This is a genomic window from Nocardioides sp. GCM10023255 (assembly GCF_042653125.1).
In the GTDB taxonomy this organism is placed as follows: Bacteria; Actinomycetota; Actinomycetes; order Propionibacteriales; family Nocardioidaceae; genus Nocardioides.
The window spans coordinates 167,216-392,616 of sequence record NZ_JBHSHU010000010.1 but is presented as its reverse complement, the minus strand read 5'-3'; the positions used below and the strand labels follow the sequence as shown (position 1 = coordinate 392,616).

214 protein-coding genes, 4 pseudogenes and 1 riboswitch (2 of these 219 running past the window's edge) are annotated in these 225,401 nt (G+C 71.7%); of the genes and pseudogenes, 147 read left to right on the top strand and 71 right to left on the bottom strand.

Annotated features, from left to right (window positions below; all coding sequences use genetic code 11):
- From ACFO9I_RS18500 to ACFO9I_RS18490, 3 genes are all read right to left on the bottom strand, one after another.
- Positions 1–574: the start of a PQQ-dependent sugar dehydrogenase gene (locus ACFO9I_RS18500; RefSeq protein WP_379183521.1), read on the bottom strand. 587 nt of this gene lie to the left of the window's left edge; the window shows 574 of its 1,161 coding nt (coding positions 1–574); the start codon lies at positions 572–574; its stop codon lies off the left edge, out of view.
- Positions 575–631: 57 nt separating this feature from the next.
- Positions 632–898, bottom strand: a complete 267-nt coding sequence (locus ACFO9I_RS18495; RefSeq protein WP_379183519.1) for a GlsB/YeaQ/YmgE family stress response membrane protein — start codon at positions 896–898, stop codon at positions 632–634.
- 100 nt (positions 899–998) lie between these two features.
- The gene (locus tag ACFO9I_RS18490; RefSeq protein WP_379183517.1) at positions 999–2,015 is read right to left on the bottom strand and encodes an NAD(P)H-binding protein; all 1,017 of its coding nucleotides are present in this window, start codon (positions 2,013–2,015) and stop codon (positions 999–1,001) included.
- Between the two features lie 250 nt (positions 2,016–2,265).
- Here ACFO9I_RS18490 and ACFO9I_RS18485 point away from each other — a divergent pair, with 250 nt between their 5' ends.
- Positions 2,266–2,673 carry a hypothetical protein gene (locus ACFO9I_RS18485; RefSeq protein ID WP_379183515.1) on the top strand — a complete coding sequence of 136 codons (408 nt, stop codon included), beginning with the start codon at positions 2,266–2,268 and terminating at the stop codon, positions 2,671–2,673.
- A gap of 29 nt (positions 2,674–2,702) precedes the next feature.
- Here ACFO9I_RS18485 and ACFO9I_RS18480 read toward each other — a convergent pair whose 3' ends face one another.
- The 6 genes from ACFO9I_RS18480 to ACFO9I_RS18455 form a co-directional block, all read right to left on the bottom strand.
- The gene (locus tag ACFO9I_RS18480; RefSeq protein WP_379183513.1) at positions 2,703–3,311 is read right to left on the bottom strand and encodes a response regulator transcription factor; all 609 of its coding nucleotides are present in this window, start codon (positions 3,309–3,311) and stop codon (positions 2,703–2,705) included.
- Entirely contained in the window at positions 3,308–4,411 is a 1,104-nt protein-coding gene (locus ACFO9I_RS18475) for a sensor histidine kinase (RefSeq protein ID WP_379183511.1), read from the bottom strand. The genes ACFO9I_RS18480 and ACFO9I_RS18475 overlap by 4 nt, the downstream gene beginning before the upstream one ends.
- 14 nt (positions 4,412–4,425) lie before the next feature.
- Entirely contained in the window at positions 4,426–5,208 is a 783-nt protein-coding gene (locus ACFO9I_RS18470; RefSeq protein WP_379183509.1) for an ABC transporter permease, read from the bottom strand.
- Complete coding sequence (locus ACFO9I_RS18465) at positions 5,205–6,140, bottom strand: ABC transporter ATP-binding protein (RefSeq protein WP_379183507.1); 936 nt, start codon at positions 6,138–6,140, stop codon at positions 5,205–5,207. Before ACFO9I_RS18465 ends, ACFO9I_RS18470 begins: the two co-directional genes overlap by 4 nt.
- A gap of 75 nt (positions 6,141–6,215) precedes the next feature.
- Complete coding sequence (panB, locus tag ACFO9I_RS18460; protein ID WP_379183505.1) at positions 6,216–7,079, bottom strand: 3-methyl-2-oxobutanoate hydroxymethyltransferase; 864 nt, start codon at positions 7,077–7,079, stop codon at positions 6,216–6,218.
- A gap of 1,368 nt (positions 7,080–8,447) precedes the next feature.
- Positions 8,448–8,924, bottom strand: coding sequence for a VOC family protein (locus ACFO9I_RS18455; RefSeq protein WP_379183503.1), 477 nt, complete (start codon positions 8,922–8,924; stop codon positions 8,448–8,450).
- A gap of 116 nt (positions 8,925–9,040) precedes the next feature.
- Here ACFO9I_RS18455 and ACFO9I_RS18450 point away from each other — a divergent pair, with 116 nt between their 5' ends.
- From ACFO9I_RS18450 to ACFO9I_RS18415, 8 genes are all read left to right on the top strand, one after another.
- Entirely contained in the window at positions 9,041–9,799 is a 759-nt protein-coding gene (locus ACFO9I_RS18450; protein WP_379183501.1) for a class I SAM-dependent methyltransferase, read from the top strand.
- Between the two features lie 27 nt (positions 9,800–9,826).
- Positions 9,827–11,881, top strand: a complete 2,055-nt coding sequence (locus ACFO9I_RS18445; protein ID WP_379183499.1) for an NAD(+) synthase — start codon at positions 9,827–9,829, stop codon at positions 11,879–11,881.
- A gap of 97 nt (positions 11,882–11,978) precedes the next feature.
- Complete coding sequence (locus ACFO9I_RS18440) at positions 11,979–12,635, top strand: hypothetical protein (RefSeq protein ID WP_379183497.1); 657 nt, start codon at positions 11,979–11,981, stop codon at positions 12,633–12,635.
- Between the two features lie 91 nt (positions 12,636–12,726).
- Positions 12,727–14,064 carry a glutamine synthetase family protein gene (locus tag ACFO9I_RS18435; protein ID WP_379183495.1) on the top strand — a complete coding sequence of 446 codons (1,338 nt, stop codon included), beginning with the start codon at positions 12,727–12,729 and terminating at the stop codon, positions 14,062–14,064.
- Positions 14,061–14,441, top strand: a complete 381-nt coding sequence (locus ACFO9I_RS18430) for a hypothetical protein (protein WP_379183493.1) — start codon at positions 14,061–14,063, stop codon at positions 14,439–14,441. Before ACFO9I_RS18435 ends, ACFO9I_RS18430 begins: the two co-directional genes overlap by 4 nt.
- Positions 14,442–14,450: 9 nt before the next feature.
- Positions 14,451–15,182, top strand: coding sequence for a type 1 glutamine amidotransferase (locus ACFO9I_RS18425; protein WP_379183491.1), 732 nt, complete (start codon positions 14,451–14,453; stop codon positions 15,180–15,182).
- A gap of 13 nt (positions 15,183–15,195) precedes the next feature.
- Positions 15,196–18,171, top strand: a complete 2,976-nt coding sequence (locus ACFO9I_RS18420; RefSeq protein WP_379183489.1) for a bifunctional [glutamine synthetase] adenylyltransferase/[glutamine synthetase]-adenylyl-L-tyrosine phosphorylase — start codon at positions 15,196–15,198, stop codon at positions 18,169–18,171.
- Between the two features lie 37 nt (positions 18,172–18,208).
- Positions 18,209–19,618, top strand: coding sequence for an amidase (locus ACFO9I_RS18415; protein ID WP_379183488.1), 1,410 nt, complete (start codon positions 18,209–18,211; stop codon positions 19,616–19,618).
- A 76-nt stretch (positions 19,619–19,694) separates the two neighbouring features.
- On the opposite strand, the gene ACFO9I_RS18410 is transcribed toward ACFO9I_RS18415, so the two are convergent.
- Positions 19,695–19,874: a hypothetical protein gene (locus ACFO9I_RS18410; RefSeq protein ID WP_379183486.1), complete on the bottom strand. Its 180-nt coding sequence runs from the start codon at positions 19,872–19,874 to the stop codon at positions 19,695–19,697.
- Between the two features lie 120 nt (positions 19,875–19,994).
- Here ACFO9I_RS18410 and ACFO9I_RS18405 point away from each other — a divergent pair, with 120 nt between their 5' ends.
- The 3 genes from ACFO9I_RS18405 (at position 19,995) to ACFO9I_RS18395 (ending at position 23,039) form a co-directional block, all read left to right on the top strand.
- Complete coding sequence (locus ACFO9I_RS18405; protein WP_379183484.1) at positions 19,995–20,777, top strand: isocitrate lyase/PEP mutase family protein; 783 nt, start codon at positions 19,995–19,997, stop codon at positions 20,775–20,777.
- Positions 20,778–20,818: 41 nt separating this feature from the next.
- Complete coding sequence (locus ACFO9I_RS18400) at positions 20,819–21,514, top strand: hypothetical protein (protein WP_379183482.1); 696 nt, start codon at positions 20,819–20,821, stop codon at positions 21,512–21,514.
- 112 nt (positions 21,515–21,626) lie between these two features.
- Positions 21,627–23,039: a PepSY-associated TM helix domain-containing protein gene (locus ACFO9I_RS18395; RefSeq protein WP_379183480.1), complete on the top strand. Its 1,413-nt coding sequence runs from the start codon at positions 21,627–21,629 to the stop codon at positions 23,037–23,039.
- 12 nt (positions 23,040–23,051) lie between these two features.
- Here ACFO9I_RS18395 and ACFO9I_RS18390 read toward each other — a convergent pair whose 3' ends face one another.
- The 3 genes from ACFO9I_RS18390 to ACFO9I_RS18380 are packed head-to-tail and all read right to left on the bottom strand — an operon-like array spanning position 23,052 to position 25,600.
- Entirely contained in the window at positions 23,052–24,398 is a 1,347-nt protein-coding gene (locus ACFO9I_RS18390) for a sensor histidine kinase (RefSeq protein WP_379183478.1), read from the bottom strand.
- Positions 24,395–25,057, bottom strand: a complete 663-nt coding sequence (locus tag ACFO9I_RS18385; protein WP_379183476.1) for a response regulator transcription factor — start codon at positions 25,055–25,057, stop codon at positions 24,395–24,397. The genes ACFO9I_RS18390 and ACFO9I_RS18385 overlap by 4 nt, the downstream gene beginning before the upstream one ends.
- 36 nt (positions 25,058–25,093) lie before the next feature.
- Complete coding sequence (locus tag ACFO9I_RS18380; RefSeq protein ID WP_379183474.1) at positions 25,094–25,600, bottom strand: DUF2231 domain-containing protein; 507 nt, start codon at positions 25,598–25,600, stop codon at positions 25,094–25,096.
- Between the two features lie 39 nt (positions 25,601–25,639).
- On the opposite strand from ACFO9I_RS18380, the pseudogene ACFO9I_RS18375 reads away from it, so the two are divergent.
- The 5 genes and pseudogenes from ACFO9I_RS18375 to ACFO9I_RS18355 form a co-directional block, all read left to right on the top strand.
- A pseudogene (locus ACFO9I_RS18375) lies at positions 25,640–26,401 on the top strand (threonine aldolase family protein); the annotation flags it as partial.
- A gap of 85 nt (positions 26,402–26,486) precedes the next feature.
- Positions 26,487–26,825 carry a hypothetical protein gene (locus ACFO9I_RS18370; RefSeq protein ID WP_379183673.1) on the top strand — a complete coding sequence of 113 codons (339 nt, stop codon included), beginning with the start codon at positions 26,487–26,489 and terminating at the stop codon, positions 26,823–26,825.
- A 110-nt stretch (positions 26,826–26,935) separates the two neighbouring features.
- Complete coding sequence (locus tag ACFO9I_RS18365; protein WP_379183472.1) at positions 26,936–27,289, top strand: hypothetical protein; 354 nt, start codon at positions 26,936–26,938, stop codon at positions 27,287–27,289.
- 284 nt (positions 27,290–27,573) lie between these two features.
- The gene (locus ACFO9I_RS18360; protein ID WP_379183470.1) at positions 27,574–28,188 is read left to right on the top strand and encodes a TasA family protein; all 615 of its coding nucleotides are present in this window, start codon (positions 27,574–27,576) and stop codon (positions 28,186–28,188) included.
- 80 nt (positions 28,189–28,268) lie between these two features.
- The gene (locus tag ACFO9I_RS18355; protein WP_379183468.1) at positions 28,269–28,919 is read left to right on the top strand and encodes a signal peptidase I; all 651 of its coding nucleotides are present in this window, start codon (positions 28,269–28,271) and stop codon (positions 28,917–28,919) included.
- Here the strand turns inward: ACFO9I_RS18355 and ACFO9I_RS18350 are convergent.
- Complete coding sequence (locus ACFO9I_RS18350) at positions 28,895–29,638, bottom strand: response regulator transcription factor (protein WP_379183466.1); 744 nt, start codon at positions 29,636–29,638, stop codon at positions 28,895–28,897. The genes ACFO9I_RS18355 and ACFO9I_RS18350 overlap by 25 nt on opposite strands.
- A 109-nt stretch (positions 29,639–29,747) precedes the next feature.
- Between ACFO9I_RS18350 and ACFO9I_RS18345 the strand changes: the two genes are divergently transcribed.
- The 4 genes from ACFO9I_RS18345 (at position 29,748) to ACFO9I_RS18330 (ending at position 32,737) form a co-directional block, all read left to right on the top strand.
- On the top strand, positions 29,748–30,206 hold the full coding sequence (locus tag ACFO9I_RS18345; RefSeq protein ID WP_379183464.1) for a hypothetical protein: 459 nt from the start codon (positions 29,748–29,750) through the stop codon (positions 30,204–30,206).
- Positions 30,207–30,294: 88 nt separating this feature from the next.
- Entirely contained in the window at positions 30,295–31,044 is a 750-nt protein-coding gene (locus ACFO9I_RS18340; RefSeq protein WP_379183462.1) for a hypothetical protein, read from the top strand.
- 69 nt (positions 31,045–31,113) lie between these two features.
- Complete coding sequence (locus ACFO9I_RS18335) at positions 31,114–32,094, top strand: patatin-like phospholipase family protein (protein ID WP_379183460.1); 981 nt, start codon at positions 31,114–31,116, stop codon at positions 32,092–32,094.
- 118 nt (positions 32,095–32,212) lie between these two features.
- Positions 32,213–32,737 (top strand): hypothetical protein, encoded by a 525-nt coding sequence (locus ACFO9I_RS18330; protein ID WP_379183458.1) that lies wholly within the window; start codon positions 32,213–32,215, stop codon positions 32,735–32,737.
- Positions 32,738–32,778: 41 nt separating this feature from the next.
- Here the strand turns inward: ACFO9I_RS18330 and ACFO9I_RS18325 are convergent, their stop codons facing one another.
- Positions 32,779–33,348 (bottom strand): dienelactone hydrolase family protein, encoded by a 570-nt coding sequence (locus ACFO9I_RS18325; protein ID WP_379183456.1) that lies wholly within the window; start codon positions 33,346–33,348, stop codon positions 32,779–32,781.
- 67 nt (positions 33,349–33,415) lie between these two features.
- Here ACFO9I_RS18325 and ACFO9I_RS18320 point away from each other — a divergent pair, with 67 nt between their 5' ends.
- Together ACFO9I_RS18320 and ACFO9I_RS18315 are read left to right on the top strand one after the other, a co-directional pair.
- Entirely contained in the window at positions 33,416–33,979 is a 564-nt protein-coding gene (locus ACFO9I_RS18320) for an ArsR/SmtB family transcription factor (RefSeq protein WP_379183455.1), read from the top strand.
- A gap of 2,278 nt (positions 33,980–36,257) precedes the next feature.
- On the top strand, positions 36,258–36,767 hold the full coding sequence (locus ACFO9I_RS18315; RefSeq protein WP_379183453.1) for an NUDIX hydrolase: 510 nt from the start codon (positions 36,258–36,260) through the stop codon (positions 36,765–36,767).
- Positions 36,768–36,809: 42 nt separating this feature from the next.
- Here the strand turns inward: ACFO9I_RS18315 and ACFO9I_RS18310 are convergent, their stop codons facing one another.
- On the bottom strand, positions 36,810–37,502 hold the full coding sequence (locus ACFO9I_RS18310) for a class I SAM-dependent methyltransferase (protein WP_379183452.1): 693 nt from the start codon (positions 37,500–37,502) through the stop codon (positions 36,810–36,812).
- 152 nt (positions 37,503–37,654) lie between these two features.
- Here ACFO9I_RS18310 and ACFO9I_RS18305 point away from each other — a divergent pair, with 152 nt between their 5' ends.
- Positions 37,655–38,014, top strand: a complete 360-nt coding sequence (locus ACFO9I_RS18305) for a hypothetical protein (RefSeq protein ID WP_379183450.1) — start codon at positions 37,655–37,657, stop codon at positions 38,012–38,014.
- A gap of 859 nt (positions 38,015–38,873) precedes the next feature.
- On the opposite strand, the gene ACFO9I_RS18300 is transcribed toward ACFO9I_RS18305, so the two are convergent.
- Positions 38,874–39,827 carry an HD domain-containing protein gene (locus ACFO9I_RS18300; RefSeq protein ID WP_379183448.1) on the bottom strand — a complete coding sequence of 318 codons (954 nt, stop codon included), beginning with the start codon at positions 39,825–39,827 and terminating at the stop codon, positions 38,874–38,876.
- Positions 39,828–39,936: 109 nt separating this feature from the next.
- Complete coding sequence (locus tag ACFO9I_RS18295) at positions 39,937–40,845, bottom strand: alpha/beta fold hydrolase (RefSeq protein WP_379183446.1); 909 nt, start codon at positions 40,843–40,845, stop codon at positions 39,937–39,939.
- Between the two features lie 139 nt (positions 40,846–40,984).
- Here ACFO9I_RS18295 and ACFO9I_RS18290 point away from each other — a divergent pair, with 139 nt between their 5' ends.
- The 6 genes from ACFO9I_RS18290 (at position 40,985) to ACFO9I_RS18265 (ending at position 44,296) form a co-directional block, all read left to right on the top strand.
- Complete coding sequence (locus ACFO9I_RS18290; RefSeq protein ID WP_379183444.1) at positions 40,985–41,494, top strand: PadR family transcriptional regulator; 510 nt, start codon at positions 40,985–40,987, stop codon at positions 41,492–41,494.
- Between the two features lie 29 nt (positions 41,495–41,523).
- On the top strand, positions 41,524–41,838 hold the full coding sequence (locus ACFO9I_RS18285; protein WP_379183442.1) for a DUF6204 family protein: 315 nt from the start codon (positions 41,524–41,526) through the stop codon (positions 41,836–41,838).
- A gap of 489 nt (positions 41,839–42,327) precedes the next feature.
- The gene (locus tag ACFO9I_RS18280; protein WP_379183440.1) at positions 42,328–42,531 is read left to right on the top strand and encodes a hypothetical protein; all 204 of its coding nucleotides are present in this window, start codon (positions 42,328–42,330) and stop codon (positions 42,529–42,531) included.
- A 128-nt stretch (positions 42,532–42,659) separates the two neighbouring features.
- Positions 42,660–43,070: an MmcQ/YjbR family DNA-binding protein gene (locus tag ACFO9I_RS18275; protein WP_379183438.1), complete on the top strand. Its 411-nt coding sequence runs from the start codon at positions 42,660–42,662 to the stop codon at positions 43,068–43,070.
- 94 nt (positions 43,071–43,164) lie between these two features.
- Positions 43,165–43,830 (top strand): AIM24 family protein, encoded by a 666-nt coding sequence (locus ACFO9I_RS18270; RefSeq protein ID WP_379183436.1) that lies wholly within the window; start codon positions 43,165–43,167, stop codon positions 43,828–43,830.
- Between the two features lie 25 nt (positions 43,831–43,855).
- On the top strand, positions 43,856–44,296 hold the full coding sequence (locus ACFO9I_RS18265; RefSeq protein ID WP_379183434.1) for an SRPBCC family protein: 441 nt from the start codon (positions 43,856–43,858) through the stop codon (positions 44,294–44,296).
- 6 nt (positions 44,297–44,302) lie between these two features.
- On the opposite strand, the gene ACFO9I_RS18260 is transcribed toward ACFO9I_RS18265, so the two are convergent.
- Entirely contained in the window at positions 44,303–45,700 is a 1,398-nt protein-coding gene (locus tag ACFO9I_RS18260; protein ID WP_379183432.1) for an NUDIX domain-containing protein, read from the bottom strand.
- Positions 45,701–46,006: 306 nt separating this feature from the next.
- On the opposite strand from ACFO9I_RS18260, the gene ACFO9I_RS18255 reads away from it, so the two are divergent.
- Entirely contained in the window at positions 46,007–46,327 is a 321-nt protein-coding gene (locus ACFO9I_RS18255) for a hypothetical protein (RefSeq protein WP_379183430.1), read from the top strand.
- Between the two features lie 30 nt (positions 46,328–46,357).
- Here the strand turns inward: ACFO9I_RS18255 and ACFO9I_RS18250 are convergent, their stop codons facing one another.
- From ACFO9I_RS18250 to ACFO9I_RS18235, 4 genes are all read right to left on the bottom strand, one after another.
- Positions 46,358–47,749, bottom strand: a complete 1,392-nt coding sequence (locus tag ACFO9I_RS18250) for a sensor histidine kinase (RefSeq protein WP_379183429.1) — start codon at positions 47,747–47,749, stop codon at positions 46,358–46,360.
- On the bottom strand, positions 47,749–49,410 hold the full coding sequence (locus ACFO9I_RS18245; RefSeq protein WP_379183427.1) for an FAD-dependent oxidoreductase: 1,662 nt from the start codon (positions 49,408–49,410) through the stop codon (positions 47,749–47,751). The genes ACFO9I_RS18250 and ACFO9I_RS18245 overlap by 1 nt, the downstream gene beginning before the upstream one ends.
- Before the next feature lie 82 nt (positions 49,411–49,492).
- On the bottom strand, positions 49,493–50,470 hold the full coding sequence (locus ACFO9I_RS18240) for a hypothetical protein (RefSeq protein WP_379183426.1): 978 nt from the start codon (positions 50,468–50,470) through the stop codon (positions 49,493–49,495).
- Between the two features lie 335 nt (positions 50,471–50,805).
- Positions 50,806–51,438: a phosphatase PAP2 family protein gene (locus tag ACFO9I_RS18235; RefSeq protein ID WP_379183425.1), complete on the bottom strand. Its 633-nt coding sequence runs from the start codon at positions 51,436–51,438 to the stop codon at positions 50,806–50,808.
- Between the two features lie 95 nt (positions 51,439–51,533).
- Between ACFO9I_RS18235 and ctlX the strand changes: the two genes are divergently transcribed.
- Positions 51,534–52,559, top strand: coding sequence for a citrulline utilization hydrolase CtlX (gene ctlX / locus ACFO9I_RS18230; protein WP_379183423.1), 1,026 nt, complete (start codon positions 51,534–51,536; stop codon positions 52,557–52,559).
- A gap of 27 nt (positions 52,560–52,586) precedes the next feature.
- Here the strand turns inward: ctlX and ACFO9I_RS18225 are convergent, their stop codons facing one another.
- A complete protein-coding gene (locus tag ACFO9I_RS18225; protein ID WP_379183421.1) occupies positions 52,587–53,063 on the bottom strand; it encodes an ester cyclase in 477 nt (158 codons plus the stop codon).
- Between the two features lie 252 nt (positions 53,064–53,315).
- Between ACFO9I_RS18225 and trxA the strand changes: the two genes are divergently transcribed.
- Entirely contained in the window at positions 53,316–53,651 is a 336-nt protein-coding gene (trxA, locus tag ACFO9I_RS18220; protein ID WP_379183419.1) for a thioredoxin, read from the top strand.
- 17 nt (positions 53,652–53,668) lie between these two features.
- Here trxA and ACFO9I_RS18215 read toward each other — a convergent pair whose 3' ends face one another.
- Positions 53,669–54,352: a GntR family transcriptional regulator gene (locus ACFO9I_RS18215; RefSeq protein WP_379183417.1), complete on the bottom strand. Its 684-nt coding sequence runs from the start codon at positions 54,350–54,352 to the stop codon at positions 53,669–53,671.
- 170 nt (positions 54,353–54,522) lie between these two features.
- Between ACFO9I_RS18215 and ACFO9I_RS18210 the strand changes: the two genes are divergently transcribed.
- From ACFO9I_RS18210 to ACFO9I_RS18190, 5 genes are read left to right on the top strand one after another with little or no spacing between them, the layout of a single operon-like run.
- Complete coding sequence (locus tag ACFO9I_RS18210) at positions 54,523–55,776, top strand: NRAMP family divalent metal transporter (RefSeq protein ID WP_379183415.1); 1,254 nt, start codon at positions 54,523–54,525, stop codon at positions 55,774–55,776.
- On the top strand, positions 55,776–56,546 hold the full coding sequence (locus ACFO9I_RS18205) for a LamB/YcsF family protein (RefSeq protein WP_379183413.1): 771 nt from the start codon (positions 55,776–55,778) through the stop codon (positions 56,544–56,546). Before ACFO9I_RS18210 ends, ACFO9I_RS18205 begins: the two co-directional genes overlap by 1 nt.
- Complete coding sequence (locus tag ACFO9I_RS18200; protein WP_379183411.1) at positions 56,543–57,154, top strand: 5-oxoprolinase subunit B family protein; 612 nt, start codon at positions 56,543–56,545, stop codon at positions 57,152–57,154. The genes ACFO9I_RS18205 and ACFO9I_RS18200 overlap by 4 nt, the downstream gene beginning before the upstream one ends.
- Positions 57,151–58,044 carry a biotin-dependent carboxyltransferase family protein gene (locus ACFO9I_RS18195; protein ID WP_379183409.1) on the top strand — a complete coding sequence of 298 codons (894 nt, stop codon included), beginning with the start codon at positions 57,151–57,153 and terminating at the stop codon, positions 58,042–58,044. Before ACFO9I_RS18200 ends, ACFO9I_RS18195 begins: the two co-directional genes overlap by 4 nt.
- Positions 58,041–58,847, top strand: coding sequence for a putative hydro-lyase (locus tag ACFO9I_RS18190; RefSeq protein WP_379183407.1), 807 nt, complete (start codon positions 58,041–58,043; stop codon positions 58,845–58,847). Before ACFO9I_RS18195 ends, ACFO9I_RS18190 begins: the two co-directional genes overlap by 4 nt.
- A 9-nt stretch (positions 58,848–58,856) precedes the next feature.
- Here the strand turns inward: ACFO9I_RS18190 and heR are convergent, their stop codons facing one another.
- The gene (heR, locus tag ACFO9I_RS18185) at positions 58,857–59,642 is read right to left on the bottom strand and encodes a heliorhodopsin HeR (protein WP_379183405.1); all 786 of its coding nucleotides are present in this window, start codon (positions 59,640–59,642) and stop codon (positions 58,857–58,859) included.
- A gap of 200 nt (positions 59,643–59,842) precedes the next feature.
- On the opposite strand from heR, the gene ACFO9I_RS18180 reads away from it, so the two are divergent.
- Together ACFO9I_RS18180 and ACFO9I_RS18175 are read left to right on the top strand one after the other, a co-directional pair.
- Positions 59,843–60,295, top strand: a complete 453-nt coding sequence (locus ACFO9I_RS18180; protein WP_379183403.1) for a hypothetical protein — start codon at positions 59,843–59,845, stop codon at positions 60,293–60,295.
- On the top strand, positions 60,292–61,440 hold the full coding sequence (locus tag ACFO9I_RS18175; RefSeq protein ID WP_379183401.1) for a hypothetical protein: 1,149 nt from the start codon (positions 60,292–60,294) through the stop codon (positions 61,438–61,440). Before ACFO9I_RS18180 ends, ACFO9I_RS18175 begins: the two co-directional genes overlap by 4 nt.
- Before the next feature lie 25 nt (positions 61,441–61,465).
- Here the strand turns inward: ACFO9I_RS18175 and ACFO9I_RS18170 are convergent, their stop codons facing one another.
- Positions 61,466–61,774, bottom strand: coding sequence for a helix-turn-helix transcriptional regulator (locus ACFO9I_RS18170; protein WP_379183399.1), 309 nt, complete (start codon positions 61,772–61,774; stop codon positions 61,466–61,468).
- 119 nt (positions 61,775–61,893) lie between these two features.
- Between ACFO9I_RS18170 and ACFO9I_RS18165 the strand changes: the two genes are divergently transcribed.
- The 12 genes from ACFO9I_RS18165 to ACFO9I_RS18110 all read left to right on the top strand — a co-directional run bounded on the left by ACFO9I_RS18165 (position 61,894) and on the right by ACFO9I_RS18110 (position 75,057).
- Positions 61,894–62,967: a D-2-hydroxyacid dehydrogenase gene (locus tag ACFO9I_RS18165; protein ID WP_417607961.1), complete on the top strand. Its 1,074-nt coding sequence runs from the start codon at positions 61,894–61,896 to the stop codon at positions 62,965–62,967.
- Between the two features lie 65 nt (positions 62,968–63,032).
- Complete coding sequence (locus tag ACFO9I_RS18160) at positions 63,033–64,676, top strand: ABC transporter substrate-binding protein (RefSeq protein ID WP_379183395.1); 1,644 nt, start codon at positions 63,033–63,035, stop codon at positions 64,674–64,676.
- Positions 64,677–64,745: 69 nt separating this feature from the next.
- Entirely contained in the window at positions 64,746–65,792 is a 1,047-nt protein-coding gene (locus ACFO9I_RS18155; protein ID WP_379183393.1) for an ABC transporter ATP-binding protein, read from the top strand.
- Positions 65,789–66,814 (top strand): ABC transporter ATP-binding protein, encoded by a 1,026-nt coding sequence (locus ACFO9I_RS18150; RefSeq protein WP_379183391.1) that lies wholly within the window; start codon positions 65,789–65,791, stop codon positions 66,812–66,814. Before ACFO9I_RS18155 ends, ACFO9I_RS18150 begins: the two co-directional genes overlap by 4 nt.
- Positions 66,811–67,725 carry an ABC transporter permease gene (locus tag ACFO9I_RS18145; RefSeq protein ID WP_379183389.1) on the top strand — a complete coding sequence of 305 codons (915 nt, stop codon included), beginning with the start codon at positions 66,811–66,813 and terminating at the stop codon, positions 67,723–67,725. The genes ACFO9I_RS18150 and ACFO9I_RS18145 overlap by 4 nt, the downstream gene beginning before the upstream one ends.
- Positions 67,726–67,728: 3 nt before the next feature.
- Positions 67,729–68,655 carry an ABC transporter permease gene (locus ACFO9I_RS18140; protein ID WP_379183387.1) on the top strand — a complete coding sequence of 309 codons (927 nt, stop codon included), beginning with the start codon at positions 67,729–67,731 and terminating at the stop codon, positions 68,653–68,655.
- 20 nt (positions 68,656–68,675) lie between these two features.
- Positions 68,676–69,806: a Gfo/Idh/MocA family protein gene (locus ACFO9I_RS18135; RefSeq protein ID WP_379183385.1), complete on the top strand. Its 1,131-nt coding sequence runs from the start codon at positions 68,676–68,678 to the stop codon at positions 69,804–69,806.
- Complete coding sequence (locus tag ACFO9I_RS18130; RefSeq protein WP_379183384.1) at positions 69,803–71,275, top strand: TldD/PmbA family protein; 1,473 nt, start codon at positions 69,803–69,805, stop codon at positions 71,273–71,275. The genes ACFO9I_RS18135 and ACFO9I_RS18130 overlap by 4 nt, the downstream gene beginning before the upstream one ends.
- Before the next feature lies 1 nt (position 71,276).
- Positions 71,277–72,650, top strand: a complete 1,374-nt coding sequence (locus ACFO9I_RS18125) for a TldD/PmbA family protein (RefSeq protein ID WP_379183382.1) — start codon at positions 71,277–71,279, stop codon at positions 72,648–72,650.
- Positions 72,651–72,665: 15 nt separating this feature from the next.
- Positions 72,666–73,541: a DUF4438 domain-containing protein gene (locus ACFO9I_RS18120; RefSeq protein WP_379183380.1), complete on the top strand. Its 876-nt coding sequence runs from the start codon at positions 72,666–72,668 to the stop codon at positions 73,539–73,541.
- Positions 73,538–74,401, top strand: a complete 864-nt coding sequence (locus ACFO9I_RS18115; protein ID WP_379183378.1) for a DUF4438 domain-containing protein — start codon at positions 73,538–73,540, stop codon at positions 74,399–74,401. The genes ACFO9I_RS18120 and ACFO9I_RS18115 overlap by 4 nt, the downstream gene beginning before the upstream one ends.
- Positions 74,398–75,057 carry a GntR family transcriptional regulator gene (locus tag ACFO9I_RS18110; protein WP_379183376.1) on the top strand — a complete coding sequence of 220 codons (660 nt, stop codon included), beginning with the start codon at positions 74,398–74,400 and terminating at the stop codon, positions 75,055–75,057. Before ACFO9I_RS18115 ends, ACFO9I_RS18110 begins: the two co-directional genes overlap by 4 nt.
- A 63-nt stretch (positions 75,058–75,120) precedes the next feature.
- Here ACFO9I_RS18110 and ACFO9I_RS18105 read toward each other — a convergent pair whose 3' ends face one another.
- Both ACFO9I_RS18105 and ACFO9I_RS18100 read right to left on the bottom strand, forming a co-directional pair.
- Positions 75,121–75,516: a Rid family hydrolase gene (locus ACFO9I_RS18105; RefSeq protein WP_379183374.1), complete on the bottom strand. Its 396-nt coding sequence runs from the start codon at positions 75,514–75,516 to the stop codon at positions 75,121–75,123.
- A complete protein-coding gene (locus ACFO9I_RS18100) occupies positions 75,513–76,739 on the bottom strand; it encodes a pyridoxal phosphate-dependent aminotransferase (protein ID WP_379183372.1) in 1,227 nt (408 codons plus the stop codon). Before ACFO9I_RS18100 ends, ACFO9I_RS18105 begins: the two co-directional genes overlap by 4 nt.
- A 199-nt stretch (positions 76,740–76,938) precedes the next feature.
- On the opposite strand from ACFO9I_RS18100, the gene ACFO9I_RS18095 reads away from it, so the two are divergent.
- Together ACFO9I_RS18095 and ACFO9I_RS18090 are read left to right on the top strand one after the other, a co-directional pair.
- Positions 76,939–77,343, top strand: coding sequence for a hypothetical protein (locus ACFO9I_RS18095; RefSeq protein ID WP_379183370.1), 405 nt, complete (start codon positions 76,939–76,941; stop codon positions 77,341–77,343).
- 37 nt (positions 77,344–77,380) lie between these two features.
- Positions 77,381–77,764 (top strand): VOC family protein, encoded by a 384-nt coding sequence (locus ACFO9I_RS18090; protein WP_379183368.1) that lies wholly within the window; start codon positions 77,381–77,383, stop codon positions 77,762–77,764.
- On the opposite strand, the gene ACFO9I_RS18085 is transcribed toward ACFO9I_RS18090, so the two are convergent.
- Positions 77,753–79,996 (bottom strand): PP2C family protein-serine/threonine phosphatase, encoded by a 2,244-nt coding sequence (locus ACFO9I_RS18085; protein WP_379183366.1) that lies wholly within the window; start codon positions 79,994–79,996, stop codon positions 77,753–77,755. The two genes, ACFO9I_RS18090 and ACFO9I_RS18085, sit on opposite strands and share 12 nt — an antisense overlap.
- Before the next feature lie 384 nt (positions 79,997–80,380).
- Between ACFO9I_RS18085 and ACFO9I_RS18080 the strand changes: the two genes are divergently transcribed.
- The 3 genes from ACFO9I_RS18080 (at position 80,381) to ACFO9I_RS18070 (ending at position 82,972) form a co-directional block, all read left to right on the top strand.
- On the top strand, positions 80,381–81,070 hold the full coding sequence (locus ACFO9I_RS18080; RefSeq protein WP_379183364.1) for an aspartate/glutamate racemase family protein: 690 nt from the start codon (positions 80,381–80,383) through the stop codon (positions 81,068–81,070).
- 179 nt (positions 81,071–81,249) lie between these two features.
- Complete coding sequence (locus ACFO9I_RS18075) at positions 81,250–81,600, top strand: YciI family protein (protein WP_379183667.1); 351 nt, start codon at positions 81,250–81,252, stop codon at positions 81,598–81,600.
- A gap of 46 nt (positions 81,601–81,646) precedes the next feature.
- Complete coding sequence (locus ACFO9I_RS18070) at positions 81,647–82,972, top strand: RNA polymerase sigma factor (protein WP_379183362.1); 1,326 nt, start codon at positions 81,647–81,649, stop codon at positions 82,970–82,972.
- Here the strand turns inward: ACFO9I_RS18070 and ACFO9I_RS18065 are convergent.
- Entirely contained in the window at positions 82,944–83,948 is a 1,005-nt protein-coding gene (locus ACFO9I_RS18065; RefSeq protein WP_379183360.1) for a beta-ketoacyl-ACP synthase III, read from the bottom strand. The genes ACFO9I_RS18070 and ACFO9I_RS18065 overlap by 29 nt on opposite strands.
- A gap of 218 nt (positions 83,949–84,166) precedes the next feature.
- Here ACFO9I_RS18065 and ACFO9I_RS18060 point away from each other — a divergent pair, with 218 nt between their 5' ends.
- Positions 84,167–85,591 (top strand): MFS transporter, encoded by a 1,425-nt coding sequence (locus ACFO9I_RS18060; protein WP_379183358.1) that lies wholly within the window; start codon positions 84,167–84,169, stop codon positions 85,589–85,591.
- A gap of 423 nt (positions 85,592–86,014) precedes the next feature.
- A complete protein-coding gene (locus ACFO9I_RS18055) occupies positions 86,015–86,188 on the top strand; it encodes a hypothetical protein (protein ID WP_379183356.1) in 174 nt (57 codons plus the stop codon).
- A 119-nt stretch (positions 86,189–86,307) separates the two neighbouring features.
- Here ACFO9I_RS18055 and ACFO9I_RS18050 read toward each other — a convergent pair whose 3' ends face one another.
- Complete coding sequence (locus ACFO9I_RS18050; RefSeq protein ID WP_379183354.1) at positions 86,308–86,982, bottom strand: enoyl-CoA hydratase-related protein; 675 nt, start codon at positions 86,980–86,982, stop codon at positions 86,308–86,310.
- 321 nt (positions 86,983–87,303) lie between these two features.
- Positions 87,304–88,218, bottom strand: a complete 915-nt coding sequence (locus ACFO9I_RS18045; RefSeq protein WP_379183352.1) for a LysR substrate-binding domain-containing protein — start codon at positions 88,216–88,218, stop codon at positions 87,304–87,306.
- 68 nt (positions 88,219–88,286) lie between these two features.
- On the opposite strand from ACFO9I_RS18045, the gene ACFO9I_RS18040 reads away from it, so the two are divergent.
- Entirely contained in the window at positions 88,287–89,483 is a 1,197-nt protein-coding gene (locus ACFO9I_RS18040; protein WP_379183350.1) for a diaminopropionate ammonia-lyase, read from the top strand.
- A 19-nt stretch (positions 89,484–89,502) separates the two neighbouring features.
- Here ACFO9I_RS18040 and ACFO9I_RS18035 read toward each other — a convergent pair whose 3' ends face one another.
- Positions 89,503–90,228, bottom strand: coding sequence for a hypothetical protein (locus tag ACFO9I_RS18035; protein WP_379183348.1), 726 nt, complete (start codon positions 90,226–90,228; stop codon positions 89,503–89,505).
- Positions 90,229–90,458: 230 nt separating this feature from the next.
- On the opposite strand from ACFO9I_RS18035, the gene ACFO9I_RS18030 reads away from it, so the two are divergent.
- The 6 genes from ACFO9I_RS18030 to ACFO9I_RS18005 all read left to right on the top strand — a co-directional run bounded on the left by ACFO9I_RS18030 (position 90,459) and on the right by ACFO9I_RS18005 (position 97,793).
- Positions 90,459–91,841, top strand: a complete 1,383-nt coding sequence (locus ACFO9I_RS18030; RefSeq protein ID WP_379183346.1) for a dipeptidase — start codon at positions 90,459–90,461, stop codon at positions 91,839–91,841.
- A gap of 14 nt (positions 91,842–91,855) precedes the next feature.
- Entirely contained in the window at positions 91,856–93,052 is a 1,197-nt protein-coding gene (locus ACFO9I_RS18025) for an acyl-CoA dehydrogenase family protein (protein WP_379183344.1), read from the top strand.
- Positions 93,053–93,258: 206 nt separating this feature from the next.
- Positions 93,259–94,434, top strand: a complete 1,176-nt coding sequence (locus ACFO9I_RS18020; protein ID WP_379183342.1) for a M20 aminoacylase family protein — start codon at positions 93,259–93,261, stop codon at positions 94,432–94,434.
- 91 nt (positions 94,435–94,525) lie between these two features.
- On the top strand, positions 94,526–96,058 hold the full coding sequence (locus ACFO9I_RS18015) for a class I adenylate-forming enzyme family protein (protein WP_379183340.1): 1,533 nt from the start codon (positions 94,526–94,528) through the stop codon (positions 96,056–96,058).
- The gene (locus tag ACFO9I_RS18010) at positions 96,055–97,002 is read left to right on the top strand and encodes a CoA transferase subunit A (protein ID WP_379183338.1); all 948 of its coding nucleotides are present in this window, start codon (positions 96,055–96,057) and stop codon (positions 97,000–97,002) included. The genes ACFO9I_RS18015 and ACFO9I_RS18010 overlap by 4 nt, the downstream gene beginning before the upstream one ends.
- The gene (locus ACFO9I_RS18005; protein WP_379183336.1) at positions 96,999–97,793 is read left to right on the top strand and encodes a CoA-transferase subunit beta; all 795 of its coding nucleotides are present in this window, start codon (positions 96,999–97,001) and stop codon (positions 97,791–97,793) included. Before ACFO9I_RS18010 ends, ACFO9I_RS18005 begins: the two co-directional genes overlap by 4 nt.
- A 98-nt stretch (positions 97,794–97,891) precedes the next feature.
- Here ACFO9I_RS18005 and ACFO9I_RS18000 read toward each other — a convergent pair whose 3' ends face one another.
- From ACFO9I_RS18000 to ACFO9I_RS17985, 4 genes are all read right to left on the bottom strand, one after another.
- Positions 97,892–99,286 (bottom strand): L-serine ammonia-lyase, encoded by a 1,395-nt coding sequence (locus ACFO9I_RS18000; RefSeq protein ID WP_379183334.1) that lies wholly within the window; start codon positions 99,284–99,286, stop codon positions 97,892–97,894.
- A gap of 46 nt (positions 99,287–99,332) precedes the next feature.
- Positions 99,333–100,100, bottom strand: a complete 768-nt coding sequence (locus ACFO9I_RS17995) for an SDR family NAD(P)-dependent oxidoreductase (RefSeq protein WP_379183332.1) — start codon at positions 100,098–100,100, stop codon at positions 99,333–99,335.
- 82 nt (positions 100,101–100,182) lie between these two features.
- A complete protein-coding gene (locus tag ACFO9I_RS17990) occupies positions 100,183–101,340 on the bottom strand; it encodes a thiolase family protein (RefSeq protein WP_379183330.1) in 1,158 nt (385 codons plus the stop codon).
- A 94-nt stretch (positions 101,341–101,434) separates the two neighbouring features.
- On the bottom strand, positions 101,435–102,397 hold the full coding sequence (locus tag ACFO9I_RS17985; RefSeq protein WP_379183328.1) for an alpha/beta fold hydrolase: 963 nt from the start codon (positions 102,395–102,397) through the stop codon (positions 101,435–101,437).
- Positions 102,398–103,048: 651 nt separating this feature from the next.
- On the opposite strand from ACFO9I_RS17985, the gene ACFO9I_RS17980 reads away from it, so the two are divergent.
- The 7 genes from ACFO9I_RS17980 to ACFO9I_RS17950 all read left to right on the top strand — a co-directional run bounded on the left by ACFO9I_RS17980 (position 103,049) and on the right by ACFO9I_RS17950 (position 111,021).
- The gene (locus ACFO9I_RS17980) at positions 103,049–104,569 is read left to right on the top strand and encodes an ABC transporter substrate-binding protein (RefSeq protein ID WP_379183326.1); all 1,521 of its coding nucleotides are present in this window, start codon (positions 103,049–103,051) and stop codon (positions 104,567–104,569) included.
- Positions 104,570–104,580: 11 nt separating this feature from the next.
- Complete coding sequence (locus tag ACFO9I_RS17975; protein WP_379183324.1) at positions 104,581–105,540, top strand: ABC transporter permease; 960 nt, start codon at positions 104,581–104,583, stop codon at positions 105,538–105,540.
- Positions 105,537–106,445 (top strand): ABC transporter permease, encoded by a 909-nt coding sequence (locus ACFO9I_RS17970; protein WP_379183322.1) that lies wholly within the window; start codon positions 105,537–105,539, stop codon positions 106,443–106,445. Before ACFO9I_RS17975 ends, ACFO9I_RS17970 begins: the two co-directional genes overlap by 4 nt.
- On the top strand, positions 106,435–107,427 hold the full coding sequence (locus tag ACFO9I_RS17965; protein ID WP_379183320.1) for an ABC transporter ATP-binding protein: 993 nt from the start codon (positions 106,435–106,437) through the stop codon (positions 107,425–107,427). Before ACFO9I_RS17970 ends, ACFO9I_RS17965 begins: the two co-directional genes overlap by 11 nt.
- Positions 107,424–108,236, top strand: a complete 813-nt coding sequence (locus ACFO9I_RS17960) for an ABC transporter ATP-binding protein (protein WP_379183318.1) — start codon at positions 107,424–107,426, stop codon at positions 108,234–108,236. The genes ACFO9I_RS17965 and ACFO9I_RS17960 overlap by 4 nt, the downstream gene beginning before the upstream one ends.
- 351 nt (positions 108,237–108,587) lie before the next feature.
- Positions 108,588–109,271 (top strand): ATP-grasp domain-containing protein, encoded by a 684-nt coding sequence (locus ACFO9I_RS17955; protein ID WP_379183316.1) that lies wholly within the window; start codon positions 108,588–108,590, stop codon positions 109,269–109,271.
- A gap of 250 nt (positions 109,272–109,521) precedes the next feature.
- Positions 109,522–111,021, top strand: coding sequence for a hypothetical protein (locus tag ACFO9I_RS17950; protein ID WP_379183314.1), 1,500 nt, complete (start codon positions 109,522–109,524; stop codon positions 111,019–111,021).
- Positions 111,022–111,687: 666 nt separating this feature from the next.
- Here ACFO9I_RS17950 and ACFO9I_RS17945 read toward each other — a convergent pair.
- On the bottom strand, positions 111,688–112,779 hold the full coding sequence (locus tag ACFO9I_RS17945) for a helix-turn-helix transcriptional regulator (RefSeq protein ID WP_379183312.1): 1,092 nt from the start codon (positions 112,777–112,779) through the stop codon (positions 111,688–111,690).
- A 137-nt stretch (positions 112,780–112,916) separates the two neighbouring features.
- Between ACFO9I_RS17945 and ACFO9I_RS17940 the strand changes: the two genes are divergently transcribed.
- Positions 112,917–113,360, top strand: coding sequence for an Lrp/AsnC family transcriptional regulator (locus ACFO9I_RS17940; RefSeq protein WP_379183310.1), 444 nt, complete (start codon positions 112,917–112,919; stop codon positions 113,358–113,360).
- 411 nt (positions 113,361–113,771) lie between these two features.
- Here the strand turns inward: ACFO9I_RS17940 and ACFO9I_RS17935 are convergent.
- A pseudogene (locus tag ACFO9I_RS17935) lies at positions 113,772–114,017 on the bottom strand (TetR-like C-terminal domain-containing protein); the annotation flags it as partial.
- Between ACFO9I_RS17935 and ACFO9I_RS17930 the strand changes: the two are divergent.
- Positions 113,976–114,170, top strand: coding sequence for a hypothetical protein (locus tag ACFO9I_RS17930; RefSeq protein ID WP_379183308.1), 195 nt, complete (start codon positions 113,976–113,978; stop codon positions 114,168–114,170). The pseudogene ACFO9I_RS17935 and the gene ACFO9I_RS17930 overlap by 42 nt on opposite strands.
- Before the next feature lie 102 nt (positions 114,171–114,272).
- On the top strand, positions 114,273–114,896 hold the full coding sequence (locus ACFO9I_RS17925) for a hypothetical protein (RefSeq protein ID WP_379183306.1): 624 nt from the start codon (positions 114,273–114,275) through the stop codon (positions 114,894–114,896).
- A 127-nt stretch (positions 114,897–115,023) separates the two neighbouring features.
- On the opposite strand, the gene ACFO9I_RS17920 is transcribed toward ACFO9I_RS17925, so the two are convergent.
- Positions 115,024–116,028: an ArsR/SmtB family transcription factor gene (locus ACFO9I_RS17920; protein WP_379183304.1), complete on the bottom strand. Its 1,005-nt coding sequence runs from the start codon at positions 116,026–116,028 to the stop codon at positions 115,024–115,026.
- A gap of 55 nt (positions 116,029–116,083) precedes the next feature.
- Between ACFO9I_RS17920 and ACFO9I_RS17915 the strand changes: the two genes are divergently transcribed.
- Entirely contained in the window at positions 116,084–117,337 is a 1,254-nt protein-coding gene (locus ACFO9I_RS17915) for an MFS transporter (RefSeq protein WP_379183303.1), read from the top strand.
- A gap of 249 nt (positions 117,338–117,586) precedes the next feature.
- Here the strand turns inward: ACFO9I_RS17915 and ACFO9I_RS17910 are convergent, their stop codons facing one another.
- Positions 117,587–118,855 carry an alpha/beta fold hydrolase gene (locus ACFO9I_RS17910; protein ID WP_379183302.1) on the bottom strand — a complete coding sequence of 423 codons (1,269 nt, stop codon included), beginning with the start codon at positions 118,853–118,855 and terminating at the stop codon, positions 117,587–117,589.
- Between the two features lie 76 nt (positions 118,856–118,931).
- Between ACFO9I_RS17910 and ACFO9I_RS17905 the strand changes: the two genes are divergently transcribed.
- Complete coding sequence (locus tag ACFO9I_RS17905; RefSeq protein WP_379183300.1) at positions 118,932–119,618, top strand: GntR family transcriptional regulator; 687 nt, start codon at positions 118,932–118,934, stop codon at positions 119,616–119,618.
- A 23-nt stretch (positions 119,619–119,641) separates the two neighbouring features.
- Here the strand turns inward: ACFO9I_RS17905 and ACFO9I_RS17900 are convergent, their stop codons facing one another.
- The 4 genes from ACFO9I_RS17900 to ACFO9I_RS17885 form a co-directional block, all read right to left on the bottom strand.
- Entirely contained in the window at positions 119,642–120,493 is an 852-nt protein-coding gene (locus tag ACFO9I_RS17900; RefSeq protein ID WP_379183298.1) for a CPBP family intramembrane glutamic endopeptidase, read from the bottom strand.
- The gene (locus ACFO9I_RS17895) at positions 120,490–121,014 is read right to left on the bottom strand and encodes a hypothetical protein (RefSeq protein ID WP_379183296.1); all 525 of its coding nucleotides are present in this window, start codon (positions 121,012–121,014) and stop codon (positions 120,490–120,492) included. Before ACFO9I_RS17895 ends, ACFO9I_RS17900 begins: the two co-directional genes overlap by 4 nt.
- Positions 121,015–121,141: 127 nt before the next feature.
- Positions 121,142–122,035 (bottom strand): HpcH/HpaI aldolase/citrate lyase family protein, encoded by an 894-nt coding sequence (locus tag ACFO9I_RS17890; protein WP_379183294.1) that lies wholly within the window; start codon positions 122,033–122,035, stop codon positions 121,142–121,144.
- A complete protein-coding gene (locus tag ACFO9I_RS17885) occupies positions 122,028–122,993 on the bottom strand; it encodes an FAS1-like dehydratase domain-containing protein (protein WP_379183292.1) in 966 nt (321 codons plus the stop codon). Before ACFO9I_RS17885 ends, ACFO9I_RS17890 begins: the two co-directional genes overlap by 8 nt.
- Positions 122,994–123,028: 35 nt before the next feature.
- Between ACFO9I_RS17885 and ACFO9I_RS17880 the strand changes: the two genes are divergently transcribed.
- The 15 genes from ACFO9I_RS17880 to ACFO9I_RS17810 all read left to right on the top strand — a co-directional run bounded on the left by ACFO9I_RS17880 (position 123,029) and on the right by ACFO9I_RS17810 (position 139,580).
- Positions 123,029–124,063, top strand: a complete 1,035-nt coding sequence (locus tag ACFO9I_RS17880; RefSeq protein ID WP_379183291.1) for an alcohol dehydrogenase catalytic domain-containing protein — start codon at positions 123,029–123,031, stop codon at positions 124,061–124,063.
- A gap of 114 nt (positions 124,064–124,177) precedes the next feature.
- The gene (locus ACFO9I_RS17875) at positions 124,178–125,332 is read left to right on the top strand and encodes an acyl-CoA dehydrogenase family protein (protein WP_379183289.1); all 1,155 of its coding nucleotides are present in this window, start codon (positions 124,178–124,180) and stop codon (positions 125,330–125,332) included.
- A gap of 91 nt (positions 125,333–125,423) precedes the next feature.
- Positions 125,424–125,789 carry a Zn-ribbon domain-containing OB-fold protein gene (locus tag ACFO9I_RS17870; protein ID WP_379183287.1) on the top strand — a complete coding sequence of 122 codons (366 nt, stop codon included), beginning with the start codon at positions 125,424–125,426 and terminating at the stop codon, positions 125,787–125,789.
- Positions 125,790–125,822: 33 nt separating this feature from the next.
- On the top strand, positions 125,823–126,977 hold the full coding sequence (locus tag ACFO9I_RS17865; protein ID WP_379183285.1) for a thiolase family protein: 1,155 nt from the start codon (positions 125,823–125,825) through the stop codon (positions 126,975–126,977).
- Positions 126,974–127,591: a hypothetical protein gene (locus ACFO9I_RS17860; RefSeq protein WP_379183283.1), complete on the top strand. Its 618-nt coding sequence runs from the start codon at positions 126,974–126,976 to the stop codon at positions 127,589–127,591. Before ACFO9I_RS17865 ends, ACFO9I_RS17860 begins: the two co-directional genes overlap by 4 nt.
- Positions 127,588–128,349, top strand: coding sequence for an SDR family NAD(P)-dependent oxidoreductase (locus ACFO9I_RS17855; RefSeq protein ID WP_379183281.1), 762 nt, complete (start codon positions 127,588–127,590; stop codon positions 128,347–128,349). Before ACFO9I_RS17860 ends, ACFO9I_RS17855 begins: the two co-directional genes overlap by 4 nt.
- Complete coding sequence (locus tag ACFO9I_RS17850) at positions 128,346–130,034, top strand: class I adenylate-forming enzyme family protein (protein WP_379183279.1); 1,689 nt, start codon at positions 128,346–128,348, stop codon at positions 130,032–130,034. Before ACFO9I_RS17855 ends, ACFO9I_RS17850 begins: the two co-directional genes overlap by 4 nt.
- Positions 130,031–130,918: an SMP-30/gluconolactonase/LRE family protein gene (locus ACFO9I_RS17845; RefSeq protein ID WP_379183277.1), complete on the top strand. Its 888-nt coding sequence runs from the start codon at positions 130,031–130,033 to the stop codon at positions 130,916–130,918. The genes ACFO9I_RS17850 and ACFO9I_RS17845 overlap by 4 nt, the downstream gene beginning before the upstream one ends.
- Before the next feature lie 523 nt (positions 130,919–131,441).
- Positions 131,442–132,809, top strand: a complete 1,368-nt coding sequence (locus tag ACFO9I_RS17840) for an MFS transporter (protein ID WP_379183275.1) — start codon at positions 131,442–131,444, stop codon at positions 132,807–132,809.
- A complete protein-coding gene (locus ACFO9I_RS17835; protein WP_379183273.1) occupies positions 132,806–133,870 on the top strand; it encodes a CaiB/BaiF CoA transferase family protein in 1,065 nt (354 codons plus the stop codon). Before ACFO9I_RS17840 ends, ACFO9I_RS17835 begins: the two co-directional genes overlap by 4 nt.
- Positions 133,867–134,238: a YciI family protein gene (locus ACFO9I_RS17830; protein ID WP_379183271.1), complete on the top strand. Its 372-nt coding sequence runs from the start codon at positions 133,867–133,869 to the stop codon at positions 134,236–134,238. Before ACFO9I_RS17835 ends, ACFO9I_RS17830 begins: the two co-directional genes overlap by 4 nt.
- 68 nt (positions 134,239–134,306) lie before the next feature.
- Positions 134,307–134,978 carry a hypothetical protein gene (locus tag ACFO9I_RS17825; RefSeq protein ID WP_379183269.1) on the top strand — a complete coding sequence of 224 codons (672 nt, stop codon included), beginning with the start codon at positions 134,307–134,309 and terminating at the stop codon, positions 134,976–134,978.
- Positions 134,979–135,062: 84 nt separating this feature from the next.
- Positions 135,063–138,452 carry a pyruvate carboxylase gene (locus tag ACFO9I_RS17820; protein ID WP_379183267.1) on the top strand — a complete coding sequence of 1,130 codons (3,390 nt, stop codon included), beginning with the start codon at positions 135,063–135,065 and terminating at the stop codon, positions 138,450–138,452.
- A gap of 73 nt (positions 138,453–138,525) precedes the next feature.
- Positions 138,526–138,912, top strand: coding sequence for a VOC family protein (locus tag ACFO9I_RS17815; RefSeq protein WP_379183265.1), 387 nt, complete (start codon positions 138,526–138,528; stop codon positions 138,910–138,912).
- 80 nt (positions 138,913–138,992) lie between these two features.
- Positions 138,993–139,580, top strand: a complete 588-nt coding sequence (locus tag ACFO9I_RS17810; RefSeq protein WP_379183263.1) for a DUF4865 family protein — start codon at positions 138,993–138,995, stop codon at positions 139,578–139,580.
- A gap of 631 nt (positions 139,581–140,211) precedes the next feature.
- Here ACFO9I_RS17810 and ACFO9I_RS17805 read toward each other — a convergent pair.
- A complete protein-coding gene (locus ACFO9I_RS17805) occupies positions 140,212–140,424 on the bottom strand; it encodes a hypothetical protein (RefSeq protein WP_379183261.1) in 213 nt (70 codons plus the stop codon).
- A 51-nt stretch (positions 140,425–140,475) separates the two neighbouring features.
- Positions 140,476–140,796: an NAD(P)-binding domain-containing protein gene (locus tag ACFO9I_RS17800; protein WP_379183259.1), complete on the bottom strand. Its 321-nt coding sequence runs from the start codon at positions 140,794–140,796 to the stop codon at positions 140,476–140,478.
- A 197-nt stretch (positions 140,797–140,993) separates the two neighbouring features.
- Between ACFO9I_RS17800 and ACFO9I_RS17795 the strand changes: the two genes are divergently transcribed.
- The 14 genes and pseudogenes from ACFO9I_RS17795 (at position 140,994) to ACFO9I_RS17730 (ending at position 152,943) form a co-directional block, all read left to right on the top strand.
- Positions 140,994–141,314, top strand: a complete 321-nt coding sequence (locus ACFO9I_RS17795; RefSeq protein ID WP_379183257.1) for a hypothetical protein — start codon at positions 140,994–140,996, stop codon at positions 141,312–141,314.
- A 313-nt stretch (positions 141,315–141,627) separates the two neighbouring features.
- A complete protein-coding gene (locus tag ACFO9I_RS17790; RefSeq protein WP_379183255.1) occupies positions 141,628–141,846 on the top strand; it encodes a heavy-metal-associated domain-containing protein in 219 nt (72 codons plus the stop codon).
- Between the two features lie 120 nt (positions 141,847–141,966).
- Positions 141,967–142,026, top strand: a pseudogene (locus tag ACFO9I_RS17785) (cation transporter); the annotation flags it as partial.
- 318 nt (positions 142,027–142,344) lie between these two features.
- The gene (locus ACFO9I_RS17780; protein ID WP_379183671.1) at positions 142,345–142,518 is read left to right on the top strand and encodes a hypothetical protein; all 174 of its coding nucleotides are present in this window, start codon (positions 142,345–142,347) and stop codon (positions 142,516–142,518) included.
- Positions 142,519–142,570: 52 nt separating this feature from the next.
- Entirely contained in the window at positions 142,571–143,356 is a 786-nt protein-coding gene (locus ACFO9I_RS17775; RefSeq protein WP_379183253.1) for an MOSC domain-containing protein, read from the top strand.
- An 89-nt stretch (positions 143,357–143,445) separates the two neighbouring features.
- On the top strand, positions 143,446–143,715 hold the full coding sequence (locus tag ACFO9I_RS17770) for a hypothetical protein (protein ID WP_379183251.1): 270 nt from the start codon (positions 143,446–143,448) through the stop codon (positions 143,713–143,715).
- A 129-nt stretch (positions 143,716–143,844) separates the two neighbouring features.
- Positions 143,845–145,182: an MFS transporter gene (locus tag ACFO9I_RS17765; protein WP_379183249.1), complete on the top strand. Its 1,338-nt coding sequence runs from the start codon at positions 143,845–143,847 to the stop codon at positions 145,180–145,182.
- A gap of 195 nt (positions 145,183–145,377) precedes the next feature.
- The gene (locus ACFO9I_RS17760; protein ID WP_379183247.1) at positions 145,378–145,827 is read left to right on the top strand and encodes an ester cyclase; all 450 of its coding nucleotides are present in this window, start codon (positions 145,378–145,380) and stop codon (positions 145,825–145,827) included.
- A 315-nt stretch (positions 145,828–146,142) separates the two neighbouring features.
- Positions 146,143–146,775, top strand: a complete 633-nt coding sequence (locus tag ACFO9I_RS17755; protein ID WP_379183245.1) for a DJ-1/PfpI family protein — start codon at positions 146,143–146,145, stop codon at positions 146,773–146,775.
- 126 nt (positions 146,776–146,901) lie between these two features.
- On the top strand, positions 146,902–148,002 hold the full coding sequence (locus ACFO9I_RS17750; RefSeq protein WP_379183243.1) for an alpha/beta fold hydrolase: 1,101 nt from the start codon (positions 146,902–146,904) through the stop codon (positions 148,000–148,002).
- Positions 147,999–148,568: a cysteine hydrolase family protein gene (locus tag ACFO9I_RS17745; protein ID WP_379183241.1), complete on the top strand. Its 570-nt coding sequence runs from the start codon at positions 147,999–148,001 to the stop codon at positions 148,566–148,568. Before ACFO9I_RS17750 ends, ACFO9I_RS17745 begins: the two co-directional genes overlap by 4 nt.
- 205 nt (positions 148,569–148,773) lie before the next feature.
- Positions 148,774–149,274 carry a DUF4865 family protein gene (locus ACFO9I_RS17740; RefSeq protein ID WP_379183239.1) on the top strand — a complete coding sequence of 167 codons (501 nt, stop codon included), beginning with the start codon at positions 148,774–148,776 and terminating at the stop codon, positions 149,272–149,274.
- Between the two features lie 633 nt (positions 149,275–149,907).
- Positions 149,908–150,141: a heavy metal transporter gene (locus ACFO9I_RS17735; RefSeq protein ID WP_379183237.1), complete on the top strand. Its 234-nt coding sequence runs from the start codon at positions 149,908–149,910 to the stop codon at positions 150,139–150,141.
- Positions 150,142–150,219: 78 nt separating this feature from the next.
- Positions 150,220–152,943, top strand: coding sequence for a helix-turn-helix transcriptional regulator (locus ACFO9I_RS17730; protein ID WP_379183235.1), 2,724 nt, complete (start codon positions 150,220–150,222; stop codon positions 152,941–152,943).
- A 73-nt stretch (positions 152,944–153,016) separates the two neighbouring features.
- Here the strand turns inward: ACFO9I_RS17730 and ACFO9I_RS17725 are convergent, their stop codons facing one another.
- Complete coding sequence (locus ACFO9I_RS17725) at positions 153,017–153,154, bottom strand: hypothetical protein (RefSeq protein ID WP_379183233.1); 138 nt, start codon at positions 153,152–153,154, stop codon at positions 153,017–153,019.
- Between the two features lie 252 nt (positions 153,155–153,406).
- On the opposite strand from ACFO9I_RS17725, the gene ACFO9I_RS17720 reads away from it, so the two are divergent.
- The 4 genes from ACFO9I_RS17720 (at position 153,407) to ACFO9I_RS17705 (ending at position 155,173) form a co-directional block, all read left to right on the top strand.
- The gene (locus ACFO9I_RS17720; protein WP_379183231.1) at positions 153,407–153,547 is read left to right on the top strand and encodes a hypothetical protein; all 141 of its coding nucleotides are present in this window, start codon (positions 153,407–153,409) and stop codon (positions 153,545–153,547) included.
- A 67-nt stretch (positions 153,548–153,614) separates the two neighbouring features.
- Positions 153,615–154,130 (top strand): GNAT family N-acetyltransferase, encoded by a 516-nt coding sequence (locus tag ACFO9I_RS17715; RefSeq protein ID WP_379183665.1) that lies wholly within the window; start codon positions 153,615–153,617, stop codon positions 154,128–154,130.
- Between the two features lie 185 nt (positions 154,131–154,315).
- Complete coding sequence (locus ACFO9I_RS17710) at positions 154,316–154,642, top strand: aspartate/glutamate racemase family protein (RefSeq protein ID WP_379183229.1); 327 nt, start codon at positions 154,316–154,318, stop codon at positions 154,640–154,642.
- Between the two features lie 357 nt (positions 154,643–154,999).
- Positions 155,000–155,173 (top strand): hypothetical protein, encoded by a 174-nt coding sequence (locus ACFO9I_RS17705; RefSeq protein ID WP_379183227.1) that lies wholly within the window; start codon positions 155,000–155,002, stop codon positions 155,171–155,173.
- A gap of 46 nt (positions 155,174–155,219) precedes the next feature.
- Here the strand turns inward: ACFO9I_RS17705 and ACFO9I_RS17700 are convergent, their stop codons facing one another.
- Positions 155,220–155,591, bottom strand: coding sequence for a hypothetical protein (locus tag ACFO9I_RS17700; protein ID WP_379183225.1), 372 nt, complete (start codon positions 155,589–155,591; stop codon positions 155,220–155,222).
- 303 nt (positions 155,592–155,894) lie between these two features.
- Here ACFO9I_RS17700 and ACFO9I_RS17695 point away from each other — a divergent pair, with 303 nt between their 5' ends.
- A complete protein-coding gene (locus tag ACFO9I_RS17695; RefSeq protein ID WP_379183223.1) occupies positions 155,895–157,475 on the top strand; it encodes a molybdopterin-dependent oxidoreductase in 1,581 nt (526 codons plus the stop codon).
- A gap of 1,713 nt (positions 157,476–159,188) precedes the next feature.
- Here ACFO9I_RS17695 and glnA read toward each other — a convergent pair.
- On the bottom strand, positions 159,189–160,613 hold the full coding sequence (glnA, locus tag ACFO9I_RS17690; RefSeq protein WP_379183221.1) for a type I glutamate--ammonia ligase: 1,425 nt from the start codon (positions 160,611–160,613) through the stop codon (positions 159,189–159,191).
- A 188-nt stretch (positions 160,614–160,801) separates the two neighbouring features.
- Here glnA and ACFO9I_RS17685 point away from each other — a divergent pair, with 188 nt between their 5' ends.
- Positions 160,802–161,209, top strand: a complete 408-nt coding sequence (locus tag ACFO9I_RS17685) for an RDD family protein (RefSeq protein WP_379183219.1) — start codon at positions 160,802–160,804, stop codon at positions 161,207–161,209.
- Between the two features lie 119 nt (positions 161,210–161,328).
- Entirely contained in the window at positions 161,329–162,135 is an 807-nt protein-coding gene (locus ACFO9I_RS17680) for a hypothetical protein (RefSeq protein ID WP_379183217.1), read from the top strand.
- 60 nt (positions 162,136–162,195) lie between these two features.
- Here the strand turns inward: ACFO9I_RS17680 and ACFO9I_RS17675 are convergent, their stop codons facing one another.
- The 5 genes and pseudogenes from ACFO9I_RS17675 to lipB form a co-directional block, all read right to left on the bottom strand.
- Positions 162,196–162,912: a DUF4191 domain-containing protein gene (locus ACFO9I_RS17675; RefSeq protein ID WP_379183215.1), complete on the bottom strand. Its 717-nt coding sequence runs from the start codon at positions 162,910–162,912 to the stop codon at positions 162,196–162,198.
- A 40-nt stretch (positions 162,913–162,952) separates the two neighbouring features.
- Positions 162,953–163,906, bottom strand: a pseudogene (gene lipA / locus ACFO9I_RS17670) (lipoyl synthase); the annotation flags it as partial.
- 31 nt (positions 163,907–163,937) lie between these two features.
- The gene (locus tag ACFO9I_RS17665; RefSeq protein WP_379183213.1) at positions 163,938–164,933 is read right to left on the bottom strand and encodes a hypothetical protein; all 996 of its coding nucleotides are present in this window, start codon (positions 164,931–164,933) and stop codon (positions 163,938–163,940) included.
- A complete protein-coding gene (locus ACFO9I_RS17660; protein WP_379183211.1) occupies positions 164,930–165,877 on the bottom strand; it encodes an ABC transporter ATP-binding protein in 948 nt (315 codons plus the stop codon). Before ACFO9I_RS17660 ends, ACFO9I_RS17665 begins: the two co-directional genes overlap by 4 nt.
- Positions 165,878–165,968: 91 nt before the next feature.
- Positions 165,969–166,700, bottom strand: coding sequence for a lipoyl(octanoyl) transferase LipB (lipB, locus tag ACFO9I_RS17655; RefSeq protein WP_379183209.1), 732 nt, complete (start codon positions 166,698–166,700; stop codon positions 165,969–165,971).
- A gap of 70 nt (positions 166,701–166,770) precedes the next feature.
- Here lipB and ACFO9I_RS17650 point away from each other — a divergent pair, with 70 nt between their 5' ends.
- Together ACFO9I_RS17650 and ACFO9I_RS17645 are read left to right on the top strand one after the other, a co-directional pair.
- Entirely contained in the window at positions 166,771–167,298 is a 528-nt protein-coding gene (locus ACFO9I_RS17650) for a hypothetical protein (protein WP_379183207.1), read from the top strand.
- A 69-nt stretch (positions 167,299–167,367) separates the two neighbouring features.
- The gene (locus ACFO9I_RS17645) at positions 167,368–170,127 is read left to right on the top strand and encodes a response regulator (RefSeq protein WP_379183205.1); all 2,760 of its coding nucleotides are present in this window, start codon (positions 167,368–167,370) and stop codon (positions 170,125–170,127) included.
- Positions 170,128–170,143: 16 nt separating this feature from the next.
- Here the strand turns inward: ACFO9I_RS17645 and ACFO9I_RS17640 are convergent, their stop codons facing one another.
- Complete coding sequence (locus ACFO9I_RS17640; RefSeq protein ID WP_379183203.1) at positions 170,144–171,037, bottom strand: TIGR01777 family oxidoreductase; 894 nt, start codon at positions 171,035–171,037, stop codon at positions 170,144–170,146.
- A 78-nt stretch (positions 171,038–171,115) separates the two neighbouring features.
- Positions 171,116–171,331: riboswitch (cobalamin riboswitch) on the top strand.
- A gap of 133 nt (positions 171,332–171,464) precedes the next feature.
- On the opposite strand from ACFO9I_RS17640, the gene ACFO9I_RS17635 reads away from it, so the two are divergent.
- On the top strand, positions 171,465–173,867 hold the full coding sequence (locus tag ACFO9I_RS17635; protein WP_379183201.1) for a ribonucleoside-diphosphate reductase subunit alpha: 2,403 nt from the start codon (positions 171,465–171,467) through the stop codon (positions 173,865–173,867).
- Complete coding sequence (locus tag ACFO9I_RS17630) at positions 173,864–174,901, top strand: ribonucleotide-diphosphate reductase subunit beta (RefSeq protein WP_379183199.1); 1,038 nt, start codon at positions 173,864–173,866, stop codon at positions 174,899–174,901. Before ACFO9I_RS17635 ends, ACFO9I_RS17630 begins: the two co-directional genes overlap by 4 nt.
- Before the next feature lie 95 nt (positions 174,902–174,996).
- Here ACFO9I_RS17630 and sucB read toward each other — a convergent pair whose 3' ends face one another.
- Together sucB and lpdA are read right to left on the bottom strand one after the other, a co-directional pair.
- Entirely contained in the window at positions 174,997–176,778 is a 1,782-nt protein-coding gene (gene sucB, locus ACFO9I_RS17625) for a 2-oxoglutarate dehydrogenase, E2 component, dihydrolipoamide succinyltransferase (RefSeq protein WP_379183197.1), read from the bottom strand.
- Between the two features lie 51 nt (positions 176,779–176,829).
- The gene (gene lpdA, locus ACFO9I_RS17620) at positions 176,830–178,209 is read right to left on the bottom strand and encodes a dihydrolipoyl dehydrogenase (RefSeq protein WP_379183663.1); all 1,380 of its coding nucleotides are present in this window, start codon (positions 178,207–178,209) and stop codon (positions 176,830–176,832) included.
- Positions 178,210–178,365: 156 nt separating this feature from the next.
- On the opposite strand from lpdA, the gene ACFO9I_RS17615 reads away from it, so the two are divergent.
- Positions 178,366–178,689, top strand: a complete 324-nt coding sequence (locus ACFO9I_RS17615) for a hypothetical protein (RefSeq protein WP_379183195.1) — start codon at positions 178,366–178,368, stop codon at positions 178,687–178,689.
- Between the two features lie 9 nt (positions 178,690–178,698).
- On the opposite strand, the gene ACFO9I_RS17610 is transcribed toward ACFO9I_RS17615, so the two are convergent.
- The gene (locus ACFO9I_RS17610; protein ID WP_379183193.1) at positions 178,699–180,198 is read right to left on the bottom strand and encodes a leucyl aminopeptidase; all 1,500 of its coding nucleotides are present in this window, start codon (positions 180,196–180,198) and stop codon (positions 178,699–178,701) included.
- 56 nt (positions 180,199–180,254) lie between these two features.
- Here ACFO9I_RS17610 and gcvT point away from each other — a divergent pair, with 56 nt between their 5' ends.
- From gcvT to ACFO9I_RS17565, 9 genes are all read left to right on the top strand, one after another.
- Positions 180,255–181,376 carry a glycine cleavage system aminomethyltransferase GcvT gene (gene gcvT / locus ACFO9I_RS17605; protein WP_379183191.1) on the top strand — a complete coding sequence of 374 codons (1,122 nt, stop codon included), beginning with the start codon at positions 180,255–180,257 and terminating at the stop codon, positions 181,374–181,376.
- Positions 181,377–181,383: 7 nt separating this feature from the next.
- Complete coding sequence (locus ACFO9I_RS17600; RefSeq protein ID WP_379183189.1) at positions 181,384–181,641, top strand: hypothetical protein; 258 nt, start codon at positions 181,384–181,386, stop codon at positions 181,639–181,641.
- A gap of 109 nt (positions 181,642–181,750) precedes the next feature.
- A complete protein-coding gene (locus ACFO9I_RS17595; RefSeq protein ID WP_379183187.1) occupies positions 181,751–182,254 on the top strand; it encodes a sigma factor-like helix-turn-helix DNA-binding protein in 504 nt (167 codons plus the stop codon).
- Positions 182,251–183,405: a hypothetical protein gene (locus tag ACFO9I_RS17590; protein ID WP_379183185.1), complete on the top strand. Its 1,155-nt coding sequence runs from the start codon at positions 182,251–182,253 to the stop codon at positions 183,403–183,405. Before ACFO9I_RS17595 ends, ACFO9I_RS17590 begins: the two co-directional genes overlap by 4 nt.
- 17 nt (positions 183,406–183,422) lie before the next feature.
- Complete coding sequence (locus tag ACFO9I_RS17585; RefSeq protein WP_379183183.1) at positions 183,423–184,256, top strand: PhzF family phenazine biosynthesis protein; 834 nt, start codon at positions 183,423–183,425, stop codon at positions 184,254–184,256.
- Positions 184,257–184,482: 226 nt separating this feature from the next.
- Positions 184,483–185,922: an HNH endonuclease signature motif containing protein gene (locus tag ACFO9I_RS17580; protein WP_379183181.1), complete on the top strand. Its 1,440-nt coding sequence runs from the start codon at positions 184,483–184,485 to the stop codon at positions 185,920–185,922.
- A gap of 195 nt (positions 185,923–186,117) precedes the next feature.
- A complete protein-coding gene (locus tag ACFO9I_RS17575; RefSeq protein ID WP_379183179.1) occupies positions 186,118–186,927 on the top strand; it encodes a thymidylate synthase in 810 nt (269 codons plus the stop codon).
- Positions 186,924–187,418 carry a dihydrofolate reductase gene (locus tag ACFO9I_RS17570; protein ID WP_379183177.1) on the top strand — a complete coding sequence of 165 codons (495 nt, stop codon included), beginning with the start codon at positions 186,924–186,926 and terminating at the stop codon, positions 187,416–187,418. Before ACFO9I_RS17575 ends, ACFO9I_RS17570 begins: the two co-directional genes overlap by 4 nt.
- 25 nt (positions 187,419–187,443) lie before the next feature.
- On the top strand, positions 187,444–188,370 hold the full coding sequence (locus ACFO9I_RS17565; protein ID WP_379183175.1) for an LLM class F420-dependent oxidoreductase: 927 nt from the start codon (positions 187,444–187,446) through the stop codon (positions 188,368–188,370).
- Here the strand turns inward: ACFO9I_RS17565 and ACFO9I_RS17560 are convergent.
- Positions 188,317–189,192, bottom strand: a complete 876-nt coding sequence (locus tag ACFO9I_RS17560; RefSeq protein ID WP_379183173.1) for a slipin family protein — start codon at positions 189,190–189,192, stop codon at positions 188,317–188,319. The genes ACFO9I_RS17565 and ACFO9I_RS17560 overlap by 54 nt on opposite strands.
- Entirely contained in the window at positions 189,189–189,737 is a 549-nt protein-coding gene (locus tag ACFO9I_RS17555) for a flavodoxin domain-containing protein (protein WP_379183171.1), read from the bottom strand. Before ACFO9I_RS17555 ends, ACFO9I_RS17560 begins: the two co-directional genes overlap by 4 nt.
- Before the next feature lie 129 nt (positions 189,738–189,866).
- Between ACFO9I_RS17555 and dapA the strand changes: the two genes are divergently transcribed.
- On the top strand, positions 189,867–190,769 hold the full coding sequence (gene dapA / locus ACFO9I_RS17550; RefSeq protein WP_379183169.1) for a 4-hydroxy-tetrahydrodipicolinate synthase: 903 nt from the start codon (positions 189,867–189,869) through the stop codon (positions 190,767–190,769).
- Positions 190,770–192,455 (top strand): ribonuclease J, encoded by a 1,686-nt coding sequence (locus ACFO9I_RS17545; protein WP_379183167.1) that lies wholly within the window; start codon positions 190,770–190,772, stop codon positions 192,453–192,455.
- 241 nt (positions 192,456–192,696) lie between these two features.
- On the opposite strand, the gene ACFO9I_RS17540 is transcribed toward ACFO9I_RS17545, so the two are convergent.
- On the bottom strand, positions 192,697–193,341 hold the full coding sequence (locus ACFO9I_RS17540; protein ID WP_379183165.1) for a lysoplasmalogenase: 645 nt from the start codon (positions 193,339–193,341) through the stop codon (positions 192,697–192,699).
- A gap of 121 nt (positions 193,342–193,462) precedes the next feature.
- Here ACFO9I_RS17540 and ACFO9I_RS17535 point away from each other — a divergent pair, with 121 nt between their 5' ends.
- The 5 genes from ACFO9I_RS17535 to ACFO9I_RS17515 all read left to right on the top strand — a co-directional run bounded on the left by ACFO9I_RS17535 (position 193,463) and on the right by ACFO9I_RS17515 (position 203,207).
- Positions 193,463–196,111: an FtsK/SpoIIIE family DNA translocase gene (locus tag ACFO9I_RS17535; protein WP_379183163.1), complete on the top strand. Its 2,649-nt coding sequence runs from the start codon at positions 193,463–193,465 to the stop codon at positions 196,109–196,111.
- Entirely contained in the window at positions 196,111–198,036 is a 1,926-nt protein-coding gene (locus ACFO9I_RS17530; RefSeq protein WP_379183161.1) for a helix-turn-helix domain-containing protein, read from the top strand. Before ACFO9I_RS17535 ends, ACFO9I_RS17530 begins: the two co-directional genes overlap by 1 nt.
- Before the next feature lie 127 nt (positions 198,037–198,163).
- The gene (gene rimO / locus ACFO9I_RS17525; protein ID WP_379183661.1) at positions 198,164–199,612 is read left to right on the top strand and encodes a 30S ribosomal protein S12 methylthiotransferase RimO; all 1,449 of its coding nucleotides are present in this window, start codon (positions 198,164–198,166) and stop codon (positions 199,610–199,612) included.
- Positions 199,609–200,220 (top strand): CDP-diacylglycerol--glycerol-3-phosphate 3-phosphatidyltransferase, encoded by a 612-nt coding sequence (gene pgsA, locus ACFO9I_RS17520; protein WP_379183159.1) that lies wholly within the window; start codon positions 199,609–199,611, stop codon positions 200,218–200,220. Before rimO ends, pgsA begins: the two co-directional genes overlap by 4 nt.
- Positions 200,221–200,369: 149 nt before the next feature.
- Positions 200,370–203,207 carry an ExeM/NucH family extracellular endonuclease gene (locus ACFO9I_RS17515; protein ID WP_379183157.1) on the top strand — a complete coding sequence of 946 codons (2,838 nt, stop codon included), beginning with the start codon at positions 200,370–200,372 and terminating at the stop codon, positions 203,205–203,207.
- Positions 203,208–203,272: 65 nt separating this feature from the next.
- Here the strand turns inward: ACFO9I_RS17515 and ACFO9I_RS17510 are convergent, their stop codons facing one another.
- The 3 genes from ACFO9I_RS17510 to ACFO9I_RS17500 are packed head-to-tail and all read right to left on the bottom strand — an operon-like array spanning position 203,273 to position 207,083.
- Positions 203,273–205,042, bottom strand: a complete 1,770-nt coding sequence (locus ACFO9I_RS17510; protein WP_379183155.1) for a glycoside hydrolase family 15 protein — start codon at positions 205,040–205,042, stop codon at positions 203,273–203,275.
- A gap of 9 nt (positions 205,043–205,051) precedes the next feature.
- The gene (locus ACFO9I_RS17505) at positions 205,052–206,404 is read right to left on the bottom strand and encodes a sensor histidine kinase (protein WP_379183153.1); all 1,353 of its coding nucleotides are present in this window, start codon (positions 206,402–206,404) and stop codon (positions 205,052–205,054) included.
- Between the two features lies 1 nt (position 206,405).
- Positions 206,406–207,083 carry a response regulator transcription factor gene (locus ACFO9I_RS17500; RefSeq protein WP_379183151.1) on the bottom strand — a complete coding sequence of 226 codons (678 nt, stop codon included), beginning with the start codon at positions 207,081–207,083 and terminating at the stop codon, positions 206,406–206,408.
- 156 nt (positions 207,084–207,239) lie between these two features.
- On the opposite strand from ACFO9I_RS17500, the gene ACFO9I_RS17495 reads away from it, so the two are divergent.
- From ACFO9I_RS17495 to ACFO9I_RS17485, 3 genes are read left to right on the top strand one after another with little or no spacing between them, the layout of a single operon-like run.
- Positions 207,240–207,551, top strand: coding sequence for a PepSY domain-containing protein (locus ACFO9I_RS17495; RefSeq protein ID WP_379183150.1), 312 nt, complete (start codon positions 207,240–207,242; stop codon positions 207,549–207,551).
- 31 nt (positions 207,552–207,582) lie between these two features.
- Positions 207,583–208,071, top strand: coding sequence for a CinA family protein (locus ACFO9I_RS17490; protein ID WP_379183148.1), 489 nt, complete (start codon positions 207,583–207,585; stop codon positions 208,069–208,071).
- 44 nt (positions 208,072–208,115) lie between these two features.
- On the top strand, positions 208,116–208,424 hold the full coding sequence (locus tag ACFO9I_RS17485; RefSeq protein WP_379183146.1) for a helix-turn-helix domain-containing protein: 309 nt from the start codon (positions 208,116–208,118) through the stop codon (positions 208,422–208,424).
- 9 nt (positions 208,425–208,433) lie between these two features.
- Here ACFO9I_RS17485 and ACFO9I_RS17480 read toward each other — a convergent pair whose 3' ends face one another.
- The 3 genes from ACFO9I_RS17480 to ACFO9I_RS17470 form a co-directional block, all read right to left on the bottom strand.
- Positions 208,434–209,240, bottom strand: coding sequence for a DNA-formamidopyrimidine glycosylase family protein (locus tag ACFO9I_RS17480; protein WP_379183144.1), 807 nt, complete (start codon positions 209,238–209,240; stop codon positions 208,434–208,436).
- Entirely contained in the window at positions 209,233–213,813 is a 4,581-nt protein-coding gene (locus tag ACFO9I_RS17475; protein WP_379183142.1) for an ATP-dependent helicase, read from the bottom strand. The genes ACFO9I_RS17480 and ACFO9I_RS17475 overlap by 8 nt, the downstream gene beginning before the upstream one ends.
- A gap of 760 nt (positions 213,814–214,573) precedes the next feature.
- Positions 214,574–215,263, bottom strand: coding sequence for a hypothetical protein (locus ACFO9I_RS17470; protein WP_379183140.1), 690 nt, complete (start codon positions 215,261–215,263; stop codon positions 214,574–214,576).
- A gap of 172 nt (positions 215,264–215,435) precedes the next feature.
- Between ACFO9I_RS17470 and ACFO9I_RS17465 the strand changes: the two genes are divergently transcribed.
- From ACFO9I_RS17465 to ACFO9I_RS17455, 3 genes are read left to right on the top strand one after another with little or no spacing between them, the layout of a single operon-like run.
- On the top strand, positions 215,436–216,362 hold the full coding sequence (locus ACFO9I_RS17465; protein ID WP_379183659.1) for an ABC transporter ATP-binding protein: 927 nt from the start codon (positions 215,436–215,438) through the stop codon (positions 216,360–216,362).
- On the top strand, positions 216,362–217,183 hold the full coding sequence (locus ACFO9I_RS17460) for an ABC transporter permease (protein WP_379183138.1): 822 nt from the start codon (positions 216,362–216,364) through the stop codon (positions 217,181–217,183). Before ACFO9I_RS17465 ends, ACFO9I_RS17460 begins: the two co-directional genes overlap by 1 nt.
- Before the next feature lie 2 nt (positions 217,184–217,185).
- Positions 217,186–217,992 (top strand): ABC transporter permease, encoded by an 807-nt coding sequence (locus ACFO9I_RS17455; RefSeq protein ID WP_379183657.1) that lies wholly within the window; start codon positions 217,186–217,188, stop codon positions 217,990–217,992.
- A 66-nt stretch (positions 217,993–218,058) separates the two neighbouring features.
- Here the strand turns inward: ACFO9I_RS17455 and ACFO9I_RS17450 are convergent, their stop codons facing one another.
- Positions 218,059–218,547 carry a GNAT family N-acetyltransferase gene (locus tag ACFO9I_RS17450; RefSeq protein ID WP_379183136.1) on the bottom strand — a complete coding sequence of 163 codons (489 nt, stop codon included), beginning with the start codon at positions 218,545–218,547 and terminating at the stop codon, positions 218,059–218,061.
- A 71-nt stretch (positions 218,548–218,618) separates the two neighbouring features.
- On the opposite strand from ACFO9I_RS17450, the gene ACFO9I_RS17445 reads away from it, so the two are divergent.
- The 6 genes from ACFO9I_RS17445 (at position 218,619) to ACFO9I_RS17420 (ending at position 224,051) form a co-directional block, all read left to right on the top strand.
- The gene (locus tag ACFO9I_RS17445) at positions 218,619–219,767 is read left to right on the top strand and encodes a class I SAM-dependent methyltransferase (RefSeq protein ID WP_379183134.1); all 1,149 of its coding nucleotides are present in this window, start codon (positions 218,619–218,621) and stop codon (positions 219,765–219,767) included.
- On the top strand, positions 219,764–219,958 hold the full coding sequence (locus tag ACFO9I_RS17440) for a DUF3046 domain-containing protein (RefSeq protein ID WP_379183132.1): 195 nt from the start codon (positions 219,764–219,766) through the stop codon (positions 219,956–219,958). The genes ACFO9I_RS17445 and ACFO9I_RS17440 overlap by 4 nt, the downstream gene beginning before the upstream one ends.
- Complete coding sequence (locus tag ACFO9I_RS17435; RefSeq protein WP_379183130.1) at positions 219,955–221,214, top strand: MFS transporter; 1,260 nt, start codon at positions 219,955–219,957, stop codon at positions 221,212–221,214. The genes ACFO9I_RS17440 and ACFO9I_RS17435 overlap by 4 nt, the downstream gene beginning before the upstream one ends.
- 5 nt (positions 221,215–221,219) lie before the next feature.
- A complete protein-coding gene (locus ACFO9I_RS17430) occupies positions 221,220–222,029 on the top strand; it encodes an S-methyl-5'-thioadenosine phosphorylase (protein WP_379183128.1) in 810 nt (269 codons plus the stop codon).
- Complete coding sequence (locus ACFO9I_RS17425; protein ID WP_379183126.1) at positions 222,026–223,069, top strand: NAD-dependent epimerase/dehydratase family protein; 1,044 nt, start codon at positions 222,026–222,028, stop codon at positions 223,067–223,069. The genes ACFO9I_RS17430 and ACFO9I_RS17425 overlap by 4 nt, the downstream gene beginning before the upstream one ends.
- Before the next feature lie 118 nt (positions 223,070–223,187).
- The gene (locus ACFO9I_RS17420) at positions 223,188–224,051 is read left to right on the top strand and encodes a hypothetical protein (protein ID WP_379183124.1); all 864 of its coding nucleotides are present in this window, start codon (positions 223,188–223,190) and stop codon (positions 224,049–224,051) included.
- A 111-nt stretch (positions 224,052–224,162) separates the two neighbouring features.
- Here ACFO9I_RS17420 and ACFO9I_RS17415 read toward each other — a convergent pair whose 3' ends face one another.
- On the bottom strand, positions 224,163–225,401 hold the 3' portion of the coding sequence (locus tag ACFO9I_RS17415; protein WP_379183122.1) for a hypothetical protein. It continues 114 nt past the right edge of the window; 1,239 of the gene's 1,353 nt are visible here — the last part of the coding sequence; the start codon falls outside the window, past its right edge; the stop codon is at positions 224,163–224,165.

The following is a 225,401-nucleotide window of genomic DNA, read 5'->3' as shown; positions in this document are numbered from 1 at the left end:
ACGTCAGGTCCTCGGGGTTGGTGCCCCGGGCGGCGTCGCCGGTCCCGACGAGCATCGAGCCGTTGCGGGTGATGAGCAGGCGGCACCCGCCGTGCCGGCCGGTGCTGGTGGGGAAGCCGCCGACCAGCTCGTCGAGCTTGCGTGCCCGGGTGGCCGCGTCGTTGAGCCGCCAGGCCAGCACGTGCACCTCGTGGCGGCCGTTCTTCGTGGTGCCGCCCTGGCAGGTGTAGAAGCGGCCGTTGTCCGCGAAGCCGGGGTCGACCTCGAGGGACATCAGCCCGGTCTCCCCGGACACCCACACCTGGCCGCTCGGGAACCGGACCCGGTGGACCCGCCCCCGGTCCCACACCGACAGCGTCGCGCGGTCGCGCTGGGTGAACAGCAACCGGCCCCTGCCGAGCGGCTGCACGTCCCACGGGTGGTCGAGGCCGGTCGCGATGGTGCGGACGCCGAGGGCGGGCGCGGCTCGGCCGTCGCTCCCACCCGGCTGGGCGAGGGAGGCGGTGGCGGGCGTCGCGGGGGCCAGCACGGCCAGGGCCAGGGACGCGGTCAGGGCAGCCGAGAGTGAGCGCATGGCGAAACCGTACGACGCCGCGCACGGCGCGAGGTGGACCTCGGGCGTCGCCGTCGCTCAGGTCGTCTTGTGCTGGCGTCCCTGCCAGTAGCTCCAGGCGAGGGTCACCAGGACCGCGCCGCCGATCGAGCCGATGATGCCGCTGGGTCGCAGCTCGAGCCCGTCGCCGGCGACCAGGCTGATGAGCAGGCCCCCCACGAAGGAGCCGAGCAGCCCGGCGACGAGGGCGGTCGTCCAGTTGATGCCGCGGGTGCCGGAGCCGAGCAGCAGCTGCGCCGCCGCGCCGACGAGCATGCCGAACAGCAGGATTCCCAGGATGAGCATGCCTCGACACTAGCGTTGCCTCCGGCTCGCCGGAATCGATCTTGACGTGTCGCACCGCCGTTGTGCGACGCCGTAGCGGACCCGGGCGGGTCGCGTGGGCTCAGGAGTCCGGCAGGAGACCCTTGACCGCGTCGACCGCCTTCGCCACGACGGGCCGCTGGTCGCCACCGCTGGCCCAGGCGGGGTCCTGGGGGAGGGGCCCCATGGGATCGGCGTCCTGAGGCGCTGACGCGAGCGGGGCGAGGGACCGGCGGAACGCCTCGTCGAGCCCCACCAGGGAGTGTCCCGGAGGGAGCAGGAGCTTCTGGAAGTGGTCGTCCGCGGCGACCATGTCGTGCCGCAGGCTCTCGACCAGCGCCTCGACCGTCGGCCGCGGCACGTCGGTGAGGCTGCCGACCAGCGTCCCGACCAGTGCTGTGGGCAGCAGCGGGACGCCGACCTGGGGGCGCGTCAGGCCGGCGTGCGAGGTGTAGGCCTCGAGCAGCTCGCCGTAGCGCAGCTGGTCGGGTCCGCCCACATCGAAGTGGCGCGAGGTGCCGGTGTGCTCGAGCGCACCGACCAGCGCCTCGAGCGCGTCGACCACGGCGATCGGCTGCACCAGGGAGTCCATCCAGGTCGGGATCGTGTGCACGGGCAGGCGTTCGCTGACCTGCCGGATGATCTCGAACGACGTGGATCCGCTGCCCACGAGCACGGCGGCGCGCAGGACGACCACGAGGGCCGGGCAGTCGGTCAGGATCCGCTCGACCTCGCGGCGGGACAGGAGGTGCTCGGACAGCTCGTCGTCGGCGACGTCCGGCACGATGCCGGAGAGGTACACGACCCGCTCGACACCGTGGGCGCGAACGCCGTCGGCGACGTTGGTGGCTGCCGCGCGGTCGGTCGCCGCGAAGTCGTCGCCACCCATCCCGTGGATCAGGTAGTAGACGGCCTGCACGCCCGCGCAGGCGTCGGCCACCTGGTCGGCGTCCAGCGCGTCCATGACGACGGTCTCCACCCGATCCCCCCACCAGGGCTGGGTGCGGTCGGGGTCGGTCGTGGTGGTGCGCACCTCGTGACCGCGCTCGAGCAGCAGCGGCACCAACCGGCTCCCGACGTAGCCGGTGGCCCCTGTCACCAGGATCTTCAACTCGTCCTCAGCTCTCCACGCGTGGTCGACCCCGGGTCGAGTCGCAGCACGACGACTGTAGCCTCGCCGCCGGATGAGCGACGGGCACGGCGGAGCGCCCGCCCGTCCCGGCCGGGCGCGCGCCCCGTCCCGTGACCGCAAGTGGGTACTTCCGGCGAGATCCCTTGTGGACGCCGGGCGAGCCGTCCGACCATCTCGTGTGGCCCGCCGGACTGCTTCCGAGACTCGCGCGGCGCCGGTGGTGACCACCGGCGCGGTGCGGGCGTGGCCGCCCCTGGCGGTGGCGCTGGGCTGTGCGGCGGCGTACGCGGTGTTCTTCGTCCTGCCCTTCTACGCCAACCACCTCGACCAGTACCCGCCGGCCGAGGCCGCCGGAGGCCTCCACGACCCGAAGGACCTCTGGCCGTACGACACCGCGCTGGGCGGCTTCGTCTTCGGCACCGGGGGACTGCTCACCCTCACCTGCGGCCCGCTCGTCGCGACGACCACCGTGGTGTGGGCGGGCCTCGCGCTCTGGCGCACGCGCTCGGACCGGGCCCCGCGAGCGCGGGTGCTCCTGCTGCTGGCCGCGGCCGTCGCGCTCGGGCCGCTGGTCTGGCTGGCGTCGCCGACGGGCTCGGTCGTGGTGCAGTGGTGGCTCGACTAGTCCGCTGACGGTGGGGCGCGGCGGCCCCCTCAGAGCCAGCCGTGCCCGTCGGCCACCCGCACCGCCTCGGTCCGGTTGACCGCGCCGGTCTTCCCGATCGCGGCCGAGAGGTGGTTGCGGACGGTGCCCTCGGAGAGGAAGAGCTGTCGCGCGATGGCGGCGACGGGGGCGCCGTCGCGGGCCGCCCGGAGGACCTCGGTCTCCCGCGCGGTCAGCGGCGAGTCACCGGACACCAGGCTGTCGGTGGCCAGCGCGGGGTCGACCACGCGCAGGCCGGCGTGCACACGGCGTACGGCGTCGGCGAGCTGGGCCGCGGGCGTGTCCTTGACGACGAATCCCGCCGCACCCGCCTGCAGCGCCCGGCGCAGGTAGCCCGGGCGTCCGAAGGTGGTGACGATGAGGACCCGTGTCTCGGGGCGGACCCGGCGCACCTCGGCGGTGGCGCTGATGCCGTCCATGCCCGGCATCTCGACGTCGAGCAGCGCCACGTCGGGCCGGTGCTCGAGCACGGCGGCGACCACCTCGTCGCCGGCACCCACCTCGGCCACCACCTCGAGGTCGGGCTCGAGCCCGAGCAGCGCGGACAGGGCGCCGCGGACCAGGGCCTGGTCGTCGGCGAGCAGCAACCGGATGCTCACGAGTCCTCCACCACCATCAGCGAGTGTCCGGGTGCGAGGTCCCGGGTGACGACGGTGGCGCCGACCGCGGCGGCGCGCTCACGCAGCCCGGCGAGCCCGGACCCGGCCTTGCCGGTGCCGTGGGGGCCGCACCCGTCGTCGCGGACCTCGGCCGCGGTCGGGGTGAGCCGGACCTCGCAGGTGCGGGCGCCGGAGTGGCGGATCACGTTCGTGACACCCTCCCGGACCGTCCACGCGAACAGCTCGCGCAGGTGCGTGGGCACGTCGTCGGTCGAGTTCGGCAGGTGCGCCTCGATCTCGGCGGCCTCCAGGGCGGTACGGGCCCGGGAGAGCTCGCCGGGCAAGGTCAGCTCGCGGTAGCCCTCCACCGCACGGCGTACGTCGGCGAGCGCGTCGCGACTGAGCCTCTCGAGGTCCGCGACCTCGGCCCGCGCCCGCTCGACGTCGACGTCGAGCAGCCGCTGGGCCAGCTCCGCCTTCACGGTGATCACGGTCAGGGAGTGACCGAGGATGTCGTGGAGGTCGCGGGCGAAGCGGGTGCGCTCGTTCTCGACGGCCAGGTTGGCGTTGACCTCGTGCGCACGGATGAGGTCCATGTTGCGGCGCATCACCGTGCGCATGCCGAAGATCGCGACCGACGCGGCCATGATGCCGAACGCGAGCCCCACCTGGCTTCCCCAGCCCTCGACACCGCTCAGCGCGAGCGCGCCGACGGTGAGCACCACCACGACGGGCACGGCCGCCCGCAGCGGCAGCACCATCACGCAGCTCACCGCGATGTAGACGACGCTGGCCAGGCCGGTCTCGCCGACGGCGGCGACCATGACCCCGCCCAGCGCCACCAGGGCCCCGAGGTAGGGGAGGGTGAAGCGCAGCGGCGGGTCCGGGACGAGCCGCTGCCGGTCGGCGCGCAGCTGCACCCACAGCGCCATGTACGTCGCAGCGAAGGCGAGCGTGGCCGCCAGCCCGACCGCGCCGGCGAGGGAGTGCCGGTCCGCCCAGGCGTCGAGCAGCGGGTCGGCGAGGAAGAACAGCCACACCCCGGCGAACAGCGGCCCCAGCCGTCCCAGCACCTGCTGGGACGACCGGGGCTCGCTCATGGCGCGAAGACTAGTCACACGCGCGCCGTGTCCTTGCTCATCCGCCATGCGGCGCCCCCGACGAAGACGCCGAACCACACCAGGGCGTTGACGACCGCGGTCCACGGCAGCTCGTCGGTCAACGGCCAGCGGCTGATCTCGGCGACGCCGAACATGGGGGTCCACTCGGCGATCCGGTAGATCCAGGTGCCGGGGTCCAGCGGGATGAAGACGTTGCCGAGGAAGGAGAACAGCGCCAGCCCGGGGCCGAGCACCTGCATGGCGTTCTCGCCGGGGACGAGGTAGCCCACGAACACCCCGAGCGCCGCGAAGACCATGGTGCAGAAGAGCGTGAGCACGGCGCACCCGATCCACACGTGCGTCGGCATGTGCGGCTTGCCCTGGGCGATCCCGGCGACGTTGACGACCGTGATGGCCACCGCACCGAGGACGAGGGCGAGCACCGCCTTCATCAGGATGTAGACGGCGGGGTTCAGCGGGGTGAGGCGCAGCTGGCGCGACCAGCCGAGCGCACGCTCCATCGCCACCATCGCCCCGCCGGACGCGGCGGTGAGGGCCGCGCCGTACAACGCCATCGACACCATGATGTACGCCGCCACGTTGCCGTTGCCGGCGTCGTCGTCCCACCCGGCGGTGCCACCGAACGACAGGAACATCGCGGCGGGGAAGAGCAGCGTGAAGAAGATGGTGCGCCGGTTGCGCAGCATCCGGCGCAGCTCGATGCGCAGCACGGTCGTGTTGAAGCCGCCCAGCGGCGGGACCCGGCGGTCCGTGCGGTCGATGCCGATGCTGCTCACGACTGCTCCTCGGTGGTGGCTCCGGTCAGGCTGATGAAGGCGTCCTCGAGGCCCTTGGCGGTGATCTCCAGGTCTCGTGCGGCGGTCTCGGTCAGCAGGTAGCGGGCGACCGCGTCGCTGTCCTTCGCGTGCACGATGACGGTCTCGCCGCGCACCTCCACCCCTTCGACGCCGCCGATGCGCGCGAGGGCCGTCGTGTCCACGTGGGGGAGCGTGGCGCGCACGGTGCGACCGGTCGCCAGGGCCCGGATCTCGGAGCCGGTGCCGTCGGCCACGATCCGGCCGCCGCTGATCAGGACGATGCGGTCGGCGTACTGGTCGGCCTCCTCGAGGTAGTGGGTCGCGAAGAGGACGGTGCGGCCCTTGCCGGCGTCGCGCCGGATCGCCGACCAGAATGCGCGCCGCCCCTCGACGTCCATGCCGGTGGTCGGCTCGTCGAGGAGGAGCAGGGCAGGATCCGACAGCAGCGCCATCGCGAACCGCAGCCGCTGCTGCTCGCCCCCCGAGCACTTCGCCACCTTGCGCTCCGCGATGCCGGTGATGCCGGCGTCCTCGAGGACCTCGTGGACCGGCTTGGTGTCGGCGAACAGGCTCGCGGTGTACTCGACCGTCTCGCGGACCGTGAGGTCCTTGAGCAGGCCGCCGGTCTGCATCACCGCCGACACCAGGCCGCGGGCGACGGCCTGGCGCGGGCGGTGACCGAGCACCGTCACCTCGCCGGCAGTGGGCTGGGAGAGCCCCAGCACCATGTCGATCGTCGTGGTCTTGCCCGCGCCGTTGGGTCCGAGGAAGGCGACGACCTCGCCCTGCTCGAGCTCGAGGTCGATCCCGCGCACGGCGTGCACGGCACCGAAGTCCTTCGTCACCCCGTCGAGGCGGACCGCGGGCAGCCGGACGGCGGTGTCCGGCAGCGGGTGGTCAGTCTGTGTCATGCGACCAGCGTGGCCGCTCGCACCGTCCCGTCCCTCCGCCGCCGGTCACGACCGCGGCATGACAAATGTCAGGACTCAGAACGTGTGGTCGGGCCCCGGGAAGCTCTGTGCCTTCACGTCGGCGGCGTACTCCCGGGCGGCCTGGAGCAGCACGCCGTGCAGGTCCGCGTACTGCTTGACGAACTTCGCCATCCGGCCGGTGCGCAGCCCGAACGCGTCCTGCCAGACCAGCACCTGGCCGTCGCAGTCGACGCCGGCGCCGATGCCGATCGTGGGGATCCCGACGGCCTTGGTGACCTCGGCCGCCACGTCGCCGGGCACCATCTCCATCACCACGGCGAAGGCGCCGGCGGCCTCGAGGGCCCGCGCCTCCTCGACGACCTTCGCGGCCGCGTCGCCGCGGCCCTGGACCCGGTAGCCACCGAGGTTGTGCTCGGACTGCGGGGTGAAGCCGATGTGCGCCATCACCGGCACGCCGCCCTCGGTCAGCTTGCGGACCTGCGGCACCATCTCGAGGCCGCCCTCCAGCTTCACCGCGTGGGCGTTGGCCTCCTTCATGAACCGCACCGCGGTCAGGTAGGCCTGCTCCGGGGATGCCTGGTAGCTGCCGAACGGCAGGTCGGCGACCACGAGGGCGCGCCGGGCGCTCCGGGTCACGGCCCGGGCCAGGGGGATCAGCTCGTCCACCGTCACCGGGAGCGAGGTCTCGTTGCCGTAGACGTTGTTGCTGGCGGAGTCGCCCACCAGCAGGATGTCGATGCCGGCCTCGTCGAAGGTCTGGGCGGCGTACTGCTCGTAGGCCGTGAGCATCGTGATCTTCTCGCCGCGCTGCTTCATCTCACGCAGGTGGTGGGTGCGCACCCGCTTGGCGGGCGGCGCGCTCGCGGCCGCCGGGCCGGAGCCGTACGGCGCGGGCTGTTCGGTCTTGTCGTCGCTCATGGCGAGCTCCCATCGGCGTCATCTCGCAGCTCCCTGATGGAGTCCACGGACCGTTGGTCAGGCTAGTCCGGCATGCGGGTGGGGGCGCTGTGTCGATGGTCACGGGAGTCTCGGCCTGCGTTCGGCTGGGGTTGAGGTTTGCTCCCGGTTCTCCGGCTGCTTTCGGTTGCGGACTTGGCTGGCTACGGGGGGCTTCGGTTTGGGGTCGGCTCCCGGCTTTCGGTTGCGGTTTGGTCACCAACCGCATCGCTTTCGGCGATTTCGGTGCGGTCTGTGACCGATCGACGCGGTCCCGTCCGGCCGTCGGGTGCCAGGCCCCGATGACGACCGTCGAGCTGGGTCAGGGATCGACTCGGCTCCTGGTGCGGTTTGCTCCCGGCTCTGCGGCTGCTTTCGGTTGCGGTCTTGGCTGGCTACGGGGGAGGTGGGCTTCGGTTTGGGGTCGGCTCCCGGGCTTTCGGTTGCGGTTTGGTCACCAACCGCATCACGTTCGGCGATTTCGGTGCGGTCTGTGACCGATCGACGCGGTCCCGTCCGGCCGTCGGGTGCCAGGCTCCGATGACGACCGTCGAGTCGGGTCAGGGATCGACTCGGCTCCTGGTGCGGTTTGCTCCCGGCTCTTCGGCTGAATTCGGTTGCGGTCTTGGCTGGCTACGGGGGAGGTGGGCTTCGGTTTGGGGTCGGCTCCCGGGCTCGGGTCGCGGTCACGTGCGGTTTGGTCACCAACCGCATCGCTTTCGGTGATTTCGGTGCGGTCTGTGACCGATCGACGCGGTCCCGTCCGGCCGTCAGGTGCCAGGCTCCGCCCGATGACGACCGTCGAGCCGGGTCAGGGATCGACTCGGCTCCTGGTGCGGTTTGCTCCCGGCTCTCCGGCTGCTTTCGGTTGCGGTCTTGGCTGGCTACGGGGAGGTGGGCTTCGGTTTGGGGTCGGCTCCCGGGCTCGGGTCGCGGTCACGTGCGGTTTGGTCACCAACCGCATCACTTTCGGCGATTTCGGTGCGGTCTCTGACCGATCGACGCGGTCCCGTCCGGCCGTCAGGTGCCAGGATCCGCCCGATGACGACCGTCGAGCCGGGTCAGGGATCGACAACCACCCTCAGCAGAGAAGGGCGAAGGACGAGGGGGCGGGCAGGCGGGCCCGCAGCGGCGGACCGCGCGCGAGGAGCGTAAGGGCGAGCGGGGGCGCCGCCAGCGGACCCGACCCGAGGCGGCGGTGTGCGGCGCCGCCGCGAAGCAAGCGACGGCGCGCGGTCCGCGGCGGAGGGCACGCACGAGCCAGCCCCGAGCCACAGCCCGAGAGAGGCCCGGCCACCGCCGGAAAGGCCACCCTTGAAAGGCAACCGCCGGAAAGGCCGCCGCACAGACTCACGCAGCGTCCGCCGCAGCCTCCAGCTCAGAGATCACGATCCGCCGCTGCCGCAGCATCGCCTGCATGGCCGCCTGCGCGCGAGCGGGGTCCTGGTCGCTGAGCAGCTCGTGCAGCCGGGTCGGGACGATCTGCCAGGAGAGCCCGAACCTGTCCTTGAGCCAGCCGCACATCGACTCCTCGCCACCGGCGACGAGGTTGTCCCAGTAGTAGTCCACCTCGGACTGGTCGGCGCAGGTCACGCTGAAGGAGATGGTCTCGGTGAAGCCGGCGAACATCGGACCGCCGTTGATGCCGCGGAATGTCTGGCCGTCGAGCACCCACTCGCCGGCCATCACGGTGCCCGGCTCGCCGGGCCCGGCCTCGCCGTAGCGGGAGACGCTGGTGATCGAGGAGCGGGGGAAGATCTTCGTGTAGAACTCCATCGCCTCCTCGAGGTTGTCGTCGAACCACAGGCAGGGGCTGATGGAGGTCATGGCGGATTCCTCGGGTCGGGCCGGAGCTGGAGTCCCGGCGTCTGGACGTTGTGACTGCCGCAGACCACCCGAATCATCGCTGTCCCGAGCGCCGTGGGCGGTCGTACAGTCGATGTGTGGCCTTCGACGTGCCCGCGGCGGCGTACGACCGCTTCATGGGTCGGTACGCCGACCCGCTGGCTCCGCAGCTCGCCGACCTGGCGGGGGTGCGGCGAGGGCAGCGCGTGCTCGACGTCGGCTGCGGCCCGGGCGCGCTGACCGCGGTGCTCGCCGAGCGGGTGGGCCACGACGCGGTCTCGGCCATCGACCCGTCGCCGTCGTTCGTGGCCGCGGTGCGCGCGCGGCTGCCCGGTGTGGACGTGCGACAGGGAACGGCCGAGGAGCTGCCCTACGACGACGGCACCTTCGACGTGACGCTGGCCCAGTTGGTCGTCCACTTCATGCGCGACCCGGTCGCCGGGCTGCGCGAGATGCGCCGCGTCACCGGGACCGGCGGCGTGGTGGCTGCGTGCGTGTGGGACCACGCGGGTGGCCGCGGCCCGCTCTCGCCCTTCTGGTCGGTCGTCAACGAGCTCAGGGCCGGGGTCCGCGACGAGTCGGGCCTGGCGGGCTCCCGCGCGGGCCAGCTCGAGGAGCTGGCCGCGGTGGCGGGGCTGCACGCCGTCGAGCCCCGTGAGCTCACCGTGACCGTGCACTACGCCGACTTCGAGGAGTGGTGGGAGCCCTACACGCTCGGCGTCGGGCCGGCCGGCGACTTCGTGTCGGGCCTCGACCCGGCGGAGCGCGAGACGATCCGGGCGGCCTGCGAGCAGCGCCTGTCCGCGGGGCCGTTCGACGTCGGCGCGACCGCCTGGACGGTGACCGCCCGGGTTTGAGACGCGGCGCGTGGGAAACTCCCAGACGTGGACTTCTACTCCGCCTACGCCCACGGGTTCGCCCGCGTCGCCGCCTGCACGTTGCCGATCGCGATCGCGGACCCCGCTGCCAACGCCCGCACGGTGCTCGAGCAGGCCCGTGCCTGTCACGACGACGGCGTGGCGGTGGCGATCTTCCCCGAGCTGACCCTGGCCGGCTACTCGATCGAGGACCTGCACCTGCAGGACGTCCTGCTGGGCGCCGTCGAGGACGCGATCGGCGAGATCGTGGCGGCCTCGACCGACCTGGTGCCGGTCATCGTCGTGGGCGCGCCGCTGGTGCACGGCACCCGCGTCCTCAACTGCGCCGTGGTGATCCACCGGGGTCGGGTCCTGGGCGTCTCGCCGAAGTCCTACCTGCCGACCTACCGGGAGTTCTACGAGCGCCGCTGGTTCGCGCCCGGCGACGACCGGCGTGGGTCCACGATCCGCCTCGGCGGGACCGAGGTGCCGTTCGGCCCCGACCTGCTGTTCTCCGCCACCGACGTCCCGGGCCTGACCCTGCACGTCGAGGTCTGCGAGGACATGTGGGTGCCGATCCCGCCCAGCTCCGAGGCGGCGCTGGCGGGCGCCACCGTGCTCGCCAACCTCTCGGGCAGCCCGATCACCGTCGCCCGGGCGGAGGACCGGCGACTGCTCGTCCGCAGCGCGAGCTCGCGCTGCAGCGCGGCGTACCTCTTCGCGGCCGGCGGCCAGGGCGAGTCGACCACCGACCTGAGCTGGGACGGCCAGACGATGGTCTACGAGTGCGGCCAGCTGCTCGCCGAGTGCGAGCGCTTCCCCGAGGAGCCCCGCCGGGCGGTCGCCGACGTCGACCTCGACCGGATCCGCCAGGAGCGGCTGCGGCAGGGCACCTTCGACGACAACCGGCGCACGTACGACGAGCGGGTGCGCGAGTTCCGCACCGTCGGCTTCGAGCTGGAGCCGCCGACCGGCGACATCGGCCTGCGTCGCAAGGTCGACCGCTTCCCGTTCGTGCCCGACGACGCCGAGCGGTTGGCCCTGGACTGCTACGAGGCCTACAACATCCAGGTCTCCGGCCTCGAGCAGCGACTCTCCGCCATCGGCGGGTCGACCTGGCAGCCCAAGGTCGTGATCGGGGTCAGCGGTGGCCTCGACTCCACCCACGCGCTGATCGTCGCTGCCAAGGCGATGGACCGGCTGGACCGGCCGCGCAGCGACATCCTGGGCTTCACCATGCCGGGCTTCGCGACGGGCGACACCACGAAGTCCTACGCCTACCGGCTGGCAAAGTCGCTCGGGATCACCTTCGAGGAGCTCGACATCACCGGCGCGGCCGGGCAGATGCTCAAGGACCTCGACCACCCGTACAGCCACGGCGAGGAGGTCTACGACGTCACCTTCGAGAACGTCCAGGCCGGGCTGCGCACGGACTACCTCTTCCGGCTCGCCAACCACCGCGGCGGCATCGTCCTCGGTACCGGCGACCTCTCCGAGCTGGCCCTGGGCTGGTGCACCTACGGCGTGGGCGACCAGATGTCCCACTACAACGTCAACGCCGGCGTCCCCAAGACCCTCATCCAGCACCTGATCCGCTGGGTGGCCGAGAGCGGCCAGTTCGACGAGGAGACCAACGACGTGCTCCACGACATCGTGGAGCAGGAGATCACCCCCGAGCTCGTGCCCCAGAAGGAGAGCGACAAGCCGCAGGCGACCGAGGAGTCCGTCGGGCCCTACGCGCTGCAGGACCTGACGCTCTTCTACGTGATCCGGCTCGGCTTCGTCCCGAGCAAGATCGCCTTCCTCGCCTGGCACGCCTGGCGCGACGCCGAGGCGGGGGAGTGGCCGCCGCACCTGCCGGAGCACCGCCGGCTCGCCTACGACCTGGCGACGATCCGGAAGTGGATGGTCGTGTTCGTGAACCGGTTCTTCGCCAACCAGTTCAAGCGGTCCGCGCTCCCCAACGGACCCAAGGTGAGCGCCGGCGGCACCATGTCGCCCCGCGGTGACTGGCGGATGCCCTCCGACGCGAGCGCCGCCGCGTGGCTGGCCGAGCTCGAGGCCAACGTCCCGGAGAACTGACCGCAACAAATCCTCGGTCGACCACGTCTACCTCTGCGGAAGGGCGCCGGCGCTCATCGGGAGCACCGGGCCCTCCTCGCACGAGGAGATCGAAGACATGACTCGGATCAGTCCGGTACGACGCGCGGCCCTGCTGGTGACCACCCTCGTGGCCGGACTCGGGGGGATGGTCTCGACCGCCGGCCCGGGGGCGGCGGCGTCCGCGCCGACCGGCCACCCGGCCGCCGCCCAGGCCGTCGTCCAGCCCAGGGCGACCGCCGGGGACCGCACCACGGTCGCCTTCCTGGTGGACGGCTGCAACCGCTGCCACGTCCGGCTCTACCAGGCGGTGCGCGGCCGCGAGCACGTGTGGGAGTCCCGCACCCACCGCGTCCGCGACGGCCGGGTCAGCTTCGACATCGCCACCCGGCACACCCACGGCCTCAGCGCATCGGTGCGGGCGCCGTGGGAGGGCAACGTCGGGGCGGTCACACAGATCGCCTTCCGCTACGCCCACGAGCCGGTCGGCTCGGAGGTCGACAACCGGGAGGCCCGGACCAAGCGACGCGCCTCCGGCTGCTGGGCCGGTACGACGCGCAACGCGGTGCTCCTGCCGCTGGTCGTGCGGAAGGTGACCATCCCCGGCGTGGACGGATCGCCGACGACGGCCGCGCGCGCGTGGATCGGCACCACCACCGAGTGGTGGAAGCCGATGCTCCACGCCTACAAGGGCATCCTCGGCGCGCAGGACGTCGTGTTCTGCGAGCGCCCCTGACCTGCAGGCGCAGCGGAGCGGCGCCGGGCCCTCGTGCCCGGCCCGGAGACCCCGACGGGTCCGGCGCCGCCGATGCGCCATAGTTGGCCTCATGGGTAAGCAGGAAGACTTCGTTCTCCGCGCGCTCGAGGAGCGTGACGTCCGGTTCGTCCGGCTCTGGTTCACCGACGTCCTGGGCTTCCTGAAGTCCGTGGCGGTGGCGCCCGCGGAGCTCGAGGGTGCGTTCGCCGAGGGCATCGGATTCGACGGCTCCGCCATCGAGGGCTTCGCCCGGGTCTACGAGGCCGACATGCTGGCCAAGCCGGACCCGTCGACGTTCCAGATCCTGCCGTGGCGGGGTGAGGGCCCGTCGACCGCGCGCATGTTCTGCGACATCGTGATGCCCGACGGCTCCCCGTCGTACGCCGATCCCCGCTTCGTGCTCAAGCGCACCCTGGGCAAGGCCGCGGAGCAGGGGTTCACCTTCTACACCCACCCCGAGATCGAGTTCTACCTCTTCAAGAACGCCCCGGAGGCCGGCGACGAGCCGGTCCCGGTCGACCGCAGCGGCTACTTCGACCACACCGCGCAGTCGATGGGTGCCGACTTCCGCCGCGAGGCGATCACCATGCTCGAGGCGATGGGCATCTCGGTGGAGTTCAGCCACCACGAGGGCGGGCCGGGCCAGCAGGAGATCGACCTCCGGTACGCCGACGCGCTGAGCACCGCCGACAACATCATGACGTTCCGGACCGTGATCCGTGAGGTGGCGCTGAGCCAGGGCATCTGGGCGACCTTCATGCCCAAGCCGTTCACCACGCACCCCGGCTCGGGCATGCACACCCACGTGTCGCTGTTCGAGGGCGACACCAACGCCTTCTTCGAGGCCGGCGCCGAGTACCAGCTCTCCAAGACCGGCCGCCAGTTCATCGCCGGGGTGCTCCGCCACGCCAGCGAGATCAGCTGCGTGACCAACCAGTGGGTCAACTCCTACAAGCGGATGATGTTCGGCGGCGAGGCGCCGTCGTACATCTGCTGGGGCCACAACAACCGCTCGGCGATGATCCGGGTGCCGATGTACAAGCCCAACAAGGGTCAGTCGACGCGAGTCGAGCTGCGCACGATCGACGCGGCCTGCAACCCCTACCTCGCGTACGCCGTCGTGCTCGCCGCCGGCATGAAGGGCATCGAGGAGGGCTACGACCTGCCGCGCGAGGCGGAGGACGACGTGTGGTCGCTCTCCGAGCGCGAGCGCAAGAGCCTCGGTATCGACCCGCTGCCGCGCAGCCTGCACGACGCGATCGGGATCGCCGAGGAGTCCGAGCTGCTCGCCGACACCCTCGGCGAGCACGTCTTCGACTTCTTCCTGCGCAACAAGCGCGCCGAGTGGGAGGAGTACCGCGGGCAGGTCTCCGCCTTCGAGCGGGACCGGATGCTGCCGGTCATATGAGCCGGACCTACGAGCCGGCGCGTGCCCGCCAGCTGCGGATCCTGCTGTGGGTCGTGGTCGTGGTCGCGGCCCTGATGGCCGTCTTCGCGCTGGCGTTCCTGGCCGCCGGGTCGGACCCGCTGTTGGTCCTGCTGGTGGTGGCGCTGCCCGCCGCGGTCATGCTCGGGCTCTCCGCGCGCACCCTGAAGCTGCTCGGTCGGGCCGACCCCCGGGCCGGGTCCTGGGTCGTGGGCACCGCCTGGGTCGTGGTCCTGGTCGGCCTGCTGCTCAGCCGGACCGGACCCGGGCTGTTCGTCACCATCGTCGGGATCCTGCTGCTGCTCATCGCGGTGCTGCCGGGGCGGGACGCCCGTCCGGGGCAGCCCTCTGACGGATAGGTTGCGACCGTGACCGATGCGACCGTGCTCGTCGTCCAGCACGAGGACGACTGCCCGCCCGCGCTCGTGGGGGACTGGCTGGTCGAGGCCGGGTGCGCCCTGGAGGTGTGCCGGCCCTACGCCGGCGACGAGGTCCCCGGCCTCGAGTCGTACGACGCGCTCCTGGTGCTGGGCGGGCCCATGGGCGCCAACGACGACGCCAAGCACCGGTGGCTCCCCGTCGTGAAGGAGCGGGTCCGCGACGCGGTCGCCACCGGGCTGCCGACGCTCGGCATCTGCCTGGGCCACCAGCTGATCGCCGTGGCGCTCGGCGGCACGGTCGGGCGCAACCCGCGCGGCCAGCAGCTCGGGCTGCTCGAGGTCGGCTGGACCGCCGAGGCGCTCGCCGACCCGCTGCTCGGCCCGTTGGCCGCGCCACGCCGGGGGGTGCAGTGGAACGACGACATCGTCACCCGGCTGCCGGACGGCGCGACCCTGCTGGCGGCGACCGGGGCCGGCGAGGTGCAGGCCGCGTGCTTCGCGCCCGCCGTCTGGGGCGTGCAGCTGCACCCCGAGGTCGACCACGACGTGCTGGCGCCGTGGGCCGAGTCGGACCGCGGCTCGCACGAGGCCCGGGGCATCGACCAGGACGCGCTGATGCGCGACATCGCCGAGGCCCGCGCGGAGCTCGACGCCGCCTGGCGTCCGCTCGCGTCCGGCTTCGCGGCCCTGGCGCGCACCCACGCCGGACGTCGCGGATGAGCACGGGCCACCGATGAGCCGGCCGGCCACCAGCAAGGGCTCGCTGCTGCGCCTGGGGTTCCAGGACGCCGACGCCTCGCTGGCCTCCCTGGACGTGCTCGGTGCGGCCGCCGAGCCACTGGTCGCCCTGCTGTCCCGCACCGCCGACCCCGACCTCGCGACCGTCTCCCTGGCCCGGCTCGCCGAGGCAGCTCCGGACCGCGAGGCGCTGCTGGAGGAGCTGGTCGACGACGAGGGCACCGCCATGCGGCTGCTGTGCGTGCTCGGCGCGAGCCAGGCGCTCGCCGACCACCTGGTCCGTCACCCGGAGCAGTGGCGCGAGCTCACCGACCCCGAGCTGGGGTCCACCCGGCCCGCGGCGTACGCCCTGCGCGCGCACCTGCTGCGCGCGGTGGGTGCCGACCCCGAGGACCCGTCACCCACCGCGACCCTCGACGACGAGCGGGCGCTCGACGTGCTGCGGGTGGAGTACCGCCGGCTGCTGCTGCGCCTGGCGGCGCGCGACCTGGCCCACGACCTCGGGCTGGACGACGCGGCCGCGGAGCTCTCCGACCTCGCCGCCGGCACGCTGGAGGCGGCCCTCGCGATCGCCCGCCAGCGCGTCGGTGCGGACGCGGCGCTGGCCCGGCTCGCAGTGGTCGCGATGGGCAAGTGCGGCGGCCACGAGCTCAACTACGTGTCGGACGTCGACGTCGTGTTCGTGTACGAGCCGGTCGAGGGAGCGGCGGAGAACGCTGCGACCCGCGCCGCGACCCAGCTCGCCAGCCACCTGATGCAGGTCTGCTCCGACCACACCGCCGAGGGCACGATCTGGCCGGTCGACGCCGCGCTGCGTCCCGAGGGCAAGGCGGGCCCCCTGGTGCGGACCCTGGCCAGCCACCGGGGGTACTACGAGCGCTGGGCCAAGACATGGGAGTTCCAGGCGCTGCTCAAGGCCCGCCCGGTCGCCGGTGACCTCGCCCTCGGTGGCGAGTACCTCGCGATCGTCTCGCCGATGGTGTGGACCGCAGCCGAGCGTGACGGCTTCGTCGGTGACACCCAGGCGATGCGCCGGCGGGTGCTCGACAACATCCCGCCCCGCGAGGCCGAGCGCCAGCTCAAGCTGGGCTCGGGAGGCCTGCGCGACGTGGAGTTCGCGGTGCAGCTGCTGCAGCTGGTGCACGGTCGCGCCGACGAGTCCATCCGGCCGCCCACCACGCTCAGCGCGCTGGCCGAGCTGACCCGCGGCGGGTACGTCGGCCGCGAGGACGGCGAGGCGCTGCACGAGGCGTACTGCTTCCTGCGCACGCTCGAGCACCGGATCCAGCTCTTCGGGCTGCGACGCACCCACGTGGTGCCCGAGGACGAGGCGTCGCTGCGCCGGCTCGGCCGCAGCATGGGGATGTTCAAGGACCCGGTCGGCACGCTCGAGAAGGTCTGGCAGCACCACCGTCGCGAGGTGCGCCGGCTGCACGAGAAGCTCTTCTACCGGCCGCTGCTGGCCGCGGTGGCCAAGATCCCCGGCACCGAGGCCCGGCTCTCCCTGGAGGCGGCGGGGGAGCGGCTGGCGGCCCTGGGCTACCTGGACCCGAAGGCCGCGCTGCGGCACCTCGAGGCACTCACCAGCGGGGTCTCGCGCAGCGCCAACATCCAGCGCACGCTGCTGCCCGCGATGCTCGAGTGGTTCGCCGACGCCCCCGACCCCGACGCCGGGCTGTTCGGGTTCCGCCGGATCAGCGAGTCGCTGGGGGACACGCCGTGGTACCTCAAGACCCTGCGCGACGAGGGGGAGGTCGCCGAGCGGCTGGCCCGGTTGCTGGCAACCTCCCGCTACGCCACCAGCCTGCTCGAGCGGGAGCCGCAGGGCGTGCGGATGCTCGGTGAGGACCTGGTGCCGCTGACCGCCGAGGCGCTGACCGAGGAGATGCTCGCGTCCGCCGGCCGGCAGGTCGACCCCGAGAAGGCGGTCCGGGCGATCCGCGCGATCCGGCGTCGCGAGCTCTTCCGGATCGCCAGCGGTGACCTGCTCGGGCTCATCGACGTGGCCGAGGTCGGGGCCGGCCTGTCGCGGCTGACCGACGCCACGCTGGAGGCGACGCTGGGGGTCGCCGGACGGTCGGTGCGGATGCAGCGCAGCTTCGAGGACGCGCCCACCCGGATGGCGCTGGTGGCCATGGGCCGCTACGGCGGCTTCGAGCTGTCCTACGGCAGCGACGCCGACGTCCTGTTCGTGCACGAGCCGGAGCCGGGCGCCGACCCGCAGGCCGCGTCGTCGTACGCCCAGGCCGTCGCCAACGAGCTGCGCCGCCTGCTCTCGCTGCCCGGGGCCGACCCCGCGCTGCAGGTGGACGCCGACCTGCGGCCGGAGGGCAAGCAGGGGGCGCTGGTGCGGACCTTGGACTCCTACGCGGCCTACTACGCCAAGTGGTCGAAGGTCTGGGAGGCCCAGGCGCTGCTGCGCGCGGACGCCGTCGTCGGCGACCTCGAGCTGCGGCGGCGGTTCGAGGAGCTGATCGACCCGCTGCGCTACCCGACCGAGGGGATCAGTGCGGACGACGTGCTGGAGGTACGCCGGATCAAGGCACGCGTCGACGAGGAGCGGCTGCCGCGCGGCGCGGACCCGCACACCCACCTCAAGCTGGGCCGGGGCGGGCTCGCCGACATCGAGTGGACGGTCCAGCTGCTGCAGATGCAGTACGCCGGACAGGTGCCGCGCCTGCGCACGTCCCGCACCCTCGAGGCGCTCGACGCCGCCCGGTCCGCGGGACTGGTCGAGGACGACGACGCGGTCGAGCTGGCGCACGCGTGGCGCACGGTGAGCCGGATCCGCAACGCGGTCACGCTGGTGCGGGGGAAGCCGGGGGACAACCTGCCCCGCGACCCGCGGGAGAAGGCTGCCGTCGCCACCATCCTCGGCTACCCGCCCGGCGCCTCGGACACGATGGTCAACGACTACCTGCGGATCACCCGGCACGCGCGTGCGGTCGTGGACAAGGTCTTCTGGGGATAGCCCCGGCCCACGTGGCGCGGTGCGGCAGGATCGGCGCATGTCCCACCACGCCTCCCGCGAGTCCGTCGAGCAGCTCCTCGACCGGATCGCCACCGTCGACGCCGACACCAACGCCGTGTGCACCCTCGCCCCGGACGCGCTCGCCGAGGCCTCACGACGCGACCGGGAGGCGGCGCACGGAGGCGTGCGCGGCCCGCTGCACGGGCGGGCGGTGCTGGTCAAGGACAACGTGGACACCCACGACCTGCCCACGACCGCGGGGTCGCTGGCGCTGGCCGACGCACCGCCCCCGCGTGAGGACGCGGCCCTCGTGCGCCGGCTGCGGGAGGCCGGGATGGTCGTGCTGGGCAAGACGAACCTGTCGGAGTGGGCCAACATCCGTGACGAGTCGTCGGCGTCGGGCTGGAGCGCGTACGGCGGCCTGACCCGCAACCCCTATGCCCTGAACCGGTCCGCGGGTGGTTCCAGCTCGGGCAGCGGCGCGGCGGTCGCGGCCGGGCTGGCGCCGTTCGCGGTCGGCACGGAGACCGACGGCTCGATCACCTGCCCGGCGGCGTTCAACGGCTGCGTCGGGATCAAGCCGACGGTGGGGCTGGTCCCCACGGCCGGCGTGGTGCCGATCTCGCGCTCCCAGGACGCGCCCGGACCGATGGCGCGGACCGTGCGTGACGCCGCCGCGCTGCTCTCGGTGCTGGCCGGCGACGGGGTGGACTACGCCGCCCACGCGGTCCCCGGCCGGCTGGCGGGGAAGCGGATCGGCGTGCCCCGGGCCACCTACTGGGGCTACTCGCCGCACGCGGACGCCGCCGCGGAGCGCGCCGTCGCCCTGCTGGCGGCCGAGGGGGCGACGATCGTCGACCACGCCGACCTGCCGGCGTACGAGCCCTCGCTGTGGGAGGACGAGCTCCTGGTGCTCCTGGCCGAGCTGAGGTCCGGCCTGGGGGACTACCTCGCCACCCGGCCCGGCGACGTGCCGCGGTCGCTCGAGGAGGTCGTGCAGTTCAACCGCGACCACGCCGACCGCGAGCTGGCGCACTTCGGGCAGGGGCTCTTCGAGAAGGCGCTGGCCGGGCCGGAGGACGGCTCGCCGGAGTACGCCGCGGCGCGTGCCCGCTGCGTCGCCGCGTCCCGGGAGGACGGCATCGACCGGGTGCTGCGTGAGCACCGGCTGGACGCGCTGGTCACGCCGTCGTACGCCCCGGCGAACCCCATCGACCTGGTGAACCCGGAGTCCTTCCCCGGCTCCTGCACCGCGCCGACGGCGCTGGCGGGCTACCCGCTGCTCACGGTGCCGACCGAGCTGGCGGCCGGTCTCCCGGTGGCGGTCTCCTTCTGGGGCGCCGCGGGCAGCGAGGCGACGCTCGTCGAGATCGCGCACGGCTACGAGCAGGCGCGGGACCGGTCGTCCGGTCCGCTGCCTGAGCCGACGTTCCCGACCTTCGTGTGAGCGGCCGGGCAGGACGTCATACGAACTGGGGGTCCTAGGCACCACTTCGCATGACGTCCCGCCTGCGGCCGACGTGTCAGTTCAGCTTCGAGAAGGCGTCGTAGACCATGTAGGCGGGCCAGAAGATCCCCTGGAAGATCGCGTAGGCGTACTCCCAGAACCGGTCCGCCTGCTGCCAGAAGTAGACCCAGGCGCCGAAGATGCCGAGCCCGTAGAGCGCCCCGCCACCCGCGGCCGCCCCGGTGTTGTTGCCCATGGTGTCCCCTCTCGACGAGCCTCGTGGCCATCGTCGGGCCCGGGTTGCGCCGCGCGTCAGGGTCGGATGGCAGGGGCCGGGGACCGACCCCGGTTGCGCGGACCTGACTAGATTCGGCACATGGCAGACCAAGCAACCATCGACCGCGGCGCCGAGCTGCTCCGCCTCCACCGTGATCCCAAGCTGCTGACCGTCGTCAACGTCTGGGACGTCGTCAGCGCCACCACCGTCGCCGCCGTCGAGGGCACGACCGCCCTCGCGACCGCGAGCCACTCGATCGCGGCGAGCTACGGCTACCCCGACGGCGAGAACATCCCGCTCGACCTGATGCTCGAGGCGGTCGGTCGCATCGTCACGGCGACCGACAAGCCCGTGACGGCCGACCTCGAGGGTGGGTACGGCGACCCCGCCGAGACGGTCCGCCGGGCGATCGGGCTCGGTGTCGTCGGCGCCAACATCGAGGACCAGATGCGTCCGCTCGCCGAGGCCGCTGCCAACGTCGAGAAGATCATGAAGGTCGCCGAGCTGGAGGGTGTCGACTTCGTCCTCAACGCCCGCACCGACGCCTTCCACCTCGGCCGCGACAAGGACCCGGCGGACAACCTGGCGACCGCGATCGAGCGGGGCAAGGCCTACCTCGACGCGGGTGCTCCGGTGGTCTTCGTGCCGGCCCGGCTGGACGAGGAGCAGGTGGCGACCCTGGTCGACGCCTTCGGGCCGCAGCGGCTCACCCTGATCGGCATCCCGGGGACCCCGCCGCTGGCGCGCCTCGAGGAGCTCGGCGTCGCGCGGGTCTCCTACGGCCCGATGGCGCAGAACGTCGCGCTCACCGCGCTCCAGGAGCTCGTGGAGGACGTGCACCGCGGTGGCGGGGTGCCGTCGACCATGCGCATCCTGAACTAGCCAGGGCGGGCCGCGGGCGCCGCCCCTGCGACAATGCACCGGTGACCCGGGACGTCAGCGGAGCGTTGCTGTGGGGGCGCGCCCTGCTCCTGGCCGCGGTCGTCCTCGTGACGGGCGTCGTCGGGCACACCTCCGCCGACGGCCTGCTGCCCGGCCCGGCCGGGCTGACGGTCCTGGCCGCGCTCGTCCTGGTGACCTGCGCGGCGCTGCTCGGACGGCCCGCCACCCGGCTGCGCCTGGTGGCGGTCACGGTCGGTGGCCAGACGCTCGTCCACCTCGCGCTCACGGTGACGGCGGGTCACGCCGGTGACCACACGACCGCTGTCGTCCGACGTGCCCCGTCGCCGCTGCCCGTGGTGGACGGCCGCCGGGTCGGCTCCCTGCTGGACCAGTACGACGCCGCCGCCGGCCCGGCGCTCGGCCCCGGCCCGGCGCTGCCGCTCGGGCACCTGGTGGCGGACCTGTCCGACCACGCGCCCATGATGGCCGCCCACCTGGTGGCCTCGGCGCTCGTCGGGCTGTGGCTCGCGGTGGGCGAGCAGGCGCTGTGGACGCTCGTCGCGTTGGCCGGCGCGCTCGCCTGCGCCCCGCTCCGTGTCCTCGTCGCCGTGGTTCCCGCCCCCGCGGCCCGGCGCCAGAACCCGGTCGTCGCCGCCTGGCCCGGCCCGACGGCCCCGACCCCCCTGCTCGCCCGCGCGGTGGTCCGCCGCGGACCGCCGTCCGCTCTCGCCGCCTGACGGCACTCGACCCACCGCAGCACCCCGCCGGTGGCGCGCCCGCGCGCCCGGCGGGTCGTGCGTGCGTCCCCTCCTGCCCCGCTGCGGGCACCAGATCGAGAGAGAGCGACCCATGACCGACCTGCGCGTGCGCCCGGAACCCGCCGTGCGCCCACCCCGATCCCGGCCCGGACTCTTCCGGGCCCTGTGGCGCTGGCACTTCTACGCCAGCTTCCTCGTCGTACCCGTCCTCCTGGTCCTGGCCTCGACGGGCCTGGTCTACCTGCTCAGGTTCCAGCTCGAGCCGCTCCTGCACGCCGACCTGATGAGGGTCGAGGCCCCCAGCGGCGACATCGTGCGCAAGTCCTACGCGGCGCAGGAGGAGGCGGTGGCGGCCGCGCATCCCGACGCCACCATCGTCTCGATGCGCGAGCCGGAGGGCCACGACGGCAGCACCGTCTTCTCGACGACCCTGGCCGACGGCAGCACCCGCGACGTCTTCGTCGACCCCTACGACGCCGAGGTGCTGGGCGCCCTCGATCCCGACACCACCCTGTCCGGGTACGCCGTGCGGCTGCACGCCGAGCTGATGGCCGGCCGCTGGGGCGACCACCTCCTCGAGCTCGGCGCCTGCTGGGCGATCGTGATGGCGCTGACCGGCTACTACCTGTTCGTCCGCGGCTGGCGGGCGCGGGTGCGCGGCCGACGTGCGCGGCGACCGGGCGCGCGGCTGCGCGTCGTGCACGCGTGGTCCGGGTCCGCCGTCGGCCTGGGCCTGCTCATGCTGCTGGTCTCCGGGCTCCCGTGGACCGGGGTGTGGGGCGAGCAGGCCCAGGAGCTCGCCACCGACCGTGGCTCGTCGCTGTGGAGCACCGACCCCGGGGCGGTCTCCGGCCCCGTCTCCACGCTGGACGAGTCGCTGCCGCACAGCCACCAGCACGAGGTCCCGTGGGCGATGGGCGACACCTCGGTGCCGAGCTCCTCGGGACACACCCACGGCACCGCCGCGGTCACCCTGGACAGGGCGGTGATGGTCGCGGACCACGAGGGGCTCCGGCACCCGATGACCGTGGCGCTCCCGGCCGGCGAGGCAGGTGTCTACTCGGTCATCGGCTACGCCTTCGACGCGCCGCAGGACGAGCGCACCGTCCACGTCGACCGGCACGACGGCTCGGTCGTCGCGGCGTACGGCTTCGAGGACTACCCGGCCCTGGCCAAGACGGTCTCCCTGGGCATCGGCCTGCACGAGGGCCGCAGCCTGGGCGGGTGGTCCTTCGCAGTGGCGGTGCTGACCTGCCTGCTGGTCATCGGCTCGTGCGTGACCGGGCCGCTGCTGTGGTGGCGGCGCCGGCCGCGTGGCCGGACCTCGCTGGGTGCACCCCGCGGTCGGCTGCCGCTGCGGACCTCGCCGCTCCTGCTGCTCGGGGTGGTCGCGCTGGGCGTGCTGCTGCCCCTGTTCGGGGTCTCCCTGCTGCTGGTGCTGGCGCTCGACCAGGTGGTGGTGCGGCGGGTGCCGCGCCTCGCGGGCTGGTTCGGCGCCGCCTGACCTCCGCGGACGTCACAGGCGGGGGAGCCGGACCACGAAGACGGCTCCCTCGCTGCCCTCCCCGGGAGTGGCGACGTCGACGTCGACGTCGACGTCGCCGCCGACCGACCGGGCGACGCGACGCGCGATGCCCAGGCCCAGACCGGTCCCGCCGCCCGGGCCGACGGCGCCGGGGGTGAACAGCCGGTCCCGCACGGCGGCGTCGACACCCGGCCCGTCGTCGCGGACCCGCAGGTCGACCGAGGACGCGGAGACCACCGCCTCCAGGCACACCCGGGTCCGGGCGTGCCGCGCGGCGTTCTCCACCACGGGCGAGACCGCGCGCACCACCAGGTCGCGGGGTGCGGCGATGCGTACGCCGCCGGCACCGTCGGCGGGCACCCGGTCGTCGAGCCGCAGGGGCTCGGGGACCAGGGGAGCCACGGCCTCCACCACCTCGGAGAGACGGCACGTCGCCGACCCCGCCGCGTCGCCGGCGGTGCGCGCCAGCTCCAGCAGGGTCGTGATCGTCTCGGCCATCACCCGGGAGGACGCCGCGATCTGCTCGAGGTCCAGTCGGGCCTCGTCGGTCAGGCCGTCGCGCATCAGCGCGAGGTCGGCGGAGCCCTGGATCGCGGCCAGCGGCGTGCGCAGCTCGTGCGCGAGCTCGGCGGTGAGCCGCTGCTCGGCGCGGATCGTCATGGCGACCCGTTCCAGCAGCCCGTCGAGGGTGGCGCCGAGTGCCGAGATCTCGTTGGTCGGTGGACCGAGCTCGAAGCGTCGGCCGAGGTCGTGCTCGCTCCAGTCGGTGGCCCGCTCGGCCATCTGGGCGACCGGGGCCAACGCCCGCGCGGTGACCCAGCGGGCCACGCCGCCGACCGCGAGGACCACGATGATCCCGACCGCCAGGCTGGTCAGCAGGATGTAGAGCTCGGCCTCCTCGTAGGCGTGCCGGGACTCGCTGACGACCACCACGCCGCTCGCACCCGAGCCGGTGGTGAACGGGCGGGCGTAGAGCCGGTAGTCCTCGCCGACGTCGAGGGTGCGGGGCGTGCCGGCCCGCGACAGCTCGGTCATCTGGGGTCGCAGCCGGGCCCAGGTGGAGCCGGCGACCGCGCGGCCGCGGTCGTCGTACACCTGGACGCCGGGCTCCACGACGCCGTCGGGCACGGTGAGCTGCGTGCCGGAGGCGGTGTCGACCACGGCCACCACCGAGGAGGCGCGGTCGTGCAGGACCTGGTCCAGGTTGCCCTCGATGATCCGGTGCAGGATCAGCTGCAGGCCCAGGGTCACCAGCACCATCCCCACGCCCGTGAGCAGCATGGTGGTCAGGACGAGCTGGGAGCGGAAGCTGGTCGCCAGCCAGCGCGGGGCCCTCACCGCAGCGTGAACCCGACGCCGCGCACGGTGCGCAGCGTCGCCGTGGTGTCGAGCTCGCGGAGCTTGGCCCGGATCCGCCGGACGTAGGAGTCGACGGTGTTCTCGCTGACGTGCGCCCCGTCCGGCCAGGCGGCGGCGACCACGGTCTGACGGCGGACGACCTCGCCCGGCCGCGACGTGATCGCGGCCAGCATCCGGAACTCCGTGGGGGTGAGCATCACCTCGGCGTCGCCGTGCCGCAACGAGTGGCGCGCCGGGTCCAGGACGAGGTCGCCGACGGGCTCCGCGGCCGGGCGGCCGCGCCGCGCCAGCGCCTCGACCCGGGCGATGAGCTCCTTCACGTCGAAGGGCTTGGGCAGGTAGTCGTCGGCGCCGGCACTGAAGCCGGAGAGCCGGTCGTGGACGGCGCCGAGCGCCGTCAGGAACAGCACCGGGCAGGACTGGCCCGCCGACCGGAGCGCCTGGCACACGTCGCGGCCGTCCGCGTCGGGGAGCCCGATGTCCAGCACGATCGCGTCGAGCTGCGCCTCCGCGCCGAACCGCTGGAGCGCCTCCGAGCCGTTGTGGGCGGTGAGCACCGAGTGGCCGCTCAGCTCGAGGGCCTGTGCGACGACGCGCCGGATGGCGGGGTCGTCCTCGCAGATCCCTACGGTGACCACGGTCCTCCTCGTCGTACGGCGCGCAGCGGCCGCGGGTCAGTCGCCGTCGCCGTCACCGGCGCTGGAGGAGGACGACACCTGGTCGCCCCAGGCGGCGCGCGCGCCCGAGTCGCCGACCCGGTAGACCTGCACGCTGGTCGCCAGGGCGGCGACCACGGCGAGGGCGGCCACGACCTTGACGGCGGTGGGGGAGACCGCCGTCGACTCCGTCGGGGAGCCGGTCGCCCGCTGACGGCGGTCGAACCACACGAGCGCCAGCGCCAGCACCAGCAGCGGGATCTCGAACCAGATCAGCTGGTCGCCGAGCTCGGCGTGCTCGCCGGGGTTGCCCACCCGGCTCTCGAGCGCCTCGCCGCTGGACGTCGCGACCGGCGTCAGGATCGTGGAGAGCGCCGCAGCCGCCACGACGAGCGGACCGTAGCGGTGCCGCCAGCCGGGCCGGACCGCGATCGCGATGGTGCCGAGCGCCGCGATCGGCAGCAGCACGACCACCGCGTGCACGACGAGGGGGTGGATGGGCAGGCCGTTGATCAGGTCGAACACGGGATCTCCTCACAGTGGGCCGAACCAGGCCGGGCCCACATGGTTCCCGACGCTACCTGCAAGCAACCTGACTGCGCGGTGAGGCGCGCAAATCGCCTTGCCGGGCGGGTCGAGGCACGGAAGGGTGACGCCGTGACCGACCTCGAGGACCGTGTCCGTGACGCCGCCCGTGCCTGCACCGACGCGGCGGTCTGGCACCGCCGCCGGGCCCCCGGCGAGGTGTTCGCCGCCCTGGCCGCCGGCTGCGAGGAGCTCGGCGTCGAGCAGTGGGACAGGTACGGCGGCGGTGGTGCGGTCGAGATGCTCGAGACGGAGATCGCCGAGACGCTCGGCCAGCCGGCCGCCGTGTTCTTCGTCAGCGGGACCATGGCCCAGCAGGCCGTGCTGCGGGTCTGGTGCGACCGCAGCGGGTCGCGGAGGGTGGCCGTCCCGGACCTCTCGCACCTGCTGAAGCACGAGGCCGACGGGCCGCGGCTGCTCCACGACCTGCGCTTCGAGCACCTCACCGAGGGTCCGCAGACGGCGACCGCCGACGACCTCCGCGCCCTGCCCGGCGTCCTGGGGGCCGCGTTGGTCGAGCTGCCGCTGAGGGACGCCGGCTGCCGGTTGCCCGCCTGGGACGACCTCGTCGCCCTGTCGGACGCGGCGCGGGAGCGCGGCGTACCGCTGCACGCCGACGGCGCCCGGCTGTGGGAGTCGCAGCCGTTCTACGACCGGCCGCTGCCCGAGATCGCGGGGCTCTTCGACAGCGTCTACGTCTCGTTCTACAAGGGTCTCGGGGCGCCGGCCGGCGCCGCGGTGGTGGGGGAGCAGGACGTCTTGGACGAGCTGCGCACGTGGCGGCAGCGGATGGGCGGGCCGGCTGCACCAGCTGACGCCGTACGCCGTGCCCGCGCTGCTCGGCCTGCGCGACCGGCTGCCGCGGATGGGGGAGTACGCCGCGTGGGCGCGGGCGCTCGCCGGCGAGCTGGTCGACGTGGGCCTGAGGGTCAACCCGGACCCGCCGCACACCAACACCTTCGAGGTCTTCGCGGACTCCCCGCTGGAGGAGGTGCACGAGCGGCTGGCCGTCTTCATGGAGCGCGAGCAGGTCCAGCCGTGCGGGCTGTGGACGGCCACCGGGGTGCCGGGCACGTCGAGGACCGAGATGGCCTGCTACGACGCGGCCCTGGACCACGACCCGGCGCAGGTGGCCGCGTGGTTCGCGGAGATCGCCGGTCGCTGACCTCGCGCAGGGCCAGCCTTGCGGAATCCTTGAGGGAACTTCCGCCGGAGCCTTGAGTTGGCTTCGAGACGCTGGACCGACCAGGGGAGACCACCAGCGCAGGAGTGTGCATGATCGACGTCGCGACCTTCGACGAGACGGCGTTGCGCCGCATTTCGCTCGAGGTCGACGACCGGGCCTTCGCCTGGATGTTCGCCAGCCGCTACCGGCAGATGCTCATCGGCCGGGTCGCGCGGATCACCACCGCGCTGCAGCAGGTCGACGTCGAGGCAGCGCTCGACGCGGTGCTGAGCCTCAAGGTCGCGTCGGTGACGGTCGGCACCTGCGAGCTCGCCGACCTCGCCCACCAGGTCGAGGACGACGTACGCCGTCAGGACGTCACGGCCGCGCGACTCTCCGCGTCGCGCCTGTGGCCGGCCGCAGTGCGCGCGGACAGAGCGCTGGGCGCCTACCTGGCCGGCTGAGCCGCCCCGTCGTCCCCGCGCGGGCATCCCCTGTCACTGCCCGCGCGGGGCCTCCCGATCCCCATCCCGGACCGCGTCCGGGGTGGGGATCTGTCGTTTGCCGATCCCGTGCGCGGGGCTCAAGAAAGCCCTCAGGGACGGGGATCGAGGGTTGCGTGACTCTTGCGCAAAGGGCGGGGGATCGTCGGGTGGTGCCTTGAGGTGGCGACGCCAGAGTTCTGGTCATCACCCGAGCCCGACCAGCTTCTGAGGAAGTGCTGGTCCTCATCGAAGGAATCAGTGCCATGCGTACTTCGTCTCACAAGACCGCCGTCAAGATCCTCGCCTCCGTCGTGCTGGTCGGTGGCGCCGCCTCGGTGGCGGGGCTGGGGACCTTCGGTTCGTTCTCCGACACCACGGCTGCCGATCAGTCGGTGGCCACCGGCAAGGTCGACCTGGGCCTGACCCAGCACGCGTCGGCCGGCACCACGGTGGCGGCGGTGGACCTGGTGCCCGGTGACACGGTGCAGCGGTCGGTGACCCTGACCCGCAGCAGCGACACCGAGAAGTTCGGGTCGGTGCTGCTGACCACGACGGCGGGCACGCAGAACGTGCTGGCCACCGACGCCACGAACGGGCTGCAGCTCAGGGTCGACCAGTGCTCGGTGGCGTGGGTCAAGAACGCGGACGGGTCGCTGACCTGCGGGGGCACCACGACGGGGATCGTGGCGAGTCGCGCGGTGGTGGGCAGTGCCCTCGACCTGGGCGCGGCGACCACCACCATGAACTCGTCGGCCGCTGCGTCGAACCTGCGGCTGACGCTGACGCTGCCGACCAGTGCCGGGAACACCTTCCAGGGCCTGGCGAACACGATCACGTTCACGTTCGACGCCACCCAGCGGACTGCCGAGTACCGCTGACCCAGACCCCCGTGTGGCCGTCCGACCCCCGTGGCGGCCACACGGGCCCCTTCCCGCCCGGACCGACGCAGGAGCCGACGATGAGCCTCGCCGCACCCAGCCCGCGCACCCTCCACCGGGGTGCGAGCGCGGCGGCCGGCCTACGGCGCGTGGCCCGCCTCGTCCGGGTCGTGCTCGTCAACGGTCTGCTGGTCGGCTGCCTCCTCGTGTTCCTGCTGCTGGCCGTGGGGCCGCACGTGCTCGGCTACCGCACCGCGACGATGCTGACCGGCAGCATGGAGCCGGGCATCATGCCCGGCGACGTGGTCGTCACTGTGCCCAGGCCGGCCGCCGACCTGCGGGTCGGCGACGTGATCAGCTACCACATCCCGATCGAGGACCACCGGGTCGAGACCCACCGGGTGACCAAGGTCGTCCGCGGCGAGGACGGCAGCATCACGTTCCGCACCAAGGGCGACAACAACCCCGGGGTCGACCCGTGGACCGCGACCCTGCAAGGGGACACCGTCTGGGAGAAGAAGGCGGTCATCCCGAAGCTGGGGTCCGCCATCCGGGTGCTGCGCGACCCGGTGGTCCGGCACTGGGTCTTCTGGGTCTCCGTGGCGGGGCTCCTGCTGCTCGGCCTGTCGCTGATCTGGGGCGGGTCGGACGACGACCAGGACGATGACGAGGACGAGGACGCTTCAGACGGCGCCTCGGGAGACGGTCAGTTCGCGACCTCCATGCGGTAGCCGACGCCCCGCACGGTGCGGATCAGCCGCGGCGAGCCGGCCTTCTCGCCGAGCTTGCGGCGCAGGTTGCCGATGTGGACCTCGACCAGGTGGGTGTCGGTCGCCCACTCGGTGTCCCACACCGAGCGGAGCAGCGCCTCCCGCGTCCACACCCGGGCCGGCGTCCGCATGAGCTCGGTCAGCAGGTCGAACTCGGTGCGGGTCAGCGTCAGCTCGGTGTCGTCGTGGAACGCGCGTCGGCCGTCGACGTCGACGGTCAGCACGCCGTGCTTGAGGATCTCGTGCTCGGCGCCGGTGCGGCCGTTGCTGTCCTTCGCCGGGGTCGTCGGCTGCCCCCGGCGGGGACGGCGGAACATCGCGTTGACCCGGGCGTTGAGCTCGCGCGGGCTGAACGGCTTGGACAGGAAGTCGTCGGCGCCGGTCTCGAGGCCGATCAGCCGCTCGACCTCGTCGTCGCGCGCGGTGATCATCACGACGTACGCGTCGCTGATCTCGCGGATGCGACGGCAGGCCTCGATCCCGTCGATGCCGGGGAGGCCGAGGTCGAGGGTGACCAGGTCCGGGTCGTGCTCACGCACCGCCTCGACCCCGGCGAGACCGGAGTCGACGGCCATGACCTCGAAGCCCTGCGTGCTCAGGGTGAACTCGATCAGGGAACGGATGTCCGCATCGTCCTCGACGACGAGCGCGGTGCGGACTTCTCCCGAGGTCGTGGACATGTGCCGATGATGCCAGAACTTGCCGCGTTCTTGAGGCTGTCCGCGCACCTGCTTGAAGTCGGGTCGCGAGACTCGTTCCGCCCAGACCCGCAACCACGAGAGCGAATCGATGCCCAATCTCGACCGCGGCCGGCAGGTCGTGTCCGCCGTTGCGGTCGTGGCTGCGCTCGTCCTGGCGCCGGGAGCGGCCATCGCCAAGTTCACCGGGACCCGGGCTCCGGCGCTCAGCGTGGCGACGGACCAGATGGAGACGCCGGCGGGCGTGACGGGCACGTTCGCCTGCAGCAGCCCGGCCTCGAACGAAGCGGTGTCGATCAGCGTCACCGGCTTCACCGACGCGGGGCCGGCCGGGTCGTCGTACACCTACCGGCTCAGCGCCACCGGCGCGACGACGGTGACGATCTCGACCACCTCGCACGCGCAGACCATCAGCAACAGCCGGGCGGACGACAACAAGGCGACGACCTGGACGCTCTCGATCCAGTCCGTGCACGGGAACTGGACGGGCACCCCGTTCACGAAGTCGATCGTGTGCAACCGCAAGTCGAGCACCACCGGCTCCCTGTGAGGCCCTGGCCCCTGGCGCGTGGCTGGTTCAGCGCGGCTTCAGCGGCCGCGTCGCATGCTGGCCCCACCCCAGGAGAAGGAGCACCGCCATGGTGAGGAACCAGCAGAAGAGGACCGCCATCGGCGTGGCGGCGGCCGCGCTCGTCGCCGGAGCACTGGTCACGGCGGTCCACGCCCCGGAGGGATCAGCGGCCCCCGCGGCCCGACCCGCCGGTGGTCTGGACAGCAGCCGGTTCGTCCGGCCGGCCGACAACCCTTGGTTCCCGCTCGTGCCCGGGACCGTGGTCCGCTACCGCGGCACCGACGAGGGAGAGCGCCTGCACGAGCACGTCCGGGTCACCCACCGCACCAAGGTGATCGAGGGCGTGCGGACCCGGGTGCTGGTCGACGTGCTGCGGCGCGCCGACGGGAGCCTCGCCGAGAAGACCCACGACTGGTACGCCGCGGACCGCGACGGCAACGTCTGGTACTTCGGCGAGCGGACCGCGACGTACGACGAGCAGGGCCACCTCGAGAGCCGCGAGGGGTCGTGGGAGGCCGGTGTCGACGGCGCGAGGGCAGGGCTGATCATGCGGGCCGACCCGCACCCGACCGACGCCTACCGCCAGGAGCTGTACCGCGGGCATGCCGAGGACCAGGCCTGGATCGTGCAGCGGAACGTCTCCGCGCGCACTCCGCTGCGGCACTTCCGCCACGCGCTCCGCTCGATGGAGTGGTCGCGGCTCGAGCCGCACGTCATGTCGCAGAAGCTCTACGCCCGCGGCATCGGGATCGTCGCCGAGAAGGACCTCTCCGGAGGCCACGAGACCTTCCACGTGGTGTCCGTCCAGCGACCCTGACCGGTCGGACCGCGGCCCAGGGGCCATCGGCCCTGTCGGCTGCCACCCCCGGGACGCGACCCTCGGCAGGTGGCCAGGGTCGGTCTCGTCCTGGGTGCCGGCGGGGTCGTGGGCCAGGCCTACCACGCCGGCGTGCTCGCCGCGCTCGAGCACGACTGCGGCTGGGACCCGCGCACCGCCGAGGTGGTCGTGGGGACCTCGGCCGGGTCGATCACGGGGACCCTGCTCCGGGTCGGTGTCCCCGCCGCCGAGCTGGCCGCTTGGGTCGTGCAGGCGCCGCTCGAGGCCGAGGGCGCCGTCCTGCACGAGATGCTCGGCACCGAGATCCCGGTGTTCGAGCCGTTCCGGGTCCTCCCGCTGCTGCGCCGGCTCCCGGAGCTGCCCGGCAAGGACATGGTGCAGCGGGCGCTCGTCCGGCCCTGGTCCTTCCGGCCGATGGCCGCGGCCCTGGCGCTGCTGGCCCCCGGGCAGCACGACATCGCCGAGCAGCTGGCGATGCTGCGCGAGGTCGAGGGACAGTCGTGGCCGGAGCAGGACCTGTGGATCTGCGCGGTGCGGCGCCGCGACGGGCGGCGGGTGGTCTTCGGGCGGGTCGGGAGCCCGAAGGCGCCGCTCCACCTGGCGATCGCCGCGTCGTGCGCCGTCCCCGGCTACTTCGCCCCGGTGCGGATCCGTGAGCACCACTACGTCGACGGGGGAGCGCACTCGCCGACCAACGCCGCGATCCTGCGCGAGCGGGCGCTCGACCTGGTGATCATCGTCTCGCCGATGTCGGGGCCGAGCGGACTCCCCCTGGACCTCTACGAGCTCTCCCGGCGTCACGCCGCCCGGCTGGTGCGCCGCGAGACCAGGGCGCTGCGCGAGAGCGGGACGGCGGTCGTCGTCTTCCGGCCCGGTCGCGCCGAGCTGACGGCGATGGGCAACGACTTCATGGCGCGCGACCGCGTCGACCTGATCGTCCAGGAGTCCTTCCTCGGAGCCGGCGCGTACGCCGCCCGCGCGGACGTCCGCGAGGTCCTGACGGCGTCCGGGCTGCGTCGTCGCCGCTAGGACGCGTCGGGGGACCGGAGCGACCGGGGCGGAAGCACCAGGAGGTGCTGGGGTCGTTGAACGGCGGGGGAGGCGTGCTCGTGTCCTGGAGTGCGGGGGTCTTGCAGAGGAGGAGATCATGCGTACACGTTCGCGGTCCGCGAGGCCGGCCCTGCTCGTCGGCGCGGGGCTGCTCCTGCTCGCGGCCTGTGGCTCGGGCGGTGGTGGCGGCAGCTCGTCGCCCTCGACCGGGTCGAGCCCGAGCGGGGGCACCGGGTCGGTCGCTGTCGGGAGCACCAGTGCCGGCACGGTCCTGGTCGACCCCGCCGGGATGACGCTCTACGCCTTCGCCAACGACTCCAAGGGACACTCGACCTGCAGCGGCTCGTGCGCGACGTACTGGCCGCCGGTCCCGGGGGCCGACGCCCCGAACGGCGCGACCTCGTCGGTCATGGCGAAGTTCGGCACGATCAAGCGGTCGGACGGGTCGAGCCAGCTGACGGTCAACGGCTTCCCGATGTACACCTACGCCGGGGACAGCGCTCCGGGCCAGGCCAACGGCCAGGGCAAGGACCTGTCGGGCGGCCTGTGGTGGGTCGTGGCGCCCGACGGCTCCTGGGTCGAAGGGTCCGGGGCCCCCTCGGGCGCCGGCGGCGGCTACTGAGCGACCGCGGCGCAGGGAGGAGCTGGCGTCGACCCCGCCGGTCAGACGGAGGCGAGGAACGCGCGCACCCGCTCCATGAGGAGCGCGGAGGCCTCGGGGTCGTACGCGTCGAGGGAGGAGTCGGTGAAGAGGTGCTGGTCGCCGGGGTAGACGAACAGCTCGGCGGCCGCCGTGGAGTCCGCGAGCTCGCGAGCGGCCGGCAGGTCCTCGTCGAAGAACTCGTCGCCCTCCTTGCCGTGGATCTGCACCGGCACCCCCTCCGGCCACGCCCCGCCGAACTCCGCGACCGGGATGCAGGACTCCATGAGCAGGGCGCCGCGGGCACCCGGCCGGGTCTGTGCGAGCCGCTGGGCGATCGTCACCCCGAAGGAGAACCCGGCGTACACGAGGTCGGTGCCGAGCTCGTCGGCCGCGGCGGCGCCGCGCTCCCGGATCGAGTCGAACCCGGTGTCGCGTGCGAAGCCGAAACCCTCCTCGATGCTGCCGAAGGTGCGGCCGTCGAACAGGTCGGGGGTGTGCACGGTGTGCCCGTCCTGCCGCAGGGCGTCGGCGAAGGCCCGCACCCCGTCGGTCAGGCCCTGGATGTGGTGGTACAGCAGCACCTCGGCCATGTCAGCGATCTCCCTCGTCAATTGATCGAATAGTTTGGAACATTCGGGGATGTTAGTCTGTTGTGTCATGGCGGACAACCCCCCGGGCTACGAGCTGGCCGATCGGATGGCGCTCACCAGCCCGGCCCAGGTGAAGGCGATCGGCCATCCGCTGCGCACCACGATCCTGCAGCTGCTGCATGAGCGAGCCGCGACGGTCACCGAGCTCGCGGCGGCGGTCGAGCGTCCCAAGAGCACCGTCGCGCACCACGTCGACGTGCTCACCCGCAACGGCCTGCTCCGGGTGGTGGGCACGCGGCAGGTGCGGGCGATCGAGGAGCGCTTCTACGGCCGCACCGCGCGCATGTTCTACGTGGCAGCGGAGCCGTCACCTGCCGGTGAGGGGATGCCGGGCGACTTCAACGACTTCGAGGTGGCCGCCCGCGAGTCCGCGACGGCGTACGAGCGGGGAAAGCTCTGGGGCTTCATCCGGCATGCGCGCATCTCGGAGGACCAGGCCTCCCGGTTCTGGGACCGGATGGCCGAGCTGGTCGACGAGTTCGACCGGATGCCGAGGTCCGGCAGCACGACCTACGGATTCGCGATCGGCATCTACCCCACGGACCACCCGACGCTGCCGACGGCGGAGTGACGCAGGGCGGTCTGGCCTGACCGCGCCGGTGGCCACCCTGGGTACGACGCGACGGCCGCGTTCGCGGCGCCCGTGGTCAGAGCTTGAGCTGGTCGAGGCGGTAGCCGTGCTCCCACTCGAGCTCGTGGGCTTCGGCGCGTTCCTGGTCGTGGTGGTTGCGGAGCTCGCGGAGGGTGCTGAGGAGTTCAGTCGCGGTGAACTGGATCGGGTCGTCGTCGCTCGGGTCGGGCAGGTCGGGCCACTCGGGGTTGACGGGTTTGGCCGGTGGGGCGATCTGGTGGGTGAACCCGGCGGCGGTGCGCAGCCGGTAGGAGCCGGTCGTGTGTTGCTCGATGGTGAAGCCGGGGGCGTGCTTGGCGGTGTGCCCGCGTTTGCAGGCCGGCCACAGGTTGCCGGGGGTGGTGGCGCCGCGCGGGTACGGCGTGCGGTGGTCGATCTCGACCTGGGCCGCGGACCGGTCGCAGGCGGGTTCGTAGCAGGTGGTCCACTCGCGACCACGTGCCGCCAGATCGGCCCGGTCGGCTTGTAGGAGGTGGTGGACAGCTCGACCATGCGCCCGGCGGGGTCGGTGAGCATCCGGTGCCAGGTGGCGTCGGGGTCGGCGGCGATGGCCCGGGCCAGCCCGGCCGGGACCACGGTGCCGCCGGCCAGGACACCGGGGTCGTCGCTCAGGCCCATCACGGTCTGGATGGGCACGGTCAGGTTGACCACCGGTCGGGCGTACGCCGGGGCCGGCACCCCCTGGCTGCGGCCGCTGAGGAGGTCGAGGGCGAGGTCGGACTTCAGCTGGGCGAGGGTCCGCTCGTCCCCGGCCCGGCGGAGCCGGCGGGCGGCGTGGGTGAGGCGGTGGTCGGCCAGCAGGACCTGGGCCACCGTTGCGGTGATGCCCAGGTGGGCCATCCCGTCGCCGGTGTCGGTGGCCCGGACGGTGCGGTCGGCCTTCGCCCGGCGGTGGCGTTCCTCGGCGTCGGCGGAGCGGAGCCGGTTGATCTCGTAGGTCAGCTTGTTGCGCAGCTGCTTGGGGGTGCACGCCACCACCGCCGGCACCCCGGCCAGGCCGTGGGCGTCGCTGAGGTGCTTGTGCAGGAACCCGGTCAGCCGGGGGCGCGAGGATCCGCAGCTGGAGCGGGTCGGTGACCGCGTGCCGGACCGCGTCGGCCAACACGGTGGCGCGGTAGCCGTCGAGCTGCCCCGCCGCGCAGAGCGCCCACACCTCGGCGAAGTACTGGTGCAGGAACAGGGCGACGTTCAGCTCGTGCCGGACCCGGGGCTCGCTGAGCCCCCACAGCGCGGAGACCTCGGTGACCGTCTCCGCCCGCGGGGTCAGGGTGAAGCGCGGCGACAGCGCCGTCCGGGCCTGGTAGTCGGCCTCCCGGCGGGAGTGGAACTCCACCAGCCGCCCCCACCGCGCCGCGTTCGCCCGCGCCTCGGCCACCCCGTCGGCCACCCCACCGGCCAGCAGGTCGTGGTCGCTCAGCTCTGCCAGATCGTGCGCAGGGCCCATCGCTGCATCCGACCACGTCAGCACTCAGGTGCTGAACGACCGGTCGGCGAAGGCTCAGTGCAGGAGTGCGCGCGCTACTCGCAAGGGGCAGGCTCCCGGATCCCATTCCGTCGCGTCGACCGCCGCCTGTTGACATCGCATTCCTGCATGTTGAGGTCTCGGCCACGGTGAACGCCGAGATCTGTAGAACCTGAGCGGCTCTCCCGGTGTGATCACGGTCGCGGACATGAGGCAGCGAACGACGGGCGATGACAAGCGCATGAAGCTGCGATACGCCGGCACGTGTCGAGTGTGGCGTTGACCTTCCCGCGCGCACTGAGGCGGTCTACGAACAGACATCGAGGTCTGTCCGTTGTCTGACGCATGATCTGGAAGTGCCGGCTCGATCCACGCCGGAACCTTCGTCTGAGAAACGCCAGTGACTGTCTCGCACCCCACACGGGAGTTTCCTGTCGTTGATCCGGGGACACCTGGCGGCTCGGCACGTCGCGAGTTCGAGAGGCGTCAACGTGCACGGCAGGACCGGGTAGGGGCTGAGCACCCGAAGCTCGTGGGCTCATCCTCGCTCTCAGGGGTGTGTCCCCATTGCCGTCCAGGGCAGCTGCCGTCCAAGGCAGCGGGGCGGTTTACCGGACCTGCCGATGAGCGGACGTACGGAACCGTGTCACTCCGACGAGCGTGAGGTGATTCGGGAGCCCGCAGGCAGTTCCTTGGGGAGTGATCCCTCATGCCATCAGCGGTCATATCCGGAGGGCAGGTGAGAGCCTTGGGGGCATGGACGTGTCCTGGTCAACCAACGTCACAGCGTTCACCGTGACCAGGAGTGGTCCACTTTGGCTGATGGTCTTGCATGATCGACTTGGCGTGACTCGCTGGGAGTTGCCTGGCGGCCACGTCGAGCCGGGAGAGACGTTGGAGGAAGCCGCGTACCGGGAGACCCTCGAAGAGACGGGTGTCGAGGTCCTCGTGGGACGTCTGCTGGCGACATGCGTCCATGAATGGTCAGAGCGGCGACTGCGAAACCTGGTCACGTTTTTCGAGGCCGAGTCCCTGAGTGACGCGGATCCGAGAACCGCGCCTGACGAACCAGACCTGGTCACGGCATCGTGGCAGGACCCGCTGGCCTTGGACCGCCGGGCCGTCAGCGCGTTCGGACACCCCCTGCTTGAACAGCAAGCGAACAACTGGAAAGCCGCTCCCATGCACTTCCAGATGACGCATCGCAGGGGAGGTGACGGCGCGTGGGAACCAACCCTCGTCAGTGGCGGCTCAGCGCGGCAATGACGGACGCGGTCTCATGCCGCGCGTCGCAAGTTGCCAGCGGGCTCACGGGGCTACCAGGACGAAGAAGAGGAAGCAGACGAAGGCGGTGCGGTCGCCAAGATCAGGCGGCAGGAGGTCTTTGGGTGTCTCGGGAGACCACGGGGGCTCGCTCACGACCTCGATCCGGAAGCCTGCTGCAGTGAATGCATCAGTCATCGCGTGCAGTGGACGGTGCCAGTAGGTCAGGACTGCGCTCTGGCCGTCGAAGTCGAACTCTTCGGAGTACTGCGTCGTCGCGAAGTAGTCGCGGTCCTGGTAGTTGAACATGTAGGCCGCCGGGTGAGGTACCGAGATCACCAGTCGCCCTCCTGGTCGCAGGATCCGGCGCAGCTCCGTCAGCGGAGCGTCCCAGTCCTCCAGGTAGTGCAGGGCAAGTGAGGAGACGATGACGTCGAAGGTCTGGTCGTCGTACGGCAGCGGCTTTCCAAGGTCTGCGACCAACAACTCGGTCTCCTCGCCGAGGCGTTCCCGAGCCAAATCGACCATCGCGGGGCTGACGTCGAAACCACGCACGATGGCGCCCCGATCCCTCAGGTCGACGCACAAGGGGCCCGATCCACATCCGGCGTCAAGAACCTCGCTGCCGGTCACGTCGCCGGCGAGGTCGACCATCGCCGGTCGGCAGTACCAAGCGTTCAGAAGGCTTGTCTCGTTTGCCGCAGAGTAGGCCCTGGCGAAGGCGTCGTAGTCGGTCACGTCAGTCACTTCCGGTGGGCGGGCACGGGCGTTGAGGATGACAGGCGTCGGGCGGCCTCTGACGCCCGGACATGCCGCGATCCGCTCGGTCCAGGCGTGAACTATCGGTGGCGTCGACGGCAGCGGGCGGCAGCATGGGGCAAGATTCGCGAGTGGCCCAGCTGATCGAACCGCCTAACTCGGTGCTCCTTGTCGTGGCCCGGGAGCATTTCACGCTTCCCTCAAGCTTCAACGGTATGGCCTGTGCCTCAACGACGGACTGCGTCGCGATCGGCGTGGCGAACGTCGACGATGCCCCGACACTCGCCGGCTTCGCTCTTGAGGCCGCACGCGACGATCTACATCAGCTTGGTCAGTTCACCCTCGAGACCGAGGGAACGCTATCGATCCGCGACGTCTACAACCGCGAGTACGGAGCAGCCGGCGTCGAACCAGGCAATGTGCTCCTGACGGTCTGGGGGAACGACGAGCAGGAACCTTCCGAGCTCATCCTCGAGGTTCAGGCCCTCTGAGTCGTGCCGCGCGGCGGCCACCGCACGTCAGCGTGCGCCCGCAGCCATCCGGAGCCGCTGACCGGTCGTGCCGATGAGCGGTAGGTAGTTCAGAGTGACGCCATGACCGAGGACCCTGTCGCTGCACTCGTCGCAGGTGCGCTCCGGCCAGATCCTCGCCTATGTCGAACAGCGCGACGACATGTGCACGGTGGATGACGACGTACGTGCGCTGGAGGATGTTGCGGCCACGCTCTCCCAGGTGTCGCCACGGAATGCGGATCGGCTCAAGACGCTGCTGGGGCCATAACGGTCCCTCGCGGCTGGCCTCTGACTGGCATGCGTCTGCGGAGTCTGATGCCAGTGTCCGTCGCTCCGACGGGGACACTGCCGTCCAGCCAAGACACTCCGGATTCCGGCGGGGACACTCCGCACCAACCCACGTTCCGGGAAGGACACTGTGCGCCCGCCCGTCAGTTCACGGAGCCAGCGGTGAGCCTCCTCAGCGCCGGGGAGTGCGGCTGTACAGCCAACGCTCGCAGGGTCAGGGTGAGGTAGGCGGGTATCCGGCGACGAGGAGCCATGCCGGGCCACAGATGCCTGCGGCGGCGAGAACGAAGACAGGCGGCGACCACGCTCTCAACCGCGATGACCACTCCAACGCGTGGACGGTGCTTCCGGAGATCCACCAGAACGCGAACGGGGAGATAACCTGCAGCGCCCCCACCGCTGCTCCCCACAGCAGAGGTAGCCGCATGCGCCGTGTGCGGGCCCGTACACCACTGTCGGTGGGGCCGGGTCCCTGGTCGGGGTCACTGCCAGCGACTGCCGGGAGACCGCTGCATCCCGTTGAGGACGTGAGCCCCTACGCGTCCAGCGGTCATCCGCGGAACGGTGCGAGTCGAATGGTCAGGTCGGTCGCCGCATAGCGGCGCAGGTACGCGGCTCGCCCTCGGGGTACCTGCCGCGCCTCGGCTCGCCACAGCCGGGTGAACTCCTGCTTGAACCCGAGTCTCGGGTGCTGATGGACGACCTGTCGGCGGACGGCGTCGGGGATGTCTCCGGCGCGGAGCCCGAACACGTCGACGGCGGCGCCCGCAGAGAGCAGGTAGGCGTCGGGGCCTGCCTCCGGCGCGACTCCCGGAGTGTGGTGCAGGGCGATGGCGTTGGTCATGACCTCTCGCTGGGCTGCCGACATTCCGTGACGGTCGGCGAACAGCCTCAGGAGGGCGGCGCTCTGGACGGTGAAGTCGACGTTGGGGATGCCAGTGGGCAGACCCGTGTCATGGAACATCGAGGCGACGTAGAGGAGCTCGCGGTCGAAGTCGACCCCATCGACGCCGGCGAGCGCTGCGCCCCAGGCGTAGGCGCGGTGGGAGTGCTGCAGCACCGCCGGACTGAGGAGGTCGTCGGCGGCGGCCGCCGCGTCGCGCGCCGTCGTCGAGTCGGGGGCTGCGAGGGCGGCCGGATCGAGATGGGCATGACGGCCCCGGTGACGGCGGGCAGCGAGGGCGAGGTGCCCCAGCAAGATGTCGCGATGCCCGCGGGACAACGGCCGAGCCAGAGCGAATCGTTCGCGGCGGGTCAGGACGCCCCCTGTGCGTTCGGTCCACCCGATGGTGCCGAGAGCGGGGGTCAGTTCATGCGTAGCGCTCATGCGCGCACTCGACGGAGACGACGGATCTTCGCCCCGGCCGAAGGGCCGGGTGGCCTTTCCTGTCGCGGAATGCGGGGGGATCATGTGCTTCTCCTGAGTGTGCGGGTGGTGAGGTTGCAGGCCCTGCGGGCGCAGCGTCGACCTGTCGGCCGAAGGTGGGTTGGTGGTGGTGCTCAAGGCGGCTGTCCCGTGTGGGTCTCTCTCGTGCGGGGTCTGGGTTGCCTCCCACTCGGTCGGCCGAACGGGTTCTTGGGTCCTCCCGTGCCGGAGCCACGCTCTCTTGCTGTCAGCGCTGGCTGGTGTGCTCGGCGATGGCCTCGATCAGGGCAGGCCACAGCGCCGGCGGGCGGTCGTGTCCCATGTCCTCGAGCAGCATCAGTCGGGCGCCGGGGACGAGCTCAGCGGTGCGGCGGCCGCCGCTGGGGTCGATGAGGGTGTCATCGAGACCGTGGATGACGAGCGTGGGCACCTCGAGCTTCGAGAGCGCCTCGCCGCGGGAGCCGTCGAGGATCATCGCGGCAAGCTGCCGGGGAACACCGGCGGGGTAGTAGGCGCGGACGTAGCTGGCAGCTGCCAGGGCCTGCAGCTGGCTCGCGTCGCCGTACCGCCGGGACGCCCAGACGAGCTCGCGCTCGGCGGCGGCGGCGTAGCCGTCCCGGTCGCTCGGACGGGAGGAGAACAGCACCTGCTGCGCCTCGGGGGACGACTGGCCATACTCCTGCTCACCGGTGGACGACATCATCGACGTCAGCGTCAGCACCCGGTCGGGGAACTCGATCGCCATCTTCTGCGCGATCATCCCGCCCATCGAGGAGCCCACCACGTGGGCCTGCTCGATGCCGAGCGCGTCCAGGACGTCGATGCCGTCGTGGGCCATGTCTCGCAGGGAGTACGGCGCCATCGCGAGTGCCCGGTCGAGGTCCCCGGAGGTGACCGCGGTGATGAAGTCCGTGAGGCTGACCGGGTGGTCGTCGAGCTTGGTCGAGAGGCCGCAGTCTCGGTTGTCGTACCGGATGACGTAGCGGCCGCGTGCGGCCAGCTGGCGGCAGAAGTCGGCGTCCCAACCCAAGAGCTGGGTGCCGAAGCCCATCACCAGCAGGACGGCGCGGTCGGAGGGATCTCCGAAGGTCTCGTACTCGATCGAGACCGGCTCGCTGCCCGGAGTCGAGTGGGTCGGGTCGGTTCGGGGTGCCATGTCGTGCCTTCTCGTGGGTGTGGGTGGGTCGGGAACTGACAGCGAAGGCTGGAGGCTGAATGCGTCGGAGGACGCACTACGCACAGTACCTGTCAGAAGTTACATGTCAAGCATGACAGGTTTGAGATAGAATCTCCTCATGTCTTTGCGCTACGCGGTCCTGGGCTTGCTCGCCCGCCGCCCCTCAACCGGGTACGAGCTCACTCGTACGTTCGACCGCTCCCTGAGCACCTCCTGGCACGCGCGCCACAGCCAGATCTACCCCGAACTCGCCAAGCTCGAGGGCGCCGGCCTCATCGCACTGGTCGGGGAAGGGCCACGCGGCAGCAAGACCTACGACATCACCGACGCCGGACGCGCCGAGCTGCGGACGTGGCTGGTCGACGCCGAGCCTGACCGGTCCCAACGCAGTGAGAGCGGCCTGCGCCTGTTCCTCACACCGCTCCTGGACCCGGCCGACAGGAAGCAGACCTTCGAGCGCGACCTCGCCCACGTCGAGCACGAGCTCGCCGCGCTCGAGGCGCTGCGCGCCGACCAGAGCACCGGCGCCGAGCCGGAGGTGTTCGCCCCGCAGGTCGAACTCGGTGTGCGCATCAACAGCGTGCTTCGGGACTGGCTGCGCGAACAGATCGAGGCGGCCTCCGCGTGACGACCACAAGGGCGGTGAGGACCTATCGAGTGCAGGCGACTGGCCAGTTCTCCGGCCTGACGCCAGCTGCGAGGGCGCGACTTCGCGACGAGCAGGCCGAGCACGATCTGCTCGTCTCAGCCTGGACCCGCGAAGGGACGTTCACGTACTCGCCCAGCCTGACGCGGTTCACGCTGCGGTACCTGCTCGAGGTCTCGGAGAACTCGGCAGCCGAAGCTGACGAAGCCGCGCTGATCGAGGCGGAGCTCCTCGCCACGCAGTTCCTCGAGTCTCGAAGCATCACCCACAAGCCGTTGACCCTGTCGGCCACCTGTCTGGACGACGTCAAGGTCAGGCGGCGCTGACGAAGGCTTCACGTCGGCTGGGCGGCCCGCACGGCCCGAGGAGCGGGGGGCATCCCGGCTGTTGGACCGGGCGAAGGACGCCGGGGCCCCGCAGGATCAGTGGCGACCACCTACCAGCTACCTGCACCACTGACCGGAGAACCCTCGATGACGAACCCCGCCCAGCCCGCCGCGACCGCGGCACGGCACATCGGCCTGCTGATCTTCGACGACGTCGAAGAGCTCGACGCGGTTGGACCGTGGGAGGTGCTCTCCTGCTGGGCCCTGCACCACCCTGAGGGCGGCTGGAGCGTCTCGTGCATCTCCCGGGACGGGGAGGCCATTCGCGCACGGCGCTCCCGCCCGCGTGACCCACCCCGTTCCCGCCGCCGCCACAGAGCACAGATCCCGCCGCGAGCCGGACGCAAGCCCGGGATCGGCGTGGTGCCGAGGACTGAGGAGGGGCGGCCGAGGCGCTTGGGCACAGCGCACTGAGCTAGCCTTGCTGCGATGAGCAAGCCAGATCTGGGCAACCGCTACGGCAGCTCGAACGTCGCGTTGAAGGTCCTGTGGTCGCTGGTGGCGCTGGCGATGATCGTTCTCGGAGCGATCTGGACCTTCGCAGGCTCGGGCGCCGCCCGGTCGTTCGGTCCGATCGTTGCTGGCCTCGGCGTGTCGTTGGTCTACGTGGCACTGATCCAGAAGCGCCACTGATTCACATGGGGTCCGGGCGGGCCCAGAACCGGCGCCCAACCCGCACGACGGAAGAGGCCGGCGGCGTTGAGCGCAGCAGCAGGCTGGAGATGCGCCCCCGTGTCGGCGCCCCCTGACAGACTCGGAGCATGGCCAGGAGACCGCGCATCGAGCCCTCCAGCCAGGTCGTCGCCCGGCTTGCGTCCACCGCGCTGGCGCTGCCCGAGGCCTACGAGGAGGACGCCTGGACCGGCGTGAGGTGGCGGGTCCGGAGCAAGACCTTCGCCCACGTCCTGGTCGCCCAGGAGGGTTACACGTCGGCGTACCGCGACGTGACCGGGGTGACCGAGCCGACCACGGTGCTGACCTTCCGGTCGTCCGGCGACGAGCTGCTGGCCCTGACCCACGCCGGGCCGCCCTTCTACCGGCCGCCGTGGTCGCCGACGGTCGTCGGCATGGTGCTCGACGGCGACACCGACTGGGACGAGGTGGCCGAGCTGGTGACCGAGAGCTATCGGTTCTGCGCACCGCAGAAGCTCAGGCACCTGCTGGATCGATGACGTCGCGCGGTCCGGAGCGTCGAGCCCCGTGGTTCGCCGGGTGGTGCCGGTCCCGGGCGTAGTCTGCGAACAGGCCCAGACCTAGGGGGAAACGATGCGCAGCGATCTGTTCGGGACGAACCTGGAGTCGGCCACGGCCGACCGCTTCACGTTGCAGAACTCCCGCATGCTGCGGGTCGCGCTCGACGGGGAGGTGATGGCCCGGCAGGGAGCGATGGTCGCCTACCAGGGCGAGGTGGACTTCGCCTACCAGGGCGCCGGCGGCATGGGGAAGCTGTTCAAGAAGGCGTTCACCGGTGAGGGCATGCCCCTGATGAAGGTCACCGGTCGCGGCGACGTCTTCTTCGCCGACGACGCGTTCGAGATCCACCTGGTCAACCTCGAGGACGACGCCCTCACCGTCAACGGCAGCAACGTCCTGGCCTTCGACTCCACGCTCACGTGGGACATCAAGCGGGTCGAGGGGGCGTCGATGATGGCCGGGGGCATCTTCAACACCACGTTCACCGGTACCGGGACGATCGCGATCACCTCGCACGGCACGCCCGTCGTCCTCGACGTCGACGCCCCCACGTACGCCGATGTCCAGGCCGCCGTCGCGTGGTCGACGTCGCTGACCACGAGCGTCCGGCGAACCGCGGGTGCGGGCGCACTGATCGGTCGCGGGTCGGGTGAGGCGTTCCAGCTCGTCTTCAACGGCCGGGGCTTCGTCGTCGTCCAGGCGAGCGAGGGGCGGGTCGTGCCGCCCCACAGCCACTGAACGGCCTCACGACAGGTTCACGGCGATGGTGCACATCCGCGGAGAGGTCACGATCGACGCTCCGGTGGCGGAGGTGTTCGACCTGGTCGCCGACGAGCGGAACGAGCCGAGGTACAACCCCCGCATCCTCCGCGCCGAGAAGGTGGGCGACGGGCCGGTCGGCCGGGGCACGCGCTTCGTCGCCCAGCCCAAGGGCATGGGTGCCAGGGGCCGGATGACCGTCGAGGTCCTGGAGTACGACCGGCCGCACCGGCTGCGCAACGTCGTGCGCTCGTCGTACCTGGAGGTCGACGGCACGCTGACCTTCGACGAGGTGGACGGCGGGACGCGACTGTCCTGGGACTGGGACATGGGCCTGGTCGGAGCGACGAGGGTGATGACCCCCGTGCTCGCCGTGATCGGCCCGCGCTGGGAGCGTCGGAACTGGGTGGCGCTCAAGGAGTACGTCGAGTCCGGGCGGCGCTGAGCCCGGTCAGCGCCGGGTGAGGGCGGGCAGCACGTGCACGCGCAGGAGCGGCGCCAGCGGCAGCGACGGATCCGGCGCCGACGGGTCGATCCAGCGGACCTCCGCGATCTCGGCGGACGCGACGGGGGACCCGGGCAGGTCCGCGGTGAAGACGGTGCCGTCGACCATGGCACCGGGCTCGTTGGCCGCGGCGGCGACCCAGCGGCCGAGCAGCCGCAGGTCGCGGGTGGCCAGGCCGACCTCCTCGTGGGTCTCCCGGGCACCGGCCTGCTCCGCGGACTCGCCCGGCTCGAGCTTGCCGCCCGGCAGCTGGAAGATGTCGCTGCCGTCCTTGCGGACCACCAGCAGGCGGCCGTGCTCGTCGCGGAGGCAGACCGCGGCCACGACGATGTGCTCGGCGGTCGGGACCGAGGCGGGGGGCTCGGTCAGCACGCGCAGGGCCATCTGCGTCGTGGGTCCGACACCGAGGAAGTCCACGACCCGCGTGACCCGCTCGGGCTCGAGCGGGAGCAGGCCGGGGGAGCCGGGTACGTCGGGGGTCAGGCCGAGGTCGAGGTCGGTGCGCCCGGACATGATCGACAGGTTGAACTCGTAGCGCTCCCGGGCACCGGGAGCGGTGAGCTTCTTCAGCAGGCCGGCGCCGATGCGACGCAGGCCGGCCTCCTCGCAGTAGGAGTCGAGGGCGGCCACCAGGTTGGCGCCGTCGCAGTGGTCGATGTCGGCCCACACCGACTGCATGGACCCCATCTGGGAGAGCAGGACGGGGGCGGTCTTCTCCCCGATGCCCGGGACGCCCGGCAGGTTGTCGCTCGCATCGCCGCGCAGGGCGGCGAACTCCAGGTAGTGCTCCGCGGCGATGCCGTAAAGGGCGCGCAGCCGGGCGGGGTTCAGCAGGGGAGACGCGGCGATCCCGCCGTTGATCAGACGCAGGACCCGGGTGTGCTCGCTGATGTGGGCGAAGGAGTCCCGGTCGGAGGTGACGATCACGCAGTCCCACCCGGAGCGCTCGGCCCACGTCGCAGCCGAGGCGTTGACGTCGTCGGCCTCCAACCCGGCCGGGGTGACGGTAAGGAAGCCGAGGGCGTCGAGCAGGGCTCCGGCCCTGTCCAGCTGGTCCACCAGCGCCGGGTCCTTCTCGGCGCGTCCTGCCTTGTACTGCGGGTAGGCCTGCTCGCGCACGGAGGCCGTGCGGTCGTCGAGCCCGAACACCAGCGCGTCCGGGGCGAACTGGTCGATGGCCTCGAGGATCTGGCGCAGCATCCCGTGCAACGCCCAGGCGGGCCGGCCCTGGCGGTCGCGCAGGTCGGTCTCGGCGCGGGCGTGGTGGTTGCGGTGGAGCAGCGACGGCGCATCCACGGCGAGGAGGAGGCGGCGGTCGGGCGAGGGGGGTCCAGGGGTCTGCATGGCGGCTGGCTCACCCTACGCGGGCCTTGCCCGGGGCCGGACCAGGCCCCGCGAGGCGGGCCGTCGTACCCCTCGGCAGTGGCTCCATGCCTCGTCGTGCGCAAGGTCACATCGACGCGGCGGCGAGACTGTCGGGGCCACGGGTCGCGGCGCTGGATAATTGGTGTCACCCCCCGAGCACGTACGAGTCGGCGCCCAGCTCCACCTGGTGTCGACGACAAAGACACGCCCGGAAGTCGATCCCCCCGTTCGTCAGAAAGACCCACGCCCGTGTCGCCGCTCGTGCTCCTGGGGAGCCTCGGAACTGTGCTGTCCGCCGTCACCATGATCCCGCACCTCGCCCACGCCGTCCGGACCCGCAAGCCGTCCGGCTCGCCCCTGGCCTGGACCCTCGGCGCGGTCTGCTCGACCGTCTGGTTCGTGTACGGCGTGGCCGACCGCGACCTGCTGGTGGCCGCGCCCGGTCTGGTCACGATCCCGATCGGCGTGGTGCTGGCCGCCTGGGCCCACCGGGAGCGGGTCGCGGCGCAGCTGCAGCCACCGATGGTGATCGTGCCGGCGTGGGAGCCGCCCGTCGAGGGCTACCGCGCCGGGGACACGCTGGAGATGCCGCGCGTCGTCGCCTGACGGCTCCGTGCGCACGGGCCGCGTCGCGGGTCAGCGGCCGGCCGGGAGCCGGACCCGGAAGACGGTCTCCTCGCCCGACCGGTCGACGCTGATGTCGCCGCCGTGCCGGTCGACGACGATCCGTCGGGAGATGTCCAGCCCGAGGCCGGTCCCGCTGCCCACGTCCTTGGTCGTGAAGAACGGCTCGAACACGTGCGGCAGCACGTCCGCGGGGATCCCGGGGCCGGTGTCCGCGATCTCGACGACGACCCCGTCACCGTCGGCGGCTGTCGAGACACGCAACGTGCCCGCGCCGCCCATGGCGTCGATCGCGTTGTCGACGAGGTTGGTCCACACCTGGTTCAGCTCGCCGGCGATCGCCTCGATCTGCGGTACGCCGTCGCCGTAGCTGCGGGTGACGGAGACCCCGTCCAGCTTGTGGGCGAGCACCATCAGGGTGCTCTCGAGGCCCTCGGCGACGTCGGTGCGCTGGACCGAGGCGCGATCGAGCTGGGAGTAGGAGCGGACCGCCGCCACCAGTGACGACACGCGCTGCGTCGACTCCTTCACCTCGGCCAGCAGGGTGGTGGTGGACAGCGAGCTCGCGACCCAGTGCACGGCCGGCTCGAGGGAGTCCTCGCCGACGGCCGCCGAGACCTGCTCGCACCACGCCACGTCGGCGCCGGCGGTGGCGAGGACGGGCGCCACCAGCCAGTCCTCCCCGACACCGTGGTCGGTGAGCCAGTCGGACAGCTCCTCCTCCCGGTCGCTGAGCGCCAGGACGCCTCCTGCGGTCCCCGCCTCCGGGCCGGGTGGTCGCAGCCCCCGCCGGAGGGCGTCGAGCTCGACGAACTGGGCGGCGGTGAGGCCGGACTCGGCGAGCTGCCGCAGCGTCGTCATCAACGTGTCGCACGTGTCCTGCAGCGCGTCCACGGCCCGGGTGGCGGCCGAGGCCGGGTTGTTGATCTCGTGGGCCAGCCCCGCGGCCAGGGTGCCGAGGGCCACCAGCGCCTCGCGCTGCCGCGCCGTCGACTCGATGCTGCGCACGGTCTGCATGAGGCCGCGGATCAGGTGGGTCCCGAACGGGAACCAGGCCCGGGCCAGCTCGCCGAGCCGGTCGGCCGGCACCCGGAGCATCCGGCCCGGCGCGGAGGCCTGACCGGTCGCCATGTAGACGCCGTTCGGGTCCCAGGCCCGGAAGCCCCCGGCCCACTGACCGGGCGTGTCCATGGTCCCCACGTGCGTGTCCTCGTGGCCGACGTGCCTGACCAGGTCGACCCGCCCGTCGAGCAGCAGCCACCACGAGTCGGCCGGCTGGCCGCTGCGGAACAGCACCTCACCGGGCACGAAGCTCACCTCGTCGCCGGCCGCCGCCAGGCGCTCCACCTGGTCGTCCGTGAGCCCCTGCAGCACCGGCAGCGACAGCAGCTCCCGCGTCGTCATCAAACCGTCGCCAGGTAGCGGTGGACGAGGTAGACCGACATCGCACCCTCACCCACGGCCGAGGCGACCCGCTTCATCGAGTCCAGCCGCACGTCACCGGCGGCGAACACGCCCGGGACGCTGGTCTCCAGGGCGAGGGGCGCGCGGGACAGCGGCCAGCGGTCGGCGCCGGGGGTGGCCAGCAGGTCGGGGCCGGTGAGGAGGAACCCCTTCGCGTCCCGGGCGACCTCGGTGCCCAGCCAGTCCGTGCGGGGCGAGGCGCCGATGAAGACGAACAGCCAGTTGGTCCGCACCTCCTCGACGGTCCCCGACGCGCGGTCGCAGAGCTCGAGGACCTCGAGGTGGCCCTCGCCCCGGGCGGCCGCCACCTGCGTCTGCAGCCGGACCTCGATGTTGTCGGCCGCCTCGATGCGGGCCACCAGGTAGTGGGACATGGTGTCGGTGAGCCGCGGGGCGCGGACCACCAGCACGACCCTGCTCGCGTGACGGGCCAGGTTGAGCGCCGCCTGGCCGGCCGAGTTCGCCGCGCCCACGACGTACACGTCGTCGCCCTGGCACTGGCTGGCCTCGCTCGCCGTGGCGCCGTAGAACACGCCGCGGGCGCCGAGCGCGTCCAGCCCGGGCGCCTCGAGGCGGCGGTACGAGACGCCGGTCGCGATCAGCACCGCCCGCGCCTCCACTTCGCCGCCGCCCTCGAGCTGCACCGCCCGCACCGGCCCGCGAGGCTCGAAGCCGACCACGTCGCGGGCCAGCACCATCTCGGCCCCGAAGCGCGACGCCTGGGCGACGGCCCGGTGCGTGAGGTCCGCGCCCGAGAGGCCTTTCGGGAAGCCGAGGTAGTTCTCGATCGAGGCGCTCTGGCCGGCCTGGCCCCCGGGGGCGTCACGTTCCACGACCACGGTGCGCAGCCCCTCCGAGGCGGCGTACACGGCGGCCGCCAGACCCGCCGGGCCGGCCCCCACGATGCAGAGGTCGTAGAGCGGCTGCTCGGCCCGGGTTCGCAGCCCGAGGGCCTCCGCCAGCTCCCGTGCGGAGGGCGCCGGCAGGGGCGGCCCGTCGGGGACCAGCACGAGCGGCAGGTCGTCCACGCCGGCCTCGGCGAGCGCGACCAGCCGTCGGGCCTCCTCGTCGCGCTCGACGTCGAGCCACCGGTAGGGGACGTGGTTGTGCGCGAGGAACGTCTTGGTCTCCACGGTGCGGTCCGACCACCGGTGGCCGACCACCCGCACCTCCGCCGAGTGGTCCGGGTGCTGGTCGCGCCAGTCGCCGAGCAGGTCGTCGACCACCGGGTAGAGCCGCTCCTGCGGCGGGTCCCACGGCTTGAGCATGTAGTAGTCGAGGCCGATGTCGTTGATGGCCCTGATGGCGACGTCGGTGTCGGCGTACGCCGTGAGCAGCAGCAGCTTCGTGTCCGGCGACTGCTGGCGGACCTCCTCGAGGACCTCGATGCCGGTCATCTCGGGCATCCGCTGGTCGGAGGCCACGAGCGCGATGGGGCGGTCGCGCAGCCTCAGCTCGGCGAGGACCTCGAGAGCCTGTGCTCCCGAGGTGGCGCTGACGACGCGGTACTCGCCGCCGTACCGGGCCCGGAGGTCACGGGTGACGGCCCGGGACACGGCGGGATCGTCGTCCACCGCCAGGATCGTCGGCTTGACGGCCATCGCTCAGCTCCTCCCGCCCCTGCCGACCGTACCGTCGGTGCGCTGCCTCGGACATGGTCGATTCGGGGTACGGCGGGCAGGTTCAGCCGTTCGGGCCGATGCGCTCGCTGGCCCGCTCGCACGCGTCGACCCCGCACCGCACGAGGGCGGCCCGCTCGGCGCCGTACGCCGTGATCAACACCGACCGGTTGGTCTCCCAGGAGCTGACGCCGAAGGCGCCGGGGGTGCGGTAGGTGACGAGCCGGCGGCCGTGGTCGCGGTGGACCGAGAGCCGTCCGACCGGTCCGTCGGACACGAGGTCCTGGGTGAGCAGCCGGCGGCCGTTCGGGGAGGCCGCCACGACGGCCTGCCGGCACGAGCGCCAGAGCTCCGTGCGCGGGGCGGACAGCGTCGTCAGGACGCTGCACGTGCTCTCGCCCCGGGCGACGGTGAAGGAGCCGACGCGGTCGGCGCGGATGTCGGCGAAGTAGCCCTCGCGCCCGGTGATCCTCGAGGTCGTGCCCGCGGCGACGTCCCACTGGAAGGTGCGGTCGGGTGCTGAGCCACCCAGGACCGCCCGGCCGGCGTCGGCGTCGAGCACCCGCACGTAGCCACGGAACGGGCGACGACCCACCTCGTCGCCGGTCGAGGCGTCACGGACGGTGACGACCGAGCCGCCCGAGCGCTGGACGGCCTCGAACAGCCGTCGACCGTCGGCGGAGAGCACCAGGTCGCCCCTGATGCGGTCCACGACCGTCTCGCGCGAACCGTCGGCGGCGACCCGGAGGACCCGGCTCCCGCCGTCGTTGCGCCAGACGCCGACCACGTAGTCGTCGCCGGAGGTGCCGAACAGCTGGACCTCGCGGCCCGGGACCTCGATGCGTGCGTCGCCGTCGAGGATCGTGGTGCCGAGCACCTGCGGGACGGCCGGGTCGTCGCCGCGGGGCAGGGTGGCGGGCCTGACGGTGATGGTGGTGGCCGAGCGGTCCGCCGGGTCGGCGGTGGCGGCGGGCAGGGTCGCGCCGAGCGCGGCGAGGGCCAGCACGGACGGGGCCAGGAGGCGAGTGGTGCGAGAGTGCACGAGGGTGTCCTTCCGAGACGGGAGGGGCGATCACCGCCCCTTTCTCTCTCCCAGACGCTGCGACTCCCCGCGCGGTTGCGTCGGGTTCGGTCTTTTCGTGTGCTCACGCGACGTCGACGAACACTCGGTGCCGAGCACCCACCGCGCCAGGGGCCCGGGGAGCATGACGAGGACGAGAAGGGCCGGCCAGTGCACGGACTCCAGGACCGGGACGAGGCCGTGCCAGGAGATGTCGACCGTCCTCGGGACGCCCACACCGAGCAGGAGAACCGCGACGACCCACGAGAGGGCGAAGCGGACGCGTGACCAGGTCCGGGAACCGCCGGAGATCCCGCTCACCGGACTGCCCCCGCGGGCGCCGAGGTGAGCAGCGGGCGGACGCGCGTTCGCGCCAGGAGCACGACCAGGTGCCGGACCGGTCGACCGACGAGGACGTACGACGCCCACGCGATCGCCGCGCCGATCAGGAGCCCCGCGATGACGTCCAGGGGGAAGTGTGCGCCGACGTACACGCGCGTGCAGGCCATCGCGACGGCCAGGGCCAGGGTGAGGATGCCGAGAGCGCGGTCCACCAGCAGGATCCCCACGGTGACCGCGCCGGCCATCACCGCGTGGTCGCTCGGGAAGGAGTAGTCCGTGCTGCGCGACACCAGCACCAGCACATGGGGCAGCACCGCGAACGGCCGGGGCTCCGCCACGGCGGAGGCGATGAGCTGGTTGACCCACACGGCGAGCAGCACCCCGATGGGCGCCCACAGCGAGGCTGCGACCCGGCCGAGGTCCCCGTCACGGCGGGCCGACCACCACGAGACGAGCAGGAGCCCGGCGAACAGCAGGACGCCGTACTCGGCGTACAGGCGCAGCGGGGCGTGCAACCACGGGGTGGCGCGCGCGGCGTGGTTGACCTCGAGGAACCAGCTCTCCTGTGCCTGGTTCCACAGCACCGAGCCGTCATCAGTCCGGACCACACCGAGACGGTAGGCACCACCGGATGAAGGGGCGATGAAGCGCGGGCACGCGGGTGCCTGCAGGAGCCGCGGAGCAGATGCTCTAGCCTCGCTCCGTGAGTGCGCAGGCCCCTTCCGCTGTCATCCTGATCCGTGCAGAACGCTTCATCCCCAACCCCGCGACCGCGGCTGACAACGCCTTCCAGCGTGACGTCCCGGCGGGGCAGTCCGAGGACGCCACGCGGATGTTGGCGCTGGCCGAGATGGATGCGGTCGCCCAGGCGCTCCGGGACGCCGGCGTACGCGTGCACGTCTTCGAGGACGAGGACCACACCCGTCCCGACAGCGTCTTCCCGAACAACTGGCTCTCCACCCACGCGGGCGGGATGGTCGCGGTGTACCCGATGTACGCCTCCAACCGGCGCCACGAGCGCCGCGCCGACGTGCTGGAGATGCTGAAGTCGCAGTACCGCGTCCAGACGATCGTCGACTACTCCGGTCTCGAGCCCGACGGCATCTTCCTCGAGGGCACCGGCGCGATGGTCCTCGACCACGTGTCGAGGGTCGCCTACACCGCTGTCAGCCACCGTGCCGACACGCACGTGCTGGAGCGCTTCTGCACCGACTTCAACTACGAGCCGATGGCGTTCGAGGCGGTCGACTCCGAGGGCGTGCCGGTCTACCACACCAACGTCATCGCCTGCATCGGCACCGACGTCGCCATGATCGCGCTCGAGATGATCCCCGACGAGGCGCGCCGCGCCCAGGTCCGGGAGCGGCTCACCGTCAACGGCCGCAAGGTCGTCGAGCTCACCGAGGCCCAGATCCGCGAGTTCGCGGGCAACGCGGTGGAGCTGTGCGGGCGTACGCCGGACGGCCGGCGCCGCTACGTCATGGCCATGTCCGCGCGGGCGCGCCGGAGCCTGCGCCCGGAGCAGGTGGCGGTCATCGAGGAGTCCTGCGAGATCGTCGCGGTCGACATCCCGACGATCGAGCTGGCCGGCGGGTCGGTGCGGTGCATGATCGCGGGCGTCCACCTCGACCGGCGCCCGCTCGACGTCGAGCCCGAGCTCACCGAGGCCGTCCTGGCCATCAACGAGGACCACCCGGTCACCGCGGACGGGCGGTTCGTCGACGCCTGAGGTCCCGGCGCGGCCGGTCGCTGCGCCTCAGTGGGCGTGGCTGCTCACACGGGCCAGCTGCTGGTGCATGCCCCAGCGGTCCAGCTGGACCCAGTACTCCGCGATCCGGCGATCCTCGATCCGGTAGACGGCGGAACCGACCTCGGTGACGGCGACACCGGTCCCGGGCTCCCCGTCGGGTCGCCGGAGGTCGCGCCCCTCCTGTCGCCAGCGGACATAGACCTTGTCCTCCTGGCTGAGCAGCTCGGTCACGTGGAACGTGAACGGGCCGAACATCTCGAGCATCTCGCGGACGTGCGCGGCGTACTCGGCGGGGGAGCGGAGCACCGTCTGCTGGTGCTCGGAGACCACCTGGTGGCACCGGACCGGGTCCGCCAGCAGGCGCGCGGCCGCCCGTGAGTCGCCGGTGACCCGTACCCGCGAGAGGAACTCGGCGACGACGGATGCCGGGCCGCTGCCGGCCCAGGGCGTCGGCTGCCCACGCCGGATCTCCACGTGCCTCACGAGCGGCCTCCCGGGTCGTACGGCGTGGGTCGTGTCCGGGTCGCCCGGTCGGGGTCGGTGCCGTGGGACGCGGCGCCGAGGGTCAGCTGTCGCATGGCCTGAGCCTGTCCGTCCGCGCTGTCGTGGCGCTGTCCACGCCGAGAGTCGCCGGACAGCCACTGGAAAGCCGGTCACCGAAGGCTTGCGGCTGCGCCGCTCCAGGGCTGCTGCCGCCCCGGATGCATCGACGACCCACCGGATGAGGAGAACAGCATGAGCACGATCCAGACCGTCACCGACGCGGACTTCGCCGAGAGGGTGCTGCAGCAGGACGGCCCGGTCGTGGTCGACTTCTGGGCGCCCTGGTGCGGTCCCTGCCTCCAGGTCGCACCCGTCCTCGCCGAGATCGCCGCAGCGCACGCCGACCGGATCACCGTCGTGAAGCTCGACGTCGACGAGAACCCCGTGACCGCGTCGACGTACCGGATCACGGGCATGCCGACCCTGCACGTCTTCGTGCGTGGGGAGGTCGTCCAGACCATCCGCGGCGCGAAGCCCCGGGCGGCGCTCCTGCGCGACCTGCGCGACTTCGTGGAAGACCGAGACTGAGTCGGAGGTCTGGCCGATCAGGCCGAGACGGCCTCGAGGAGCTGTGTCTCCGCGACGTCGAGGTAGGTCGCGAGCGACTGCTCGGCCTGCTCGGCGTCGCCCTGCACGAGCAGCTCGAGGATCTCGTGGTTCCCCGTGAGGTAGGGCCGGTGGAACGTCTCGGGGTCTGCCATCACGTGGAAGACCAGCCGCAGCTCGGCGAGCAGGTGCCGCATGGTCTCGTCGACCCGTGCGCTGCCGGCAAGACCGGCGATCGCCTGGTGGAAGCGCATGTTCGCGGTGCCCACGCCGGCCCAGTCGTGCGCGTCGGCGGCGCGCTCGCCCTCCTCGACCGCGGCGCGGACCGACGCCAGCCCGACGGGCGAGAGGTCGGTGGCGGCCCGCAGGGCCGCGCACTCCAGGATCCGCCGGAACCGGTACACGTCGCGGATGTCGTCGGTGGACAGCGTGCGCACGAACACGCCCCGGTTGAACTCGTGCACGAGCAGGCGCTCGTGGGTGAGGAGCCGGAACGCCTCCCGCAGGGTGTTGCGCGAGACCCCGAGCGCCTCGCCGATGTCCTCCTCCGAGAGCCGGGTGCCCGGCAGGAGCCGCCCCTCGGTGACGTGGCCGCGCAGCACGTCCGCCACCCGAGCAGCGGTGCTCGACCGGCCCACGCTCGTCCGCTCCTGCGCGAGCGACTCCAGGTACCCCTCCGCCACCGTGCATCCCTCCCCGTGCCACGCCGGCACGCGGCCGGATGTGGGAGAGGGTAGCCAACAGGGGATTGCAGAATTGTTGAACGATCCCTATCGTGGCGTGATCCGGCCCACAGGGCATCTCACACAAGCGGCCTGTCCCACCGACACGGCGTGCCGGCCCGAGGAGAGCGATGAAGGACCACGCAGTACACGACGAGGCCACCACGGCCACCGCGCACGGATCCAGCCCGGTGGTGCGTCGCGGGGCGCTGCTCGGCGCGATGTTCCTGATGGCCACCAGCGCGATCGGCCCCGGTTTCATCACCCAGACCACGGTCTTCACCGCCCAGCTCGGTGCCGCCTTCGCCTTCGCGATCCTGGTCTCGGTGCTGGTCGACGTCGCGGTGCAGCTCAACGTGTGGCGGGTCATCGGCATCTCGGGGCTGCGGGCCCAGGACCTGGCCAACCGCGTCATCCCGGGAGGCGGCTACGTGCTCGCCGCCCTCGTCGTCTTCGGCGGCCTGGTCTTCAACATCGGCAACATCGGCGGCACCGCGCTCGGCGCCAACGCGATGACGGGCGCCGACGTGAAGGTCGGGGGCGCCGTCTCGGCCCTGGTCGCGATCGGGATCTTCCTGAGCCGTCGCGCGGGCATCGCGATGGACCGCATCGTCGTGGTCCTCGGGGTGGTGATGATCGGCATGATCGCCTACGTCGCCGTCGTCTCCGGCCCGCCGGCGGGTGAGGCGCTGAAGCAGACCGTCCTGCCCGACGACATCGACTTCCTGATCATCACGACGCTGATCGGCGGCACCGTGGGCGGCTACATCACCTACGCCGGCGCGCACCGGCTGATCGACTCGGGCATCACCGGTCCGGCGCAGGTCCGGCAGATCAGCCGCGGGTCGGTGACCGGCGTGATCGTCACCGGCGTGATGCGTGCCCTCCTGTTCCTCGCCGTGCTCGGCGTGGTTGCGGGCGGCGCCGTGCTCGCCAGCGACAACCCGCCGGCCTCGGCCTTCCAGCACGCGCTCGGCGACATCGGCGTGCACGTCTTCGGCGTGATCCTGTGGGCCGCGAGCATCACCAGCGTGATCGGGGCCAGCTACACCTCGGTGTCCTTCCTGTCGACCTTCTCGGGCTGGCTGGGCAGCCACCGCAACTGGGTCGTGGTCGGCTTCATCGCGTTCTCCACCATCGTCTTCCTGGCGCTCGGCAGGACGCCGGTGAACCTGCTCGTGCTCGCGGGTGCGCTCAACGGACTGATCCTGCCGGTGGGGCTCGGCGTGCTGATGTGGGTCGCCGCCCGTCGCGCCCACGACCTGCTGGGTGGCTACGCCTACCCGAGGTGGCTGATCGTGATCGGCGTCGCGGCCTGGCTGCTCACGCTCTACCTGGGCTGGGAGTCGCTGAGCGGCATCACCGCCCTCTGGGAAGGTGCCTGATGCGCATCGACCTCAACGCCGACCTCGGCGAGGGCTTCGGGCAGTGGACGCTCGGTGACGACGAGGCGCTGCTCGACGTCGTCACGAGTGCCAACGTGGCGTGCGGCTTCCACGCGGGTGACCCCACCGTGCTGCGTCGCGTCTGTGAACGGGCCGCGGACCGCGGTGTCGTGATCGGTGCGCAGGTGGGCTACCGGGACCTGGCCGGGTTCGGCCGCCGGTTCATCGACGTCGACCCCGAGGACCTGGTGAACGACGTGCTCTACCAGATCGGCGCGCTCGAGGCGTTCGCCCGCGTCGCCGGCACCCGGGTCAGCTACGTCAAGCCGCACGGTGCGCTGTACAACGCGATCGTCCACCACGAGGAGCAGGCCGAGGCGGTGGCGGAGGCGGTACGCCGCTACGACCCGGCCCTGCACGTCCTCGGCCTGCCCGGCTCGGCGTGGCTGCGCGCTGCCGAGGCCGCCGGCCTCGAGCCGGTCCCCGAGGCGTTCGCCGACCGCGCCTACACCACGGCCGGCACGCTCGTGTCCCGGCGTGAGCCGGGCGCGGTGCTGGACGACACCGAGGTCGTCACCCGGCGCTGCGTACGGATCGCCACCCGGGGGGAGGTCGAGGCGCACGACGGCTCCGTCGTGGCTGCGCCGGCCCGGTCCCTGTGCGTGCACGGCGACACCCCGGGCGCCGTGGCGATGGCGAGCGCGGCGCGCCGCGCCCTCGAGGAGGCCGGCGTCAAGCTGGCCCCGTTCACCCTGGACGGTCCTGGATGAAGGTGATGCCCTGCGCCGACTCGGGCCTGCTGGTCGAGCTCGCCGACCTCGACGAGGTGCTCGCGCTGTACGCCGAGCTCGTCGACGCGCCCCCGCCCGGTGTGGTCGCCCTCGTGCCCGCGGCCCGGACCCTCCTGCTGCGGATCGACCCCGTGACAGGCGACCTGGCCTCGGTGGAGCGCGCGGTGCGCGAGGCGCGGCCGCGTCGGGGTGCTCGTCCCGAGGCCGGCCACGTCGAGATCCCGGTCCGCTACGACGGGGAGGACCTCGACGAGGTCGGGGAGCTGACCGGCCTGGGCGCCCGGGGTGTCGTCGAGGCGCACACCTCCCAGGAGTGGACGGTCGCGTTCTGCGGGTTCGCGCCCGGCTTCGGCTACCTGGTCGGCGAGGACGACCGGCTGCACGTACCGCGACGCAGCACGCCGCGCACCAAGGTTCCTCCGGGCTCGGTGGGCCTGGCGGGGGAGTTCAGCGGCGTCTACCCGCGCGAGTCGCCCGGCGGCTGGCAGCTGATCGGCCGCACCGACGCGCCGGTCTGGGACCTGGACCGCACCCCACCGGCGCTGCTCGCGACCGGCGTGCGCGTGCGGTTCGTGGAGGCGTCGTGAAGCGCGTCGAGGTGCTCGAGACCGGGCCGCTGGCGACCGTGCAGGACCTCGGTCGGCCGGGTCTGTCGGACCTCGGGGTCGGCCACTCGGGTGCCGCGGACCAGCGCAGCCTGCGGCTGGCGAACCGCCTCGTCGGCAACCCCGAGTCGGCCGCCGCGGTCGAGCTCACCCTCGGTGGCCTGACCGTGCGGGCGCACGGCGACCTGCTGGTCGCGGTCACCGGTGCGGTCTGCCCCCTCGTGGTCGACGGCCGCCAGGTCGCGATGAACTCCGTGGTGCAGGTGCCCGCCGGCGCGACGCTGCGCGTGGGCACCCCCGTGACAGGGCTGCGCAGCTACCTCGCCGTGCGTGGCGGCGTCGACGTGCCGCCGGTGCTCGGGTCACGCTCCACCGACGTGCTGTCCGGGATCGGACCCGACCCGCTGGCCCCGGGGACGCCACTGCCGGTCGGGCCGGCACCGGGCGCCCACCCGCTCGTCGACCACGCGCCGGTCCGGGCGCCGGGGGAGGGGGACGTCGCGCTGCGGGTGGTCCCCGGTCCGCGGGCGGACTGGTTCGTCGACACGGCGCTCGACACCCTGCTGGGGGAGCCGTACGCCGTCACCGGCGAGAGCAACCGGGTCGGGATGCGGCTGGCGGGCACCCCGCTGGAGCGCTCCCGGGACGCCGAGCTGCCCAGCGAGGGCATGGTCTGCGGTGCGCTGCAGGTGCCACCGTCGGGACTGCCGACCCTGTTCCTGAACGACCACCCGGTGACCGGTGGCTACCCGGTCATCGCGGTGGTCCTCTCAGCCGACCTGCCGCTCGCCGCGCAGGCGCGTCCGGGCCAGCGCCTGCGGTTCCGGGCCGTGGCGTCCGCGGCCGCAGAGCACTCGAGGAGGACGGCATGACCCAGCACGAAGGCTTCGCCGGCACGGACGTCGCGGGACTCGCACCCGCCGCGGCGCGGGCACGGTTCCGCTCCGGGTTCGAGGCCCCGACCGCCGGCTGGTGCTCGGGGTGGACCCAGGCGAACCTCGTCGCGGTGCCGCGCGAGCTGGCCTACGACGTGCTGCTGTTCGCGCAGCGCAACCCGGCACCGTGCCCGGTGCTCGACGTCTCCGAGCCCGGTGAGGTGAGCACCCGGCTGTTCGCCGGCGACCTGCGCACCGACCTGCCGGCGTACCGGGTCTACGAGCACGGGGAGCTCGTCGCGGAGACCACCGACGTCACCGACCTGTGGCGCGACGACCTGGTCGCGTTCCTCCTCGGCTGCAGCTTCACCTTCGAGACCGCCCTGCTCGAGGCCGGGGTGCCGGTGCGGCACCTGGAGACCGGCAGCAACGTGCCGATGTACCGCACGAACCGGCCCTGCCTCGACGCCGGCTCGCTGTCGGGTCCGCTGGTGGTGTCGATGCGCCCGGTGCCCGCCGAGCTGGTCTCGGTGGCCGTGCGGGTGACCGCGCGCTACCCCGCCGTGCACGGGGCGCCGGTGCAGGTCGGCGATCCGGGCGCCCTGGGCATCGCGGACCTCGACGCCCCCGACTTCGGCGACCCCGTCCCGATCCGCCCGGGGGAGGTCCCGGTGTTCTGGGCCTGCGGCGTCACCCCGCAGGCCGCCGTGATGGCGTCCCGGCCGGCGTTCGCGATCGGGCACGCACCTGGCCACATGGCCATCACCGACGCGCGGGACTCGGCCTTCCAGGTGCCCTGAGCCGGCCCGTCAGCCTGCGAGCGTGCCGGCGAACACCTGCCAGGCCAGCGCGGACTTCGCGGTCAGGCTGAGCAGGATGTAGACCCGCTCGCCGAAGACGTAGGAGCTCCAGCGGCCACGGGCCCGGTACTGCAGCCACTGGTTGAGCGCGAAGACGTTGAAGAAGGCGAACAGCGAGATGAAGATGCCGTAGACGAAGCCGGGCGGTGTCGCCGAGGACGTCGAGCCGGGGGAGAGCAGGTACACGCCGATGGCCAGCCAGGGCACGATGCCGGCGACGCACCCGAACGTGAAGGGCAGCCAGCCGCCCAGCCCCGGCCGTTCGTAGTGCTCCTGGAGCCAGCCGAACAGGATCATCGCCGCGTTCACGCCGAACAGGGCGACCAGCGCAGCGATGTCGGAGATCCCCACGAGCTGCGCGATCAGCACGATCATCAGCGACGACGACAGCGAGTACTCGACCCAGCGGGCCGGGTTGCGGGTGCGGCCGAGGTCCGTGAGGTACCGACGCCACCAGACGGTGACCACCAGCAGGTGCGCCAGCCCGGACAGTGCCAGGAACGCCGCGACCGCTGCGCCGGTCGGGATCTCGAACAGCACGACCGGGTCCTGGGCCGGTGTTCCCGGCGGGCCCTCGAGGTAGGCCGCGGTCACCGGGAGCGCGAAACCGGTCGCGAGCAGGACGACGACCACGGCCTGGGCCAGGTGGACGACCGCGGCGACCGTGTTGTCGCGCCGCAGGGTCCGAGCCGTCGCTGCGACGGTGACGTCTGTCGACGTGGAGTGGGAGGCCATCGGAACTCCTCGGGGAAACCCTTGACATGCGAAATGTGTTTCGTGAATACTCTAGCGTAAGAGGGGAGTACCCCACACGCGACGCCACCGTCAGTACGGCCGGCCCTGACCGGCCCGGTGCGTCGGCCACCCGGCAGTTCCGGAGTGGTGGGGGAGACCTCCGACGGCCCGCTGCGGCGGGCACGCTGGAGGTGCTCTGCATGGACCACGTCGCTGTCGCCGGCTCAGCCGGTTCCCACGCCGACCTCGACCCCGTCCCGGTGGCGTCCGAACCGACCACGGCCGCCGTGCCCCGCCGGCGTTCGGCGCGCATGGTGCTGGACGTCGAGTACCCCCTCGACGAGACGGTGGCCGCCCTCGTCCGGAGCGAGCTGGCCCGTGGGGGGAGTGTGCACGTCGTGCTCGTCCACCCACGGTCGGGCTGGTCCATCGATCCGGCCCTGGTCCGGCTGCGTCAGCACCGGATCGCGGCGGCGCGGGAGCGGCGGCTCCAGGAGCTCGCAGTCATCGCCGGGGACGGGGCAGCCCGCGTCTCGGTCTCGGTCGTCCGGCAGCGATGGCGGCGACCGGCCGCCCTCGGGCTGCCCGAGCCCTGTCTCGCTGATCGCCGTGCCGCTGATCGCCGTGCCCAGGAAGGAGACCTCGACCGATGAACGCCCCCACCACCACGACCGCCCCGACCACCGCCACCAGGAGCCCGTCCGGTCCGCCGCGCACAGCCCTGCGGGCACGCGACGTGGCCGATCTCGCGGTCGCCTCGGGCTATCCCTGCATCTCGGTGCTGGTTCCGACCGAGCCGGCGCCCCGGATGACGCCGGCCGACCAGGATCGCCTGCGGTCCCTGGTCGGCGACGTGGATCATCAGCTCCATGAGCAGGGCGTGACCAGCAGGCCACACCTGCTGCGGAAGCTGCTCGGGCAGGTACGCCGCGCGGCCGCCCAGCCGACCGACAGGGCGCTGGCCATCTACGTCAGCCTGGCGGTGAGCCGGACGTTCCGGCTCCCGGAGCGTGTGGAGCCTCGCGCCGTCGTCGAGCCCACCTTCGCCACGCGGCCGCTGGTCTCGGCCCTGCAGCGCATGCCCCCGCACGTGGTGCTGGTCCTGCACCCGACGTGTGCGCACCTCTACGCCGCCGCGGACGGCGGCCTGCGCCCGGTCCGGCAGCACGACCCCTTCCGCGGCGCCCGTCGCATCGGGCTCCCGCGCGCCGGTGACCCGAACCCCGCGGTGGTGCGCGACGAGCAGGCGCGCGCGTACCTGCGGGAGGTGGACCGGATGCTGGGGGACTACCGCGCCGAGCACCCGAGCCCCCTCGTCCTCGGCGGGGAGCCCCGCCTGGTGGACCTGTTCTGTGAGGTCAGCCGCAACCTCGAGCGGCTTGCCGGACGCATCCTGCCGCCTGACGGGGCGAGCGTGCTCGACCTCGCCCTGGCCGGCGCCGAGGCCGTCGAGAGCTACCTGCGGACCAGGAGCGAGGATGCGCTCCACCAGCTCGACCGCGCCCTGCGTGACCGCCCGCACGACGTGGCCTCGGGCATCGAACGCTGCTGGCACAGCCTGCATCGGCGGGTCCCCGGCATGCTCCTGGTCGAGGAGGGCTTCGTCTGTCCCGGCACTCCGTGGAGGCCGGCTTCGGCGGGCTCGGCGGGCAGCCGGGGGTCGAGCGAGACCGGAGAGGTCCACGACCTCGTCGACGACCTCATGGAGGAGGTCGTCCTGCGCGGCGGCCAGCTCGCGCTGGTCCGCGACGGCGCGCTCACCGGCCACCAGCGCATCGCCCTGATCGGTCGGCGATGACCGGCCGGGGACGCCTCGACTGCTGCTAGCTCGACGAGCGGCCGGCGCGCGCCTCCCGAGGGGCGACGAGGTCGAGGAACTCGCCGAGGGTGAGGCGGGACTCCAGCTCGTGACGGAAGTGGGCCCGTCGCGAGACGGCGTACCTGTTCCGCCGGCCCACCTTCTCCTTGTGCAGGTAGCCCTGGGCCACCAGGTCGCGCACGATCTGCTGCACCGCCCGCTCGGTGATCCCGACCGCCTCTGCCACGTCACGCATCCGTGCTCCGGGGTCGCGTGCCAGTGAGACGAGGACGTGTCCGTGATTGGACAGGAAAGTCCATTCCCCCTGACTCATGGGAAGCATGTTACGCGATTTGTACTTCGCTCTTCTGCGCGGGGCGGAAATCGGCCGGTCCAAGCCGGGGTGAGAAAACTCGGCGAAGTGCTTGACGCGTGATCCGGGTCACCCGTCTAATGCTGATTGTTAACAATCAGCGATCTCGAGTTAGGCGGCCGATGTCCTCTCTGCCCACGGTGCTCGTCTCCACCTTCCTCGAGCCGCAGCACGTGAGCGCCATCGAGTCCGCCTTCCCCGGCATCGAGGTGCTGTACGCACCCGAGCTGCTGCCGGAGCCCCGCTACCCAGGGGACCACGGCGGATCGACGCGACAGCTGTCCGACGCGCAGCAGCAGCGCTGGAACGCGATGCTCGAGCAGGCCGAGGTCGCCTTCGACTTCGACTGGCAGCACCCCGAGCGGCTGTCCGAGCGGGCCCCGAAGCTGCGCTGGGTCCAGGCGACCAGCGCCGGCATCGGCGCCTTCATGAGCCGCACCGGGTTGGCCGACACCTCCCTGGTGGCCACCACGGCCGCCGGCATCCACGCCGTCCCGCTCGCGGAGTTCGCCCTCGCCGGCGTCCTGCACTTCACCAAGGGCTTCGGTCACCTCGACCGGTGCAAGCAGGACCGGCACTGGGAGCGCTACACCACCGAGCAGCTCGCCGGGCAGACCGTCACCGTCGTCGGCCTCGGGAAGATCGGGCACCAGGTCGTCCGCTCGTTCCGCGCGATGGGCACGCACGTCGTCGCGGTCGGCCGTCCCGGCGGGAGCTACGACCTCCCGGAGGACGTCGAGGTCACCGACACCGGCCGGCTCGACGCCGTCCTGCCACGCACCGACGCGCTGGTCCTGTGCTGCGCGCTCACCGAGCAGACCCACGGCCTCGTCGGAGCCGCCCAGCTCGAGGCCCTTCCTCCGCACGCCGTGCTCGTCAACATCGCCCGCGGGCAGGTCGTCGACGAGGAGGCCCTGATCGGGGCCCTGGAGTCAGGATCCCTGCGGGGGGCGTGCCTCGACGTGTTCGCCACCGAGCCGCTGCCACCGGAGTCGCCCCTGTGGGGGCTGGACAACGTCATCGTCTCGCCGCACTCGGCCTCCACGGTGGCCGCCGAGAACGGCCTCCTCACCGAGCTGTTCATCGACAACCTGCGTCGCTGGATCGACGACAGGCCCCTGGTCAACCTCTACCGCCGAGACCTCGGCTACTGACCGCACCAACGCGCCAAGGCACCCGGGCGTCGGGCGCACCAACGAATCACCAAAGGAGCACGTCTATGCAACAGAAGCGACTGCGTCTGGTCACGGCACTCGGTGCGCTCACCCTCGCCGCCAGCGCGTGCACCGGCAGCACGGCGAACAACGCCGGCACGGGCGCCGGCGGCGGGTCCGACCCGCGCTACGGCGGCACCATGACGGTGGCCTACTCCAGCGACCCGAACACCTTCGATCCCGCCGTGTGCTACGACGCGACGTGCTGGAACAACATGCGCATGCTGTTCGACCGGCTCTACGACTACGTCGACGACACCATGGAGCTCGCGCCGCAGGCGGCCGAGGCGGCGCCCGAGGTCTCCGCCGACGGGCTGACGTACACGATCAAGATCCGCGAGGGCATGACGTTCTCGAACGGTGACCCGGTGCGCGCCCAGGACTTCGCCTACTCCTTCTCCCGGATCCTCGACCCGGCCACCAAGTCGCCGGTGCAGAGCTTCTGGCAGGGCGTCGAGGGTGCCAAGGAGTACTCCGAGAACCCGAAGGGATACGTGTCCGGCATCAAGCCGGTCTCCGACAACGAGCTGCAGATCAAGCTCACCGCGCCGAACTCCGCCTTCAAGTACGTCCTCGCGATGCCCCACTCGTCGGTCATCCCCGAGGGCTCGGGGGACCAGCAGGCCACGAAGCCGATCGGGTCCGGCCCGTTCGTCTTCGAGAGCTTCGAGCCCGGCCGCGAGATCAAGCTGACCCGCAACGAGGACTACTGGGAGGAGGGCAAGCCCTACGTCGACGCCGTCGACGAGAAGATCAACATCGACCCGTCGGTCCAGCTGCTCCAGCTGCAGAAGAACCAGATCGACCTGATGGGCGACCCCATGCCGCCGGCGAAGTACCTCGAGGTCGTCAACAACCCCGAGCTCAAGGCGCAGACCACCTCCATCACCAAGCCCAGCACGTACTTCCTGACCATGAACACCAAGATGGCGCCGTTCGACGACCCCAAGGTCCGGGAGGCCGTGTCCTACGCCATCGACCGGGCGTTCCTCGTCAAGCTGGTCAACGGGCAGGGCAAGGTCGCCAACCAGTTCCTCCCGCCGGGCATCGCCGGCTACAGCGAGAAGAACATGGTGCACGACCAGGACATCGAGAAGGCCAAGCAGCTCCTGAGCGACGCCGGGTTCCCCAACGGGCTGAAGACCACGCTGTACACCTGGAACGACGACCCGTGGACGACGCTGGGCCCGCAGATCCAGCAGGACCTGAAGAAGATCGGCATCGAGGCCGACTTCCGGCCGCTCGAGCCGAGCGCCTTCTTCGAGCTGGCCGCCACGCCCGACAAGGCCCCGATGACGCTCACCTTCTGGGTGGCGGACTTCCCGGACGGCAGCAACTTCTTCCAGGCGCTGATGTCCTGCGCCGCGGCCATCCCCGGTGGGCAGAACTACTCGTTCTACTGCAACGAGGGCATGGACGAGACCGTGCGTGAGGCGCTGGCCACCGAAGACCCGGAGAAGGTCACCAGCCTCTACGACGAGGCCGGCGAGGCCATGCTCGCCGACAACCCGGTCGTGCCCCTGTACTACGGCTCGAAGACCGAGGTCTTCGGCGCCAACGTGGGTGGGTACCACTCCCAGCCGATCTGGGGCTGGGACATGACCAACTACTGGAAGACCGACGGCTCGGAGTCCAGGGCCACGAGCTGACCTGCACGGTGCCACCGCGCCACCCCCTGGGTGCGGTGGCGCCGTGCCCGGCAACGACCAAGGGACCACATGAACCCCATTCTCGACATCGAGGACCTCGCCGTGTCCTTCGCCTCCGGTGGGCAGGTCGCCTCCGCCGTGCGCGGGGTCTCCTTCGACGTGGCCGCCGGCGAGCGCATCGGCATCGTCGGCGAATCAGGATCCGGCAAGTCGGTGACCGCGCAGGCGATCATGCGGCTCCTGCCGTCGACCGCCGAGGTCTCGGGCGCGATCCGCTTCGCCGGCGAGGACATCAACACCTACGACCGCAAGCGGCTCACCCGCCTGCGCGGGGCCGAGATCGCGATGATCTTCCAGGATCCGATGTCCAGCCTGAACCCCCTGATGCGGGTCGGCAAGCAGATCACCGAGACCCTGCGCCGCCACCGCGGCCTGGGCCGCTCCGAGGCGCGCGAGGAGGCGATCCGCCTGCTGCGCACGGTCGGCATCGCGGATGCAGAGGCCCGGATGCGCGACTACCCGCACGCCTTCAGCGGCGGCATGCGCCAGCGGGTCTGCATCGCCATCGCGGCCAGCTGCGCGCCGCAGCTCATCATCGCCGACGAGCCCACGACCGCCCTCGACGTCACCGTCCAGGGGCAGGTCCTCGACCTGCTGGACAAGCTCACCGACGACCACGGCACGGCCGCCATCCTGATCAGCCACGACCTCGGCGTCGTGTCCAGCTTCTGCGACCGGGTCCTGATCATGTACGCCGGCAGGATCGTCGAGGTCGGCCCGACCGAGCGCGTGGTCCACGCGCCCCAGCACCCCTACACGCGGGCGCTCCTGGACTCGATCCCGCGCATGGACAGGGACCTGCCGCACCGGCTGCCCGGCATCCCGGGGGCGCCGCCACAGGGTGCGGACGATCCGGAGGGCTGCCCGTTCGCCGCCCGGTGCCCGCGCGCCACCCAGGAGTGCCTGGTGTCCATGCCCGCCATGACGCCGACCTCGGCCGCGCTGGCGCCGAGCCACGCGGCCGACCCGGGGGCGACGACCGGGGGCCCGTCGGCCTTCGCCTGCTTCCACCCGCTGGGTGCCGACGCCGCCGAGCCCCTGGAGGTGGCCCGATGACCGCGCACGACGAGACCGTGGCACCGACGACCCAGGTGCAGGTCACCGGGCTGACCGTGAGGTTCCAGCCGCCGCGTCTCAGCGGCCGGCCGACGGTCGTGGCGGTCGACGACGTCTCCTTCGGCATCGGTCGCGGACGCACGCTGGGGATCGCGGGGGAGTCGGGGTCGGGCAAGAGCACGGTCGCCCGCGCCCTGATGCGGATCACCGACCCGCAGGCCGGCAGCGTCCGCGTCGGCGACCGCGAGATCACCGCGCTGCGCGGCAGGTCGCTGCGCCAGTTCCGGCGCGAGATGCAGATGGTCTTCCAGGACCCCTACGACTCGTTGAACCCGCGCCTCACCGTCGGTGACTCGGTCGCCGAGGCGCTGACCCTCCGCGGCCTCAGCCGGCCCGACCAGAGGTCGGCGACCCGGGACCTGTTCTCCAGGGTCGGCCTGCCGTCGTCCTTCACCAGCCGCTACCCCCACCAGCTCTCCGGCGGCCAGCGGCAGCGGGTGTCCATCGCGCGGGCCCTGGCCGTCGAGCCCCGCGTGATCGTCTGCGACGAGGCCGTCTCGGCGCTCGACGTCTCGGTGCGCGCCCAGATCCTCAACCTGCTCAAGGACCTGCAGGAGCAGGACGACCTCACCTACCTGTTCATCTCCCACGACCTGTCCACGTTGCGGTTCATCGCCGAGGACGTCGGGATCATGTACTTCGGCCGGATGGTCGAGGTCGGGACGCGGGAGCAGGTGTTCGGCAACCCCGCGCACCACTACACCCAGGCGCTCATCGCCGCGATCCCCGAGCCGGGGGCGCCGCGCTCCAGGGTCCGCTCGCGGCTCCAGGGCGAGCCGCCGAGCCACGGCTCCCCACCCACCGGGTGTCCCTTCAACCCCCGCTGCCCCGCCGCCCAGGACATCTGCCGCCAGGTCCGGCCGGAGCTCACCACGGCTCCGGGCGGGCAGCAGGTGGCCTGCCACTTCCCGATCCCGGCCTCCACCCCGAGCCGGCCCGACGCCCTCGCGGAGACACGATGACCATCCCGCTGAGCGAAGCAGAGCTGCCGAACGACGTGGCGCCCGACACCGCCGCCTTCCTGAGGCGGGCCGCCACCAGCCTGCGCCACGACCTGCCCGCCCTCATCTCGCTCGTCCTGCTGGTGCTGCTGGCGGCCGCGGCGCTGCTGGCGCCGTACCTCGCGCCCCACGACCCGCTGACGACCTTCCGCGACGGGATCAGCGACCAGGGGGCGCCGCTGGGGCCGTCCGAGAAGTTCCCCCTGGGCACCGACCCCAACGGCCGCGACGTGCTCTCCCGCCTGCTCTACGGCGCGCGCGTCTCCCTCGTCATCGGGATCGTCGCCAACGGTCTCGCCACCGTGCTCGGCGTTTTCGTCGGGACGGTCGCGGGCTACCTCGGCGGCTGGGTGGAGACCGTCCTGATGCGCGTCACCGACGTCGTCATGTCCTTCCCCATCCTGCTGTTCTGCATCGCGCTGATCTCGGTCACCGGGCCGAGCGAGCGCAACGTCATCATCGTGATCGCGCTGATCTACTGGACGGCGCTGGCCCGCATCGTGCGCGGCCTGGTGCTCTCGCTCAAGGAGCGGGAGTTCATCTCCGCCGCCCGCACCCTGGGCCTGTCCCACGCGCGCATCATGCGGCGGCACATCCTGCCGCACCTAGTGCCGGCGATCATCGTCTACGCCACCCTGGGCGTCGCCTCGTCGATCCTGATCGAGGCGTCCCTGTCCTTCCTCGGCATCGGCGTCCCCGTCCCGGACCCGTCGTGGGGACAGATGATCGACCAGGGCCGGCTGTACTTCCAGACCGCTCCGTGGCTCCTCTTCGCGCCGGGTGCGTGCCTCGTCGTCACCGTGCTCACGTTCAACCTCGCGGGCGACTGGTTGCGAGACCTGCTCGACCCCACTGCTCAGGAAAGGCGCTGAGCGATGGGCCGCTACCTGCTCCGCCGGATCCCGCAGACGCTGCTGGTGCTGCTGGGCGTCATCACCCTGGCGTTCTTCATGACGCACGTGGTCCCCGGTGACCCGGCCCGGCTCATCGCCGGCGCGAACGCCTCACCGGAGACGGTCGCCTCCATCCACCGCCAGCTCGGCCTGGACGAGCCACTGCTCCAGCAGTACGTCGACTACCTCCGCGCCCTGCTCCACGGCGACCTGGGCACCAGCTTCGCCCTGCAGGACACCCCGGTGGCCGACCAGCTCGTGGCCGCGCTCCCGGTGAGCGCGATGGTCGCCCTGGGCGCCGTCCTCTGGGAGGTGCTGCTCGGGGTGCCGATCGGCATCATCGCCGCGCTGCGCCCCCGCGGCGTCCTGGACCGGGTGACCACGCTCGGGGCGCTGCTCGGACTGTCCGCGCCGCCGTTCTGGCTCGGCCTGCTGCTGCTCTACTACCTGGCGTTCAAGGGCAACCTGTTCCCTCTCAGCGGATGGGGGACGCCGGCGATCGACTACCTGATCCTGCCCACGTTCGCCCTCGGCGTCGGCGGTGCCGCGTGGTACGCGCGGCTCACGCGGACCACCATGCTCGAGGTGCTGCGCTCGCCGTACATCCAGATGGCACGCGCCAAGGGCATGCCCGAGTCGACCATCATCCGGCGCCACGCCCTGCGCAACGTCCTGACGCCGTTGCTGACCCTCCTCGGCATGGACCTGGGCTACTTCCTCGGCGGCGTCGTCGTCATCGAGACGGTCTTCGGGCTGCCCGGCGTCGGCAAGCTCACCTTCGACGCCATCGGCTCCCTCGACATCCCCATGATCACCGGCGCCGTCCTCTTCGCCGCCTTCTTCATCGTCCTCATGAACCTCGTCGTCGACCTCGCCTACGCGGCCATCGACCCGCGAGTCCGGCTCTGATCCCCCCGAAAGGAAAATCAATGACGAACGACAAGCTCCGTGTGGCCGTGGTCGGCGCAGGCCGCTGGGCCCAGCGCGCGCACATCCCCGGCTGGCAGCGTGATCCCCGGGTCGAGGTGGTCGCGCTCAGCGACACCGACCCCGGGATCCTGGCGGAGGCGGGGAAGCAGTTCGGTGTGGACCGGCTCGTCGCCGACTACCGCGACCTGCTGGCGGACGAGTCCATCGACGTGATCGACGTCGCGACCGCCAACCACGCCCACTTCGAGATCTCCGAGGCGGCGCTGGAGGCGGGCAAGCACGTGCTGTGCGAGAAGCCGGTCCACCACGACTTCCACGAGACCCAGCGCCTGTCCGACCTGGCCCGCGAGCGCGGGCTGAAGACCAAGCTGGGCTTCACCTTCCGCTACGCGCCCGCCGTGCAGTACGCACGACACCTCATCGACGCGGGCTTCGTGGGGACGCCGTACATCTTCAACGGCTACGAGCAGAACAGCCAGTGGATCGACCCGCAGACGCCCATGCGGCAGGTCGACCCCGACGCGGACCCCGACCGGATCGCCACGTCCTCGATCGAGGGGTACGGCGCGCCGATCATCGACATCATGCACGACTGGGTCGGTGGCGAGCTGACGTCCGTCGTCGGCACCATGCGCAACTTCGTGCCGAAGCGCGTCGTCGCCAGCACCGGCGACCTGCAGCGCCTCAACATCGACGACGGTGACATGTGGGTGTGCGAGTTCGACAACGACGTGATCGCCTCGATCCAGTCCTCCTACGTGACCGTCGGGAACTTCCCTGGCATCGAGGCCCGCATCTTCGGGTCCGAGGGGGCCATCATCGTGAGGCTGGTCGAGGAGTTCGGCATCTGCCAGACGATCAGGACGGCGACCAAGGACAACGTCGAGTTCGTCGAGCGCGAGATCCCGGACGAGTTCTTCCCCGAGGGCGGGACGTCCCGCGAGGACTGGGACTTCCTGTTCTACTCCAAGCTCTGCTCGGACTTCGCCACCGAGATCCTCTCCGGCTCCGACACCAACCAGGGGGACTTCGGGCAGGGCGCGCTGGTCCAGCAGACCATCAACGCGTTCGAGAAGTCCTTCGCGGACCGGGCCTGGGTGGACTTCCCCCTCGACGGTGCGGCTCGGTGACGGCCCACGCCTGGGGCTCCATGGCGGCGGACACCCACGCCGCGGCCCTGATGGAGGAGGCGCTGGCCGAGATGGGCAGCGACGTCCAGTACGCCGACGTACGGCTGATCGAGTGCGAGGAGATGCGGCTCTACGCCCAGCTCGGCGCTGACGCCGACGAACGGGTCGAGCACAACCTCGGCATCGGTGTCCGGGCGCTGGTGGACGGCTGCTGGGGCTTCGCCGCCCGGCCGCTGCTCGCGACCGGCGACCCGGGCACCGCGGCGCGCCAGGCCGTGGCGACGGCCCGGGCCTCGGTGGGCACCACGGCACCGGTCTCGCTGCCGGCGCGCCAAGGCCTCAGCGGCCGGTACGAGACGCTGGTCGAGCAGGACCCGTTCGCGGTCCCGGCGCACGAGCGGCAGGAGCTGCTCGAGACGATGCTGGCCAACGCGGGCAGGCCCGCCGAGGTCGTGTCCGGGCAGGCGGTCATCAACGCCAAGCGGCAGCACCGGCACTTCGCCAGCACCGAGGGGTCCAGGCAGCACCAGCACTTCATCGAGACCGGCGCCGGCCTGATGGTCAACGCGGCCGACGAGCACGACGTGCAGCGACGCAGCTACCCCAACTCCTTCCACGGCAACACCGCGGCCGCCGGCTGGGAGTACCTCGCCACGCTCCGGCTGGCCGACCACGCGACGCGCGTCGGCGAGGAGGCGGTGGAGCTGCTCACCGCGCCCATCGCCCCGTCGGGGACCGCCGACGTGGTGATCGGCGCCCAGCAGGTGTCGCTCCAGATCCACGAGTCCTCCGGGCACGCGCTGGAGCTCGACCGGATCCTCGGTGACGAGGCCAACTTCGCCGGGACCTCGTTCATCCAGCCCGGCGACATCGGCAAGCTGCAGTACGGCTCGCCCGCCGTGACCATCACCTCCGACCCCACCATCCCCGGGACGCGCGGCAGCTTCGCCTTCGACGACGAGGGCACGCCCGCGCAGCGCGTGCGGCTGGTGGAGGAGGGCATCGTGCGCGCCACGCTGTCGAACCGCGACGCGGCCGCGCGCAGCGGCCAGCAGCTCACCGGCGCCGCACGGTCCGACGGCTGGGCCTACCTCCCGGTGTGCTTCGCCACGCACGTCTACCTCGAACCCGGCGAGGGGACCACCGACGAGCTCCTCGAGCGGATGGGTGACGGCTTCTTCATCGACGACAACCGCAGCTGGTCCATCGACAACCGCCGCTGGAACTTCCAGTTCGGCACGGAGGTCGCCTACGAGGTGCGCAACGGCCGCCGTGGGCGGCTGCTCAAGAACTTCTCGTACGGCGGCATCACCCCCGAGTTCTGGGGCTCGGTCGAGGCCGTCGCCGGACCCGAGGAGCTCCGGATCTTCGGGTACCCCTGCGGCAAGGGAGAGCCCAAGCAGTGGGGGTTCCTCAGCCATGCGGCCGCCCCGATGCTCGTGCGCGACCTGCGGATCGGGGTGGCCTGAGATGCGTGACGACAAGACCTTCGTGTCGCCCCTGACCGCCGACCAGGCCTTGGAGACGGTCGAGACCGCGCTCCGGAGCTGCCCGGCGGACGCCGTCGAGGTCACGCTGCTGGGCCGCACCGCGGAGTACACCCGCTTCGCCGGCGACCGCATCCACCAGCCGCAGGACATCACCGAGCTGACGGTCAGCATCAAGGCCGTCGTCGACGGGCACGCGGCGCGGGCGGCCACCAGCAGCCTGGCGCGCATCGGCGAGACCGCAGTCCTCGCTGCGGGGCTGGCGGCGCAGCGCGCCAAGGCCGCCTCCGGTGCCGGGCACACGTTGCTCGCCCGGCCGGAGGACGTGCCCGACCTGCCTCTCTGGCACGAGGACACGGCCGCGTTCGACGCGCCCTCCCGGGTCGAGCTCGCCGGCCGGGCCATGCGGGCCGCGGGGTCCGCGGGCGGTCGGAGCACCGGCATGTTCGGCCGAGCGGTCACCCAGATCGCGGTCGGCAACAGCGCCGGTGTGCGGCAGCACGCCCTGGCCACCGAGGCCAGCGGAGCCCTGACCGTGACCGTCGGCGACGGCACGGCGCACTGGATCGACCTGCACCGCTCGTCCGACGCCCTGGCCACCGGCGCGAACATCGACTCCGCGGTGCAGCGCGCCGTGGCAGGCCGGGGCCGCGTCCCGATGCCCGACGGCGAGTTCACCGTGGTGCTGGGACCGGAGGCGGCGGGGGAGCTGGTCGGGTTCCTCGGTGACTTCGGTTTCACCGGATCGCTGGCCGCCGCCGGCGTCGGCGTCTGTGCGCGAGAGCCCGGCGCGCGCCGTGCGTCCGAGCTCGTCACCGTCGCCGACGACGCCCGGGCCGACGTCGGGCTGCCGATGCCCTTCGACTTCGAGGGCACCGTGAAGCAGGTGGTGCCGCTCCTCACGCGCGGCGTCGTCGGGTCGCCGGTCACGGACCTGGCCACCGCCAGTGCCCTGGGCCGGCCCTCCACAGGTCACGCGCACATCGCGCGCGAGGAGGTGCCGGCACCGGTGCCGGCCAACGTCGTCATGCGTCCCGGCGACCGGACGGAGGCCGAGCTGGTGGCCGGCGTCGAGCGCGGGATCTACGTCGAACGGTTCTGGTACACCCGCCTCGTCGACCGGTCCGCGAGCACCATCACCGGCGTCAGCCGCGACGCCTGCTTCCTGATCGAGGACGGCCGGCTGACCAGACCCGTCGACACCGGACGCTTCACCCAGTCGGTGCTGGGCTTCCTCGAGACCGTCGACGGGGTCGCCGACACCGTGCGGTCCCAGCCCGTGATGAACGTGTGGAACGGGTGCGTGAGCGCACCCGCCATCCGTGGCCACGGGTTCCGGTTCGGAAACCGACCCTAGGCAGTGAGGAGCAGCGTGAGCCTGCGAACAAACCGTGACCGACTGGTCACCCAGACCCTCGCCGGTGAGGTCTGGCCGCCCCTGGCGGACCGGCACGGGCACCGGGTCGACGCCGACGGCACCCCGTTCCTGCTGCCCGGCATGGGCGGAGTGACCTTGGGCGTCCACTGCGGGGACCCGGCGACCGGCTACGCCAGCGACCACCTCGAGCCGGGGCTCTCCGTGCGGCACCGGGACGCACGCGCGAACATGGCGCTGCAGTTCCTGGCGTGCGTCGGGAACGTCGTCACGGTCCGGTCCGGCCCCGCGGCCGGTGCCGTCGGCCGCGTCATCGGCCAGCACGCCTACGTGCTGGTGGACATGCCCGGCGGCGAGATGAAGGACGTCTGCACCGGTGACCAGGTGCTGGTCACGGCCCGGGGCCAGGGGCTGAAGCTCCTCGACCACCCGGACGTGGTCGTCAAGAACCTCGACCCCGACCTCGTGGACTCGACGGGCTGGGAGACCCTCCCCGACGGCCGGTTGCGGGTGCCCGTGGCCGCGCGGGTGCCGGCCAGCGCGGTCGGGGCAGGCGCCGGCATGGTGTCGGAGTTCGCCAACACCGACCTCATGGGCGCCTATGCCGGCCAGGGGGAGGACCTCTCGCTCGGTCTCGAGGGCCTGCGCATCGGAGACGTCGTCGTCCTCGAGGACCAGGACCACCGCTTCGGCCGCGGGTTCCGCCCCGGGTTCGTCACCATCGGGGTCATCAGCACCGGGCACTGCCGGCTGTTCGGTCACGGACCGGGGCCCTCGTCCCTCCTGAGCGGCCCGGCCGAGGCTTTCGACATCGTCACCGACACGGACGCCAACCTGAAGACGTACTTCAGCGCAGAGGAGCTGACCACGTGACCACCGTGCTGACCCCCGTCGGCGTCAACCTGCTCGGGTACGTCGAGACGCCCGAGATGGGCGACCACCCCTACCTGATCGACGTCGACGGAGCGCCGTACGTCCCGGTCGGCGACTGCGGTGTCGTGCTCGGCGTCCGGCTGGGGGACAGCGTGTTCGCCCACGACGCCGACCACGCCGCCCCGGGCGTCACCCTGGTGCACCCGGACCCGGCGGCACGCCACGGCCTGACCGCCTTCTCGTGCCTGGGCAACGAGGCCGTCGTCCGCGACGGCGCCGCGGCCGGTGCCGTCGGCCGCGTGCTCGGCAAGCGTGGCGAGGCGGGCCGGGTGGTCGTGGTGTTCGGCGACGACGTGCTCGCGAGGCTCGCGCCGGGAGACGCGGTCATGGTGCGGGGAATGGGGCAGGGCGCGCAGCCGCCGGACCTGCAGGCCGCGGGCGTGCAGCTGCTCAACACCGACGCGGGGATCCTGTCGCGGCTGGGTGTGGGCGTCGGCGACCGCGTGAGCCTTGGCGTGCGTACCTGCCTGCCCTCGCAGGTGGTGGGCAACGGCATCGGTCGTCCGGCGGACATGTGGGACGTGGACCTGACTCTCACCGCCGAGAGCCTCGCGACGTGGACGCCGCGGCTCCTGCTCGGCGACCTCGTCGCGGTGGAGGACCTCGACGTCCGGCACAACATCGGCTATCGCCGGGGATGGGTCACCGTGGGCGTCGTCGTGCACGGCGGCAGCCCGCTGCCGGGGCACGGACCCGGGCTGATGCCGATGCTGTGCGGACCCCGCGACGCCTTCGACCTGCGGGTCGACGCCGTGGATCACACCGGGGTGACGCCGGATCTCCTAGGGTTGAACCCGTGACGAGCAACCCCGTGGACGGTGGCGCACCGGGCCTGGTGCACCTCTCGCTGCCCGACTCGGTCCACCAGACCCTGCGCCGCCGGATCCTGAACAACGAGCTCGGCGCCGGGACGCGTCTGGTCGAGGCGAACCTCGCCGAGGAGCTGGGCGTCAGCCGGGGCACGGTCCGGGTGGCGCTGCGCCAGCTCGCCACCGAGGGTCTCGTGGACATCGCGCCTCGCCGTCACAGCGTGGTGACCCGCATGTCGTACGCCGACATCGACGATGCCTGCTACGCCCGCTACGTCCTGGAGGAGGGCGCCATGCGCGCCATCCCGACCGAGCAGCTCACCGCGCTCGCCGACGAGCTGTGTCGGGTGACCGAGTCGATGGAGGAGGCAGCCGCCAGCGGCGACATGGTGGCGATCGTCGACCTGGACACCCACTTCCACGGCTGCATCGTCCAGGCTTCCCACAAGCAGCGGCTCGCCGGGCTGTGGTCCACGCTCGACGGGCAGATGGGCGCCGTCATGCGCTCGTCGATGGAGGACCAGCACATCGGGCTCCCGGAGGCGGCCGGGCGCCACCGACAGCTGGCCGAGGTGATCCGGAGCGGGGACCGCGCGGCCATCGCGGAGGCGCTCTACGGCCACTACCTGCGCACCCCCGCACCGTGAGCTGACGGGCGGGGCGCGCCCTGCGTCCCCCGGCAGCGAGCAGGGTGCAGGCCGGGGGAGCGGCTAGCTCGTGGCCGCAGGGACCAGGATCGCGTCGACCTCGATCGCGCCGACCGCCAGGTCCGAGACCGTGGTGGTGCGCGCCGGCAACGGGTCGGAGAAGTACTCGGCGTAGATGGCGTTGACGACCGCCATGTCCACGCCCGGACGGACGAAGACGTTGACCTTGACGGCGTCGTGCAGCGAACACCTCGCGGCCTCGGCCACCGCCCGGAGGTTCTCCATGGTGCGTCGTACCTGGTCCGCCAGCGGGCGGTCCAGGAGCCGCTCGCCGGCGGGTGTGCGAGGCGTCTGCCCGGCCAGGAAGACGAGGCCACCGGCCGTGATCGCCTGGCTGTACGGGCCGGCCGGCGGGGGTGCGGCGTCCGTGTGGACCGCCCGCCGGTCGTGGTCGCTCACGACGCCAGCCTCTGGAGGCAGGCGACCATCCGGTCGAGGGCCGCGGCCCACTCGTCCTCGTCACGGGCGTAGCAGACCCGGAAGTGCCCCGTGCCGCGCTCGCCGAACTGGTAGCCGGGCGACACGATGACGCCGGCCTCCCGGCGCAGGGCGCCGGCGATCTCCCGGTCGTTCCTCCCGAGCGCGGAGACGTCCGGGAACAGGTACGCAGTGCCGTCGTGGACGCGGAGGTGCAGCCCCGGCACCTCGCACAAACGGTCCGCGGTCATGTCGCGCAGCGCCTGCAGGGCCTTGACCCGCTCGGCGAGGAAGTCCTGGTCGTCGCGCAGCCAGCGGGTCAGCAGGTGCTGGGCGTACGCCGGCGCGCGCAGCGCCGTGATGGCGAGCGTCTGCTCGCCGGCCGCCACCACGTCGGCGGGGGCGACCACCACCCCGAGCCGGAACCCGCTGAGCGACTCGGTCTTCGACGGGCCGAGCATGGTGATGCACCGGTCGGCCATCCCGGGCTCGGCGGCGAGGTGGCGGAACGGGCGGTCGCCGTAGACGAGACGCGAGTAGAGCTCGTCGACGAGGACGCGGAACCCCGCGCCCTGCGACAGCTCGGCGACGCGGGCGATCACGTCGTCGCCGTACACCGCACCCGTGGGGTTGCTCGGGTGGGAGAACAGCAGCAGCCGGGGGCGCTGCGGCAGCAGCCGCTCGATCGCGTCGAAGTCGAGGGTCGCCTCGTCCCGGTCGTGCAGCACCGGGATCCGCTCCACCCGGGCGCCCAGGAAGGCGAGCATGCGCTCGACGAAGAGGTACTCCGGATCTGCGAGCATGACCAGGTCGCCCTCGTCGACCAGCGCGGACAGCATGGTGAAGATGCCGCCCTGGGTGCCCGGGGTGAGCAGGAGGTTCTGCTCGTCGACGGTCACCCCCAGCAACCGCGAGACGGAGTCCGCGGTGACCTCGAGCACGGACGGGTTGCCCCGGTAGGGGGTGTAGGCGTTCACGCCGTCCTCCATCGCTGACTGCATGACGTCGGTGGCCCACGCCGGGGGAGGAAAGCGCACCGTGTCGAAGTGGGTCGTGTCGAGCAGCCCCTTGCCACCACCGTCCAGATGGAGGGCGAGGTCTGCCTCCCGCACGGTGGCCCCGAGGATCTTGCTCCGGCCGGGCATGTGCATGCGGCGTACCCGCCGGCTCTCGGCCGCGGGGAGGGTGTGCTCGTCACCTGTCATCGTCACTCCTCGAGTGATTGTCAACAATCAGCAATGTGAACGTAGGGCATGTCATGCCCGCGGTCAACGACGTGCGGGCCGGGCGCCGGTCGCCACCGAGCCGCGCACCCTGTGCTGCCGCGTCACCGGTGGTGGTGGAAAATGGCACGTGTACCCCCAGGCACTGGAACCGCCGGTGCCCCGCAGGGTGGAGGGAGCCATGGCTACACCGGAACGACGCCGCGACACGACCGTCGCCACTCCGCAGCTGACGACGGCGGAGCGACCCGCACCCTTGGAGCAGAGCCGCGACTTCGGCTGGCTGATCACGGTGCTCAGCGCCGTGGGGGCCCTGGTCGGCTCCTGGGCCCTGTTCCCGACCGATGTCGTGGGCATGTGGGCGGGCTACTGGGTGTCGGTGCTGGCCACGATCTCGCTCATGGGCGTGATGTGGCTGCGCAGCTCCCTGCCCACCGGGCCCGGGGTGGCGATCACCGCTGTGCCCGGCGCCGGCCTCGTCCTGCTGGGGGCGCTGCGCGACTACCCGACGACGATCGCGGTCGTCATGGTGGCCGGTGGCGTCGGCATCCTCCTCGGCGCGCTGCTGCAGGCCCGACGCCACTGAGTCGTGCGGCCGGCCCGAACCGGGCAGGATCGACGCCATGCCCAGCCGGATCGCCGCCATCACGATCGACGCCGTCCGCCCACGCCTGGTCGCCGGCTTCTGGTGCGACGTCCTCGGCTGGCGGGTGCTCGAGGAGGACGAGGGCGTGCTCACCATCGCGCCGGAGGACGGAGGCCGGCCGACCATCGACGTGGCCCCGGTGCCGGAGGGGAAGATGGTCAAGAACCGCCTCCACCTCGACCTGCGCGCCGACGGCTCGTCGACCGCCGCCGAGCTGGACCGCCTCCTCGGCCTGGGGGCGCGGCGTGTGGACGTCGGGCAGCGAGCCGACGCCACCTGGGTGGTCCTCGCCGACCCCGAGGGCAACGAGTTCTGCCTGCTCTCGCGGACCGTCCAGGAGGTCGCCGGCTCAGGCCCGTAGCGAGGGCCCGACCGCCGGCTGCGGTCCGGCTGTCGGGGGCGGCCCCGGCCGGACCTGGTCATCCTGGGGCTCTCTGGGCCTCGGACGGTTCAAGCCGTCTCCGTCGTCGACGACGGGAACGTCCGGGACACGGCCTCGGACCAGCGTGCCGTCCGTCCCGTCCTGCCGAGCCCGTTGACCGTCGAAGCGGACCACCATCAGCGCCACGTCGTCGCCCCGGACCTCCTGGCCCGACCACGACAGCAGGAGATCGGTGCAGAGCTCCAGCTCGATGGGGTACCGAGGGCGCAGGCGCTCGGCGGTACGCATCAGCTCACCCATGCCGAGGTCCAGTCCGTGCACGCGGTCCTCCACCAGTCCGTCGGTGTAGAGCACCATGACGTCGCCGGGGGACAGCTGCAGCTGAGCCTGGGGACGAGTGACTGCCGGCACTCCCAAGGGGGGCGATCCTCCCGACAGCAGGTAGCGCGCAGGCTCGGACCGGGGCACCAACAGCGGAGGGACGTGCCCGGCACGGGCGATCCGGACGACTCCCGAGTGCAGGTCGACGAGGGCGAAGGTCACCGTGGCGATCTCGTCCTCGGCCAGCTCGTGGGTCAGTGCATCCAGGCCCTCGAGGACCCGACCGGGGTTCGGGTCGAGCCGGGCCAGGGTGCGCAACGTGGTGCGGACCTGGCCCATCACCGCTGCTGCGTGGAGTCCCTTGCCCATCACATCACCCACGACGACGGCGACCTGGTGCTCATCGATGTGCAAGCAGTCGAACCAGTCGCCACCGACGCGCAGGCCCTGCTCGCCGGCGACGTACCGGCTGGACACGGTCAGGCCCGGCGGAGAGTGGAGCCTTGCGGGCAGCAGCGACGCCTGCAGCGTCGCCGCTGCGCGAGCCTGGTCCTCGTAGGCCGCGGCGCGACCCCAGGCCTGTCCGGCCTGGCTGACGACACCGGCGAGCATCCGCCGGGTGGCCGGCGAGAACTGCCTCGGCTGTGCGGACCAGGTGACCAGCAGCGCGGGCGGTGTCTGGGACGTTCCCAGCGGGACGAGCACCAGCGACCCGATGTCAGCTGCCGGCCGCGGGTGGTCGCCCAACCAGCCGTCGACCTCGGCGGGTGTCTGCAGATAGACCCCCTCACCGTTCAGGTGCAGCCGGGGGAGCAGGAGGCCGGCTTGTTGCCGCCACGGCTCCGGGACCTGCGGCTCGGTCGCGGCCACCAGGCCGGCCGGTTCGGTGAGCTGTTGCCACGCCAGGACGTGGTGGTGCGGGTGACCGCCCAGCACGGCCACCTGCTCGCCCAGACCGCCCGCCACCTCGGCCGTCGTACGAGCGCGGGAGAACTGCTCCGCCGAGACCATCAGGGAGCTCGAGACCTGCAGCGCCTCGCGCAGCTGGGCCTCGCGACGGTCCAGCTCGGTCTCGCTGTAGCGGTCGACGTCGCGCAGCTGCAGGACCATGGTGCTGACCACGCCGATCGCCAGCACGGCGAAGGTGAGCACCCGGAGCGAGAGGCTGCCCCACCACACGGGGGTGAACCGTTGCGCGGCCAGCGCGTTGAGGACTATCTCGTAGACCGCGATCAGCAACGTCAGGGCGATCCAGCCACGCAAGGCCGGGGCGTCCCGCCCGCCCCGCCACGTCCACAGGAACGCCGAGAGCAGCAGCAGTGCGCCCACGAGCCACTCGAGCGCCAGCAGCAGCGAGGTGTAGCGCGACTCGGCGGTCAGCAGGTTCGGGAGCGGCAAGGCGTCGGCCGCCAGCAGGAACGCGACCGAGGTTCCGCCGACACTCAACACCCACCGATGACGCCGGCCCAGGCGCACGACGCCGGCCAGGGCTCCCACGCCGACGCAGACGTGGAACAGCAGGTAGAGACCCGCGCTGCCCTCGCCACTGGTCGAGAACGGCCCTCCGGACGGGTCCACGAGCGGGAACGAGACCACCTGGAGCGCCATCGCCACCACGGCCGCCGTCAGGCCCGCGCAGAACCAGCTGACCCAGGCATCGGTGGCTGAGCGCAGCCGCAGCTCGAGCGCCACCAGCGCCAGGAGGGCGAACACCGGTGCGGTCGCGAAGCGGATCACCGACGCCGACGGGGGCGGCACGCCCCCGACCGCCAGGGCCGCGAGGTACACGCTCGCCGCGACGACCGTCGTTCCACCGGCGACGAGCAGGTCCAGCTGGCGTCGGGGGAGCGGTCGGCGCGCATCGAGGACCAGCCCGTTGTCCGACTCCACCCCCCGAGCCTAGAAATCGCCGGTGCCCGATCAGCAGGGACCAAGGTCACACACTGAGCACGCCTGCGCGCTGCAGGAGCTGCCTCCCCGACCTCGGTGAGGCATCACCGCCGCCCTTCGCGCGATCGGACACGTGTCCGGGCCCTGGCACAGCGCAACCCGGTGATTTCACCGGCGCGAGCACGGGTGCGGCGGGCGCACGATGGTGACTCCACCGCGAAGAAGGAGAACCGCCATGAACCCGATGCACCCCGAGCTCGCCCGTCACGAGATCAGTCGCCGCCTGAGCGCGGCCGCCGACGAGCGCCGCAGGCGGCTGGCTCGGGGACGACTCCACTGGACCCGGCGCATGCACGTGGAAGCCCACGACCCGGCCCCGGGTCGATGAAGCGCATCGGCCTGCTGGGCGGCATGAGCTGGGAGAGCACGGCGCTCTACTACCGGCTGCTCAACGAGGGTGTGGCTCAGCGACTCGGCGGCCTGCACTCCGCCGACTGCGTCGTGACGTCGGTCGACTTCGCACCCGTCGCCGAGCTCCAGGCGTCCGGGAGCTGGGAGCAGGCCGCCGGCCTGCTGGCTGACCGGGCGAGAGACCTGCAGGCGGCGGGCGCGGAGGTCGTGCTGCTCTGCACCAACACCATGCACAAGGTGGCCACACAGATCCAGGACGCCATCGACGTCCCCCTGCTGAACATCATCGACACCACCGCGGATGCGGCGCGGCGCGCCGGCCTCAGCCGTCTCGGTCTCCTGGCGACGGGATTCACCATGGAGCAGTCGTTCTACCGGGAGCGGATGGAGTCGCACGGGCTGGAGGTCGTCGTCCCCGAGGCGCCGAGCCGCGCGCTGGTGCACCGGGTGATCTACGAGGAGCTGTGCCGTGGCATCTTCGAGGAAGCGTCTCGTGAGGAGGTCCGCAGGGTCATCGGTGAGCTCGGCGACCGCGGAGCCGACGGCATCATCCTCGGCTGCACCGAGATCGAGCTGCTGGTCGGACCGGCCGACAGCCCGGTGCCCGTGCTGCCCACCACGGCGCTGCACGCCGAGGCCGCGATCGACGCCGCGCTCCGCTGACCGCGGCAGGGCCGTCACCTCGACCGCCGGCACCGCCGGAGACCTTGCTGGAAAATGGTTCGACCACCGATGTCGAAGACGGAGGATGTCGTTCGACGTTGGGGTGAGTCGGCCACCGAGGAGCGGTGGGCGCCGAGCTTGAGGAGAGGTCAATGCCACGGTTCATGGGTTTCGTGAGGATGGAAGAGGGCCAGGGCGCTCCGCCGCAGGCTCTGTTCGAGGCGATGGACAAGTACATCGGCGAGCAGGCCGCAGCCGGGGCGTTCCTCGACGGGGGCGGCCTCTACGGCACCGAGGACGCCGTCAACTTCGTGGTCCGCGACGGTGAGACGACGCGGGTCGACGGCCCGTACGCCGAGGCCAAGGAGGTCGTCGGTGGGTGGGCGCTGATGCAGTACGACAGCCTGGAGGACGCGATCGAGAACCAGCGGGAGTTCGCCGAGCTGCACGCGACGTACTGGCCGGAGTGCCGCATGGTCGCCACCCTGCGTCAGATCCCGGACGAGCCGCCGGCGACCGCCGAGGCCTGAGCCCGTACGTCGTACCTGGCCGTGCGGCCGGCCCTAGGCTGGCCGCATGGCCGGGACCACCCCAGAGTCCAGTACTGCGTCGTCCACCGCCGCGAGGATCACGGCGGAGACGATCACCGCGACCTGGCGGGCGGAGTCCGCGCGGCTGGTCGGCGCCCTGACCCGGATGACGCGGGACCTCGACCTCGCCGAGGACCTGGCCCAGGACGCCCTGGTCAGCGCGCTCGAGCAGTGGCCGTCCCAGGGCGTCCCGGACAACCCCGGCGCGTGGTTGATGACCACCGCCAAGCGCCGCGCCGTGGACGCCTTCCGGCGGGCCGATCGCCTGCGTCGCAGGACCGAGGAGATCGGTCACGGCCTGAGCGAGGAGGACGCGATGCCCGACCTCACCGAGCAGGTCGACTTCATCGAGGACGACGTCCTCCGCCTGGTCTTCCTGTCCTGCCACCCGAGGCTCACCCCGGAGTCCCGGGCCGCGCTGACGCTGCGCCTGGTCGGGGGACTGACCACCGCCGAGATCGCACGTGGCTTCCTGACCACCGAGACGGCGATGGGGCAACGGATCTCCCGGGCCAAGAAGACCCTCAGTGACGTTCGCGCCGAGTTCGAGATCCCGGTGGGGGAGGAGCGCGCGGCGCGGCTCGACGACGTGATGGCCGTCATCTACCTGATCTTCAACGAGGGCTACACCGCGACCGCGGGCGACGACTGGATGCGCCCCGAGCTGACCACCGAGGCGATCCGACTGGCCCGGATGCTGGCCCGGCTGGTGCCGGACGAGCCGGAGGTCCACGGGCTGCAGGCGCTGCTGGAGCTGCAGGCCTCCCGCGGCCCCGCCCGCGTCGACGGCCAGGGCAGGCCGGTGCTGCTCGACGACCAGGACCGTCGTCTCTGGGACGCGTTGCTGATCCGCCGCGGGCTGGCCGCGCTGGAGCGTGCCGAGCTGCTCGCGCGTGGTGGGAGACCGGTCGGCCGGTACTACCTGCAGGCCGCGATCGCGTCGCAGCACGCCCGCGCCGCGACGGCCGAGGCGACGGACTGGCGCACCATCGCACGCCTCTACGACGTGCTCGCCCGGGCCGCGCCCGGGCCGGTCGTGGAGGTCAACCGGGCCGTCGCACACGGGCGTTCCTCCGGCCCGGCGGCCGGCCTGGCGGTGCTCGACGACCTCCCCGCTGACGCGCTCTCCGGCTCGCACCTGCTCCCCAGCGTGCGCGGCGACCTCCTCGCCCGGGCCGGACGCCGGGCCGAGGCCGCCGCGTCCTTCCGCGAGGCGGCGTCCCTCACCCGCAACGAGAGCGAACGAGCCCTGCTGCTCGGTCGTGCCGAGGAGGCCGAGGCTGCTAGTCCAGGGCCACCGGCGGGACCGTGACGACCTGCCCGGCGTAGCTCAACCCGGCACCGAAGGCGATCAGCAGCGCGGTGTCCCCGGGCTTCGCGTCGCCGTTGCGGATCATCGCCTCGATGGCCAGGGGGACCGAAGCCGCCGAGGTGTTGCCGGAGTCCTGGACGTCGCGCGCGACCGCGATGCCCTCGGGGAGCCGGAGGTTGCGGGCCAGGGTCTCGGTGATCCGCAGGTTCGCCTGGTGCGGGATGAACGCGTCCAGGTCGGAGAGGTCCAGCCCGGCGCTCGCGACGGCCTCACAGGCGACGTCGGCCATCGCGAACGGCGCCCAGCGGAAGACCTGGGTGCCCTGCATCTGCACGACCAGCGGGTGGTCCGGGTCGAGCTCGTCGCAGCGCACCGACTGCGTGATGACCTGGGACTGCGAGCCGTCGGAGCCCCAGGCGACCGGGCCGATGCCGGCCCGTTCGGCGGGACCGACCACGACCGCGCCGGCGCCGTCGGCGAAGATGAACGCGGTGCCCCGGTCCGTTGGGTCCATGAACCTGCTCAACCGCTCGGCGCCGACCACGAGGACGTGCCCGGCGTTGCCGCCGCGGACCAGGTCGGAGCCGACCGACAGGGCGTGGCAGAAGCCCGCGCACCCGGCGGACACGTCGAACGCCGCCGCGCGCGAGCCGAGCCGGTCCGCGAGCACCGGCGCCGCGGCGGGGGTGTGCTGGACGTGGGTCGAGGTCGCGAAGATGACCGTGCCGATGTCGCCCGCGGCGACGCCGGACGCCTTCAGCGCCCGCTCCGCCGCGATCGTCGCCATGTCGAGCAGCGACTCGTCCTCCGCGGCGTACCGCCTGGTCCGGATGCCGGAGCGGGTCTGGATCCACTCGTCGCTGGAGTCCAGCACCTCGCAGATCTCGTCGTTGGTCACGATGCGCTGGGGGCGGTGGACGCCGAGGCCGAGCATGGCGGTCGCGGTCGCGCCCGACCGCTGGTTGATGGTCGTCACGAGGCGAAGGCTACGCGGGCGGCGTCCACGGGAGGTCTCCCCGGTCCTGTCACGACTCCTGGTCGTCAGGTCGTGGCCGCCTGGCGCGGCGACGAGCGGCCCTCCTCGAGCTGTCGTGGCCCCCTCGCGACAACCCGGCGATCTCGCCGGTGCGAGTCGGTGCCTCAGGACGAGACGGTGATGAGGCCCGCGAACCCCCCCCGACCCAGGTGAGAGTCATGACCGTCGCCACCCAACACCGGACCGCACGTCCCATCGCGGCGAGCGCCGCCCAAGCGGCGCCCGAGCTCGCAAACCACGCGCGCCGGCGACGTGCGCTCGCGCTGGGCCTGCTGGTCTCCGCGCAGTTCGTCGTCATGCTCGACACCTCGATCGTCAACGTCGCGCTCCCCTCCATCCAGGCAGATCTCACGCTCAGCCCCACCGGATTGAGCTGGGTCGTCAACGCCTACGTGGTGACCTTCGGTGGCCTTCTGCTGCTGTTCGGGCGGGTCGCCGACCTCATCGGACGACGCCGCATGTTCGTCGCCGGGTCAGCGCTGTTCGCCGTCGGCACCCTCCTGGCCGCGAGCGCCGCTGACGAATGGATGCTCGTCGCCGGACGCGTCATCCAGGGCGCCGGCGCCGCCGCGCTCAGCCCCGCAGCGATGTCGCTGCTGATGCTGAACTTTCCCGGCGAGCAGCGGGCCCGAGCGATGAGCCTGTGGGGAGCGGCATCCGCAGTCGGCGGAGCCACCGGGGTCCTGGCCGGGGGACTGCTCGCCGGCGCGTTCGGCTGGTCCTCGGTGTTCCTGGTGACGATGCCCGCCTCCATCGCCGCCGTCGTCCTTGCCCGACGCGTCCTTGGGGACACCGGCCGCGGCGACAGCCGCAGCTTCGACGCCGGTGGCGCGGTCACCATCACCACAGCCGTGGTCGCGCTCGTCAACGGCGCCCTCAGCGCCGCAGACCGCGGCCTGATGTCCCCCAGTGTGCTCATCTCCCTCACGACATCCGCGCTCCTCTTCGGCGCCTTCATCGCCATCGAGCGTCGTGCCTCGGACCCGCTCGTCCCACTCGACCTCTTCCGCTCCCGTGTCCTCTCGACCGGTATCGCACTTGCCGTGCTCGGTGGAGCCGCCCGTGCCTCGACCTTCGTGCTGATCGCGCTGTATCTGCAGAAGGCGCTCACCATGTCGCCCGAGCACGCCGGTCTCGCCATGGTGCCGACCTCGGTCACCGGATTCGTGGTGAACCTGACGCTGCTCCCGCGGGTGCTGCGCGCGATCGGCCCGCGGCGAAGCCTGGTCGTCGGCCTCGTCATCCTCGCGGTCGGCCACCTGTGGCTCGCCCATGCGCCGACCGGGTACGGCTACGCGTTCGCTGTGCTGCCAGGTCTGTTGCTCGTCGCGACTGGAGTTGCTCTCAGCTTCATGCCGACCACAATGGTCATCGCCTCTGCTGTTCCTGACTCGCACGCCGGCCTCGCCTCCGGTTTGGCCAGCTCCGCGACGCAGATCGGCGCCGCTCTCGGCACGGCCACCTTCACCGCCATTGCCCTGTCCACCGGCGGCACCGGCACGGGATTCACCGCTGCGTTCACCGCGGCCGCCGTGGTCGCGGCCGCCACCGCTCTCGTGGCCCTTCCCATCGCACGTCGTTGAGACCGCGCTGGCTCCGAGGAGCCGCCGCTCACGAGGTACTGCACCTGGCACCGCTGTGTACCACCGACTGCTCAACAAGAGCGTTGCCGAACGACTCGGTGACCTGCACTCCGCAGACCTGCCCCTGATCTCGGTTGACCGGCCGGCTTCTGGCTGACCGCGCCCGTGAAAGCCAGCTTGCCGGCGCCGAGCTGGTGCTGCTGTTCACGAACACGATGCACAAGGCCGCAGCACACATTAGAGAGGTGGCACTCGGCTGACGACCAGCCAGCAACATGGCTGGCCGCATCCTCAGCGACGCGGCCGACAGCGCCCGAAATCCCGGCCGTCTCCCCGGCGAATCTCCCGGTCCGACAACAAGCCGTCCGCGACAGCGTGGAACCCATCACCGGACGCCCTCGAGGCGGCCACCAGGACCAGGAGATGAGCCCCATGTCGTACATCATCGAGGAAGAGACCGGCACCTACACCGGGCCCCGGCGCCGCCACAACGGCTACTACGCCGGCGACTTCAGCCGCACCCCGATGGCCACGCCCGAGCAGCTCGCCGCCATCGCCAGGATGCGTCCGGGGAACCTGACGGGTTGGCGATCCTGACCAGCCCGACCAAGGAGACGCACTGTCGGCACCGCTCAGCGCCGGTCAGCCGTGCCGAGTCCTCAGGGCACGGGACTCGTCGGGGCAGTGATCGGGCTCGGTCGGCGGGGTTCGACCCGCTATCCCCTTGGGCCGGAGGTCACCATGGCTGGTGCGAGCCGCTCGACGGCCGTGGCGAACATCGTCGACTTGATCGCGCCGAGCGTGCGAGGGTCTTTGCCCGCCAGTGGCGCGACCCTGGCGATCGCAGTCGTCAGCAGGTCGTCCGCGTCTGCGATGTCGTCGACCAAGCCCGTCCCCAGTGCTGCAGGGCCCGTGAAACGCCGGCCGGTCGTCATCGCCGCGACGGCGGCGCCAGGGGTGAGCTTGGCCTGGATGAGCGCCGCCATCCCTGGCGAAAACGCAACATCGAGGTCGATCTCAGGGAAGCAGAAGTAGCCGCGATCGGCCCTCATGACCCTCCAGTCGTGGGCCAACGCGAACAAGGCGCCCGCTCCGAAGGCGTGCCCGTTGACCGCGGCGACCGTCGGCACCGGCAGGGTCAGCACGCGTGCCAGCAAGTCTGCGGTGCGTCGACCGTGAACTTCCTGCAGGTCTGGGTTCGCCCTCACCTGCTCGAGGTCGAGCCCTGTGGAGTAGAACTTGCCCTCGGCGACCGTGACCAGAGGAGCCGGCGACGCCACCACCTCATCGAGGGCGTCCCCGATGGCATCGGCCAAGCTGAGGGAGAAGCGGTTCTCGTCGTCGCCCAGGCACAAGACATGGACACCGTCTCGCCAGGTGAGGGAAGGCACAGCAGTCGTCTCCTTCGTCGGTCTTCGCATGGGTCGCCGAACCGCCACGGCGCGACGGTTCGGCATGGGCAGGCCTTTCAGCGGTGGTCTCGGACGGCCCTTGGTGCGCCACGTTCGCTCGTGCAACCTGCCGCGCGGGCGGGGCGGGCCATCAGTGAGAACGAGTTCCGCCGGCTCGACCACTCCGCTTCGGGAGCAATCCTGCAGACACGGAGCAGCCGAGGTAAAGCGGGAAGAAGAGGCCCCAATGCTGAAGTAGACGTGCACGATCACCGCGCGCTGTCGAAGCGCACGAAGTACTTCATCGTCTCCGACCGTGTCTCAGGCAGGTGCCAAGGTCGCGGCCGCCTGTTCGAGCGCGGCGCGCATCGCGACGATCGCGGTGCGGTTGCGCGCCGCCTTGCGGTAGGCGAGCAGAACCTGGCGGTTCTGGACCTGCGGCGATGCGGGCAGGCTCCGCACCTCGGAGGTGGCCAGCTGGAGTGCGAGCCGAGGCAGCACCGCAACGGCCAGCCCGGCCTCGACGAAGCGCAGCTGCACCGCGAGATCCTCGGTTGAGCAGACGATGCGCGGCTCGAATCCCTGCTGGCGGCACTGACTGACCACCCACGTGTGCGGGACGGACTCCGCAGCCTCGACCGCCCAGCCGGCGGTACTCAGCTGCGCGAAGACGTTCGTCTCGTTGCTGACAGAAGCGAAGGTGGCCTCGTCCATGACGAGCATGAGGGGCTCATCGAGCAGGTGGTCGAAGACCAGCCCCGGCGTGGCGGGAGCCGGAATGCCGGGATAGGCCTCCGCGACCACCACGTCGAGGTCGGCAGCGTGCAACGCGGGGAGCGTCTTCTCCGGCTCGCCCTGATGGAACTCGACGGTCAGCTCTGGATGGTTCTTGCGCAGGATGGCGATGGCCTCTGGGACAAGGGTCATCGCAGCTGACTGGAACGCGGCCAGTCGCACTGTGCCGCGCGGCTGGTCGAGTGACTGGGAGATGTCGGCCTCGGCCAGCTCCACGAGATCGAGGATGCGGGCCGCGTGCTCCACCAGGATGGTCCCCTGCGGCGTGAGGTGCAGCCGGCGGCCGACGGGCTCGACGAGGGAGACGCCAACCTCGCGCTCGAGCTGCCGGATCTGCTGGGAGACGGCGGAGGTGCTGTACGACAGGCTCTCGGCGACGGCGGAGAGCGTGCCTCGATGGTGCAGCTCGCGCAGCACCTTCAGTCGCATGATGTTGAGCATTCGCGGCCTCTCGTGTGTGGTCGTGCCGCCTGGGCGTCTCTCCGCCTGCGGGGCGACGACAGATCATTGTGAAGCAGCGCCGGAAGGAACTGTCCCAGAACTGCCGCTTTGTCTTCAAGGTGCGTCCGACCATGATGAGCGCCATGGTGCTTGACCACTGGTATGCGAACCCCGCCGCGAGGACATGGCGCACCGCGCCGCCGGAGTCGGCTCGCGCCTTCCACCGGACGTTCGCGGGCTACCGACCTACACCCCTGACCTCGCTGCCGGCCCTGGCTGCAGAGCTCGGTGTCGGGCATGTCCTGTTGAAGGACGAGTCGCAACGCCTCGGGCTGCCCGCGTTCAAGATCCTGGGCGCATCGTGGGCTACCTGCCGCGCGCTCTGCACGCGCTACGGCCTGGACCTCGGCACCGTGACGCTCGCCGGCCTCCGCACCTACCTCGGCGCTGAAGTCACGGCGGAACTGCGACCCGTGTTGGTGACGGCCACAGACGGAAACCACGGAAGGGCCGTGGCCCGGGTGGCGTCCCTGCTCGGTCTGGCCGCGCGGATCTACGTCCCGAAGGGCGTGAGCGACGCGGCGATCGAAGCGATCCGAACCGAAGGGGCAGAGCTGGTCGAGACTGAGCTGGACTACGACGACGCGGTGGCGCTGGCAGCCCGGTCGACGGAGGACGACGAGGTCGATCTGCTCATCCAAGACACGTCGTGGACCGGCTACGCCGACGTCCCCCGGTGGATCGTCGACGGCTACGCCACGTTGTTCGAGGAGGTCGACGAAGCGCTCGGTGAGCGCGGCCTGCCCGGCCCACAGCTGGTGGCCTGTCCGGTAGGGGTGGGTGCGTTCGCCCACGCGATGGTCGACCACTACCGGTCGCGCGCGAGCGCCCCGGCCCTGCTCAGCGTCGAGCCGGACACCGCCGCCTGTCTGGTCCAGTCCCTGCTCGCCGGACGACCGCTGACCGTCGAGACCGGTGCGACCATCATGACCGGGATGAACTGCGGAACGCCGTCGGAGCTCGGCTGGCCCGCGCTGCTCGCCGGGGTGGACGCCGCCATCACGGTCTCCGACGAGGAATGCCGCCGCGCCGTCGCGGACCTGACCGATCTGGCGCAGGACGTCGGCCCGTGTGGCGCCTCCACCCTCGCCGGCGTGCGGAAGGTCGCCACGACCAGCGCTCGCCGGGACGCGCTCGGCCTCGACGACCAGTCCGTCGTCGTGCTGGTCAGCACCGAAGGTTTCCAGGCGAACCCTCTGAGCTGACGGGGCCACCAGCGCAAGGTCAGGCATCTCCACCGTGCGTGCCCGATGCTCGACCGGTGATGGCGACCAGCCAGATCATCCAGGTCAGGCTCAGGATCCACGAGGCGACGATGAGCACCGAGTGAGCGGCGTTGAATCCGCCGGTCCCTGCGACCCAGCCCTCGGCGACGTAGGTCAGGCCCGACAGGGCGACCAGGCCGGCCACCACCCGGGGGGCACTCGTCCGGACCGCCGCCAGGGCGGCCGCGAGAGCGACCAGGGCGAGCCCCATTGCGTAGGCGTGGTAGCTGCTCATGCCCCACTCCAGCCACCGCATCGCCTCGGCGCTGGCGAACCGGGCAGACTTGTCTGCGTCGGACGCCGTCAACCAGGCGCGGTCGACCTGCTTGTTCCCGATGCCGTCGACGGCCTGGAGAACGCCGTACAGCCCCAGCGAGACCACTGCCAGGGCCGCACCGACACGACCGGCCCAGATGGGACGACGTGCCGAGATCTCGAGCGCGCTGGCAAGGACCAGGAGCCCGGCGACCAGGACGGCGACCGCCGCGAACTGGAGGGCATGCACGCCCTTCCAATCACCGCTATGGGCGTACGCCGCGAAGATCGAGTGATGGTCGTTGGCGTCTCCGCCGGTGTGGAACTGCGTGACGAGGATGAAGAGCAGTTGCCCGGCAAGGAGCAGCCTCGCCGCGAGGCGGAGGGCTGGGCGCGCGGCCTGGTGTGACGGCGAAGGTCCGGTGGTCATGGTGACTTCCTGTGCTGGTGGCGGGTGATGACCGCTACACGGTCCCGCGGGTAGCCAGGACTTCGTACCGGCGAAATCACCGGGTTCCGTGCATTGCCTCGCCTGGGTCCGGTCTGCAGGGCACGGATCCGCCGGATGAAGTGGGCGCCGAAGCAGTGAAGTAGAAGTGAACGAAACAGTCCGGAAAGTGCCGCTTTTGCTTCACTCTCGATCTCAGCATGATGGTGGCCGTGACGAGCGTCGACGACATCAGGGCCCGTGTGACCGCCGTCCTCCCTGACATCCGCCGGGAGCTGGAGGAGCTGGTCAGGATCGAGTCGGTCAGTGCCGACCCCAGGAGAGCCGGGGAAGTGCGGCGCAGCGCCGAGGCGGTCGCCGACCTGCTCCGGGCCGCTGCGTTCGAGACCGTCGAGATCGTGAGCTTCGACGGTGGCGCCCCAGCAGTGATCGCCCACAAGCCCGGCCCTGCGGGCGCGCCGACGGTCCTGCTGTACGCACACCACGACGTCCAACCGGAGAACGACCGCCGCGACTGGCACTCGCCCCCGTTCGAGCCGACCGAGCGAGACGGCCGGCTCTACGCTCGCGGCGCCGCCGACGACAAGGCCGGCATCGCCGCCCACCTCGGCGCTGTTCGTGCCTACGGCGACGACCTGCCTGCCAGCGTCATCGTCTTCATCGAGGGGGAGGAGGAGGTCGGCTCCGCAACCCTGCCGGCCCTTCTCAGCGAGCATCGCGACAAGCTGGACGCCGACATCATCGTCATCGCCGACTCCACCAACGCAGCCGTCGGCGTTCCCGCCCTGACCACCAGCCTGCGCGGTCTCGTCCGCGTCGACGTGGAGGTCCGCACCCTGACCCATGCGGTCCACTCCGGCGGCTGGGGCGGTCTGCTGCCCGACGCGCTGATCACGCTATGCCGGCTGGTCGCCAGCCTCCACGACGATCGCGGCAACGTGGCGGTGCAGGGGCTGCGCCGTGGACGTACCGCAGAGATCGAGGGCGCCACGGACCTGTTGCGCGCCGGTGCCAGCGCCGCCGACGGCGTCGAGTGGATCGGCGACGGCCCTGCGGTCGAGCGACTGTGGGCCAAGCCGGCGTTGAGCGTCACAGGTCTTGACGCGCCGCGCGTCGACGGCGCCAGCAACACCCTGGTGCCGACTGCCCGCGCGCGGATCTCGATGCGGATCGCGCCGGGGGACACACCCGAGAACGCGGTGGCCTGCCTGACCGCCCACCTGAAAGCCCACGTGCCCTGGGGCGCCCAGCTGGACCTCGCCGTGGTCGACACCGGCAAGGCAACCCTGATCGATGCCTCCGGCCCGACCTACGACGCCGCCCGTGCCGCCTTCAAGGAGGCCTGGGACGGCACCGAACCCGTGCTCATGGGCGTCGGCGGCTCCATCCCCTTCGTCGCCGAGTTCCGCGAGGCGTTCCCCGAGGCGACCGTCCTGATCACCGGCGTCGAGGACCCCGACAGCCGTGCCCACGGCGCCAACGAGAGCCTGCACCTCGGCGAGTTCGCGCGCGTGGTCCTGGCCGAAGCGTTGCTGCTGCACCATCTCGGCACCCCCCGACCGCCCACGAAGAGCCCGGAGCGCCCCACGACATGAGACACGCAGACCCCATGACCCTGCCGAGACTCGACCCCGCCGACCCCGCCTGCCTCGACGACCTGCTCTCGGCCGACGAGAAGGCAGTCCGCAGCGCCGTGCGAGCCATGCTCGACACGTCCGTCGAGCCCTACATCGCGGACTGGTTCGAGCAAGGCCGCATCCCGAACATCCGGGAGATCACCCAAGAGCTCGGAGCGCTCGGCGTGCTGGGCATGCACCTCGACGGCTACGGCTGCGCAGGGATGTCCGCCGTCGACTACGGCGTCGCCTGCCTCGAGCTCGAGGCCACGGACTCCGGGATCCGGTCGCTGGTCTCGGTCCAGGGTTCGCTGGCGATGTTCGCGATCTGGCGCTGGGGTAGCGAGGAGCAACGACAAGAATGGCTGCCCCGGATGGCCGCAGGCGACATGATCGGATGCTTCGGCCTCACCGAGCCCGACGTCGGGTCGGATCCGGGGGCCATGACCACGCGGGCCCACCGGGACGGAAGCGACTGGATCCTCAACGGGCGCAAGATGTGGATCTCCAACGCCCCGCACGCCGACGTGGCCGTCGTGTGGGCGCACGCGTACGGGAAGGACGGCGCGGACGAGGGGATCGCGGGGTTCGTCGTACCGACCGACTCGCCCGGCTTCACCGTCAACGAGGTCGGACACAAGATGTCCCTCCGTGCCTCGGCGACGGGTGAGCTCGTCCTGGACGACGTCCGGCTGCCCGACACCGCCGTCTTCCCCGAGGTCCGGGGTCTGCGCGGTCCCCTCGCATGCCTCAACGAGGCGCGGTACGGCGTCGTGTGGGGGTCCCTGGGTGCCGCACGCTCCAGCATCGAAACCGCGCGACGCTACGCCATCGAACGCACGCAGTTCGGCAAACCGATCGGAGCCTTCCAGCTGACCCAGCAGAAGCTCGCCGACATGACCCTGGAGTACGTCAAGGGCTACCTCTTGGCGGTGCACCTGGGCCGGCGCAAGGACACCGGCGACCTGCGCCCCGAGCAGGTCAGCATCGGGAAGCTCAACAACGTGCGTGAGGCGATCGAGATCTGCCGCACCGCGCGCACCATCCTCGGCGCCAACGGCATCTCGCTCGAGTACCCCGTCATCCGACACCAGAACAACCTCGAATCGGTGCTGACCTACGAGGGCAGCGTCGAGATGCACACCCTGGTGCTCGGCCAGGTGCTCACCGGAACGCCGGCGTTCCGCTGACTTCCGGGGTACCTGGTTGGCTGCACAGCTCCCCGTGGGTTTCACCGCTGTTCCCCGCGCCCGCTTCCCTCCGGCGTGGGCGTACGCCCTGCGCGATCCACTTGGCCTGCCGCGCCGGCACGACCTGAGACACGAAGGCCCGCCGACGCGCCGCGCGCCTGCCGGCCATCCACCCGACCCTCATCCGATCCGAACGGAGACCATCCGTGCCCACCTCCGCGACCGACTCGCGTGACCGGTTCGCCAGCCAGCTTCGCGAATGGCGCCATCACCTCCACCGCAACCCCGAGCTGCCCTTCGAGGAGCACGCCACGGCCGCCTACCTGGCCGATGCCCTCCGAGCAGCGGGGGTCACCGACGTCGCGACCGGCATCGGCGGCACCGGCGTCGTTGCCACCTTGCGCTGCGGCGACGGACCCGGGGTCATCGGGTTGCGCGCGGACATGGACTGCCTGCCGCTGACCGAGGCGCGCTCACACAGCCATGCCTCGCGCAACCCCGGCGCGATGCACGCCTGCGGCCACGACGGTCACATGACCATGGTGCTCGGGGCAGCTGCCAGGCTGGCCTCGGAGGCCGGGTTCAACGGGACGGTGCGCTTCATCTTCCAACCCGCCGAGGAACCGGGCCGCGGCGCGCAGGCCATGCTCGACGACGGACTGTTCGAGACCTACCCCGTCGACACCATCTACGGCCTGCACAACGCCCCGGGGCTGCCGGTGGGATGGTTCAGCACCCGCAGCGGCCCGGTCCTGGGCAGCGAGGACAACTTCGAGATCCGCGTCCTCGGCCGCGGCGGGCACTCGTCGATGCCGCACCGAGTCATCGACCCCATCGTGATCGGCGCGGAGATCGTGACCGCGCTGCAGACCATCCTCGCCCGCAACATCCCCTACGGCGAGTCGGCCGTCCTGTCCTGCACCGAGGTGGTGACCGACGGCTCCCGCAACGCCATCCCCAACCAGGTGGTGATCCGGGGAGACACCCGCAGCTACACGACCGAGGTCAGCGACCTCCTCGAGCGGCGCATCCGAGAGCTGGCGGACGGCATCTCACGGAGCCATGGCGCGACGTGCGAGGTCACCTACACCCACGAGTTCCAACCCACGGTCAACAACCCCGCCTGCGTCGAGGCCGCCGTCACGGCCGCCCGTTCCGTCTTCGACGTCGTGGAGCCTGACTGCGACCCCCACATGGGCAGCGAAGACTTCGGCGTCTTCGCACGAGCGGTCCCCGGATGCTTCGCCTTCATCGGCAACGGCGTCGAGCCCGGCCACGGCGGAGACCCCCTCCACAGCAGCGACTACGACTTCAACGACGACATCCTCGAGCTCGGCGTGCAGTACTACGTCGGGCTCGTCCGCAGCATCCTCCGCCAGTAGCGCAGAGACGACACCGACCCGCCCCACAACTTCGCCGTCCTCGGCTCGCGGGTGGCTTCACGGCCACGTCAGCCCTCACCCCCGCGCCGGGGTGTCGTCCCCTTTCCGTCCTTCTCCAGGAGTCCTCATCGTGCATCTCGCCTCACTGCCCGACCACCGCGCGCGCGTCGCACCGGACCGAAGCGCCGTGTCCGACCCAGCGCGGAGCCTCACGAATGCGGAGCTGCTCCGCGAGGTCGTAGCCGCCGCCGAACACCTCCGAGAGCTCGGGATCGGCCGGGGCGACGTGGTAGCAGTCAAGCTGACCAACCGGATCGAGTTCGTCACCCTGATGTTCGCCACGTGGCGCCTCGGCGCGACCGTCACCCCGGTCAACCCGAGCCTGACCGAGGTCGAGGTCGCTCGCCAGCTCGCCGACGCCAGCGCCCGCCTGCTGGTGACTGACGCCGAGGTCGACGCAGGCGAACCGGACGCACCACGGGTCCAGACACTCCCCGTCGGCCGCCTGCGGCGTACGCCGCTGCAGCCGGAGCTGCGTGCGGAGACCGACCCGTCGGCGCTGGCCCTGCTCATCTACACCAGCGGAACCACCGGCGTGCCCAAGGGCGTGATGCTCGACCACGCCAACCTCGACGCCACGCTGGCGATGGGCCGCCCCAGCCTGGACCTCGGCGCCGAGGACCGGTGCCTGCTGATCCTGCCCCTGTTCCACGTCAACGGCATCGTGATCAGCGTCCTCCTCCCGCTCTCGACGGGAGGGAGCGTGGTCATCGCCGCCCGGTTCGACCCCCACACCTTCTTCGACCTCGTCGAGGCGCACCGTCCGACGTACTTCAGCGCCGTGCCCACGATCCTCGCCATGCTGGCCGCGCTCCCGCCAGAAGTCGCCCCTGACACGTCGTCGGTGCGGTACGTCATCTGCGGCGCGGCTCCCGCCTCGCCGGAGCTGTTGGACCGGTTCGACGCGCGCTACGGCATCCCTGTCCTCGAGGGCTACGGCCTGTCCGAGGCGACCTGCGGGGTGACGATCAACCCGCTTGCCAGCCCCCGACGGCCGGGCTCGGTGGGCCTGCCGTTCCCCGGCCAGGACGTGCGGATCGTGGGCGCGGACGGAGCCGACGCTGCCGCTGGTGTGCCGGGCGAAGTCGTCCTCCGCGGCGCCAACGTGATGCGCGGCTATCTCGGCCGCCCCGAGGAGACGGCCAAGGTGCTCGTCGACGGGTGGCTGCACACCGGCGACCTGGGTTACCTCGACGCCGATGGCTACCTGACGCTTGTCGGCCGCTCCAAGGACCTGATCATCCGCGGGGGAGCGAACATCTACCCCCAGGAGATCGAGCACGTCCTGATGGCCCACCCGGCTGTGGTCGAGGCGGCGGTGATCGGTGCACCCGATCCGGTGTGGGGCGAGGTCGTCGTCGCCTACCTGGAGCTCGCGGCCGGCCAGGTCATCGAGGTCGCGCAGCTGGAGGCCCACTGCGCGGACCACCTGAGCGGCTACAAGCGCCCTGTCGAGTTCCACGTCCTCGACGCCTTGCCGCGCAACGCTCTGGGCAAGGTCGCCAAGCCGGTGCTTCGCGACCTCCACGCGACGTCGGCCAGCGGCGCCGGGGCAGAGGCATGACCAGCTCGAAGGTCCTCGACCTCCCGACGGCGATCTCACGCTACGTCACCGACGGCATGACGGTCGCCTTCGAGGGTTTCGGCCATCTCATCCCGTTCGCTGCCGCCCACGAGGTCATCCGTCAACGCCGCCGAGCACTGACGCTGTGCCGGATGACACCCGACCTGCTCGCAGACCAGCTCATCGGGGCCGGCTGCGTCTCACGTCTGGTCGCCTCCTACTTCGCCAGCGGGTCGGCCGGATCTCTGCACGAGATCCGACGACGAATCGAGAACGCCGACCCCGACCGGCTGGACGTCGAGGAGTACAGCCACTACGGCATGGTCTGCCGCTACCAGGCGGGCGCTTCCGGACTGCCCTTCTTCCCGCTGCGCTCCTACGCCGGCAGCGACATCCCCGCCGTCAACCCCGACATCAAGAAGGTCGTCGACCCCTATGGCGGCCCGGACATCTACGTGGTCCCACCGTTGCGACCCGACGTCACGATCGTGCACGCCCAGCGTGCCGACCGCGGCGGCAACGTCCAGATGTGGGGCATCGTCGGCGTCCAGCAGGAGGCGGCCTACGCAGCGCAACGGGTCATCGTCACCGTCGAGGAGGTCGTCGAGGACCACGTCGTCCGCTCGGCTCCGAACCGGACCGTGATCCCGGCACACAAGGTCGACGCAGTGGTCCACTGCCCGGGTGGAGCACACCCTTCCTATGTGCTGGACCACTACGTCCGCGACAACGCCTTCTACCGCGAGTGGACACCCATCAGCCGCGATCGACGTCGGCTGCTGGCATGGCTCGACCAGTGGGTGGACCGGGCGCCCGATCGGGCGGCGTACCTCGAACTCCTGGGCCCAGCACGATGGCGGAGCCTGAAGGTCGACCCGGTCCCGCTCGAGCCGAGCGCCTCCTCGCGTCGCGTCGTCAGCACGGCCGGAGGTGAAGGCTGGTGACCGAAGCGTCGCGTGTCCTCTCCGACGTACCACCGTCGAGTGCCGAGTTCCTCGCGTGCGTGGCCGCCCGTCAGCTGGCGGACAAGCACCGCGTCTTCGCCGGAGTCGGCCTGCCCACGCTCGCCGTCGACCTGGCCCGGCGGACCATCAATCCCGATCTCGACCTCGTGTACGAGTCCGGTGTCTGCGGTGCGGCACCCGGCGCCATGGCCGAGGGCATCGCCGACTCGGTGCTCGTCTCGGGGGCTGCGGCTGTTCTTCCCATGACCGCGCTGTTCGGATACGTCCTGCAGGGAGGGCACATCGACGTCGGGTTCTTGGGGGCCGCCCAGGTGGATCGCCACGGCAGCCTCAACACCAGCATCATCGGTGACTGGAGGAACCCGGCTGTGCGGCTGCCGGGTTCGGGTGGGGCGGTCGAAGTCATGGGCAACGCTCGGGAGTGCATCGTCGTGCTCCGGCGACACGACCCGGACGCGCTGCCCCTCGAGCTGGACTTCTGCACCTCGCCCAGCCCGGTGCGTGCCCGTGCGGAGGATGTGCGCATGGTCCCCGACGGCTATGGCGTGTCGACCGTCATCACACCTCTTGCGGTCCTTCGCCGCCCGGACAGGTTCGGCGAGCTGGAGATCTCTGAGGTGCATCCGGGTTCGACCGTGGACGACGTGCGTGCGGCGACCGGATGGCCGATCCGGGTTGCCGCCACCGTGACGCAGACGGAACGACCGAGCCTCGAGGAGGTCCGTCTCCTTCGCGAGGAGATCGACGTTGTTCGTCTGTATCTGCGGTGAGGAACGGGCTCACCTGAAAGCCAGTGAGCGCCGTCGCGGTGTGTCCGACCTCCTCGTGCGCCACCTGTCTGCCGAGGAGCTGCCGCGAGGCGGGCGTCTCAGCAATCGACGACGTTGACGGCCAGACCACCGCGGGACGTCTCCTTGTACTTGGAGTGCATGTCCCTGCCGGTCTCGCGCATGGTCTTGATCGCATCGTCCAGGCTCACCTTGTGGGAGCCGTCGCCGTGCATCGCCAGACGGGCGGCGTTGATGGCCTTGACAGCCGCGATCGCGTTGCGCTCGATGCACGGGATCTGCACGAGTCCACCGATCGGGTCGCAGGTCAGTCCCAGGTGGTGCTCGATGCCGATCTCCGCGGCGTTCTCAACCTGGGCGGGAGAGCCGCCGAGGACCTCGCAGAGCGCGCCCGCCGCCATCGCGCAGGCGGAGCCGACCTCACCTTGGCAGCCGACCTCCGCTCCCGAGATCGAGGCGTTCATCTTGACGAGAATGCCGATGGCAGCGGCGGTGAGCAGGAACCTCACGATCCCGTCCTCGTCCGCGCCGGGCACGAACCGCACGTAGTAGTGCAGCACCGCGGGCACGATCCCAGCGGCTCCGTTGGTAGGGGCGGTCACGATCCTGCCGCCGGAGGCATTCTCCTCGTTCACGGCGAGGGCGAACAGGTTCACCCAGTCGAGGACGCGCATCGGATCGGTGGTGGCAGCCCCGTCACCGGCCTGGGTCAGCGTGCGGTAGAGGGCGGGCGCCCGCCGGGGCACCCGGAGCGTGCCGGGAAGCTCTGCCTCGGTCACCGGGTCGCGGCCACACCCGGCTCTGACACAGGCCTCCATGGTGTGCCACAGGTCGAGCAGGCCGGCTCGGACCTCGGCCTCGGATCGCCAGGTGCGCTCGTTGGCCAGCATGACATCGCTGACCCGAAGTGCCTCGGACGCACAGATGTCGAGGAGCTCGGCCGCGGAGGAGAAGGGGAACCGCACCACAGTGGCGGCGCCAGGATCTCCGGGTGCGTTGAGCTCGGCGTCGTCGAGCACGAACCCGCCCCCGATGGAGTAGTACGTCCGCGTGTGGACCGGGGTGCCGGCGTAGTCGTATGCGGTGAAGGTCATTGCGTTGGGGTGTCCGGGCAGGGTTCGACGCCGGTGGAGCACGATGTCGTGCTCGGGGTAGAAGCGGATCTCCCTCTTGCCGTCGAGCAGCAGGACACCTCGGGCGGCTGTGTCGGCGACGCGTCGGTCCACGGAGTCGGTGTCCACGGTGGCCGGGTCCTCGCCCTGGAGGCCGAGCAGGACGGCGGTCGCGGAGCCATGTCCGTGGCCGGTCGCTCCCAGGGAGCCGAAGAGCTCCGCACGCACTTGGACGACCTGATGCCGGGTATCGATGTCGTGCACGGCCTCCGCGAAGCGCTTTGCGGCCCTCATCGGGCCGACGGTGTGCGACGAGGACGGGCCGATGCCGACGGAGTACAGGTCGAAGGCGCTGAGCGTCACCGAGCCCTCCTCGTCGGCGTGCGCTCGGCAGGCCCGCACATCCAACTCATCGCGGCGCCATACGGATGGCACCGTCCAGCCTGATCGTCTCGCCGTTCAGGTAGGAGTTCTCGATGATGCTGACAGCCAGTCGGGCGTAGTCGTCGGGGTCGCCCAGCCTTCTGGGGTGGGGCACGGACGCGGCGAGGCCGTCACGGATGTCTTGTCGGAGCCGGGCGAGCATCGGGGTGTCGAAGGTGCCAGGGGCGATCGTGTTGACCCGGATCTGGCGACTCGCCAGGTCGCGTGCGGCCACCAGGGTGATGCCGTGGACGGCGGCCTTGGTCGCCGTGTAGGACGTCTGGCCGATCTGGCCGTCGAAGGCCGCGACCGAGGAGGTCAGGACGATCGCGCCTCGGTCGCCGCCGACGATGTCGTTCTTCGCCATCACGGCGGCGGCAAGCCGGAGCACGTTGTAGGTGCCGACCAGGTTGATCCTCACGACGTTCTCGAAGACGTCAACCGGAGCGGGCGTCCCGTGCTGGTCCAGGATGCGCGTGCGGTCGCCGCCGATGCCTGCGCAGTGCACGACCGCTCGTAGGGGCATGCTTTGGGAGGCCGCGGTGAGTGCGTCCTGGACCTGCGCCTCGTCGGTGATGTCAGCCGGGTGGAACCGCGCGGCACTGCCGAAGGGGTGCAGTGCTGCGGCGCCGGGGCTGTCGGGCAGGTCGAGGACGGTGACGGTCGCCCCGGCTGCGACGAGCCTGTGGGTGGTTGCCAGGCCGAGACCGGAGGTGCCTCCCGTCACCAGTGCCGACATTCCCTTCACATCCATGGTTCCTCCTCGTGTACGGACGACGTGCTGATGATTGATGTCATGACATTGCGCGGCTCCGGGTCTCCCACGTCGCTGGCAGTCACCGGGCGGTCTCGTCCAGCAGCTCGAAGATCGTGGCGTTGGCGGTGCCGCCGCCCTCGCACATGGTCTGCAGGCCGTACCGGATCCGGTGGTCGCGCATGTGGTGGATGAGCCGGGTTGCAAGGACCGCCCCGGACGCACCCAGTGGGTGACCGACGGCGATCGCGCCACCGACCGGGTTGGTCAGGTCCGGATTCGCGCCGGTCTCGGCGAGCCAGGCGAGCGGGACCGAAGCGAACGCCTCGTTGACCTCGAATGCTCCGATGTCGTCGATCCTGAGTCCCGCTCGCCTGAGCACTTTGCTCGTGGCGGGGATCGGGCCGGTGAGCATCTTGACGGGGTCGTCGCCCACCACCGCACCGCTGTGGTACCGCACGATGGGGGTCAGTCCCAGCTCCGCCGCACGTTCGGGAGTGGTCATCAAGATGGCTGCCGCGCCGTCCGAGATCTGGGAGGAGTTGCCGGCGTGGATGGTGCCGTCGTCGAGGAAGGACGGCTTGAGCTGGGCGAGCGTGTCGACCGAGGTGCCGCGGCGCAGACCTTCGTCGACCGACAGGGTGCCGCCCTCGAACGACACTGGCACGATCTGGTCGTCGAACGCTCCCGCGTCGGCCGCAGCGGCGGCCCGCCGGTGACTCTCGGCCGCATACGCGTCCAGGGCGCCGCGATCCAGCCCCCAGTGCCGGGCCACGAGCTCAGCGCTCGGGCCCTGGGCGAGTTCGGTGACTCCGAAGCGCTCGAGCACGGTCTGGCCGTAGGGGAAGCCGCTCTCCCGCGCGGCACCCAGCGGGACGCGGCTCATCGACTCCACACCACCGGCCACCACCAGGTCGAACGCGCCGGACATCACCGCGTGCGCCGCCTGGTCGATCGCCTGCTGGCTCGACCCGCACGCCCGGTTGACTGTCACCGCCGGAACTGTCTCTGGCCAACCCGCAGCCAGCACACCGAAACGACCGATGTTGCTCGATTGGTCACCCAGTTGCGTGACGCAGCCCCAGACGACGTCGTCCACCTCGACCGGGTCGATCCCGGTCCTTGAGCACAGCTCGCGCAGCACCACGGCTGTGAGGTCGGCGGCGTGGATGCCGGCCAATGAACCGTTGCGCTTGCCGATCGGAGTACGGATCGCCTCGACGATCACTGCTTCACGCACTGTTGACGACCTGCTTCCTGGGCGGGGATTCACGGATAGGTGCTGCTGGGGGAGGGGGCGTGGGGCGACGGTCAGGCGGTCGCGGCCCTTGGCGTCACAGTCCGCCCTGGTCGATCAGGTCGTCGAAGATCACTTCGACCTCGCTCCACAGCGAGAGGTGACCTTCGTTGTCGTACAGGTGTGCTTCGGCGCCGGCCACGTGTGCGGCCAGCCACTTCCCGTGGGCGAAGGGCACGGTCCAGTCCGCGGTGCCGTGCCAGATGGACACGGGCACGGTGATGTCGGCCAGGTCGAAGCCCCAGTGCCGGGTGAAGGCGAGGTCGTCGTCGAGCCAGCCCTCGACGCCACGGGCGACGCCCCGGTTGATCGACGCGAGCAGTCGGGACGCGAACTCGCCGGTGGCGTAGGCCTTGTCCGCAGGTGAGGCCAGGTCGCCCAGAGTCTCTGCGACCTGCTCGACGGACACTGCGCCGAACTTGGCGGCCTCCGACTCCAGCAGTGGCCGGAGCTCGTGACGACCGGTGAGAGCGGCGGTGTACTCGACGACGTTCTCCTGACCCATGCCTTCGAAGAACGTCAGACCGTCGGCGTGGAACGGCGCCACTCCGGCGCCGACCGCCGCTGCGCGGCAGCGTTCGGGCAGCATGGCTGCGCAGGCAAGCGCGTGCGGACCCCCGCCGGACCACCCGAGGGTGATGAACTCCTGGCAGCCCAGGTCGTCGAGCACCCCGGCGATGTCTTGGGCGATGTCGCCGATGGTGCGGTTGGGGCGCGCGGTCGACGCGCCGTACCCGGGGCGGCTGGCCACGACCAGGGCGAGGCCCCGGTCAGCCGCTGCCTGTGCGACGCGGGGGTAGGGGACTGCGGCTCCGGGAGTGCCGTGGTGGAAGACCAACGGGAATCCGTCAAGGTCACCTTCGACGAGGTACTCGACCTCGCGACCGTCGGGGAGGGCCGCCACGCGGTAGTCGGCGTCGGCCTGCGCCGCCGCTGCTGCGGCACTGTGCGTGCTGGTCGTCGTGACTGGTTCCTCGTAGCTCGAGCCGGGGGTCGACATGGGGGTCTCCATTCGTGGGTGTGTGGGGCCGGCCCAGGGGTGTCCGGTGCTGACATCCGTTGCGGAACCTGGCGGCGTGCGGGATCTGGCGGCTCGTGCACTCGAGCCAGGGGCATCGTCGAGACCGATCGGGAAACGTGCGGGTTCCTCGACGCGCCGGTACGCCGGATGCGGTCGAGCACCGGCGTTCCGCCCGCCTTGGCGTCCTCGGCATCGCGAGGACGCACTCGAGGCCTCCGACCACCCATCGTGGCGGCGTCAGGTCCCGATGAAAAGCGACAAGGTCTGGTGGTGACGGTGAAGGAAATCCGCACGTTGCCGCGTGGTTCGGTCCGTCCACGCCTCGACGGCCGCCCGCGGACACGGGGCCGGCGGCGAGGTGGGGGAGGAGAGCCCAACATCCAGCTCTGCTTCAACATCTAGGCCGGAATTTCCCGCTTTTCTTCAGCCCGCGGCGGCCCTCAGGATTCGGCTACGCCACCATCGAAAGGGTTTCTCATGCTGAAGTCGCGTCAAAACGCGTCCCGCTTTGCCAAGCGCTTCGGGATCGGTCTTGCGAGCGCAGTTCTCCCGGTCTGTCTACTCGCCGGCTGCGGGAGCAGCGACGCGAGCTCGGCCAGTGCCGGTGGTGTTCTGCGCATCGGTGACGCCTTGTCGAGGATCGACTCCCTGAACCCCTTCGTGGGTCGCAACGGGTTCGCTACCGCGACGTTCCGTGTCGTCTACCCCTACTTGCTCCAGTACGACGAGTCGCAGAGCATCGTGGGTGACTTCGCGAAGACGACCGAGGTGTCCGAGGACGGGAAGACGCTGACGTTCACGACCTATGACGGCGCCAAGTGGAGCGACGGCGAGCCGCTCACGGCCGAGGACGCTGCCTGGACCATCAACACGGTCGTCCGTCTCAAGGACGGCGCGACCGCGCGGTTCGCCCCTTACGTGGCCAACATCGTGCGAGCCTCAGCGCCCTCTCCCACGACTCTGACCGTCGAGTACAGCACTCCGACGGCTACCGCTGAGAACGATCTGGCAACGCTGCCGATCCTGCCCGAGCACATCTGGGGCCCCATGGCGGCGGGGAAGGGCGAGCAGCTGACGACGTTCGTCAACGACTCTCCGGTCGGCGCGGGACCGTTCAAGGTCACGAAGTACACCGAGAACCAGTTCGTGAACTTCGCCGCCTATGACGGCTACTACGGTCCGGCGCCGAAGCTCAAGGGATTCGGGTTCCAGTTCTTCACCAGCAACGACGCGATGCTGAGCGCTCTGCGTTCGAACGAGCTCGACGTCGCCTACGAAGTTCCCCCGACGGCCGTGTCCCAGCTCGAGAGCGACAAGTCGCTGACCGTCAACAACGTCCCGGGTCTGGACATCGACGTGCTCGGTTTCAACTCCAGCGCCTCCCAGGAGGAGCACCCCGAGCTGAAGAACCCGAAGGTGCGGCAGGCCATCGACCTGGCCATCGACAAGGAGTCCCTGATCGACGTCGTCGCCGACGGCTCAGGCACCCTCACCGGGACCATGGTTCCGCCCGTCCTGGAGAAGTGGAACGACCCGTCGGTGAGGTCGACCCCGTTCGATCTCGACGCCGCCAACAAGCTCCTGGACTCGCTGGGCTACACGAAGGGCGCCGACGGCATCCGGACCGTGAACGGCCAGCCGATGGAGTACACGCTGCTCTTCCCGTCGGTGGCCACCGGAGCACCCCGCGTGGTGACCGAGGTCGTCAAGCAGCTCGCCGCGATCGGCATCAAGGTCGAGGCACGGTCCTCGGACTTCCCGAGCTTCCTGCAGGCCATCTACGGGCCCGACAACCAGTACCGCGGCTGGGACATGATGATCAGCGACTACGCGTTCGGCTACGACCCGTCCGGCTACCTGTTCTCGTGGACCTGCGCGCAGCTCGGCGGCAACAACCTCACGGGCTACTGCGACAAGGACTACGACAAGCTGTTCGCTCGCCAGAGCACCCAGGTCGGTGAGGAGCGCGTCCAGACCGTTCACGAGGCCCAGCAGCGGTTCGCACAGCAGAAGCCGGTCATCCCGCTGTACGTCGCGAACGCGATCAGCGTTGCCCGCAGCGTCGGCAACGTGCCGGAGCAGACCAGCTCTCCCCTGGTCGTGGTGAACTACATGTCGAAGCTCTGGATCGAGCAGGCCACGCTGGGATGAGGAACTCACCCTTGACCGCGCTGGTCACGCTGACACGGCGCCTGGCCTCTGGCGTCGTGGTCACGCTGGCGGTCGCCGTGGGCAACTTCTTCCTGTTCCGACTGGCGCCAGGCAATGCCGCCAACCTCGGCCTGGTGCCCAACGCGTCGCCCGAGCTTCGGGCGTCGCTGGAGCACCAGTTCGGGCTCGACCAGTCCACAGCCTCCCAGTTGAAGGCCTACCTGCTCCAGCTCGCGCACGGAAACCTCGGGGTCTCGTTCGCGAACCGGCGGCCGGTGGCCGACAACCTGTGGACTGCGCTCCTCAACACCCTGGCCATGGTGGTCCCAGGACTCATCCTGGCCTTGGTGCTGGCCCTCATCACCGGGGTGTACGCGGCGTGGCGACGTGGCTCGGTCAGTGACCACGCGCTGCGGGCAGTGGCGCTGACCATGTTCGCGATCCCAGGACAGTGGTTGGGAATGGTGCTGCTGTACGGCGCCCGGGGTCATCTACCGTCCGGCGGGATCTCCGATCCCTTCCTCGTCGGGACCGGATTCCAGGCCGAGCTGGCCGACCGCCTCCAACACATGGTGCTGCCGTGCGTCACCTACGCCCTCATCGTCTACGGAGCCTTCATGATCGTGCTGCGGACCTCGCTGGTCGAGACCCTCTCCGAGGGGTACATCCTGGCCGCGAAGGCGCGGGGACTGAGCAACCGCGTCATCCTGCGCCGCCACGCCCTGCGCAACGCACTGCTTCCGCTGGTCACCCTGATCGGGCTGACGATCGGGACGCTGGTCGCGGGCGTCATCCTCGTCGAGAGTGTGTTCTCCTGGCCTGGCCTGGGGGAGGCGATCTACGACGCGGTCAACGCCCGCGACTACCCGATGCTGCAGGGCGCGTTCCTGCTCCTGACGATCGTGGTCGTGCTGAGCAACCTGGTCGTCGACATGACCTACAGCTACCTCGACCCGCGGGTGCGGCTGTGACGGGCGCGGCAGTCGTCACCCCGGTCAAGGGCAACCTGAGACCGCGGATCCGGGACCACAAGGCAGCGACGCTCGGACTGCTGATCATCGTCGGGTTCGGCGTGCTCGCCGTCCTCGCCCCGGTGATCACCCCGTCGTCGGTCCACCAGCAGGCCGGCCCAGTCTTCGGCCCTCCGTCAGGGAGTCACATCCTCGGGTTGGACGACAGCGGAGCCGACATGCTCGGGCTGGTGCTCGTGGGAACGCGGATGAGCATGCTTGTCGGGCTCACCTCCACTGCCATCGCGGTGTTCCTCGGCGGCGCGGTCGGCGTGCTGGCTGGCTACTTCGGGGGACGTGTCGACTCGGTGCTCATGCGACTGACAGATGTCTTCCTGGTCGTGCCGATCCTGCCGCTGATGATCGTCGTGGCCGCACTGTGGGGGCCGAGCGTGGGTCACGCCATCTTGATCATCGGTCTGCTGTCATGGACCCCGACGGCGCGGGTGATGCGCTCGCAGGTCCTCGCCACGCGCGAACGGGCATTCGTTCGGCGAGCGAAGGCAATGGGAGCCGGACACCTCAGAGTCATCTGGCACCACGTCCTGCCCCGGGTGCGCGGTCTTCTTGTCGCCAACTCGGTGATCGTGCTCGCGTCCGCCATCTTCTTCGAGGCCGCCCTGGCGTTCCTCGGGCTGGAGAGCGTGACCACGACGTCGTGGGGCACGCTGATCGCGAACGCCTTCAACCGGGCAGCGTCGAGCGCGGGAGCCTGGTGGGCATTCGTCCCACCCGGAGCGTGCATCGCGCTCATGGTGCTGGCCTGCAGCCTGGTCGCGATGTCCTTCGAGGACGCTGGCAACGCCAGAGTCCCCGAGTCCCACATTTTCGGCGGCCGACTGGAGGTGGTGCGCGATGAGCAGTGATTCGCTCCTGGAGGTCAAGGACCTCAACGTCTGGCTCCCCGGCCCCCAACGCGGGTCCCGGGTGAACATCGTGCGGGACGTCTCGTTCACCGTGCGCCGCGGCGAACGCCTCGGCGTCGTCGGGGAGTCTGGGTGCGGCAAGTCGACCACCCTGCTCTCCCTGGTCGGCCTGCTGCCGGCCCGTGCCGCACTCTCCGGTTCCATCCGCCTCGACGGCGTCGACATCCTCGGCGGCTCGGCGCGACGCGGCCACACCCTCGACGCCGTTCGTGGTCGTGACATCGGCGTGGTCCTGCAAAGCAGCATGAACACCCTCAACCCGGTCTACCGGGTCGACCGTCAGCTCCGAGAGGTGCTCCCCGACGAGGTGCGCGCCGACACCACCAGGGTCCGCGCACGCATCGGTGAGCTCCTCGACCGCGTGGGTCTACCTGCCCGGGTCGCCCGTGCCTACCCGCACGAGCTGTCCGGCGGCATGCGCCAACGAATCGCCATCGCGATGGCACTCGCCCCCGAGCCCAAGCTGCTCCTGGCGGACGAGCCGACCACCGCGCTGGACACCATCGTGCAGGCCCGCATCATGGAGCTGCTCGACACCCTGTGCGCAGACGATCAGCTCTCGGTCGTCCTCGTCTCCCACCACCTGGCGCTGGCCGCACAGTTCTGCGACCGCCTCATGGTGATGTACGCCGGCCGCGTGATCGAGCAAGCCCCCCGCCAGCAGATCTCGTCCCACCCGAGACATCCGTACACCCGGCTGTTGCTCGCCGCCACAGCTGACCTAGGCACCCACAAGGACGACGTGATCACCATTCCCGGCGCCCCACCCAGCTTGACCATGGCGCACTCCGGATGCTCCTTCGCACCACGCTGCCCGGAACGGTTCGACGCCTGCACGACCGCAGTCCCGGTGCTCGACCGGATCGCAGCAGGCCACCACGTCAGCTGCTTCGCCCGACGCATCGCCAGCGAGTCGGCATGACGTCCCTGGATCTCGACATCCGGGACCTGGTCATCGAGTACCCGGCGCGCCGGGGCAGCGGTGTCACCCGAGCTGTCGACGGCGTCAACCTGCAGCTGAATCGCGGCGAGTTCGTCGGCATCGTCGGGGAATCCGGGTCTGGCAAGTCCTCGATCGCGAACGCCATCATGGGCCTGGCGCCCATCACGTCCGGTGAGCTCTGGCTCGGCGACACCAACCTCGGTGCCTTGCGGGGCAGGCGAGCCCGCCACGCCCGTCGCCGCCTGCAGCTCGTCATGCAGGACCCCTTCGAGGCGCTCGACCCGCACATGAACGTGCACCGCCTCATCGAGGAGCCGCTGATCGTCCACCGGTTCGGACTCTCCAGGGCCGAGCGTCGCGCTCGCGTGCGCGACGCACTTGAGCGCGTCGGGCTGTCACCCGCCGAGGAGTTCGAGAACCGCCGCCCGCACGAGCTGTCCGGTGGACAGCGCCAGCGCGTCTGCGTCGCCGCCTGCCTCATCGTCGACCCGTTCGTCGTGATCGCCGACGAGCCGGTGTCGATGCTCGACGTCTCCGTCCGAGCCGGCGTCCTCCACACACTCGACGCCTCTCGCCGACGAGACAACGCCGCGGTGCTGATGATCACCCACGACCTGCCTACCGCAGCCGCTTTCTGCGACCGGTTGATCGTGATGCACCAGGGCCGAGTCGTCGAACAAGGCACCGCCGCCGACGTGGTCGAGAACCCCAGCCACCGTTACACCCGGGAGCTGCTGAACGCGACGCCCGCCCTCGGTCGGCAGGACGTTCCGGTCCCTGGGAGCTGATGACCCGGCTCTTCGGTCGCGACCACAGATGCTCATGGTGTGTGCCGGGCGGTCACCGTTCCCCTCAACCAGCCAGGGCCGCGGATTCCAGCGGTTTCGCCGGTGTGACGCCCGCGCCGAGGGAACGACGATGGACCCGTCCACGGCGGCCGGTCAGAGCCGGCCGCCATCACACGCCGACCCGAGGAGCGACGCATGCCGCCCCGACCCTTGCCGCTCAGCCAGCCCGACCTGAGCTCCCCGGGAGAACCGGGCCACCTGGTCCTCGACCGGGCTCTCGCCGCTCGTGGGCTCACGAGTCGCTGGGTCACGTGGGACGACCCGACCGTCGCATGGGCAGACGCTGACCTGGTGGCGGTCCGCTCCGCCTGGGACTACGACACCCGCCTCCCGGCCTTCCTTGACTGGGCTACGAGCGTGGGGTCGACGCTCCTACACGGCGCCGCAGTCTTTGCCTGGAACGCAGACAAGGCCTACCTCCTGGACCTGGAGCGTGCTGCCGTTCCAGTAGTCCCGTCCGCCGTGGTCGAGCGCCCGCGCGATCTTGTTGACGCGGCCGAGAAGTACGCAGGCGCCGCCATGGTGAAGCCGAGGACCGGGGCCGACGGCCGCGGCGTCGTGCGTGTCCGCGACCCTGACGACTTGGCGCACGTGTCGGACGGGCCGTGGCTCGTGCAGCCCCTAGTGGAGTCGGTCCGGTCCGAGGGTGAGCAGTCAGTGTTTGTCTTCGGTGGCCGCGCTACCAGTCAGCTCCGCAAGGTCGCCGGTGACCACGACATCCGGGTCCACGAGCACCACGGTGGCGCCTCGCATCCGACCAGACTTGACCCGGAAGCTGGTGCACTCGCAGTGCGGGCGCTCGCTGCGGCGGCCGACGTCACCGGAACCCGGCTCCGATACGGCCGCGTCGACATCCTCCGATACCAGGGCCGCCTCGTCGTCAGCGAGGTCGAGCTCACGGAGCCGTCGCTGTATCTGGACGACATCCCAGAGAACGGCGAGGCCTTCGCCGAGGTGCTGCAGGCGAACCTGTAGTCGGGAGGCCGGCTACCTCGAGGAGCCACGGGGTTTCTGGTGCCGGGCGCCGATGTAGAACGCTGCATTCACCGTGGCCCGGACACATTTGCTTCACGTTTTCGGCCGCAGGGTTGCGCTTTTCTTCGCGTCACGACGCCGTCACGATTGCCACACCGAACTCGGGTGGATCGAGGCCGGGGCCGCGAGCTGCCCCAGGGTTGGCGCGCCGTCTGCTTCCTGGCTCCACCTCACTCCTCAGCGCCGCCGAATGCGCAAGCAGCAGATCGCTGCACCGAGACAGCCTCAACAGGAAGAAGGCACGTTGAACAAGCACCACCTGCTCGTCGGAGTCGCAGCGTCCGCGCTGGCCGTCACACCGGTCGGCGCCGCAGCCCAGCAAGCACCGACCCCCGCGCCCGCCGGGCCAGCGTTCTCGAACACGACCCTGCTCTCGTCGGCTTCGCCGTACGCGTTCCCACTGCACCCGGGTGCGACGACCGAGCCGCATTCCGGCCAGGCGGGCAACAGCGAGCCCGCGATCGCCTTCGGCGGGCCTGGGAACGTGATGGCGGTCGATGGGCTGGGCCAGATGTCGGTCCAGGTCAACCTCTGGAAGGGCCACTTCGGTGACACGCCGCCGGCGTACTTCGGCGCGATGGACACGTTCCTGCCCTCGAACGGAGCCGGCCGGGTCACCGTCGGCGACGGCGACGCAGACGTGGAGGTCACCTCGGCGGGGACGGTCCTGCTGGCCGACCTCGACACGCTCGTCAACCCCGGGGTGCTGGGCGGTCACGCCCCGCTCAGTTCGGCGAGGTTCGGCGTCTCCGTGACCCGCTGCCCGGCGGAGGCGTCGGGGCCGTCCGGGTGCACGACGACCCCGATCGACGTGGCCGGTGCGGACCGTCAGTGGATCACGACGGACGGGGAGAACGCCTGGCTGTCGTACCACGACTCGGTCGAGAGCGAGTTGATTCGGGTGTGGCATTCGACCGATGACGGGCGGACGTGGACGCGCGTCGCCAGTCCGATCCCGGGCCAGGGCCCGGTGACGAGCGGCGCGTCGGCGAACAACCGCGTCGGTCCGATCGTGGCTGACCCGCAGAGCGGCAATGTCTACCAGGTCTTCATGTCGGGGGAAGCCAGCGCCGCGAAGGGTACGAACGACGACTACAACAATGTCTACGTCTCGCGCTCCACCGACGGCGGGAAGTCGTGGAAGGCGCAGCTCGTCTACCACGCACCCCGGTTCACCAACCTGTCGAACTTCTGGCCGACTCTCGCCGTGGATTCCGCGACGGGCGCGCTGTGGACCGCTTGGAGCGACCAGCGTGGCGTCTGGGCGAGCTCGTCGTCTGATAGGGGTGACCACTGGAGCACGCCGCTGAAGGTGTCAGCGGCAGAGGTCAACACCGCGGTCATGCCATCGGTCGCCGCGCGCAACGGCAAGGTCGACGTGGTCTACTACGGCTCGACCGCCGACTCTGTCGACGACGCAAGCGCGGTCTGGAACGTCTACGACGCGCAGCTCCAGGGCGGCCTCTGGTCGAACGGACTCGTCAGCAATGCGCCGAACCACGTCGGCAGGATCTGTGTCGAGGGCGAGGAGTGCACCGGCGACCGTGAGCTGCTCGACCTGTTCGAGGTCGCCGAGGATCCCGCCACCGGCAAGGCGGCCGTGGTCTACACCGACACCACGATCGACACCTGGACGCTCGCCGGCGTCACCCAGCAGCTACCGCAGATCGTGCTCGCCTATGAGCAGTAGGAGAGCAGGTCTCAGCTGCGCGAGCCCGGGCAGCGGGAACGCGGACACAACGGGGCAACCGTGGTCCGCCCCGCCCACGCAGGAGGTGCGGAGTGACCAGGCGTCAAGCCCAGGCGAAGACTCCGGGTGAGGGCCGCTAGGGGCTCGTCGCTGGAGCTTTCCATGGAGCCGGTGCGGTGAGTGACGCCGCGACCCGGCCGCTCTGCTCCAGCGACGTCAGCGCTCGGTCGGCGCTCGCGGCGGTAGCGACGGGTGGCCGGGTCCCGGCGTTCCTCGGTCCAGTCGCGGAACGGCCAGCCTGCGGTCCGCGTGGCGGGGATCGGTACGTCCGAGGCGAACGTCGAGTGCCACCAGAGCCGACCGTGGCTGGTCGGAACAGGAGTGCGTCCGGGTCTTGTCGCCCTGGGGTCGGCCTGGGCGAGCCGCCGGTTCACGCGCAGCGGTCCCGTTGGGGGAAACCGGGGGAACTGGGGTGAGGTTCGACCGCCGCTGACGTGCATGCAAGAGGACCTCGATCGCCGTCGCTCGACGACTTCGCCCTCGCTTCTGGTCCGTGCTCGGCGCCAGTCGGCTGACTTCGCAGAGCACGTCGGCCGCAGCGTTGACACGCATGATGTTCAGGATCGGCGACCACCACGGTCCGGGTCCGACCGAGCCGTCGGGGCATCAGAGCAGGTGCAGCGTGCGCGCGACGGCCAGGGCCTCGCTGCGGCGTGACACGGAGAGCTTGCTGTAGAGGCTGGAGACGTGGGTCTTGACGGTGTTCTCGGAGACGTAGAGTGCGGCGGCGATGTCGGCGTACGTGGCGCCACGCGCCAGCTGGGCCAGCACCTCACGTTCACGCGGGGACAGTGCGGGGGCCACGACGTGGGCCACGGTTCCCTCTCGCTCCTGTGGCAGTGGCACGGTCGGGGCGACGAGGCTGGTGATGTCCGCGCGTCCCGCCGCGTCGGCGGTCAGCTCGAGCAGCCATGCGCGCGACGACCGGGTCGACAATCGCTCGAGGAGGGTCTGGACGGGCGTTCCCTGATGGACCCATCCAAGGAACGGCACGGCGTTGCGGCGCAGCTCGGTGGCGATGACCGCCTCTTCGAGGGCATGCAGGCTCGCGTCGTGTTCACCCAGTACGTCGAGCACCTGTGCCTGGCAGACGAGCGCCAGGGCACGGACCGGCGGTTGCACGAGTGTTGCTGACTGCCCGGCTTCGGCGAAGGCGTCCGCCGCCCGGCGCCGGTCGCCCTTGAGATCGGCCTCGAGCCCGATGACGAGCAGCTCCTCGCCGCGCAGGCGACGAGACCTACCGAGATCCGCTGCGATGCCGTGGAGGGCCGAGCAGTCGGAGGAGGCGCCGGCAGGCAGGGCCCGCTCCACCAGGAGCGCCCCTCGCAGGTGTTCCGGCAGTGCGTCCTCCTGGAGGAGGGGTGACTCGTGAGCACGGTTCAGGGTCTGCGCGGCCTGTGAGACCGAGCCCGATGCCAGCGCCAGGCGAGCTTCGGCGATGCGCCCCCAGAAACGAGTGCACAGATCGGCTTCGTGCAGGTCCCTCGAGCTGGCCGGCGGTGACACGTCGGAGCCTCCGTTGACATCCACCAGGCTGCCGAGGAGCAGCGCCAGGGCTGACCGGGAGGACGTCAGGTTCTGACGCGGACCGGTCGACCGACCGGCCAGCTCGAGGGCGGCCCGGGCGACGTCGGCGCAGGCGTGCTCCTCACCCGACAAGTACTCGTTGAAGGCGAGGTGACTCATGGTCGCGGCCACGAGCTGGCCCAGTCCGCGGGTCCGCGCCAGCTGGCTGCTCGCGACCAGGGAGTCCCGGGCGTCGTGAAGGTCCCCGAGCCAGTCCCCGGAGCAGGACCCCGAGGCTCGAGTCGAAGGAGATCACAATGACAGTGGGCTTGGACCCGACCGACCGTCGAATCCTCGAGACGCTGCGCCGCGACGGGCGCATGTCCATGCGCATGCTCGCAGAATCGGTGCACATCTCCCGGGCCAACGCCTACGCCAGGGTTGAGCGACTCCAGCGAGCCGGCGTGATACGCGGCTTCCGCGCCCAGGTTGATCCCGTGCGCAGCGGATTGAGCACTTCCGCCTACATAACCGTGAATCTCCAGCAGTCCGGGTGGAGAGGAATCCGCGAACGCTTGCAGGCCATCCCCGGGGTGGTGCACATCGCGCTGGTCGGCGGGGATTTCGACGCGGTGCTCCTGGTGAGGGCTCACGACAATGCCGCCTTGCGACGCGTCGTCCTCGAACAGATCCAGCAGGTCGAGGGCGTGACAGGTACCCGAACCCTGCTGATCCTCGAGGAGAGCGAGCCCTCGGCCGGCGTCCAGTCGTGATGCCTGGACACGCGGTGCGATCGGCGCAGTCGGCTGAGTTCGCAGGGGCCGCGTGGGCCGCAGTGCTGATGGTATGACGATTGGAGAAGGCGACCACGACGGTCCGGGTCCGACCAACCCTTGGCATCCTCCCGCAGCAGCCGATCCCGGTCCTGCAGGGCGAACAGTCACACAGGCCCTGAACGGGCTTTGTTGCGGCCCTGGCGCTAGGGGAGGCGCCGACCCGGGGTGAGACCAACCGTCACCATGACCGGTCTCAGATCTGCGAATGGCGGACCAAGGCAAGGGCCCACACCCGAACGGTGGCCTCGACGGCGCCGTTCCGGAACGGTCGGGCCGGCCCTGCCGGCTGTCGATCAGGTGGTCGAGCAGCGCGTCGCCCTGGGGCCAGGGGAACGCGGGGACCGCCTCCTGCAGCGAGACGTAGCCGTGCAGGGCGACCCACAGGGCCGTCGCGTCGACGAAGCTCGCGCCGTCGGGCGCGGGCGACCGACGACCGGCCGCGTCCAGCAGCCGCCCGAACGCGTCGCCGCCGAGCAGCTCCCCGGCCCTGCGCGGCGCGTTCACGGCTGACTCCGCGCCGAGGCGGTGGCGCCCGAACATGACGCGGTAGCGATGTGGGCGGGCGCGGGCGAACCCGACGTACGCGCTGCACAGGGCAGCCAGCTGGGCATCGGCGTCGGCACCCGGTTCCGCGGCGGTCTCCAGCGCCGCGTCGAGCTCGGTGCTCAGGGAGCGCGCCCGCACGAGCAGCTGCTCGCCTTCCTCGGCCGGGACGTCGGGGCGCGGTCCGTGACGCTCGGCGCCTGAAGGTCGGCGCCTGAAGGTCGGCGCCTGAAGGTCGGCCGGCTCGCCCCGCGGGCCCAGCTCCTTCAGTAGCATTTGTCGAAGCTTCGAGCGCCGGGAGGTGTGATGTCTGATTCGACCCGGACGGGCGGACTGGATGCGGTGCGCAGCGGCCGCTGGTGGCAGGCGTTCACCGGTCTGGTGCCGGTCATCCTGATGGTGCCGATCCTGCTCGCGGAGGCCTACGCCCTGGGCGTCCTGGTGGCCTTCGTCGGTGTGGCGGTCGTCATCGCCTATCACCTCCGGCGGGGCCAGGGGGTGTCCAGCCTCGATGCGCTCGCGGCGGCGTTCGCGGTGGCCAACGTGGTCCTGTACTTCGGTTTCGACAGCACCCTCCTCATCGAGCACCTCGACGCCGCGTTCTACACACTCTTGGCGCTCCAGGCGCTGTTCAGCCTGCGTGGGGACACTCCGTGGACCACGCAGTTCTCCCGCCGCACCGTGGTGCCGGATCTCTGGTCGACCGACGCGTTCGTCGCGATGAACCTGCACACGACGCGGCTCTGGGCAGCCTGCTTCGTGCTCTGCGACGTCGCGGCGTTGACGCTGCCTGACCCGAGCAGGGTCTGGGTGCCGGTCGCGCTGATGATCGCCACCGTGATCGTCTCTCGCCGTGTCGGCAGGCGAGTCCTTGCGGACCGCCTCCAGGCCGCGAGGTCGCGCCAGGGTGACGCCGAGCCTGCCGGCTGACACCCCGGCCCGAACGGGCAGGGCCTCGCGGAGACCGGGCAGGAACACTCTCGGACCCGCCGAGTGTCCCGTGCCGGATCAGGCGCCTCCGACACGTCCATGGATGGGCGGATCAGGATTCGCGCCGCTACGACCCGGGGGACAGGGTCTCCGTCCGGGAACCCGTCGAACTCGCTGCCAGCAGGTCGTCGCCGAGCTGGCTGCGCAGGTACAGCACCGACCGGCCGTGCCGGGCCGAGGTGAGCAGGCCGGCGTCGCGCAGCGCGCGCAGGTGTTGGTTGACCGCGGTCGTGGTGACACCGAGCCGCACGGCGAGCTCGGTCGAGGAGGCGGGCGACTCCAGCAGCACCAGCAGCCGGGTCCGGGCCTGGCCGATGAGACCGGCCAGCGCATCGGGCACGGGCGGACGCTCGCTCTCGAAGAGCGCGCCGAGTCCGCGGGCGGCGTACATCACCAAGGGCGACTCGTGCGGTGCGATCGGGACCGATGCGTTGCGCACGAACATGGACGGAGCCAAGGTGAGCCCGGCGCCGGCCGTGGTGCGCCGGTAGCCGACCGGGGTCCGCGTGGTGATCTGGACGATGTTCCCGTCGAGGGTGACGGTCGGGGCGAGGTCGGCGAACATGCCGTGCAGCCCCGAGGACGCGATGGTGCGGCCCCGGTGGACGATGTCGGCCTCCAGCAGGGCGCGCATCCGGGGCCACCAGGGCTCGAAGCAGGCGGCCCAGTAGTCCGCGAGCGCGGCCGTGATCCGGCCCATCACCCGATCCGTGGGTCCGCGCAGCGCCGCCGGCACCGCGGTGGGGTCGGGGTGCACCTCGGCGATGTCGGCGCGCACGGCCTCGGGCGGCGTCCGGGCCGCGCTCTCGAGCTCGTCCTCGAAGCGGGTGAGGGGGGAGCGTGGGTGCGGGGTGAGGAAGTCCAGCACCCAGAACGACTCGTTGGTCAGCGCGCGCAGCACCTCGAGGTCGAGCCCGGCGCGGGCCGGCTCGGTGAGGCGCAGCCACGGGAGCATCAGGGGATAGCGCCCGGGGTCCCGGAACGTGCGCAGCGAGAGCGTCACCTCGCCCAGCGGCGAGATCGCGAAACGCACCTCGCCGAGATCGGTCCCGGTGAGGTCGTACTCGATCATGAAGCAGGACGCTACATCGATGGTGCCGACGGGCGGCTGATGACAGAACACTCCTGTGCTCTCTCGCCTGCTTCCCGCCGAGCCCGTCCACCGGGCACTCACCCTCGCCACCCTGTCCGCAGCCCTCTCGACCGGGCTCTTCTTCAGCGTCAGCGCGCTCTACTTCATACGGGTCATCGGCCTGCCCGCCACCACGGTCGGCCTGGGCCTGACGGTGGCCGGTGCGGTGGGCGTGGCCGCCTCCTACCTCGGTGGTCACGCCGCCGACCGCGTCGGAGCCGACCGGCTCCAGCTCGTCGCCAACGCGGTGCAGGCCGCGGCGCTGCTGGCCTACGTGTTCGCCGGATCGGCGGTGACCTTCACCGCGGTGGCGTGCGTGGCGGTGGGTGCCCGCGCCCTCCAGGGGACCGCCAAGGCGACCCTGCAGGCGTGCTGGTTCACCGGTCCCGAGCGGGTCGAGGTGCGCGCCCGGCTCCGGGTGGTGACGAACGTGTCCATCGGAGCGGGGACCTGCCTGGCGGCCGTCGCCCTGCTGCTGGACACCGCGGCGGCGTACCGGACCACGATGGTCGGGACGGCCGCGCTGACCGCCGTCGCCACGCTTCCCCTCGCCGGCCTGCGCTCCCGGGTCCCGGGGCTGGCCGAGCGCCTCACGGTCCGCCGCGACGCCGACGGGGCCCGGGTCCGGGGCCGCTCGCCGCTGCGCGACCGCACCTACCTCGCCTCGGTCGGACTGAACTCGGTGATCGCGATGCAGTTCGGCATCCAGACCGTGGGTGTGCCGCTGTGGATCGCCGGGTCGACCGACGCCCCGACCGTGATGGTGTCGGTGCTGATGGTCGTGAACACGGTCTTCGTGGCGATCTTCCAGGTGCGCGCCTCGCGGGGTACCCACGACATCCGGTACGCCGGGCGCACGGTGCGCCGCGGCAGCCTGCTGCTGGCCGCCGGCTGCCTGCTCTACGGCGCGGCCGGTCACACCGGGCTGGTCGGCGCAGTCGCGCTGCTGGTGCTCGCCGAGCTGCTCGGCTCGTGGGCCGAGGTGTGGTGCGAGGCCGGGGGATGGGGGCTCGCCTTCGAGCTGGCCGACCCGGCGAGCGCGGGCGCCTACCAGGGCCTCTCGCAGACCGGCTACGCGCTGGGCGGGATGGCTGCCCCGGTGGTCGTCACCGCGACGGCCGTCGACCACGGGCTGCCGGGCTGGGCCCTGCTGGCCGGTGTGTTCGCGGCCGCCGGCGTCGCGGTGGCAGCGCTGGCGCGGGCGACGGCCGCGCGGCGAGCCCGCCCCGAGGTCGGGCTCGCCGCCTGACGCAAGTGCCACACGCCGGCATCGTCGCGGTGGGGCTGGTCGTGCGAACGACGACCGGCGACACCCGGTCAACGCCGGGTTCCCTGACCAATGCTGGTCGAGGAGTCGGTGCCGCCGGCCACTAGCGCTCCGCGCTCAGCTGGCCGCACGCTCCACTGCACGAGCCGCGACACCACGGGGACCACGGCCTCCCGCGCCGATGGCGAGGGCCGGGAAGCCCTGGCACTCCCGTGTCGCCGGTCAGCCCTCTCAGTCGCGCGGGGCGGCCTCGGTCTCCGACGGCAGGAACTCCTCGAGAGCGGCCACGACGAGGTCAGGCTGCTCCAGCGTCGGCATGTGCGGCGTTCCTGGCATCTCGGCGTAGCGGGCGCCCGGGATGTCGCGCGCGATCCGAGACATCACCTCCGGAGTGGTGGAGGCGTCGAGCTCGCCGGCCAGCACGAACGTCGGTGCACTGAATCCGGCGAACTTCCCTTCGACGTCGATGGTCGCAAACGCCCGCCAGGCCGCGGCCGCGTGCCCGGGGTCGCCGCGCAGCACACAGTCCCGGGCGTAACGGACCCCCCAGTCGTTGACGGCCAGGGCATCGGAGGTGAACCACCGCACCAGCGAGGGCGCGACCTGGGCCGCCATGCCGTCCTGCTCGATCGACCGAGCCCGGCCCTCGAAGGCCTCGAACGCCACGTTCGTTGTCGCCATCAGGGTCAGGGACTCGAACCGATCGGGTGCCAGGGTCGCTGCGGTCTGGACGACACCGCCGCCATAGGAGAGACCCACCACGTGCGCCCGGTCCAGCCCGATGGCGTCCATGACCTCGAGCAGGTCAGCGGCCAGGTCGCTCATGTTCGAGGGGTGCGGCGCCTCGGACGCCGAGCCGTGCCCGCGCAGGTCGTAGGCGTACACCGTCCGGCCGGCCGCGAGCCGGGTGATCACCGGCTCCCACATCCGCCAGTCCAGCCCCAAGGCGTGGACGAGCACCACGGGTGGCCCGGCGACCCCGGCCTGCGCCACGGTCGTCTCGTGGTCGCGAAGCCCGATCCGGCGCAGCGTGGGCGGCTCCGGCGTGTTCGCCTCCGCCAACACTCGGTCGATCACGGTGAGTGCGTTGAGAGCCCGGGGGAACCCGGCGTAGACCGAGACGTGCACCGGAACCGCACGCAGCTCGGTGGGAGTGACGCCTTGGCGCAGCGCCGCGGCGACGTGCGCAGCGAGCTGCCGCTCGCTGTCTCCCAGCGCGACCAGGACGGCGACCGTGGCGAGCTCACGCTGCGCCATCGTCAGCTCCGAGCCAGCCAGGGGACCCGCGAACGGGCCGCCCACCAGCCAGTCATACATCTGAGGCGACGCGACCCGCACGGCCTCGAGAGCTTGCTCGGGCTGGCGGCCCATCAGTCGGGCGAAGTGGCCGGCGCCCCGCGCCGGTGCGTCTCCGGCGGCGCCAGAGTGGTGGCCGCGCGGCCTTTGGGCGGTTCCGCCGGTCCCGACCTGGAGCTGTTCGGCGGTTTCGGTGTGCTTCATGCGGTGTTCCTTCCAGGAGTCAGGATCGCTGACTCCGGTGTCGGATATGATATTCCTGATCAAAAGGGGGTTCGTGATGAGTAGTGAGCAGTTCCGGCCCGGTTCCGGCGGCCTAGGCCGCGTGCCGAGGTCGGCGATGAGCGCTGCGGTGGCCGACCACATTCGGCAGCTGATCTTCAACGGCACGCTCAAGGCGGGTCAGCGGGTGCCTCAGGACGACCTCGCTGCTGACCTGGGGGTCAGCAGGCTCCCGGTTCGCGAGGCCCTGATCGCGTTGGAGACCGACGGGCTGGTCACGTCCGAGCCGCACCGGGGCACCTACGTGCAGCCGATCAGCCGCAGCGACATCGAGGACCACTACGACATCTACGGGATGATCCAGGGCCTGGCGGCCGCGCGCGCACTGGCGTCGGTCTCCGAGGACGACGTCGCCCAGATGCGTGCCTGGCACGAGCAGATGTGCACCGCGAACGACCCGCAGCAGACGATCCGCCTCAACTGGGACTTCCACGCCCTGCTGACCCGGCGCGGGGGCAGCATGCGCATCAAGTCGATCCTGCGGCAGATGTCGCACAACCTCCCCCGTGAGCTCTACGAGCTGCAGACCGCCAGCCCCGAGGCCAACGACGGGCACGCGAAGATCCTCGACGCGCTCATCGCCGGTGACGCCGACGCTCTCGATGCCGCCAACCGGGAGCACATGCGAGTGGAGGGCGCCTACGTCCTGACGATCCTCGAGAAGCGAGACGTTCTCTCGGACTGAGCGGCGTCCGCCCACGAGGCGGATCACCGGATCGCCTCTCGGCTCAGAAGCAGCCGGCCCCGAGTGGCGAGCATGAGGGCGGCTGCGGCCGTCGTGGTGAGGGCGGCGGCGACGATGAGCATCACGTGCTCGGGCCCGACGATCCCGAGGTAGGAGTAGCAGGCGTCGAAGGACGCGTGGAAGACCGCGGCCACGATGACGCTACCGCCGGCGGCGTTGACCAGGCCGGTGACCAGGACACTGGTGCCGATGACGAGGATCAAGAAGGGCGCGACGGGCAGCCCTCGATCGTGCTCGCCCGGATTGGCCAGCAGCGGCAGGTGCCACACCGCCCAGGCGGCGCCGACGATCAGCGAAGCAGCCGCAGGCCCCACACGGTGCTGGACACCGGGCAGCAGCGCACCACGCCACGCAGCCTCCTCGGTCAGCAGGAACAAGCCCGTGCCGTAGGCCAGGTAGGCCAGCGCCGCCGGCAAGGACATCAGCCGCCCCACCGGGACCTCGCCGCCGGTGCCCGCCACCAGTGCGGCGGTGGCGCCGGCGATCCCCAGGGGCAGGCCGAGCGCGACGAGGTAGGTCCAGACGGGTGCGTGCCAGCGCAGCAACCGACCTGCGAGGTCACGCAGGCCGGCTCTCCCGCTCACGCCGGCGACAGCCAGTGCCAGTGCCGGGAGGATGCTCCACAGGGCGAGCCCCTGGGGGAGGTGCCACCCGATCAGGCCATGGTCCTGGGCGATCCGCGAGAGCCAGATCGTCCAGGGGCCGGCGAAGCCGGCGAGGCCCAGCCAGGCAAGCTGCGGCCACCGCTCGGCCGGGGTTCGCTGGGACGTCGAGGCCGGCCTGGAGGTTGCGGCCAGGGACGGCGCGGGGCTCATGCCGCGGCTTCGGCCGCGCCGGGCACCGGGTGACGGTGCCGTACGGCGACCACGACGGCGGTGGCTGCGTACCGGGCCACCACCATCGCCACTGCCATCAGCACGAATGCTGCTGTCCAGGCGTCGGCGCCGGTGATGTGGTGACGCATCGAGAACTGGCCGATGGTCATGGCGCCGCTGTGGGTGGCCCATTCGGCGAACGCGACGCGCCCGGCGATGACGGCGATCCACAGGGCCGCGAAGGCGATGCCGGCGGTCACCACCAGCGAGTCCGCGCGTTGGTGCACCCGGGTCAACCCGGCAGCCACGACACCGAGGACCGCCCCGGTGCCGGCGCCGACCAGCGCGAGCAGGTCGTCGTCACCGGCGGTGGGGACGTGGCGCAGGTAGAGCACCGCCACGGCGGCGACGACAAGCGCGGGCACCGCGAAGAAGGCGGGGGTGAGGGACTTGGTTCCGACGTTGCGGCCAAGTACCCAGGCGAGCAGGGCGAGGTTCAGGATCCATTGCGTGGTGGACATGGCGGTTCCTTGGAGGGGTGACGGTTCCGGGAGACAGATGTGCGCGGTTCTCGGCCGCGCCGGCGCCGCGCGCCGGCCGTGTCGGTGACGGCGCCGCCGTGGGACCCGGGGGGCCGGGACGGCGGTGTCACTGTGCGGCTCCGTCGCCGCCGGCCTTCGTGGCCTGCACCGTGTCGGCGGTGTCCCAGTCGGCGAGCAGCTGGCGGGCTGACCGGACGGTGGCGGCATCGACCATGGCGCCGTCGGTGCCGCGGTAGACCCCCGAGCCCTCCCGGGTGGCCCGGTCGAAGGCGTCGAGCGCCAGCCGGGCGGCCGACAGTTCCTCGGCGGACGGACGGAAGATCCCGGTGGCGGCCCGGACCTGTGCCGGAGTGATGCACGCGCGGCTGCCGAAACCCATCCGGCGGAAGGCTCGTGAGCTGTTGTGGAACCCGTGCATGTCGGAGGCGCGGATCTCGACGGGCGCGACCGGCTTGTCGAGCTTGAACGCCGCGCTGCACGTGACCACCGCGGCGCGGATCGGGTCGAGCAGCCGATCCTCGTGCGGCTGAGCACGCAGATCGGCGGCCAGGTCCGCCTCGCCCAGCTGCAGCACCGCGACCCGGGACAGGGCGGCAAGATCGGGCAGGGCGAGGAGAGCCTTCGCGGACTCGATCACCAGCCCGACCCGCACACTGGCCGGCAACTCGGCAGTCAGGGTGCCGATCTCTGCGGGGTCTTCGGCCTTGGCGAGCCAGACGCCGTCGAGGTGGCGGCAGTCGCGTAGCGCATCGACGTCGAGGCGGCCCTCGGCTCCGGCGCTGACCCGCACCCAGACGTGCTGCGCGTGCCGCTGCTCCAAGACGGTGCGCAGGCGCCGCCTGGCCTCCGGCCTGCGGCGGGGGGCGACGGAGTCCTCGAGGTCGAAGATCAGCGAGCCCGACACCCGTGCGAGCGCCTTGTCGATCAGGTCGGGCTGGTCCGCGGGGACGTAGAGATGGGTGATGCCGTGGCCGGTCAGGCCACTTCCCTGGTCAGACATGGGGTGCCTCCTCCGCGACGAAGCGGGCGGTAGCCAAGGGGGCCGGGTGACCGTGGCGGATGACCGTGACCTCGTCGGACGACCGGGCGACGATCAGGTGCTGGCCGGCGAACGCCGGCTGGCGCAAGCGGTACTCGAACGACCCGGTGAAGGGTTTCTCGTCGATCCGCCGCCCGAGCTCCAGCATCAGGAGCGCCAGGAGCGGCCCGTGCACCACGAGGCCGGGAAACCCCTCGGTGCCGGTGGCGTAGGGCAGGTCGTAGTGGATGCGGTGGGCGTTGTGCGTGACCGCGCTGAAAAGGAACAGCTGCACCGGATCCGGGTGGAACTCCAGCTCGCCGCGGGCACGGTCCAACCGGACAGGGTGACCCGTCGCCACGGCGGCGTTCGTGGGCTCGGCGCCGGGCACGGCGGGTGCAGGCGCGTCGTCCTCGGGCCCGGGTGGCGTAGGGGAGGAGTCATGTCTGCCGAGCGGTGCGGTCCGGTAGACGTGGTCCTGTTCTTCCTCCAGGGCGACGGCCCCGCGGGCGTCGAGGTACTGGTGGCGCACCGTCACGAAGACCAGCTGGCCGGTGCGGCCGGGCTTGACCTGGACGCCGGTCACCTCCGAGCGCCTCGTCACCGACTCTCCGAACACGATGGCGCGCAGCACCCGCACCCGGCCGCCGGCGAACATGCGCACCCGCGGTGAGAGCGGCGGGTAGGACGGCGCGGTCAGTGGATGCCCGTCCGGTCCGATGTTCGACTGTGGCCACGCTTCGGGGAAGTAGAACCAGGCCCACAGCGGCGGCAGTGTCGCCCGCTCGCCGAGCGTGACGTCCAGCAGCGCAGCGAACCGCTCGGCCGGCCCACGCTCGATACCAGCCCGCATCTCGGTGGTCGGCGGGGTCCACCCCGCAAGCCGCTCCCGCAGCGCGTCGAGTTCGGCCTGAGTCGAGGGGTTGCTTTCCTGCGCCATGTTGATAACGTATCAAATATCAAAGGAGGGTGTCCATGAGAGCTGTAGTCGTCACCAACGTCGGCGGACCAGAGGTCCTCGAGCTTGTCGCCGTGCCCGATCCCTCCCCGCGGGGCCCCGAGTGCCTGGTGCGGGTGCTGGCGTGCGGGGTGTGCTCGCACGACGTCGCCACCCGTCGCGGCACGTTGAAGAGGGGGATCGAGCTCCCGGTCATCTGCGGCCACGAGATCGCGGGGGAGATCCTTGCGGTCGGTCCCGGTGTGGTCACCCGACGGCCGGGCGAGCTCGTGGTCTCCACCCAGCGACGCCGCGTGTGCGGATCGTGCCGCTGGTGCCGCTCGGGCCGGGAGACGCTCTGCCCCTCACTGGAGTTCCTCGGCGACGTCGGTCTCAACGGTGGCTACGCCGAGCTCGTCCTCGTCGAGGAGGACAACCTTGTGCCCATCCCCGAGAACCTGAGCCCAGCGGAGGCATGCATCGTGGCGTGCACGGTGGGCAGCGAGCTCAACGCCATCCGCGACGTCGCTCGGGTCCGGGCCGGCGAGACGGTCCTGGTCACCGGCGCCGGCGGCGGCCTGGGCATCCACGGGATCCAGGTCGCTGCGGCCTGCGGTGCCCGGGTCCTGGCCACCACGACCACGCCCGGCAAGGTCGCGCTCCTGGAGAAGCTCGGTGCGGAGGTTCTCCTGGTCGATCCGGGGACCGACTTCGCCGAGCGAATCCTCGACCACACCGACGGCCACGGCGTCGACGTCGCCATCGACAACGTCGGCTCGCCGGTCTTCCACGCGGTCCGCAGGAGCCTGGCCCGCGGCGGCCGCTGGGTGCTGGTGGGTCAGCTCACCGGCGACTTCGTGAGCCTGAACCCGGCGCAGCTGTTCCTGCGGGGCATCGACCTGCTCTCGGCCATCAGCACCACCCGCCAGCAGGCCGTCGACGCCCTCGACCTGGTCAGCCGGGGGCTCGTGGTCCCGGTCATCGAGGACGTCCGACCCCTCGCCGAGGCCAGCGATGCCCACCGGCGAGTCGAGTCAGGCGCCGTCACCGGCCGCCTCGTCCTCACACCCTGAGCCGCCCTCAGACCCAGATCGACCCTCGCCACGGCCCCACCCGGCCCACTTCACGTCCGTCCCACCCCGATTGCCAACCCCGATTGCCAATCCCGAGAACAGCAGGAGCACAGCATGAGCGTCATCCCTGAGGACGAGCTCGAGATGCTCGCGGTCGTCCGCGACTTCGTCGACCGCGAGGTCCGACCGGTGGTGAACGAGCTCGAGCACGCCAACGAGTACCCCGAGAAGCTCATCGAGCAGATGAAGAACCTCGGCATCTTCGGGCTCGCAATCCCCGAGGAGCTCGGCGGCACGCCGGTGAGCATGCCCTGCTACACCCTGATCACCGCCGAGCTGGCCCGCGGCTGGATGTCACTGGCCGGGGCGATGGGTGGCCACACCGTGGTCGCCAAGCTCATCTCGACCTTCGGCACCGACGCCCAGAAGTACCAGTACCTGCCCCGCATGGCGACCGGCGAGTTGCGCGCGACCATGGCGCTCACCGAGCCCGGTGGCGGCTCGGACCTCCAGGCCATGACCACGACCGCGCGGGCGAACGAGGACGGCTACGTCGTCAACGGCACCAAGACCTGGATCACCAACTCACGACGCTCCGGGCTGATCGCGCTGCTGTGCAAGACCGACCCCCAGGCCGAGCCCCGGCACGCCGGGGTCTCCATCCTCCTCGTCGAGCACGGCCCCGGGCTGGTGGTCAGCAAGGACCTGCCCAAGCTCGGCTACAAGGGAGTCGAGAGCTGCGAGCTGGCCTTCGACGACTACCGGGCCCCGCAATCCGCCCTCCTCGGCGGCACCGAGGGCCGTGGGTTCGCCCAGATGATGAAGGGCCTGGAGACCGGTCGCCTGCAGGTGGCCTCCCGAGCGGTCGGCGTGGCCCAGGCCGCCCTCGACGACTCGATCCGCTACGCCACCGAGCGGGAGTCGTTCGGCAAGCCCATCTGGCGGCACCAGTCGGTGGGCAACTACCTCGCGGACATGGCCACCAAGCTCACCGCGGCCAAGCAGCTGGTCCTCTACGCCGCCGAACGCTACGAGGCCGGTGAGCGCGTCGACATGGAGGCCGGCATGGCCAAGCTCTTCGCGTCCGAGACCGCCATGGAGATCGCCCTCAACGCCGTACGCATCCACGGCGGCTACGGCTACTCCACCGAGTTCGACGTCGAGCGCTACTTCCGCGACGCCCCGCTGATGATCGTCGGCGAGGGGACGAACGAGATCCAGCGCAACGTCATCGCCAGCCAGCTCATCGCCCGCGCCGGCCTGGCCTGAGACCACCCGCGTCACCGAAAGGACCCCCATGCCCGACCACTCACCCGCGGCCCCCGCGGTGACAGACCCGCCCCGACCCTTCCGCACGGACGTGGTCTCAGCCGAACCGTTCGCCCTGCTCGGCACCCGGTGCGCCGACGGACACACCACGTTCCCGGCCCGCGACCTGTGCCCGACCTGCCACCGCACCGACGTCGCCACCGTCGCTCTGGCCGGCACCGGCACCCTGCACACCTTCTCCGAGGTCCACCAGGCTCCCCCCGGCGTCGAGGTCCCCTACCTCCTCGGCTGGGTCGACCTCGCCGAGGGCTGCCGAGTGCTGGCCCGCATCGCTGCCAGCGACCAGCAGCCCCGGATCGGGGACCCGGTCCGGTGCCGCCCCGCCGCCTTCCTCGCACCGGACGCGACGCCCGCGCTGGGATTCGAGTTCGAGGTGATCCGCGATGCCCATCAGTGAGACGCCCGCCCTCGCCCCCACCAGGAGACCGCGATGACCCTTCCCCCCGCACATGTCGCCGGAGCCGGCATGGTCCGGTTCGGCAAGTACCCGGCCGACGTGACTCTCGAACGGCTCGCGGTCGGCGCCGCGCGGGCCGCGATCACCGACGCCGGCGCCGACCTGCGCCACATCGACGCGGTCTACGTCGGCCACGTGTTCGGCGGCCCGGTCGCCGGACAGCGCATCGCCGTGCAGCTCGGCCTCGACGGGCTACCGGTCTCCAACCACGAGAACTACTGCGCCTCCGGGGCGACCGCGATCCGGGAGGCGTGGGTTGCCCTCGCCGCCGGGCTGCACGACGTCGTGCTCGTCATCGGCGTGGAGAAGATGACCGACCGGGTCGCCGGGGGAGTCCGCCCCGACCCCAGCGACCTCGACGCCGCCGTCGGCCTGGTCATGGCCGCCGGCCACGCCATGAGCGCCCGCCGGTACATGCACGACCACGGCGTCACCCGCGAAGCCATCGCCTCAGTCGCCGTCAAGAACCACGCCCACTCCGTCCACAACCCGTTCGCCCAGTACCAGCGGCCCGTGAGCCTGGAGGAGGTGCTGGCGGCCCGCACCATCGCCGACCCGCTCGGCCTGCTCGACTGCAGCCCGATCTCCGACGGCGCCGCAGCGCTGGTGATGTGCACCCCGGCCGGCCTCAAGCGGCTCGGGCTGACCGGGTCGACACCGAGGATCCTGGGCTGCGGCCTGGTCAGCGGCGGCTTCCAGGACGGCTCGCGCCCATTGAACGACGAGGACGTCTCCCGCCGCGCCGGCGAGGCCGCGTGGCAGCTGACCGGCATCAGCCCCACCGACGTCGACATCGTCGAGATGCACGACTGCTTCACCATCGCCGAGATCGTCCGCCTCGAAGGGCTCGGGCTGGTGCCGGTCGGAGAGGGTGCCCACTGGACCGAACAGGGCCACACCGCCATCGGCGGCAAGCTGCCCGTCAACGCCAGCGGCGGACTGCTCTCCCGCGGGCATCCAGTCGGCGCGACCGGCGTCGCCCAAGCCTGCGAGCTCACCTGGCAGTTGCGCGGCACCGCCGGCGGTCGGCAGGTCGACGGCGCGCGAACCGGGCTCGCCTACTGCAAGGGCGGCACCGTCAGCGGTACCGACGGCGGCTCCGTGACGACCCTGGTGATGCAGTCATGACCGCCCTGCGACCGTCCGAGGCCGACCTGACGGTCGGACTCGGTACGGGGGTCGTGGGCACTCGGCCGCTCGCGGTGGACCTGGCGCGCATTCTCGGGACTGAGGCGGTCGCGGACTACCGGGAGCTCCCGCCGGGTCGACGCCACTACTGCCTGGTCCCCCCGGTGCCGGCAGTCGCGCACCTCTCCTCCGTCTCCGATGGGCACCTGACCACCGAGCTCGGCGCCACCTTGCGAGACACGCTCTACGCGCTGCAGCACACGGCATCCCAGATCGAGGCTGCGATCGGTCCCACCCGACCCGACCCAGACGGCCAGGTCGCTCAGGACAGCGGCAGCATCTCCATCGTGCTGCCGGCCGCACCTGCCCTGGGCCAGGCTGGTGCCTCGCTCGCCGGCGCGTTCTGCGGCGGCTCGCTGAGCCTCGCTCGCACCCTGGCCATCGAACTCAAACGGCAACGCATTCGCGTCAACACCCTCGTGGTGGACGAGGAGATGCCCGGGGTGGTCGCCTCGATTGCCACGCAGCTGACGGCACTCATGTCCATGCCCGGTGTCACCGGCCAGGAGATCTACCTCGCCGACGGCCTCGACAGCGGAAGGATCCGACCGTGAGCGCCCGCATCGCCATCGTCACCGGGGCGGGGGGAGCCATCGGCGCCGCCATCGCCTCCCGCCTCGCCGAGGTCGGCAACCTGGTGGTGGCCGCCGACCTGGACCTCGACGGTGCCGCAGCCACGCAGTCCAGCATCACCAGCAGTGGCGGCCGCGCGGACGCCTGGCGCCTGGATGTCGCCGACCCTGACTCGCGTGCCAACCTGGTCGCCGGCGTCCTGGACCGCCACGGACGCATCGACGTGCTCGTGAACTGCGCGGGCATCCTGCGCGACGCACGCATCGGCGACGTGACCGACCAGACGCTGCTCCCCACCCTGACCGTCAACCTCCTCGGTCCGCTTGCGCTCGCCCGCCAGGTCATCGAGCCAATGACGGCCACCGGCGGGGGCAGCATCATCAACATCGCATCCCGGGCCTGGCTCGGCATCTTCGGATCCGCCTCGTACTCGATGACCAAGGGAGCGCTGGTCGGCGCCACCCGCTCCCTGGCACTCGAACTCGGCCCCGCCGGCATCCGGGTCAACGCGATCGCCCCCGGCTACGTGCACACCCCCATGTCGGCCAGCCTGCCCGAGAAGGTCGTGCGCCGATCCGTCGACGCCACACCACTGCGCCGCGCCGGCGACCCCGACGACGTAGCGCGCCTGGCCACCGAACTAGCCCACCCGCACTCCTTCGTCACCGGACAGGTCATCGCGGTCTGCGGTGGGCGCACAATTGGACAGCCTGAAATGGCAGAAGGGACAGCATCATGACCGCCCCCTCCCTCGACCTCGAGCAGACAGCGTCCCACGACATGCCCGAGGCCCGCACCGCCAGCGCCCTGATCCGCGAGCTCGCGCACGCCCACCCCCATCGGGTCGCAGAGACCTTCGAGGGCCGACACCGCACCTTCGCCGGACTCGACGCCGACGTGACCACCTGGGCCAAGGCGCTGATGGCGGCCGGGGTGCAGCGCGGCCAGGCCGTCTCCATCCTGGCCGGCAACCACCCCAACTTCGTGACCCTCGCCTTCGCGACGGCACGCGTCGGCGCCTTCCTGGCCCCCCTCAACACCTGGCACACCGCCCCGGAGCTGCAGTACACCGCCGGTCACGCCCCCTCGGTGTTGCTGTTCACGATCGACACGCTGCGCAAACAGGACTTCCGCGCCGCCTGGGGCCAGGTCATCCCCGAGCTCACCGCGCAGCCGGCCCAGCCCCACTGGCGGCTGAACGCCGCGCAGCTGCCCGCACTGCTGGACGTGATCTCGCTCGACGGCGGGCTTCCGGGCGCCACATCGCTCGAGGCGTTCCTTGCCGCCGGCGCCTCGGTCACCGACGAGGACCTCGCCGCCCGCGAGGCACTCAACCGACCCGAGGACCTGATGTACCTGCTGTTCACCTCCGGGAGCACCTCGAAGCCCAAGGCCGTCAAGCTCCACCAGGGCCACCTCATCGAGAACGCCTGGTGGATCGGTGACCGCCAGGGCATCACCCCCGACGACCGCGCCTGGATCGCTACCCCCCTCTTCTACGGAGTCTCGGCCATGCAGGGCCTGTTCGGGGCCCTCACCCACGGCGCGCGCATCGTGCTCCAGGAAGCCTTCGAACCCACCGAGGCGGTCAAGCTGCTCGAGGAGCAGCAGTGCACGGTCTACTACGGGTTCGGCAACCTGACCCGCAAGCTCCTCGCGGTCCCGGGGTTCGACAAGATCCGCATCGCGCTGCGCAAGGGCATGATCGGCTTCTCGGTCGAGGACCGCCGGCTCGCGCTCGACGAGCTCGGCGTCATCAACGGCTGCAGCGTCTACGGGATGACCGAGACCTACGGCCTGTTCGCGCTCACCCGCCACGACGACCCCCGCGAGACCGTGCTGACCAGCCAGGGCTTCCCGCTGCCCGGGAACGAGCTGCGCATCGTCGACCCGGCCACCGGTGCCCCGCTGCCCGCGGGACAGGTGGGTGACCTGCAGCTGCGCGGTCGCATCACCAGCGGCTACTTCGACGACGAGGAGCGAACCCGCGCGTCCTTCACCGACGACGGGTTCTTCCGTACCGGCGACCAGGCCTGCGTCGACGACACCGGCCGGCTCGTCTACCACTCCCGGGCCGTGGACACCATGAAGCCCGGCGGAATCAACGTGGCCCCCCAAGAGGTCGAGGCCCTCCTCGATGAGGTGCCGGGCATCGCGCAGGCCCACGTGTGCGCGATCCCCGATCCGGCCGACGGCGAGCGGGTGGTGGCCTTCATTGAGGCCGACCCCGCCGTCACCACCCCCGAGTTCATCGTCAACCACCTGCGCGGCCGCGCCGCCTCCTACAAGATCCCGCGCCACTTCATCTACCGCAGCGACGCCGACCTGCCGAAGCTGCCCTCGGGCAAGATCCCGCGCCCGATGCTGGTGCACGAGGCCCAGGTCGAGCTCGCCCCCGCGCACGAGGCGAGGCCCCAGGGATGAGCAGCACTGCAGAAGCCCACCTGGCCCTGCCCGAGTCCGCGACCGTGCTGGCCTCGGGGATTGGGTTCACCGAAGGACCCATGGTCCTCGACGACCGGCACCTGCTGGTCGCCAGCGTCTCCCGCGGCACCGCGGTCCGGCTGCCGCTCGACGGCTCCCCGCCCAGCACCGAGTTCGAGACCGGGGGAGGGCCGAACGGGCTCGCGCTCGGCCCGAACGGGCTGGTGCTGATCACCCAGAACGGCGGCACCGCCATGCGGTCCCGCTCGACGGTGCCGGCGGTTCCCTCCATCCAGGCCCACCAGTACGGAGTCCTGTCGACCTACGCGGCACCCGAGCTCAACTACCCCAGCGACTGCGTGTGGGGACCCGATGGCACCCTGTGGTTCACCGATCCCGCCGACCACAACATCGTCGGCCCAGCCGCCCCGGGCGCCGTGCGCACCTTCAACCCCCGAACCGGAGAGTTCCGCACCCTCGGCGACGGTTACCAGTTCCCCAACGGGATCGCTTTCGGCGAAGACCCCTCGGTCGTGTACCTGGCCCAGACCGCCGCCGGAGTGGTCACCCGGCACCGACTCGTCGACGGCCGGCTGGAACCCGACGGCTGGATCGCCACGCCCTCCCATGGGCGGCCGGACGGCATCGCCTTGGACAGCAGAGGCTGGCTGTGGGTGGCCGGAGCGACCGGTGACGACCTCACGGCCTTCGACACCAATGGCCGGCAGGTGGAGCGCATCGTGCTCGGCCACGGCGTGCTGGTGACCAGCTTGTGCTTCGCCGGACGCGACCTGAACACGCTCGTGGTCACCATCGCCAAGGGGGGAACCGTGGTCGCGCTGCCGGCGCTCCACCCGGGGCTGCCGCTGCCCATCTGGCGCTGACCCTCCGCGTATCAGCTTCGAGGCCGCCGCGGCACCTCCCGCCGGCGCCTCCGCAGCCGATGCGCGACCACGAGCGCCTCGGGCGCCCCGGGTGTGCCGCCTCGGTCGCGGCCTCGCCGGCTCCTGAGGCCGTGCACCGACTCTCCGCCCGCCTCCCGGCGCGGCCTCGGGTCGGCACCGGGAGGCGACTTCCCGGCCCGCTGCGCCGCCGCGCCGGGAGCCGGCCCGACAGGCCGTACTCGGCCGCGCACGCACCGCCTCGACGCGGCTGATCAAGGCTCGTCGTGTCGAGCGCGGGCCGCCGGCTCGGAGCCCAGCGGGGCCGGATGTCTGGACCGCGCCGAGGGCCGGAGGCCAAAAGTTCACAGACGTCGCTCGAACCCTTGCCTTCGCCCAACACGCAACGCTAACGTCGATATGTGATCTTTGATACAAGATCAGATCATGTCGGCCCCCGAGAGAAAGCGAACCGACCGATGCGTACCTCACACCTCACTTGGATGGACGGGAGTGACTTGCAATGGTGACCACCCCCGCCGCACGTGCGGCTCGCGCCCGGATGCCGCGCAGCATCCTGGCCGCCACCGTGATCGGAAACTTCACCGAGTGGTTCGACTTCGCCGTGTACGGCTCTGTCGCCGTCACCCTCGGAGCGGCGTTCTTCCCCTCCCACGACCCCGCTGTCTCGCTGCTGTCCTCGCTGGGCGTCTTCGGGATCGCGTTCTTCTTCCGACCCATCGGCGGCGCCATCCTGGGCGCCATCGGCGACCGCTACGGCCGCCGGGCCGCCCTGGCGATCGCGGTCACCGGCATCAGCCTGGCCACCACGTGCATCGGCATCCTGCCCTCCTACGCCGCCATCGGGGTCTGGGCGCCGATCTTGCTGGTCCTCCTGCGCGGCATCCAAGGCCTCTCCGCCGGCGGGGAGTGGACCAGCGCCTCGGCCTTCCTCGCCGAGTACGCGCCGACCAACCGACGCGCGACCTGGGTCAGCCTGGTGTCGGTGTCGGCCGCAGTGGCCATCATCTGCGGCAACCTCCTGGTGCTCGGCCTGGAGGATCTGTTCGGCAGCGCGGCGATGCAGAGCTGGGGTTGGCGCGTTCCTTTCCTGCTCGCCGCACCGCTGGGCGTCGTCGGGCTGTACATGCGCCTCAAGCTCAACGAGACCCCGGTGTACCGGGAGATGGCCAAGACCGAGTCCCAGCACAGCACCCCACTCGCCAGCGCCTTCAGGACCCAGAAGGCCAACATGGTCCTGGCGTTCTTCTGCTCGAGCATCATGGGCGTCGGCCTGTACTACTTCGCCACCTACTTCGTGAACGCACTGTCGCTGGCGGGAGCGTTGACGCGGCCGACCATCCTCACCGTCAGCGCCGCCGCCCTGCTCATCTACGCAGTTCTCTGCCCGGTCGCCGGCTGGATCTCCGACAACATCGGACGCCGGCCGGTCTACCTGGCCGGCTGCATCGGACACCTGGTCCTGGCGGTGCCGATCTTCAAGCTCGTCACCTCCGGCGACACCGGAGCTGCCCTGCTGGGCCTGGCGATCTTCGCCATCCCCCAAGCCGCGCTGAATGTGATGGGCTCGATCACTCTCGTCGAGCTCTTCCCGCCCCACAACCGGTCCACCGGCGCCGCCATCGGCTACGGGCTCGGCGTCGGCCCGATCGCCGGCAGCGCCCCCCTGATCGCAACCGCCCTGGTCGAGCACACCGGGAACCCGATGGTGGCCGCCTACTACCTGATGGGGATCGCCCTGGTGGTCACCCTCGTCCTCGTCGCCCGGCTCCCCGAGACGTTCACCAGGTCCCTGTTCGCGACCACCCCCGCGGGAGGGACCGTCGACGAGCGCGGCACCGAGCCCACCAGCGACGAGGCGGCGATGGCGTGACCACAGCACTTCACGGTCTGCGGGTGCTGGAGTTCGCCGGGCTCGGGGCGGCCCCGTTCGCCGCTTCGCTGCTGGAGGAGGCCGGCGCCGAGGTGATCCGCATCGACCGCCCCCCGGCCGGCCCGCGCAGTGACCGGGCGACGCTCACCCTCGACCTCAAGGACCCCGCGGACCGTGAAGTGGCGCTCCGGCTGGCCGAACGCGCCGACGTGCTGATCGAAGGGTTCCGGCCAGGAGTGATGGAGCGACTCGGGCTCGGGCCCGAGCCGCTCCTCGCGGGCAACCCGGGCCTGGTCTACGGACGGATGACCGGCTGGGGACAAGACGGACCCCGCGCCAGAGAAGCCGGCCACGACATCAACTACCTCGCGGCCAACGGCGTCCTCGGCTCGATCGCCCGACGTGGCGAACGCCCCGTCCCTCCGTTGAACCTGGTCGGCGACTACGGCGGCGGCGGTCTCCTGCTCGCCTTCGGCCTGCTCCTGGCCGTGATGGAACGGCAGCAGTCCGGACAGGGGCAGGTCGTCGACGCCGCGATGGTCGACGGGTCCAGCCTGCTGATGACCGGGATCTGGAAGCGTCGCGCCGCAGGACGCTGGCGCGACGAGCCAGGCACCAACGACATCGACACCGGCTCGCCGTTCTACGACGTCTACGAGACCCGCGACGGGCGGTACCTCGCCGTGGGCAGCATCGAGCCCCAGTTCTACGCACGCCTCCTCGAGACACTCGGGCTCGACCGCGAGATGGCGGAGCGGCAGTGGGACCGGTCCGCGTGGGTCTGCGACAAGGCAGCGATCGCCGCCCGCTTCGCCGAACGCGACCAGGTCGACTGGGTGAAGGCCTTCGAGGACGTCGACGCCTGCGTCACGCCGGTGAACACACTGGACGAGGCCATCACCGATCCGCACATCTGCGCACGGTCGGGGCTGATCGAGGTCGACGGGCACCTGCGCCCGGCCCCCGCCCCCCGACTGAGCCGCACACCGCTGGTCGCCAAGCCGGCCCGACCCGCACTCGACCGCGACCAGGCCGAGCAGCTGTGGAGCCACGACCGATGAACCAGGACCCGCCCGCCTCACCGGATCCGCACCCGCACCGCGGCCGGCCCACCGACGATGGAGAGGCCTCACCTGGAGTCTTCGTGGTGCTGCTGACCTACACGGCACCGCTGGTGCAGGTCGACGACCTCCTCGACGCGCACCGGACCTGGCTGGACCAGCGGTACGCCGAGGGACGGTTCCTGGCCTCCGGGCCGCAGGTGCCGCGCTCGGGCGGGCTCATCCTCGCTCGGGCCCGATCGCGCGAGGCGATGCTCGACGTCGTCGGCACCGATCCGTTCTTCCGTGCCGGGGTCGCCTCCTACGAGATCGTGCAGTTCGTCCCGACCCGGGGACCTCTGGCCGCTGCACTGGTGGGCGGTGCGTGATGCGACGGCACTCGTGGTTCTCGTCGCGAACCAGCGCGTCGTCGTCCTCGGCGCCCTGGTTGGCGCTTGTGCCCCAGCCGGACCTGGAGGACGGCGCGCCGGGACTCGGGCTCGCGGCGCAGGAGCGGCGCCGGCTGAGGGTCGCGATGCTCGAGGACACTGTCAGTGCGCTGGTCCGGGTCGAGCGGATACGCGCGGTCGTGGTCGTCTGGGAGCATCCCGCGGACTTGGAGGAGATGCGCGGCCTTCCCCAGGTGATGCACCTGGTGGCCCAGAGCCGGGAGCCGAACGAGGCCCTGGCGGGGGTGGAGCAGCAGCTGGAAGGCTGGGTCCGCCGCAGCGGCAGGGTCGTCGTCGCCGGCAACCTCCCAGCCTGCGACCGGCGCGCCCTGGACAAGCTTCTCGACGTCGCAACCACCAGTCCGGCCTGCTTCCTCCCCGGCCCGCAGGGCCGTGGTACCACGGTTCTGACGGCCCGCGCCGGGGCCGCGCTGGCCCCTGGCTTCGGCGTCGACGCCGCGCCGTGCTCCGCGGCTCTCGACGCACGCCCGCTGCCCCCCAGCAGGTTCCCGACGCTCTCGCGTGATGTTCACACCCTGGCCGACCTCCGCGAGGCGATGCGTCTCGGGGTCGGGCCGGCCACGTTGGCGGTGGCCCGCGACCTGCACCTTCTTGCCCCGGAGCGGACCGGGGCGCGCGATCGCCGGCTCCGTCCCGAGCTTGCTGTCGTCCGGGCGTGAATGCGACGCCGTGAACAACCTGAACGACATGAATCCGACAAGGCCGTCCACCTGGACGCCGTCAGCAACGAAGGGTCCCCACAAATGTTCACCAAGGTTCTCGTAGCCAACCGGGGAGAGATCGCCGTCCGCGGGTTCCGCGCCGCCGTCGAGCTGGGCGCTCGCACGGTCGCGGTGTTCCCCTGGGAGGACCGAGGCTCCGAGCACCGGCTCAAGGCCGACGAGGCCTACCAGATCGGCGAGCGCGGCCACCCCGTGCACGCCTACCTCGACACCGCGGAGATCGTGGCCACCGCGGTCAAGGCCGGAGCGGACGCCGTCTACCCCGGCTACGGGTTCCTGTCCGAGAACCCGGCGCTGGCCGAGGCGTGCGCCGATGCCGGGCTCACGTTCATCGGACCCAGCGCCGAGGTGCTCAAACTGACCGGCAACAAGGCCCGCGCCATCGCCGCAGCCAAGGCTGCCGGTGTCCCGACGCTGGCCAGCGTCGCACCCGGCACCGACCCGGACGCCCTGATGGCAGCGGCAACGGACATGCCGTATCCGCTGTTCGTCAAGGCCGTGGCCGGCGGCGGGGGGAGAGGGATGCGACGGGTCGAGAAGCCCGCCGACCTACGAGAGGCGCTGGAGGCCTGCATGCGCGAGGCCGCCGCCGCGTTCGGCGACCCGACCGTCTTCATCGAGCAGGCCGTGGTGGACCCGCGCCACATCGAGGTCCAGATCCTGGCCGACGCCACCGGCGAGGTGATCCACCTGTTCGAACGCGACTGCTCGGTCCAGCGCCGCCACCAGAAGGTCGTCGAGATCGCCCCGGCCCCCAACCTCGACCCCGCGATCCGCGACTCGATGTGCGCGGACGCTGTCCGGTTCGCCCGAAGCATCGGCTACACGTGTGCGGGCACCGTCGAGTTCCTCCTCGACCCGCACGGCAACTACGTCTTCATCGAGATGAACCCCCGCATCCAGGTCGAGCACACGGTCACCGAAGAAGTCACCGACGTCGACCTCGTCCGCGCCCAGATGGCGATCGCAGCCGGCGCCACCCTGGCCGACCTCGGGCTGTCCCAGGAGACCGTGCACCTGCGCGGCGCGGCGCTGCAGTGCCGGATCACCACCGAAGACCCCGCCAACGGGTTCCGCCCCGACACCGGCCTGATCACCACCTACCGATCCCCAGGCGGCGCCGGGATCCGGCTCGATGGCGGCACCAGCTACACCGGAGCCGAGGTCACCGGCCACTTCGACTCGATGCTCACCAAGCTCACCTGCCGTGGCCGCGACTTCGCGACCGCCGTCGAGCGAGCCCGGCGTGCCGTCGCCGAGTTCCGGATCCGCGGCGTCGCCACCAACATCGGATTCCTCCAAGCCGTCCTCGACGACCCCGACTTCGCGGCCGGGCACGTCACCACCAGCTTCATCGAGACCCATCCCTGGCTGCTGACCGCACGCTCCTCAGCAGACCGCGGCACCAAGCTGCTCACCTACCTGGCCGACGTCACCGTCAACCAGCCTCACGGACCCGCCCCCGCGAGCACCGACCCGGCGTCGAAGCTGCCGGCGCTCGACCTCGTCATCGATCCGCCGCCAGGTTCGCGCCAGCTGCTGACCCAGCTCGGGCCGGAGACGTTCGCCCGGCAACTGCGCGCACAGGACCGTGTCGCCGTCACCGACACCACCTTCCGTGACGCCCACCAATCGCTGCTGGCCACCCGGGTGCGTACCAAGGACCTGCTGGCGGTCGCCGGACACCTCGCCCGCACCACGCCGCAGCTGTGGAGCCTGGAGTGCTGGGGCGGAGCCACCTACGACGTCGCGCTGCGGTTCCTGGCCGAAGACCCCTGGGAGCGGCTGGCCGCGCTGCGCCAGGCCGTGCCGAACCTGTGCCTGCAGATGCTGCTGCGCGGCCGCAACACCGTCGGCTACACCCCCTACCCGACCGCGGTCACCGACGCCTTCGTGACCGAAGCCGCCACCACCGGCATCGACGTGTTCCGGATCTTCGACGCCCTCAACGACGTCTCCCAGATGCGCCCGGCGATCGAGGCGGTCCTCGGCACCGGAACCGCGGTCGCCGAGGTCGCGCTGTGCTACACCGGCGACCTGTCCGACCCCGCCCAGACGCAGTACACGCTCGACTACTACCTCCGGCTGGCCGAACGGATCGTCCGCGCCGGCGCCCACGTGCTGGCCATCAAGGACATGGCCGGCCTGCTCCGCGCCCCCGCCGCCCGCACCCTGGTGACCGCGCTGCGAGCGGAGTTCGACGTCCCGGTCCACCTCCACACCCACGACACTCCAGGCGGACAACTGGCCACCCTGACCGCGGCCATCGACGCCGGCGTCGACGCCGTGGACGCCGCGTGCGCGGCGATGTCCGGCACCACCAGCCAGCCCGCGCTCTCCTCACTGGTCGCGGCCACCGACCACACCAGCCGCCAGACCGGGCTCGACCTGGACGCGGTCTGCGCGGTCGAGCCGTACTGGGAAGCGGTGCGGCGGCTCTACGCCCCCTTCGAGTCAGCGCTCCCGGCACCGACCGGACGCGTGTACACCCACGAGATCCCCGGCGGCCAGCTGTCCAACCTCCGTCAGCAGGCCATCGCCCTGGGCCTGGGGGAGCGCTTCGAGGAGATCGAAGACATGTACGCCGCGGCCGACAACATCCTGGGCAACATCGTCAAGGTCACGCCCTCCTCGAAGGTCGTCGGCGATCTCGCCCTGCACCTGGTCGCCGCCGGGGCCGACCCGGCCGAGTTCGCCGATGACCCGGGCCGGTACGACATCCCCGACTCCGTCATCGGGTTCCTCAACGGCGAGCTCGGCGACCCACCCGGAGGCTGGCCCGAGCCGTTCCGCACCAAGGCCCTCGCCGGGCGACGGAGCAAGCCGACCACCGTCGACCTCACCACCGACCAGGCCGAACAGCTGCAGGACCCCGAGCCGGCCGTGCGCCGGACCACCCTCAACCAACTGCTCTTCCCCGGCCCCACCAGCGAGTTCTCCGAGGCCCGCGCGACCTACGGCGACCTCTCGGTGCTGCCCACCCGCGCCTACCTGTACGGACTGCAGCCCGGCGAGGAGCAGGAGGTGGCTCTGGAAGCCGGCAAGAAGCTGCTCCTCGGTCTCGAAGCCATCGGTGAACCCGACGAGCGAGGGATCCGGTCGGTGCTGTGCACCATCAACGGGCAGCTGCGCCCGGTGCACGTCCGCGACCGGGCCGTTGCCGCTCCGGTCCCGACCGCTGAGAAGGCCGACCAGACCAACGCGGGGCACGTCGCGGCCCCCTTCGCGGGAACCGTGACTCCCACCGTGGAGGTCGGCGACCTGGTGACCGCCGGTGAGACGGTGGCGACGATCGAGGCGATGAAGATGGAGGCCTCGATCACCGCGCCGATCGGCGGCACCGTGACCCGCATCCTCCTGCCCGGCCCTCGCCCGGTCGAGGCCGGCGACCTGGTCCTCGTCGTGACCTGACCGACGGGAACACCGGCGCCGTCGTCGACCGTCTACCCTCACGCACACCCACTCATTGAGAAGAGAAGTTCCTGTGCCACATCTCGAGGCGATCACCATCCACGGCCAACGGCCCGCCGAGCTCGCGCGCTTCTGGTCCGACCTGCTCGACCTTCCCGTCGACCCCTCCGACGCGGCTGCGATCGAGCAGGGGACGCTCGGCGCGACCGAGGCGGTCCTGCTCGGGCGCCGCGATTCCCTGCACGTGTGGGTGAGCCCGGCCGAGGAGCTCTGCCCGCCAGGCGGACGAGTCCACCTCGACGTGGCCCTCGACGGGCCCGACGACCTGGACCGCCTGGCTGCGCTCGGCGCCGAACCGCGATGGGCCGATCCGGGCGGCCGCTGGCGGGTCTACGCCGACCCCGAGGGCAACCTCTTCTGCGCGGTGACCCCCTGGGACCGCAAGCCGCCGTCTTCCTAACAAGGCACCTCCGCTCGGGCACTCCTGCCCAGCGCCTTCATCGAGAAGGCCCGTCACCATCACGACCACGAGGAGCGGTCATGCAGCTCATGCAGTACGAGATCACCCTGCCCGCCGACTACGACATGGGCATCATCCGCCACCGGGTCGCCACCCGCGGATCGAAGACGGACGAGTTCCCAGACCTGGGCTTCAAGGCCTACCTCGTCCGAGAACGGGGCCGGTACGGTTCGCCGGTCAACCAGTACGCGCCCTTCTACGCGTGGGCCGGGCCGGGCGGGATGAACCAGTTCCTCTTCGGCCCACCCTTCGAAGGAATCCGTGCCGACTTCGGACGTCCAGCCGTGCGGACGTGGCAGACCGTCGGCGTCTTCAACGGACCCGCAGCCGCCCCGATGCCGACCGCCGCCACACGGGACGTCGCCGCCATCGATCCCGCTGAGGAGCTCGACGAGGTCGTGAGCCGGCTGCTTGCCGAGGCGACCGCCCTCGCCCACGAGCCCGACCTCAACGCCGTCGCGGTCGGGATCGACCCGTTCACCTGGCAGCAGGTGCGCTTCGCCCTGTGGACCAGCGAACCCCCGCACGAAGAACCCGGCGACCGGTACGAGGTCCTGCACCTCTCGCAGCCGCACCGACGGGGCCTGCCAGAGGGGAGGGCGTGGTGAGTGTCTCGGACCACGACCAGTGCTGAACGCGCTCATCGACCGTCCGGAGGCGCTGGCCACATAGCCGGTGACCGTCTCGCGGCACTTGCGACAGCGCGCGGCCCGGCAACGCCGGCGATCCGCAAACTGGCGTGACCGACGCCGCGGATACCTGCCGCGGCCTCCGACTGATTGCTACGAACTAGCAGCGCCTGTGCGGGTGGGGGCCAGTGCCTGTAGCGGTCAGGGCTTCGAGGCCTGAGCAACCTCCAGCTCGGCCGCGGGCAAGCCCCGGTGGGGATGTTGGCCGGACCGCCGCCGGTGACGGCTGGTGCTCGATCCGGCCAGCGAGCCAAGCGGCGCATGCTTGACGAAGCCGAGCAACGCGGAGCCGCGCGTGTGCTGCCAAGGAAGACCGATGAAGTACAGCGCTGGCACCTTCGTGACCCGCGCTTGTGCACCACGCCCGCGTCGGAGACCACGCCCGGGAGGTCGATCCAGGAGCAGTCGGGACGGAACCCGGTCGCCCAGATCACGGTGGCCGCCCGTGCCTGCGCGCCGTCGGCGAACCTCATGGTCGCGTCGCTCGTCCCGGTCAACCGCGGCTTCACGACCCCACCGGCGGCTCACACCTGCTTCAGCGGCGTCCCGATCACCAGGCCGCCGGGGCCCGCATCCGGCGCGCGAGCCGTGATTTCCCGGTCTTGGTGATCGTCCCGAGCTTTGTCAGCCACCAGAACAAGTCGCGGCCCCCGATGCGTTGCGGCAGCTCCAACGACTCGGTGCCGACGGCCAGCGTGAAGTCCCGCGTGCCGGCGAGCTCGACCGCGATCTGCCGACCGGGTGCTCCCGCCCCCACAACCACGACCGGCTCTGTGTCGACCTGGGTCGGGTTGCGGTAGTCGGCGCTGTGCAGCTACCGCACGCCGCTGCCCAGGTCGGCACCGATGCCCGGGAAGACCGAGGTCTGGAACGGGCCGGTGGCGACGACGACCTGCCGGGCGAGCACCAGCCCCTGGCTGGTGTGGATGGCGAACCGGTCGCCAAGACGCTCGAGGCGAGTCACGCGGGTGTCAAGCAGGATTGGCTGCTCGAACCGGGTGGCGTAGGCGTCCAGGTAATCGGCCATTTGGGCGGCTGTGGGTAGGTCTTGACCGGGGCGGGAAGGCAGGGAGCCAAGGGTCAACAGCGCGAGGCCGGTCATTAACATCCGGCGGCGGTCGAAGGGGTCGGCCATCCGGCCCCCAGCAGCAGGAAGCCGCTGCTGAGCAGCACGTACGCGCTGACAGCCCACTGGTAGTCGCCTGGTCTCCGGTTCGGCACTGACGCTGATCCAGGCCCGCGGCGCCGAGGGTGCCCGTGCGGCCATGCTGACCCCGGCGGCGATGACGTCGTAGCCACGGCTGGACCTCCGCCCAGTCCATCGGCGCTGCCTTGGCGGCGGCCGTCCCGCTCGGCGCGTTCGTGGTCAACGAGCGCAAGGTGCTGCCGCGCGCCGGCGCGAAGAAGCTCATCGCAGCCGGCCTGGTCATCTCGGCTTTCGGGGCGCTCGTGCTGGTCTCGGTCGACGCCGACCCGAGCTACCTGACCGACGTGCTGCCCGGTTTCGCGCTCGTCGGTCTGGGTGTCGGTCCGATGTTTGTCGCAATCTCGGTCGCCGGGATGAGCGACCTCCCGCAGGAGCAGTTCGGCACGGCGCCGGGCCTGCTGATGACCGGCCACGAGATCGGCGCCGCCTCAGCGTCGCGACACTGACGGCGATCGCCGGGGACCTCACTACCCAGGTCGGCATCGTGAACGCGGCCCAGGACGCATTCCTTGCGATCGCCATCGGCCTGGCCGCCCTGCTGCTCCCGACCGCCTGCTGCCCGCCCACGACCCCAACGCCCCGGCAGGCGGGGCCACGGTCACGGGCACGGCCACGAGCGCCCAGCCTGAACCTCGCCGGGCTTCCGGCCGGCACCCCGGCGTGAATCCCGGCCATTTCCCCGGTGCCAGGCCGGCGACAAGCGCCGAGGCTGTTACCCATCCCCAGCAACACCCACCACCTCACCCGAAGGAGCAGCCCATGTCCACCGCCCGCACGCCCCGCATCTACCAGGTCACCGGCATGACCTGCGGCCACTGCGTCACCGCCGTCCAGCAGGAGGTTGGCGCCATCGACGGCGTCACCGCGGTGACCGTCGACCTCGCCACCGGCTCGGTCACCGTCACCAGCACCCGCCCCGTCGCCGACGACCAGATGACCGCCGCCATCGACGAGGCCGGCTACGAGCTGGTCTCCTGACCCCCACCTCCCAGCACCGACCGCACCCACGGTTGAGACCGAGATGACCACGACCACCACCCCGACGCCCGCCGGCGATGCGCTCAGCGGAGGCGTCGAGACCCCCTGACCATCGGCGGCATGACCTGCGCGTCCTGCGTCGGCCGGGTCACCAGGGCGCTGAACCGCGTCGACGGAGTGGTCGTGGCCTCGGCCGATGGCCGACGTCCTGGACAGTCACGAGATCCTCGTCGCCGGGACCATGCCCACGCGGTGCCGATCCCCGCGGCCGACGTGCAGAGCTGGACGGCGACGGCGTCCGAGTCACCCTCGAGGGCGAGGCCAACCTCGGTGACACCAGCGACTTCGCGCTCCGCTTCCAAAGCAAGCCCGACGGGGGAGCGGTCGACGACCTGCAGCCCCATCTCGGCGCCGCCGGGCACGTGGCCGCGATGCGAGCCGAGGGGTCGACGTTCGCGCATCGCCACGCCGAGACGTTCGACGACCAGCACCGGCCCCGTGTTCGCGCCGACCGGCACGAGCTTCGGACCTGATCTCGACCTGCACGTGCGTTTCGACCGGCCGGGCGCCTACCGGCGGTGGGCGCAGTTCAGGCTCGGTGACGGCACCGTGATCACCGCCCCGTTCGTGGTCCATGTTCACGACTACCCGGCCCAGGACGCCATGCACTGAATCTCCGCGGACCAGCCACCAACCGACCATCACCAGACGCCAGGAGCGCACCTTGACCATCTACGCCCACCACGTCCGCTCGCGGGCCGCGCAGCCGCCCGGCGACCAGCCACGGGCCTTCAACAACGCGCCCGCGTCCGAAACTGCGGCGAACAACGCGGACGGGGCCCCGTCCCTTCCTGGTGGGGAACCGCGCATCCTGTCCCTGAACGTAGGCTCCGCAGTGCCGGTGACTTGGGCTCGAACCCGGGACCGGAGCGCCATCGACAAGGGTCCCGTCGGCTCCGCGCTGGCCTCGCCCACGGGCTTGGCGGGTGACGAGTGCGCGGAGCGCCGATTCCACGGCGGACCCGACCGCGCCGTTTACGCCTTCGCCCGGGAGGAGCAGCACCACTGGAGCCGCCTGCTCGACCGCCCCCTCGACCCGGGCTCATTCGGCGAAAACCTCACCACCGTCAACTTCAACGTCGACCAGGCGCTGCTCGGCGAGCTGTGGCGCGTCGGCCAGGTGCTGCTGGAGGTCGCCGACGTTCGGACCCCCTGCGCGGTGTTCCAACACTGGATCGGACACAAACACCCGGACGCGCCCGACTGGCTGAAGCGGTTCACCGCTCGGGCTCGACCCGGCGCCTTCCTCCGCGTCCTCGAGGGCGGCACCGTCCGGCGTGGCGATCCCATCGAGGTCGTCTCCCGCCCGGCCCACTCGATGAGTGTCTCGGCCGTGTTCACCGCCCTGACCACCGATCGGCGGCTCCTCCCGCAGCTCCTCGACGTGCCCGCCCTGGCCGAGGCTCGTCGCGCCACCGCCGCCCAGTACGCCGCCCGGCACACCACCTAGCCGACGCCCGTCGTAGCGCCTTTCGCACCACGACCGACGATCGCCGAACGCGTGCCGGTGCTTGACCGCAGCCTCGCGATGGAGCCGCCATGACCGCGACCTTCCGGAGGGCAGACCTGCGTGTCCAACGGAACACCGAGTGGCGCACCGCGTCCGCCGACGTGCTGCCGATGTTCGTCGCCGAGATGCGTTCAGCCGTTCCGGTGCATCGAGACTCGCAGACCGGTGCGTGCGCCGGTGGAGGGTTGCTCGACGACCGCGAGTTCGCGGCACCCCTTCGAATGGCAAGCGCACCACCGGGCGGACGAACGCGTCACTCCCACTTGGCGGAGCTTCGTCCCTATGTGGGCATCGCGTGACACCAAGGCCGCGACCGACGAGCGGCGGGTTGGTCGCCCCACCGGTGCCGCAGCCGAGGTCAACAGCCGAGGCGCCATTCACCTGAACGAGTGATGTTGCGGCGAATCAGGCGAAGGCACCATCTAGTAATGGCTGCTGCGGGATCATTCCTCAAAGCCCAGGCGGCCCCGCGCGCGGGCCGGGCCGCGCTCGGACCGCGCGGTGTGGCCGTCGCAGCGACGATCGGCACCGCGATCGAGTGGTACGACTTCTTCGTCTACGGCACCAGCATCGTCTTGGTGCTCGGACCGCTGTACTTTCCCGCTGACGATCCGCTGAACAGTGCCTTGCTGGCGTTCTCCACCTTCGGTGTGGGCTTCTTGGTCCGGCCGTTGGGCGCCGTCGTCTTGTCGCACTTCGGAGACAGGGTGGGCCGCCGGCAAGCGCTGGTGTTCTCGCTGCTGTTGATGGGGGCCGCCACCACTGCGGTTGGGTTGGTACCCACCTACGCTCAGATCGGCGTCTGGGCGCCGGTCCTGTTGGTGCTGCTGCGTTGTGCCCAGGGCTTCGCCGTCGGTGGGGAGTGGGGCGGGGCGGTATTGCTCGCGATGGAGCACGCCCCTACCCGCCGGCGCGGTCTGTTCGGCTCGTTCCCCCAGTACGGCACGCCGTTGGGCCTGATTGGGTCTTCGCTTGCAATCTTGATGGCGGTGTCGATGCCAGCCGACGAGTTTCGCAGCTGGGGGTGGCGGATTCCGTTCCTCGCCTCGTCTCTGCTGGTGGTGGTGGGGCTGTGGCTGCGCGTGCGTGTCAGCGACGCCGAGGAGTTCTTGGCCGTGCGCCGGGCCGGCGACACCGCTCGGCGACCCGTTGCCGAGGTGCTGCGCCGGCATGGGCGCTTCGTGGTGGTCGGGACGGCGGTCACCTTCGTGTGCCACTCGGGATACATCATGACCAGCTTCCTGCCGGCGTACGCCACGACGGTGCTCGCCGTCTCCGACGAGGCTGCGCTGGTCAGCCTGATCATTGGGGCCGCGGGGCTGGTGGCGGTGCTCGCCGTGGTGGGAATGGCAGCCGACGGACATGGTCGCCCCTGGTTCGCGGTAGCAGGAGGATTGTTGTCGGCGGCCTGGGCCTTCCCAGCATTCATCCTGTCCGAGGTCGCGGGCGGGCTCGGCCTCGTGGTAGCGGTCACGGTCGCCCTTGCCGTGGGCGGGTGCCAGTACGCCGTGCTGCCGGCACTGCTCGCCGACCTGTTCCCGGTCCATCTGCGGTACAGCGGGATCTCGCTGTGCTTCCAGATCTCCGCCGTGCTAGGCGGGGGAGTCGTTCCTATCGTCGCGACCTGGTGGGTGGGGGTGGCCGACGGCAGCTTCGTTCCGGCGGCGGCGATCATGGCGTTCGCCGGGTTGGTCACTGTTGCGGGTGCGTTGGCCTGCCGCCGGGCAATGACGGGCCGTGCCGATGTCACCGCGGCGCCGCGGTGACGTAGTCCGCGCTACGCCGCACCGCGCGTTCAAGCCCGCCTTTCCGGACCCGTTGCGGCACCAACTGCGGGGGAACCCGGCGAATTCGCCGGTGCCAGGGTGCGGAGGCTCATTCGATGATTGGTGGGCGCCGCAGCGACACCGCGGGCACGTCCACGACGACAACGATCTCGACCGAAAGGACGACGGCGAGCCGTGCCGCACTCCGAAACCCCAATCCCCCAGCGACTGATCGGCGACTTCTACGGCCGAGTCTGGAATGCGTGGGACGCCGAGGCGGCGCTCCAGCTGCTGCACCCCGGCTTGACGTTCCGGGGCTCCTTGGGTCGGCACACCCGCGGAGTCGCAGAGTTCTTGGAGTACGTCGCGGACGTGCGTGTGGCCTTCCCCGACTTCCACAACGAGGTGACCGACCTTGTCGTCGATGTCGACCAGGCGGTCGCTCGACTCACCTACACCGGCACGCACTGCGGCCCTGTGCTCGGCCGACCGGCCACCGGCCGGCGGATCAGCTATGAAGGCATCGCCTGGTTCCGCGTCGACGCCGGGCGAATCTCCTCGGTCTTCGTGCTCGGGGACGTTGACAGGCTCCGCGACCAGCTACAGCCGGTCCCGGACGCGAAGAGCCGGGACGCGGCACCATGACCGACTCACCGGCTGCCACTCCGGCCAGCGAGCGTCCGGTCGCCGCCCAGGTCGAGGCCCGCCTCGACGACCCGCGCGCATCCGGCACGGAGACCGTGAACGTCGGCGCAGGAGCCCCCGGCGCCTGTCGAAACGCTGTCTCGGTCGGCAGGACGGCCGACACAGGCAAGTGGCTCCCGGCGTCGTGGCCGCTCGACTGCGCGACGCACCAGCCCAGAAACTTCCAGCTCGGTCGTTGGACCGTCCAATCAATCCGGTGCCACGACCAACCGCAGGACCCATCCCCACGTGAATTCCTGGAAAGGACAACAGCCCATGCAGATCGCGATGGTGCTCTTCGAGCACTGCACCGCCCTTGATGCCGTCGGCCCTTACGAGGTGCTGAGCCGCTGGCCCGACGCAGAGCTCCGCATGGTCGGCGAGCGTCCGGGCCTGGTGCGTACCGACACCGAGATGCTCGCCCTCAACGTCGACACCACTTACGACGAGGTCCCCGAGCCCGACATCATCATGGTCCCCGGCGGCTACGGCCAGCGCGACCACCGCGACGGCAGCGCGCTGGTCGAGTGGCTGCGGACGGCCGACCGACACACCACGTGGACCACGTCGGCCTGCACCGGTTCCCTCATCCTGGCCGCCGCCGGGCTGCTCACCGGCCGACGCGCCACCACCCACTGGCTCGCCCACGACGACCTGGCCGCACTAGGTGCCATCCCGACCGAGGACCGGGTGGTCTTCGACGGCAAGTACGTCACCGCCGCCGGCGTCTCTGCTGGCATCGACATGGCGTTGACCCTCGCCGCCCGAGGCCTCGGCGACGAGATGGCCCAGATCATGCAGCTCGGCCTTGAGTACGACCCTCACCCGCCGTTCGCCACCGGTGGCCCCCGCACCGCCCCCCAGTTCGCCATCGACGCTGTCTCCGCGGTCCGCGACCTCATCGTCTGAGGTCGGGGATCGCGACGCCGTCGACGACACCACCTGAGAGGACCCCCCATGTCGATACTCGCTGCCCGCGGACACCGAGAGTTCACGGCCCTCATCGGCCACCACGCAGACGACGCGCTCGCCGGAGTGCTGGAGCGCTCGCCCCAGATGTACTCCTGGCTCGTTGAGGGAGCCTTCGCCGGTCCGCTGGCCGATCCGCGCCTGTCTCGGCGCGATCGGGAACTGGCCACCGTCGCGGCGCTGGCCGCGATGGGCGGCGTCGAGCCCCAGCTGCGCGTCCACATGTACGCGGCGCTACGCCAAGGCGTCACTCCCGAGGAGCTGAGGGCTGTGTGCGAACACGTTTCCGTCTACGCTGGCTTTCCCCGTGCCCTCAACGCGCTCACGGAGGCCGACGCGGTCCTGGCGAATCACGCCACGCGGAACCCGATTCCAGTTCGACGACTGCAGTTGAGTGACCACGCCACTGAGGTCGCCGAGATCGGTGAGAAGGACGGCGACGCCCCCGCGGTGGTGCTGGTGCACGCCCTCGGGCTGACCTGGCGGATGTGGGAACCGGTGATCCACGACCTCGCCCGTGGCCGCCGGGTCTTGGCCTACGACATCCGCGGCCATGGCGCTGCGACCGACGCCCCGCCGCCGGCCAACATGGACACCCTCGCCGGCGACCTGCACGAGCTGATGCGGCAGGTCGGACTGAGCAACGCGCATGTCGTCGGACTGTCCTACGGCGGCGCGATCGCCCAGGCGTTCGCCGTCAACCATCCCGACGCCGTCGAGTCGCTGACCCTGGCCGCCACCACCGACCGGCCCTTCGACTCCTTCGAGGCGCGAGCTACCGCGGTCGAGCGCGAGGGTACCGCCGCGCAGGTGGGCCCCTCGTTGACGCGGTGGTTCTCCCCGGCGGCGCTAGCCGAGAACGCAGCCGGCGTCCGGTACGCCCGCGAGTGCGTCCTTCGCGGCGACCCGACCCAGGTCGCCGCCGCCTGGCGGGCGTTCCTCAAGCTCGACACCTGCGACCGGCTCACCCGGTTCCGCAAGCCGACGCTGGTACTCGCCGGGGAACGGGACGCCTCCACTACCCCGGAGGTGATGCTTCCCATCGCTGAGAACCTGCCCGACGCGACCTACGTCGAACTGCCCGGCGCCCCGCACATGCCCACCCTGGAGACCCCGACCCTCGTTGTCGAGGCTCTCGACCACTTCCTGCCTGGGAGCTCCTCGTGACCGCCACCAACTTCAGCGGGTACGCCCTCGTCGTCGTCGACACCCAGGTCGGCTTCAACGACCCCTGGTGGGGCAGGCGCAACAACCCCGCCTGCGACACCAACATCGAACGCCTCGTCGACGCCTGGCACGAGCGTGCCTGGCCGCTGGTCTACGTCCGCCACGATTCCGACAACCCGGACTCCCCGCTGCACCCCGACAACCCCGGAAACCAGCTCAAGCCCTACCTGCAAGCCGACCCGCACCTGCTGGTCACCAAGCAGGTCAACTCCTCCTTTCACGGCAGCCCGGATCTGCACGCCTGGCTGACAGCGGCCGGCATTGACGGCATCGTGGTCTGCGGCATCACCACGAACCACTGCTGCGAGACCACCGCCCGGGTCGGCGGTAACCTCGGCTACCAGGTCAAGTTCGTTCTCGACGCCACCCACACCTTCGACCGCGAGGGCCCCGACGGCACCACCTTGACCGGCGACCAGTTGGCTCGGGCCACGGCAACCAACCTGCACCGCGAGTTCGCCGAGGTCGTCTCCACCGACCAGTTGCTGGCAGCCCTCACAGCGTGACCTCACCGCCGCGCCACCGGCGAGACGGCGGCGCGGCGGCCGAGCTTGAGCGGCCGCCACCAAGCCCAGATCTCTCCCATGCTTGCCTCGTGCGGATGCTGCCGAGAAAGGACGACACCCCAGCCTCAAACCCGGGCAGCAGGAACGACACCCAGGCGGGACCGGCAGGCTCGCCATGCCGTACGAGATGCGCCGTGACTAGGACATGGCCGCGATCGGGAACCGAGTCGCGACCAAGGGCCACGCCCTTGACAACTACCCAGGCCTAGGGCTCAAGGCCTACCTCGTGCGCGACGTATCCACGCGCGCCCCCGTCAACGCCTACGCGCCGCTCCACCTGTGGGCCCACGAGGCAGCGATCGGCCTGTTCCTGTGGGGTGGCGACGGATTCGGCGGCATCGTCCGTGACCCCGGCCGGCCGGCCGTGCCCACCTGGCTCGGGGGCGCCACCGGCCCGGGCCGGCCCACGGCACGCTGCTGTGCCGGGCGGTCAAGACCACGCACCAGATCCCGCTCGATCTCGACCCACAGACTGCCGCCGAACAGGCACCCCCCTCACCGACTTCTCGGCGAGGACGAGCTCCATTCGGCCATGTGGGCCATCGACCCGAGGTCGTGGGAACTCCTGGGGATCAGCCTCCGCGTCAGACGGAGGTACAACGCGGGAGCAGAGCCCGGTGCACACCTGCCGGAAGCACAGCCCTGAGCGGCTTACGGAAGGCACCCGTACACCGTCCAGCCCCGACACCGTCACCTACGAGGTACTGCACCTGTTCACCCCGGAGATCGACGCGCTGGCGCGGCGGTGCGTGGGATCCCTGCGCTCCCAGCACCGATCCCGAGTGATCCCCCGTGTGATCCCGGCGGTTTTCCCGGTGCCAACCAAGGGCGCTGCCGCGAAGGTTGACACCACCGCTGCCACGGCGCAGCAGGCCCAAAGCATGACCCGCCCAGGCACCAGCGCCCGAAGACAAGCCTCGAGCCCGAGCCTGACTCCAGGAGAGACGTTGACCCAGCAGCCCCAACATTCGATCGACCCCGGCACGTTGACCGGCGCGCCTGAGGTGACGATCCGACGCGCCGCTGTCGACGACGCGGCTACCGTCCGAGCCCTCGTGCTCGAACGGGCAAACAACCCCGCAGTGAACACTCGCCTGCACCTGCGGCGGCTGACCCTGGGCACCAACGCAACCGCGGCCGAACCGTCCTGGGCGGCCCTCGGCTACGGGCCCCCCGAGGCGCCCATGCCGTGCTCAGACGTCATGAGCACCGACGTGACCGTTAGGACCCATCCTGCTCGCACCGTGCGAGCCGACGGGCCATCCTTGAGGAGATTGCGATGATGCGGAACACCCCACGTACGTTTGTCGGCTCGGTGGTCTTCCTCCTTGAAGGCCCCGTCTGTGGTCACATCACGGACGCCGTCCACGCTCAGGTCGGGCAGTTACCCGGGATCACTCGCTGCATCCTCGACGTCGCGGAGGGCACCCTGCTGGTGACGGCCGAGGCACCCGTGGACCGGACCGACGTGGTCGCTGTCCTGGACCGGCTTGATTGCCGGGTGCGGACGTGACGGCGCTCGCCCCCCGAAAGGGGGAACGATCGTGGACTCTCCACCCGTTGGTCGGTGCCGGTGGCTAATGTGGCGAGGGTGTTGTGGGGGAGAGAACGAGAACAGGCAACGCTGCAGGAGCTGTTTGATCGTGCCCGGGCCGGGCACGGTTCGGCGCTGCTGCTCCGGGGCCAGCCCGGGGTCGGCAAGTCCGCGCTGCTCGAGGACGCCGTCGTAGCCGCCGATGACCTGACCGTCCTGCGCACCCGCGGTGTCGAGTCCGAGGCGCCCCTGCCGTTCGCGGCCCTGCATCGACTCCTGCGGCCGGTCCTTGCTCGCCTGGACGACATCCCGGCGCCGCAGGCGGGCGCACTGCGCGCGGCATTCGGGGAGTCCTCCGACGATGTCGGGGACCGCCGCCTGGTCTACCTGGCCACGCTGAACCTGCTTTCGGGTGTCGCCGACACCCAACCTGTGGTGGCCGTCGTCGACGATGCGCACTGGCTCGACGACGCATCCGCCGCGGCGCTGCTGTTCGCCGCCCGCCGGCTCGAGGGCGAGGCCGTCGCCATGCTGTTCGCCGTCCGCGACGACGAGACCGGCGCGTTCGACTCCCGCGATCTGCCGGTGCTGACCGTCACCGGCGTGGACGCGGGCGCGGCCGAGGCGTTGATCTCCGACCAGCTCGGCACCAGCCTCGCCCCGCAGGTGCGCGCCGAGTTGCTCGAGGTCACCGCGGGCAACCCGCTCGGGCTGCTGGAGCTGACCCGTGCCCTGAGCGCCGAGCAACTCTCCGGCCACACCCGCCTGCCGGACCGGCTGCCACTGACCGAAGGCGTCGAGCGCACCTTCCTGGACCGGTACCGCCGCCTGTCGTCGTCGGCACAGACGCTGTTGCTGGTCGCCGCAGCCGACGACTCCGGCCGCGCGTCGACCATTGCCCGCGCTGCTGAGAGCCTCGGGTCCGGCCCCGACGCGATGGATGAGGCGGAGCGGTCCGGGCTGCTGGCCGAGCACGACGGCGTGCTGACCCTTCGGCATCCGTTGGTCCGGTCCGCGATCTACGGAGCCGCCACCAGTTCCAAGCGTCGCCAGACCCACCGGGCGCTCGCCGACGCGCTCGTCGGCACGCCCCAGGAAGATCGACGCGCCTGGCACCTGGCGGCGTCCGTCGACGGCCCCGACGAGGAGGTCGTCGCCGCGCTCGACGAGGCCGCCGAACGGGCCCGGCGCCGCGGCGGTCACGAGGCCGCGGCCGCGGCGTGGACGCGGGCCGCCGAGCTGACCCTCGACCCACACGCCCGCGCCCGACGGCTGTTCGCCGCGGCCGGCTCGAACATGGCCGCGGGTCACCCGATCGAGACCGACCGCCTGGCACGCGCCGCGCTGCTGGACGCCGCCGACCCACTGTTGCGCGCCGACCTCCTCGCGCTGCAGGGGCAAGTCGAGTGGAACAGTGGCTCGCTCGACGACGGCTACCGGCTCGCGTGCCAGGCCGCGACGACGGCAGCACCCCATCACCCCGCTCGTGCACGGGTCCTCGCGATGCTCGCCGCCGCGCTCGCCTCCTTCGGCGCTCGATCCGCCGACGCACCCGACCCGACCACGATCGTCCCGGCCCCGGCACCCGACGCGCCACCGGAGGAGCTGGTGGCCCAGTGGCTGCTCGACGGATTCTCCGCCGTCCTCCGCAACGACTGGCCGGTGGCCGCGGATGAACTGCGCCGCGCGTGGGCTACACCCATCGGGCCGGCCGCGCCGCCTATGTTGCACCACAACCTGGCGGTCGCAAGCCTCCACCTCGGCGACGACACCCGCGCCATAGCGTTGCACGACCTGCAGCTCCAGCACGCCCGGGAGGCGAGCGCGGTCAACATGATCGAGCACGCTCTGACTCGCGGTGCGGTCTACCGGATCGCCACGGGGGCTTGGGGGGAGGCTGCATCGCACGCCCAGGAGGCGGTGCTGATCGACCGCAACCTCGGCCTCGACGAGCTGGTGACGTTCCCGCTGGCCGAACTCGCCGTCATCGCCGCCTTGCGCGGTGACCAGCAGGCACCGGACCAGCTCCAGGAGCTCGAGGACGCCTTGGAGCGGCATCCACCGCGCGGCACGATCACCGGCCTCGTCGCCGGACTGGCGAACTGGGCGAGGGCCCGACAGGCCGACATCACCCCCGCGACCGCGCTGCATCATCTCGAGCAGATCGAGCTGCCCGCCGCGCGCGGGCTGGCGGCCCTTGACCGGATCGAGACCGCCATTCGGGCGGACCGCCGCGACCTGGCGAAGGAGTGGCTCGACGAGCTCCGCTCGTTCGCCGAAGGCACCAACATGGCCTGGGCATGGGCCGCGACCTTCCACAGTCAGGCTGTCCTCGGCGGCGTGGACGCCGAGGAGAACTTCCGCAAGGCACTGGAGTGGCACGCCCGCTCGTCACGGCTTCCCGCCCGGGCCCGCACCCAGCTCGCTCTGGGCGAGTTCCTACGCCGCAACCGGCGCCGCACCGACGCCCGCGCCCCGCTGCGCGACGCCCTGGAGACGTTCGAGACCCTCGGCGCCACCTTGTGGGCCGACCGCGCCCGGCAGGAACTGCGAGCCTCCGGGGAGACCGCCCGCCGCGGCGCCGACCTCGTCGCCACCGAACTCACCGCCCAGGAGTCCCAGGTCGCCGGCCTCGTGCGCCAGGGCCTGTCGAACAAGGACGTCGCCGGCCGGCTGTTCATCAGCCCGCGGACCGTCGACTTCCACCTGCGCAACGTCTACACCAAGCTCGGGATCAGCTCACGCACCGAGCTCGCAGCGCTCCAGCTCGACCCGGCCTGACCGCACTCGTCGGCGTGGGGCCGGGAGCGATAACGGGTTGCTCGTCCGAGGCTGAGCAGCCGATGGTCGCCTGTCAGTCTGCGGGACGCTGGAAGGCCGGGGGCAGCAGGTCGGTCGGCGGCACGCTCACGACGCCGTCCTCGGTCGGGATGGTGACGCGGTTGTACGGGTGATAGTCAACGAGCACCTGCCGATCCCCGCCGAAGGTCATGGGCCAGATCGTGCCAAGTGCGTCCTGCCCGTAAGTCCTCAGGTCCACTCCGCGCCAGGCACGACCAAGCTCGGGCAGGTCGGACAACCCCGCCGCTCGCCGCAGGCGAGCGGCCAGGGACCGTCGACCTCGAAGGGCGCAGGGTGCCGGTTCCCAAACCCGGCGAAATCCCCGGCGCCACAAACCCTGCTCACTCGCGACGATGGCAACGCCACCGCACACCGCGGACACCAGAGAACCTAGGAGAACGCCATGAGCACCATCTACACCATGTCCCCCCAGATCGCCCGCCTCGAGATCGACCGGCGGCTCCGCGACGCGGACGACGCGCGTCGCCGACGCCTTGCTCGTCGCGGCTCGTGCGCCCGCGGTCGCCGGCTCGGGTGGCGATGAGACGCGCAACGACGCTCACGACCGCTGACGACATCTACGCTGCTGCCGTGCTGCCTCCCGATACGAGATCCGCCCCCTGACGGTCGACGATGCGGCCGTCCTGGCGACGGCATACACCGTCAACCGTGAGCACCTCGCGCCGTGGGAGCCGCGACGCACCCCGGGGTTCTTCACAGAGCCCTGGCAGCGCAAGGACGCCGAAGCGAAGGTCGCGGCCGCCGAGGGTGGGCAACAGCACGCGTGGCTGATCTGGCAAGGCGAGGAGGTCGTCGGCCGGGTCAACCTGACCAACCTCGCCCGTGGCGTCTCCCAGAACGCCTCGCTCGGCTACTGGGTCGACCACCGGCACACCGGTCGAGGGATCGCCACCGCCGCCGTTCAGTTCGCACTCAAGCGAGCCACAGGCCTTGGCCTGCACCGAATCGAGGCCGGCACGCTGGCGCACAACGAGGCGTCCCAGGTAGTGCTCCGCAGATGCGGCTTCACCCTGATCGGGACGGCGCCGGAGTACCTGTTCATCGCCGGCACCTGGCAACACCACGTCCTGTTCCAGAAGATCCTGCACCGGCGCCCACCGGAATAGCCCCATCAACCCGTTCGGAGACGACCGGGCGGCGCTTGCGAACGAAGCAGCACAGGAATCAGCGGAAGGGTCAGTGGAGCGTATCGGGCCGCTCGGCGGGACTAGTTGGGAGAGCACCGCCTTGTAATAACAATGGCATCGCCGAACGATTCGGCGACCTGCACTCCGCAGACCTGGCCCTGATCTTGGTCGACTTCGCCCCGATCGCCCACCTCCAAGCGGGGGGACGCTGGGACGAGGCCGGCCAGCTTCTGGCTGACCGCGCCCGTGAACTCCAACTTGCCGGAGACGACCTGGTGATGCTGTGTACGAACACGATGCTGAAGATCGCAGCACGCACCCTAGACGCCATCAACATCCCGTCGCTGCACATCGTTGACGTCACTGACGCCCGCGCTCAGCAGGCCGACGTGCGCCGGGTTGGCCTGGTCGCGACGAGGTTCACGATGGAGCAGCCGTTCTACCGCGACCTGATGCAGTCACACGGTAACGGGGTTCTCGTCCCCAACTAGCCAGCCGTGACCTGAGGCCCCGGGTCATCTACGACGAGCTGTGCCGCGGCACCTGGTCGCAGGCGGCGCCCAGGGCGTCATCCTCGGTTGCACCGAGATCGAGCTCCTCATCACCCAGGACGACTGCTCCGTCCCCCGTCCTGCCCACGACCGCGTCGCACGCAGCCGCCGCGATCGAGGTCGCACTCCGCTGACGACCAGCCAGCCACATGGCTGGCCGCATACTCAGCGACCCGGCCGACAGCGCCCGAAATCCCGGCCGTCTACCCGGCGAATCTCCCGGTCCGACAAGAAGCCATCCGCGACAGCGTCGAACCCATCACCGGACGCCCTCGAGGCGGCCACCAGGACCAGGAGATGAGCCCCATGTCGTACATCATCGAGGAAGAGACCGGCACCTACACCGGGCCCCGGCGCCGCCACAACGGCTACTACGCCGGCGACTTCAGCCGCACCCCGTTGGCCACGCCCGAGCAGCTCGCCGCCATCGCCAGGATGCGTCCAGGGAACCTGACGGGTTGGCGATCCTGACCCAGCCCGACCAAGGAGACGTACTGTCGGCACCGCTCAGCGCCGGTCAGCCGTGCAGGTTCGCGCCCGTCAGGATGACCACGGCCAACAGGGCCGCCATGACGAAGTCCACTGCTGCGCAGAACGGCGGCCACCATCGCGTGTGCGCAACGAAGCGGGTGCGATGCTGCCACGCGTCCTTCAACCCGTGGCCGGACAACCCAGCCACGAGGAGCCACGCCGAGCCGGTCACTCCTGCGGCGGCGACGACGGCGAAGACGCCCGCGACCGTGCACTCGGCCGCGATGACCCGCGCTCGACCGTCCGCGACGCTGAACCCGATGTAGATCGCTGCGATCAGCGCCAGCCCGAACGCGTAGACCGTGGCCGGCGGCAACCACCAAAAGGCGAGCGGCGACGCCAGCTGCGCGATCCCCACCACGACTCCCCACAGAATCGGGACACGTAGGTCCCGCACGCTCCCGTCGGTGGGAAGGCCTTCGTGTCGCTGGTCGCGCGGAGCCATCGCGGGGTCACCTCCGAATGCCGTCATGCTGCCACAGGCGCGGCGGCCGAATTGAGTATCTGGCTATCGGCAGGCGAGGTTTGCTCAATATCGACTTGCGCCCCGGCCGGAAAGGTTCGCTGGTCTCTTGACCGGCACCCCGCTCTGACCTGCAATGGCGCTAACGCTGCCGAAGCCAGTCCGGCACCACCGGACTCACTCGTCACAGGAGGACCGATGACCCACCGCCCCGCACCCGCAGGCCGGGTCGGTCTCCTCGCCGGCCTGATGGCGGCCGCCGCCGGCGAGATCACCGCGTCGACCACCGGGCACGGCCGCTCGCCGGTCTCCGGCCTGGCCCGCGGCCTGGTCGACCTCGCCCCCGCAGCCCTCGTCGACGGCGGCGTGGCCCTGGTCGGCACCGCCGACAAGCCCGGCCTCGTCGCGATCGCGACCGGAGCCAGCGGCCTGACCGCGGCCGCCGGCGCCTCCGTCGCGACCCGCCGCCCCATGCTGGGCGCCGCCATGGCCGCCGCACCCCATGCGGTGGGCGGCATCCTTGCGCAACGCAAGGGCGACGCTTCCGCACGCGACACGGCCACCGCGACGGCGGCCGGGGTACTGGTCGCCGCAACCGCTGTCGCACCGCTTCGGATCCGGACACCGCTCGCACTGGTCGCCGCCACGGCCACGGCCGCAGCTGCGGTGGCCACCGACCGCCGTGCCCGCCGCCAGGATGAGGCCAACCTCCGCAACCGCGTCCAGCTACCGGCCCCAGCCCACCCGTTGCCGGAACTGCCCGGCGACGCTGCGAGCCCTTACGCGGGTGTGGACCCACTTCTACTTCGGCCGGGTGACTTCCCGGTCATTGACATCACCGTCCCCGAGCCCCGGATCGACCCCGACGTGTGGCGGCTCGAGGTCGGCGGGCGGGACGGAGAAGTGCATGCGCCCCTCACCCTCACGCTGCGCGACTTGCTGGCGATGCCGCTGACCGAACGCGACCTGCTGATGGTGTGCGTACACAACCCGGTCGGCGGCCGCCGGATGGGCTGCGCCCGCTGGACCGGGATCCCGCTTGCGGACCTGTTCGAGCGGGCCGGCGTCCTCGGCGATGACGGCTGGCTGCTGGTCGAGGCCGTGGATGGTTACACCAACGTGCTGCCCCTCGCGGACGCCCGCGCCCACGCCTTCCTCGCACTCGGCATGGCCGGCGAACCCCTGCCCCGCGAGCACGGCAGCCCCGCCCGGTTGCTCGTCCCCGGCCGAACCGGACAGGACGGCAACACCAAGTGGGTCCGCAAGCTCACCGTCACCACGACCCCGCCTCTGTCGTACTGGGGTCGGCGCGGTTGGCTCGATGGCACCTACCCGGTGCATCCGGCTGCCCGCATCGACGCACCCGGCCGGCACGCCCGGATCGAATCCGGCATGGTGACGGCTCGCGGGTACGCGTGGGCGCCGCCGATCGGCGTGGATGCCGTACAGCTGCAGGTCGATGACGGCCCGTGGGTCGACGCCGACCTCGGCATCGACCTCGGCCCCGACGCCTGGCGGCCCTGGTCAGCCGAGTGGCGGGCAACGCCGGGCCGCCACGAGCTGCGGGTCCGATGCCGCACCACCACCGGTCAATGGCAATCCGACACCTCTGCCACGCCGTACCCGCACGGAGTCCGTGGGCTTCACGCGGTCGCCCTCCACGTCGACGGAGGCCCCACGGGCCCATCGATCCGCCGGCTGGCCAGCGAGACCGCCACGCGCCTGACTTGGGCGGCACGCAGCGTCGCGGCATGGCGGAGCGAGGCACCCAGAAGCTGAGCCACCGCGCAACGCGCGGTGAAGGGACGGTCGTGCCCTGTCGTGCACAGACGCGCCAGCCAGGTGCGGCAGGGGTACGCGGCGGCACGTAGAGCGGCAACCGGTTGCCCAAGCGCGGTACGCCTGGTGACGCACCGATCTGCGGCCGCCCGCGGCCAGGTGTGGTGCGGTCAACCACTCGCCAATCGGGCGCACGGGCACGTCGAGCACTTCGGCTTCCGGACGCGAGGCAGGCACCGCCGGATTCTTCCCCATCCGAACGCACGGCGCCCTAGTGCACGTCACCCTGGCGACGACGCACGTAGTCGGCCCTCGGTAACCTTTTCGGAGACGGAGGACGGGGCAGGGTTGAGCGGCTCAAGACCGGCGGCCGCGCGGACAGCCGCCGCGGCATGACATCGGGTGATAGCGCGGCTCGGGCGCGATCCTGTCGGGGTTCTCGGCGGCGTTCACAGCCGCTGCGGTGGTCGCCCTCGCCACGGCCGTGCTGACGGGACGCACGTACTTCGAACCAGCTCGGTTCGAGATGTTCGCCGCCGCCGTTGCACATGTTGAGCGGTTCCCGACCAGGCCCCGCAGCGCGCACCGCGCAGCCGCGGTTGCTGGGCTCACCGGTCGAATGGCCCGGTGCGAACCGAGCCGACAGGCCGGAGTCGCCCTCGAGGCGTAGCGAATCCCGTCTCTGGATGCACGGTGGCCCCGGGATGACGCAGGGCGCTTCAGCGGTGTCGTCCGGGTGTCGGTGGGCGGAACTACGGTCACGACATGCTGGCAATCAGGGTCGGGGAGTCGCCCGGCGACCGGGACGCCTCCGCCCGGGAGATCGGTCGCGGGACGGCGGCGTTCATGCCCGACGCGAGGCCCGTGGTCGACCACGTGACTGTCCGAGCCGTCGACTCGGCACAACGCAGCGCCGGGCGGCAGGGATCGACCGTCGTCGGGTCCGCCGCACTCGGGCCGGGTCGGGCAGGAGGCGCCACACCCAAGGCGGGACACGTGTTCCGGAGAAGACGGAACCCGAGGCTACAGGCTGGCGCGGTCGCCAGCCGGGGTCGTGCGGCCGGAGCCAGCACGCCCCGCCTCTCGTCGGCGAGTCGGGAGGTGGCGTCGTGACTCGCGCACGCCCGGCCCTCATCGTAGATGTCGACGGCTGTGTCAGCCCCGTGCATCCGGTCGAGCCGGCCGGTTCCGTGGCGCGACGCGATCGTGGCGGGCCAGCTCTTCGGCCCGGTCTACGTGTCGCCGACGTTGGTGAAGCGACTCGACGACCTGGCGGCGACTCGGGCTGAGTGCTGGTGGCTGACGGAGTGGCGGCCGGACATGCGCGCCCGGATGCGTCCGTTCCCGGGCCGGACGTGGCCCGTCGTGGGCGAGCGCGACCAGCAGCAGGGCGATCGCCTTGGCCGGGTCAGCACTGGCCGTGGTGTCGCCGGGCGTGCCGTCCGGTTCGACCCACTTGAGCCGGTAACTCCGACTGCTCCCGGTGGGGGCGAAGATCCGGACCTGGCCGACCGTCTCGGCTGGGTCGTGGCGGGTCACCAGGACCACCCCGGCCGGGGCAGCGTCCGGCGCAGACGCGGTCGTGCGCCTGGCGCGGTGTTCGGATGTCGCGTGTGCGCCGGTTCACGCGCAGCGGCCCCGCTGGGGAAACCTGGGGGAATCCTTCGCGGGGCCGCGCGTTCGTGCAGGTCAGAGGTCGTTTGACCTCATCTGTCAGATGTCGTAGTAGAGCTCGAACTCGTGCGGGTGCGGCCGCAGCTGCACGGGCAGGATCTCGTTCTGGCGCTTGTAGTCGATCCACGTCTCGATCAGGTCCGGCGTGAAGACGTTGCCGGCGGTGAGGAAGTCGTGGTCGCGCTCGAGGTTGTCGAGCACGGCGCCCAGCGACGTCGGGACCTGGTCGATGTCGGCCATCTCGTCCGGCGGCAGCTCGTAGATGTCCTTGTCGATCGGGGCGGCGGGCTCGATCTTGTTCTTGATGCCGTCGAGGCCGGCCAGCAGCAGCGCCGAGAAGGCGAGGTAGGGGTTGGCCGACGGGTCGGGGCAGCGGAACTCGATGCGCTTGGCCTTCGGGTTCGAGCCCGTGATCGGGATGCGGACGCAGGCCGAGCGGTTGCGCTGGGAGTAGACCAGCGAGATCGGGGCCTCGAAGCCCGGCACCAGGCGGTGGTAGGAGTTCACCGTCGGGTTGGTGAAGGCCAGCAGCGACGGCGCGTGCTTGAGGATGCCGCCGATGTAGTAGCGCGCCATGTCCGACAGGCCGCCGTACCCGGTCTCGTCGTAGAACAGGGGAGCGCCCTCGCTCCAGATCGACTGATGCACGTGCATGCCCGAGCCGTTGTCGCCGAAGATCGGCTTCGGCATGAAGGTGGCGGTCTTGCCGTTGCGCCAGGCGACGTTCTTGATGATGTACTTGAACTTCATCACGTCGTCGGCGGCCTTGAGCAGCTCGTCGAAGCGGTAGTTGATCTCCGCCTGGCCGGCGGTGCCGACCTCGTGGTGCGCGCGCTCGACCTGCAGGTTGGCCTTCTCGAGCTCGATCACCATCTCGTCGCGGAGCTCGCCGAAGTGGTCGGTCGGGGCGACGGGGAAGTAGCCGCCCTTGTACTTCACCTTGTAGCCGCGGTTGTCGTTCTCGAACGCCGCGCCGGTGTTCCAGGCGCCGGCCTGCGAGTCGATCTCGTAGTAGCCGGCGTTGGCCTTGGTCTCGAAGCGCACGTTGTCGAAGACGTAGAACTCCGCCTCGGGGGCGAAGAACGCCTTGTCGCCGACACCGGTGCTGGCGAGGTAGGACATCGCCTTGCGGGCGATGTTGCGCGGGTCGCGGGAGTAGGCCTCCCCGGTGAGCGGGTCGTGGATGAAGAAGTTCACGACCAGCGTCTTGGCCGCGCGGAACGGGTCGATGTACGCCGTGGTCGGGTCCGGGAACAGCGACATGTCGGACTCGTGGATGGCCTGGAAGCCCCGGATCGAGGAACCGTCGAAGTTCAGGCCGTCGTCGAAGACCGACTGGTCGAACGACGAGACCGGGACGGTGAAGTGCTGCATGACGCCGGGCAGGTCGCAGAACCGCACGTCGACCATCTCGACGCCCTCGTCCTTGACATAGGCGAGCAGCTCGTCGCTGTTCTGGAACATTCGTCCTCCTTGGCTGACCAGCGGGTGCCAGCCGGCAAAAGTCTGCAATAGGGGACCGAAGCGGCGCTGCCTCGGACCTGCCCGCCAACCTAGGCAGGGGCAGTTTCTTGACCGTATCCGGTTTGTTTCGGGCATGTAACAGGTGGCCCGACCGGCGAACGCGTGGACCGGCGCTCTACGCTGACCGCGTGACAGGCACGACCGTGTGGGAGACCGCGTCCTGGCCCCGGCGCATGCTGGCGCTCCTCGTGGACTGGTTCGCCTGCCTGCTCGCGGTCTCGCTCTTCATCCCCGTCTACGGCCCCGAGAACCAGGCCGGGCAGTGGTACGTCGTGCTCGTCTTCATCGTGGAGTCGGCGCTGCTGACGGCGCTGTCCGGCGGCTCGTTCGGCAAGCTGGCGACCCGGCTCCGCGTCGTACGCAGCGACGGCAGCGGGCGCCCGATCGGCCTGCTGCCCGCGCTGGCCCGCAGCATCCTGGTCGCGGCCGTGATCCCGCCGCTGGTCTTCCGCCCCGACGGCCGGGGCCTGCACGACATCATGGCCGGCACCGCCACCGTCACCCTCGAGACGGCGAAGAGCCGGCCGGCCGCCTGAACCGCGCGCCTCCGGGCGCGCGGTGTTGCTGCTGAGGTTTCTGGGGCCGGCGGGTTTCCGGGTTGACGTGACAGGAGATGCTTGAGGTCACATCACCTCCGACTCGGAAGGCTCCACCCATGTCTCGTCCCGCATCCCTGCGCCGTCTCGCCGCGGCAGCCGTCCTGCCGCTGGCCTTCGTCTCCCTGAGCGCGTGCGGTTCCGACGACAACGCCAAGGCGGAGGACTCCTCGTCGACGTCCGGCTCGTCGGGCTCGTCCACCGACGGCCTCGAGGCCGGCGACACCGTCGACCCCGCCGACTTCACCGACCGCTTCGAGAACGGCTTCGAGAACACCACCACCGCCCACGAGTCGATGACGATGTCGGCCGGCGAGGCCGGCTCGATGACCGGAGAGGGCGACGTGGACTACACGCAGGACTCGCCGGCCATGGACATGACCATGTCCAGCGACGCCGCCGGCGGCGACATCCAGGTGATCCTGGTCGACAAGGTCTTCTACATGAAGGCGCCCGGCATGGGCGGCGACAAGTACCTCAAGATGGACCTCAACGACCCCAACAGCCCGTTCGGCTCACTGGGCAGCCAGCTCGACCCGCAGGAGGCGCTCAAGTCCTTCGGCGAGGGCATCAAGACCGTCACCTACCAGGGCGAGCAGGACGGTGAGGACCAGTACGAGGTCACCGTCGACACCCAGAAGATGCTCGACGGGATGGGGGAGACCGGCCAGGCGGCGTCCGGGGCCGGGATGCCCGACGAGCTGAGCTACGACGTGTGGCTCGACGACGAGGACCGGATCACCAAGATGACCATCGACCTCGGCAAGGTCGGCACCATGGAGATGACGCTCTCCGACTTCGGCAAGGACGTCAGCATCGAGGCGCCGCCCTCGGACCAGGTGACCGAGATGCCCTCGATGGGCTGATCCACGCAGCAGGGCCCGGTCCTCCAGGGGGAGGACCGGGCCCTTCGTGCGTTCAGGCTGTCAACGACCGCGCATGTTCTGGCGCATGCCCTTCATGCTGGTCGGGACCGGGCCCTTGGGCAGCGGGATGTTCGGTCGGTTGGCGTCCAGCGCCCGCAGCCGGCCGAGGATGTCGGTCATCTCGGCGGGCTTGACCTGGCGCTTCATCTTGCTGACGTGGCGGACCAGGCGCGTCAACGGGACCTCCCCCTCGCCGTTCCCGCAGACGACCTCGTGGATCGGGACGTCGGCCACCACGCGCTCGTGCTTGCGGCGCTCGTTGGTCATCAGCTGGCGCAGCCGGTTGGGGTTGCCCTCGCCGACCAGGACGATGCCGGGCGGGCCGACCACGCGGTGCACGACGTCCTGCTGCTTGTTGAACGCGATCACCGGGTCGGTCTTCCACCCGCGGCGCAGCATCCGCAGCGCGGCCGCGGCGGCGCCCGGCTGGCCCTCCATCTGGCCGTACGCCGCGCGCTGGGCGCGACGGCCGAAGATGATCAGCGCGGCCAGCGAGCCGAAGAGCAGCGCGCCGACGATGGAGAGGACGAGGCCGAGCACGCCCTCGCCGGGCAGCAGCCAGAACAGCAGGTAGCCGACCGCGGCGCCGATGACGAACGCACCCCCGATCCACAGCCCGATGGCCGGGTCGGTCTTCCGGGCCATCTTGAAGGTCTCGACGAACTGCTTGCGGCGGCTCATCTTGTCGGGATCAGGTGTCTGCGGGGCCTTCGCCATGGCGGTCTGCTGCCTTCTTCGTTCGGGAGGTGCGTGAAAGTCAGACGGTGGAGCCCTGACGGGCGTCCATGGCCTGACGGTACAACCGTCCGGCCCGGTACGACGAACGCACCAGCGGGCCCGACATGACCCCCGAGAAGCCGATCTGGTCGGCCTCGTCCTTGAGCTCCACGAACTCCTCGGGCTTGACCCACCGCTCCACGGGGTGGTGCCGCGCCGAGGGGCGGAGGTACTGCGTGATGGTGATCAGCTCGCAGCCGGCGTCGTGCAGGTCGCGCAGCGCCTGGCTGACCTCCTCGCGGGTCTCGCCCATGCCGAGGATCAGGTTGGACTTGGTCACCAGGCCGAAGTCGCGGGCCTGGGTGATGACGTCCAGCGAGCGCTCGTAGCGGAACGCGGGGCGGATCCGCTTGAAGATGCGCGGCACGGTCTCGACGTTGTGGGCCAGCACCTCGGGCCGCGACTCGAACACCTCGCGCAGCAGGTCGGGCTTGCCGTTGAAGTCGGGGATCAGGTTCTCCACCCCGGTGTCGGGGTTGAGCTCGTGGATGGCGCGCACGGTCTCGGCGTAGAGCCAGGCGCCGCCGTCCTCGAGGTCGTCGCGGGCGACGCCGGTGATGGTGGCGTAGCGCAGCTCCATGGCCTGGACCGACTCGGCCACGCGGCGCGGCTCGTCACGGTCCAGCGGCTGCGGCTTGCCGGTGTCGATCTGGCAGAAGTCGCAGCGGCGGGTGCACTGGTCGCCACCGATGAGGAACGTCGCCTCGCGGTCCTCCCAGCACTCGAAGATGTTGGGACAGCCGGCTTCCTGGCACACGGTGTGCAGGCCCTCGGACTTCACGAGGTTCTGCAGGTGCTTGTACTCCGGCCCCATCTTGGCCCGCGTCTTGATCCATTCGGGCTTGCGCTCGATGGGGGTCTCGGCGTTGCGGACCTCCAGGCGGAGGAGCTTGCGTCCTTCGGGTGCAGGGGCTTGGGTCACGTCGCCCAACTGTACGCCGGGGCGGGGGGCCGCCCAATTCGACTCAGGGCACGTCCCGTCGGCGGAAGGACAGGACGGACGGAACGCCCGCGAGCAGCAGCAGCCCGCCGAAGTAGACGGCGCCGTCGGACGTGGTGATCCGCACCCGGCAGCCGGCGCCGGGCACCGCGGAGTCGCCCGCCTCGACGCAGGAGCGGCTGTTGTAGTCGGTGAACGTGATCCCGTCGAGCATGACCGCCGCGTAGTTGTTCTGCGGCATCAGCCGCTGGTGGCCGGGGAAGCCCAGCAGGGTGATCAGCAGCGGGCCGGCGACGGCCACCGCGAAGAGGGTGCCGAGCGTCGCGACCGTGCTGCGGAAGAGCATGGTCATCGCGTAGCCGCCCAGGCCCGCGAAGCCGGCGACCAGGGTGCCGCGCAGCGCCTGGCCGTAGGCCTCGGACAGGACGCCGTCGCGCACGTCCAGGTCGCGGTGCACGGCCAGCGCCCACAGGCCGGTCCAGTACGCCGCCAGCACCGCGCCGGCGACCGCCAGGCCGGCGAGCAGCACGACCAGTCCCTTGGCCACCCAGACCCGGCTCCGGCGGGGGTCGAAGAGCAGCTGGTTGCTCATCGACCCGCTGTTCCAGTCGTGGCCGACGAAGGTCGTGCCGAGCAGGAGCAGCAGCATCGTCAGCACGACGGTGACGCCGATCCCGGAGCCGTCCAGCTCACGGTCGAGGTCGAGCGTCGGGCGCCAGTAGTACTGGTCGGCCCGAGGGACCATCATGTCCTCGCAGGACGCCCGCACGTCGTCGCCGCTGACGCCGAACCGGTCGGGCCTCGCCACGCACTTCTCGACCTGGCGCTGCACGTAGGGCTGCTGCGCCTCGTCCTGCGCCATCTGCTGGTAGCGCGCCATCTCGGCATCGGAGACCGGGCGGGTGTTCCACGCGGTGGCTCCCCAGATCACGGCCGGGACCACGACGCAGGCGGCCACGAGCAGCAGCACGGCGCGCCGCCAGCGCAGCCGGGTCAGCTCGACCCGCAGCAGTGCCCTCATCGGGCACCCGCCCGGGTGTCGTCGCGGCCGAGCCGGTCCGCCGCGGTGAGCTCGAGGAACACCGTCTCGAGGTCGGCGCGCAGCGGCGTCAGCCCGGACAGCCAGACCTCCGCCTCCGCGAGGGCGCGGGTGATCTGCTCCGGTGGCTGGCCGGTGTCGACGTCGAGGGTGCCCGGTGTGGTGGCCGAGACCGTGAAGCCCGCCCGCTCGAGCACCCCGGCGGCGACGGCGGGGTCGGGCACGGCCACGCGGTACGCCGTACCACCCCCGAGCAGGTCCTCCACCCGTCCGCTGGCCAGCATCCGGCCGTTGCCGATGATCGTGGCGGAGGTGCAGACCTGCTGCACCTCGCCGAGGATGTGCGAGCTCAGGAGCACGGTCGTGCCGGTCTCGCCGAGGGTGCGGATGGTGTCGCGGATCTCCCGGATGCCGGCCGGGTCGAGCCCGTTGGTGGGCTCGTCGAGGACCAGCAGCGCGGGGTCCTTGAGCAGGGTGGCCGCGATCGCGAGCCGCTGCTTCATGCCGAGCGAGTAGGACTTGTAGCGGTCCCGGTCGCGCCCGGTCAGGCCGACCGTCTCGAGGGCGGCGTCCACGCGGCCAGTGGGGGCGTCGATGGAGCCGGCCAGCAGCAGCAGGTTCTGGCGCCCGGTGAACTTCGGGGCGAACTTCGGGGACTCGACGACGGCGCCGACCCGGCCGATGGCCTGCGGGAGCCGACGGGGCACCTCCTCGCCGAACAGCCGCATCGAGCCGCGGGTGGCGCGCGCCAGCCCCAGCAGCATCCGGATGGTCGTCGTCTTCCCGGACCCGTTCGGGCCGAGGAAGCCGTGCACGCCGCCGTACGGCACCGCCAGGTCGAGGTCCCGCACCGCCACGCGCAGGGCTCCCGCACGCGTGCGGAACTCCTTGCGCAGACCGGTGGTCTCGATGACGAGCTCGCTCATGTCCGTCCCCCCTTCGTGCCCGGGCGGGACCGCCGAGGCACGGGGGGAGATCTTGACAAGCAATGCCGGCCGGGGCCGGCAGGACGCGCCGTCAGACGCCGGGGGAGATGAGCTCGATGCGGGGACCGTGGGCGGGCTCGGGGCGCGGCTCGTAGTCGGGAGTGGACGTGTACGGCGCCCACGCGAGGTAGTCGGTGAGGTGCCGCTCCACGCTGGGCAGCACGTCCGCCACGGTGACGTCGCGGCCGAGCTCGGTGCTCAGCGAGGTCACGCCGGCGTCGGCGATCCCGCACGGGACGAACCGGTCGTACCATCCCAGGTCGACGTCGCAGTTGAGCGCGAAGCCGTGCATGGTGACGCCCCGGCTGACCCGGATGCCGATCGCCGCGATCTTGCGCTCCGGCCCCTTCTCGTCCGCGCGCAGCCAGACCCCGCTGCGTCCCGGCACCCGCGCCGTGGTCACGCCGAGGTCGGCGCAGACCGCGATCAGGGCCTCCTCGACCCGGCGCACGTAGTCGACGACCTTCACGTGGTCCGGCAGCGTGACGATCGGGTAGCCGACCAGTTGACCGGGGCCGTGGAAGGTGATCTTGCCGCCGCGGTCGACGTCGATGACGGGGGCCCCGCCAGGGTCGGCCGGCCGCTCGTGGGGGTCGGTGCGCTTGCCGGCGGTGAAGACCGGCGGGTGCTCGAGCAGGAGGACGGTGTCGGGCTGCTCGCCTGCGACCACGGCCGCATGCACGTCGCGCTGGAGGTCCCAGGCGGCGAGGTAGTCCACCGCGTCGTCACCGAGTCCGACGTTCCGGAAGGTCAGGTCACTCACGTCCCAGACCCTACTCCCGGGCCTGTGGACAACCGCGGCCGCGATCCGTCGACGTGGGTAGGAGAGTGACATGGACACGTCCCGCCTGCTGCCGCGCACGCTCCTCGCCGTGCTGGTCCTCGCCGCCGTCGTCACCGCGGCCGCCGTGCTCACCGGCCTGGCACGCGAGCGGCTGTCGCCGGCCCACCCGGTCGTGGCCCCGGCCGCCACGCGGGCCCCGGCGGCGGCGTTGCGGGCCTGGGACGTTCGCCGGGCCCGGGCGTGGGCGCGCGGCGACGTGGCCGCCCTGCGGGACCTGTACGTGCCCGGGTCGGCCGCCGGGCGACGCGACGTGGCCATGCTCGAGTCGTGGAACGACCGTGGCCTGCGGGTGCGGGGGATGCGGATGCAGCTGCTGGCCGTCGACGTGCGCGAGCGTGGCCCGGAACGGCTCGAGGTCGAGGTGACCGACCGGCTGGCGAACGCGGTGGCCGTGGGCGCGGGGCGCCGCGTGGGGCTGCCCCGCGACGAGCCGTCGTCGCGCACCGTGGTGCTCGTGCGGGCGGCGGGGGAGTGGCGGGTCGCCGCGGTGCGCGAGCGGCGCGGCCCGCCGGTGTGAGCCGACGTCCACCGACCAAACCCGGCACGTCGCGGACGCGGCGGCCCTCGATGCGGGAGCATGCGGCCCATGGAGGCAGTGGAGTCGTGGGTGGTGCGCGCCGTCCCGGACGGGTTGTGGGTCCTCGACGACGCCGGGCTGACGACGTACGCGAACGACCGGATGGCCCGGATGCTCGGCCGTTCGTCCGCGGAGATGGTCGGTCTGTCCGTCACGGACGCCCTCGACGAGGAGGGAGGCCGGGCCTTCCTGGCCCACCTCGACCGGCTCAGCGACGCGCGTGAGCCCGGAGATGACCAGGAGCTCCGGCTGGTCCGGGCCGCCGGCAGCACCTTCTGGGCGCTGGTCAGCCACACCCCGCTGCTCGACGACGGGGGCCGGCACCGTGGCTGGCTGCACCGGGTGAGCGACCACACCGAGCAGCACCGCATCCTCGAGGAGCTCCGGCACCGCGAGGTGCAGCTCGCCGAGGCGCAGTCCATCGCGGGGATCGGCAGCTGGGAGCGGGAGGTCGGGGTCGGCGAGCTGCACTGGTCCGACGAGCTCTACCGGCTCGTCGGCAAGGACCGTGCCACCTTCACCCCCAGCGCCGAGCGGTTCTTCGAGCTCCTGCACCCCGAGGACCGCCCGGCCGCCGTCGCGGCGTACGAGGAGCTGATGGCCCACGGGGAGGAGCTCGCCATGGACACGCGGCTCGCGACCCCCACGGGGGACGCGGTGCGCTGGGTCCGCACCCGCGCCCGGGTGGTCCGTGACGATTCCGGTGCGGTCGTCCGGCTGGGCGGCACGGTGCAGGACATCACCGAGAGCAAGGAGGCGGAGCAGGGCCTGGAGTTCCTCAGCGCGATGGCCGCAGCGGCCAACGAGTCGGACACGCTGGTCGACGTGCTGGTCGCCTCCGAGGCGGTGGTCCGCCCCTACGCCCGGTGGCCGGCGGTGCTCGTGTCCGCTCCCGACCCCACCGACACGGGCGGGCTCCTGCACTTCCCGACCGGCTGGCGCGAGTACGACGAGGACGTGCTGGCCGCCGCCCGCGACCTCGCGGCCCGGGCTGCCGCCGAGCGCACCGTCGTCCAGGCCCCGGGGCCGGACGGTGCCGTGCTGATCGCGGGTCCGGCGCTCGCCGGCGAGCGGCTCGCCTGCGTGGTGGTCTCCGACACCGGCGTCCGGGAGGAGGCCGCCGCGTCCGACGTCGCGATCTTCGCCCAGACGCTGGTGCTGCTGGCCCACGTCTCCGAGCGCGAGGAGGCCGGCAAGGCGCTGGCCGCCGCCCGCGACGACGCGCTGGCCGCGTCCCGCGCCAAGTCGGAGTTCCTCGCCACCATGAGCCACGAGATCCGCACGCCCCTCAACGGCGTCATCGGCCTGAGCGAGCTGCTCAGCCGCACCGACCTCACCCCCCACCAGCGCCGCCTCGCCGAGGGCGTGGACCAGGCGGGGCGCTCGCTGCTCGCGCTCGTCAACGACATCCTCGACCTGTCCAAGATCGAGGCGGGCCGCCTCGACCTGGAGGAGGTCGACTTCGACCCCCGCAGCATCGTCGAGCAGAGCGTCGGGCTGGTGGCGGAGCGGGCCAGCGCCAAGGGCCTCGAGCTCGTGGTGGCCAGCGCCGAGGAGTTGCCCTCGATGGTGCGCGGCGACCCGGTCCGCTTCGGCCAGGTGGTCACCAACCTGGTCTCGAACGCCGTGAAGTTCACCGCGGCCGGTGAGGTGGTCGTCCGCGCCGGCGCCGGTCCCGAGGGCGTCCGGGTCGAGGTGCGCGACACGGGCATCGGGATCGGGCCCGCCGCGCAGCGCCAGCTCTTCACGGCCTTCTCCCAGGCTGACAGCTCGACCACGCGCGAGTACGGCGGCACCGGGCTGGGCCTCGCGATCAGCAAGCGGATCGTGGAGGCGACCGGCGGCGAGATCGGCGTCGTCAGCGAGCCAGGGGTGGGCAGCACCTTCTGGTTCACCACCCCGTTCGCGAGCGCCGAGGCGGCGCCGCTGCCTGGGGAGTCGACGCTGCAGGACGCGGTCGCCGGCCTGCACGTGCTCGTCGTGGACGACAACGAGACGAACCGGTTCATCCTGCGTGAGCAGCTCGAGGCCTGGCGGGTGCGCGTGACGGTCGTGGAGTCGGCGTACGACGCCCTGGTCGAGCTCGACGCCTCCGTCCGGCACGACCAGAGGTACGACGTGCTGCTGCTCGACTACATGATGCCCGGCGCCGACGGCGAGCAGCTCGCCCGGATCATCCGGGCCGAGGAGCGGCACCGCGACACCCGTCTCGCGCTGCTGTCGTCGGCTTTCGAGCCCGGCGCCGAGTGGCTCGCCGACGCGGGCCTCGACGCCTTCCTCGCCAAGCCGGTGCTGCCCTCGCGCCTCCTCGACACCCTGGCCACGCTCGGCGGGCGCGGCGAGGAGCGGCTGGCGGCGCCGGCGCCGGTGAGCGTCGGGCCCGGCGCGTCGCGCGGCCGCGTTCTGGTGGTGGAGGACAACGAGGTCAACCAGCTGGTCGCCGAGGGGGTGCTGCGCGGGCTCGGCTACGACGTGGTGATCGCCGACAACGGGGCCGCCGGGGTGGCCGCGCTGGCCGACGAGCCCGACGGCTTCGACACGATCCTGATGGACTGCCAGATGCCGGTGATGGACGGCTTCGACGCGACCCGCGCGGTGCGCGCCATGCGCGGGGACGGCCGCCGGATCCCCATCATCGCGATGACGGCCGCGGCGACCGCGGAGGAGCGGGAGCGCTGCCGGGACGCGGGCATGGACGACTTCCTGACCAAGCCGGTCGTGCCCGCGCTGCTCGAGAGCACGCTGGCGCGCTGGGTCGCCGCGCCCTGACTGCGCGGAGGCAGGGTCAGGAGGCGAGCCCCGTGCGCAGCACGGCGTCGACGTCGCGGTCACGGAACTCGTAGCCGGACTCGGCCAGCGCCGCCGGCCGGACGTTGAGCGAGCCCAGCAGCTCGGGCGCCATCCGGCCCGCGCCCACCCGGAGCGCCGTCTTCGGCACGAACGCGATCGCGGGTCGGTGCACGGCCCGGGCCAGCGCCTTGGTGAACTCGGCGTTGGTCGGGGTCTCGGGGCAGCAGAGGTTGAACGGACCGCTGGCGGTGGGGTGCTCGGCGAGATGGGCCACCGCGCCCACCCAGTCGCGCAGCGAGATCATCGCCATGTACTGCTGCCCGTCGCCGAGCCGCGCACCCAGCCCCGCCTTGAAGAGCAGCCGCAGCTGCTTGAGCGGCTCGCTGCGCCGGTCCATCACGGGCGCGGTGCGCAGCACGCAGACGCGCGCGCCGGCCTCGGCCGCCGGCGTGGTCGCGGCCTGCCAGTCGCGGGTCACCTCGGTGAGCAGGGCGTGGCCACGGCTGTCGGAGGCCTCGGTCAGCACCTGGTCCCCGTGGTCGCCGTACCACGAGATGCCGTTGCCGGCGAGGAACGCGGGCTTCGACCCGCTCTCGGCGATGGCGCGGGCGAGCACCCGCGTCGTGGTCACGCGGCTCTCGCGCAGCTCGCGCGCCCACCGCGCCGAGTGGGGGTTGCCCGCGGTCGGGGTCCCGGCCAGGTTGACCACGACGTCGCAGTCCTCGATGGCGTCGCGCTCGTAGGTGCCGGCGTACGGGTCCCACGTGGACTCGTCGGGCTCCTGCGCCGGCCTGCGCACCAGCCGGGTCACCAGGTGGCCCCGCTGACGCAGCTCGTAGCCGAGGTTGCTCCCGAGGAAGCCGGACGCGCCGGCGATCACGATCCGCATGCCGACAGCCTGTCACCCGCCCCCAACGTCGCGACACGCCGACACAAGATGTGGTGCCGGTGATCGACGTATGCCACTGGATATGGTGGTCGAGCTGGTCCGGAGCGTCGCCTGCAGGTGGCGCCCCGGGGCAAGAGGGAACCCGGTGCGAGTCCGGGACTGCCCCGCAGCGGTGAGTGGGAACGAACGCCGTCACACGCACTGGCTCCGCACCATGGAGCTGGGAAGCGACGGTCAGTAGGGGTCGAGCTGTGCCCACGAGTCCGAAGACCTGCCAGCGCCCGCGCACGACCTGTGCGCGGTACGTCGCGGACCTCGCGGGTGGGTCGCACGACAGCACGGACGCGCCCTGGTGACCGGGTCGCGTCCGCGTCGTCGTCTCCTCGCAGGTCCCCGGCATACGGCGAGCTCGCGAGGAGAGAGCAGCATGACCCAGATCGACACAGACCAGACCCACACCCCATCCGGCGGTGCCGGGACCGGGGCCGACGTCGGGACCACCAGGTCCCCGATGGTCGTCCGCAAGCGCAACGGCGACACCGAGCCGGTCGACCTCAACAAGATCGTCCGCGCGGTCGAGCGCTGCGCGACCGGCCTGTCGCACGTCGAGCCGCTCACCGTGGCGACGCGCACCATCTCCGGCCTGTACGACGGCGCCACGACCGCCGAGCTGGACCGGCTGTCCATCCAGACCGCGGCCGAGCTGACCGCCAACGAGCCGGAGTACTCCCGGCTGGCCGCTCGCCTGCTGGCGGCGTACGTCGAGAAGGAGGTCGCCGGCCAGCAGATCGCGTCCTTCAGCCAGTCCGTCCGGCTCGGGCGGCTCGAGGGCCTGGTCGGCGACGCCACCGCGGACTTCGTCGAGGCCAACGCCCGCAAGCTCGACCAGGCCGTCGACACCACCAACGACCTGCGGTTCGAGTACTTCGGGCTGCGGACGGTCTACGACCGCTACCTGCTGCGGCACCCGGAGACCCGGCTGGTCGTCGAGACCCCGCAGTACTGGCTGATGCGGGTCGCGTGCGGGCTGGCGACCACGCCGGCCGAGGCGATCGAGCTCTACCGGCTGATGGCGTCGCTGGCCTACCTGCCGAGCTCGCCGACACTCTTCAACTCCGGGACCCGGCACACCCAGATGTCGTCGTGCTACCTCGTCGACAGCCCGCGCGACGAGCTGGAGTCGATCTACGCCCGCTACGCGCAGGTCGCGGCGCTGTCGAAGTTCGCCGGCGGCATCGGGATCTCGTTCTCCCGGGTGCGTTCCCGGGGCGCGCTGATCCGGGGCACCAACGGCCACTCCAACGGGATCGTGCCGTTCCTGCGCACCCTCGACGCCTCGGTGTCGGCGGTGAACCAGGGCGGCCGGCGCAAGGGCGCGGCGTGCGTCTACCTCGAGCCGTGGCACCCCGACGTCGAGGAGTTCCTCGAGCTGCGCGACAACACCGGCGAGGACGCCCGGCGCACCCACAACCTCAACCTCGCCCACTGGGTGCCCGACGAGTTCATGCGCCGGGTCGAGGCCGACGAGGAGTGGAGCCTGGTCGACCCGGACGCCGCACCGGAGCTGCCCGACCTGTGGGGCGAGGAGTTCGACCGGGCCTACCGGGCCGCGGAGGCCGACGGACGCGTCGTACGCCGGGTGCGGGCGCGGGATCTCTACGCGAAGATGATGCGGACCCTGGCCCAGACCGGGAACGGCTGGATGACCTTCAAGGACGCCGCCAACCGCACCTGCAACCAGACCGCGGTGCCGGGCAACGTCGTGCACCTGTCGAACCTGTGCACCGAGATCATCGAGGTCTCCAGCGACGCCGAGACCGCGGTGTGCAACCTCGGCTCGGTCAACCTCGCCCAGCACCTCGTCGACGGCGACGTCGACTGGGACAGGCTGCGCGCCACCGTGCGCACCGCGGTGACCTACCTCGACCGCGTGATCGACATCAACTACTACCCGAGCCCGGAGTCCGCGGCGTCGAACCCGCGCTGGCGCCCGGTCGGCCTGGGCTGCATGGGGCTCCAGGACGTCTTCTTCGCGCTGGGGCTGCCGTTCGACTCCGACGAGGCGCGGGAGCTGTCGACGCGGATCGCCGAGGAGATCCACCTGTCCGCGCTCGAGCGCTCGGCCGAGCTGGCCGCGGAGCACGGCGCCCACCCGGCGTACGCCGACACCCGCGCCGCGCGCGGCGACCTGCAGCCGGACCTGTGGGGCGTGACGCCCACCCAGGCCGAGCGCTGGGCGCGGCTGCGCGAGCAGGTGGCCGAGCACGGGCTGCGCAACTCGCTTCTGGTGGCGATCGCGCCGACCGCCACGATCGCCTCGATCGCCGGCTGCTACGAGTGCATCGAGCCGCAGGTGTCGAACCTGTTCAAGCGCGAGACGCTGTCGGGGGAGTTCCTCCAGGTCAACGCCGCGCTGGTACGCGAGCTGCGCTCGCGCGGCCTGTGGACCACCGAGGTGCGTGAGCAGGTGAAGCGTCAGGAGGGCTCCGTGCAGGGGATCGCCGCGATCCCGGAGGACGTGCGGCTGCTCTTCCGGACCGCGTGGGAGCTGCCGCAGCGGGCGCTGGTGGACATGGCCGCCGCCCGGCAGCCCTACGTCGACCAGAGCCAGTCGCTGAACCTGTTCCTGCCCAGCCCGACGATCGGGAAGCTCAGCTCGATGTACCTCCACGCCTGGAAGGCCGGGCTGAAGACGACGTACTACCTGCGCTCGCGGCCGGCGACGCGCATCCAGCAGACGACCGTCGGCGCCGCGCGCGCCGTGGTGCCCGATCAGGAGGCGGTCGCCTGCTCCCTGGAGAACCCCGAGACCTGCGAGGCCTGCGAATGACGACGACCACCGAGGACACGACCGCCGGGACCAGGAGGATGCTGCTCGACCCGGGCATGAACCTCACCCTGCGACCGATGCGCTACCCGCACTTCTACGAGCGCTACCGCGACGCCATCAAGAACACCTGGACGGTCGAGGAGGTCGACCTGCACACCGACCTCAAGGACCTCGCGAAGCTGTCCGCCGCCGAGCGGCACCTCGTGTCGCGGCTGGTCGCGTTCTTCGCCACCGGCGACACGATCGTGGCGAACAACCTCGTGCTCAACCTCTACCAGCACGTGAACTCGCCCGAGGGCCGGCTCTACCTGTCGCGCCAGCTGTTCGAGGAGGCGGTGCACGTGCAGTTCTACCTGACCCTGCTCGACACCTACGTCCCCGACGAGAAGGAGCGGCACGAGGCGTTCGCCGCGGTGGACAACATCCCCTCGATCAAGCACAAGGCGGACTTCTGCTTCCGCTGGATCGACGAGCTCTTCGACGTACGCCGCCTCGAGACGAAGGAGGACCGGCGCAGCTTCCTGCTGAACCTGATCTGCTTCGCGGCCTGCATCGAGGGCCTGTTCTTCTACGGCGCCTTCGCCTACGTCTACTTCCTGCGCTCCCGCGGGCTGCTCAACGGGCTGGCCTCCGGGACGAACTGGGTGTTCCGCGACGAGTCGATGCACATGGCGTTCGCGTTCGACGTCGTCGACACCGTGCGTGCCGAGGAGCCCGACCTGTTCGACGACGAGCTGGCGGCCCGGGTCCGGGAGATGGTCACCGAGGCGGTCGACGCCGAGGCGCAGTTCGCCGAGGACCTGCTCGGGCAGGGCGTGGCCGGCCTGTCCACGGCCGACATGCGCTCCTACCTGGAGTACGTCGCCGACCAGCGCATGGAACGCCTCGACCTGCCGAGGATCTACGGCTCGAAGAACCCCTTGCTTTTCATGGAGCTGCAGGACGTGCAGGAGCTGTCGAACTTCTTCGAGCGCCGGGTCTCGGCGTACCAGGTCGGAGTCACCGGCCAGGTGTCCTTCGACGACGACTTCTAGAGGATAGTCCGGCACGTTTCGTGACATCACAGGCGAGATGACACGAGGCCCCGGCGACCGTGCGGTCACCGGGGCCTCGTCGTGCCGGGTCGGGCTCAGACCTCGAACTGGCCGGACTCCAGGCGCTGCTTGACGTCCTTGAGGAACCGGCCCGCGTCCGCGCCGTCGACCAGCTGGTGGTCGTAGGACAGGGACAGGTAGACCATGTAACGCACGGCGATCGTCTCGCCGAGGTTCGGGTCGTCGATGACCACCGGGCGCTTGACGACCGCGCCGGGGCCGAGAATCGCGACCTGCGGCTTGTTGATGATCGGGGTGTCGAAGAGGGCCCCGAAGCTGCCGAGGTTGGTGATCGTGAACGTGCCGCCGGACAGCTCATCCGGACCGATCTTGTTGGTGCGGGTGCGCTCGGCGACGTCGGCGATCTTCTTCGCCAGCCCGGCGATCGACAGGTCGCCGGCGTCCTTGACCACCGGGGTGAGCAGGCCCTTCTCGGTGTCCACCGCGAACGCGACGTTCTCGCGGTCGAAGTAGGTGACCTCGCCGGCCTCGGTGTCGATCGTCGCGTTGAGCGACGGGTGCACCTTCAGCGCGTCGATCGCCGCCTTGGCGAAGAACGGCAGGTAGGTCAGCTTCACGCCCTCGCGGGCCAGGAAGTCGGCCTTCGACGCCTCGCGCAGCCGCGCGATGTTGGTGACGTCCACCTCCATGACCTGGGTCAGCTGGGCCGAGGTCTGCAGCGACTCGACCATCCGGCTCGCGATGATCTTGCGCAGGCGCGACATCTTCTCGGTCTTGCCGCGCAGCGGCGACGGGGTCGCAGCGGGAGCGGCCGGCGCCGAGGACGCAGCAGCCGGGGCCTGCTGGGCGGCGGCCGGCGCGGGCGCCGGAGCCTCCTTGGCCTTGGCGGCCTCGAGCACGTCCTGCTTGCGGATCCGGCCGCCGACGCCGGTGCCGGTCACGGTGGAGAGGTCGACGTCGTGCTGGGTCGCGAGCTTGCGGACCAGCGGGGTGACGTAGCCGGCCTGCTCGCCGCGGTCGCTGCTCTCGGCGGCCGGCGCCTGCTGGGGCTCGGGCTCCGGCTGCTTCTGCGGCTCGGGCGCCTTCTCCTCCTGCTTGGGCTCGGGCTCCGGCTCGGGCTCGGGCGCCTTCTCCTCCTGCTTCGGCTCGGGCTCGGGCTCCGGCTCCGGCTCCGGCTCGGGAGCCTTCTCGGCGGGGGCCGCGTCCTTGTCGCCGATGACGGCGAGCTCTGCGCCGACCTCGACGGTCTCGTCCTCCTCGACCTTGATCTCGAGCAGGGTGCCGGCGACGGGGGAGGGGATCTCGGTGTCGACCTTGTCGGTGGAGACCTCGAGCAGCGGCTCGTCGACCGCGACCTCCTCACCGACCTTCTTCAGCCAGCGGGTGACGGTGCCCTCGGTGACCGACTCGCCCAGCGCGGGCAGGGTGACCGACGTGCCGGAGCCCCCGGAGGGCTTCGTCTCGGCGGCGGGCTTCTCGGCCTCCTCGGCGGCCGGGGCCGGCTCCTCGGCGGCGGCGGGCTCCTCGGCCTGCTGCTCCTCGACCTGGTCCTCGGCGGGCTGCTCGTCCGACTGCTCGGCGGACTCGTCGGAGCCGCCGGCGTCGCCGGACGACTCGCCCTCGTCGCCGATCATGGCGAGCACGGCGCCCACCTCGACGGTGTCGTCCTCCTGCGCCTTGATCTCGAGCAGGGTGCCCGCGACCGGCGAGGGGATCTCGGTGTCGACCTTGTCGGTGGAGACCTCGAGCAGCGGCTCGTCGACGGCGACGGTGTCACCGACCGACTTCAGCCAGCGGGTGACGGTGCCTTCGGTGACGGACTCGCCGAGTGCCGGCAGGTTGACTTCGGTGGCCATGGAGTTCCTTCGCTCGCGTCTCTTCGTGGGGAGTTCTGGTGGTGGTTCGGGTCAGGAGTGGGCGTGCAGGGGCTTGCCGGCCAGGGCCAGGTGGGCCTCGCCGAGCGCTTCGTTCTGGGTCGGGTGCGCGTGGACCAGGGGAGCCACGTCCTCGGCGTGCCCCTCCCAGTTGTAGATCAGCTGCGCCTCGCCGATCAGCTCGCCGACGCGGTCGCCGACGAGGTGGATGCCGACGACCGGGCCGTCCTTCTGGCGCACCAGCTTCACGAAGCCCTGGGTCTTCAGGATCTGGCTCTTGCCGTTGCCCCCGAGGTCGTAGGTGACGGTCTCGATGCCGTCGGCGCCGTACTTCTCCGAGGCCTTGGCCTCGTCGAGCCCGACCGAGGCGATCTCGGGGTGCGAGTAGGTGACGCGCGGGATGCCCGCCTCGTCGATGGGCTGCGGGTCGAGGCCGGCGATGTCCTCGGCCACGAAGATGCCCTGCTGGAAGCCGCGGTGGGCCAGCTGCAGGCCCGGGACGATGTCGCCGACGGCGTAGACGCCGTCGAGGTTGGTGCGGCAGCGCTCGTCGGCGAGCACGAAGCCGCGCTCCATGGCGACGCCCTGCTCGTCGTAGCCGAGGCCGTCGGTCGACGGGCCGCGGCCCACCGCCACCAGCAGCAGCTCGGCCTCGATCACGTCGCCGCCCTCGACGGTCACGGCCACGCCGGTCTCGGTGTGCTTGACGCTCTGGAACGGCGTGCCGGTCCGGAAGTCGATCTTGCGCTTGCGGAAGGCCCGCTCGAGGGCCTTGGAGGAGGCCTCGTCCTCGACGGCCACGAGCCGGGGCAGCGCCTCGATGATCGTCACGTCGGCGCCGAAGCTCTTCCAGACGCTCGCGAACTCGCAGCCGATGACGCCGCCGCCGAGCACGATCACCGAGGACGGCACGCGGTCCAGGCGCAGTGCGTGCTCGGAGCTGATGACGCGCTCGCCGTCGATGTCGAGGCCGGGCAGCGACCGGGAGTAGGAGCCCGACGCCAGCACGACGTGCTTGCCGGAGTACGTCGCGCCGCCGACCGTCACCTGCTTGGGACCGGTGAGCCGGCCCTCGCCCTCGATGACGGTGATGCCGCGCGACTTGATGAGTCCGGTCAGGCCCTTGAAGAGCCGGGAGACGACGCCGTCCTTGTAGGAGTTCACGCCGTCCATGTCGATGCCCTCGAGCGTCGCGCGGACGCCGAACTGGGCGGACTCGCGGGTCGAGTCGGCGACCTCCGCGGCGTGCAGCAGCGCCTTGGTCGGGATGCAGCCGACGTGCAGGCAGGTGCCTCCGAGGTTGCCCTTCTCGACGAGGCCGACGGTCAGCCCGAGCTGTGCTGCGCGCAGGGCGCAGGCGTAGCCGCCGGAGCCTGCGCCGAGGATGAGTACGTCGTAGTCGGCGTCGGCCACGCTGGTCCTTCCGAGTGTCACGGGCGATTGTCGGCCCCATCTTTGCACTTCTGGCAACCGTGTCCACACCGGCCTTGAGCGACTGGCGAGTAGCAACGAGGCACAATCGGTGGCATGGGTTTGTTCGACCGCTTCCGCCGCGGCTCAGGTCCCCGCATGAGCCGGCCCGCACGCGACGCTGCACGCACCGGCTCGACGCGCGTCCGCGCCGCGAGCCGGGTCGACGAGCAGCACCTGAACGAGTGGGTCGCGGCGCGGCGCGGCGTCGAGGGCTTCGTCGAGCCGCGCACCGCGGTCAGCGACGTGACGCTGCTCCTCGTGGCGCACGACGGCGAGTGGACCCGCCGCCGGGTGCCCTCGGTCGACTGGGCGCACCGGTTCTGCAACAGCCACCACGTGCCGTCGTACGACGCCGCCGTCGTGGGCGTGCCGCAGCGGATGCGCGACTACAACCGCCGCCGCAAGCAGCAGGGCCTCTGACCGGACTGCTCAGGCGAGGGTGCGCGCGTAGTCGACCAGGGTCGCGACCGCGACACCGGTGCCGCCGGCCGTGGTGTGGCCCCACGCGCCACCGGAGTTGAACGACGGCCCGGCGATGTCGAGGTGTGCCCAGGGCAGGCCCGCGGTGAACTCCCGCAGGAACGCCGCGGCGAACAGCCCGCCGCCCCAGCGGATCCAGTCGTGCTGGGCGAGGTCCGCGATCTTGCTCGACGTGATCCGCTCGCTCATCACCTCGGGGATCGGCATCGGCCACATCGCCTCGCCTGCCGTCTCCGCGGCGGTCAGCACGTCCTGCACGACCTCCTCGGAGCCGAGCACGCCGGCGACCCGGTCGCCGAGCGCCACCACCATGTGTCCGGTCAGGGTGGCGACGTCGAGGATGACGTCGGGCGCCTGCTCGGTGGCGCGCACGAGCGCGTCGGCCAGCACCAGGCGGCCCTCGGCGTCGGTGTTCAGCACCTCGACGGTCTTGCCGCCGTACATCGTCAGCACGTCGCCGGGCCGGATCGCGGAGCCCGACACCATGTTCTCGGCCATGGGGGCGTAGGTCGTGACCCTGACCGGCAGGCCGAGCTCGGCGATCGCGAAGGTCGCCTGCACGACCGCGGCCGCGCCGGCCATGTCGGACTTCATCTCGCCCATGCTCTGCGCCGGCTTGATGGTCAGGCCGCCGGAGTCGAAGGTGATGCCCTTGCCGACCAGGGCGAGGTGCTTGGTGGCGCCCTTGGGGGCGTAGGTCAGCTCGACGAGGCGAGGCGGGGCGGACGAGCCGGCTCCGACGCCGAGGATGCCGCCGCAGCCGAGCTCGGCGAGCTCCTTCTCGTCGAGCACCCGGATGCCGACCTTGGGTGCGCCGCGGCCCTTGGTCAGCTCCTTGGTCGCGGCGGCGACCGCGTCCGCGAACTTCGGTGGGGTCAGGTCGCCGGGCGGGGTGTTGACCCAGTCGCGGGTGCCGGCGACGGCACGGGACACGATCCGGGCCTCCTCGAAGGCGGTGATGGTCTCCTTCTTGCGCGCCGACGCGCAGAGCAGCACGACCTCACCGGGCGCCGTGTCGTCCTTCTTCGTGTCCTTCTTGTACGCCGTGAACGCGTAGCCGCCCAGCTCGTAGCCCTCGGTCACCGCGCGCACCAGCTCCGGGGTCTCCGCGGGCAGCGCCACCGCCACGCTGGCGGCGTTGGTGACCGCGCGCGCCGCGACGCCCGCGGCCCGGCGTACGGACGTGGCGTCGACCTGCTTGCCGAGGCCGACCAGGACCAGCAGCGGCGTGGTCAGGGCGCCGGAGGTGGGCACCTTCACGACCTCGCCGGCCTTGCCGGTGACGCCGAGCGTCGCGAGCAGGGGGCGCAGCTTGCGGCCGTACGCCTTGGCGACGTCCTCCCCGCCCGGCGCGATCGAGGCGCCCTTCTTGTCCTGCACCACACCGACCACGACGGCATCGGTGCGGGTCTTGGCGGGGCTCGCATTGCGGAGGATGTACGACGTCACCGGGGCAGGATAGCCAGCGCCCTACCAGCGCGGGTGGCTGCGGTAGGTTCGCGTCCATGTCCGACCAGCCGGCCGCACCCGACCTGTTGACCTCCCCCCTCCACGAGCGGCACGTCGCCCTCGGCGCGAAGTTCTCCGAGTTCGGCGGCTGGTCGATGCCGCTGGAGTACCCCTCCGGCGTGGTCAAGGAGCACACCGCGGTCCGCGAGTCCGTGGGCATCTTCGACGTCAGCCACCTCGGCAAGGCCCTGGTCAGCGGGCCCGGCGCCGCGGCGTACGTCAACGCCACCCTGACCAACGACCTCGGCCGGATCGCACCCGGCAAGGCGCAGTACACGCTGTGCTGCGACGACGCGACGGGCGGGATCGTCGACGACCTGATCGTCTACCTCCACGACGACGAGCGGGTGCTGCTGGTGCCCAACGCCGCCAACACCGCCGAGGTCGTACGCCGCCTCGCGGCGACCGCGCCCGAGGGCGTGACCGTCACCGACCAGCACCGCGACTTCGCCGTGCTCGCGGTGCAGGGCACGAAGTCCGACGACGTGCTCGACGCGATCGGGCTGCCCACCGGGCACGACTACATGTCGTTCGCGGAGACCGAGTTCCGTGGAGCGACCGTCGTGGTGTGCCGCACCGGCTACACCGGTGAGCGCGGCTACGAGCTGATCGCGCCCAACGAGGTCGCCGTCCCGCTGTGGGACGCCCTGATGGCGGCGGGCGAGGAGCACGGCATCCTCGCCTGCGGCCTCGGCGCCCGCGACACGCTGCGCACCGAGATGGGCTACCCGCTGCACGGCCAGGACATCAGCCTCGACGTGACGCCCAACCAGGGCCGGCTCGGCTGGGCCGTCGGCTGGTCGAAGCCGGCATTCTGGGGCCGCGACGTGCTGCTCGCGGAGAAGGAGCGTGGCCCCGAGCGCGTGCTGCGCGGCCTGGTCGCCGTCGGTCGCGGCATCCCGCGGCCGGGCATGAGCGTCTCGTTGACCCCCGACGTGCCCCTGTGCGAGATCACCTCCGGCACGTTCTCACCCACGCTGCGCAAGGGCATCGGCCTGGCGCTGGTGCCGTCCTTCGTCAACGCCGAGGCCGAGGTGGGCGTGGACGTCCGCGGCCGACGCGAGATCTTCCAGCTCGTCAAGCCCCCCTTCGTCGACCCGTCCGTGCGAGAGGCGTGATCAACCGGTGAACCTTCCCGAGCAGCCCCCGACGTTCCGTCAGCCCGCGGCCGCCGACCGGCCCTGGTGGTGGCGGCTCGAGAACGCCGCCGGCGCCGAGGTGTCGGTGTCCGAGGACTTCGCCGGCGAGCGCTTCGCCAGCCAGGCGGACGCCGAGTCGTGGGTGGGGGAGTGCTGGTCGGACCTGGCCGCCGAGGGTGTCGACGCGGTGACGCTGTTCGAGCACGACCGGCAGGTCTACGGGCCGATGTCGCTGCACGCCTGAGGCGTCCCTGCCGCACGGCGCGATCCGGAGGGACCGCGGCTCCGAAGAGCAGGTGACCGGGCACGCGTGAGGTCTGGTCCACCGTGCCTCCGTGCCGAAGGATGTCCACATGCGCCACGACAGCGACTTCGCCGCCTACATGACGGCGCGCTGGCCGGCGCTCGTGCGCACGCTGGTCCTGCTCGGGTCGCCGCAGCCGGAGGCCGAGGAGATCGCGCGCCAGGGGCTGGCCCGGTGCTACCTCGGCTGGAGCAGGGTGCGGGAGTCCCTGGACATCGACGTCGAGGTCTACCGCACGGTCCTCGACGTCCTGGGCCGCGCCCGCGCCCGTGTCGGGGGTCGCGCAGCGGGGTCGCCCGAGACACCCGCGTCGTCCGGTGCCACGCAGGTCGTCGAGCCGACCGACGCCGTACTGCTGCGGATCGCGCTCGAGGAGGCCCTCGACGGCCTGCCGGTCGAGCAGCGGGAGGTCGTGGTGCTCCGGTACGTCGCCGGCCTGGTCGAGCCCCAGATCTCCGCCCTGCTCGGGGTTCCCGAGGACGAGGTCGAGTCGAGCCTGGCCACCGCCCGTGACCGGCTCGACCTGGAGCGGCTCTGGGAGGCGCCGCGATGACCGAGCAGCTCGCCGAGGACGTGTTCCGCCTCGCGGGCGAGGGAGTGGAGGTGCCGGCGGCTCCGGTCGACGAGGTGGTCGCCGCGGCCCGCGCGACGCGGGGGCGCCGCTGGCGGGTGGTGGCAGCGTGCGTGGCGGGCGTCCTGGTCGTGGTCGGCGTCGCGACCTGGATCGGGGCGCGGCCCTCGGGGGAGCCCGAGGGATCGCCGGGCCCGACCGGGGTGGTCCGCGCCGAGAACCCCGCCTCGGTCGCCTGGTGGGCCGGCGGCGTGCTCCACCTCGCCCACGTGACCGTCGAGCTGCCCCACGTCGAGGAGGTGGTCGGGCTGGGTGACGGAGCGGTCGTGGGGGATGCGGAGGGGAACGTCGTCCTGGTGGACGGTGACGGGTCGCTGGCGACGATCGGTCGCAAGGCTGTCGGCGCCCCGGTCGTCGCCTCCGAGCACCAGGGCTGGGTGGCGTGGGTGGACCCCCGGGTCCCGGCCCCGCAGATGGAGCCGCAGGGCCCGGCCCCGCAGCTGGTGGTCTACGACGTCGACACGCGGCAGCCCTTCGCGGTCCGCGAGCTGCCGACGCTCGGGCCGCGCCACGACAGCGTGCAGGAGAACCAGCCGATCGCCGTCGACGGCAACCAGGTGTTCTACGCGGGCGAGGACGGGGACTGGGGATGGGTGCCCGACCAGGCGACCCTCGTCGACGTGGACGGCCTCCTCGACGTGTCGGCGGCCACGATCGTGCGCCGGGCGGGAGTGGACCGGATCCGCATCGTGCAGCCGTTCTTCAGCGTGGAGTTCGTGCGGCAGGGGCGCGGCGCCCAGCTCTCCCCTGGGGGTGAGTACGTCCTCACCAGGACGACGAGCAGGCGGTTCGGCGGTGCGTTCGGGCCGGTGCTGATCTACGACACGCGCTCGGGCGACAAGCTCTGGACGGGCCTGCGCCGTCGCGACGTCGCGATGGCCGCGACGCTGGGCCCCGACGACGAGGTGACCTACGTGGTCGCGCACCGCACCGGCGAGCGCCAGGACGTCGAGTTCACGCGGACGTCGTACAACGGGCCCTACGAGCTGCGGACCTGTCACCTCGGCGAGCGCACCTGCTTCACGGTCACCTCCATCCCCCAGACCGGGGTGCTCCCCGTGCTGGCCCGCTGACCACTAGCGTGGCGCCCATGCGCCGCTTCAGCCAGGTCGATGTCTTCTCCGCCGAGCCCCTGCTGGGCAACCCCGTCGCGGTCGTGCACGACGCCGACGGGATCAGTGACGACGAGATGGCGCGCTTCGCGCGCTGGACCAACCTGTCCGAGACGACCTTCCTCCTCGAGCCCACCCAGCCCGGTGCCGACTACCGGCTGCGGATCTGGACCCCGGGCGGCGAGCTGCCCTTCGCCGGGCACCCGACCATCGGCTCCGCGCACGCGTGGCTGGAGGCCGGGGGAGTCCCGGCCGCCTCAGACGTCGTCGTGCAGGAGTGCGGGGCCGGGCTGGTGAGGCTGCGACGTGCCGGCGGCGCGCAGGGACGGATGGCCTTCGCGGCACCGCCGCTGACGCGGTCGGGCCCCGTGGACGAGGCCGACCTGGTGCGGATCGCCGCTGCCCTGCGCGTCGAGCGCTCGGACCTGCTCGAGTCCGCCTGGATCGACAACGGCCCCGGCTGGGTCGGGGTGCGGCTGCGCGACGCCGACGCCGTCCTGGCGCTCGAGCCGGACTGGGCCGTCTTCGACGACCTCAAGATCGGCGTCGTGGGGGAGTACGCCGACGGCGACGTGGCCGTGGAGGTGCGCGCCTTCTGCCCCGGCTACGGCATGCCCGAGGACCCCGTCACCGGCTCGCTCAACGCCGGCATCGCCCAGTGGCTGGCCGGCGACCGGCTGCCCGCGTCGTACGTCTCCTCCCAGGGCACGGTCCTCGGTCGCCGGGGGCGGGTGCACATCGAGACCGAGGGCGACACGATCTGGGTCGGCGGGGACGCGCTCACGACCGTTGCGGGTGAGGTCGCGCTGTAGTCGTCCAGCGTCGGGTGGCTCGCCGCTCGTCCGCGGGCCTGCGGGTCGCGGGTGGTTGCGGTCTTTGGCAGCTACGGGGAGAGGTACGCCGGGGCCCGAGCGCGTCGCCCGGCTTGCGGTCCCGCCGGCGCGCCGCTCGAAAGTTTTACTTTTGCATTTCTCCAGCGGCGCCGGATCGGACCGTTTCCGGGGGGTGAGTGTCGGTGGTCGATGCGATCATGGACGCATGTTCGAAACAGGCGCCAACTGGGATCCGGTCGAGGTCGAGGACCTCGACGCGGACGGCGTGCTCGAGCTCCTCGAGATCCGCCGGCAGGGCGCCCGTGCCGAGGAGCGGGGCAAGCTCCGGCTCGCGCTGCAGTGGGCGGTGCTGCACCCCGCCACCGTCGACACCGGGGTGGCGACCTGGGGCGGCCCGAGCGTGCTGCTGACCGATGAGTCCCTGGGTGGTGACGGCACGCCGGCGGTGGCGGCGTTCGCGCCGGAGCCGGTCGCCGCGACGCTGGGGATCTCCACCACCGCGGGGATGGCGCTGATCGCGGACGCGCTGGACCTGCGGTTCCGGCTGCCCCGGATCTGGCGGCTGGTCCAGCAGTTGGCGGTGGAGCCGTACCGGGCCCGGCAGGTCGCCCAGGCCACCCACCGGCTCTCCAAGACGGGAGCCGCGTACGTGGACGAGCAGCTCGCCCCGAGGTTGTCCTCGTGCGGGTGGCGGGCGGTCGAGACGACGGTGGCGCACGCGATCGCGACGTTCGACCCCGACCTGATCGCCCAGAAGGAGAACAAGGGGAGGGCTGGCTGGCACGTCACGCTGCGGCACGACCACCCCGGCCGGTTCGACGGCACCTCCTACCTCGATGTCGCCGGGGACACCCTCGACCTGACCGCCTTCCACGACCTGGTCTGCGACCAGGCCGCCCAGCTCAAGGCCATGGGCGACACCGACGAGCTCGAGGTCCGCAAGGCCAAGGCCCTCGGTGTGATCGCCGCCCAGCAGGCCACCCTCGACCTCCTCTCCGTCACCGGCCAGAACACCGGCCAGAACACCGGCCAGAACACCGGACAGGACCCCGGACAGGACCCCGGGCAGGACCCCGGGCAGGACCCCGGGCGGGCCGCCGCATCGGCGGCCGCGAAGCCGCGGCCGCCCAGGACCCGGCTCTACCTCCACCTCAACCTGGCCGACCTCGCCACCGGCTGCCCCACTGAGCCCGGCACGAGCGGGACGGTGACCGGCACGGTCGAGCGGCTCGGCCCCGCCACCATCGACCTCATCAAGCAGTGGGTCGGCAGGTCACGCGTCACCGTCCAGCCCATCCTCGACATGAACAGCCGCAACGCGGTCGACCAGCACGACCCACCCCCGTGGATGGCCGAGCTGGTCATCCTCCGCGACGGCCACTGCGTCTTCCCCTGGTGCCAGATCGACGCGAGACGGTCCGACCTCGACCACATCGACCCCTATATCCCGATCGACGAGGGCGGACCACCCGGCCAGACCGCACCCGACCGACTCGCCCCACTCTGCCGGCGACATCACCGCTGCAAGACGTCAGGACGTTGGCGCTACCGACGCAGACGCGACGGCACGTATGAGTGGCCCGGCCCCCACGGCCGCAGCTACCTCGTCACACCCCACGGCACCATCCGCCTCGACACCAACTGAGCACGCAGAGCAGCACGGCAGGCCCGACCACCCGGCACCCACCGGGCGATCGGGCCTGCCGTGCTGCCCTGTTCCGCCGCCTGCCCCCCCCGCCCGCGTGTCGACCGCCCTGACCGGCGCCCGCCGCTCGACCACTCGGCGTCCGGCGCCGAGCGCCTCGGCCACGAGCGCCCCGCCCGGCGGTAGTCTCGCCCCGTGCAGGCCTACCTCGATCTCCTCCAGCGCGTGCTCGACGAGGGCGTCGAGAAGGGCGACCGGACGGGCACCGGCACCCGCAGCGTCTTCGGTCACCAGATGCGCTTCGACCTCGCCGCCGGGTTCCCCCTCGTCACGACCAAGAAGATCCACACCCGCTCGGTGTTCGCCGAGCTGCTGTGGTTCCTGCGCGGCGACACCAACGTGAAGTGGCTGCAGGACCGCGGCGTCACGATCTGGGACGAGTGGGCCGACGCGAACGGCGACCTCGGGCCGGTCTACGGCTACCAGTGGCGCAGCTGGCCCACGCCGGACGGGCGCCACGTCGACCAGATCGCGCAGGTCGTCGAGCAGATCCGCAGCAACCCCGACTCCCGCCGCCACATCGTCTCGGCGTGGAACGTCGCCGACATCCCGCAGATGGCGCTCGCGCCCTGCCACACGATGTTCCAGTTCTACGTCGCCCCCACCGAGTCGGGCCGGGGACGGCTGAGCTGCCAGCTCTACCAGCGGTCGGCCGACGTCTTCCTCGGCGTGCCGTTCAACATCGCCTCCTACGCCCTGCTGACGCACATGGTCGCCCAGGTGACCGACCTCGAGGTGGGCGACTTCGTCCACACGCTCGGCGACGCCCATCTCTACCTCAACCACCTCGACCAGGCCCGTCTCCAGCTGACCCGGGAGCCCCGGCCGTTGCCCCGGCTCGTGCTCGACCCGTCGGTGACTGCGCTGGACGAGTTCGACCTCGAGCACATCGCGGTGGAGGGCTATGACCCGCACCCCGGCATCAAGGCCCCCATCGCGGTATGACCACTGCTCAGGGCAAGCGCGTCGTCCTCGTCGCGGCCGTCGCCGAGAACGGCGTCATCGGCAACGGACCGGACATCCCCTGGCGGATCCCGGGTGAGCAGGCGCAGTTCAAGGAGCTCACCCTCGGCCACACCTTGGTCATGGGACGCACGACCTACGACTCCATCGGTCGCCCCCTGCCCGGCCGCACCACGATCGTCCTGACCCGCGACCCCGCCTGGCACGCGGACGGGGTCCTGGTCGCGCACGACCTCGACGAGGCCCTGGCCCGGGCCGACGAGCTGTCGGGCGACGTGATGGTCGCCGGCGGCGCGCAGGTGTACGCCGCCGCCATGCCGCTCGCCGACGAGCAGGTCATCACCGAGGTCCACCGCGACCCCGAGGGCGACGTGCTCTACCCCTCCTTCGACCCCAGCGAATGGACCGAGACCCGCCGCGAGCCCGGCGAGGAGTACGACCGGGTCTGGTGGAGCCGGCGCCGGGAGTACTGACCCCCGCTCTGGCAGGGTGGGCGCCATGGAGCTGCGCATCTTCACCGAACCCCAGCAGGGCGCGACGTACGACGACCTGCTCGCCGTCGCGCGCACCGCCGAGGAGTGCGGGTTCGGGGCGTTCTTCCGGTCCGACCACTACCTCGGCATGGGCACCGAGGGGCTGCCTGGCCCGAGCGACGCGTGGGTGACCCTCGCCGGCCTGGCGCGCGACACCACCACCATCCGGCTCGGCACCATGATGACCAGCGCGACCTTCCGCCATCCCGGCCCGCTCGCGATCGCGGTCGCGAACGTCGACCAGATGAGCGGCGGCCGCGTCGAGCTCGGCATCGGTGCGGGATGGTTCGAGCAGGAGCACGCGGCGTACGGCATCCCCTTCCCCGACACGGGGGAGCGGTTCGACCGCTTCGAGGAGCAGCTCGCGGTCATCACCGGCCTGTGGGGCACGCCCGAGCGGGAGCGGTTCTCCCACGACGGCGAGCACTACCGGCTGGCCGACTCGCCGGCGCTGCCCAAGCCGGTGCAGCGGCCGCGCCCTCCGATCCTGGTCGGTGGCCGGGGGAAGCGGCGCACGCCCGCGCTGGCCGCACGGTACGCCGACGAGTTCAACCTGCCGTTCGTGGACGAGGAGCTCACCGGGACCCAGTTCGTGCGCGTCCGCCGGGCGTGCGAGGAGATCGGTCGCGACCCCGACGAGCTCGTCTGGTCCAACGCGCTGGTCGTGTGCGTCGGCAGGGACGAGGCCGAGGTCGAGCGGCGTGCCGCCGCCATCGGCCGCGACAAGGACGAGCTGCGCGCCAACGGACTGGCGGGCACGCCGCAGGAGGTCGTCGACAAGATCGCCCGCTTCGCCGCGCTCGGCACCGAGCGCGTCTACCTGCAGGTGCTGGACCTCTCAGACCTCGACCACGTGCGGCTTGTCGCCGAGGAGGTCATGCCCCACGTCTGAGACGGGGACCGGCCTCCCCGGCCTCCCCGGCGTCTCCGGGGTCCCGCCGGCGGCCGCCAGCGTCTCGCGGCGCAGGAACGCGCCGAGGTCGCCGATGGTGCTCATCAGGGGCGCCGGGAAGACCACGGTGGTGTTCTTGTCGACGCCGATCTCGATCAGGCTCTGCAGGTTCCGCAGCTGCAGCGCCAGCGGATGGGCCATCATGATGTCCGAGGCGCTCCCCAGCGCCGCCGCGGCCGCGGACTCGCCCTCCGCCGCGATGATCTTCGCCCGCTTCTCCCGCTCCGCCTCGGCCTGGCGGGCCATCGCCCGCTTCATGCTCTCGGGGAGCTGGATGTCCTTGAGCTCGACCAGCGTCACCACCACGCCCCACTCGGCCGTGGCGCGGTCCAGGATCTCGCGGATGCTCACGTTGATCGCGTCGGTCTCCGAGAGCGTCTGGTCCAGCGTGTGCTGGCCCACGACGTTGCGCAGCGTGGTCTGGGCGATCTGGTTGATCGCGGCCGCGACGTTCTCGATCGCCACCACGGACTTCACGGCGTCCACCACGCGGTAGTACGCCACCCCGGCGACGTCGATGCTCACGTTGTCGCGGGTGATGATGCCCTGGCTCTGGATCGGCATCGTCACGATCCGGAACGACACCCGGTGCAGCACGTCGACCACCGGGATGATGAAGCGCAGTCCCGGCTCGCGCACCCCGATCACCCGACCGAGCCGGAACAGCACACCCTTCTCGTACTGCTTCACGATGCGGACCGACAGCGCCAGCACCACCGCGACGACGGCGAGGACCACCAGGCCGATCAGCCAGCCGCTCACGTCGACCCCTCCGGCTGCACGCTGCGCGGCAGCTCGGCCGCGATCTGGCGCGCCCACTCGTCCACAGCGGTCCAGTCGCGGAAGTCGCCCGCGGGCAGCAGCTGGCGTCCCCGCGGCACCCGACGCACCAGCCGGTCGAAGCGGCGCAGCTTCTCCGGCTGCAACGCCCCGTAGAACACCTGCGCCCCGCGCGGGGCAAGCGCCTCCTCCATCTCGGCGAACTGCCGCGGACGGGTCACCTCGAGCTGGCCGCGTCTGTCCGCCTCACTGTCCGGGCGCCCGAGCGGGCCGCTGCTGAACAGCCACACCGGACGCTCGGCGAGCAGGTCCACGTGGTGCATCACGAACTCCACCGGGCCCTCGAGCCACGAGCCCTGGTACGCCGCGCTGCCGATCACGAACGCGTCGTACCGCTTGGCGTCGATGAACTCCGATCCCTCCTCGACATCGACCTGCTGCCCGCAGGCCCGCAGGGTCTCGGCGATGCGCTCCGCGATGCCCTGGGTGGCGCCGTAGCGGCTCCCGTAGACGACGAGAACAGTCATGGTCTCCTCCTTCAGGTCCACGGTGCAGCGCAGCACCGGGCGGGGGCAGGGCAGAAAGACCCGGTCGTCCGGATCGCCCGTCCCGTGCGGTGGTCGGAGCACGGACCGGCGGGCGATAGCCTGTTGCCCATGACGAACCTGCCCGAGGCTCCGTTCGGCCGCGTGCTGACCGCGATGGCGACCGCCTTCCACGACGACGGGTCGGTCGACCTCGACGGCACCGCCCGGATCGCGGCGCACCTCGTCGAGCACGGCCACGACGGCGTCGTCGTCTCCGGCACCACGGGCGAGTCCCCGACCACCAGCGTGGCCGAGGACGGCCAGATCCTGGCTGCCGTCAAGGACGCCGTGGGCGACCGCGCTTCGGTCGTCGCCGGCGTGGGCACCAACGCCACCGCACACTCCGTCGAGCTGGCCCAGCAGGCCGAGAAGATCGGCGCCGACGGCCTGCTGCTCGTCACCCCCTACTACAACAAGCCCGGCCAGGCCGGGGTGCTCCACCACTTCCGCACCGTCGTGGAGTCCAGCAACGTCCCCGTGATGCTGTACGACGTCCCCGGCCGCACCGGGACGCAGATCTCGCTCGAGGTCTACGAGCAGGCGATGGCGCTCGAGCCGGTCGTGGCCGTCAAGGACGCCGTCGGCGACTACGCCCGCGGCGTCAAGATCATGCAGATGGGCTACGCGCTCTACTCCGGCGACGACGCCAACACCCTCGGCTGGCTCGCCCACGGCGCCGCCGGCGTCGTCTCCGTCGTCGGCCACGCGGCCGGTGACCTGATCCGGGCCATGGTCGACGCCTACCTGGCCGGCGACCACGCCGAGGCCCTCACCCTCTTCACGCGGATGCTCCCCGCGATCGACGCCGTCATGGGCGTCCCCAACTACGGAGCGACCACCGCCAAGGCAGCACTCCAGCTGCTCGGCGTCCTCGACAACCGCAACGTCCGCGGGCCGCTGGTGCCGCTGGACGACGACGAACTGGCCGCGCTGCGAGCGGGACTCGCCGCGTCGGGCCTGCTAAGGAACTAGATGTCTCACCCTCATCCCGAGCTCTCCGCACCGGCCGCGCTGCCGAAGGGGGGTTTGCGGATCACCCCGTTCGGCGGGCTCGGCGAGGTCGGCCGCAACATGACCGCCTTCGAGTACGACGGCCGGATCCTGATCGTCGACTGCGGCGTGCTCTTCCCCGAGGACAGCCATCCCGGCGTCGACCTGATCCTCCCGGACTGGTCCTCGATCCGGGACCGGCTCGACGCCGTGGAGGCGCTCGTCCTCACCCACGGGCACGAGGACCACATCGGCGCCACGCCGTACCTCCTCCGCGAGCGCGGCGACATCCCGCTCGTCGGCTCGGAGCTGACCCTGGCCCTGCTCGGCAGCAAGCTGCGCGAGCACCGGCTCAAGGAGACCGTCCACCACGTCGTCAAGGAGGGCGACCGGATCTCCTTCGGTCCCTTCGACCTCGAGTTCGTGGCGGTCAACCACTCCATCCCCGACGCGCTGGCCGTGGCGATCCGCACCGGCGCCGGCATGGTGCTGCACACCGGCGACTTCAAGATGGACCAGCTGCCGCTGGACGGCCGGATCACCGACCTGCGCGCCTTCGCCCGGCTGGGGGAGGAGGGGGTCGACCTCTTCCTCACCGACTCCACCAACGCCGAGACGCCCGGGTTCACCCCCGCCGAGAAGTCCATCACCCCGGTCATCGACCGGGTCTTCCACGAGTCGCAGCAGCGCGTCATCGTCGCCTGCTTCGCCTCCCACGTGCACCGGGTCCAGCAGGTGCTCGACGCGGCGTACGCGCACGAGCGGCAGGTCGCCTACGTCGGCCGCTCGATGGTCCGCAACATGGCGATCGCGCGCGACCTCGGCTACCTCAAGGTGCCGCCATCGGTGCTCGTCGACACCAAGGACCTCGCCGACCTGCCGCCCGAGCGCCAGGTGCTCATCTCCACCGGCTCGCAGGGCGAGCCGATGAGCGCGCTGTCGCGGATCGCCCAGCGCAACCACAACTTCGTGCACATCGAGGAGGGCGACACCGTCCTGCTCGCCTCCAGCCTGATCCCCGGCAACGAGAACGCCGTCTACCGCGTCATCAACGGGCTCGCCCGCTGGGGCGCGAAGGTCGTGCACAAGGGCAACGCCCTGGTCCACGTCAGCGGCCACGCCAGCGCCGGCGAGCTGCTCTACTGCTACAACATCGTCAAGCCGAAGAACGTGCTCCCCGTCCACGGCGAGATCCGGCACATGCGCGCCAACGCCGACCTGGCCCGGGCCACCGGCGTCCCGAACGTGGTGCTGGCCGAGGACGGCGTGGTGGTCGACCTGGTCGACGGCGTCGCCTCGGTGGTCGGCAAGGTCGACTGCGGCTACGTCTTCGTCGACGGGTCCTCGGTCGGCGACATCACCGAGTCCGACCTCAAGGACCGCCGCATCCTCGGCGAGGAGGGGTTCATCTCGGTCATCGTCGTGGTGGACTCCGTGACCGGCAAGGTGTCCAGCGGCCCCGAGATCCACGCCCGCGGCTTCGCCGAGGACGACTCGACCTTCGACGCCATCAAGCAGCCGATCATCGACGCCCTCGACCGGGCCGTCGCGGAGGGGAACACCGACTCCTACCAGCTGCAGCAGACCGTACGCCGCGTCGTCGGTCGGTGGGTCAACCAGACGCACCGGCGTCGGCCGATGATCATTCCGGTGGTCGTCGAGGCATAGTTCCGCGCTGCGCGCGGTTCTGGGCGGCCCTCGACCCACGACCTCGGCGCCGGGCCCTGCGCCGCGGCCCCGTCCCGTCGCTTGGCTCGCCGCGTCGCCGGCGGCGCTCCGCCGTGCCCGGCCGCCGCTTCGGCGCCGCGCCTCGCTTCTACGCTCCTCGGACGGCGCCCCGGCTCCGGGCCCGGCGCTGCGGATCGCTGCCTCGGCTGTCGTCTTCTGGGTGTTGTCTTCTCGTGGTCGGTCAGGTGGTGGCCGTGAGCACGCCGGCGACGATGAGGGCCTGGCCGACGTGGTAGGTCACCATCACGACGAGGTGGCCGTGGGGGAGGGGGCGCACGAAGCGGTCGATGCTCAGGGTGGCGTCGCTGGCGACGAAGACCGTGGCGCCGGCGGCGACCAGCCACTCGCCGGTGAACCAGGCGCAGACCAGCATCGCGCCGATGGCGGCGGTGTAGACGGCGACCGGGGCGGAGAGGGCGACGCCCTCGAGGCGGTGGGTGGCCGGGAGCACCTCGCGGGTGGCGACGACGCTCGCGAGGAGGACCGCGACCGCGACCCACGACCAGGCGGGGCGGGGCAGGCCGAGGGTGGCGAAGCAGGCGAGGTAGGCGAGGTGGCCGACCAGGAACGCCGCGACGCCGGCGCGGAAGCGCGACATGGAGTCCCCGAGCAGGGCGACGTCGCCGAGCAGCCCGAACACCAGGGCGACCAGCAGCCACCGGCCCGGCGTGCTGTCCGCGGCTCCCAGCACCAGCGCGGTGACGACCAGGGCGGCCAGGGTGGCCGGCTTGGCCCAGGTCTCGGTACGCCGGTCGCCGCGCGCCACCGCCCACCAGTCCAGCGGAGCCAGCACGGCGGGGAGGACCCAGATCAGCTCGGAGCGCACAGGGGCAGCATGGCAGCGCGGGTCGGGGTGCGCCGGATCACGGCCGCGCCGACGCGCGCGTGAGCGACACGCATCGCTGTGGTCCCTGTGACTGGTGTGACCATCGATTAGGTTGATGAACATGGCGACCCGTACGTCTTCCCCGCCGGGGTCGCGGAGCAAGAGCACGTCCACGACCGGTACGCGAAGTACCGGTCGCAGCGGCTCGAGCGCCCGATCCCGGAGTACCGGCAACAGCTCGAAGAGCAGGTCCGGCTCGAGCAGTGCGTCCCGAAGCAGGGCGTCCTCCTCCCAGAGCAAGGCCAGGAGCAAGAGCAAGGCCTCGAGCGCGCGCCGGCCCGCACCCCGAGCCGTCCGCAGCGGCCCGGGGCCGGTCGCCCGCGCCTTCACGGCCCTCGCGCGGGGAGTGGCAGCCGTCTGGCTCGCCATCGCCCACGCCGTCGGCGCCACCGCGCGCAGCATCGGGCACACCGCCCGTGACCTCGAGCCCGAGCACCGCCGCGACGGCATCGGGCTCTTCCTCTTCGGTCTCGCGGTCGTCTCCGCCGCCGCCGTGTGGTGGCAGCTCCCGGGCTCCGTCATGGACGGCGCCCGCACCGTGGTCGAGGGCTCCGTCGGCAAGGTCGGCTTCCTCGTCCCCCTCGCGCTGGTCTGGGTCGGCTGGCGCAACATGCGCGACCCCGAGCACAACGGCCCCGCGGGCCGCCAGGTCGTCGGCTGGGCCGCCCTCTCCTTCGGGGTGCTCGGCATCGTCCAGATCGCCAACGACAACCCGCAGCCGGTGCTCGGCGACGCCACGGACCTGCGCGACGCCGGCGGCGCCGTCGGCTACGTCGTCGCCAGCCTGCTGCTCGACCTGCTGCGCACGGCGTACGTCGTCGTGCCGCTGCTGGCGCTGCTCGCCTTCTTCGGCGTCCTGGTCATCACCGCCACGCCGCTCTACCAGGTGCCCGCGCGGCTCGCCGAGTCGCGCGACAACCTGCTCGGCCGCCACCACGAGGACGAGCCGGCCGAGGAGGCGAAGCCCGGCCGCAGCCGGCGCGCCCGCAGCGCCGACGACGAGATCGACCCCGAGATGGGCGACCCCGCCTACGACACCCCGGTCCTGGAGGACCGGGAGGTCAAGAAGCGTCGCGGCAAGCGGGAGCCCGACGCCGTCGACGTCGCCATGGCCGAGACCGACCCGGTCGGCCTCAAGATCTTCGAGCCCCCGGTGGAGGAGCCCGCGGCCAAGACCGAGCTCGAGCCGCCGCCGCACACCCCGCTGCCCCCGCGGGTCGAGCAGCTCGCGCTCTCGGGCGACATCGCCTACACGCTGCCCGGCAACGAGGTCCTCAAGCCCGGCTCGCCGCACAAGGCGCGCTCCAAGGCCAGCGACGCGGTCGTCGACCGGCTCACCCAGGTGATGGAGGAGTTCGGGATCGACGCGCAGGTGACGGGCTACACCCGTGGCCCCACCGTCACCCGCTACGAGGTCGAGCTCGGCCCCGCGGTCAAGGTGGAGAAGGTCACCGCGCTGTCGAAGAACATCGCGTACGCCGTCGCCTCGGCCGACGTGCGGATCCTCAGCCCGATCCCCGGCAAGTCCGCGATCGGCATCGAGATCCCCAACGTCGACAAGGAGATCGTGTCCCTCGGCGACGTGCTGCGGTCGAACACCGCGCGCTCCGACCACCACCCGATGGTCGCGGGCCTCGGCAAGGACGTCGAGGGCGGCTTCGTCGTCGCCAACCTCGCGAAGATGCCGCACCTGCTGGTGGCGGGTGCCACCGGCTCCGGAAAGTCGTCGTTCATCAACTCGATGATCACCTCGATCCTGATGCGGTCCACGCCCGACGAGGTCCGGATGATCATGGTCGACCCCAAGCGGGTCGAGCTGAACGCCTACGAGGGCGTCCCGCACCTGATCACGCCGATCATCACCAACCCCAAGAAGGCCGCCGAGGCGCTGGCCTGGGTCGTGCGCGAGATGGACATGCGCTACGACGACCTGGCCAACTTCGGGTTCCGCCACATCGACGACTTCAACAAGGCCGTCCGGGCGGGCAAGGTGGAGGTGCCGCCGGGGAGCGAGCGCGAGCTGGCGCCGTACCCCTACCTGCTGGTGATCGTCGACGAGCTCGCCGACCTGATGATGGTCGCGCCGCGCGACGTCGAGGACGCGGTCGTCCGGATCACCCAGCTGGCCCGTGCGGCGGGCATCCACCTGGTGCTGGCGACCCAGCGCCCCTCGGTCGACGTGGTCACCGGCCTGATCAAGGCAAACGTGCCGTCCCGGCTGGCGTTCGCGACCTCGTCGCTCGCCGACAGCCGGGTCATCCTCGACCAGCCGGGCGCCGAGAAGCTGGTCGGCCAGGGTGACGGCCTGTTCCTGCCGATGGGTGCCTCCAAGCCGGTGCGTGTCCAGGGCTCCTGGGTCACCGAGGCGGAGATCGCCCAGGTGGTCAAGCACTGCAAGACCCAGCTCGAGCCGACGTACCGCGAGGACGTCACGGCACCGGCCGCGAGCAAGCGCGAGCTGGACGACGACATCGGCGACGACATGGAGCTGGTCATCCAGGCCATCGAGCTCGTCGTGTCCACGCAGTTCGGGTCCACCTCGATGCTCCAGCGCAAGCTCCGCGTCGGGTTCGCCAAGGCCGGACGACTGATGGACATCCTCGAGAGCCGCGGCGTCGTCGGGCCCAGCGAGGGCTCGAAGGCTCGCGACGTGCTCGTGAAGCCAGACGAGATCGACGGCGTCATCGCCACACTCCAAGGAGAGATGTGATGGAGGCACGTGCCCTGCACCACCTCGACGAGCACCAGTCGTACGAGGACACCTTCGACGACAGGGGGCCCGAGCCGCTCGGCCTGGCCCCGGAGCCGGTGGAGATCCGCCGCAACGGCGGCCTGGCCGCGCTGATCGGCGTGGTCGCCTCCGCGGTGGGCATCGCCTACCTCGCTCGCGCGACCAGCACAGGAGCCTGGCTCGACTGGCTGCTGTTCGCGGTGATGGGCGGCCTGGGGGTGTCCTACCTCCTGGCGTTCGTCGACGCGCGTACGCCGCTGCTCGTCGCCGACACCCAGGGCGTGCGGATCCGGCTCGGCCGGACCTGGCGCGGGATGCCGTGGGGGGCCCTGTCCCACGTCGAGCACCGGCCCCGCCGCGGTCCGCTCCGCGACGGCCGGCTCGCGCTGGTGGCCCGCAACCCCGAGCGGGTGCTGGAGGAGCTCGACCGCGGCGGTCGGCGCCAGTCCCGCATCGCCCAGCGCCTCTACGGCTCGCCGTTCGCGGTGCCGCTGGCGCTCTCGACGCGCGTCACCGGTGCCGGTGACGACCTGACCGGTGCGCTGGCGCGGCTGGCCGGCGACCCTGAGCTCGTCGTGGAGGTGCTGCCCGAGCCGGTGGCGGAGGAGGTCGACGAGGCCCTGGCCGAGGTCGCTGACCACGACGAGCCCGAGGACGCGTACGACGCCTCTGCCGCCGTGCTCCCCGTCGAGGTCGAGGAGACCGAGGACGAGGACGTCGACGGCCCCGCGTCGGCCCGCCGCTGGCCGGACCCGCGCCCGGGCCTGGCCCGGGGGATCGGCCTGGTCGCGGCGCGGCTGTCCCGTGGCCGTGACGCCGAGCCCGACGTGCAGGACGACCCGTCCGACGCGACGCCGACCGAGGAGGTCGCGGCCGACGAGCGTCCCGCCGCCCGGTCGGCCGAGCCGGACCAGGTCGCGAGCGCGACGCCGAGCCCGCTGCGCGACCCCGTCGTCGCGGTGCGCGCGGAGTTCCGCAGCGACCTCACCGTGGGCGCGGCCGCCCTCGCACCGGCCGACGACGACGTGGACTCCGTGCGTGGGCTCCCCGAGGCCCGTGAGCTGCGGCGGCCCGGCAGCGTCAACCTCGTCGAGGACACCCTCGTCTGGGGCGACCGGGTCCGTCCGATCGCCCGCGAGGGTGCCGCCGTCGAGCCGCTGGTCATCGACGACTTCACGGTCGAGCCCGCCGAGGACCCGGTCGTGGGCCCCGAGCTGGCCGCAGCCCGGACCCGCCTGGGCCTCACCGTGGACCAGCTCGCCGAGCGCACCCGCATCCGTCCGCACGTGATCGAGTCGATCGAGGTCGACGACTTCGCGCCCTGCGGGGGCGACTTCTACGCCCGGGGACACCTGCGCACGCTGGCCCGCGTCCTCGGCGTCGACGTCGCACCGCTGCTGACGTCGTACGACGAGCGCTACGCGGACGCGCCGATCAACCCGCGCCGGGTCTTCGAGGCGGAGCTCGCCACCGGTGCCGGTGGTGCGATCCGTGGCACCCGCGGCGGGCCGAACTGGTCAGTGCTGATCGCTGCGGTGATGACCCTGGTGCTCGCCTGGTCGATCGCCCGCCTGGTGATGGACAGCCCGGTCGAGCTCAGCCCCCCGGCCCCGCGGCTGAACGGCTCGGCCGGACCCAACAACAGCAACCTGCAGCTGGGTGACCCGGTGGCCGTGGTCCTGACCGCCCGGGGCGGCGCCCACGTCGTGGTGCGTGACGGCGCCGGCAACCTCGCCTGGTCGGGTGACCTGGCCTACGGCGAGACCCGCACGCTGAAGTCGGTGGCGCCCCCGGTCCGGGTCCAGTCGTCGGACGGCTCGCTCCAGGTGAAGGTGGACGGCGACGACCGAGGCGCGCTCGGCTCCGACGGCGAGCCCGCGCAGAACACCTTCCCGGTCCGCTGATCGCGACGGGGGCGGGTGACTCCGGTCACCCGCCCGCCGCGCGATGCGGGCCGAATGCGCGGGAACGGGCATACTCGACACGATCATGACGACGACAAGCACCGGCCCCGCAGACGCCCGCACGCCGATCTCGGTCGCCCTGGTGACCCTCGGGTGCACCCGCAACGAGGTCGACTCCGAGGAGCTGGCCGGCCGCCTGGAGGCCGACGGCTTCCGCCTCGTCGCCGACCCGGCCGACGCCGAGACCGTCGTGGTCAACACCTGCGGCTTCGTCGAGGCCGCCAAGAAGGACTCCGTCGACACCCTCCTGCAGGCCGCCGACCTCAAGGCCCAGTCGAAGGCAGGGCAGGGCCGGACCCAGGCGGTCGTCGCCGTCGGGTGCCTGGCCGAGCGCTACGGCAAGGACCTCGCCGAGTCGCTCCCCGAGGCCGACGCGGTGCTGGGCTTCGACGACTACCCCGACATCGCCGCCCGGCTGCGCTCGATCGTGGCGGGGGAGACCCACCAGGCCCACACCCCGCAGGACCGGCGCAAGCTGCTGCCGATCTCGCCGGTCGAGCGCTCCGCCGCCGAGGTCGTCGTCCCCGGTCACGGGCTCGACCAGCTGGGCGCGGGCGCACCGGCCACCGGCCCGCGCGCCGTCCGCAAGCGGCTCGACGGCGGTCCGATGGCCCCGCTCAAGCTGGCCAGCGGCTGCGACCGCCGCTGCTCGTTCTGCGCCATCCCCAGCTTCCGCGGCTCCTTCGTCAGCCGCCGCCCCTCCGACGTGCTCGCCGAGGCCCGCTGGCTGGCCGAGCACGGCGCCCGCGAGCTGTTCCTGGTGAGCGAGAACTCCACGTCCTACGGCAAGGACCTCGGCGACCTGCGCCTGCTCGAGACGCTGCTGCCCGAGCTGGCCGCCGTCGACGGGATCGACCGGGTGCGGGTCTCCTACCTGCAGCCGGCCGAGACCCGGCCCGGCCTGATCGAGGCGATCGCGACGACGCCCGGAGTGGTGCCGTACTTCGACCTGTCCTTCCAGCACGCCAGCGCCACGGTGCTGCGTCGGATGCGCCGCTTCGGCGACCCCGAGAGCTTCCTCGCCCTGCTCGAGTCGATCCGGTCGCTCGCCCCTGAGGCCGGGGTGCGGTCCAACGTCATCGTCGGCTTCCCCGGCGAGACCGAGGAGGACCTCGAGACGCTCTGCGACTTCCTGGTCGCGGCGCGCATGGACGTCACCGGCGTCTTCGGCTACTCCGACGAGGACGGCACCGAGGCCGCGTCGTACGACCTCAAGCTCGACGAGGACGAGGTCCGGGCCCGGGCCGAGCACGTCACCGCGCTCGTCGAGGAGCTCAACGCCCAGCGTGCCGAGGAGCGGATCGGCGAGCGGGTGAGCGTCCTGGTCGAGTCCCTGGAGACCGAGGGCGGGTACGCCGCCGAGGGTCGTGCCGCCCACCAGGGTCCGGAGGTCGACGGGACCACGGCGCTCGAGACCGTCCCCGCCGGCACCCGCGTGGGTGACCTGCTGCCCGCCGTCGTGGTCGCCTCCGAGGGCGTCGACCTGGTGGCCCGACCGATGGGATCCGATCGATGACCACCGAGCATGCCGAGCCCACGGTGAGCAACTGGAACCTCCCCAACGTCCTGACCTCGCTGCGGATCGTGATGGTCCCGTTCTTCGGCTGGGCGCTGCTCGTCGACGGCGGCGACTCGATCCTGTGGCGGACCGTCGCCTGGGCACTGTTCGGGATCGCGATGATCACCGACAAGATCGACGGCGACATCGCGCGGGCCCGCAACCTGGTCACCAACTTCGGCAAGATCGCCGACCCCATCGCGGACAAGGCGATCACCGGGATGGCCTTCGTCGGCCTCTCCATCGTCGGCGACATCTGGTGGTGGGTCACGATCGTCGTGCTGGTGCGCGAGTGGAGCGTCACCCTGCTCCGGCTCTCGCTGCTCAAGGACGTCGTCATCGCCGCCGCGTGGAGCGGCAAGGTCAAGACGACGCTCCAGGCGATCGCCCTCGGCCTGCTGTGCCTGCCGCTGCGTCAGGTCGACGGCGCGCTCGACACCGTCGGCAACGTGCTCTTCTACATCGCGCAGGTGCTGCTCGCCGGTGCGGTCGCGATGACCCTCTGGTCCGGCTACGAGTTCTTCCGCGACGTCGTGCGCCAGCGCCGGGCGCCCGCCGCCGGCTGAGTTCTTCCCCCCACCCCCCGACGGTCTCCGGGGGACATCGGATAGTCACGGCGCGTTCACCGGCACTGGTGGCGGATCCCGGGGGTCCGGGAGCTAGGGTGTCGCGCGTCACTCGCGTCCGACTCCGGACCATCTCGGAAGGCTCACCCATGCCCTCGTCTCGGAAGGGGGTCGCGGCCACGCTCGGCCTCGGCCTCACCCTCGCCGGTCTGGCCGTCACGGCCCCGGCTCTCGCCAACATCGCCGGGAGCGGCCTCGTCATCAGCGAGGCGTACGGCGGTGGCGGCAACAGCGGTGCGACCTACACCCACGACTTCGTCGAGCTCTACAACCCCACGTCGGCGCCGATCAGCGTCGACGGCATGTCGGTGCAGTACCGCTCCAGCGGCAGCACCTCCGCGGCCAGCGGCGTCACCGCGCTGACCGGCAGCGTGCCGGCCGGCGGCCACTACCTCGTCCAGGAGGCGAAGGGCAGCGGCGGCACGACCGCCCTGCCGCAGCCCGACGCGACCGGCAGCATCGCGATGGCCGGCAGCGCCTTCACCGTGTGGCTCGCCGACGGGACCACCGCGCTGAACCCGCCAGCCGGCGCGGCGCAAGGCACCGCCGGCGTGGTCGACCTGGTCGGCGTCGACAGCAACACCTTCGAGACGACCAAGGCCGCCGCGGTCGCCAACGCCACGTCCACGCAGCGCGCGGCCTCGGGCGCCGACACGGACGTGAACTCCGCCGACCTCGCCACCGCGGCGCCCACCCCGCAGGGCTCCGGCGGCGGGCCGGTCGACCCGCCGCCGTCCACGCCGGTCGAGAGGACGATCGCCGAGATCCAGGGCACCGGCGCCGCCTCGCCCGTCGCCGGCCAGGACGTCGTGACCCGCGGCGTGGTGACCGCGGCGTACCCCGCCGGCGGCTTCTACGGCTACGTGCTGCAGACCCCCGGCACCGGCTCGGCCACCGACGCGACCCCCGGTGCCTCCGACGGCGTCTACGTCTACCAGCCCAGCGGTGCCGTCACGGTCGCGCCGGGCGACTACGTCGAGGTGACGGGCAAGGTCAGCGAGTTCGGTGACCCCGCCAAGGGCGGCACCCTCACCGAGCTGACCGTGCCGGGGACAGCCGTGAAGGACCTCGGCGCCGCTCCGGCGCCGGTCACCCCGCTGGCCACCGACCTGCCGGCGTCCGCCGCGGACCGCGAGGCCCACGAGAGCGAGCTGCTCGACGTGAGCGGCCAGCACTTCACGGTCACCAACAACTACTCGACCAACCAGTACGCCGAGATCGGCCTCGCGACGGGGGACACCCCGCTCGTCGCCCCGACCGAGACCACCGACGCCCAGGACACCGCCGCCATCGCGGCGGCCACCGCGGCGAACGCCGCCCGCGCCATCACCCTCGACGACGGCGCGAGCACCAACTTCCTGCCCTTCGGCGGCGGGCCGGCCCAGGACATCCCGCTGCCCTGGCTCGGCACCGACAACCCGGTGCGCGTCTCCTCGGCCGCGACCTTCCACGAGCCGGTCGTCCTCGACTTCCGCAACAACACCTGGAAGCTCCAGCCCACCCACCAGGTCACCGACGAGGGCCGCGACGTCGTGACCTTCAGCGACACCCGCAGCGAGAACGCCGCACCCCAGGACGTGGGCGGTGACCTGAGGCTGGCGACGTTCAACGTGCTGAACTACTTCAACACCACCGGCGTCGACTACGTCGCCGCCGGCGGCTCGTGCACGTTCTACGACGACCGCGACGACAACCACGTCACCAACCGCGACTGCGGCGACACCGGCCCTCGCGGCGCGGCCGAGGACGACGACCTGCAGCGCCAGCGCGACAAGATCGTCACCGCGATCAACACCCTGGACGCCGACATCGTGTCGCTGGAGGAGATCGAGAACTCGGTCGCCCTCGGCGAGGCCGACCGGGACGACGCGCTGGCTTCCCTCGTCGACGCCCTCAACGCCGCCGCCGGCAGCACCCGCTGGGCGTACGCTCCGTCGCCGGACGCGGCCGACCTGCCCCCGCTCGCGGAGCAGGACGTGATCCGGACGGCGTTCATCTACGACCCCGCCACGGTGGACCTCGTCGGCCCGTCGAAGGTGCTCACCGGGTCGACGGCGTTCCACAACGCGCGGCAGCCGCTGGCCCAGACGTTCAAGCCCAAGGGCGCCAACGACGCCACCACCTTCGGCGTCATCGTGAACCACTTCAAGTCCAAGGGCTCCGGCACCGACGACGGCACCGGCCAGGGCAACGCCAACCCCGACCGGGTCGCCCAGGCGGAGGCGCTGTCGACGTTCGCGGACGACTTCAAGGCCGAGCGCGGCATCAGCAAGCTCTTCCTCACCGGTGACTTCAACGCCTACTCGAGGGAGGACCCGGTCCAGAAGCTCGAGGAGAAGGGCTACACCAACCTGCAGTCCGACACCCCGGACGAGTGGACCTACAACTTCGGTGGCATGGACGGCTCGCTCGACCACGTGTTCGCCAACGCCGACGCGCTCGCCGACGTGACCGGGGTGGACATCTGGAACATCAACGCCGACGAGTCGGTGGCCTTCGAGTACAGCCGCTTCAACTACAACGCCATCGACTTCTACCAGGCCGACCAGTTCCGCGCCTCCGACCACGACCCGGAGGTCGTCGGCATCGACGTGCCGGGCTTCCCGGCCGAGCCGGCCGAGGGCGCGGACTCCTCGCTCGCCGTGAAGGCGACCCCCCGCACGGTGACCGCCGGGAAGACCCGCGTCAAGCTGCACGTCCGGGTCTCCTCGGAGGCGGGCACGCCCACCGGCACCGTGCAGGTCGTCGCCGACGGCCGCACCTACGAGGTCACGCTGCACCACGGACGTGGCCAGGTCCGGCTGGACCGGTTCGCGACGCCGGGCACGAAGACGGTCGAGGTCGACTACCTCGGTGACGAGGCGACCGCGCCGTCATCGACGACGATCGACATCCGGGTGCGCACCAAGCCGGGTCACCAGCACTGACGCAGCGACCCGGCACCACGACCCGCAGGGGGTCGGCCCGGAACGGGCCGGCCCCCTGCGGCGTGTCAGCGACCGGCGAGGTCGAACGCCGCCTGGACCAGGGCGAGGTGGCTGAACGCCTGAGGGAAGTTGCCGACCATCCGGCCGTTGGCGGCGTCGTACTCCTCGGAGAGCAGGCCGACGTCGTTGACCAGGCCGACCAGCCGGCCCAGGAGCTGCTCGGCGTCGTCGCGGCGCCCCGCGGCGGCGTAGGCCGAGACCAGCCAGAACGAGCAGGCGAGGAAGGGGTGCTCGTCGCCGCCGAGTCCGTCGACACCGGTCTCGGTGCGGTACCTCAGCACCAGGCCGTCACGGATCAGGTCCTCCTCGACGGCCGCGATCGTGCCCAGCATGCGCGGGTCGTCCCCGTCGATGAAGCCGGCCTGGGGCAGGACCAGCAGCGAGGCGTCGACCTCCGTGGTGTCGTAGTGCTGGGTGAAGGTGTTGCGGCCCGCGTCGAAGCCCTTCTCCAGCACCTCGTCCCGCACGGCGTCGCGCAGCTTGCGCCAGCTCTCGACGTCGCCGGGCAGGTCGTACTCCTCCACGGCCCGGACCGCGCGGTCGAAGGCCGCCCAGACCATGACCCGTGAGTGCGTGAAGCGGCGGGGCTCGCCGCGGATCTCCCACAGGCCGTGGTCGGGGCGGTCCCACGAGCGGGCGAGCTCGTCGACGAGGGTGCGCTGGAGGGACCAGGAGTTCTCGTCGAACGCCCCGAACGCGTGGCGCGTGTGCTCGAGCGCGATCATCACCTCGCCGAGCACGTCGGACTGGCGCTGGCCGACCGCGCCGTTACCGATCCGCACCGGCCGGGAGCCTGCGTACCCGGGCAGGTGGTCCAGGCTGTGCTCGGGCAGCCGCCGGGCGCCGTCGACGGCGTACATGATCTGCAGGTCCTCGGGGTCGCCCGCGACCGCGCGCAGCAGCCAGGAGCGCCACAGCCTGGCCTCCTCGGTGTAGCCGGCCCGCACGAGCGACGAGAGCGTGAGCGCGGCGTCGCGGAGCCAGCAGTAGCGGTAGTCCCAGTTGCGCTCGCCGCCGAAGTCCTCGGGCAGCGAGGTGGTGGGCGCGGCGACGATGCCGCCGGTGGCCTCGTGGGTGAGCAGGCGCAGCGTCTGCAGCGACCGGCGTACGACGTCGGGGTGGGGCACGTCGGCCGGGCACCGCTCGGCCCACGCCTCGTCGGCGTCGATGGTGACGCGGATCCGGTCGGTGAGGTCGCCGAGGTCCTCGAGGTCGATGTGGGAGGGCACCCAGGTGGTCGAGAAGAGCAGCTCGTCGCCCTCCTCGACGTCGAACACGTCGTTGTGGCGGTGGTCGGTCGCGACCGGCAGCCGCGGCCCGCGCAGGATCAGCTTGTCGGGCCCGCCGATCGCGGTGATGACCTTCTCGCCGCAGATGGTCTCCCGGCGCACCCAGGGCCGGACCTCGCCGTAGTCCAGGCGGATCAGCCACTCGTGGCTCATGGTGACCGTGCCGCGGACACCACGGAGGCGGCGTACGACGTCGGCGCGTCTGTCCCCCCGGGGCATCAGGTCGACCAGCTCGACGACCCCGGTCTCGGTGGTGAACGTCGTCTGCAGCACGCCGGAGTTGCCGAGGTAGCGGCGCTCGGACTCGAAGTCACCCTCGGGGCACAGCTGCCAGTGGCCGTGCTCCTCCGTGCCGAGCAGGGCCGCCAGGCAGGCGGGGGAGTCGAAGCGCGGCAGGCACAGCCAGTCGATGGAGCCGTTGCGCCCGACCAGGGCGGCCGTGCGCAGGTCGCCGATGAGCGCGTAGTCCTCGATGGGCAGGGCCATGAGGGGAGGTTAGCCAGAGGTCCCAGGCAGGAGCAGCACGAAGTGCGCGCCGCGCTCGCCGTCCTCGTCGGCCAGGGTGAGCCGACCGCCGGCCCGCTCGGCGAGGCTGCGGGCGATCGCGAGCCCCAGCCCGCTGCCGCCCACCTGCCGCGACCGCGCCCGGTCCCCGCTGTGGAACCGCTCGAAGATGCGCTCGCGGTCGCCGTCCGGGACGCCGGGGCCGTCGTCGAGGACGTCCAGCCGGCCGTGGCCGCCCTCCGCTCCCACGCGCAGCTCGACCCTCGACCGCGCGTGCGCGGCGGCGTTGTCGAGGAGGTTGCGCACGATCCGCTGGGCCTCGCCCCGGTTGGCCAGCACGGGAGCGGCGGACACCCGGCTGGTGTCCACGACCAGGTCGCGGCCGCTGCGGGCCCGGGCGGCCTCCTCGAGCACGACGTCCTCCAGGTCCAGGGGAGCGGCCCGGGCGGCCGGGGCGCCGGCGTCGACGGCGGCGAGGACGAGGAGGTCGCCGACGAGCCGCTCCATCTCGGTGGTGGTGGCCAGGACGCCGGTGCCGAGCGTGGTGACGTCGGTGGTGGCCGGCTGCTCGAGGGCGACCTCGACCTGGGCCCGCTGGGCTGCCAGCGGGCTCTGCAGGTCGTGGGACACGTCGGCGACGAGGTCGCGCTGGCGGCGTGCGGAGGCCTCGAGCCGCGCCAGCATCCGGTTCATCGTCGCGGCCAGCCGCCCGACCTCGTCGTCGACGCCCGTGTCGGGCACCCGCCGGTCCAGCCGGTCCTCGTTGATGGCGTCCACCTCGAGGCGGATCCGGTCCACCCGGGCCAGCGCGCGGCCGATCACCAGCCAGGTGCCGAGCGCGATCAGGAGGAGGAGCACGGGCACGCCGACGAGCAGGGACCGGCGCAGCGCGGTCGAGGCCTCGCGGACCGACTCCAGGCTGGTGCCCAGGTAGACGGTGACCTCGCCGTCGCGGCCGGGACCGGTGCCCGCCCACAGCCGGTAGGTCTCGGTCTCGACGTCGTCCGGGGCGTCCACCGTCCGCACCGACAGCCCCGGTCCCGGGTCGAAGCCCGCGATGGGCGGCGCGCCCCGGATGTTCGGCGACGCCGCCAGCACCCGGCCGTCCGCGGAGACCACCTGTCCGACGCCCTCGTCGTCGAGGTTGGTCAGGGTCGCCGGCAGGTCCCCGGTCGCGGCCAGCTGCAGGAGGTCGTGGATCCGTGACCGGGCGAGCTCGTCGGCCCCGCTGCGCAGGTGGGCCTCGAGGGTGAGCACCAGGGCGACCGAGGCGAGGACCAGGGTCAGCCCCGTGAGCGCGGTCGCCAGCAAGGTGGCGCGGGTGCGCAGGGTGAGGCGGCGCACGTCAGCCACCGTCCGGGTCCAGCCGGTAGCCGACCAGGCGGACGGTCTGGAGGCTCGTACGGCCGAACGGCTCGTCGATGCGCTGGCGGAGCTGGCGGACGTAGACCTCGACGATGTTGGGGTCACCGTCGAACGAGAAGTCCCAGACGTGGCCGAGGATCGTCGCCTTGGAGACGACCTCGCCCGCCCGGCGCAGCAGGAACTCCAGCATCGAGAACTGGCGCGGCGTCAGCTCCACGGGCGTCTCCCCGCGCCAGACGCGGTGACCGGCCGGGTCCAGCCGGAGGTCGCCGGCGGTCAGCATGGTGGGCCGCTCGTGCCGGCCGCGACGGGTCAGCGCCCGCAACCTCGCCACCAGGACCATGAACGAGAACGGCTTGGCGAGGAAGTCGTCCGCGCCGGCGTCGAGCGCCCGGGTCTCCTGCTCCGGCCCCGCCCGGGCGGTGAGCATCAGGATCGGGGTCCAGTCCCCGGCCTCGCGGCGCCGGGCGCACAGCTCGTCCCCGCGCAGGCCCGGCAGCATCACGTCGAGCACCATCGCGTCGTACTCGTTCTCCTGGGCCAGCCACTCACCGTCGGTCCCGTCCAGGGCCACGTCGACGGCGTACCCCTCGCTCTCCAGGCCGCGGCGCAGCGCCGTCGCGAGCTGCTTGTCGTCCTCGACCACCAGGAGTCGCATGGCCCCAGCGTGGCACGGATCCGCTGAGCGCCCGCTGAACGCGGCCTGAAGGAGCACCCGCGGCGACGGAGCGTCTTCAGGAGGGCTTCAGCCGGCCCGGGGGAGGGTGGGGGCAGGCAAGGGGCAGGCTAGGGGCACGACGAGAGGGGATCGACGATGAGGAAGCGTGTGTGGGCGATCGGGGCCGGGCTGGCGACCGCCGCCGTCGCGACCGCCGGGGGCGTCGCCATCGCCGGCAACGGTGACGACGGGGCTGCCAGTCACGACTACACCCAGGAGCAGGCGGACGCAGCCACCAAGGCTGCGCTGGAGGCGACCGGGGGCGGCACCGCGAACAGCGTCGAGACCGACTCGGAGAACGGCGCGACGTACGAGGTCGAGGTGACCGAACCGGACGGTGACACCGTCGACGTGCGGCTCGACCAGCACTACCGGGTGGTCGTGATCGAGGGCGACGGCGAGGGCTGAGCGGCGTGGGCGGGCGTCTAGCATCCCGGGCATGACCGATCTCGACACCCGGGTCCACCTGCTGCTGCGCGCCGCCGGCCACAGCATCGCCACCGCCGAGTCGCTGACCGGGGGCCGGCTCGCGGTCCACTTCACCGACGTCCCCGGTGCGTCCGAGACCTACCTGGGCGGCGTGGTCACGTACGCGACCGAGGTCAAGGCGTCGGTGCTCGACGTCCCCGGCACGGTCATCGAGCGGCACGGCGTGGTGTCCGCGGAGTGCGCGACGGCGATGGCGTCCGGGGTCCGGGCGTTGACCGGGGCGTCGTTCGGGCTGAGCACCACCGGGGTCGCCGGCCCCACCGAGCAGGAGGGCAAGGCCCCCGGCACCGTCTTCGTCGGCATCTCCGGCCCCGGCCTGCTCGAGGCCGTCGAGCTGCACCTCGACGGGGGCCGCGAGCAGGTCCAGGAGCAGACCTGCACCAAGGCGCTCGAGGCACTTGTCGCGATCCTGGTGAAGGAAGAAACGCCTCTCGGGTAGCGTTGCACCAGCAGTTCGGCCCGCTCGGAGGAAAGGAGAGGCGCATGGTGCTGTTCCGTCGGCTTCTCGGCGACGTGCTCCGCGACCGTCGCATCCAGCGCGGCATGACCCTGCGCGAGGTCTCCGCGGAGGCCCGGGTCAGCCTGGGCTACATCTCCGAGATCGAGCGCGGCCAGAAGGAAGCCTCCTCCGAGCTGCTCGCCTCGCTCTGCCTGGCCCTGGAGGCGCCGCTCTCCGACGTGCTGCGCGAGGTCTCCGACGCCGTCGCCCTCGAGGAGGCGGCCGCCGCCGCCACGCCGATCTCGGTCAGCGCCCGCTCCCGGGCCGGCGAGGTCGTGGCCTCCGCCGCCTGACCGGCAGCCTCAGCCGCCCGGCTCGGGGCTCGGCTGGCACGACGGGCACCAGTACGTCGCCCGCTCACGCCCCGGCGGGCCCGTCATCTCGACCCGGACGGGCGTGCCGCACCGTCGGCACGGGCTCTTGTCGCGCCGGTAGACCCACAGCCGCTCACGCTCCCGCAGGTCACCGGTGGTCGACTGCACCGGGCGCTCCTTGTTGAGCTCGAGCATCTGCTTGGCGCGGCGTACCAGCCGGGGAAGGGCGGACACGTCGCCGACGGGCGTGCGCGGGTGCAGGCCGCTGGTGAAGCACAGCTCGGCCATGTACATGTTGCCGATCCCGGCGAGACGCGACTGGTCCAGCAGGGCCTCGTTGAGGGGGCGGGACGGGTCCTCGCGCAGCCGGCGCAGCGCCTCGTCCTCGTCCCAGTCGGGTCCGAGCAGGTCGGGCCCGAGGTGGCCGACCGCCTCGTCCTCCCGGTCGCGTGGCAGCAGCTCGACGATCCCGAGGGAGAAGCCCACCGCCTCGGCCTTCCCGGTGGCGAGCACCACGCGTGCCTGGTGGGCCGGCCGCCGCCACCGGCCACCGGGCTCGTAGACGCGCCAGGCACCCTCCATCTTCAGGTGGGTGTGCAGCGTCCACGCCTGGTCGGAGCCGTCGACGCGGGTCAGCAGGTGCTTGCCACGCGAGACGGTCTCGCGGACGATGCCCCCGGCGAGGTCGGCCGTGGCCAGCTGCGGCACCCGGAAGTCGGTGCGCAGCAGGACCTGGCCCGACAGCCGCCGGTCCAGCAGCCGGGCCGCCCGGAAGACGGTGTCGCCCTCAGGCACTGCTGCTCACCCGCAGCCGCAGTCCCTTGGGCGTGGAGACGAAGCCGGCGGACTGGAGCGCCTCCCGCAACGGCGTGGATCCGGAGCCGAGCAGCTGCTCGCCATCGGCCTTCTCGACCGTCATCCGGCCCAGTGAGCCGCGGCGGGCGGCCTCGGCGAGGGCGGCCGTCGCGGGTGCCAGCAGGTCGAGGTCGTCGGACCAGGTCAGCAGGGTGCGGCCGCCGCGCTCGACGTACAGCACGAGCTCGCCGTCGACCAGCACGACCAGCGCCCCGGCCTTGCGGCCCGGGCGGTGGCCGCTCTTCTCGGTGCCGGAACCGGTCGGGCCGGGCCAGGGCAGCGCGGCACCGAAGGGGTTGGCCGGGTCGGTCGCGGCGAGCGCCACCGCGGTCGGCTTGGCGTCGTCGGGCACCTCGGAGAACGTGCGCAGCCGGTCGACGGCGCCCGCGGTGCCGAACTGGGCGGCGCCGAGACCGCTGACGAAGTAGCCGCGGCGGCAGCGGCCGGTCTCCTCGAAGGCGGAGAGCACCTTGTAGACCGCGGCGAAGCCGCCGGGGACGCGCTCGCTGACCACGGCGCCCCGGATCACCACGCCGTGCCGGTCCAGCAGCCGCTCGGCGGTGGCGTGGGCCCGGCGGGTGGGGTCGGTGTCGATCTCCGGGAGCAGCGCCCAGCGGCCGGCCGTCTCGGGCGGCCCGCTGCGCGCCGGCATCCGGGCCCGGCCGCCGGTGGTCGAGGACATGCGCACGCGCAGCGGTGGCCGGCGGCTGCGGTGGCTGGGTGTGCCGGACCGGGTGAGCGCCCGCAGCGGGGTCAGTGTGTCGTTGCTGATCCGGCCCGCCCACACCAGGTCCCACAGCGCTGTCGACAGCGCCGCGTCGTTCGTGGAGCCGACCGAGTCGGCGAGCTGGCGGAAGAACCACGCACCGCCGGGTGCGAGCGCGGCCAGGACCGCCTCGTGCAGCTCGGAGAACTCGAAGGGCTGCGGGTCGGGCAGCGTCAGCGGGGCCTGGTCCGCGAGGTGCAGGGAGACCCAGCCGTCGGCGCCGGGCAGCGCCGCGTGGCCGGCCCAGACCACCTCGCCGGAGGCGGTCAGCTCGTCGAGGTACGACGGCTCGTAGTCGCGCACGCGCGCGGACAGGACCAGCGGCTCGAGCGCCGACGCGGGCACCGGGCAGCCGGCCAGCTGGTCGATCGCCGAGAGCACGCCGTCGACCCCGCGCAGCCCGCCGCGACCACCCGAGGCGGGTGCGATGTGCTGCCAGGCGCTGAGGAAGCGGCTCAGGGCCGCCGGCTCGACCGGCTCGACCTCCTTGCGGAGCCGGGCGAGGGAGCGGCGACGCAGCCGGCGCAGCACCTCGGCGTCGCACCACTCCGACCCCGACCCGGCCGGGCGGAACTCGCCGTCGAGGACCCGGCCCTGGGCGGCGAGCCGCTGGAGCGTGTGGCGCACCACGGCACCGCCCAGCCCGAGCCGCGCCGCCACCTGCTCGGTGGTGAACGGCCCGTGGGTGCGGGCGAAGCGCGCGACCAGGTCGGCGAGCGGGTCCTCGACCGGCTCGGCGAACGCGTCGGGGGTGCCGGGCGGGACCGGGACTCCGAGCCCGTCCCGTAGCCGGCCGATGTCCTCGACGGCGCTCCAGCGCTCCTCACCGCCCATCCGGACCACGGTGGCCCGGCGGGCATCGGCCAGGTTCGTCAGCCAGCCCCGGGCGTCGGCGCCGTCCACGCACCGCTCGGCCACCTCGTCGGTGGTCAGCGGCCCCAGCACCCGCAGCAGGTCGGCGACACTCTCGGCGTCGCGCGCCTTCCGGTCGGGGACGAGGCGCTGCAGCTCGGCCTCGACCTCCGCGAGCACCTCGGGGTCGAGCAGCTCGCGCAGCTCGGCGCGGCCGAGGAGCTCGGCGAGCAGCCCCTGGTCGAGGGACAGCGCAGCGGCGCGTCGCTCCGCGATGGGGGAGTCGCCCTCGTACATGAACTGGGCGACGTACCCGAACAGCAGGCTGCGGGCGAACGGGGAGGGTGCCTGGGTGGCCACGTCGACCACCTGGAGCTCGCGTCGGTCCACGCGCTGCATCAGCGCGACCAGCGCAGGCAGGTCGTAGACGTCCTGCAGGCACTCGCGGACCGCCTCGAGCACGATCGGGAAGGAGGGGTACTTCGCCGCGACCTCCAGCAGCGCCGCGGAGCGCTGACGCTGCTGCCACAGCGGCGAGCGGCGGCCGGGGTCTCGACGGGGGAGCAGCAGCGCGCGGGCGGCACACTCGCGGAACCGGGACGCGAACAGGGCCGATCCGCCGACCTCCTGGGTGACGAGGTCCTCGATCTCCCCGGCCTCGAAGACCACCACGTCGCCGCCCGGCGGCTCGGCGTCGGTGTCGGGGATGCGGATCACGATGCCGTCGTCGGAGGCGACCGCCTGCCCGTCCACGCCGTACCGCTCGCGCAGCCGGGCGTTGATGGCCAGCGCCCACGGGGCGTGGACGGGGGTGCCGAAGGGGGAGTGGAGCACCAGGCGCCAGTCGCCGAGCTCGTCGCGGAACCGCTCCACGAGGAGGGTCCGGTCGCTGGGCAGCGCGTTGGTCGCCTCGAGCTGCTCGTGCAGGTAGGTCACGAGGTTGCCGGCCGCCCACTCGTCGAGGCCGCCCTCACGGGCCCGCTCCGCGGCCCGGTCCCGCGGGAGGGAGCCGAGCTCGCGGGTGAAGGAGCCGATCGCCTCGCCCAGCTCGGCCGGGCGGCCCAGGGCGTCGCCCTTCCAGAACGGCAGCCGACCGGGGATCCCGGGAGCAGGGGTCACCAGGACCCGGTCGTGGGTGATGTCCTCGATCCGCCAGCTGGTGGCGCCGAGCGCGAAGATGTCGCCGACCCGGGACTCGTAGACCATTTCCTCGTCGAGCTCACCGACCCGGCGGCCAGGTCCCTCGCCCCCGACGAGGAAGACGCCGAAGAGGCCACGGTCGGGGATGGTGCCGCCACTGGTCACCGCCAGCCGCTGGGCGCCCGGGCGACCGGTGAGGGCGCCGGTGACCCGGTCCCACACGATCCTCGGCCGCAGCTCGGCGAACTCGTCGGACGGGTAACGGCCGCTGAGCAGGTCGAGCGTGGCGTCGTACGCCGATCGCGGCAGCGCCGTGAACGGGGCACTCCTCTTCACCAGCTCGAACAGGTCGTCGGTCTGCCAGGCCTCGAGCGCCGTGGCCGCGACGACCTGCTGGGCGAGGACGTCGAGCGGGTTGGCGGGCACCCGGAGGGACTCGATCGCGCCGGTGCGCATCCGCTCCACCGCGACCGCGGTCTGGGCCAGGTCGCCGCGGTGCTTGGGGAACAGCACGCCCCGGGAGACCTCACCGACCTGGTGCCCGGCGCGGCCCACCCGCTGCAGCGCGCTGGCGACGCTCGGGGGTGACTCGATCTGCACCACGAGGTCGACCGCACCCATGTCGATGCCGAGCTCGAGGCTGCTGGTCGCGACGACGCAGGGGAGCCGGCCGCGCTTGAGGTCGTCCTCGATGACCGCGCGCTGCTCCTTCGAGACCGAGCCGTGGTGGGCCTTGGCGATGACGACGGCGCCCGGGGCGTCGGTCGAGCTCGTCGAGAGCCCCGACTGGCCCATCACCTGGGCGGGTGGGCCACCGGCCGTCTCGAGCTGCGCGCCCGCGCGCTCGCCGGCGATCTCGTTGAGCCTCGCGGTCAGCCGCTCGGCCAGTCGGCGGGAGTTGGCGAAGACGATCGTCGAGCGGTGGGCCTCCACCAGGTCGACCACCCGCTCCTCCACGTGCGGCCAGATCGACTGGGCGCGCTGGGGGTCCTCGGAGTCCTCGTCGTAGTCGTCCGGGGCGGTCATGTCCTCGACCGGCACCACGACCTTCAGGTCCCACTCCTTCTGCGAGGCCGGCGCCACGATCTCCACCGGGGCGGAGCCACCGAGGAAGCGCGCCACCTCCTCCAGCGGCCGCACCGTCGCGCTCAGCCCGATGCGCTGCGCGGGGCGGGGGAGCAGGGCGTCCAGCCGCTCGAGCGACACCGCCAGGTGGGCGCCGCGCTTGGAGCCGGCCACGGCGTGCACCTCGTCGACGATCACCGTCTCCACCCCGCGCAGCGACTCGCGGGCCTGGGAGGTGAGCATCAGGAAGAGCGACTCGGGCGTGGTGATCAGGATGTCCGGCGGCGCGCTGGTCAGCCGGCGCCGGTCGGCCGCCGAGGTGTCGCCGGACCGCAGGCCGACGGTGACGTCGGGCACCGGGGTCCCGAGCCGGTCGGCGGTGTGACGGATGCCGGTCAGCGGCGCCCGCAGGTTGCGCTCCACGTCGACCGCGAGCGCCTTGAGGGGCGAGACGTAGAGGACCCGGCAGCGGTGCCCCTTGTCCTCCGGGGGCGGCGTGGTGAGCAGCCGGTCGAGGGACCACAGGAACGCCGACAGCGTCTTGCCCGAGCCGGTCGGGGCGACCACGAGCGCGTGCCGGCCGGCGCGGATCGCCTCCCACGCGCCCGCCTGGGCGGGGGTGGGCGAGGCGAACGCGGCACCGAACCAGGTGCGGGTCGGCTCGCTGAACCGGTCGAGTACGTCGCTCACGCGACCATCCTTGCCGATGGGTCCGACAGCCGGTCGTTCCGGCGGCCCTCCCGAATGGTCAGGGACCGTGTCGAAAACGCCCTCGGACGTGCGGTTGGTGACCAACCAGCAACCGGAGGCCTGGGGGCCGGTCTCGGCTCGGGCGGGCTGCGTCGATTGGTCAGGGACTGCATCGATTTCGACCGAAACGTTGCGGTTGGGGACCAATCCGCAGCCGGAGGCCAGGGGCCGGTGTCGGCTCGGGCGGGGAGCGTCGATTGGTCAGGGACCGCACCGGCTGCGCCGGGAGTGTTGCGGTTGGGGACCAATCCGCAGCCGGAGGCCTCGGGGCCGGTCTCGGCTCGGGCGGGCTGCGTCGATTGGTCAGGGACTGCATCGATTTCGACCGAAACGTTGCGGTTGGGGACCAAACCGCACCCCGAAGCCCGGGAGCCGGCCCGAGCCGACGCCCGCCTGCCCGTGGCCGGCCGAGGACCGTGCCCGCATGAGTCCGCAGGGCCGGGAGTGGACCGAGACCCGAGCCGACCCCAACCGGAAGCCAGGGCCGGTGTCGGCTCGGATGGGCCGCGCCGATTGGTCAGGGACTGCATCGATTTGGCTCGAAGTGATGCGGTTGGGGACCAAACCGCACCCCGAAGCCCGGGAGCCGGCCCGGGCCGAAGCCCACCCCCCCCGTAGCCAGCCGAGAACCGCAACCGAAGGCAACCGGAGAGCCGGGCGTCGACCGGAGCCGCGGCCGCCCCCACCGCCGGCGGACGACCTATGACCCGATCGTCACCCGCAGGCTCCAGAACTTCCCGAACAGCTGGTCCTTCGCGCTCCCGGTCGACGTTCGGTTGCCGATGGTCGGCCGGCCGGTCGGCGTGATGGACCCGACGTCGAACGTCGTCGAGGTGCTCAGCGAGTCCACGGTCACGCCCAGGGTCGTGCCGCGGCGCCAGCAGCTGAAGGTGTGCTGCGCGCCGCCGTCGTTGAGGGATGCGTGGCCGGAGGTCAGATTCAGGCGGCCGCCGGTGCCGTTGAAGACGCACTGCGGCACGCCCTTCTGGCTGAGCTGCAGCTTGATCTGGGGAGCGTCGTACAGGCCGAACTGGGCGACGTTCGGTGTCGACCTTGCGTTCAGCCTGTCCATGCTCATCACGGCGGTCCAGGTGAAGTCCTCGGTGCCGGGGGCCGGGAACGAGTCGCCGGTCCAGGTCGCCAGGGAGAGTGCCTTGGTGAACCTCACTGCGGGGGCACCGGCGGCGACCACCGCGGTGCCGCCCTGGAGGGTGAACGGGAGCTCGCCGCCGGAGCCGACCAGCCGATTGGTGACCGGGTCGTAGCTCCACGTGGACTGCTGGACGGTCGCAGCGGCGGCGGGCGGCACGGCGACGAGGGCGGGCAGCGACAGGAGGGCGGCGGCTGCGAGGGGCAGTCGCGCTCGGGCAGGTGTGAGACGTGCGCGCACGGGTCGAGCTTCTTCGGTCCGGTGATCCTGGGCACCCCCGTCCGATCGAGACTAGCGACCGGCCGGATCGGCGACCAGCCCGGTCCAATCGGCCGCCGGACGGGCGCGGGGGACGAAAGTCGGGTGAGCGTTGTCGGCGAGTGTTTGTAGGGTCCTCGACGTGACGGATTCCATGATCCTGGCTCGGGGGCTGCGCAAGTCGTTCGGCGACTTCGAGGCGGTCCTGGGCATCGACGTCGACGTACGCCGCGGCGAGGCGTTCGGATTCCTCGGGCCCAACGGCGCCGGGAAGTCCTCGACGATGCGGATGGTCGCCGCGGTCTCGCCGGCGAGCGGTGGCGAGCTGCGGATCCTCGGCCTGGACCCGGCGGTCGACGGCCCGGCGATCCGCGCCCGGATCGGGGTGTGCCCGCAGGAGGACACCCTCGACACCGAGCTCACCGTGCGCGACAACCTCTACGTCTACGGCCGCTACTTCGGGCTGCCGCGCAAGGAGGTGCGCTCCCGGGTCGACGAGCTGCTGGAGTTCGTGCAGCTGACCGACAAGTCCGGCGCCAGCGTCGATGACCTCTCCGGCGGCATGAAGCGGCGGCTGACCATCGCCCGCTCGCTGATCAACCGGCCCGAGGTGCTGCTGCTCGACGAGCCGACCACGGGCCTCGACCCGCAGGCGCGCCACGTCGTGTGGGAGCGGCTGTTCCGGCTCAAGCAGCAGGGCGTCACGCTGGTCCTCACCACCCACTACATGGACGAGGCCGAGCAGCTGTGCGACCGGCTCGTCGTGATGGACAAGGGCGTGATCGTCGCCGAGGGGTCGCCCCTCGAGCTGATCCGCACCCACTCCACCCGCGAGGTGGCCGAGCTCCGCTTCGGGGTCGCCGACGTCGGGGAGAGCCACGAGGCGCTGGCGGAGAAGGTCGCCGACCTCGGCGACCGCGTCGAGGTGCTGCCCGACCGGCTGCTGGTCTACAGCGAGGACGGCGAGGAGGTCATCGCGAAGGTGCACGAGCGCGGCCTCGAGCCCGCCGCGGTGCTGGTCCGCCGGTCCACCCTCGAGGACGTCTTCCTGCGCCTCACCGGCCGGACGCTGGTCGACTGATGGCCGGCCTCGACCACCCGGCGGCCTCCTCCGCGCCGGCCAACGCGTTCGCCGGCGCCGGTCGTCTCGTCGACTACTGGGCGATCGCCTACAAGCGGACCTGGAAGGGCAGCGCCATCTCGTCCTTCGTGACGCCGCTGCTCTACGTGCTGGCGATGGGGGTGCTGCTCGGTGGGTTCATCGAGGGCGACCCCGACCAGCTCGAGGGCGCGACGTCGTACCTCGCCTTCGTGGCGCCGGGCATGGTCGCCGCGCAGGCCATGACGACGGTCTTCGGCGAGGTCACCTACCCGGTGATGGGCATGATCAAGTGGAACAAGTCCTACTTCGGCATGATCGCCAGTCCACTGGGCGTGCGTGACGTGATCCTGGCCCACCTCGGCTTCGTGCTCTTCCGGGTCGGCCTGACCTGCGCGGTCTTCCTGGCGGTGATGGCGCCGTTCGGTGTCTTCGAGTCGGTGCCGGGCGTGATCGGCGCGTTCTTCGTGCAGCTGCTGATCGGGGCGGCCTTCGCGACCCCGATCTATGCGTTCACGGCGGGGCTGAAGGACGAGAGCGCCTTCGCGCTGGTGTTCCGGCTCGGGATGATCCCGCTCTTCCTGTTCTCCGGAGCGTTCTTCCCGATCACCAACCTCGACGCCTGGATGGAGGCGCTGGCGAGGGTGACGCCGCTCTGGCACGGCGTCGACCTGACCCGGATGCTCACCCTCGGCGAGGTCGACTGGACCCTGGCCGCCGTCCACGTCGCCTACCTGGTGGCGCTGACCCTCGCCGGCTGGTTCTGGGCCGTCCACCGCCTGCAGAAGAGGATGATCGCGTGAGCATGCTGACCACGAGCGTCGGCCGCGCGGCCGCCTCCCCGCTCTCGGCCACGGACGCCACCTGGCTGCTGGTCTACCGCAACTACCTGGCCTACCGGCGCGCCTGGTACATCTTCGTCAGCGGCTTCCTCGAGCCGGTGTTCTACCTCTTCTCGATCGGGGTCGGCGTCGGCCAGCTGGTCACCGGGTTCGAGTTCAACGGCCAGCAGATCCCGTACGCCGAGTTCGTGGCGCCCGGGATGCTCGCCGCCTCGGCGATGAACGGCTCCCTGCTCGACTCGACGTTCAACTTCTTCTTCAAGCTGAAGTACAACAAGCTCTTCGACCAGATGCTGGCCACGCCGCTGTCCACGATGGACATCGCCCGCGGCGAGCTGAGCTGGTCGCTGCTGCGGGGCGGGATCTACTCCGCCGCGTTCCTGCTGGTGATGGTCGCCATGGGACTGGTCAGCTCCTGGTGGGCGGTGCTGGTGGTGCCGGCGACGCTCCTGATCGGGCTCGCGTTCGGTGGCATCTGCATGGCGCTGACCACGTTCATGCGCAGCTGGCAGGACTTCGAGTTCGTCACCCTGGCGACGCTGCCGATGTTCCTCTTCTCGGCGACCTTCTTCCCGGTCACCGCGTTCCCCCCCGTGGTCCGCTGGGTCGTGGAGTGCACGCCGCTCTACCGCGGCGTGGTGCTGTGCCGCGAGCTCACGACCGGGGCCGTCTCGTGGGGCTCCCTGGTCTCCGTGGTCTACCTCGTGGCGATGGGGCTGGTCGGCCTGGCGATCGTGCGCCGGCGGCTCGACGCCCTGCTGCTCACCTGAGGGCTGCTCACCTGAGGGCTGCTCACCTAAGGGCTGCTCACCTGACGGCTGCTCACCGGAGGCTGCTCACGCGAGCCGCAGCTCGAAGAGCTCGGTGTCGATCCAGCGGCCGAGCTTGTGGCCGACGTCGTGGAGCACTCCGACGGAGGAGAAGCCGCACGCCCGGTGCAGGGCGCGGCTCGCGTCGTTCGGCAACGCGACCACGGCCACGGCCAGCCGCACGTCGTCGGCGCGCAGCGCGGCCAGCAGCGCGTCGTACAGGCCGCGCCCGAGGCCGCGACCGCGGGCGTCCCCGGCGAGGTAGACGGACGTCTCCCGGGTGCGGGCGTAGGCGGCGCGCGGACGGTACGCCGACGAGTAGGCGTAGCCGAGCACCCGCCCGTCGTCCTCGGCGACCAGGAGGTGGTCTCCGGGGTGGGTGCTGTCCAGCCGGATCCGCCAGTAGTCCAGGTCCGGCGGCTCGGTCGCGAAGGTCGAGATGCCGTGCAGCACCTCGACGTCGTAGATCGCCTTGATCCCAGGGAGGTCCTGCTCGGTCGCGGGGCGGATCGGCATGGCCGAAAGGTACCCAAGGCTGGCAGGAATGCTCGCGGCGTCACCGTCGGACAGTTGGGAGGATGACCGCCATGTCGCTGCCACGGGTCGAGCCCGACACCAAGGACTGGACGTGGGTGCTCCGCGAGCCCTGCCCCGACTGCCGCTTCGTCGCCGCCGACGTGCCGGTCGAGGCGCTGGCCGAGGCCCTGCGCGCCAACGCCGGTGCCTGGCCGGCGCACCTGGCGGGGCCGCACGCCCGGACCAGGCCGCGGCCCGACGTGTGGTCCCCGCTGGAGTACGCCTGCCACGTGCGTGACGTGCACCGCGTCTTCGACGAGCGGGTGCGGCTGATGGTCGAGGAGGACGAGCCGCGCTTCGCCAACTGGGATCAGGACGAGACCGCGGTCGAGAGCCGGTACGCCCAGCAGGACCCGGCCGTCGTCGCCGAGGAGCTGGTCGACGCCGCCGCGGTGGTGGCCCGGCGCTACGCCGCGGTCGCGGGCGACACGTGGCAGCGGCGGGGGTTCCGCAGCGACGGGAGCGAGTTCACCGTGGCCAGCCTGGGCCGCTACCACCTGCACGACGTGGTGCACCACGCCCACGACGTCGCCGTCGCCGCGAAGGCCGCGACGGTGGCGGCGTACGACGCCTCGGCGTCCGCCTACCGCGACGGCAGTGTCACCATGCCCGCGACGGTGGACGAGGTGCTGCGCCGGTTCGCCGCGCGGCTGCCGGACGGGGCCCGGGTGCTCGAGGTGGGCAGCGGGCCGGGCCGGGACGCCCTCGCGCTGGAGGCGCTCGGAGTGAGCGTGCGGCGCACGGACGTGTCCCCGGGGTTCGTGGAGCTGATGCGATCGGCCGGGCACCGCGCCGAGCTGCTGGACCCGGCCACCGACGACCTGGCCGACCCCGAGCGCAGGGGAGCGGCGTACGACGGCGTGTGGGCGAGCGCGTGCCTGCTGCACGTGGCCCGGGCCGACCTGCCGCTGGTGCTGGGGCGACTGGCCGAGGCGACCCGCCCCGGAGGTACCCTCCACGTCTCGCTCAAGGAGGGCGACGGCGAGGTCTGGTCCACCCACGGCAACGTGGCTGCTCCGAGGCTGTTCGTGCTCTGGCGCGAGGAGCCGCTGCGGCGGGTGCTGGAGGGCGCCGGCTGGTCGGTGGACGAGCTCCGTCGTCACGACGGCCTGCGAGGTGACAGGTGGCTCGGCGTGCTGGCCACCAGGAAGGACGCATGAGGCACACGGAGTTCTGGGCCCGGATGGAGTCGGCGCTGGGGGTCGCGTACGCGCGCTCGTGGGCCGACCAGTTCGTGATGGGCGACCTCGGCGGCCGCACCGCCTCGGAGGCGCTGGACGCGGGGGTCCCGCCGAAGGAGGTCTGGGCGGCCGTCTGGCGTGCCCTGGACCTGCCGCCCTCCGAGCGGTGAGCGCTCCCGACAGCCCGACGGCGGCACCTGACCACCTGGCCGCCGCCCAGCGGCGGACGCTGGTGACCCTGGTGGTGGCCCAGGCGGTGGGTGCCATGGGCATCACCATCGGTATCGCGACCGCCTCGTTGCTGGCGCGCGACCTCTCCGGCTCCGAGCAGCAGGCCGGCCTCGCGCAGACCTGCCAGGTGCTCGGCGCCGCCGTGGCCTCCTACCTGCTGGCCCGGCTGATGTCGCGCCGCGGCCGTCGGGTCGGGCTGGTCCTCGGGTACGCGCTCGGCGCCGGCGGTGCGGTGCTGGCCGTGCTCTCGGGCGTGGTCGGCTCGATGGCGCTGCTGCTGGTCGGCGCGATCCTGCTCGGGGCCACGACCGCGGCCAACAGCGGGTCCCGCTACGCCGCCACCGACCTCGCGCTGGCCCAGCACCGGGCGCGGTCCCTGTCCACGGTGGTCTGGGCGTCGACGATCGGCGCGGTGGCCGGGCCGAACCTGACCGGGCCGGCCGGGGCGTTCGCCCGGCAGCTCGGCATCCCGGAGCTGACCGGACCGTTCGCGCTGGGCAGCATCGGGATGGTCGGCGCCGCGGTCGTCATCGCCGTGTTCCTGCGCCCCGACCCGCTGCTGCTGGCCCGCGAGGCCGCCGGCGTGAGCGCGGCGGCCCCGTCCGGGACGTCCTGGAGCCGGGTCGTGGGGGCGGTGCGGGAGCGCCCCGTCCTCGCCTACGCCGTGGCCGGCCTGGCCGCCGCGCACGCGGTGATGGTGTCGGTGATGGTGATGACGCCGCTGCACATGGAGCACGGCGGAGCCGAGCTGCGCGTGATCGGGATCGTCATCAGCGTGCACGTGCTCGGCATGTTCGCGTTCTCGCCGCTGGTCGGGATGGCGGCCGACCGCCAGGGCCGGGCCGTCACTCTGGCGGTCGGCGCGGTGCTGCTGGCGGTGTCGCTGGTGCTGTGCGCCCAGTCCCCGGAGGGCAGCTCCTGGCAGATCTTCTCCGGCCTGTTCCTGCTCGGGCTGGGCTGGTCGTTCGCGACGGTGTCGGCCTCGACCCTCATCGCCGACCACGCCCCGCTCGACGTGCGCGCGGACGTGCAGGGAGCCGCCGACCTGGTCATGGGCGTGACGGCCGCGGCGGCCGGCGGCCTGGCCGGTGTCGTCGTCGGCACGTGGGGCTACGCCACGCTCGCCTGGCTGTCCGCGGCGCTGGTGTCGGCGGTGGTGGTGTCCGCGGCCGGTTCACGCCGGCTGGCAGAGTGACGGCCATGAGCAGCAGCGACCCCGTGGGCATCGCCGTCATCGGCGGCACCGGCTTCTACTCCTTCCTCGACGGCCCCGACGAGCGGGTGGTCGACACGCCGTACGGCGCCCCGTCGGCGCCGATCGCGGTCGGGACCGTCGCGGGCCGACGGGTGGCGTTCCTGCCGCGGCACGGGACGGGGCACGAGCTTCCGCCGCACCGGATCAACTACCGCGCGAACCTGTGGGCCCTGCGCTCGCTCGGCGTCCGCCAGGTGCTCGCACCGTGCGCCGTCGGCGGCCTGCGCGACGAGGTGGCGCCCGGCGACGTGGTGGTGCCCGACCAGCTGGTCGACCGCACCAGCGGACGTGTCCAGACCTTCGTCGAGTCCGGGGCGGTCCACCTGCCCTTCGCCGACCCCTACTGCCCCCGGCTCTCCACGGCCGTGGCCGCCGCCGACCCGGCGGTCGGGGTGGGCGGCACCATGGTCGTGATCGAGGGCCCGCGCTTCTCCACGCGCGCCGAGTCGCGCCACTACGCCGCCCAGGGCTGGACGCTGGTCAACATGACCGGCCACCCCGAGGCCGTGCTGGCCCGCGAGATGCAGCAGTGCTACGTGCCGATCGCGCTGGTCACCGACATGGACGCCGGCGTCGAGGTCGGCGCGGGTGTCGGGCAGGAGGAGGTCTTCACGCGGTTCCGCGCGAACCTCGAGCGGCTCAAGGGGCTGCTGACCCGCACCATCGAGCACCTCCCCGGATCCGACGGGTGCACCTGCTCGACCTGGGCCGACGGCATGGAGCTGACCTACGAGGTGCCGGGGACCCGGGCGTGAAGGTCCTGCTGACCGGATCCGCCGGCTTCATCGGCACGGCGGTCGGCGCGGCCCTCGAGGCGGCCGGCGACGAGGTCGTGCGGGTCGACCTGATGCTGGACAAGGCACACGGCGCCACCGAGCCGCCGGTCGGCACCCATCGGCTGGACGTCCGCGACGCCGGCGCCTGGGGCGACCTCCTGCCTGGCGTGGACGCGGTGTGCCACCAGGCCGCGGTCGTCGGGGCGGGGGCCACGGTGGCCGACCTGCCCGACTACGCCGGCCACAACGACCTCGGCACGGCGGTGCTGCTGGCCGCCATGCACGAGGCGGGGGTGGGCCGGCTGGTGCTGGCCTCCTCGATGGTGGTCTACGGCGAGGGGCGCTACGCCTGCGCCGAGCACGGGGTGCAGTCGCCGCCCCCGCGCGCGGTGGCGGCCCTGGAGAGCGGCGACTTCGACAACCACTGCCCGCGGTGCGGCGCCGCGCTCGGGTGGGAGCTGGTCGACGAGGACGCACGGCTGGACCCGCGCAGCTCCTACGCCGCCAGCAAGGTCGCGCAGGAGCACTACACCTCGGCCTGGGTGCGGCAGGCCGACGCGTCGGCGGTGGCGCTGAGGTACCACAACGTCTACGGGCCGGGGATGCCGCGGGACACGCCCTACTCCGGCGTCGCGGCGATGTTCCGCTCCAGCCTCGAGCGGGGCGAGGCGCCGCGCGTGTTCGAGGACGGCGAGCAGATGCGCGACTTCGTGCACGTCTCCGATGTTGCGGCGGCCAACGTGGCGGCGCTCCGCGCGGTCACCACCGATGGCCCCGGCCGGTTCGCGGCGTACAACGTCTGCTCGGGCGAGCCGGTCCCGATCCGCCGGGTGGCCGACCTGGTCGCCGCAGGCACCGGCCGCGACATCGCGCCGGAGGTCACGGGTGGCTACCGCCTCGGGGACGTCCGGCACATCGTGGCCTCGCCGGAGCGTGCCCGGGCCGGGCTCGGCTTCTCCGCGGTGGTGCGGCCCGAGCAGGGGCTCCGCGAGTTCGCCACCGCGCCGCTGCGGGCGTGAACCCGCCGGCCCTACCGAAGTCTCGGTAGGTCTCCGCCCGATCGCCGCGGCGTCCGACAGGTCGGCCTAGCGTCGCACCACAGGCAGGACGTGAATTCCTTGGCGAGGGGAGCCGGTCATGTCCGTTCGGGTGTCAGCCGCCATGCTCGTGAGCTCTGCGGCGCTGCTCGTGGGGTCGGTCCTGGTCTCGGGTGGGCCGCACGCCTCCGGAGCCGGGCCTGACAACACGCCACCGACGCTGCGGGTCACGCCGCAGTTCGAGGTCGGCGGTCAGGTCACGCGGCTCGGCGGCTACGTGTGCGACGACGAGGGTGAGTTCACGCGCGTGCCCTACCTCGTGAAGTACTCCGCGTCGGACCCGTCCGGAGTGCAGCGCTTCAACCGCTGGGAGATCGACGGCGAGGGAGAGCCGGGCAGCAGCTTCTTCTGGCCCAGCTACGAGGACGACCCCTGGCGCGACACGCTGACCGACTACCGCGCGGAGTGTGGTGGTGGGATCCCGGAGCCGTCCGGGTGGGCGGTCACGGCGTACGACGGTGCCGACAACGCGAAGTACGTCGCCTCGGGTGTGGCCCAGCCGCACGTCTACCAGCAGAACGGCGTGTCCGGGGCCCTCGAGCCGGACTCCGTCCCCATGACCAGGACCGGCACCTGGACGACCTCCAGCTGCACCTGCGCCTCCGGTGGGTCCCAGATGTCCACCACGCAGGCCGGCGCCACTGCGACGTACACGATGACAGCCCGTGCGGGCGGCGCGGAGCTCGCGCTCGTCATGGCCCAGGGGCCCGGTCGGGGCAGCTTCCAGGTCCGGGTGGACGACACGCTGGTCGCGACGGTCGACTCCCGTGCCGCCACGAACCGCAACCGCGTGATCGTCTGGCGGGGGCGCGTCGCAGCCGGCAACCACACCCTCGCCGTACGCAACCTGGCGACCACCGGGCGGCCGCGCATCGACGTCGACGCGGTGCTCAGCCACTCCTAGCCGCCGTCGACCCAGATCGCCGACCTCCCGGCGGCCAGCCACCCGAGACGTCGTACGCGCCGGCCGTCGGGACGACCAGGACGTATGACGTCCCGGCGGCGCGAGAGGCGCTCACCAGCTGGTGTAGAGCAGGTGCTGCACGACCAGCGCGGTGACGAGCTGGAGCGCGAGGCCGGGCCGGCGCCAGCGCTCGGGGAGGGCCACCACCGAGAGCAGCAGCCACGGCACGAACGGCAGCCAGATCCGCTCGACCTCGGCCTTGCTCATCCGGGACAGGTCGGCGACCAGCACCACGACCGCGAAGGCGGTGACCAGCACCACGACCTGTCTCGGGGTCTCGCGGACCCGGGTCACGAGGGCAGCGAGGCCGGCGCCGAGCAGCGGCCCGGCGCAGATCGCCAGCGCGGCGAGATCGCCCCACAGCCAGTACGCCGCGGGCCGGTCCGCGGCGATGCCGTCCCAGTAGCGCTCGTTGAGCACCGGGTAGGCCTCCCAGAGCGCGAAGCCGCCCAGGGCGAAGGCGAGCACGACGGCCAGGGCACTTGCGGCGGCGACCGGCAACGGGCGCCAGGACCGGGCCAGCCACAGCACCGCGAGCGCCGGCAGGCCGAGCAGCACGAGGCCGTAGGACATCAGCACCGCCGAGCCCAGCAGCAGCCCGGCCGGCACCGACCAGCACACCACCGGTCCTGCCCCGCGGGCGGTCGCCGCGAGCGCGAGCGTGGCGAGCCCCCAGGCGGCGACGGCGGCGAACAGCGCGTCGGCCGAGACCGCCATGAACACCGCGGCGGGCGCGAGCACGAGGTACGGCGCGGCAGTACGCGCGGCCGCCTCGGCGCCGAGCGCGCGGAGGCAGACCAGCACCGCGACCGCCGTGCTCGCCGCCACGACGGTCACCACCAGGCCCGCGGCCCAGTCACCGCCGAGCCCGACCCGGTCCAGGCCCACGAACACCAGCAGCGCCCCCGGTGGATGGCCGGCGACGTGCGTGGGCCAGTTGTCCGGCGCCGCGTACGGGATCCGGTCCACGAACTCCCGCAGCATCGCGGTCACGTCGGTGGTCGCGCGTGCCGTCGGCAGGTACTCGTCGTCGTTGCCCAGGACCCGCGAGATCCCCGAGGACCCGTCGACGTACGCGAGCGCGAGCAGCCACGCCAGCCCGGCGGCGTACGACGTCGCGAGCAGCCCGCGCCAGGGCAGTCGTTGCGACAACGAGCCGGCCCACCGCCAGGCGAGCAGGGCCAGCACGACCGCAGGCACCGTGCCGGGACCGGCGCCCGGGTCCCAGAACCCGTGCAGCGGCGGCAGGACGCGGTCGCCGTGCAGCCGGGCCCTGACGTCCCAGTCGAG

What these genes read in the sequence shown, in the direction of transcription:
- ACFO9I_RS17920 (WP_379183304.1), bottom strand. Translation starts at nt 116,028, where the DNA reads ATGATCGAGTACGACCTCACCGGGACCGATCTCGGCGAGGTGCGTTTC.
- ACFO9I_RS18440 (WP_379183497.1), top strand. Translation starts at nt 11,979, where the DNA reads ATGACTCGGATCAGTCCGGTACGACGCGCGGCCCTGCTGGTGACCACC.
- ACFO9I_RS17680 (WP_379183217.1), top strand. Translation starts at nt 161,329, where the DNA reads ATGTCTCGTCCCGCATCCCTGCGCCGTCTCGCCGCGGCAGCCGTCCTG.
- ACFO9I_RS18175 (WP_379183401.1), top strand. Translation starts at nt 60,292, where the DNA reads ATGAACGCCCCCACCACCACGACCGCCCCGACCACCGCCACCAGGAGC.
- ACFO9I_RS18145 (WP_379183389.1), top strand. Translation starts at nt 66,811, where the DNA reads ATGACCATCCCGCTGAGCGAAGCAGAGCTGCCGAACGACGTGGCGCCC.
- ACFO9I_RS17430 (WP_379183128.1), top strand. Translation starts at nt 221,220, where the DNA reads ATGAGCAGCAGCGACCCCGTGGGCATCGCCGTCATCGGCGGCACCGGC.
- ACFO9I_RS18315 (WP_379183453.1), top strand. Translation starts at nt 36,258, where the DNA reads ATGGACGTGTCCTGGTCAACCAACGTCACAGCGTTCACCGTGACCAGG.
- ACFO9I_RS17485 (WP_379183146.1), top strand. Translation starts at nt 208,116, where the DNA reads ATGGTGCTGTTCCGTCGGCTTCTCGGCGACGTGCTCCGCGACCGTCGC.
- ACFO9I_RS18160 (WP_379183395.1), top strand. Translation starts at nt 63,033, where the DNA reads ATGCAACAGAAGCGACTGCGTCTGGTCACGGCACTCGGTGCGCTCACC.
- ACFO9I_RS18150 (WP_379183391.1), top strand. Translation starts at nt 65,789, where the DNA reads ATGACCGCGCACGACGAGACCGTGGCACCGACGACCCAGGTGCAGGTC.
- ACFO9I_RS17960 (WP_379183318.1), top strand. Translation starts at nt 107,424, where the DNA reads ATGACGTCCCTGGATCTCGACATCCGGGACCTGGTCATCGAGTACCCG.
- ACFO9I_RS18345 (WP_379183464.1), top strand. Translation starts at nt 29,748, where the DNA reads ATGCCCAATCTCGACCGCGGCCGGCAGGTCGTGTCCGCCGTTGCGGTC.
- ACFO9I_RS17755 (WP_379183245.1), top strand. Translation starts at nt 146,143, where the DNA reads ATGCAGATCGCGATGGTGCTCTTCGAGCACTGCACCGCCCTTGATGCC.
- ACFO9I_RS17770 (WP_379183251.1), top strand. Translation starts at nt 143,446, where the DNA reads ATGACCGCGACCTTCCGGAGGGCAGACCTGCGTGTCCAACGGAACACC.
- ACFO9I_RS17830 (WP_379183271.1), top strand. Translation starts at nt 133,867, where the DNA reads ATGAACCAGGACCCGCCCGCCTCACCGGATCCGCACCCGCACCGCGGC.
- ACFO9I_RS18260 (WP_379183432.1), bottom strand. Translation starts at nt 45,700, where the DNA reads ATGCAGACCCCTGGACCCCCCTCGCCCGACCGCCGCCTCCTCCTCGCC.
- ACFO9I_RS17650 (WP_379183207.1), top strand. Translation starts at nt 166,771, where the DNA reads ATGGACACGTCCCGCCTGCTGCCGCGCACGCTCCTCGCCGTGCTGGTC.
- ACFO9I_RS17810 (WP_379183263.1), top strand. Translation starts at nt 138,993, where the DNA reads ATGCAGCTCATGCAGTACGAGATCACCCTGCCCGCCGACTACGACATG.
- dapA (WP_379183169.1), top strand. Translation starts at nt 189,867, where the DNA reads ATGACGAACCTGCCCGAGGCTCCGTTCGGCCGCGTGCTGACCGCGATG.
- ACFO9I_RS18025 (WP_379183344.1), top strand. Translation starts at nt 91,856, where the DNA reads ATGACCCTGCCGAGACTCGACCCCGCCGACCCCGCCTGCCTCGACGAC.
- ACFO9I_RS17860 (WP_379183283.1), top strand. Translation starts at nt 126,974, where the DNA reads ATGACCGCCCTGCGACCGTCCGAGGCCGACCTGACGGTCGGACTCGGT.
- ACFO9I_RS18330 (WP_379183458.1), top strand. Translation starts at nt 32,213, where the DNA reads ATGCGTACACGTTCGCGGTCCGCGAGGCCGGCCCTGCTCGTCGGCGCG.
- ACFO9I_RS18465 (WP_379183507.1), bottom strand. Translation starts at nt 6,140, where the DNA reads ATGACACAGACTGACCACCCGCTGCCGGACACCGCCGTCCGGCTGCCC.
- ACFO9I_RS17725 (WP_379183233.1), bottom strand. Translation starts at nt 153,154, where the DNA reads ATGACCTTCGGCGGGGATCGGCAGGTGCTCGTTGACTATCACCCGTAC.
- ACFO9I_RS17645 (WP_379183205.1), top strand. Translation starts at nt 167,368, where the DNA reads ATGGAGGCAGTGGAGTCGTGGGTGGTGCGCGCCGTCCCGGACGGGTTG.
- gcvT (WP_379183191.1), top strand. Translation starts at nt 180,255, where the DNA reads ATGTCCGACCAGCCGGCCGCACCCGACCTGTTGACCTCCCCCCTCCAC.
- ACFO9I_RS17530 (WP_379183161.1), top strand. Translation starts at nt 196,111, where the DNA reads ATGGAGGCACGTGCCCTGCACCACCTCGACGAGCACCAGTCGTACGAG.
- ACFO9I_RS18140 (WP_379183387.1), top strand. Translation starts at nt 67,729, where the DNA reads ATGGGCCGCTACCTGCTCCGCCGGATCCCGCAGACGCTGCTGGTGCTG.
- ACFO9I_RS17660 (WP_379183211.1), bottom strand. Translation starts at nt 165,877, where the DNA reads ATGAGCGAGCTCGTCATCGAGACCACCGGTCTGCGCAAGGAGTTCCGC.
- ACFO9I_RS18320 (WP_379183455.1), top strand. Translation starts at nt 33,416, where the DNA reads ATGGCGGACAACCCCCCGGGCTACGAGCTGGCCGATCGGATGGCGCTC.
- ACFO9I_RS18340 (WP_379183462.1), top strand. Translation starts at nt 30,295, where the DNA reads ATGGTGAGGAACCAGCAGAAGAGGACCGCCATCGGCGTGGCGGCGGCC.
- ACFO9I_RS17615 (WP_379183195.1), top strand. Translation starts at nt 178,366, where the DNA reads ATGAGCCGGCCCGCACGCGACGCTGCACGCACCGGCTCGACGCGCGTC.
- ACFO9I_RS17850 (WP_379183279.1), top strand. Translation starts at nt 128,346, where the DNA reads ATGACCGCCCCCTCCCTCGACCTCGAGCAGACAGCGTCCCACGACATG.
- ACFO9I_RS17890 (WP_379183294.1), bottom strand. Translation starts at nt 122,035, where the DNA reads ATGTCTGACCAGGGAAGTGGCCTGACCGGCCACGGCATCACCCATCTC.
- ACFO9I_RS18245 (WP_379183427.1), bottom strand. Translation starts at nt 49,410, where the DNA reads ATGGCCGTCAAGCCGACGATCCTGGCGGTGGACGACGATCCCGCCGTG.
- ACFO9I_RS17420 (WP_379183124.1), top strand. Translation starts at nt 223,188, where the DNA reads ATGTCCGTTCGGGTGTCAGCCGCCATGCTCGTGAGCTCTGCGGCGCTG.
- ACFO9I_RS17460 (WP_379183138.1), top strand. Translation starts at nt 216,362, where the DNA reads ATGGCCGGCCTCGACCACCCGGCGGCCTCCTCCGCGCCGGCCAACGCG.
- ACFO9I_RS18135 (WP_379183385.1), top strand. Translation starts at nt 68,676, where the DNA reads ATGACGAACGACAAGCTCCGTGTGGCCGTGGTCGGCGCAGGCCGCTGG.
- ACFO9I_RS18325 (WP_379183456.1), bottom strand. Translation starts at nt 33,348, where the DNA reads ATGGCCGAGGTGCTGCTGTACCACCACATCCAGGGCCTGACCGACGGG.
- ACFO9I_RS17665 (WP_379183213.1), bottom strand. Translation starts at nt 164,933, where the DNA reads ATGAGGGCACTGCTGCGGGTCGAGCTGACCCGGCTGCGCTGGCGGCGC.
- ACFO9I_RS17790 (WP_379183255.1), top strand. Translation starts at nt 141,628, where the DNA reads ATGTCCACCGCCCGCACGCCCCGCATCTACCAGGTCACCGGCATGACC.
- ACFO9I_RS17640 (WP_379183203.1), bottom strand. Translation starts at nt 171,037, where the DNA reads ATGCGGATCGTGATCGCCGGCGCGTCCGGCTTCCTCGGGAGCAACCTC.
- ACFO9I_RS17495 (WP_379183150.1), top strand. Translation starts at nt 207,240, where the DNA reads ATGAGGAAGCGTGTGTGGGCGATCGGGGCCGGGCTGGCGACCGCCGCC.
- ACFO9I_RS18170 (WP_379183399.1), bottom strand. Translation starts at nt 61,774, where the DNA reads ATGAGTCAGGGGGAATGGACTTTCCTGTCCAATCACGGACACGTCCTC.
- ACFO9I_RS18180 (WP_379183403.1), top strand. Translation starts at nt 59,843, where the DNA reads ATGGACCACGTCGCTGTCGCCGGCTCAGCCGGTTCCCACGCCGACCTC.
- ACFO9I_RS18410 (WP_379183486.1), bottom strand. Translation starts at nt 19,874, where the DNA reads ATGGGCAACAACACCGGGGCGGCCGCGGGTGGCGGGGCGCTCTACGGG.
- ACFO9I_RS17500 (WP_379183151.1), bottom strand. Translation starts at nt 207,083, where the DNA reads ATGCGACTCCTGGTGGTCGAGGACGACAAGCAGCTCGCGACGGCGCTG.
- ACFO9I_RS17445 (WP_379183134.1), top strand. Translation starts at nt 218,619, where the DNA reads ATGTCGCTGCCACGGGTCGAGCCCGACACCAAGGACTGGACGTGGGTG.
- pgsA (WP_379183159.1), top strand. Translation starts at nt 199,609, where the DNA reads ATGACCACCGAGCATGCCGAGCCCACGGTGAGCAACTGGAACCTCCCC.
- ACFO9I_RS17465 (WP_379183659.1), top strand. Translation starts at nt 215,436, where the DNA reads ATGATCCTGGCTCGGGGGCTGCGCAAGTCGTTCGGCGACTTCGAGGCG.
- ACFO9I_RS17705 (WP_379183227.1), top strand. Translation starts at nt 155,000, where the DNA reads ATGAGCCCCATGTCGTACATCATCGAGGAAGAGACCGGCACCTACACC.
- ACFO9I_RS18395 (WP_379183480.1), top strand. Translation starts at nt 21,627, where the DNA reads ATGACCGACCTGCGCGTGCGCCCGGAACCCGCCGTGCGCCCACCCCGA.
- ACFO9I_RS17930 (WP_379183308.1), top strand. Translation starts at nt 113,976, where the DNA reads ATGTGGGCGGGCGCGGGCGAACCCGACGTACGCGCTGCACAGGGCAGC.
- ACFO9I_RS18405 (WP_379183484.1), top strand. Translation starts at nt 19,995, where the DNA reads ATGGCAGACCAAGCAACCATCGACCGCGGCGCCGAGCTGCTCCGCCTC.
- ACFO9I_RS17580 (WP_379183181.1), top strand. Translation starts at nt 184,483, where the DNA reads ATGTTCGAAACAGGCGCCAACTGGGATCCGGTCGAGGTCGAGGACCTC.
- ACFO9I_RS17845 (WP_379183277.1), top strand. Translation starts at nt 130,031, where the DNA reads ATGAGCAGCACTGCAGAAGCCCACCTGGCCCTGCCCGAGTCCGCGACC.
- ACFO9I_RS18060 (WP_379183358.1), top strand. Translation starts at nt 84,167, where the DNA reads ATGACCGTCGCCACCCAACACCGGACCGCACGTCCCATCGCGGCGAGC.
- ACFO9I_RS17675 (WP_379183215.1), bottom strand. Translation starts at nt 162,912, where the DNA reads ATGGCGAAGGCCCCGCAGACACCTGATCCCGACAAGATGAGCCGCCGC.
- ACFO9I_RS17905 (WP_379183300.1), top strand. Translation starts at nt 118,932, where the DNA reads ATGAGTAGTGAGCAGTTCCGGCCCGGTTCCGGCGGCCTAGGCCGCGTG.
- ACFO9I_RS18205 (WP_379183413.1), top strand. Translation starts at nt 55,776, where the DNA reads ATGCGCATCGACCTCAACGCCGACCTCGGCGAGGGCTTCGGGCAGTGG.
- ACFO9I_RS17925 (WP_379183306.1), top strand. Translation starts at nt 114,273, where the DNA reads ATGTCTGATTCGACCCGGACGGGCGGACTGGATGCGGTGCGCAGCGGC.
- ACFO9I_RS18055 (WP_379183356.1), top strand. Translation starts at nt 86,015, where the DNA reads ATGAGCCCCATGTCGTACATCATCGAGGAAGAGACCGGCACCTACACC.
- ACFO9I_RS18090 (WP_379183368.1), top strand. Translation starts at nt 77,381, where the DNA reads ATGCCCAGCCGGATCGCCGCCATCACGATCGACGCCGTCCGCCCACGC.
- ACFO9I_RS18290 (WP_379183444.1), top strand. Translation starts at nt 40,985, where the DNA reads ATGTCTTTGCGCTACGCGGTCCTGGGCTTGCTCGCCCGCCGCCCCTCA.
- ACFO9I_RS17735 (WP_379183237.1), top strand. Translation starts at nt 149,908, where the DNA reads ATGATGCGGAACACCCCACGTACGTTTGTCGGCTCGGTGGTCTTCCTC.
- ACFO9I_RS18165 (WP_417607961.1), top strand. Translation starts at nt 61,894, where the DNA reads ATGCTGATTGTTAACAATCAGCGATCTCGAGTTAGGCGGCCGATGTCC.
- ACFO9I_RS18250 (WP_379183429.1), bottom strand. Translation starts at nt 47,749, where the DNA reads ATGACGACGCGGGAGCTGCTGTCGCTGCCGGTGCTGCAGGGGCTCACG.
- ACFO9I_RS18435 (WP_379183495.1), top strand. Translation starts at nt 12,727, where the DNA reads ATGGGTAAGCAGGAAGACTTCGTTCTCCGCGCGCTCGAGGAGCGTGAC.
- ACFO9I_RS17995 (WP_379183332.1), bottom strand. Translation starts at nt 100,100, where the DNA reads ATGGATGTGAAGGGAATGTCGGCACTGGTGACGGGAGGCACCTCCGGT.
- ACFO9I_RS17865 (WP_379183285.1), top strand. Translation starts at nt 125,823, where the DNA reads ATGACCCTTCCCCCCGCACATGTCGCCGGAGCCGGCATGGTCCGGTTC.
- ACFO9I_RS18355 (WP_379183468.1), top strand. Translation starts at nt 28,269, where the DNA reads ATGAGCCTCGCCGCACCCAGCCCGCGCACCCTCCACCGGGGTGCGAGC.
- ACFO9I_RS18125 (WP_379183382.1), top strand. Translation starts at nt 71,277, where the DNA reads ATGCGTGACGACAAGACCTTCGTGTCGCCCCTGACCGCCGACCAGGCC.
- ACFO9I_RS18095 (WP_379183370.1), top strand. Translation starts at nt 76,939, where the DNA reads ATGGCTACACCGGAACGACGCCGCGACACGACCGTCGCCACTCCGCAG.
- ACFO9I_RS17510 (WP_379183155.1), bottom strand. Translation starts at nt 205,042, where the DNA reads ATGGCCCTGCCCATCGAGGACTACGCGCTCATCGGCGACCTGCGCACG.
- ACFO9I_RS18035 (WP_379183348.1), bottom strand. Translation starts at nt 90,228, where the DNA reads ATGACCACCGGACCTTCGCCGTCACACCAGGCCGCGCGCCCAGCCCTC.
- ACFO9I_RS17695 (WP_379183223.1), top strand. Translation starts at nt 155,895, where the DNA reads ATGACCCACCGCCCCGCACCCGCAGGCCGGGTCGGTCTCCTCGCCGGC.
- ACFO9I_RS17490 (WP_379183148.1), top strand. Translation starts at nt 207,583, where the DNA reads ATGACCGATCTCGACACCCGGGTCCACCTGCTGCTGCGCGCCGCCGGC.
- glnA (WP_379183221.1), bottom strand. Translation starts at nt 160,613, where the DNA reads ATGTTCCAGAACAGCGACGAGCTGCTCGCCTATGTCAAGGACGAGGGC.
- ACFO9I_RS18365 (WP_379183472.1), top strand. Translation starts at nt 26,936, where the DNA reads ATGATCGACGTCGCGACCTTCGACGAGACGGCGTTGCGCCGCATTTCG.
- sucB (WP_379183197.1), bottom strand. Translation starts at nt 176,778, where the DNA reads ATGGCCACCGAAGTCAACCTGCCGGCACTCGGCGAGTCCGTCACCGAA.
- ACFO9I_RS17765 (WP_379183249.1), top strand. Translation starts at nt 143,845, where the DNA reads ATGGCTGCTGCGGGATCATTCCTCAAAGCCCAGGCGGCCCCGCGCGCG.
- ACFO9I_RS18270 (WP_379183436.1), top strand. Translation starts at nt 43,165, where the DNA reads ATGCGCAGCGATCTGTTCGGGACGAACCTGGAGTCGGCCACGGCCGAC.
- ACFO9I_RS17800 (WP_379183259.1), bottom strand. Translation starts at nt 140,796, where the DNA reads ATGGCCGACCCCTTCGACCGCCGCCGGATGTTAATGACCGGCCTCGCG.
- ACFO9I_RS17545 (WP_379183167.1), top strand. Translation starts at nt 190,770, where the DNA reads ATGTCTCACCCTCATCCCGAGCTCTCCGCACCGGCCGCGCTGCCGAAG.
- ACFO9I_RS17740 (WP_379183239.1), top strand. Translation starts at nt 148,774, where the DNA reads ATGGCCGCGATCGGGAACCGAGTCGCGACCAAGGGCCACGCCCTTGAC.
- ACFO9I_RS17635 (WP_379183201.1), top strand. Translation starts at nt 171,465, where the DNA reads ATGACCCAGATCGACACAGACCAGACCCACACCCCATCCGGCGGTGCC.
- ACFO9I_RS18280 (WP_379183440.1), top strand. Translation starts at nt 42,328, where the DNA reads ATGAGCAAGCCAGATCTGGGCAACCGCTACGGCAGCTCGAACGTCGCG.
- trxA (WP_379183419.1), top strand. Translation starts at nt 53,316, where the DNA reads ATGAGCACGATCCAGACCGTCACCGACGCGGACTTCGCCGAGAGGGTG.
- ACFO9I_RS17720 (WP_379183231.1), top strand. Translation starts at nt 153,407, where the DNA reads ATGAGCACCATCTACACCATGTCCCCCCAGATCGCCCGCCTCGAGATC.
- ACFO9I_RS17450 (WP_379183136.1), bottom strand. Translation starts at nt 218,547, where the DNA reads ATGCCGATCCGCCCCGCGACCGAGCAGGACCTCCCTGGGATCAAGGCG.
- ACFO9I_RS17950 (WP_379183314.1), top strand. Translation starts at nt 109,522, where the DNA reads ATGCGCAAGCAGCAGATCGCTGCACCGAGACAGCCTCAACAGGAAGAA.
- ACFO9I_RS17880 (WP_379183291.1), top strand. Translation starts at nt 123,029, where the DNA reads ATGAGAGCTGTAGTCGTCACCAACGTCGGCGGACCAGAGGTCCTCGAG.
- ACFO9I_RS17900 (WP_379183298.1), bottom strand. Translation starts at nt 120,493, where the DNA reads ATGAGCCCCGCGCCGTCCCTGGCCGCAACCTCCAGGCCGGCCTCGACG.
- ACFO9I_RS18100 (WP_379183372.1), bottom strand. Translation starts at nt 76,739, where the DNA reads ATGACAGGTGACGAGCACACCCTCCCCGCGGCCGAGAGCCGGCGGGTA.
- ACFO9I_RS18420 (WP_379183489.1), top strand. Translation starts at nt 15,196, where the DNA reads ATGAGCCGGCCGGCCACCAGCAAGGGCTCGCTGCTGCGCCTGGGGTTC.
- ACFO9I_RS18265 (WP_379183434.1), top strand. Translation starts at nt 43,856, where the DNA reads ATGGTGCACATCCGCGGAGAGGTCACGATCGACGCTCCGGTGGCGGAG.
- ACFO9I_RS18010 (WP_379183338.1), top strand. Translation starts at nt 96,055, where the DNA reads ATGACCAGCTCGAAGGTCCTCGACCTCCCGACGGCGATCTCACGCTAC.
- ACFO9I_RS17515 (WP_379183157.1), top strand. Translation starts at nt 200,370, where the DNA reads ATGCCCTCGTCTCGGAAGGGGGTCGCGGCCACGCTCGGCCTCGGCCTC.
- ACFO9I_RS17440 (WP_379183132.1), top strand. Translation starts at nt 219,764, where the DNA reads ATGAGGCACACGGAGTTCTGGGCCCGGATGGAGTCGGCGCTGGGGGTC.
- ACFO9I_RS17630 (WP_379183199.1), top strand. Translation starts at nt 173,864, where the DNA reads ATGACGACGACCACCGAGGACACGACCGCCGGGACCAGGAGGATGCTG.
- ACFO9I_RS17565 (WP_379183175.1), top strand. Translation starts at nt 187,444, where the DNA reads ATGGAGCTGCGCATCTTCACCGAACCCCAGCAGGGCGCGACGTACGAC.
- ACFO9I_RS17455 (WP_379183657.1), top strand. Translation starts at nt 217,186, where the DNA reads ATGCTGACCACGAGCGTCGGCCGCGCGGCCGCCTCCCCGCTCTCGGCC.
- ACFO9I_RS18495 (WP_379183519.1), bottom strand. Translation starts at nt 898, where the DNA reads ATGCTCATCCTGGGAATCCTGCTGTTCGGCATGCTCGTCGGCGCGGCG.
- panB (WP_379183505.1), bottom strand. Translation starts at nt 7,079, where the DNA reads ATGAGCGACGACAAGACCGAACAGCCCGCGCCGTACGGCTCCGGCCCG.
- ACFO9I_RS17820 (WP_379183267.1), top strand. Translation starts at nt 135,063, where the DNA reads ATGTTCACCAAGGTTCTCGTAGCCAACCGGGGAGAGATCGCCGTCCGC.
- ACFO9I_RS17535 (WP_379183163.1), top strand. Translation starts at nt 193,463, where the DNA reads ATGGCGACCCGTACGTCTTCCCCGCCGGGGTCGCGGAGCAAGAGCACG.
- ACFO9I_RS18455 (WP_379183503.1), bottom strand. Translation starts at nt 8,924, where the DNA reads ATGACCTCCATCAGCCCCTGCCTGTGGTTCGACGACAACCTCGAGGAG.
- ACFO9I_RS18210 (WP_379183415.1), top strand. Translation starts at nt 54,523, where the DNA reads ATGAAGGACCACGCAGTACACGACGAGGCCACCACGGCCACCGCGCAC.
- ACFO9I_RS17570 (WP_379183177.1), top strand. Translation starts at nt 186,924, where the DNA reads ATGACCACTGCTCAGGGCAAGCGCGTCGTCCTCGTCGCGGCCGTCGCC.
- ACFO9I_RS18295 (WP_379183446.1), bottom strand. Translation starts at nt 40,845, where the DNA reads ATGGCACCCCGAACCGACCCGACCCACTCGACTCCGGGCAGCGAGCCG.
- ACFO9I_RS18190 (WP_379183407.1), top strand. Translation starts at nt 58,041, where the DNA reads ATGACCCAGCACGAAGGCTTCGCCGGCACGGACGTCGCGGGACTCGCA.
- ACFO9I_RS18350 (WP_379183466.1), bottom strand. Translation starts at nt 29,638, where the DNA reads ATGTCCACGACCTCGGGAGAAGTCCGCACCGCGCTCGTCGTCGAGGAC.
- ACFO9I_RS17895 (WP_379183296.1), bottom strand. Translation starts at nt 121,014, where the DNA reads ATGTCCACCACGCAATGGATCCTGAACCTCGCCCTGCTCGCCTGGGTA.
- ACFO9I_RS18045 (WP_379183352.1), bottom strand. Translation starts at nt 88,218, where the DNA reads ATGCTCAACATCATGCGACTGAAGGTGCTGCGCGAGCTGCACCATCGA.
- ACFO9I_RS17885 (WP_379183292.1), bottom strand. Translation starts at nt 122,993, where the DNA reads ATGGCGCAGGAAAGCAACCCCTCGACTCAGGCCGAACTCGACGCGCTG.
- ACFO9I_RS17910 (WP_379183302.1), bottom strand. Translation starts at nt 118,855, where the DNA reads ATGAAGCACACCGAAACCGCCGAACAGCTCCAGGTCGGGACCGGCGGA.
- ACFO9I_RS18275 (WP_379183438.1), top strand. Translation starts at nt 42,660, where the DNA reads ATGGCCAGGAGACCGCGCATCGAGCCCTCCAGCCAGGTCGTCGCCCGG.
- ACFO9I_RS17985 (WP_379183328.1), bottom strand. Translation starts at nt 102,397, where the DNA reads ATGTCGACCCCCGGCTCGAGCTACGAGGAACCAGTCACGACGACCAGC.
- ACFO9I_RS17965 (WP_379183320.1), top strand. Translation starts at nt 106,435, where the DNA reads ATGAGCAGTGATTCGCTCCTGGAGGTCAAGGACCTCAACGTCTGGCTC.
- ACFO9I_RS18070 (WP_379183362.1), top strand. Translation starts at nt 81,647, where the DNA reads ATGGCCGGGACCACCCCAGAGTCCAGTACTGCGTCGTCCACCGCCGCG.
- ACFO9I_RS17595 (WP_379183187.1), top strand. Translation starts at nt 181,751, where the DNA reads ATGCGCCACGACAGCGACTTCGCCGCCTACATGACGGCGCGCTGGCCG.
- ACFO9I_RS18415 (WP_379183488.1), top strand. Translation starts at nt 18,209, where the DNA reads ATGTCCCACCACGCCTCCCGCGAGTCCGTCGAGCAGCTCCTCGACCGG.
- ACFO9I_RS18080 (WP_379183364.1), top strand. Translation starts at nt 80,381, where the DNA reads ATGAAGCGCATCGGCCTGCTGGGCGGCATGAGCTGGGAGAGCACGGCG.
- ACFO9I_RS18430 (WP_379183493.1), top strand. Translation starts at nt 14,061, where the DNA reads ATGAGCCGGACCTACGAGCCGGCGCGTGCCCGCCAGCTGCGGATCCTG.
- ACFO9I_RS18155 (WP_379183393.1), top strand. Translation starts at nt 64,746, where the DNA reads ATGAACCCCATTCTCGACATCGAGGACCTCGCCGTGTCCTTCGCCTCC.
- ACFO9I_RS17590 (WP_379183185.1), top strand. Translation starts at nt 182,251, where the DNA reads ATGACCGAGCAGCTCGCCGAGGACGTGTTCCGCCTCGCGGGCGAGGGA.
- ACFO9I_RS17555 (WP_379183171.1), bottom strand. Translation starts at nt 189,737, where the DNA reads ATGACTGTTCTCGTCGTCTACGGGAGCCGCTACGGCGCCACCCAGGGC.
- ACFO9I_RS17585 (WP_379183183.1), top strand. Translation starts at nt 183,423, where the DNA reads ATGCGCCGCTTCAGCCAGGTCGATGTCTTCTCCGCCGAGCCCCTGCTG.
- ACFO9I_RS18200 (WP_379183411.1), top strand. Translation starts at nt 56,543, where the DNA reads ATGAAGGTGATGCCCTGCGCCGACTCGGGCCTGCTGGTCGAGCTCGCC.
- ACFO9I_RS18475 (WP_379183511.1), bottom strand. Translation starts at nt 4,411, where the DNA reads ATGAGCGAGCCCCGGTCGTCCCAGCAGGTGCTGGGACGGCTGGGGCCG.
- ACFO9I_RS17875 (WP_379183289.1), top strand. Translation starts at nt 124,178, where the DNA reads ATGAGCGTCATCCCTGAGGACGAGCTCGAGATGCTCGCGGTCGTCCGC.
- heR (WP_379183405.1), bottom strand. Translation starts at nt 59,642, where the DNA reads ATGGCCTCCCACTCCACGTCGACAGACGTCACCGTCGCAGCGACGGCT.
- ACFO9I_RS18075 (WP_379183667.1), top strand. Translation starts at nt 81,250, where the DNA reads ATGGAAGAGGGCCAGGGCGCTCCGCCGCAGGCTCTGTTCGAGGCGATG.
- ACFO9I_RS18360 (WP_379183470.1), top strand. Translation starts at nt 27,574, where the DNA reads ATGCGTACTTCGTCTCACAAGACCGCCGTCAAGATCCTCGCCTCCGTC.